This is a genomic window from Myroides sp. 1354 (assembly GCF_030324495.1).
In the GTDB taxonomy this organism is placed as follows: domain Bacteria; phylum Bacteroidota; class Bacteroidia; order Flavobacteriales; family Flavobacteriaceae; genus Flavobacterium.
The window spans coordinates 306851-537536 of record NZ_JACAGN010000001.1 but is presented as its reverse complement, the minus strand read 5'-3'; the positions used below and the strand labels follow the sequence as shown (position 1 = coordinate 537536).

215 protein-coding genes, 7 tRNA genes, 1 pseudogene and 1 riboswitch (2 of these 224 cut by a window edge) are annotated in these 230686 nt (G+C 36.9%); of the genes and pseudogenes, 115 read left to right on the top strand and 108 right to left on the bottom strand.

Translation table 11 applies throughout. From position 1 onward, the window contains the following. On the top strand, positions 1-1180 hold the 3' portion of the coding sequence (locus tag HX004_RS02400) for a hypothetical protein (protein ID WP_286440723.1). Its footprint begins 608 nt before the window's first position; 1180 of the gene's 1788 nt are visible here — the last part of the coding sequence; its start codon lies off the left edge, out of view; it ends in the stop codon at positions 1178-1180. Positions 1181-1372: 192 nt separating this feature from the next. Continuing rightward, positions 1373-2902 (top strand): sodium/proline symporter PutP, encoded by a 1530-nt coding sequence (gene putP / locus HX004_RS02395; RefSeq protein WP_286440722.1) that lies wholly within the window; start codon positions 1373-1375, stop codon positions 2900-2902. Between the two features lie 8 nt (positions 2903-2910). Here the strand turns inward: putP and HX004_RS02390 are convergent, their stop codons facing one another. From HX004_RS02390 to HX004_RS02370, 6 genes are all read right to left on the bottom strand, one after another. Next, a complete protein-coding gene (locus tag HX004_RS02390) occupies positions 2911-3297 on the bottom strand; it encodes a hypothetical protein (protein ID WP_286440721.1) in 387 nt (128 codons plus the stop codon). 108 nt (positions 3298-3405) lie between these two features. After that, entirely contained in the window at positions 3406-4716 is a 1311-nt protein-coding gene (locus HX004_RS02385) for a DEAD/DEAH box helicase (protein WP_286440720.1), read from the bottom strand. A 205-nt stretch (positions 4717-4921) separates the two neighbouring features. Further along, entirely contained in the window at positions 4922-5482 is a 561-nt protein-coding gene (locus HX004_RS02380) for a hypothetical protein (protein WP_286440719.1), read from the bottom strand. A 256-nt stretch (positions 5483-5738) separates the two neighbouring features. Continuing rightward, entirely contained in the window at positions 5739-6407 is a 669-nt protein-coding gene (locus HX004_RS02375; protein WP_286440718.1) for a DUF1493 family protein, read from the bottom strand. Next, positions 6397-6549: an STM2901 family protein gene (locus tag HX004_RS17750; protein ID WP_502888450.1), complete on the bottom strand. Its 153-nt coding sequence runs from the start codon at positions 6547-6549 to the stop codon at positions 6397-6399. The genes HX004_RS02375 and HX004_RS17750 overlap by 11 nt, the downstream gene beginning before the upstream one ends. 153 nt (positions 6550-6702) lie before the next feature. Then, a tRNA-Leu gene (locus HX004_RS02370) sits at positions 6703-6784 on the bottom strand. Between the two features lie 148 nt (positions 6785-6932). Between HX004_RS02370 and HX004_RS02365 the strand changes: the two genes are divergently transcribed. Beyond that, positions 6933-8321 (top strand): dipeptidase, encoded by a 1389-nt coding sequence (locus HX004_RS02365; protein WP_286440717.1) that lies wholly within the window; start codon positions 6933-6935, stop codon positions 8319-8321. A gap of 88 nt (positions 8322-8409) precedes the next feature. On the opposite strand, the gene HX004_RS02360 is transcribed toward HX004_RS02365, so the two are convergent. Then, positions 8410-9672, bottom strand: coding sequence for a glycosyltransferase (locus HX004_RS02360; RefSeq protein WP_286440716.1), 1263 nt, complete (start codon positions 9670-9672; stop codon positions 8410-8412). A gap of 90 nt (positions 9673-9762) precedes the next feature. Here HX004_RS02360 and HX004_RS02355 point away from each other — a divergent pair, with 90 nt between their 5' ends. Continuing rightward, entirely contained in the window at positions 9763-10344 is a 582-nt protein-coding gene (locus tag HX004_RS02355) for a MiaE family protein (protein WP_182648066.1), read from the top strand. 48 nt (positions 10345-10392) lie between these two features. Here the strand turns inward: HX004_RS02355 and HX004_RS02350 are convergent, their stop codons facing one another. Continuing rightward, positions 10393-10938, bottom strand: coding sequence for a hypothetical protein (locus HX004_RS02350; RefSeq protein ID WP_286440715.1), 546 nt, complete (start codon positions 10936-10938; stop codon positions 10393-10395). A 158-nt stretch (positions 10939-11096) separates the two neighbouring features. On the opposite strand from HX004_RS02350, the gene HX004_RS02345 reads away from it, so the two are divergent. From HX004_RS02345 to HX004_RS02335, 3 genes are all read left to right on the top strand, one after another. Then, positions 11097-11462, top strand: a complete 366-nt coding sequence (locus tag HX004_RS02345; RefSeq protein ID WP_286440714.1) for a BlaI/MecI/CopY family transcriptional regulator — start codon at positions 11097-11099, stop codon at positions 11460-11462. A 4-nt stretch (positions 11463-11466) separates the two neighbouring features. Then, on the top strand, positions 11467-12714 hold the full coding sequence (locus HX004_RS02340) for a M56 family metallopeptidase (RefSeq protein WP_286440713.1): 1248 nt from the start codon (positions 11467-11469) through the stop codon (positions 12712-12714). 92 nt (positions 12715-12806) lie between these two features. After that, complete coding sequence (locus tag HX004_RS02335; protein WP_286440712.1) at positions 12807-13241, top strand: energy transducer TonB; 435 nt, start codon at positions 12807-12809, stop codon at positions 13239-13241. Positions 13242-13248: 7 nt separating this feature from the next. On the opposite strand, the gene HX004_RS02330 is transcribed toward HX004_RS02335, so the two are convergent. Genes HX004_RS02330 through ruvC form a run of 5 tightly spaced genes read right to left on the bottom strand, consistent with a single transcriptional unit; the run spans position 13249 to position 16459 of the window. Next, positions 13249-13620, bottom strand: a complete 372-nt coding sequence (locus HX004_RS02330) for an MmcQ/YjbR family DNA-binding protein (RefSeq protein ID WP_286440711.1) — start codon at positions 13618-13620, stop codon at positions 13249-13251. 5 nt (positions 13621-13625) lie between these two features. Then, a complete protein-coding gene (locus HX004_RS02325; RefSeq protein WP_286440710.1) occupies positions 13626-13994 on the bottom strand; it encodes an MmcQ/YjbR family DNA-binding protein in 369 nt (122 codons plus the stop codon). A gap of 2 nt (positions 13995-13996) precedes the next feature. After that, complete coding sequence (locus HX004_RS02320; protein WP_286440709.1) at positions 13997-14767, bottom strand: cyclase family protein; 771 nt, start codon at positions 14765-14767, stop codon at positions 13997-13999. 4 nt (positions 14768-14771) lie between these two features. Further along, positions 14772-15905 carry a radical SAM family heme chaperone HemW gene (gene hemW, locus HX004_RS02315; protein ID WP_286440708.1) on the bottom strand — a complete coding sequence of 378 codons (1134 nt, stop codon included), beginning with the start codon at positions 15903-15905 and terminating at the stop codon, positions 14772-14774. Then, entirely contained in the window at positions 15905-16459 is a 555-nt protein-coding gene (gene ruvC, locus HX004_RS02310) for a crossover junction endodeoxyribonuclease RuvC (RefSeq protein WP_286440707.1), read from the bottom strand. Before ruvC ends, hemW begins: the two co-directional genes overlap by 1 nt. A 59-nt stretch (positions 16460-16518) precedes the next feature. On the opposite strand from ruvC, the gene HX004_RS02305 reads away from it, so the two are divergent. Further along, positions 16519-17457, top strand: coding sequence for a hypothetical protein (locus tag HX004_RS02305; protein ID WP_286440706.1), 939 nt, complete (start codon positions 16519-16521; stop codon positions 17455-17457). 59 nt (positions 17458-17516) lie between these two features. On the opposite strand, the gene HX004_RS02300 is transcribed toward HX004_RS02305, so the two are convergent. Then, positions 17517-17996: a hypothetical protein gene (locus HX004_RS02300; protein ID WP_286440705.1), complete on the bottom strand. Its 480-nt coding sequence runs from the start codon at positions 17994-17996 to the stop codon at positions 17517-17519. A 50-nt stretch (positions 17997-18046) separates the two neighbouring features. On the opposite strand from HX004_RS02300, the gene HX004_RS02295 reads away from it, so the two are divergent. Next, positions 18047-18565, top strand: coding sequence for a DUF456 domain-containing protein (locus HX004_RS02295; protein WP_286440704.1), 519 nt, complete (start codon positions 18047-18049; stop codon positions 18563-18565). Here HX004_RS02295 and HX004_RS02290 read toward each other — a convergent pair. The 9 genes from HX004_RS02290 to trxA all read right to left on the bottom strand — a co-directional run bounded on the left by HX004_RS02290 (position 18545) and on the right by trxA (position 26284). Next, positions 18545-19417, bottom strand: coding sequence for a DMT family transporter (locus HX004_RS02290; RefSeq protein WP_286440703.1), 873 nt, complete (start codon positions 19415-19417; stop codon positions 18545-18547). The two genes, HX004_RS02295 and HX004_RS02290, sit on opposite strands and share 21 nt — an antisense overlap. Before the next feature lie 138 nt (positions 19418-19555). Further along, positions 19556-20653: a DUF4465 domain-containing protein gene (locus HX004_RS02285; RefSeq protein WP_286440702.1), complete on the bottom strand. Its 1098-nt coding sequence runs from the start codon at positions 20651-20653 to the stop codon at positions 19556-19558. A 25-nt stretch (positions 20654-20678) separates the two neighbouring features. After that, positions 20679-21596, bottom strand: a complete 918-nt coding sequence (locus tag HX004_RS02280) for a PKD domain-containing protein (RefSeq protein ID WP_286440701.1) — start codon at positions 21594-21596, stop codon at positions 20679-20681. Positions 21597-21619: 23 nt separating this feature from the next. Beyond that, a complete protein-coding gene (locus HX004_RS02275) occupies positions 21620-22753 on the bottom strand; it encodes a DUF5074 domain-containing protein (protein WP_286440815.1) in 1134 nt (377 codons plus the stop codon). 4 nt (positions 22754-22757) lie between these two features. Then, positions 22758-24824 (bottom strand): TonB-dependent receptor, encoded by a 2067-nt coding sequence (locus HX004_RS02270; RefSeq protein ID WP_286440700.1) that lies wholly within the window; start codon positions 24822-24824, stop codon positions 22758-22760. A 100-nt stretch (positions 24825-24924) separates the two neighbouring features. Further along, positions 24925-25107, bottom strand: a riboswitch (cobalamin riboswitch). A 175-nt stretch (positions 25108-25282) separates the two neighbouring features. Continuing rightward, positions 25283-25359, bottom strand: a tRNA-Asp gene (locus HX004_RS02265). Positions 25360-25473: 114 nt separating this feature from the next. Continuing rightward, positions 25474-25547: transfer RNA gene (locus HX004_RS02260), tRNA-Asp, on the bottom strand. A gap of 164 nt (positions 25548-25711) precedes the next feature. After that, positions 25712-25861, bottom strand: a complete 150-nt coding sequence (locus tag HX004_RS02255) for a hypothetical protein (protein ID WP_286440699.1) — start codon at positions 25859-25861, stop codon at positions 25712-25714. A 105-nt stretch (positions 25862-25966) separates the two neighbouring features. After that, positions 25967-26284, bottom strand: a complete 318-nt coding sequence (gene trxA / locus HX004_RS02250; RefSeq protein WP_286440698.1) for a thioredoxin — start codon at positions 26282-26284, stop codon at positions 25967-25969. A gap of 194 nt (positions 26285-26478) precedes the next feature. On the opposite strand from trxA, the gene HX004_RS02245 reads away from it, so the two are divergent. After that, a complete protein-coding gene (locus tag HX004_RS02245) occupies positions 26479-26979 on the top strand; it encodes a MepB family protein (protein ID WP_286440697.1) in 501 nt (166 codons plus the stop codon). 65 nt (positions 26980-27044) lie between these two features. Here HX004_RS02245 and dnaE read toward each other — a convergent pair whose 3' ends face one another. Further along, a complete protein-coding gene (gene dnaE, locus HX004_RS02240) occupies positions 27045-31580 on the bottom strand; it encodes a DNA polymerase III subunit alpha (RefSeq protein WP_286440696.1) in 4536 nt (1511 codons plus the stop codon). Between the two features lie 117 nt (positions 31581-31697). Further along, positions 31698-32294 carry a DUF6252 domain-containing protein gene (locus tag HX004_RS02235; protein ID WP_286440695.1) on the bottom strand — a complete coding sequence of 199 codons (597 nt, stop codon included), beginning with the start codon at positions 32292-32294 and terminating at the stop codon, positions 31698-31700. A gap of 477 nt (positions 32295-32771) precedes the next feature. Between HX004_RS02235 and HX004_RS02230 the strand changes: the two genes are divergently transcribed. The 8 genes from HX004_RS02230 (at position 32772) to thrA (ending at position 41226) form a co-directional block, all read left to right on the top strand. After that, positions 32772-33293: a 30S ribosomal protein S16 gene (locus HX004_RS02230; RefSeq protein ID WP_286440694.1), complete on the top strand. Its 522-nt coding sequence runs from the start codon at positions 32772-32774 to the stop codon at positions 33291-33293. 12 nt (positions 33294-33305) lie between these two features. Further along, a complete protein-coding gene (gene rimM, locus HX004_RS02225; RefSeq protein WP_286440693.1) occupies positions 33306-33836 on the top strand; it encodes a ribosome maturation factor RimM in 531 nt (176 codons plus the stop codon). A 195-nt stretch (positions 33837-34031) separates the two neighbouring features. Beyond that, positions 34032-34727, top strand: coding sequence for a DUF1003 domain-containing protein (locus HX004_RS02220; RefSeq protein WP_286440692.1), 696 nt, complete (start codon positions 34032-34034; stop codon positions 34725-34727). A 165-nt stretch (positions 34728-34892) separates the two neighbouring features. Beyond that, entirely contained in the window at positions 34893-35423 is a 531-nt protein-coding gene (locus HX004_RS02215; RefSeq protein WP_286440691.1) for a P-loop NTPase family protein, read from the top strand. 93 nt (positions 35424-35516) lie between these two features. After that, positions 35517-36224: a tRNA1(Val) (adenine(37)-N6)-methyltransferase gene (locus tag HX004_RS02210; protein WP_286440690.1), complete on the top strand. Its 708-nt coding sequence runs from the start codon at positions 35517-35519 to the stop codon at positions 36222-36224. A 318-nt stretch (positions 36225-36542) separates the two neighbouring features. Then, the gene (locus HX004_RS02205; protein WP_286440689.1) at positions 36543-37820 is read left to right on the top strand and encodes an O-acetylhomoserine aminocarboxypropyltransferase/cysteine synthase family protein; all 1278 of its coding nucleotides are present in this window, start codon (positions 36543-36545) and stop codon (positions 37818-37820) included. A 28-nt stretch (positions 37821-37848) separates the two neighbouring features. Further along, complete coding sequence (locus tag HX004_RS02200; protein ID WP_286440688.1) at positions 37849-38811, top strand: alpha/beta fold hydrolase; 963 nt, start codon at positions 37849-37851, stop codon at positions 38809-38811. A 12-nt stretch (positions 38812-38823) separates the two neighbouring features. After that, positions 38824-41226, top strand: coding sequence for a bifunctional aspartate kinase/homoserine dehydrogenase I (gene thrA / locus HX004_RS02195; protein WP_286440687.1), 2403 nt, complete (start codon positions 38824-38826; stop codon positions 41224-41226). A 181-nt stretch (positions 41227-41407) separates the two neighbouring features. On the opposite strand, the gene HX004_RS02190 is transcribed toward thrA, so the two are convergent. Then, entirely contained in the window at positions 41408-42526 is a 1119-nt protein-coding gene (locus HX004_RS02190; RefSeq protein ID WP_286440686.1) for a TlpA family protein disulfide reductase, read from the bottom strand. Between the two features lie 240 nt (positions 42527-42766). On the opposite strand from HX004_RS02190, the gene HX004_RS02185 reads away from it, so the two are divergent. The 10 genes from HX004_RS02185 to HX004_RS02145 all read left to right on the top strand — a co-directional run bounded on the left by HX004_RS02185 (position 42767) and on the right by HX004_RS02145 (position 50281). Beyond that, positions 42767-43585, top strand: coding sequence for a DUF4349 domain-containing protein (locus tag HX004_RS02185; RefSeq protein ID WP_286440685.1), 819 nt, complete (start codon positions 42767-42769; stop codon positions 43583-43585). Positions 43586-43723: 138 nt separating this feature from the next. Next, positions 43724-43837, top strand: a complete 114-nt coding sequence (locus HX004_RS17745) for a hypothetical protein (protein WP_502888449.1) — start codon at positions 43724-43726, stop codon at positions 43835-43837. Positions 43838-43968: 131 nt separating this feature from the next. Then, positions 43969-45147, top strand: coding sequence for an acyl-CoA dehydrogenase family protein (locus HX004_RS02180; RefSeq protein ID WP_286440684.1), 1179 nt, complete (start codon positions 43969-43971; stop codon positions 45145-45147). 90 nt (positions 45148-45237) lie between these two features. Further along, positions 45238-46008, top strand: a complete 771-nt coding sequence (locus HX004_RS02175; protein WP_286440683.1) for a DUF3050 domain-containing protein — start codon at positions 45238-45240, stop codon at positions 46006-46008. 28 nt (positions 46009-46036) lie between these two features. Next, positions 46037-46756 carry a 3-ketoacyl-ACP reductase gene (locus tag HX004_RS02170; RefSeq protein WP_286440682.1) on the top strand — a complete coding sequence of 240 codons (720 nt, stop codon included), beginning with the start codon at positions 46037-46039 and terminating at the stop codon, positions 46754-46756. Positions 46757-46874: 118 nt separating this feature from the next. Continuing rightward, positions 46875-47579 (top strand): monofunctional biosynthetic peptidoglycan transglycosylase, encoded by a 705-nt coding sequence (mtgA, locus tag HX004_RS02165; RefSeq protein WP_286440681.1) that lies wholly within the window; start codon positions 46875-46877, stop codon positions 47577-47579. Between the two features lie 74 nt (positions 47580-47653). Continuing rightward, complete coding sequence (locus HX004_RS02160; protein ID WP_286440680.1) at positions 47654-48121, top strand: hypothetical protein; 468 nt, start codon at positions 47654-47656, stop codon at positions 48119-48121. 160 nt (positions 48122-48281) lie between these two features. Next, positions 48282-48755, top strand: coding sequence for a Dps family protein (locus HX004_RS02155; protein ID WP_286440679.1), 474 nt, complete (start codon positions 48282-48284; stop codon positions 48753-48755). Positions 48756-48846: 91 nt separating this feature from the next. Next, positions 48847-49452 carry a DUF1684 domain-containing protein gene (locus tag HX004_RS02150; protein ID WP_286440678.1) on the top strand — a complete coding sequence of 202 codons (606 nt, stop codon included), beginning with the start codon at positions 48847-48849 and terminating at the stop codon, positions 49450-49452. A 73-nt stretch (positions 49453-49525) separates the two neighbouring features. Further along, the gene (locus HX004_RS02145) at positions 49526-50281 is read left to right on the top strand and encodes an SDR family oxidoreductase (protein ID WP_286440677.1); all 756 of its coding nucleotides are present in this window, start codon (positions 49526-49528) and stop codon (positions 50279-50281) included. Between the two features lie 81 nt (positions 50282-50362). On the opposite strand, the gene HX004_RS02140 is transcribed toward HX004_RS02145, so the two are convergent. The 5 genes from HX004_RS02140 to HX004_RS02120 form a co-directional block, all read right to left on the bottom strand. Next, on the bottom strand, positions 50363-52483 hold the full coding sequence (locus HX004_RS02140) for a prolyl oligopeptidase family serine peptidase (RefSeq protein ID WP_286440676.1): 2121 nt from the start codon (positions 52481-52483) through the stop codon (positions 50363-50365). A 112-nt stretch (positions 52484-52595) separates the two neighbouring features. After that, positions 52596-53135 carry a DUF4625 domain-containing protein gene (locus tag HX004_RS02135; protein WP_286440675.1) on the bottom strand — a complete coding sequence of 180 codons (540 nt, stop codon included), beginning with the start codon at positions 53133-53135 and terminating at the stop codon, positions 52596-52598. Between the two features lie 54 nt (positions 53136-53189). Next, the gene (locus HX004_RS02130; RefSeq protein ID WP_286440674.1) at positions 53190-53513 is read right to left on the bottom strand and encodes a hypothetical protein; all 324 of its coding nucleotides are present in this window, start codon (positions 53511-53513) and stop codon (positions 53190-53192) included. Beyond that, positions 53513-55879 (bottom strand): TonB-dependent receptor, encoded by a 2367-nt coding sequence (locus HX004_RS02125; RefSeq protein WP_286440673.1) that lies wholly within the window; start codon positions 55877-55879, stop codon positions 53513-53515. The genes HX004_RS02130 and HX004_RS02125 overlap by 1 nt, the downstream gene beginning before the upstream one ends. Positions 55880-55944: 65 nt before the next feature. Continuing rightward, on the bottom strand, positions 55945-56301 hold the full coding sequence (locus HX004_RS02120) for a DUF2946 domain-containing protein (protein ID WP_286440672.1): 357 nt from the start codon (positions 56299-56301) through the stop codon (positions 55945-55947). Between the two features lie 541 nt (positions 56302-56842). Here HX004_RS02120 and HX004_RS02115 point away from each other — a divergent pair. The 5 genes from HX004_RS02115 to HX004_RS02095 all read left to right on the top strand — a co-directional run bounded on the left by HX004_RS02115 (position 56843) and on the right by HX004_RS02095 (position 62586). After that, the gene (locus tag HX004_RS02115; RefSeq protein WP_286440671.1) at positions 56843-58036 is read left to right on the top strand and encodes an aromatic amino acid transporter; all 1194 of its coding nucleotides are present in this window, start codon (positions 56843-56845) and stop codon (positions 58034-58036) included. A 34-nt stretch (positions 58037-58070) separates the two neighbouring features. Then, positions 58071-59219 (top strand): BamA/TamA family outer membrane protein, encoded by a 1149-nt coding sequence (locus tag HX004_RS02110; RefSeq protein WP_286440670.1) that lies wholly within the window; start codon positions 58071-58073, stop codon positions 59217-59219. Between the two features lie 10 nt (positions 59220-59229). Beyond that, the gene (locus tag HX004_RS02105) at positions 59230-60951 is read left to right on the top strand and encodes a phosphoethanolamine transferase family protein (protein WP_286440669.1); all 1722 of its coding nucleotides are present in this window, start codon (positions 59230-59232) and stop codon (positions 60949-60951) included. A gap of 3 nt (positions 60952-60954) precedes the next feature. Further along, positions 60955-61920 carry a PCMD domain-containing protein gene (locus HX004_RS02100; protein WP_286440668.1) on the top strand — a complete coding sequence of 322 codons (966 nt, stop codon included), beginning with the start codon at positions 60955-60957 and terminating at the stop codon, positions 61918-61920. A gap of 282 nt (positions 61921-62202) precedes the next feature. After that, the gene (locus HX004_RS02095; RefSeq protein WP_286440667.1) at positions 62203-62586 is read left to right on the top strand and encodes a DUF805 domain-containing protein; all 384 of its coding nucleotides are present in this window, start codon (positions 62203-62205) and stop codon (positions 62584-62586) included. 656 nt (positions 62587-63242) lie between these two features. Here the strand turns inward: HX004_RS02095 and HX004_RS02090 are convergent. Beyond that, a pseudogene (locus HX004_RS02090) lies at positions 63243-63338 on the bottom strand (NAD(P)/FAD-dependent oxidoreductase); the annotation flags it as partial. A gap of 700 nt (positions 63339-64038) precedes the next feature. Next, positions 64039-65046 carry an OmpA family protein gene (locus tag HX004_RS02080; protein ID WP_286440666.1) on the bottom strand — a complete coding sequence of 336 codons (1008 nt, stop codon included), beginning with the start codon at positions 65044-65046 and terminating at the stop codon, positions 64039-64041. A gap of 309 nt (positions 65047-65355) precedes the next feature. On the opposite strand from HX004_RS02080, the gene HX004_RS02075 reads away from it, so the two are divergent. Then, positions 65356-65925, top strand: coding sequence for a DUF3109 family protein (locus HX004_RS02075; RefSeq protein WP_286440665.1), 570 nt, complete (start codon positions 65356-65358; stop codon positions 65923-65925). Positions 65926-65927: 2 nt separating this feature from the next. Here the strand turns inward: HX004_RS02075 and HX004_RS02070 are convergent, their stop codons facing one another. Further along, positions 65928-66365: a retropepsin-like aspartic protease gene (locus HX004_RS02070; RefSeq protein WP_286440664.1), complete on the bottom strand. Its 438-nt coding sequence runs from the start codon at positions 66363-66365 to the stop codon at positions 65928-65930. 80 nt (positions 66366-66445) lie between these two features. On the opposite strand from HX004_RS02070, the gene HX004_RS02065 reads away from it, so the two are divergent. From HX004_RS02065 to HX004_RS02035, 7 genes are all read left to right on the top strand, one after another. Continuing rightward, positions 66446-67216 (top strand): TatD family hydrolase, encoded by a 771-nt coding sequence (locus HX004_RS02065; RefSeq protein WP_286440663.1) that lies wholly within the window; start codon positions 66446-66448, stop codon positions 67214-67216. Positions 67217-67269: 53 nt separating this feature from the next. Further along, entirely contained in the window at positions 67270-68406 is a 1137-nt protein-coding gene (locus HX004_RS02060; protein ID WP_286440662.1) for a 1-acyl-sn-glycerol-3-phosphate acyltransferase, read from the top strand. Next, positions 68396-69424, top strand: a complete 1029-nt coding sequence (locus HX004_RS02055) for an asparaginase (RefSeq protein ID WP_286440661.1) — start codon at positions 68396-68398, stop codon at positions 69422-69424. Before HX004_RS02060 ends, HX004_RS02055 begins: the two co-directional genes overlap by 11 nt. A 5-nt stretch (positions 69425-69429) precedes the next feature. After that, positions 69430-69514, top strand: a tRNA-Ser gene (locus HX004_RS02050). A 255-nt stretch (positions 69515-69769) separates the two neighbouring features. Further along, complete coding sequence (locus tag HX004_RS02045; RefSeq protein ID WP_286440660.1) at positions 69770-71023, top strand: hypothetical protein; 1254 nt, start codon at positions 69770-69772, stop codon at positions 71021-71023. Between the two features lie 22 nt (positions 71024-71045). Next, the gene (locus HX004_RS02040; protein WP_286440659.1) at positions 71046-71315 is read left to right on the top strand and encodes an Arm DNA-binding domain-containing protein; all 270 of its coding nucleotides are present in this window, start codon (positions 71046-71048) and stop codon (positions 71313-71315) included. Positions 71316-71436: 121 nt separating this feature from the next. Continuing rightward, a complete protein-coding gene (locus HX004_RS02035; RefSeq protein WP_286440658.1) occupies positions 71437-71979 on the top strand; it encodes a hypothetical protein in 543 nt (180 codons plus the stop codon). 281 nt (positions 71980-72260) lie between these two features. Here HX004_RS02035 and HX004_RS02030 read toward each other — a convergent pair whose 3' ends face one another. The 3 genes from HX004_RS02030 to HX004_RS02020 form a co-directional block, all read right to left on the bottom strand. Next, complete coding sequence (locus HX004_RS02030; protein ID WP_286440657.1) at positions 72261-72464, bottom strand: hypothetical protein; 204 nt, start codon at positions 72462-72464, stop codon at positions 72261-72263. 14 nt (positions 72465-72478) lie between these two features. Then, positions 72479-72943: a hypothetical protein gene (locus tag HX004_RS02025; RefSeq protein ID WP_286440656.1), complete on the bottom strand. Its 465-nt coding sequence runs from the start codon at positions 72941-72943 to the stop codon at positions 72479-72481. 169 nt (positions 72944-73112) lie between these two features. Next, positions 73113-73664, bottom strand: a complete 552-nt coding sequence (locus HX004_RS02020) for a GNAT family N-acetyltransferase (RefSeq protein ID WP_286440655.1) — start codon at positions 73662-73664, stop codon at positions 73113-73115. Positions 73665-73810: 146 nt separating this feature from the next. Between HX004_RS02020 and HX004_RS02015 the strand changes: the two genes are divergently transcribed. From HX004_RS02015 to HX004_RS01980, 8 genes are all read left to right on the top strand, one after another. Continuing rightward, positions 73811-74419, top strand: coding sequence for a hypothetical protein (locus HX004_RS02015; protein ID WP_286440654.1), 609 nt, complete (start codon positions 73811-73813; stop codon positions 74417-74419). Beyond that, entirely contained in the window at positions 74403-75077 is a 675-nt protein-coding gene (locus HX004_RS02010) for a DUF4919 domain-containing protein (RefSeq protein ID WP_286440653.1), read from the top strand. Before HX004_RS02015 ends, HX004_RS02010 begins: the two co-directional genes overlap by 17 nt. Before the next feature lie 52 nt (positions 75078-75129). After that, positions 75130-75690 (top strand): DUF4240 domain-containing protein, encoded by a 561-nt coding sequence (locus tag HX004_RS02005; protein WP_286440652.1) that lies wholly within the window; start codon positions 75130-75132, stop codon positions 75688-75690. A 48-nt stretch (positions 75691-75738) separates the two neighbouring features. Continuing rightward, complete coding sequence (locus HX004_RS02000) at positions 75739-76491, top strand: hypothetical protein (RefSeq protein ID WP_286440650.1); 753 nt, start codon at positions 75739-75741, stop codon at positions 76489-76491. Between the two features lie 30 nt (positions 76492-76521). Beyond that, complete coding sequence (locus HX004_RS01995; protein ID WP_286440649.1) at positions 76522-76821, top strand: SEL1-like repeat protein; 300 nt, start codon at positions 76522-76524, stop codon at positions 76819-76821. A gap of 12 nt (positions 76822-76833) precedes the next feature. Continuing rightward, the gene (locus HX004_RS01990) at positions 76834-77202 is read left to right on the top strand and encodes an SEL1-like repeat protein (RefSeq protein ID WP_286440648.1); all 369 of its coding nucleotides are present in this window, start codon (positions 76834-76836) and stop codon (positions 77200-77202) included. Then, positions 77199-77630: a DUF8192 domain-containing protein gene (locus HX004_RS01985; protein ID WP_286440647.1), complete on the top strand. Its 432-nt coding sequence runs from the start codon at positions 77199-77201 to the stop codon at positions 77628-77630. Before HX004_RS01990 ends, HX004_RS01985 begins: the two co-directional genes overlap by 4 nt. Positions 77631-77787: 157 nt before the next feature. Next, positions 77788-78279, top strand: a complete 492-nt coding sequence (locus HX004_RS01980; RefSeq protein ID WP_286440646.1) for a hypothetical protein — start codon at positions 77788-77790, stop codon at positions 78277-78279. Positions 78280-78287: 8 nt separating this feature from the next. On the opposite strand, the gene HX004_RS01975 is transcribed toward HX004_RS01980, so the two are convergent. Continuing rightward, complete coding sequence (locus HX004_RS01975; RefSeq protein WP_286440645.1) at positions 78288-78962, bottom strand: carboxylesterase family protein; 675 nt, start codon at positions 78960-78962, stop codon at positions 78288-78290. A gap of 405 nt (positions 78963-79367) precedes the next feature. On the opposite strand from HX004_RS01975, the gene HX004_RS01970 reads away from it, so the two are divergent. Further along, positions 79368-80237 (top strand): hypothetical protein, encoded by an 870-nt coding sequence (locus HX004_RS01970; RefSeq protein WP_286440644.1) that lies wholly within the window; start codon positions 79368-79370, stop codon positions 80235-80237. Positions 80238-80274: 37 nt separating this feature from the next. Here HX004_RS01970 and HX004_RS01965 read toward each other — a convergent pair whose 3' ends face one another. Both HX004_RS01965 and HX004_RS01960 read right to left on the bottom strand, forming a co-directional pair. Then, positions 80275-80775, bottom strand: a complete 501-nt coding sequence (locus tag HX004_RS01965) for a DNA-deoxyinosine glycosylase (RefSeq protein ID WP_286440643.1) — start codon at positions 80773-80775, stop codon at positions 80275-80277. A gap of 16 nt (positions 80776-80791) precedes the next feature. Continuing rightward, positions 80792-81601: a helix-turn-helix domain-containing protein gene (locus tag HX004_RS01960; protein WP_286440642.1), complete on the bottom strand. Its 810-nt coding sequence runs from the start codon at positions 81599-81601 to the stop codon at positions 80792-80794. A 109-nt stretch (positions 81602-81710) separates the two neighbouring features. On the opposite strand from HX004_RS01960, the gene HX004_RS01955 reads away from it, so the two are divergent. Beyond that, complete coding sequence (locus HX004_RS01955) at positions 81711-82622, top strand: GNAT family N-acetyltransferase (RefSeq protein ID WP_286440641.1); 912 nt, start codon at positions 81711-81713, stop codon at positions 82620-82622. A gap of 29 nt (positions 82623-82651) precedes the next feature. Here the strand turns inward: HX004_RS01955 and HX004_RS01950 are convergent, their stop codons facing one another. Both HX004_RS01950 and HX004_RS01945 read right to left on the bottom strand, forming a co-directional pair. Beyond that, positions 82652-83722: an SDR family oxidoreductase gene (locus HX004_RS01950; protein WP_286440640.1), complete on the bottom strand. Its 1071-nt coding sequence runs from the start codon at positions 83720-83722 to the stop codon at positions 82652-82654. Positions 83723-83814: 92 nt separating this feature from the next. Continuing rightward, positions 83815-84390 (bottom strand): Crp/Fnr family transcriptional regulator, encoded by a 576-nt coding sequence (locus HX004_RS01945; protein WP_286440639.1) that lies wholly within the window; start codon positions 84388-84390, stop codon positions 83815-83817. Positions 84391-84524: 134 nt separating this feature from the next. Between HX004_RS01945 and HX004_RS01940 the strand changes: the two genes are divergently transcribed. The 3 genes from HX004_RS01940 (at position 84525) to HX004_RS01930 (ending at position 87427) form a co-directional block, all read left to right on the top strand. After that, positions 84525-84995, top strand: a complete 471-nt coding sequence (locus HX004_RS01940) for an Lrp/AsnC family transcriptional regulator (protein ID WP_286440638.1) — start codon at positions 84525-84527, stop codon at positions 84993-84995. 192 nt (positions 84996-85187) lie between these two features. Next, entirely contained in the window at positions 85188-85943 is a 756-nt protein-coding gene (locus tag HX004_RS01935) for a PdaC/SigV domain-containing protein (RefSeq protein WP_286440637.1), read from the top strand. 26 nt (positions 85944-85969) lie between these two features. Next, positions 85970-87427, top strand: coding sequence for an oligosaccharide flippase family protein (locus HX004_RS01930; RefSeq protein ID WP_286440636.1), 1458 nt, complete (start codon positions 85970-85972; stop codon positions 87425-87427). A gap of 30 nt (positions 87428-87457) precedes the next feature. On the opposite strand, the gene HX004_RS01925 is transcribed toward HX004_RS01930, so the two are convergent. From HX004_RS01925 to HX004_RS01905, 5 genes are all read right to left on the bottom strand, one after another. Beyond that, complete coding sequence (locus tag HX004_RS01925; protein ID WP_286440635.1) at positions 87458-89173, bottom strand: DUF4139 domain-containing protein; 1716 nt, start codon at positions 89171-89173, stop codon at positions 87458-87460. Positions 89174-89192: 19 nt separating this feature from the next. Further along, a complete protein-coding gene (gene radA, locus HX004_RS01920) occupies positions 89193-90563 on the bottom strand; it encodes a DNA repair protein RadA (protein WP_286440634.1) in 1371 nt (456 codons plus the stop codon). An 89-nt stretch (positions 90564-90652) separates the two neighbouring features. Further along, positions 90653-91225 carry a hypothetical protein gene (locus HX004_RS01915; protein ID WP_286440633.1) on the bottom strand — a complete coding sequence of 191 codons (573 nt, stop codon included), beginning with the start codon at positions 91223-91225 and terminating at the stop codon, positions 90653-90655. Positions 91226-91236: 11 nt separating this feature from the next. After that, on the bottom strand, positions 91237-91953 hold the full coding sequence (locus HX004_RS01910; protein ID WP_286440632.1) for a LytR/AlgR family response regulator transcription factor: 717 nt from the start codon (positions 91951-91953) through the stop codon (positions 91237-91239). After that, positions 91950-92996 carry a sensor histidine kinase gene (locus HX004_RS01905; RefSeq protein ID WP_286440631.1) on the bottom strand — a complete coding sequence of 349 codons (1047 nt, stop codon included), beginning with the start codon at positions 92994-92996 and terminating at the stop codon, positions 91950-91952. Before HX004_RS01905 ends, HX004_RS01910 begins: the two co-directional genes overlap by 4 nt. A 173-nt stretch (positions 92997-93169) precedes the next feature. Here HX004_RS01905 and HX004_RS01900 point away from each other — a divergent pair, with 173 nt between their 5' ends. Next, positions 93170-95518, top strand: a complete 2349-nt coding sequence (locus HX004_RS01900) for a TonB-dependent receptor domain-containing protein (RefSeq protein WP_286440630.1) — start codon at positions 93170-93172, stop codon at positions 95516-95518. A gap of 1 nt (position 95519) precedes the next feature. On the opposite strand, the gene HX004_RS01895 is transcribed toward HX004_RS01900, so the two are convergent. The 3 genes from HX004_RS01895 to panC are packed head-to-tail and all read right to left on the bottom strand — an operon-like array spanning position 95520 to position 97705. Then, positions 95520-96485, bottom strand: a complete 966-nt coding sequence (locus tag HX004_RS01895) for a lysylphosphatidylglycerol synthase transmembrane domain-containing protein (RefSeq protein ID WP_286440629.1) — start codon at positions 96483-96485, stop codon at positions 95520-95522. 9 nt (positions 96486-96494) lie between these two features. Beyond that, the gene (gene panD, locus HX004_RS01890; protein ID WP_286440628.1) at positions 96495-96845 is read right to left on the bottom strand and encodes an aspartate 1-decarboxylase; all 351 of its coding nucleotides are present in this window, start codon (positions 96843-96845) and stop codon (positions 96495-96497) included. Positions 96846-96856: 11 nt separating this feature from the next. Beyond that, positions 96857-97705, bottom strand: a complete 849-nt coding sequence (gene panC, locus HX004_RS01885) for a pantoate--beta-alanine ligase (RefSeq protein WP_286440627.1) — start codon at positions 97703-97705, stop codon at positions 96857-96859. Positions 97706-97814: 109 nt separating this feature from the next. Here panC and HX004_RS01880 point away from each other — a divergent pair, with 109 nt between their 5' ends. The 5 genes from HX004_RS01880 (at position 97815) to HX004_RS01860 (ending at position 104124) form a co-directional block, all read left to right on the top strand. Then, complete coding sequence (locus tag HX004_RS01880; RefSeq protein WP_286440814.1) at positions 97815-98618, top strand: glycogen/starch synthase; 804 nt, start codon at positions 97815-97817, stop codon at positions 98616-98618. Between the two features lie 26 nt (positions 98619-98644). Beyond that, positions 98645-100303 (top strand): BamH family beta-barrel-assembly machinery protein, encoded by a 1659-nt coding sequence (bamH, locus tag HX004_RS01875; RefSeq protein ID WP_286440626.1) that lies wholly within the window; start codon positions 98645-98647, stop codon positions 100301-100303. A 6-nt stretch (positions 100304-100309) separates the two neighbouring features. Beyond that, entirely contained in the window at positions 100310-102154 is a 1845-nt protein-coding gene (gene glmS / locus HX004_RS01870) for a glutamine--fructose-6-phosphate transaminase (isomerizing) (protein ID WP_286440625.1), read from the top strand. Between the two features lie 153 nt (positions 102155-102307). Next, complete coding sequence (gene atpD / locus HX004_RS01865; protein ID WP_286440624.1) at positions 102308-103819, top strand: F0F1 ATP synthase subunit beta; 1512 nt, start codon at positions 102308-102310, stop codon at positions 103817-103819. 23 nt (positions 103820-103842) lie between these two features. Next, positions 103843-104124, top strand: coding sequence for a F0F1 ATP synthase subunit delta/epsilon (locus tag HX004_RS01860; RefSeq protein ID WP_286440623.1), 282 nt, complete (start codon positions 103843-103845; stop codon positions 104122-104124). Between the two features lie 72 nt (positions 104125-104196). Here the strand turns inward: HX004_RS01860 and HX004_RS01855 are convergent, their stop codons facing one another. The 6 genes from HX004_RS01855 to HX004_RS01830 all read right to left on the bottom strand — a co-directional run bounded on the left by HX004_RS01855 (position 104197) and on the right by HX004_RS01830 (position 109534). Then, positions 104197-105552: a hypothetical protein gene (locus HX004_RS01855; RefSeq protein ID WP_286440622.1), complete on the bottom strand. Its 1356-nt coding sequence runs from the start codon at positions 105550-105552 to the stop codon at positions 104197-104199. Positions 105553-105815: 263 nt separating this feature from the next. Beyond that, positions 105816-105889 (bottom strand) — tRNA-Asn (locus tag HX004_RS01850). Between the two features lie 49 nt (positions 105890-105938). After that, a tRNA-Asn gene (locus HX004_RS01845) sits at positions 105939-106012 on the bottom strand. Positions 106013-106094: 82 nt separating this feature from the next. Next, positions 106095-106745, bottom strand: a complete 651-nt coding sequence (locus tag HX004_RS01840; protein ID WP_286440621.1) for a trimeric intracellular cation channel family protein — start codon at positions 106743-106745, stop codon at positions 106095-106097. Between the two features lie 24 nt (positions 106746-106769). Further along, on the bottom strand, positions 106770-108062 hold the full coding sequence (locus tag HX004_RS01835; RefSeq protein WP_286440620.1) for an aldehyde dehydrogenase family protein: 1293 nt from the start codon (positions 108060-108062) through the stop codon (positions 106770-106772). 518 nt (positions 108063-108580) lie between these two features. Then, positions 108581-109534 carry an NAD-dependent epimerase/dehydratase family protein gene (locus HX004_RS01830; protein WP_286440619.1) on the bottom strand — a complete coding sequence of 318 codons (954 nt, stop codon included), beginning with the start codon at positions 109532-109534 and terminating at the stop codon, positions 108581-108583. Between the two features lie 196 nt (positions 109535-109730). Between HX004_RS01830 and HX004_RS01825 the strand changes: the two genes are divergently transcribed. Next, positions 109731-110333 carry a hypothetical protein gene (locus HX004_RS01825; protein WP_286440618.1) on the top strand — a complete coding sequence of 201 codons (603 nt, stop codon included), beginning with the start codon at positions 109731-109733 and terminating at the stop codon, positions 110331-110333. A gap of 3 nt (positions 110334-110336) precedes the next feature. Further along, a complete protein-coding gene (gene mfd, locus HX004_RS01820) occupies positions 110337-113693 on the top strand; it encodes a transcription-repair coupling factor (protein ID WP_286440617.1) in 3357 nt (1118 codons plus the stop codon). Positions 113694-113899: 206 nt separating this feature from the next. On the opposite strand, the gene HX004_RS01815 is transcribed toward mfd, so the two are convergent. The 3 genes from HX004_RS01815 to pafA all read right to left on the bottom strand — a co-directional run bounded on the left by HX004_RS01815 (position 113900) and on the right by pafA (position 119392). Beyond that, entirely contained in the window at positions 113900-114427 is a 528-nt protein-coding gene (locus HX004_RS01815; protein ID WP_286440616.1) for a hypothetical protein, read from the bottom strand. Between the two features lie 279 nt (positions 114428-114706). Then, positions 114707-117631, bottom strand: a complete 2925-nt coding sequence (locus tag HX004_RS01810; RefSeq protein ID WP_286440614.1) for a M16 family metallopeptidase — start codon at positions 117629-117631, stop codon at positions 114707-114709. Between the two features lie 114 nt (positions 117632-117745). Continuing rightward, a complete protein-coding gene (gene pafA, locus HX004_RS01805; protein WP_286440613.1) occupies positions 117746-119392 on the bottom strand; it encodes an alkaline phosphatase PafA in 1647 nt (548 codons plus the stop codon). A 302-nt stretch (positions 119393-119694) separates the two neighbouring features. On the opposite strand from pafA, the gene HX004_RS01800 reads away from it, so the two are divergent. Both HX004_RS01800 and HX004_RS01795 read left to right on the top strand, forming a co-directional pair. Continuing rightward, the gene (locus HX004_RS01800) at positions 119695-120255 is read left to right on the top strand and encodes a Crp/Fnr family transcriptional regulator (RefSeq protein WP_286440612.1); all 561 of its coding nucleotides are present in this window, start codon (positions 119695-119697) and stop codon (positions 120253-120255) included. Positions 120256-120326: 71 nt separating this feature from the next. Further along, entirely contained in the window at positions 120327-121013 is a 687-nt protein-coding gene (locus HX004_RS01795) for an HAD family hydrolase (protein WP_286440611.1), read from the top strand. A 154-nt stretch (positions 121014-121167) separates the two neighbouring features. Here HX004_RS01795 and HX004_RS01790 read toward each other — a convergent pair whose 3' ends face one another. The 9 genes from HX004_RS01790 to HX004_RS01750 form a co-directional block, all read right to left on the bottom strand. Beyond that, positions 121168-121869, bottom strand: coding sequence for an outer membrane beta-barrel protein (locus tag HX004_RS01790; protein WP_286440610.1), 702 nt, complete (start codon positions 121867-121869; stop codon positions 121168-121170). Between the two features lie 10 nt (positions 121870-121879). Next, positions 121880-123136 carry a TolC family protein gene (locus HX004_RS01785; protein ID WP_286440609.1) on the bottom strand — a complete coding sequence of 419 codons (1257 nt, stop codon included), beginning with the start codon at positions 123134-123136 and terminating at the stop codon, positions 121880-121882. A gap of 49 nt (positions 123137-123185) precedes the next feature. After that, entirely contained in the window at positions 123186-126299 is a 3114-nt protein-coding gene (locus tag HX004_RS01780) for an efflux RND transporter permease subunit (protein WP_286440608.1), read from the bottom strand. A 23-nt stretch (positions 126300-126322) separates the two neighbouring features. Further along, a complete protein-coding gene (locus HX004_RS01775; protein WP_286440607.1) occupies positions 126323-127438 on the bottom strand; it encodes an efflux RND transporter periplasmic adaptor subunit in 1116 nt (371 codons plus the stop codon). A 199-nt stretch (positions 127439-127637) separates the two neighbouring features. After that, on the bottom strand, positions 127638-129035 hold the full coding sequence (gene mgtE, locus HX004_RS01770; RefSeq protein ID WP_286440606.1) for a magnesium transporter: 1398 nt from the start codon (positions 129033-129035) through the stop codon (positions 127638-127640). 19 nt (positions 129036-129054) lie between these two features. Beyond that, positions 129055-129750: an MgtC/SapB family protein gene (locus HX004_RS01765; protein ID WP_286440605.1), complete on the bottom strand. Its 696-nt coding sequence runs from the start codon at positions 129748-129750 to the stop codon at positions 129055-129057. A gap of 228 nt (positions 129751-129978) precedes the next feature. Next, complete coding sequence (locus HX004_RS01760) at positions 129979-131337, bottom strand: sensor histidine kinase (RefSeq protein ID WP_286440604.1); 1359 nt, start codon at positions 131335-131337, stop codon at positions 129979-129981. Then, on the bottom strand, positions 131327-132028 hold the full coding sequence (locus HX004_RS01755) for a response regulator transcription factor (RefSeq protein WP_286440603.1): 702 nt from the start codon (positions 132026-132028) through the stop codon (positions 131327-131329). Before HX004_RS01755 ends, HX004_RS01760 begins: the two co-directional genes overlap by 11 nt. A gap of 96 nt (positions 132029-132124) precedes the next feature. Beyond that, a complete protein-coding gene (locus tag HX004_RS01750) occupies positions 132125-132448 on the bottom strand; it encodes a single-stranded DNA-binding protein (RefSeq protein ID WP_286440602.1) in 324 nt (107 codons plus the stop codon). A 134-nt stretch (positions 132449-132582) separates the two neighbouring features. Between HX004_RS01750 and HX004_RS01745 the strand changes: the two genes are divergently transcribed. From HX004_RS01745 to HX004_RS01735, 3 genes are all read left to right on the top strand, one after another. Continuing rightward, a complete protein-coding gene (locus HX004_RS01745; protein ID WP_286440601.1) occupies positions 132583-134109 on the top strand; it encodes a GNAT family N-acetyltransferase in 1527 nt (508 codons plus the stop codon). A gap of 157 nt (positions 134110-134266) precedes the next feature. Continuing rightward, a complete protein-coding gene (locus HX004_RS01740) occupies positions 134267-135142 on the top strand; it encodes a methylated-DNA--[protein]-cysteine S-methyltransferase (RefSeq protein ID WP_286440600.1) in 876 nt (291 codons plus the stop codon). After that, a complete protein-coding gene (locus HX004_RS01735; RefSeq protein WP_286440599.1) occupies positions 135129-135737 on the top strand; it encodes an alpha-ketoglutarate-dependent dioxygenase AlkB family protein in 609 nt (202 codons plus the stop codon). The genes HX004_RS01740 and HX004_RS01735 overlap by 14 nt, the downstream gene beginning before the upstream one ends. Before the next feature lie 109 nt (positions 135738-135846). Here the strand turns inward: HX004_RS01735 and HX004_RS01730 are convergent, their stop codons facing one another. After that, positions 135847-137265: an MBL fold metallo-hydrolase gene (locus HX004_RS01730; protein ID WP_286440598.1), complete on the bottom strand. Its 1419-nt coding sequence runs from the start codon at positions 137263-137265 to the stop codon at positions 135847-135849. A gap of 161 nt (positions 137266-137426) precedes the next feature. Between HX004_RS01730 and acnA the strand changes: the two genes are divergently transcribed. After that, a complete protein-coding gene (gene acnA / locus HX004_RS01725; protein WP_286440597.1) occupies positions 137427-140159 on the top strand; it encodes an aconitate hydratase AcnA in 2733 nt (910 codons plus the stop codon). A 36-nt stretch (positions 140160-140195) separates the two neighbouring features. On the opposite strand, the gene HX004_RS01720 is transcribed toward acnA, so the two are convergent. The 6 genes from HX004_RS01720 to HX004_RS01695 all read right to left on the bottom strand — a co-directional run bounded on the left by HX004_RS01720 (position 140196) and on the right by HX004_RS01695 (position 146347). Next, the gene (locus HX004_RS01720) at positions 140196-140855 is read right to left on the bottom strand and encodes a response regulator (RefSeq protein WP_286440596.1); all 660 of its coding nucleotides are present in this window, start codon (positions 140853-140855) and stop codon (positions 140196-140198) included. Between the two features lie 285 nt (positions 140856-141140). After that, positions 141141-142130, bottom strand: a complete 990-nt coding sequence (locus HX004_RS01715) for an aspartate-semialdehyde dehydrogenase (protein ID WP_286440595.1) — start codon at positions 142128-142130, stop codon at positions 141141-141143. Positions 142131-142165: 35 nt separating this feature from the next. Beyond that, positions 142166-143866 carry a single-stranded-DNA-specific exonuclease RecJ gene (gene recJ, locus HX004_RS01710; RefSeq protein ID WP_286440594.1) on the bottom strand — a complete coding sequence of 567 codons (1701 nt, stop codon included), beginning with the start codon at positions 143864-143866 and terminating at the stop codon, positions 142166-142168. Next, the gene (locus tag HX004_RS01705; RefSeq protein WP_286440593.1) at positions 143866-144291 is read right to left on the bottom strand and encodes an OsmC family protein; all 426 of its coding nucleotides are present in this window, start codon (positions 144289-144291) and stop codon (positions 143866-143868) included. The genes recJ and HX004_RS01705 overlap by 1 nt, the downstream gene beginning before the upstream one ends. A gap of 42 nt (positions 144292-144333) precedes the next feature. Continuing rightward, entirely contained in the window at positions 144334-145008 is a 675-nt protein-coding gene (rsmI, locus tag HX004_RS01700) for a 16S rRNA (cytidine(1402)-2'-O)-methyltransferase (RefSeq protein ID WP_286440591.1), read from the bottom strand. Positions 145009-145012: 4 nt separating this feature from the next. Continuing rightward, positions 145013-146347, bottom strand: a complete 1335-nt coding sequence (locus HX004_RS01695) for a DUF8457 domain-containing protein (protein ID WP_286440590.1) — start codon at positions 146345-146347, stop codon at positions 145013-145015. 100 nt (positions 146348-146447) lie between these two features. Between HX004_RS01695 and HX004_RS01690 the strand changes: the two genes are divergently transcribed. From HX004_RS01690 to HX004_RS01680, 3 genes are all read left to right on the top strand, one after another. Further along, positions 146448-147059 (top strand): thymidine kinase, encoded by a 612-nt coding sequence (locus HX004_RS01690; RefSeq protein WP_286440589.1) that lies wholly within the window; start codon positions 146448-146450, stop codon positions 147057-147059. A gap of 20 nt (positions 147060-147079) precedes the next feature. After that, positions 147080-148315 carry an MFS transporter gene (locus HX004_RS01685; protein ID WP_286440588.1) on the top strand — a complete coding sequence of 412 codons (1236 nt, stop codon included), beginning with the start codon at positions 147080-147082 and terminating at the stop codon, positions 148313-148315. A 203-nt stretch (positions 148316-148518) separates the two neighbouring features. Next, positions 148519-148592, top strand: a tRNA-Met gene (locus HX004_RS01680). A gap of 70 nt (positions 148593-148662) precedes the next feature. On the opposite strand, the gene HX004_RS01675 is transcribed toward HX004_RS01680, so the two are convergent. Together HX004_RS01675 and HX004_RS01670 are read right to left on the bottom strand one after the other, a co-directional pair. Beyond that, complete coding sequence (locus HX004_RS01675; RefSeq protein WP_286440587.1) at positions 148663-149631, bottom strand: tetratricopeptide repeat protein; 969 nt, start codon at positions 149629-149631, stop codon at positions 148663-148665. 23 nt (positions 149632-149654) lie between these two features. Beyond that, positions 149655-150152: a DUF6265 family protein gene (locus tag HX004_RS01670; RefSeq protein ID WP_286440586.1), complete on the bottom strand. Its 498-nt coding sequence runs from the start codon at positions 150150-150152 to the stop codon at positions 149655-149657. A 146-nt stretch (positions 150153-150298) separates the two neighbouring features. Between HX004_RS01670 and HX004_RS01665 the strand changes: the two genes are divergently transcribed. After that, entirely contained in the window at positions 150299-150658 is a 360-nt protein-coding gene (locus tag HX004_RS01665; protein ID WP_286440585.1) for a hypothetical protein, read from the top strand. 128 nt (positions 150659-150786) lie between these two features. Here the strand turns inward: HX004_RS01665 and HX004_RS01660 are convergent, their stop codons facing one another. The 6 genes from HX004_RS01660 to HX004_RS01635 form a co-directional block, all read right to left on the bottom strand. Next, positions 150787-152760 carry an OmpA family protein gene (locus HX004_RS01660; RefSeq protein ID WP_286440584.1) on the bottom strand — a complete coding sequence of 658 codons (1974 nt, stop codon included), beginning with the start codon at positions 152758-152760 and terminating at the stop codon, positions 150787-150789. 17 nt (positions 152761-152777) lie between these two features. Next, complete coding sequence (locus HX004_RS01655; RefSeq protein ID WP_286440583.1) at positions 152778-153710, bottom strand: PorP/SprF family type IX secretion system membrane protein; 933 nt, start codon at positions 153708-153710, stop codon at positions 152778-152780. An 8-nt stretch (positions 153711-153718) separates the two neighbouring features. Beyond that, on the bottom strand, positions 153719-154990 hold the full coding sequence (locus tag HX004_RS01650) for a T9SS type B sorting domain-containing protein (RefSeq protein WP_286440582.1): 1272 nt from the start codon (positions 154988-154990) through the stop codon (positions 153719-153721). A 6-nt stretch (positions 154991-154996) separates the two neighbouring features. Then, a complete protein-coding gene (locus HX004_RS01645) occupies positions 154997-155602 on the bottom strand; it encodes a phage tail-like protein (RefSeq protein ID WP_286440581.1) in 606 nt (201 codons plus the stop codon). 83 nt (positions 155603-155685) lie between these two features. Continuing rightward, positions 155686-158958 (bottom strand): phage tail-like protein, encoded by a 3273-nt coding sequence (locus HX004_RS01640; RefSeq protein ID WP_286440579.1) that lies wholly within the window; start codon positions 158956-158958, stop codon positions 155686-155688. A gap of 31 nt (positions 158959-158989) precedes the next feature. Continuing rightward, positions 158990-164722 (bottom strand): DUF11 domain-containing protein, encoded by a 5733-nt coding sequence (locus HX004_RS01635; protein ID WP_286440578.1) that lies wholly within the window; start codon positions 164720-164722, stop codon positions 158990-158992. Between the two features lie 1159 nt (positions 164723-165881). On the opposite strand from HX004_RS01635, the gene HX004_RS01630 reads away from it, so the two are divergent. The 4 genes from HX004_RS01630 (at position 165882) to HX004_RS01615 (ending at position 168806) form a co-directional block, all read left to right on the top strand. Next, positions 165882-166643, top strand: a complete 762-nt coding sequence (locus tag HX004_RS01630; protein ID WP_286440577.1) for an enoyl-CoA hydratase/isomerase family protein — start codon at positions 165882-165884, stop codon at positions 166641-166643. Positions 166644-166769: 126 nt separating this feature from the next. Continuing rightward, positions 166770-167495, top strand: coding sequence for a hypothetical protein (locus tag HX004_RS01625; protein WP_286440576.1), 726 nt, complete (start codon positions 166770-166772; stop codon positions 167493-167495). Positions 167496-167576: 81 nt separating this feature from the next. Then, positions 167577-168029, top strand: coding sequence for a 6-pyruvoyl trahydropterin synthase family protein (locus tag HX004_RS01620; RefSeq protein WP_286440575.1), 453 nt, complete (start codon positions 167577-167579; stop codon positions 168027-168029). Positions 168030-168035: 6 nt separating this feature from the next. After that, positions 168036-168806, top strand: coding sequence for a UDP-2,3-diacylglucosamine diphosphatase (locus tag HX004_RS01615; protein ID WP_286440574.1), 771 nt, complete (start codon positions 168036-168038; stop codon positions 168804-168806). Positions 168807-169052: 246 nt separating this feature from the next. On the opposite strand, the gene HX004_RS01610 is transcribed toward HX004_RS01615, so the two are convergent. Then, entirely contained in the window at positions 169053-170363 is a 1311-nt protein-coding gene (locus HX004_RS01610; RefSeq protein ID WP_286440573.1) for an HTTM domain-containing protein, read from the bottom strand. Then, the gene (locus HX004_RS01605) at positions 170332-171288 is read right to left on the bottom strand and encodes a bifunctional riboflavin kinase/FAD synthetase (protein WP_286440572.1); all 957 of its coding nucleotides are present in this window, start codon (positions 171286-171288) and stop codon (positions 170332-170334) included. The genes HX004_RS01610 and HX004_RS01605 overlap by 32 nt, the downstream gene beginning before the upstream one ends. Before the next feature lie 197 nt (positions 171289-171485). On the opposite strand from HX004_RS01605, the gene HX004_RS01600 reads away from it, so the two are divergent. Then, positions 171486-172244 carry an endonuclease/exonuclease/phosphatase family protein gene (locus tag HX004_RS01600; protein ID WP_502888453.1) on the top strand — a complete coding sequence of 253 codons (759 nt, stop codon included), beginning with the start codon at positions 171486-171488 and terminating at the stop codon, positions 172242-172244. Positions 172245-172309: 65 nt separating this feature from the next. On the opposite strand, the gene HX004_RS01595 is transcribed toward HX004_RS01600, so the two are convergent. The 4 genes from HX004_RS01595 to rimP form a co-directional block, all read right to left on the bottom strand. Continuing rightward, positions 172310-172981, bottom strand: a complete 672-nt coding sequence (locus tag HX004_RS01595; protein ID WP_286440813.1) for a zinc metallopeptidase — start codon at positions 172979-172981, stop codon at positions 172310-172312. A 132-nt stretch (positions 172982-173113) separates the two neighbouring features. Then, positions 173114-176107, bottom strand: a complete 2994-nt coding sequence (infB, locus tag HX004_RS01590; protein ID WP_286440570.1) for a translation initiation factor IF-2 — start codon at positions 176105-176107, stop codon at positions 173114-173116. A 51-nt stretch (positions 176108-176158) separates the two neighbouring features. After that, entirely contained in the window at positions 176159-177397 is a 1239-nt protein-coding gene (gene nusA / locus HX004_RS01585; RefSeq protein ID WP_286440569.1) for a transcription termination factor NusA, read from the bottom strand. Positions 177398-177408: 11 nt separating this feature from the next. Further along, positions 177409-177876 (bottom strand): ribosome assembly cofactor RimP, encoded by a 468-nt coding sequence (gene rimP, locus HX004_RS01580; RefSeq protein ID WP_286440568.1) that lies wholly within the window; start codon positions 177874-177876, stop codon positions 177409-177411. Positions 177877-178054: 178 nt separating this feature from the next. Here rimP and HX004_RS01575 point away from each other — a divergent pair, with 178 nt between their 5' ends. After that, positions 178055-178882, top strand: coding sequence for a universal stress protein (locus HX004_RS01575; RefSeq protein WP_286440567.1), 828 nt, complete (start codon positions 178055-178057; stop codon positions 178880-178882). Between the two features lie 137 nt (positions 178883-179019). Here the strand turns inward: HX004_RS01575 and HX004_RS01570 are convergent, their stop codons facing one another. From HX004_RS01570 to HX004_RS01555, 4 genes are all read right to left on the bottom strand, one after another. Next, positions 179020-179847 (bottom strand): mechanosensitive ion channel family protein, encoded by an 828-nt coding sequence (locus HX004_RS01570; RefSeq protein WP_286440566.1) that lies wholly within the window; start codon positions 179845-179847, stop codon positions 179020-179022. Then, on the bottom strand, positions 179828-180058 hold the full coding sequence (locus HX004_RS01565; RefSeq protein ID WP_286440565.1) for a hypothetical protein: 231 nt from the start codon (positions 180056-180058) through the stop codon (positions 179828-179830). Before HX004_RS01565 ends, HX004_RS01570 begins: the two co-directional genes overlap by 20 nt. Beyond that, positions 180058-180642, bottom strand: coding sequence for an RNA polymerase sigma factor (locus HX004_RS01560; RefSeq protein WP_286440564.1), 585 nt, complete (start codon positions 180640-180642; stop codon positions 180058-180060). Before HX004_RS01560 ends, HX004_RS01565 begins: the two co-directional genes overlap by 1 nt. A gap of 66 nt (positions 180643-180708) precedes the next feature. Continuing rightward, positions 180709-181302: a riboflavin synthase gene (locus tag HX004_RS01555; protein ID WP_286440563.1), complete on the bottom strand. Its 594-nt coding sequence runs from the start codon at positions 181300-181302 to the stop codon at positions 180709-180711. Between the two features lie 57 nt (positions 181303-181359). Here HX004_RS01555 and pdxA point away from each other — a divergent pair, with 57 nt between their 5' ends. The 22 genes from pdxA to HX004_RS01445 all read left to right on the top strand — a co-directional run bounded on the left by pdxA (position 181360) and on the right by HX004_RS01445 (position 200704). Then, entirely contained in the window at positions 181360-182430 is a 1071-nt protein-coding gene (pdxA, locus tag HX004_RS01550; RefSeq protein ID WP_286440562.1) for a 4-hydroxythreonine-4-phosphate dehydrogenase PdxA, read from the top strand. A 50-nt stretch (positions 182431-182480) separates the two neighbouring features. Beyond that, a complete protein-coding gene (locus HX004_RS01545) occupies positions 182481-183053 on the top strand; it encodes a YceD family protein (RefSeq protein WP_286440561.1) in 573 nt (190 codons plus the stop codon). A 9-nt stretch (positions 183054-183062) separates the two neighbouring features. Beyond that, the gene (rpmF, locus tag HX004_RS01540) at positions 183063-183260 is read left to right on the top strand and encodes a 50S ribosomal protein L32 (protein ID WP_002989043.1); all 198 of its coding nucleotides are present in this window, start codon (positions 183063-183065) and stop codon (positions 183258-183260) included. Between the two features lie 160 nt (positions 183261-183420). Next, complete coding sequence (locus HX004_RS01535; RefSeq protein WP_286440560.1) at positions 183421-184416, top strand: beta-ketoacyl-ACP synthase III; 996 nt, start codon at positions 183421-183423, stop codon at positions 184414-184416. 35 nt (positions 184417-184451) lie between these two features. Beyond that, positions 184452-184940, top strand: coding sequence for an acetyl-CoA carboxylase biotin carboxyl carrier protein (gene accB, locus HX004_RS01530; RefSeq protein ID WP_286440559.1), 489 nt, complete (start codon positions 184452-184454; stop codon positions 184938-184940). A 66-nt stretch (positions 184941-185006) separates the two neighbouring features. Further along, positions 185007-186359 (top strand): acetyl-CoA carboxylase biotin carboxylase subunit, encoded by a 1353-nt coding sequence (gene accC / locus HX004_RS01525; RefSeq protein WP_286440558.1) that lies wholly within the window; start codon positions 185007-185009, stop codon positions 186357-186359. A 200-nt stretch (positions 186360-186559) separates the two neighbouring features. Continuing rightward, a complete protein-coding gene (locus HX004_RS01520) occupies positions 186560-186760 on the top strand; it encodes a cold-shock protein (RefSeq protein WP_182625872.1) in 201 nt (66 codons plus the stop codon). A 208-nt stretch (positions 186761-186968) separates the two neighbouring features. Continuing rightward, positions 186969-187334 (top strand): NADH-quinone oxidoreductase subunit A, encoded by a 366-nt coding sequence (locus tag HX004_RS01515; RefSeq protein ID WP_158961832.1) that lies wholly within the window; start codon positions 186969-186971, stop codon positions 187332-187334. 12 nt (positions 187335-187346) lie between these two features. Continuing rightward, positions 187347-187901, top strand: coding sequence for an NADH-quinone oxidoreductase subunit B (locus HX004_RS01510; RefSeq protein WP_060875509.1), 555 nt, complete (start codon positions 187347-187349; stop codon positions 187899-187901). A gap of 2 nt (positions 187902-187903) precedes the next feature. Next, a complete protein-coding gene (locus tag HX004_RS01505; RefSeq protein ID WP_286440556.1) occupies positions 187904-188425 on the top strand; it encodes an NADH-quinone oxidoreductase subunit C in 522 nt (173 codons plus the stop codon). A 22-nt stretch (positions 188426-188447) separates the two neighbouring features. Continuing rightward, positions 188448-189683, top strand: coding sequence for an NADH-quinone oxidoreductase subunit D (locus HX004_RS01500; protein ID WP_286440554.1), 1236 nt, complete (start codon positions 188448-188450; stop codon positions 189681-189683). Positions 189684-189686: 3 nt separating this feature from the next. Beyond that, positions 189687-190217: an NADH-quinone oxidoreductase subunit NuoE family protein gene (locus HX004_RS01495; RefSeq protein ID WP_182649547.1), complete on the top strand. Its 531-nt coding sequence runs from the start codon at positions 189687-189689 to the stop codon at positions 190215-190217. 4 nt (positions 190218-190221) lie between these two features. Then, positions 190222-191580, top strand: coding sequence for an NADH-quinone oxidoreductase subunit NuoF (gene nuoF / locus HX004_RS01490; RefSeq protein ID WP_286440553.1), 1359 nt, complete (start codon positions 190222-190224; stop codon positions 191578-191580). Between the two features lie 34 nt (positions 191581-191614). Further along, complete coding sequence (locus HX004_RS01485; RefSeq protein ID WP_158961837.1) at positions 191615-192640, top strand: NADH-quinone oxidoreductase subunit G; 1026 nt, start codon at positions 191615-191617, stop codon at positions 192638-192640. Between the two features lie 11 nt (positions 192641-192651). Next, positions 192652-193683, top strand: a complete 1032-nt coding sequence (gene nuoH / locus HX004_RS01480) for an NADH-quinone oxidoreductase subunit NuoH (RefSeq protein WP_286440552.1) — start codon at positions 192652-192654, stop codon at positions 193681-193683. 6 nt (positions 193684-193689) lie between these two features. Continuing rightward, complete coding sequence (locus tag HX004_RS01475; protein ID WP_002989009.1) at positions 193690-194238, top strand: NuoI/complex I 23 kDa subunit family protein; 549 nt, start codon at positions 193690-193692, stop codon at positions 194236-194238. 2 nt (positions 194239-194240) lie between these two features. Then, positions 194241-194756 carry an NADH-quinone oxidoreductase subunit J family protein gene (locus HX004_RS01470; RefSeq protein WP_286440551.1) on the top strand — a complete coding sequence of 172 codons (516 nt, stop codon included), beginning with the start codon at positions 194241-194243 and terminating at the stop codon, positions 194754-194756. Between the two features lie 2 nt (positions 194757-194758). Then, entirely contained in the window at positions 194759-195079 is a 321-nt protein-coding gene (gene nuoK, locus HX004_RS01465; RefSeq protein WP_002989006.1) for an NADH-quinone oxidoreductase subunit NuoK, read from the top strand. Between the two features lie 6 nt (positions 195080-195085). Next, a complete protein-coding gene (nuoL, locus tag HX004_RS01460) occupies positions 195086-196972 on the top strand; it encodes an NADH-quinone oxidoreductase subunit L (protein ID WP_286440550.1) in 1887 nt (628 codons plus the stop codon). A gap of 9 nt (positions 196973-196981) precedes the next feature. Next, a complete protein-coding gene (locus HX004_RS01455; protein ID WP_286440549.1) occupies positions 196982-198415 on the top strand; it encodes a complex I subunit 4 family protein in 1434 nt (477 codons plus the stop codon). Between the two features lie 48 nt (positions 198416-198463). Further along, positions 198464-199843, top strand: coding sequence for an NADH-quinone oxidoreductase subunit N (locus tag HX004_RS01450; RefSeq protein WP_286440547.1), 1380 nt, complete (start codon positions 198464-198466; stop codon positions 199841-199843). A gap of 615 nt (positions 199844-200458) precedes the next feature. Continuing rightward, positions 200459-200704, top strand: a complete 246-nt coding sequence (locus tag HX004_RS01445; protein ID WP_286440546.1) for a hypothetical protein — start codon at positions 200459-200461, stop codon at positions 200702-200704. A 67-nt stretch (positions 200705-200771) separates the two neighbouring features. On the opposite strand, the gene HX004_RS01440 is transcribed toward HX004_RS01445, so the two are convergent. Then, positions 200772-201398, bottom strand: coding sequence for a hypothetical protein (locus HX004_RS01440; RefSeq protein WP_286440545.1), 627 nt, complete (start codon positions 201396-201398; stop codon positions 200772-200774). Positions 201399-201679: 281 nt separating this feature from the next. Between HX004_RS01440 and HX004_RS01435 the strand changes: the two genes are divergently transcribed. Beyond that, on the top strand, positions 201680-201925 hold the full coding sequence (locus HX004_RS01435) for a hypothetical protein (RefSeq protein ID WP_286440544.1): 246 nt from the start codon (positions 201680-201682) through the stop codon (positions 201923-201925). 90 nt (positions 201926-202015) lie between these two features. On the opposite strand, the gene HX004_RS01430 is transcribed toward HX004_RS01435, so the two are convergent. The 3 genes from HX004_RS01430 to HX004_RS01420 are packed head-to-tail and all read right to left on the bottom strand — an operon-like array spanning position 202016 to position 203224. Next, positions 202016-202549, bottom strand: coding sequence for a hypothetical protein (locus tag HX004_RS01430; protein ID WP_286440543.1), 534 nt, complete (start codon positions 202547-202549; stop codon positions 202016-202018). An 8-nt stretch (positions 202550-202557) separates the two neighbouring features. Then, entirely contained in the window at positions 202558-202920 is a 363-nt protein-coding gene (locus tag HX004_RS01425; RefSeq protein WP_286440542.1) for a DUF1493 family protein, read from the bottom strand. A 49-nt stretch (positions 202921-202969) separates the two neighbouring features. Continuing rightward, positions 202970-203224, bottom strand: a complete 255-nt coding sequence (locus HX004_RS01420; protein ID WP_286440541.1) for a hypothetical protein — start codon at positions 203222-203224, stop codon at positions 202970-202972. A gap of 448 nt (positions 203225-203672) precedes the next feature. On the opposite strand from HX004_RS01420, the gene HX004_RS01415 reads away from it, so the two are divergent. Beyond that, positions 203673-203918, top strand: a complete 246-nt coding sequence (locus tag HX004_RS01415; protein ID WP_286440540.1) for a hypothetical protein — start codon at positions 203673-203675, stop codon at positions 203916-203918. A 105-nt stretch (positions 203919-204023) separates the two neighbouring features. Here the strand turns inward: HX004_RS01415 and HX004_RS01410 are convergent, their stop codons facing one another. From HX004_RS01410 to HX004_RS01395, 4 genes are all read right to left on the bottom strand, one after another. Continuing rightward, complete coding sequence (locus tag HX004_RS01410) at positions 204024-204158, bottom strand: FeoB-associated Cys-rich membrane protein (protein ID WP_286440539.1); 135 nt, start codon at positions 204156-204158, stop codon at positions 204024-204026. A 6-nt stretch (positions 204159-204164) separates the two neighbouring features. Further along, positions 204165-206273, bottom strand: coding sequence for a ferrous iron transport protein B (gene feoB, locus HX004_RS01405; RefSeq protein ID WP_286440538.1), 2109 nt, complete (start codon positions 206271-206273; stop codon positions 204165-204167). Between the two features lie 18 nt (positions 206274-206291). Next, positions 206292-206531, bottom strand: coding sequence for a FeoA family protein (locus HX004_RS01400; protein ID WP_199268636.1), 240 nt, complete (start codon positions 206529-206531; stop codon positions 206292-206294). Between the two features lie 193 nt (positions 206532-206724). After that, complete coding sequence (locus tag HX004_RS01395) at positions 206725-207432, bottom strand: SCO family protein (RefSeq protein ID WP_286440537.1); 708 nt, start codon at positions 207430-207432, stop codon at positions 206725-206727. 239 nt (positions 207433-207671) lie between these two features. On the opposite strand from HX004_RS01395, the gene HX004_RS01390 reads away from it, so the two are divergent. Next, a complete protein-coding gene (locus HX004_RS01390; RefSeq protein ID WP_286440536.1) occupies positions 207672-209738 on the top strand; it encodes a M13 family metallopeptidase in 2067 nt (688 codons plus the stop codon). Positions 209739-210109: 371 nt separating this feature from the next. Here HX004_RS01390 and HX004_RS01385 read toward each other — a convergent pair whose 3' ends face one another. Together HX004_RS01385 and HX004_RS01380 are read right to left on the bottom strand one after the other, a co-directional pair. Beyond that, positions 210110-211681 (bottom strand): S41 family peptidase, encoded by a 1572-nt coding sequence (locus tag HX004_RS01385; protein ID WP_286440535.1) that lies wholly within the window; start codon positions 211679-211681, stop codon positions 210110-210112. A gap of 10 nt (positions 211682-211691) precedes the next feature. Then, the gene (locus HX004_RS01380; RefSeq protein ID WP_286440533.1) at positions 211692-212120 is read right to left on the bottom strand and encodes a deoxycytidylate deaminase; all 429 of its coding nucleotides are present in this window, start codon (positions 212118-212120) and stop codon (positions 211692-211694) included. A gap of 255 nt (positions 212121-212375) precedes the next feature. Here HX004_RS01380 and HX004_RS01375 point away from each other — a divergent pair, with 255 nt between their 5' ends. Then, positions 212376-212804 (top strand): TerB family tellurite resistance protein, encoded by a 429-nt coding sequence (locus HX004_RS01375; RefSeq protein WP_286440532.1) that lies wholly within the window; start codon positions 212376-212378, stop codon positions 212802-212804. Between the two features lie 51 nt (positions 212805-212855). Here HX004_RS01375 and fbp read toward each other — a convergent pair whose 3' ends face one another. Further along, entirely contained in the window at positions 212856-213866 is a 1011-nt protein-coding gene (fbp, locus tag HX004_RS01370) for a class 1 fructose-bisphosphatase (protein ID WP_286440531.1), read from the bottom strand. 94 nt (positions 213867-213960) lie between these two features. Between fbp and HX004_RS01365 the strand changes: the two genes are divergently transcribed. The 5 genes from HX004_RS01365 (at position 213961) to HX004_RS01345 (ending at position 220647) form a co-directional block, all read left to right on the top strand. Beyond that, the gene (locus HX004_RS01365; RefSeq protein ID WP_286440530.1) at positions 213961-214431 is read left to right on the top strand and encodes a GNAT family N-acetyltransferase; all 471 of its coding nucleotides are present in this window, start codon (positions 213961-213963) and stop codon (positions 214429-214431) included. Positions 214432-214437: 6 nt separating this feature from the next. Then, entirely contained in the window at positions 214438-215691 is a 1254-nt protein-coding gene (locus HX004_RS01360; protein WP_286440529.1) for an aspartate kinase, read from the top strand. 172 nt (positions 215692-215863) lie between these two features. Next, positions 215864-219226 carry a DUF8818 domain-containing protein gene (locus HX004_RS01355; protein WP_286440528.1) on the top strand — a complete coding sequence of 1121 codons (3363 nt, stop codon included), beginning with the start codon at positions 215864-215866 and terminating at the stop codon, positions 219224-219226. A 416-nt stretch (positions 219227-219642) separates the two neighbouring features. Then, positions 219643-220206, top strand: a complete 564-nt coding sequence (locus HX004_RS01350) for a 2'-5' RNA ligase family protein (protein ID WP_286440527.1) — start codon at positions 219643-219645, stop codon at positions 220204-220206. Positions 220207-220296: 90 nt separating this feature from the next. Further along, positions 220297-220647 carry a tRNA-binding protein gene (locus HX004_RS01345; RefSeq protein ID WP_286440526.1) on the top strand — a complete coding sequence of 117 codons (351 nt, stop codon included), beginning with the start codon at positions 220297-220299 and terminating at the stop codon, positions 220645-220647. 30 nt (positions 220648-220677) lie between these two features. Here the strand turns inward: HX004_RS01345 and HX004_RS01340 are convergent, their stop codons facing one another. After that, on the bottom strand, positions 220678-221784 hold the full coding sequence (locus HX004_RS01340; RefSeq protein WP_286440525.1) for a DUF2891 domain-containing protein: 1107 nt from the start codon (positions 221782-221784) through the stop codon (positions 220678-220680). Positions 221785-222085: 301 nt separating this feature from the next. On the opposite strand from HX004_RS01340, the gene HX004_RS01335 reads away from it, so the two are divergent. The 5 genes from HX004_RS01335 to metG all read left to right on the top strand — a co-directional run bounded on the left by HX004_RS01335 (position 222086) and on the right by metG (position 226043). After that, entirely contained in the window at positions 222086-222538 is a 453-nt protein-coding gene (locus tag HX004_RS01335) for a hypothetical protein (protein WP_286440524.1), read from the top strand. Further along, entirely contained in the window at positions 222504-223001 is a 498-nt protein-coding gene (locus HX004_RS01330) for a cytochrome d ubiquinol oxidase subunit II (RefSeq protein ID WP_286440523.1), read from the top strand. Before HX004_RS01335 ends, HX004_RS01330 begins: the two co-directional genes overlap by 35 nt. A gap of 21 nt (positions 223002-223022) precedes the next feature. Then, positions 223023-223271, top strand: a complete 249-nt coding sequence (locus HX004_RS01325) for a hypothetical protein (RefSeq protein WP_286440522.1) — start codon at positions 223023-223025, stop codon at positions 223269-223271. Positions 223272-223342: 71 nt separating this feature from the next. After that, positions 223343-223807 (top strand): hypothetical protein, encoded by a 465-nt coding sequence (locus tag HX004_RS01320; RefSeq protein ID WP_286440521.1) that lies wholly within the window; start codon positions 223343-223345, stop codon positions 223805-223807. 175 nt (positions 223808-223982) lie between these two features. Then, positions 223983-226043, top strand: coding sequence for a methionine--tRNA ligase (metG, locus tag HX004_RS01315; protein WP_286440520.1), 2061 nt, complete (start codon positions 223983-223985; stop codon positions 226041-226043). 50 nt (positions 226044-226093) lie between these two features. Here the strand turns inward: metG and HX004_RS01310 are convergent, their stop codons facing one another. Then, the gene (locus tag HX004_RS01310; RefSeq protein ID WP_286440519.1) at positions 226094-226549 is read right to left on the bottom strand and encodes an HAD family hydrolase; all 456 of its coding nucleotides are present in this window, start codon (positions 226547-226549) and stop codon (positions 226094-226096) included. A 32-nt stretch (positions 226550-226581) separates the two neighbouring features. Further along, entirely contained in the window at positions 226582-227016 is a 435-nt protein-coding gene (locus HX004_RS01305; protein ID WP_286440517.1) for a DUF8192 domain-containing protein, read from the bottom strand. Between the two features lie 139 nt (positions 227017-227155). On the opposite strand from HX004_RS01305, the gene HX004_RS01300 reads away from it, so the two are divergent. Continuing rightward, the gene (locus HX004_RS01300; RefSeq protein WP_286440516.1) at positions 227156-228547 is read left to right on the top strand and encodes a hypothetical protein; all 1392 of its coding nucleotides are present in this window, start codon (positions 227156-227158) and stop codon (positions 228545-228547) included. 99 nt (positions 228548-228646) lie between these two features. Here HX004_RS01300 and HX004_RS01295 read toward each other — a convergent pair whose 3' ends face one another. Then, on the bottom strand, positions 228647-230686 hold the end of the coding sequence (locus HX004_RS01295; RefSeq protein WP_286440515.1) for an FG-GAP-like repeat-containing protein. The gene runs 4242 nt beyond the window's last position; 2040 of the gene's 6282 nt are visible here — the last part of the coding sequence; its start codon lies off the right edge, out of view; its stop codon occupies positions 228647-228649.

The window sequence follows — 230686 nt, the reverse complement described above, 5'->3', positions numbered from 1 at the left end:
ATTTGACGCCTTTTATCCAGCACCAGATCAAGTATTACAGAAACGCATCATTCTAAAGGTAAGTGATTACCGTTCTGCTTTGATTCAGGGAAGTTTCCTAGCAAAGAAAGGACTTTGGGTTTCAGAATATCGCATTGAGTCGGGCTTAAACTGTGGAGGCCATGCCTTTGCTACAGATGGGTATTTATTAGGTGTTATCTTAGAAGAATTTAAAGCGAAACGCCAAGAGTTAATTCAAACCACACATGAGTTAATGTGCAAGGCTTTAGCACAGAAAGAGCGCTTTGTGCCAGAATCACCTTTAGACTTAAAAATCACGGCTCAAGGAGGAGTTGGAACAGCTGCTGAACATCAATTTTTACTCGATCATTACCAAGTGGATTCCGTGGGTTGGGGTTCTCCCTTTCTCCTTGTTCCTGAAGCTACTTCGGTGGATGCTGCCACGCGTCAACTCTTGGCCCATGCCAAAGAAGAAGATTTGTATTTGAGTCATATTTCTCCATTGGGTATTCCCTTCAACAACATCAAAGGAACAACCAATGAATTTCACAAAGCGCAACGCATTGCTAAAGACAAAGCAGGAAGCTCTTGTCCGCGCAAGTATTTAGCTTTAGACAAAACACATGATAAAGAGGGTATTTGCACGGCTTCCAGAAAATATCAAACCATAGAACTAGAAAACCTAAAGTCTCAAAAAGAAACTTTATCAGCGGCAGATTACCAGAAAAAATTCAATGCCATTACAGAAAAAGCTTGTTTGTGTATCGGTCTAGCCAATGCCTCATTTCTAGAAAATGACTTGCAAATCAAAGGAGAAGCGCAAGGCGTTGTCATTTGCCCTGGCCCTAATATTGCGTATTTCGACAAAGAAGTGTCATTAAAAAATATGATGCAACATATTTACGGGCGTGCAAACATCATGGATGATGCCAATCGCCCTCATTTCTTTTTGAAAGAATTGCGCATGTATATGGATCACTTTCAACAAGAAAAAAATCAATTACAAGGAGATGTCACGCCAGTAAAATTAAAAAAAATAGAAAAGACCAAAGAGAATCTCCTCGCAGGTATCGCTTACTATGAAAATTTATTCGCCCAGGATCACACGTATTTCACCGCGGATCGAGCTTCTATCTTATCAGAATTAAACAAAAACAAAATAGCGTTGTTACACGCATAGCCCCCCTAATTTATTTTTTTATTGTCATCAGGTTCTCTTTTGTTAGAGAACCTGATTTTTTTTCTACCTAGCTCCTAGTTGTCCTATTCTAGCTTATATTCTTATACTATTGAAATACAAACTTGTAATTACTTACTTATATCACACATTCACAAGGTATTAGATTTTTTTTTCTTAGTTTTAAAAATAAAAATGCAAATCAATCCTACCTTATTCACCTTTTCACTTTACTTGTTGCTTATTCTGGGCATCGGAATTATTGCTTATTTGAGAACGAAGAACTTCTCCGATTACATTCTTGGAGGCCGACGTTTAGGACCATTAGTCACGGCACTATCGGCGGGTGCTTCAGATATGTCTGGGTGGTTGTTAATGGGATTACCGGGTAGTATTTTCTATTTGGGTTTAGCGCAGAGTTGGATTGCGATTGGCTTATTGGTTGGTGCCTATTTAAATTGGCGTTTTGTTGCGGGCCGATTGCGTGTACATACTGAACTGTATCACAATGCCCTAACGCTTCCCGACTTCTTTCTACATCGCTTTGGCCCTACAGGGAAATGGGTCAAAACCATAGCTGCTCTTGCTATTTTAATCTTTTTCACCTTATACTGCGCATCGGGTATGGTTGCTGGTGCACAATTATTCACCGCTATCTTTGATTTGTCGTACCTACAAGCGCTATTATTTAGTGCCTTAGCCACCATCATCTATACCTTTATTGGCGGTTTCTTAGCTGTTAGTTGGAGTGATACCCTTCAAGCCTCTTTAATGTTATTTGCACTCCTCTTTACCCCTATTATGATTATCCTTTCCCTGGGAGGTTGGTCTGAAGTACAAGAACAAATGCAAACGGCTATGTATACCCATCAAATTGCCTATTCCAACCTCATCCACAAGGTGAGTTTCATCACGATTATCAGTGCAGCAGCCTGGGGACTGGGCTATTTTGGTCAACCACATATCTTAGCGCGATTTATGGCCGCAGACAGTGCTAAAACCATGCGCAATGCCCGTCGTATCGGCATGACTTGGATGTTGCTGTGTTTATGCGGTGCAGTCGCTATCGGTTATTTGGGGATTAGTTATTTTCAAGCACATCCTAACCTAGCAGCAGGTGTACAAAAAAATAGAGAGATGATTTTTATTGAATTGATTCACTATTTATTCAATCCCTGGGTAATTGGCGTTCTCCTATCCGCCATACTCGCTGCCGTAATGAGTACGTTAAGCGCACAACTATTAATGGCTTCGAGTACCTTAACCCAAGATTTCTATCATTCTTACCTCAGACGTTCTGCCCATCAGAAAGAATTGGTATGGATGAGTCGCTTAGCAGTTTTACTGATTTCTATTGTTGCCCTTGTCCTTGCCTTGGATGAAAACAACAGCATCTTAGGTCTCGTTTCTCGTGCTTGGGCAGGTTTTGGGGCTGCTTTTGGTCCCCTCATTCTCTTTACTTTATTTTGGAAGAAAACAACAGGAAAAGCTGCGTTAACAGGGATTCTAGTTGGCGGATTGACCGTGATATTTTGGCCCGTCTTTCAAGAACAGGTATTGCATGGCGTTATTTTTGGTTATCGCGAGCCGTTATATGAAATTATTCCTGGTTTTATTTTTAGTTCAATAAGCATTTGGTTATGTTCTCATTTTGGTCACCCAGTAACGCAAAACATACAAGTGACCTTTGATACGGCCAATGCTTTATATCACAAAGAGAAGTAAATCCACATTTATACTATAACAATCCCCTCAACGAATTCAATGACAGCAAGCCAAAGTAAAGCTGAACCAAATAGTATAGCTACTTGCATGAACCATTCTAACCAAGTGGATTCTTCTGCTTCTTTGATAGAAAAATAATTACTTAGTCTACAACTAAAGTAGATATGTCGTTTATATATTTTTAAAGCTATGACATCTGCAATTTTATACAACAATAGATAAAACAACAACAGTAGAGGAGTCAAAGCGCTGAGAATTTCTTTGTGTTCCCAACCAATTTTAATTTGAAAACACGCATAAATTACTCCAATAATAGACAGAATAAAGAGAGCATAAAAGACGTTCTGTTTTCTAAGATAGCTGTGAATTGGTGAGTAGATTAAACTACTCATCATTAGTATAAAAAACACACCGAAAAAAAGAGGTGAAAAATCAAAATAACTATTCATCTATGCTACACAACTTAGTATCTCTAACCTATTACCGTTTATCAAAGCGTAAATTTAATCTTTCGCTACAGCAATCTTCACTTTTTTATTCTTTAATCTAGTATCCTTCAATTTTTGCAATAGGGGTTTAATTTTAGCTGTTTGAACGGCAACAAAGGCTTGGGTATCTTTTACTTCAATCAATCCAATATCCTCCTTTTGAAGCCCACCTGTTTTAATCAAATAGCCAACAATATCGACCTTATTCACTTTGTCTTTTTTACCTGCACTGATGTAAATCGTTTGAAAATCGGTGCGGTTGTCAATCGCGTAATTACCCTTTAACTCTTCAATCGGCATGGCTGGATCGATAAAACTGTACTCTTCCTCATTGGTGACCATGACATAGGCTTTTCCAGAAGCTTTCATTCGTGCTGTACGTCCATTTCGATGGATAAAAGCATCTTCTTTTTCTGGAATTTGGTAGTGAATTACATGACCAATTTCGGGTATATCCAAGCCACGTGCAGCCAAATCCGTTGAGATCAGAATATGACAACTCCTATTTCTAAACTTCATTAGGGCGCGTTCGCGATCTTCTTGCAATAATCCACCGTGAAAAGCACCATTAGCTACGCCTTTGTTTGTCAACGTTTCACTGATACGCGCTACAGCATCTCGGTGATTACAGAAAATTAAAATCGTATCCTTTCCTATTTTTCCAATCAGTTGAATCACAGCTTCTAGTTTTTCTTCTGCAGGACAAACCACCTTGCTGAAAGTCAACTTGGGTTTAACTTCTGCTGTTTGCAAGAATTTGAGATTGGTGGGATTTTCAATTCCCGTAAACGCTGGGATTTTTTTCAACGCTGTCGCTGAAGTTAGCATTCGAAATTCAAGTCGATCAAACGAATTAATGATATAGTCCATATCCTCTTGGAACCCCATCTCCAAGGCCTTGTCAAATTCATCCACAACATAGCTGTGTACCGTTCCTGTATCAAACGAATTTTCTTCAATATGAAAAGCCACCCTTCCAGGTGTTCCCACTAATACGGCAGGCGGAGACGCTAGATTATTCAATTCAGTACGCGTGGAGTGTCCCCCATAACAAGCATTGATTTTAAAAGCCGTTCCCATCTTTTTAAACACGGTTTCAATCTGTAGCGCCAATTCACGTGTTGGCACAAGAATAACGGCTTGCACCCCTCTCACAGCAGGATTCAATCGCTGTACGATAGGCAACAAAAAAGCCAGTGTTTTACCTGATCCTGTAGGAGATAATAAAACAATATTATTTTTTGTTTGTGCGGTTTGAAGGGTTTGAAGTTGCATCTCATTTAAGGATGCAATTTCCATTTTTTTAAGGATAGCTGCTTGATTCATGGTGTAAAGGTAGGGGATTTTGGCTAATGGTTTTTTCGCATGCTTGTTTTTTGTGTTTTACCATGGCGAACCTAATTCCTATAACAAGCGGCAATCCTCCTTATCGAACCTAGCAAACAAGGCATAAATATACAAAGTACAGCTAAATATAAATACTTAAACGCATGGATGACACTCTCCATTTGGAAGATTGGATGTTAAGCTATCACTTGGATAAATACAATTCTTTCAGGAATACAACAACATCTGATTTAGTCCAGTTACTTTTTATAACAGAAAAATTGCGAACAACTCCATTCTTTTCTCCAAATAGAAAATAGTGTTTAATTCCCTCTTCTTTCAAATCAACTTGCCAAACAATATAATTATCACTACCATCTTCCTCTAATACAGCCACTTCCGCATTAAAGGCTTTTTTCATATAACTAGAGTCCCATTCATAAAAGGCTTTGGTAAAATCAAATCCCTTCAACGTTCCTTCTTTATTAAACTCATAGGAAGTACATGGCGCGAATGTAAGAGCAATAGTGACACTGTGATCACTATTGGCAAAAAACTGTTGTTTACTGCTTGCATTATAACTCGTTTGTTCCCATTGCCCCGGTATCTTAACGGTTCCTAAAGGCGATAGCGTGTAAGTTGTTACTTCTTCCTTTTGATCATATACACTCGATTTGATATAAGAAGCTCGATTCGAAGAACAACTTGTTACCACAAAGCAAAGAGAAAATAGCAGTACTACGTAGGTAAGGAAGACTTTTATCATAACAGATTTTATTTCGTATCACAAGGATAAGGAAAATTCTACCATTCAATCTATTTTTATTCATGCTCAAATGTAACCTATAGAAAAAAGGTTCCATATTAGATGAACGCCTTAAAATGAAAAAGCAGTAGAGCGATACTCTACTGCTTTTTTTTCAGTTATAAATCGTTATTCTGGATCAAACCATGTTATTTATTTAGCAAAAATTGTACTGGGTCCTAGTTATCTCATCGGTTTAAAAGTAAAAAACTCACCATTAGCTATCTTTCCACCAGGTCTGAAAATCATTAATTTCTTCAAAGGAGTAATCAAATCCCTCCGTTTTCAAAGTTCCGATTTTTGTAAAAACTTCATCTAGTCTTCTCTCATCGATTATCCGGTCTAGCGCATTTTTTATCGTTGCTTTTTCCATATTGGTAATAACGATTGTATCCACCATATCGAGATATCCGTCATAATCGTGTTTTGAAGCTAATGTCGTGACGTTTTTTACAGTCATTAATAAGCCAAAATATATTTCTCCCGTCTCTAAAACGATATTAATATCGCAATTATCGTCCTCCTTATTTATTAAACTAAAGGGACTGATGAAAATAATTTTATACTCCCTTTTTTTATTCCATTGTTTTTTATCCAATGATAGTATCAAATCTCTTACAAAAATTTCATCTTCTCTTTTTCTTTTAGCAAAGACACTTAAAATAGTATGTACAGAAAAACCTCTCTCCTCAGGAATAAAATTCTTGTAATTTGTTCCTTCATACTCTATTTTAAATTCTTTGAAGAACTTTACTAAAAACGCTAGGACATCATCCCCATCTAATCCTAAATCAGACAGTGAAGTATTAACTGTTAATTTACTTTTATCACAATTAAGTTCTTCACAGATATAATCTAACACTATACAATAATTTCTATTTTCCATTAATTATGTCATTATATGTTGTTTGTGTATTATAAAGTGTCATTCCTACATCATACGCAAGTATTCCCCAACCTATGGGACCCGCCAATCGACCCAAAAACCTACCAAAAACTTTCGTATATCTCCATGTGCCATTTCTCATATGTGTAGGTAATCTTTTAGGCATTTCCCATGGTAATGCTTCTGCACCCAAACTTTTTGCTTAGTCCCCAACTTTTGCATCTGATCTCAAAATTCTGAAGAAACAGCAAACGTCAGGGCATAAAAAAAGCCTCTTCTTTCGAAGAGGCTTTAGTGCGGGTGATAGGACTCGAACCTACACACCTTGCGGCACCAGATCCTAAGTCTGGCGTGTCTACCAATTTCACCACACCCGCAGGTGGCTTAGAACCGCTGTACACTTGTGTACCGTTGTTCTTTTAAGACGTTGCAAATATACAACCTGTTTTTTAATGCGCAAGAAAAAAATAATTTTTTTTTATTCTTATGTTTGTAAGGAATAATATAACTGTATCGATACATACTATGAAAGATTCAAAACAATTTGTTCAAGAAAACAAGCAACGTCTTCTGGATGAGCTAATTGAACTACTAAAAAAACCTTCTATCAGTGCAGATAGTGCGTACTCACAAGACGTAATAAACACGGCAGAAGCAGTAAAAGAAAATTTAATAAAAGCAGGTTGTGACAAGGTAGAATTGTGCGAAACTCCAGGATATCCTATCGTATATGGAGAAAAAATCATCGATCCTGCCCTTCCAACGGTATTGGTTTACGGTCATTATGACGTACAACCGGCAGATCCAATCGAACTTTGGACGTCTCCTCCGTTTGAACCTGTAATTAAAACAACACCCATTCACCCAGAAGGAGCGATCTTCGCTCGTGGAGCATGTGATGACAAAGGACAGATGTTCATGCACGTGAAAGCGGTTGAATATATGATTGCAACGAATACTTTACCCTGTAACGTGAAATTCATGATTGAAGGAGAAGAAGAAGTTGGATCTGTAAGTTTAGGTTGGTTTGTAAAAAGAAACCACGACAAATTGAAAAACGACGTCATTCTTATTTCTGATACAGGAATGATTTCCAACCAACAACCGTCCATCACAACAGGATTAAGAGGATTGAGCTATGTTGAAGTGGAAGTAACGGGACCAAACCGAGATTTACACTCTGGATTATACGGTGGAGCGGTTGCAAACCCAATCAACGTATTGACAAAAATGATTGCTTCTTTACACGATGAAAACAATCACATCACCATTCCGGGATTCTATGACAAAGTAGAGGAATTATCTCGTGCAGAACGCGATGAAATGGCTAAACGTCCCTTCTCTTTAGAGGATTACAAAAAAGCATTAGACATTGATGAAGTGTATGGAGAAGCTGGTTATACAACCAACGAACGCAACTCAATCCGTCCTACGTTAGATGTAAACGGAATTTGGGGTGGTTACACTGGAGAGGGTGCTAAAACGGTAATCGCAAGTAAAGCATTCGCTAAAATCTCAATGCGTTTAGTTCCCAACCAAGATTGGGAAGAAATTACAGAACTATTCAAAAAACACTTCGAGAGCATTGCTCCAGCGGGTGTAAAAGTGGAAGTAAAACCGCACCACGGAGGACAAGGGTATGTAACGCCTATCGACTCTATTGGATACCAAGCTGCAGCAAAAGCATATGAAGATACCTTTGGGGTAACACCGATTCCAGTTCGTTCAGGAGGAAGTATTCCAATTGTGGCTTTATTTGAAGAAGAATTAGGATCTAAATCAATCATGATGGGATTTGGATTGGATTCAGATGCCATCCACTCTCCAAATGAGCACTTTGGTGTTTTCAACTACTTAAAAGGAATTGAAACGATTCCATTGTTCTACAAATACTACATGGAATTAGTAAAATAATTTAGAACTCATCTTGACTCTTTTGATTGAAGTGAAAATCAGAGAAAGTCAAGAGGAGTTCTTATACAAAAAAGCGAGTCCCTTTGGGTTACTCGCTTTTTTTATATTTATTCTTTTCTTCAATCCACAGCCCCATGTACTTTGTGCTTTGAGCGGTGTGGTGCTTAAACACCTCAAGCAAAAAATGAGCCTTTCGATGGGCTTCTAGCTCTTGATCTAACTGCAACATTTTCGCTTTAAGAAGAACCGTATGCGCAGACTTACTGTACTTTTTTTGCACTAAGTCCATTCCCTTTTGTTGTTTTTCCAGCCATATTGTCTTCTCTTGATACAAGGCAACAGCCTTTTCAACAAATAACTCCACTTCATCGGCCTTGTACCCATTCCACTCCTCTTCGGTTGCCATAGCTTCCATTCCGATAGTGGTGGTTACATTGGGAGTTCCCACACGCATTCCATCGACAAACTTTCCTTTTATTCCCGCTCCAAAAGCAATGGGAGCCAACATCACTCTAGCCTTTCCAACAACAGCAAGCGCATCTTCTGCTCTACCGTGTATGAAGAACTTTTCTTTGGGATTATGCAATTGCAAAACCTTTGCTGAAGGATAAGCTCCGTAAATATGTAGATTCACCTGAGGCAGGGTCTTTCGCAATAGTGGCCATATTTCCGTCTTCAAACGCAAAACCGTTTGCCAATTGGGTTCGTGAATAAAATTGCCAATAAATACAAATCCTTCTCTGTCTTCGAAAGATAGCCAATGGGCTTGTTCTTCCGCTGTTATTTCCTCTTCTAAGAAAGGAAGAACGAATAAGAGTTCCTCCGCTATGCGGAAGCGTTGGGTCAAGAGATCAAATTCAGCTTGTGAAATAAGCAAAGTCAAATCACAACGCATCATACTCGCCAATTCTCTTTTTGTTCGATCGCTATACAGATAATCTTCGAGTACGCCTTCGCCTTTTTTTAAGTGTTCCTGACGAGCATAACGCAAAAAGTGGAGATCTTCGGTATCGAGTAGAGTACGCGCTTGAGGGCATTGAGTCGTTACTCGCCATCCAAACTGTTCCTCTATCATAAATCGGTCGTACATCACCCAATCGGGCTGTAAATCCGCTAATACTTGATCCATGCGCTCATCATTGAGGTACACCTCAATTTCATTCAATTGAAAAGCACTCAAATCATCGCTATAAGGTGATTTTTGTGCAGTAGACCCAAAGTAGAGGGTCATGTTCCACGATTGAAAAACCTCCAACAGCTGTAACATGCGCTTTCCTGCAGCAGAGGAACGCGATTCGGGCCATACTTGACCGATAATCAAGATCTTCTTTCCTTCTAATGAATTCTCCATTTGGCAAAAATACAGCTTCTTCCGTACTAAAGAACCTCAATTTTTAATCTCTATTATATTTAGTATTTTTGTGGCAAACGAAAAGGAATTATGTTAGGACTTAAACTTTTAACCGATCCAAGATGGGCTAATATTGCAGAATCCAATCTGGAAGAAATCTTGACTGATCACTGTTGGTGCGAACAAAAGGCAGCAACCAATGCCATTACTTTAATTACGTATAATTCAGAACACGAAGACTTAGTCACGGAGTTAACTGAAATTGCAATTGAAGAAATGCAACATTTCAAAATGGTACACGACATCATCAAAGAAAGAGGCTATACGCTAGGACGTGAACGCAAAGATGATTACGTCAACCAATTGGTAAAATTCTGTAAGAAAGACGGAAGCAGAAATGATGCGTTTATTGATCGTTTGCTCTTTGCGGCTATGATTGAAGCGAGAAGCTGTGAGCGTTTTCGCGTACTTTCTCAAAATATCAAAGACGAAGAATTAGCTAAATTTTACTATGACTTAATGGTTTCTGAAGCGAATCACTATACAACATTCTTAAAATTTGCTCGCAAATACACTGAACGTGTAGATGTAGATCAACGTTGGAAAGAATGGTTGGAATTTGAAGGAAACTTAATCCAGAGTTACGGAACAAAAGAACACATTCACGGATAAAAAAATTGCGAGTACAACTACTCGCATTTTTTATGACTGATCCTTTCGCTATAATTTTTTAATTTTCTGCAATAATTTACGCGCTTTACTCTGATAGGCCGGTGTTTTTTCAGGAAAGCGAACTTCAATCAATTCCCCAATTAACTTCGCCTGTTCGGGAAATTTAGGTGCTAAACGCATAAGGATATGCATTGCATTGGCTTCCGTTGCTACTTTGGTCTCTGAGGTCAACCAAACCAAACACTGGTCGAGAATCGCTTCTTCTAACTTAGCATCTAATAAAGAGGCTCTCTTTTCGACTAAAACAATCGTCATTTTACTCGTTAATCGCTTGACGCTTTCATCTCCAACTTGAGGCAATTGATCAATGAATAATGCGATATAAGAATCTAATAGAAACGGATTCGCTTGGAGTAAATCATCCAAAATAATACTGGCTAATACATTGACTTTAGCAACCGAATCAAACGTAAAATCAACCAAAATTGAAATCACTTCAACTTCATTTGGCAGTTGTTGTATGATTTTTTTTCGACTTGCTAAACTGGTATTCCCAGCAGTTAATAGCGCCTGAATCTCTTTATTCATCGACATAACAGAATAATAATAAACCTTTTACAACTGTAAATGTAAGCTGTTTTTTCAAAAAAAGAATAGCCATTGTATTGTTTTTCTGTTTTTTATTCTATATTTGTAGAACAACATCTACATAAATAGATTAAAATTACTCTATCATCCAAAAAAATAAATTCATGATTAAACTACCCCAAACAGAAGAGCAACTCATGGAGTATATCTGGGATTTACAAAAGGCATTTTCCAAAGATTTATTGGACAAATATCCAGAGCCTAAACCCGCTCAAACAACGTTAGCCACGTTGCTCAAGCGATTGACTGAAAAAGGGTTTATCACCTATGAGACCTTTGGAAATTCAAGAGCTTACACCCCCTTGATCCAAAAAGAGGATTATTTTGAAACGCACCTCAACCATTTGGTAGAGCAACATTTCAATAATTCTGCTTTTTCCTTTGCCTCTTTCTTCACGCAAAAAAGCAAGATGAGCAAGAAAGAATTAGAAGCTTTAAAAAAGATTGTCGAAGACCAACTCAAAGACTAAACTTATGCTGCTATACCTCATCCAAACCACACTCTTATTGCTTTTGACTATTGGGATTTACAAGTTGTTCTTGGAATCTACCAAAATTCATGTCTTCAAGCGATATTACCTTCTTTTTGCCTTAGCTTTTATTTTTCTATTGCCGTTAATCAAAATTTCTTCTACGAGTATATTAACTGCAACCAATATGAAACTACAAGAATTAAACGAAGTGATTATTTCTCCTCAAACACAGACTATTGAAGGGTCATCAAATACAGGGTCGCTGTCTAGTATATTGTGGAGTATTTACGGACTAGGGGTTCTCTTGATGAGTATCCGTTTTATTCGTTCACTACGTCATTTTAATCGCTTAACTCAACAAGGAACCGTAGTATATGACAAAGGACAACGATTTGTTTTACTCAATCAACTTGACAGTGCCTTTACATTTAGACAGACCATTTATTTACCCCTTCACCTTCCAATTGATTGGAACAATAAAATTCTCTTACACGAATACAATCACGTCAAACAGCGACATTCAATAGATATTTTATTGATTGAAGGATTGAAAATAGTCTTTTGGTTTCAACCGCTTTTGTATGCGTACCAACAACAAATTGCCTTAAATCACGAATTTTTGGCAGATGATACACTGAATACATCCAAGCAAGAAACCCAAGCGTATTTACAATTACTATTAACCCAAACCTACCAATACCAAGAACTTCCTTTGAGCAGTTCTTTCAATTTTAATTTAACCAAAAAACGTTTTACTATGCTTACAAGAACCAACAAACCGCTACAAAACACTTTTGCAGTTATAAGCACTTTAACCTTATTTGCCTTTATGGGAATTACGACTGTAGTTGCGCAAGACAAGCCCAAACACCAAAGTGAAACAGCTCCAAAATTAGGACAAACAGAAGACCCGAATGAAGTGCACATCGCCGTGACAGAACCCGCAGATTATCCTGGAGGAATGATGGCTTTTAATCAAGACTTTGTCTCTAATTTTGAAGCACCAAAGTTTGAAGGAGAGTCTCTTCGTGTCATTCTGCAATTTATTGTAGAAAAAGATGGAAGTCTAAATGAGATAAAAGTAGTGAAAGACCCTGGTTTCGGTGTAGGAGAAGCTGCACTAAATGCACTAGCTAAAACCAAAAAATGGATTCCAGCTAAAGACAATGGAAAATTAGTACGCAGCCAGTTTACTTTGCCGATTACTTTACAACTAGACCCCACAGAAAAAGAATCTGAAAAGTCCTAAAGAAGTTGTTAACATTTTTTTACAAAATTTAGAAGAAGAGCATCTAACTGCTCTTCTTTTTTATTACCTTTAGTCCACCTAAAAACTACAGATTGAAAATTCACCTTACTATTTTTTTGTTTCTCATAGCTTTAGGTAGTCTATCCGCTCAAAACTCAACTTCTACTTCACCAAAGGAAGAACAGTTAGTGGATGACGATGAGATTTATTTACTGGTTGATAAGGCTCCAGAATATCCGGGAGGATCATCTGCCTTCAGGAAGGATTTTGAGGCTCTATTCGAACCGCCTCGAATAGAGGCTTCCATACGCAAATTGGTGTTTGTGGTTCGATATGTTGTAGAGAAAGATGGGCAAGTTTCTACTATTGAAATCGTTAGAGATTATGGCTATGATATCGAACAAAGAGTTAAAACAACCTTTGAACAATTGAAAACATGGCAACCTGGATCAAACAAGGGCCACCCGGTACGTGTATTAATGACCTTACCTCTTACCGTTTTCCCAATTATAGAAGAATCTAACTAATTCCCTGCTAAATAGCGGTCTCGTCTAAACTATCTTTTACTTTCTTTGTCAAACTTGCATACACCAACGCATACGAATGATCAATCAATTCTTTGAGTAAGGACCATTGTACGCTTCCTTTTAATTGAACGCTATTCCAATGCTTTTTACTCATGTGATAACCCGGAGTAATCTCACTGTAATCCGCTCGCAATTCTTCTGCCTTTTCAGGATCACATTTTAAATTGACAAAGCAATTTCCCTGCTCCCATTTCGTCAAATTAAGCAAGAGATAAATCTTCCCTCCCACTTTAAACGTAAGTGTTTCTTCATCAAAAGGAAAATCTTCCGTTGTTCCTTTTTTGTTTAAACAATAATCGTAAATCACATGTACATCCATGGCTGTCAATTTTTATGATTCAAAAGTTGCAATTCTTTTGTAGTCAGTGTTTCAAAAACTAAATGATAAGAAAGGTCAATCCACTCCATCACTTGCTGTTGAGTAAAATTTCCCTTTAAATAAATTGTATTCCAATGTTGCTTATTCATGGTATAGCCATGGGTAATATCAACATATCGTTCTCGCAATTCAATAACAAGTTCCGGCGTGCATTTGACAATAATATTGTAATCTCCCTTTTCCCAAAAATGCAGTGCAATCATGGCAAATATTTTACCCCCTATCCTAAAGGTCAATAAATTTTCATCGAAGGGGAATCCACTAGTTGCATACGCCTTATTAGTGCAATATTCATAGAGTTCATCTAATTCCATATTTACTTTACCTTATACAGAATAGGTTTACTTGGTGAAGCATCGTTGACAAAAGAGGCAATCTGTATATTTAATAGGTAAAAATCATCCTTCACCTCTTTGGGCACGTAAATCATTTCGGTTATTGTCGCATCGAAACAAGCGTCATCGTTGACTTGATTTATATCTTTTACATTCCAAAAGGCCTTGTGTGCCAAGAGCTTACCTTCGTCTTTTTCTTTATCTACGCTCGGTAAGTCGATCAACAAATGTTTAATCCCTTGCTCGCGTAAAAAAGCAGCAGCTTCAGCGGCTAAATACGGCGGGTTTGTATGGGAGTATTTGCTGTGTTTCTTTATTGCTTCATTCGGTAAAGTACGAATGACAATAGCTGTTTGCTCTTTCGCTTGCCATAGTTGACTCACCTGCTCTAGGGTAATTACCGCATCACCATTATCTAACTTTTCAGGTTGAATCGTAACGACTTGTGCTAAAAACACAAAGGTCTTCAAGGTATCATTAATGCTGTAAAAGTCACGGGTAATATGCCCTAAACACTCCGTATGTGTACCGTGTCCATGCGGATTAAAGGCGATAGTATTGAAATTGGTAGAGGATTGTCCTTCACTTACCTTGCCTACCCAGTCGCCCATGCGTACAGGTTCAATAGACGGTTTATCTAAATACCATGCAATGGGATTTTCATCTGTATTGGTTAAGGGAATAGAGATATCAATCGGTTGTGAAAAATCAACAGTATAGTTTTGGTCAGAAATAGAGAAGGTTGCTTTCAATGTTTTAGTTCAAATCTAACCAAAATAAATCAGATGCAATACCATCACTTAAAAATTTTCCTTTATCTGTTATGGTCAACACCCCTTCCACTTCTTGCATCAATCCATCCGCAATAAAAGAAGCCGATTCTCGGACTAGATATTCGTGGAATGTCGAACCGAATTCACGTGCAATACGCGCCAAGTCAACTCCCCAAATCGTGCGCAATCCCGTCATTATATATTCATTATAACGATCCGAAAGTGAAAGTTTTTCGATTTCTGACGGTAATTCACCAGCTTCAATTGCTTTGATATACAAGGGGTTATTAGAAATATTCCAACTGCGATAGGTACCGTCAAAACTATGAGCTGAAGGTCCAATGCCCAAATACTTTTTACCCAACCAATAAGCCGAATTATTTTTGGAGTAATACCCTGGTTTAGCAAAATTGGACAGTTCGTAATGGATATACCCATTGGCTCTTAATTTTTCAATCAACAGCATAAAGTGAGCATGAGCCACTTCTTCTTTGGGACTGGGAATCACTCCTTTTTGAATGAGTTTATTCAATGCCGTGCGCTCTTCTACTGTCAAGGCGTAGCAAGAAATATGTGGAATACCCAAATCCAAAATGCGTTGAATATTTTCAAGCCAACGTTCATTAGAGAGGTTGGGAATGCCGTAAATTAAATCGATAGAGATATTGTCAAAATAACGCACAGCTTCTTGTAAGCACGTAATTGCCTCTTGTGCATTGTGCGCGCGATTCATCATTTTTAAATCTTCTTCACCAAAGGACTGAATGCCAATACTCAATCGATTGACCTTGGATTGAGCCAAACGATGAATGGTTGTCGTCGTTAAATCATCTGGATTTGCTTCTAGGGTGATTTCAGGTTGATCAACCACTGTAAAATTTTGATAAACGGTTTCAATCAACGCATTGATTTCTTCAACAGCTAAAATACTAGGTGTCCCTCCTCCAAAATAAATCGTCTCAATAATTTCTCCTTTCAACTCTGCTTTGCGCAAGAGTAATTCACCTTTAAGCGCAACTAACATTTCTTCTTTTTTCTTCAAAGAAGTAGAGAAGTGAAAATCACAATAGTGACACGCTTGCTTGCAAAAGGGAATGTGAATGTAAATACCTGCCATTATTTTTTTACTCGATCTTGATTTTGTTTGACAAAGGCATCCCATCCACTATATGATTTCCCGACTACCGTTTTTCCTGAATTAAAGAAATGACAAACAGCAGCCGCTAATCCATCAGTACTATCGAGATTTTTAGGTAATTCTTTCAATCCTAAAAGTTGTTGTAGCATTTTTGCTACTTGTTCTTTACTGGCATTTCCATTACCCGTAATAGCCATTTTTATCTTTTTAGGCTCGTATTCTGTAATGGGAATCCCACGCGAAAGGCCCGCCGCCATGGCTACTCCCTGTGCGCGTCCTAATTTCAACATCGATTGCACATTTTTCCCAAAGAAAGGGGCTTCAATGGCAATTTCATCGGGGCAATGCGTTTCAATTAATTCAATCGTGCGCTCAAAAATTCGACGCAGTTTCGTATAGTGATCGTCATACTTATTCAATTGCAATTCATTCAACTGAATAAATTCCATTTTCTTATTCACCACGCGTATGAGTCCAAAGCCCATAATCGTCGTACCTGGATCAATCCCTAATATGATTCTATCTATTGTCAAATTCTTAATTTTTGTTATTGCCTCACCTAGACACAAAAAAAAGGATTTACTTTGTGTTGATGAAAATTGTATCCAACAAAACTAAGCAATTCCTTGTACTTCTACTGAAGATAATTGTCGTAAGTAGTGCTTTTTATTATATCTATAACAAACTGTCTAGTGATCAAACGCTGGATACCGCACTCCTTCGAGAGATTGTGGTTGATCCACAACATACTTGGGCATTAGTAGCTTTGCTGTTTTTGACTTTTTCCAATCGATTTGTTGAGATCTTAAAATGGCAGAATTTATCTTCTCTCATTCAGCCTGTCAGTGTGGGTCAGGCGGCTAAACAAGTGCTCAGTGCTTTGACCTTAGGAATTTTCACTCCCAATGGGATTGGGGAATATGCAGGAAAAGCCTTGTATTTTCCTAAAAAGGACACTGGAAGGGTAATTTTCCTCAATATGGTGTGCAATGGTGTACAGGTGATTTATGCCATCATCTTTGGATTAATTGGCCTTACCATCCTCAATTATAGCCACCAATTTATTCCTCCCTATTATCTGTGGATTCTTTATGGTGTTGCTCTAGCAATCATTCTTATTGTCTTTTCTTTGCGTCATTTGAGTATCAAAGGATATTCATTCAATACTGTGATTCAGCTATTGAGAGAGATTCCAAAAAAAACTCATCGCAAAAATTTATTTTTGGCTCTATTGCGCTATGCTTCCTTTACCCACCAATATGTGATTCTCTATTATCTCTTTGGGGTTACAATTCCGTATTTTGAGTTATTGTGTGCGGTATCTGCTATCTATCTTTTGGCTTCTTCCTTACCTAATTTTCAATTTTTGGAATTTGCCGTAAAAGGAAGTATTGCTATGTTTATTTTTTCCGCTCTGGATGTCAATCAATGGATCGTTGCCTTAGTTGCAACTCTAATTTGGCTGTTGAATATTGTACTGCCTATTTCAATTGGCAGTTATTTTGTACTGACTTTTAAATTGAAGAAATAAATGAATTGCTGTCCTTTGGGATTTGATTTTTATATACAGGGCAGATTGCCATTTGTCCCCTACTGTTTGTGCAAGACAAGTGGTAATACAAACTGACTCGTTACGGGAACGCCTCTTTTGGTTGCTGGAGAGAGGTTATCAAACGTTTTACTTTTTACCATTAACAAGCTGTCTACACTTTTGAGTTGTTGTTTTACGCTGTCATTCAGTTGATAGAGCGACAAAGAAACTTGTGCATCTGCTTGAATAGTCACCAATACATTTAAAGTATCTAGGGTAGCAAATGTTCCACGTAGGGTATCCATACGCAGGTTTTCTTCTAAAGCAGCTGTGATATAATCAAAGAAGCACGCTTTTCGAGCTGTCTCATCAAAAATAGTATCGCAACTCGCAACACTGGGATAAGTATCTACTTTCGTCCAATCAATTTTGTTCAGTTCTTCCTCCAACAATTCTTGCTCATTGGGAAGCTGAGCGGACATCCACTGACAAGACGCAAATAGAATGGGGAAAAAGAAAATAATCCAACTCGACTTCATGAAACAATATTGTTGTACTTTAGTTAATCAAAAATACAAAAAAAATAGAGATGGACTATTTCTTATTAATTTTAAGCCTTTTACTACTAATTTTTGGTATAATTGGCAGTGTTCTTCCTGCCTTACCTGGGCTTCCCGTTAGTTGGTTGGGTATATTGTGTTTGTATTTTGTTGATGGAATTGAGATGAGTAGTCTAGCTCTTTGGGGGAGTCTCGGGGTAACAATTGTCGTATCCATTTTGGATTACGTCATTCCAGCTCAAGGAACCAAGCGTTTTGGAGGAAGCAAATACGGCGTTTGGGGAACCAATATCGGATTAATCATCGGTATTCTTGCTCCTATTCCTTTTGGCTTTGTTCTAGGGCCGTTCTTAGGTGCATTGATTGGCGAATTAATCTTTGATAGTCGAGATATCTCTCGTGCTTTAAAAGCGGCAATAGGTTCGTTTATTGGATTCCTTGCTTCTACCTTCTTAAAGATTATCTTTAGCCTTGCCTTTTTAATCTGGGGAATCGTACTAATAATTGGAAAATTCTCTTCGTTTTCGTTACCCTGGTCGTCCAATTAAGGGTTTATTGATAAAGGTAATTCCAATACCTAAGAGAATAATACATCCCCCAATAACCATTTGAATCGAAATAGCCTCGTCTAAGAAGTACCACGCCAATAGAGCGGCAAATAAGGCTTGACTCAACAAACTCAAAGAAACGCGAGTCGCTCTCATATTTTGGGTAGCATAGCTGATAAGCAACCAGGCCAACAGCTGACAAACGACACCTTGTACGACTAAGGTCATCCAACCTGCAGTAGAAAATCCCGTAAAATCAGATCCCATAATGAGATTGAGTATAGCGAGAAAAACAGTTGATACGGTAATACTATACGACATAAAGGGAACTACGCCTACTTCACTCAATACTCTTTTACTCAATAAGATATAAGTGGCATAAAGTAAACCCGATAGTATACTGAATAGAAAAGGAATATCAAAAGATAAATTGACAAATACTTCAATCCCCACTAAGGTAACCATGCCGATTAAGGCCAATACAGTTCCCATCCAAAAATTGAAGGAAGGTTTAATTTGCAAAAAGAAATAACTTCCTATTCCCACCCAAACAGGAGCTAAATTTCCTAATAAAGTTGCTTGCGTAGCTGTTGAACCTTGAATCGCAATATTCCAAACTCCAATGTCTAATCCAAAACACATGCCGCACAAAATCATCAACATCATGGTTTTGCGGTTGTATAATTTTATCTGCTTTGTAAATAAGGCATAGGGCACAATAAACAACGCGGCAATTGCCATGCGATAGAATGCGGATATCAGTCCTGGCACTAAGGCCATTTTTACTAAAACAGGAAAAATAGAAATACACAGAATTCCGATGAACAGAGCAATCCTAGGTTTATTTGCCATTTGATTTATAAGCTTTTTGATTTGCGCTGCAAAATACGTTAGTTTTTCTTGTCCAAGGTGCTTTTTTATTTTTTTGTATCACCAACTAAAACAAGAAACCCTATCGCAGGGATAGGGCTTCTGTATTGAATTGCTTTTTTATTCTGTTATTGGATTTACGGTTAATTGATCCATGGTAAAATACAAAGCTGTATTTGCATATCCTTGTGCATTTCTATCTGTTGTTTCAAGGAAAAACAACAAGTATTTCACTTCTCCTAAAGAAGACAAATCAACTGTATTCCAATCCTTGCTAACTGTGTGTTCTCCATTTCTGAAATCAACAAAATAGTGTGTTACAGGCGCTGAAGAGGTTAATTTCATATCTGCACCCACTCCATATACCTGAAGAGCAAAGTAATCACCTGTTTTGAATTTAGTAGCATAATCATCTCCTTCTGTAATTCCGTAATAAGACCATGGACTAATTGCCACAGCTGTACTTACGGCTTTATAGCGATTTGTATCATCTAAGGTCACTACAGCACTAAAATTCTCTACCTCAATTTCCACTCCTGGTTGTAAGACACTTGCATCAGGTTTATGATCTGCATATGCTACTAAGAACGGTTTTCCTACACCTTCTACACCTCCTTTAGCCATAGATCCCCATTGGTTGTTTACCCATCCTCCTTCTGCTTCTAGCTGGTTGCTGTTGTCCTTGCTATTAGAGACTGTAAATCCATACCACACCTTCCATTCTGTCATTGCGTTGTGATTGAAAGAGAAAATAGAAGTATTTAACGGCATATCTTCCGTAAAGGTGTTCTTCCAAATTCTTCCTCCTGCAGTTTCTATTCCCTCTGTTAAATCAAAATCAGTTAAATTTAATCTTACCTGGTCAAAATCATCCGATTTCCCAACTTGAATGGAATAAGTATATAGTTCTACCTTATTTCCACGCTCAATTTTCAATGATATCTTATGTTCTCCAGGTGTTTGAAAGGCGTGTTTTAAGACAGCTTCTTTCGAAATCACTGAATTCACTGTATGATCGAACCAAGTAAAAACAGCTCCTTGTGTTTCTACTTGTGGATCAATTACAAGCTCTTGGAAAGTAAGGGTCGTTAGCGTTCCCTTATCAATGGCTACATTGTATACTCCGCTATCGTCACTCGAGCAACTTGTAAAGGTTACTGTCGCTAAACTTAGCCCTAAGACAAATAAGGCACTTAAACGCAAAAAGCTTTTTTTCATAATTATAAAGTAAATGTTAGTATTCTTATTCTAAATGTAAATCAATAGCTCCCGCTACCTCTGTAGATGTTTCGCCTAACCAGCCTGCTTCTTGATTTAATCCGGTGTAAATTTTAATAAAATCAATACCTGGCAAATGCACTGGATTCCCAGCCTGATCAACTGCCCAATCAATATCAATGGTAGCCCCTTCTCTCGTATTGGGATAATTATCCGCATACCCCCAACCAAATGTCTTCAATTGCCAACTATTTTCTGTTTGCCCTACCTGAACAGCGTTGTTTGGTAACAGCGTTCCGCTAAAAGTAATAGAATCTGCTTTGATCCATTGGGGATAGTACTGTTGTTGATGAAACTGGTTTTTAATCTTCCATCCTTCATTGCCCTGATTGTCTTTCCAACGAATATAGTGTTTAACTTCTCCTGGAGTTTCTACTGCACTTTTCGTTGGCCTAAAGTAAGTGATCGCATAGTTTTTAACAACTGCAGGATTACTGTGCTCGCTCCCTGCTAATTCAAACCATTCCTCCTCATCAGGACGTCCATTTTTATTTCTATCATAGGCGACGAGAATAACTCCAGGTTCTGCATTATTGGTAAACGCATTACCCAAGATTCGAACATCTCGTTTACCTGGTCTATTTTCTATGGTATGATCGAAACCAAATACCACATAACCTCCAAATCCACCTAAGGTGATCACTTCATTGTTCATCAACGCTTTTTCTGCTTTTAACCGCATACTTTCTGGTGTATCTCCAGTTTCATATGGGGGTAATTCATTGACGAATTGTCCGAAGGCAGGAGCATACTCCAAAACTTTAGTCACTGTTTTTTTAACCGTTATAGTCTCCTTCTCTCCTGATTCACTATCACTAGAACAACTAATTCCACTGCATAAAGCAAGGCTGAATAGGGCAAATAGTATTAATCTTTTTGTCATTTTGATCGTTTTTTTTTTGATGGTTACAGGCGGATGAATGCCAGATGTGCAGGAATATTCCCTGTGGTTGTTTTCCATTTTAATCGTCCATCAGCTGAATAACAATAGAGGTATCCATTTCCGATATAATCCTGTGCATCTGTGATATAAATTTCTTTGGTTTCTGGATTGACCGCAATTCCATAAGGCATTACCAATTGCTTGGCTGTTCCATCTGTGATGATTGCAGGACGAATCACTTGCTTGGTTGCCGTATCTAAAATCCCAAAAGACACCGCATGGGTATTCGTGTTAGTCTGATAGGCATTGGCGTAATAATACAATTTATCGTCATCAAGTGTCATATTGGATACAGGAATATTCAACTTTTGTTTCACCTCATCCAAAGTGGTATCGATTACATATAGATTGGGGGGAATTTCTTTGTAATTTCCTCTAGAACTGACATAGATATCTCCTCGAGTATCGACTTGCATTCGATGTAGATTGGGTGCTACTTCTATTTTTTTTATTTCAGTAAAATGAGTTAAATCAACCACAGATACAGTTGTATCATAATGAGGTTCTCTATACCCCCCTGAATTGGCTACGTACAGTTTAGTTCCGCTAATCACCATTTCTTCGGGTTGATAACCAACATCTACACGACGGGTTACTTGTAAAGATATCGTATCAATTTCCGCTACAAAACCAATTTCTGCATTGGGTGTAATTTCTATCTTTCCAGAGAAGGAACTCACATAGGCTTTTCCATTGGCAAAAGCCAAATAACGACAATTCGGCAAGTGAATTTGCTTGATGTGTTTTCCTGTTGCTACATCAAAAACTTCAATAAAGTTAGAAGCATTGATAGTCGCATAGGCTTTTGTTCCATAAATTTTTAAATCATTACCTACATCTCCTAATTCACGAGGGAGGGTCGGATTGCGTTCTGAAAAGATATCACGAGTATACAGTCCTGTTTCATAATTAAACCAATCAATGGTTGCGCGATTCATTCCCATATTCCCTTCATTTAGGAGATAAAACCCCTGATAATCTTCCAGTTGTACAGGAATAGAAACGACAGAGCTATCAGAAACAAAAATCAGTTCATCCTTACGGCAACTACTCACCAACAAGCTAAGTAGGACGAGTAAATAAAAACACCTTCTCATCATCTTATAAATCCACACTTAAGGTTAAACGAAAATTTCTTCCTGGCATGGGAAAATTAGTAACTACTTCATAGTATTGATTCGCAAGGTTATTCGCCTCGGCTCTAATTCGCATCACTTTCTTCTGCCACTGTACTTGCTTTTGTATACTTAAATCATGAGTATACCAAGGTTGCAATTCATTGCGCACCGTATTGTTTTTATTGCCATTGTAACGTTTCCCTACATAGATAAAACTGTAGTTCAGTTGCCAATTTCGATAATCTATACCCCCAAGGATAGATCCCGAATGCCATGGCGTATAGGGAATCTGATCTCCATAATACGACGGTTTTCCCGATGGGGTTACACTCAAGTCTTGGGCTATGGTATATTCATAGGTCACCCCCAATTGAGCCCAAATTCCTTTTACGGGCTCCCAATTGGTTTTAATCTGACTTTCGATTCCGTACTGTTCTACTTTTCCTAAATTAGACATCATCCAACGCATCATACTCGAAGTTGGAGAAGCGATTATTTTATCTTTAATCTGCGCATAATAGGTTTCTAACGTAAAATCAATGTCTTTCAACCGTGCATTACTCATTTTATATTGATAAGTAAACCCTAAATTAAACTGTCGGCTGTATTCAGGTTTTAAGTAAGCCGTTCCCAATTGAGTATAATACAAATCGTTAAAAGTAGGTAATCGGTATACGTGTTTATAGAAGGCATGAAGGGTAAAATCACGCATATCCCAAGGGTTGTAACGCAAAAAAACAGAAGGTGTAAAAAAAGTTCGGTTGGGTGCTTGGTAATTGTACTTTACTTTTTCCTCCGTAAACGTCCCCAAGAGATTAGCTTGAACTTTCAACTTTCCTAAATCAAGGCTTGTGGACAAAACCGTATAAAACGTATAGCGTTCTGGAAAGGAAAATAAAGTTTCCTGCCCCAGTCGGGTTGCATTTAATTTATTGTATTGTAGATCGGTAGCCAAAGAGATTTGCCAAGAAGGGGTTATTGCAAATAAATGAGCCGCTGACACATACCATTCCTGCTGATGATAAGTATTGTCAAATTGAGGATTATACGTTACTTCATCCCCTTGAAAATCGACTGTTTTTCTTGATTTATAATGCAATTGATCATAGGCAAACTTTCCTTTAATCATCCATTGATACAAAGGAGAAACTTTGCGTTTCCATTCCCCTTGAATCACGACATTTTTATCGTCTTGTTTTTCGTTATTCTTTTCTGTGGCAATTGTAGTTTCACTTTTCTTAATGATGGCTTCTGGTAAACCACGATGGGATTGATAGAAATAGAGGTGAACCTGCCAAGAGTTTACTTGATCTTGCCCAAACCAACTATTTTCCAATCGAAAGGATTCAATTCCGCTATTCTTTCGATGCCCCAGCGTATCATAGGCTACTGTTCCATCGAGATTAAAGCGCTTTTGTCTGAACTTATAATGTCCATTGGAGTATAAATAAGAGGTGCTTATTGTTGTATTAATATGATCATTAACTTTGAGGGCTACGCGAGCAGCGGGATTGGTCCATTGAATATCCCCCATCTTATATTGAAAATTCGCTTGTATGCGTTGATTTTTAGTAAAATTTGGACGCTTGGTTTGCATGTATACAGTCGAAGCAGCGGCATATTCTTTCGCTGCCTGAAGTGGAGCGCTGCGTTGTCCGTTGTACAATTGAATCGCTTCTATATTATCTAAAGAGTACTTCCCTAAATCAACGATACCATTTTGGGCATTTCCCAACTGAATACCATTGTAAAAAACGCCCACTTGTTGTGTGCCCATATTGCGGACATCCACGGTTTTTATACCGCCCATCCCACCATAATCTTTGATTTTCACACCTGCAAAATAACGCAAAGCATCCGCCACAGTTGCACTGTTCAACCGATTTAACTGTTCTCCTTCAAGAGTTTTAGGTGGAATGAAATCTTTTGTTGTTTCTTTGACAACCAGAATTTCATTTAATGCAGTTAGGGTATCTTGGGTTTGTTGTGCATAACCAAGACTACTTCCGAAGAAAGATAAAACGAATAAAAGTAAATACTGTAACCGCATAAGTATAAATCATCTCGCCTACACAAACGCATGGTACAGTACCCACTGCAATACGAGTAGTGGATAATCTCTTGCGTTTACTGTTTTGGCATCGAAAACGTGAAACAAACCTAAAATGGCAGGTATTCTGACTTACTCTTAGCAAGGTCCTTCCCATTTTACACAGTGGACAACTAAGCTTGCTAAACCGATGAGCTTACAGCAGCGGGCCTGTTGGAGACTTACACTCCATTCCCTTTTGACATCCACTGTTTAAAGTGGAACCATTTTATGAAATGCAAAGATAGGGGAAAAAACAAAAAAGCTCTCCATGAATTTCAGGAAAGCTTTTCATTGGTCTAACTACTAAACCTAGTGCTTGCGCACTTAACAACACAACTAAATTTTACAATCTAATAATTCAGTGATTATTAGAGGGCAAAAAAAGCCTCCCACGAAATGAGAGGCTTCTTTTTTACTGGCGGTCTGGACGGGACTCGAACCCGCGACCCCATGCGTGACAGGCATGTATTCTAACCAACTGAACTACCAAACCAGTATTAACCATAAAATCATTACAGCGACAAAGATAGACTTTTTTTAAAAAATACAAAGAAAATTATTCTTTTCTTCGTCTTTTTCGCTGACTCAAAATTGCTCTTGAGTTTTGCGGTCTGGACGGGACTCGAACCCGCGACCCCATGCGTGACAGGCATGTATTCTAACCAACTGAACTACCAAACCTTGTCTTTATTGCTGTAATGCGGTGCAAATATACGACCATTTTCTACACTTCCAAATCCTACGAGAAAAAAAATTAAACTTTTTTTCATCAAAACCAGAAGCCGTCTGAGTTTCAGCATTATATACACCTAAAAAAAATCAACTTTTTTTTGGACTTTTTTGAATCATTGTGCTTTTGACGCTATAATTCCTTTTGTCTTTCTCTTCAAAACACCTTCTCCCTTCAATTTTTCATTCTTTTTCAAATATGATTCTCCAATTTTCCTGCTCTTTTTCTTCCTTACTCTTCTATTTTTAGCTTTTTTTATTGCCACTAAGCCTCTTTTTTTTAGCTCTCATTACAAAATACAGCAAAAAAAAACAGCAGTAAATTAAAATTCACTGCTGTTTTTTTATCTTTTTAATCGTATCTGTGCTTCTTATAAAGCTTCGTTGATTAAATCTTCGTATGTTTTTTTAGGAGCTACTCCTACTTGACGACCTACAACTTCTCCATTTTTGAATACTAATACTGTAGGGATGTTGCGAATTCCATATTTTGAAGCGAATTCTTGGTTGTTGTCTACGTCAACTTTTCCAACTACTGCTTTTCCTTCGAAATCTGTACTTAATTCAGATACAACTGGAGCTAACATTTTACATGGTCCACACCATACTGCCCAAAAATCTACTAAAACAGGTTTGTCTGATTTTAATACTACTTCTTCAAATGTAGCGTCTGTTATTTCTAATGCCATGGTAATACTTTTTTTACGTTATAAGACAAAACTACTAAAATTATTATACTTACCTCATCCTTTTTAATCAATTTTATCTATTTCGTAATATGCAAAGCTAATTCTAAAAAACACCCCATAGCATCCTTCCTTGTATTTTACATCACTACAACTAAATTATACCGATATTTATACCTATTCTTGCATTTGCATCTATGAAAAATCAATTAAAACAGATTACGGATTATTTTCTACAATACCTTGAATTAAACTTTACCTCCCTAACAAAGGATATGGAATGTGAAGAATATCTTGGTTACAATGGTCAACTGGCTGATTTTACTATTAAGTTTAGAAAAGCTAAGATAACACCCAAAAAAATCGGCCAATTTGTTACGGTATGGCAGAGAAATGCTGTCGGAATCACAGCACCTTATACCTCTACGGATCCCTTTGATTTTTATATTATAATGGCGAACGATCAAGATCAGATTGGTTTTTTTATTTTCCCTCGCTCTATTTTAGCAGCAAAAGGCATCCTAACAACTGCTGAAAAAGAAGGAAAACGGGGGTTTCGCGTTTATCCCGATTGGGACACCCCAACGAATACACAGGCAAGTAAAACCCAACAATGGCAAAGTCAGTACTTTATTGATTGTACTGATCTTACTCCCCAAGCTTTAAAAAAAGCGAGAAAAATAATGCAACCGTACTAAAACACAATAAAAAAGCCTTGGTTTTACAAGTAAACCAAGGCTTTTTCTATTTTCAGGCGCTTGTTCTAATTCAATTTAAACATCACCTGTTGACGTTCTAATTCTTCTAATAGATCTGCACTGATTGTAATTCGACTATTTCGACTAGACATTTCAATGCGATTGACGATTCTAAACTCCTCTCGTTTATCTTCTATTTCAAAAGAATCAATTTCTCCTTCTTCTATATCCTCAATCAAATCACCATCTTCATTCATAGTCATATTCATCCTAGGCGTTGGTTTATTTTCCTCTTCCAACTCCATTTTTTCCACTTCATAAATATCAAAGAAAACTTGTTTATCTCCTATATATTTATCTAAAGTCGTTTTGATATCATTGAGTTTACTTTCACTCAACTCTTTAATATTCATTTGCACAACCAATTGCTTGGCAAAAGCGGGAATTACCTCATGGAGTAATTTCATCTCCATAAATTGCAAACGCGGTTCTCCTCGTTCACCTGTATCCTTTCGAATCCAACCTTCATTGACTTGTACGCGCACAAAGACAAACGTATTAGTCAATAAGAAATGTCTAAATTTCAAGAAATCTTCGTTAAACAAACGGAATTCAAAAGATTCATCGTATCCCTCAATGGTAAAGGCAGCCCAATCTTTTCCTTTTGCAGAAGTTCTAAATTGCACATCACTGATCATTCCACCAAAGCTAACAATACGCCCTGTAAAATTTTCCAAACGCGCTAGTTCTTCCACGCGAACATTACAGAAACTCTTCAATTCAAAGCGGAAGTCATCCAATGGATGTCCTGAAATATAAATTCCCACCACTTCTTTTTCCTTTGCAAGTTTCTCCATGGTACTCCATTCTTCACAAGCCGGTAAAAGGGGCTCTGGAATTTGAACTTCACTACTGTCTCCGAACAGACTTACTTGAGCCGAATTTTCACTTTCCTGTGTTTTAGCACCATATTTAATCGCCTTTTCCAAGAAAGTATTGGGGTCTGTCGGATCTGTATAAAAGTATTGAGCGCGATGCGTATTCTCAAAACAATCAAATCCACCAGCCAAAGCTAAGTTTTCAAATGCTTTTTTATTCGCAGCTCTCAAGTCGATTTTCTTTGCCAAATCAAAGATCGAGCGATAACGTCCATTAGATCTATTATCGACAATGGTCTTCACAGCTCCTTGCCCTACACCTTTTACAGCTCCCATTCCAAATCGAATCGCATACTCGTCGTTTACGGTAAATTTGTAGAATGATTCATTTACATCAGGTCCTAATACATGTAATCCCATGCGTTTACACTCTTCCATAAAGAAAGTTACTTGCTTGATGTCATTCATATTATTCGAGAGTACAGCTGCCATATATTCCGCAGGATAATGCGCTTTTAAATAAGCTGTTTGATAAGCAATCCAAGCGTAGCAAGTGGAGTGTGACTTATTGAAGGCATAAGAAGCAAACGCTTCCCAGTCTTTCCAAATCTTTTCTAACACCACAGGATCATGTCCTTTTTTCGCCGCTTGCTCCACGAATTGAGGCTTCATTTTATCTAGTACATCTTTCTGTTTTTTACCCATAGCCTTACGCAAAACGTCGGCTTCACCTTTGGTAAAGTCAGCTAACTTTTGCGACAAAAGCATAACCTGCTCTTGGTAAACCGTAATACCATAGGTTTCCTTTAAATATTCCTCACAAGCATCCAAATCGTATACAATTGGTTCTTCCCCATTTTTACGACGGATAAAAGACGGAATATACTCTAAAGGTCCAGGACGATACAGGGCATTCATGGCAATTAAATCGGCAAATACCGTTGGTTTTAATTCGCGCATATACTTCTGCATCCCAGCAGATTCGTACTGGAACACACCAATGGTTTCACCACGTTGAAAGAGTTCGTATGTTTTTTCATCATCAATGGGAATCAAATCAGGATCAATTTCAATTCCCGTTCTATACTTAACTAATTTGATGGTATCTTTAATTAGGGTCAACGTTTTCAACCCCAAGAAGTCCATCTTTAACAGCCCTGCACTTTCAGCCACGGAGTTGTCAAATTGAGTGACGTATAAGTCCGAATCTTTAGCTACTGTTACGGGCACGAATTTGGTAATATCATCCGGTGTAATGATTACTCCACAGGCGTGAATACCTGTATTTCGCATAGATCCTTCTAGTATTTTTGCTTGTTGAATTGTCTCAGCAGCCAACGAATCTTCTTTCGCCAAAGCGATTAATTCCTTCACCTTGTCAAATTCTTCACTGCGCAATGCTCCTTTAATTGCATCTTCACTTTCAGATAAAAAGCGAGCTAAATTCCATTTGGAAGGCATCATACCAGGAATCAATTTAGCAATTCGATCCGCCTCAAACAAAGGTAAATCCAATACACGAGCCGTATCGCGAATTGCAGACTTCGTAGCCATTTTACCATAAGTAATAATTTGTGCTACTTGACTAGATCCGTATTTATCAATTACGTAATCCATTACCTTACTTCGTCCTTCATCATCAAAGTCAATATCAATATCGGGCATGGATACACGGTCAGGATTCAAGAAACGCTCAAAAAGCAAATCGTATTCAATGGGATCAAGATTGGTAATTCCCAAGCAATAAGCTACAGCAGAACCAGCTGCAGATCCACGACCTGGTCCAACAGAAACGCCCATTTGACGAGCAGCAGCAATGAAATCTTGTACAATTAAGAAGTATCCAGGGTACCCCGTACGTTCAATGGTTGCTAACTCAAAGTCCAAACGCTCGCGAATATCCTCTGTTACTTCAGGATAACGGCGTTTTGCTCCTTCATAGGTTAAGTATTTTAAATAGTTGTTCTCTCCTCTTTTTCCCGATCCATCCCCTTCTAAATCACGAGCATCTTGAAATTCTTCAGGAATATCGAATTTAGGAAGTAACACATCACGGTGTAAAACAAAAGGCTCAACTTTATCGACAATTTCTTGTATGTTGTAAATTGCTTCAGGAATATCCTCGAACAATTTTTTCATTTCTTCTTCTGACTTGAAGTAGTATTCTTGGTTGGGTAATCCATAGCGATACCCCCTACCTCTACCAATAGGAGTACTTTGTTTTTCTCCATCTTTCACACATAATAAAATATCGTGTGCATTGGCATCTTTTTTATCTAAATAGTAAGCGTTATTCGTCGCTACCATTTTGATGTTGTGTTTGCGCGCGAATTCAATTAACACCTGATTCACGCGATTTTCATCTTCCTGACCATGGCGCATGAGTTCCACATACAAATCATCGCCAAATTGCTCCTTCCACCAAACTAAAGCTTCTTCTGCTTGACGTTCTCCAACGTTTAAAATCTTACCTGGTATCTCTCCAAATAAGTTACCCGTGAGTACGATAACATCCTCTTTGTATTGCTCTACCACGCTTTTATCAATACGGGGCACATAATAGAAACCATCCGTATAGGCAATAGAAGCCATTTTAGCCAAATTATGGTATCCCTTTTTATTTTTAGCCAATAAGACGACCTGATACCCATTGTCTTTTTTGGTTCGATCCAGGTGATTCTCATTGATAAAAAACTCACATCCTACAATAGGAGTCAATAAAGGTAAGGCTGCTTCTCCGTTTTCTAAACGCGTTTTATTTTGAGCTTCAACCCCTTTGTTGTGATTATTCACTGCCATCACAAAGTGAAAGGCTCCCATCATATTCCCGTGATCCGTCATCGCAATCGCTGACAAATTCATTTCTCCTGCTTTTTTAACTAGATTGGGAATACCAATTGTTGACTGTAAAACAGAAAATTGCGTATGTACGTGTAAATGCGCGAATCGCGCATTTTGAAACTGTTGACGTTCCTCTGTAGAAATTGCTTCTGTTGCACTGCCTTGTAATTTTGCTAGACGAGCTCTGATCTCATCCGATGCTTTTTTAAGGTTGATGTGTTTTAATCCAACCGGTTGAAAAGGCTGTGGATTAAAATCGTTATAACGCTGAATATAGCTATCATCACAGTGTAATTCTTCCTTTGAAAACGTTCCGCGTTTAACTAATTCGAGGAAACAACGCGTAGTTGCCTCCACGTCTGCCGTAGCGTTATGTGCTTCTGCGAATGCCTCACCAAATAAATAGGTATGTAGTTCAGTTAAAGTAGGTAATTTATATCGTCCACCACGTCCACCCGGTAATTTTAGCATTTCTGCTGTTACCTCCGTACAAGTATCCAATACAGCCATAGAAGTCAATTGACTATCCACCCCCATACGATAGAATTCACATCCCATAATATTGACGTCAAATCCAATGTTTTGACCGACAATAAAACGAGCTTTGGAGAGTGCAATATTGAATTTGGCTAATGCTTCTTCTAAGTCAATCCCTTGCTCTTCTGCCAATTCAGTTGAAATTCCGTGAATGCGTTCTGCGTCATAAGGAATATTAAACCCTTTGGGTTTGATTAGGTAATCTTGATGTTCCACAAGTCGCCCCATATCGTCGTGTAACTGCCAAGCGATTTGTATACATCGCGGCCAATTATCCGTATCCGTTAAGGGAGCCGACCAACTCTTCGGAAGCCCAGTGGTTTCCGTATCAAAAATTAAATACATACTTGATTTATAGAATATTAACCCAAAAACAGGGAGATTTGTAACAATTTCAAAGGTACAAAAAAAGCTGCTTAGTTACTAAGCAGCTTCTTCCAATATAAATAATTTTACAAATCTCTATTCTCCTTTTCCTAGTGGAATTCTAAAGAACACCCCACCATCAAATGTTTTACGGTCTACATAGCGCTTGATGCGTTTGTTGTTGTCATCCATTTCGTCATCAGGTAAAATACTAGCATTCATATTGATTACAAATGTTCCTGAGATTGTTCCTGGCACTTGTTTATCCGCTGGATCTAAAATGATATACCCTGGACGGCTAACCGGTTGACCTGTAGTCATACTCAAAGCATCTGTTGCATACATGGATGATGTATTCTTATAATCGTCATATACAATATAATCCGCCTTGATATTATCTGTTGCATTAAACTCATATTTTGCACCAAATTCATAATCTGGCAAATATATTCTCAATGTAGTAGAATCTGTTTTAGCTTCGATGTTTAACGTTTTTTCATTTACCACGAATGCTTTAAACGTTTGTGGCTTGTATTCCATATAATGACTATAGGGATTACCATTTATTTTCGTTGAATCAGTAATTGCATCAGCAGTCATGGATGCATACATTCCTGGATCTGAAAATTTAACATCACTTTCACATGCCATGAAGCCCAAAACTAAAGCGAACATTCCTATTATCTTTCTCATATTATACTAATCTATTAGTGATATATATACATCGCAAAAATATATTTTTTATTGTTCAAAAAAAAATTTTTTTAATAAAACTTTAACTTTGAAAAAGAAGTTCTTTTTCTGTTTATTCAAAATTAAAAAACATTGCTCCTTGATGTGCTATTGAGAATTAATTTCTATTGAGAAAAATACAATTTAAATGCATTCAATCGAAAAAAACTGGATAATTATTTTTGTTTTTTTTACAAAAAAAGTCCTTTGCCTCAAATCAAGGGAGTATTGCATTCTCTTTGGAGGAAACCTTTCATACGTCTCTAACCAACTAGATTCGCGACTCGATCTTTTTTTATGGAGCAGTTATAACTCATTTGAAATCAGGCTGATTTGATTTCAAATTTTTCTATTTTATTCCTCGAACAAATTAAAAAAGTTAGTATCTTTGCGCAAATTTTTAACCGAGGTCGGGTACCTCAAACAAAACAAATTATTATGTCTGTAAAAATTAGATTACAAAGACACGGTAAAAAAGGAAAACCTTTTTACTGGGTAGTAGCTGCTGATTCACGCGCTAAAAGAGATGGTAAATACTTAGAGAAAATCGGTACTTACAATCCAAACACTAACCCTGCAACTGTTGAATTAAATGTAGATTCAGCTGTTAAATGGTTATTCAACGGTGCACAACCAACGGATACTGCTAGAACATTACTTTCTTACAAAGGAGCTTTATTGAAACACCACTTACAAGGTGGGGTAAACAAAGGAGCTTTAACTCAAGAGCAAGCTGATGCTAAATTCGCTGCTTGGTTAGAAGAGAAAGCAAACAAAATCAACGCTAAGAAAGATGGTTTAACCTCTTCTAAAGCGGCTGATAAAGCTCAAAAAATCGCTGCTGAAAAAGAAGCAAACGCTAAACGCGCTGCTGCTCAAGTAGCTAAAGTTGCTGCTGAATCTGCACCTGTAGAAACAGAAGAAGCGACAGAAGAAAACAACGAAGAAACTCAAGCGTAATTTCTAAGCGATATGCGTAAAAAAGATTGTTTCTATTTAGGCAAAGTCGCAAAAAAATTTAGCTTCAAGGGGGAACTTTTAGTCTATTTAGACACGGATGAACCTGAGTTATACGAAAATTTGGAATCAGTGTTCGTTGACTTTAACGGACAACTGGTTCCTTTTTTTATTGAAGACGCTTTTTTGCACAAAAATGATTTCTTACGAGTAAAATTTGAAGATTGCAATTCCGAAGAGGAAGCTGATCGTCTAATTGGCTCTGAATTGTATTTGCCTTTGAATTTATTACCTAAATTAGAAGGGAATAAGTTCTACTATCACGAAGTGGAAGGTTTTGAAGTCATTGACACAACACTAGGTTCTATCGGAACTTTAGTAAGAATCAATGATAGTAACTACCAAGTCCTATTCGAAATTGATCACAACGGAACTGAAATTTTAGTACCTATGATTGACCAATTCATCGAACAAGTGGATCGCGAAAACAAAAAATTAATTTTAAATGTACCTGCTGGCTTAGTAGATTTATATTTAGACAATTAATTGATCGTTGATAAAAAAAACGCCAAGAGAATTTGCTCTCTTGGCGTTTTTTTGTTGGTTGTTGGTTGTTGGTTGTTTGTTGTTTGTTGTTTGTTGTTTGTTGTTTGAGTTGATGAGTTGATGAGTTGATGAGTTGATGAGAAAAATCTACAGATCACTCATAACAAAATTTTCTCTACATTTAATATAAAAAACATGAAGATAAGTGCAATCAGTAAACTCACGATCAATCCAGGGGAAGAAATTAAAGCCAAAGAAATCCGAAAAGGGATTTTTGAACTGATCCAACAGGATTATCCTTCCTTTGCCAAAGAGGATTATATCACTTTAGGGGAACTCAACCGATACCGACGTTTGTACCTAACGGAATTAATGTTACAAGAAAAAGGAGAACTTGCCGCCTTAGACAAGGATGTGATGAATGCCATACAAAACAATGCCATTCTATCCGAAAATATTCAAGACGACATCGAAACCAAGCTAACGGTGGGACAAAAGATAGCGGATAAAGTTGCTGCTTTTGGAGGAAGTTGGACGTTTATTATCACATTCTTTACCTTTTTGATTATTTGGATGGCGATTAATATTTGGGTATTTACGGCAAAACCATTTGATCCCTATCCCTTTATTTTACTCAACCTTATTCTATCCTGTTTGGCTGCTATTCAAGCGCCTATCATTATGATGAGTCAAAACAGACAGGAACAAAAAGACAGACAACGAGGAGAACACGACTACAAAATCAACCTCAAAGCGGAATTGGAAATCAAGCTCCTCAGCGAAAAAATAGATCATTTATTGGTCCATCAAAATAAAAAACTACTCGAGATTCAAGAAGTACAAGTCGACTATTTAGAAGATTTAATGAAGGAAATTAAAAAGAATAAATAGACGGTGTATGGTGTATGGTGTTGGGTGTATGGTGTTGGGTGTATGGTGTTGGTTGTGAAGATTTTCGATTAAAGGACGTACAGCTCATAACAAACAACAAACAACAAACAACAAACAACAATCAACAAACAACAATCAACAAACAACAAACAACAATCAACAAAAATGATTCCACTAGAAACCTTAGGCAAACGCATCTGTATTATTGGCAATAGTGGTGCAGGAAAATCTCCCCTTGCACAGCATCTAGCACAACAGCTCGATTTGGCGATTTGTCATTTGGATCAAATAGCCCATATCCCAAACACGGCTTGGCAAATGAAAGATCGCGAACTTATTCGACTCGATCACCAAGCTTTTTTAACTCAACAGAAACAATGGGTTATTGAAGGAAATTACAGCTTTCTCATGCCGGAGCGTTTTGCTCAAGCCACTGCCATCATTTGGTTGGATTTTTCTCGTTGGAATTCTGCTTACCGCTATACAAAGCGCGCCCTGCAAAACAATCCCAATCGAGCTGGAAATCTAGAAGGAGCGACTCAACAATTTAGTTGGAAAATGATTCGTCATATTCTCTTTAAGTTTCCTAAAAGCAAAGAAAAGTACCAAAAACTGGTAGAAACCAGTGGTCTTCCCTATATTCGAATTACATCGTTTCATCAATTGAAGAAGATGTATAAGGAGTGGAACCTCTAATTTATTCCCTACTCCTAGAAGTCACTTTGATTCCTTTCCTCTTTCTAAACCGCATTTTTTGTACTTTTGACATTCGAAATTTTACTTATTCTTATGTTTCAATTCAAACAATTCACCATACAACAAGATCAATGTGCCATGAAAGTGGGAACCGATGGCGTGCTTTTAGGGGCTTGGACTCCCGTTGATCACAATCCCTATAAAATATTAGACATTGGCACAGGTACAGGGTTAATTGCCTTAATGCTCGCTCAACGCACCGATGCGGAACAAATTGACGGTGTTGAAATCGATGCCGATGCGCATGCACAGGCCATTGATAATTTTGAAAATAGTCCATGGGGCGATCGCTTATTCTGTTATCACGCAGGTTTAGAAGATTTTGCCAATGGCATGGATGAAGAATATGACCTAATTGTTTCCAACCCTCCTTTTTACAGTGAGGATTACTATACCCAAGACGAAAAAAGAGATCAAGCGCGCTTCCAAAATTCCCTTCCTTTTGAGTTGTTAATAGAAGCGGTAGAATACTTTTTATCCGAAAAAGGAGTGTTCAGCATCATTGTTCCTGCCAAAGAAGAAGAACGCATTATTTACCTTGCTGCAGAGTTTGACATCTATCCCCTGCAGGTTACACGGGTAAAAGGAACGCCTACTAGTGAGATTAAACGCAGTTTACTTGCCTTTTCAAGAGAACGCATAGAGAAAATTCCTCTAAATGAGCTGACAATTGAAGAAAAAAGACACTGTTACACCCCTGAATTCACCACCCTAGTACAGAATTTTTATCTAAAATTATAGTATTTGCAGTTTTTATAACTGCTATTAAAAATATTTTACAGACATTTGCTCTACAATCAAACTCAAAAAAGGAATCTAATAAAATAGACCTTTTTTAATGTTGATGCATCTAAAAAACAAAACCATGATTTTAAGAGTTAACACCATGATGATGCCCATGCAAATGAACACAATGATGTTCATCTCTCGCTATGGCCGAAAGTCAACCAGTTAACCTCTTTTTGTAATAGGATAAATTAGTTGGAGTCTCATCGGTCTATGCCGGTGGGGCTTTTTTTTATCTCTTTTTCAAAAATCTATAACCTAAATCTAAAAAACATGAGCAATTTTCAATTTTCAACTCAAGCATTACACGCTGGACATCAAGTCAACCAAACCGCAGGCTCTAGAGCGGTTCCCATTTATCAAACGTCATCCTATGTATTTGAAAATGCGGATCACGCCGCAGGTGCGTTCAATCTTAGTATACCAGCCTATATTTATACCCGACTAAACAACCCTACCAACGATATTTTAGAACAGCGTTTAGCTGCGCTGGAAGGAGGCATTGGCGCTGTGGTAACCGCTTCTGGCGCTTCTGCCATTAGTACAACCTTCTTAACCTTACTCAAAGCGGGTGATCATATTATTGCTTCCAATAGTTTGTATGGAGGTACCTATAATTTACTCAATGTTACTTTGCCGCGATTGGGCATTCATACCACCTTTGTAGATCCTAGTGATTTAGCTCATTTCGCTCAAAATATCCAACAAAATACCAAAGCTATTTTTGTGGAGAGCTTGGGAAATCCCAAATTGGATTTGATTGATTTAAAGGGCTTATCTCAACTTGCAAAAAAACACCAGATTCCTTTCATCGTAGATAATACGGTTCCTTCTCCTGCTCTACTTCGACCAATTGAACACGGTGCAGATATTGTCATTCACTCTTTAACCAAATACATTTCAGGAAATGGCACGGCATTAGGGGGCGCCATCATTGATGCGGGTACGTTCGACTGGAGCAGTGGAAAATTTCCTGAATTTACAGAACCTGCTGCAGGTTACCACGGCTTAATCTATCACGAAGCGCTGGGAAAAGCAGCTTTCATTGGCAAAATCCGCTTAGAAGGATTACGCGATTTAGGCGCCGCTTTGAGTCCGTTCAATGCTTTTCAAATTATTCAAGGATTAGAAACCTTAGCTATTCGCCTAAAGAAACACAGTGAAAATGCCTTAGAACTAGCGGAATGGTTAGAAAAACAAGAGGCTGTTGCTTGGGTCAATTACCCCGGATTGCCTTCGAGTCCTTACTACAAGCTAGCGCAAACGTATCTTCCTGATGGACAAAGTGGAGTCATCACCTTTGGTTTAAAAAAGGGATTTGAAGCAGCCAAGACAGTAGCCAATGAAACCCAGCTCTTTTCTTTAGTGGCTAATATTGGGGATACCAAATCACTCATCATTCACCCTGCATCGACCACCCATCAACAATTAACGGTAGACGAACAAAAAGCAACAGGAGTAACCCCTGATTTGGTTCGCCTTTCTGTTGGTATTGAAGCGATAGCCGATTTAAAACAAGACCTTGCACGCGTTTTCAAAACCCTGATTTAATTTATTCACTGGTATTACGATCTTCAAAATGAATCACTTGCACACCATCCAGATTACGGATTACCTTCTACCCGATCAGACCTATCAAACCTTGTATTTAAACTATGAGATTTTTGGTCAACCCTTACACCAAGCGCCTATTGTTTTAGTCAATCACGCCTTGACGGGAAATAGTACTGTTGCAGGAGAGCAAGGCTGGTGGAAAGAACTAATTGGATATGATCAAGTGATTGATTTGAATCGATATACAGTAATAGCGTTTAATATTCCAGGAAATGGATATGCGAACAAAGAAGAGCAATTGTTTTTAAATTATACGGCGTTGACAACGGCGAGTGTAGCGGATATCTTTTGGAAGGGCTTGAATTTTTTACAGGTTTCTCACCTATATGCCATCATCGGGGGAAGTTTGGGAGGGAGTATTGCTTGGGAAATGGCTTTGCAGCGTCCACAGACTATTCAGCACTTAATTCCCATTGCGACTAACCTCCAAGCTTCGGATTGGTTGATTGGACAAGTTGCCGTTCAGGAGGCCATACTCAATCACTCTATTCATCCATTGGAAGATGCACGCAAACACGCCATGCTCCTTTATCGAACTCCGGAGTCCATCAATCAAAAGTTTAGTCAAACGCATACCCGTGATAATACACATACCATTGAACATTGGCTGACCTATCACGGTCAGGCTCTAAAAAAACGCTTTCAGCTAGCGGCCTATCGACTGATGAATCACCTACTCAGAACAATTGGAGGGGAATTAACCGAAGAGTCGTTGAAGCAATTTGCCGCGAATACAACCGCGCAAATTACCGTAATCGCGGTGAATAGTGACTATATGTTTACCCAAAAAGAACAACGGCAAACCTATTGTAAATTATACGCCTATGGCGCAAATATCAACTACAAAGAAATACAATCCATACACGGTCATGATGCCTTCCTCATGGAATATGAACAATTACAAACCGCATTACGACCTATATTTTAAATCAAGACAACCATGAAAATTCTAAAGTTTGGAGGAAAATCACTAGCCTCAGGGCAAGCCTTTGATCAAGTGATTCAAATTATAAAAGACAAAATCGCGCAAGGTCCAATTGCCGTTGTAGTTTCGGCTATAGGTGATACCACAGATACCTTAGAATCGATTTTGGATGTAGCCAAGAATCAAGCGGACTACCTCACGCCATTTTTCGCCTTTCAAGCGAGAACCTATCACAGTGGGATTGATTTAGAAGAAGAGTTTACCCTATTACAAAAATTGTATGAAGGGGTTTCTTTGCTCGAAGATTACAGTTTAAAAATCAAAGATTTGGTCCTAGCACAAGGTGAACTCATTTCGAGCAAAGTATTGACGCATCACTTACTTCAGCAGGGGATTACAGCAGTTGCTGTTGACAGTCGTTTATTTTTTGTGACGGATGCCACATTTGGTCAAGCACAAATACAAGAAGATCTTTCAAAAGCTAAAACATCCATCTATTTTAAGGGAATCCACTCGCATACCCTTGCTGTAGTGACGGGTTTTATTGGATCAACAGAAAAGGGAGAAACAACAACTCTAGGCCGAAATGGCAGTAACTATTCTGCAGCCTTACTCGCCAATTTTCTACAAGCCACTGAATTGCAAAACTACACCCATGTCAATGGTATTTACACAGCCAATCCCGATTGGGTAAAGAATGCGCAGAAAATTGATGAACTTCACTTTGATGATGCCAATGAATTAGCAAATTTTGGTGCTTCCATTTTACATGCAAAGACGATTCTTCCTCTAATTGAAAACAATATTCCCCTTCGCATTTTAAATACATTAAACCCTGAAAACACAGGAACGCTAATTTCTGCAAATCCTACAGCAACAGGGATTAAATCCATTTCCCTTCAATCGGATATTGCATTAATCCAATTGGAAGGGCGCGGTTTATTGGGAATTGTCGGAATTGATGCCCGTATTTTTACGGCTCTAGCTCAAGCAGGGATTAGTGTGGGAATCATTGCGCAAGGTTCTTCAGAACGCGGCTTGGGATTCACTGTAGAACAAAAAAAAGCAGCACTCGCTGTAGAAGTCTTAAAACGAGAATTCCAAGTTGAGTTTCAAACCAAAGATGTCGACAACATCCAAATTTTGCCCGAAGTAGCGATTCTCTCTATTATTGGACAAGATCTGAGTACATTCGATCAACCCTATGCTGCTTTAGTAAAAAATAAAATCACTCCTATTTTATTTCACAGCACCATAACGGGTAAAAATGTGAGTTTGATTGTTCATCAAGAAGAGGCAAAAAAAGCGCTGAATGTTATTCACGGTCAAATTTTTGGAATCAGTAAAAAAATTAACCTCGCTATTTTTGGCCACGGACTCGTGGGAGGTACATTGATTGATCAGATTCTCACTTCCGCAACAGCAATTGCAGCTAAGAAAAATATAGTGCTTCACATTTTTGCCATTGGAAATTCAAAGAAGGTATGGTTAACGGAAACGGGAATCACGGCCAATTGGCGTCAAGAAATTGAACAACATGGAGTTTCTTATACTATAGAAGAGGTGATTGCCTTTGCAAAGGATCATCACTTAGAAAACCTCATCGCCCTAGATAACACGGCTTCTAAGTCATTTATTGAGCACTATATCCCTTTGATTCAAGGAGGTTTTGATTTGATTTCCTCCAACAAGATCGCCAATACAGTTTCTTATTCTTTTTATCAAGCATTGCGAAAAGCTTTAAAAGAAAACCACAAAGAATATTTATACGAAACCAATGTTGGGGCTGGATTACCCTTGATTGACACCATCAAACTCCTGCATTTATCTGGAGAGAATATTACGAAAATCAAAGGAATCTTTTCAGGTAGCTTGAGCTATATCTTTAATCAGTTTTCTGTACAAGACCAACCATTCAGTACTATCGTAGAACAAGCCATTGCCAAAGGATATACAGAACCTGATCCGAGAGATGATTTATCTGGTAAAGATGTGGGGCGCAAATTGCTCATCTTAGCTAGAGAATTAGATTTACAAAATGAATTAGAAGAAATTCAAATTGAGAACTTAGTTCCTGTAGATTTACAAGCCATTGAAACCGCAAATTTCCTCAAGCGTTTAGAAGAATTAAATCCTTATTTTGAACAAATTAAACGAGGATTACAACCCAATACCGTCTTGCGTTATGTTGGAGAATTATCTGGAGATTTACAACAAGACAAAGGTATTTTAGAGACCAAATTAGTGGCTGTTCCGCTACATTCTGCCTTAGGCCAATTGCAAGGATCAGATAGTTTATTTGAAATCTATACCGAAAGTTATGGCGAAAACCCCATCATCATTCAAGGAGCAGGCGCAGGTGCTTCGGTTACGGCCAGAGGGGTTTTTGGGGATATTTTGCGCCTAGCTGATAAATAAAAACGACTATTATTTACTCTTATTTTATAGTTTACCATGGGATGACGGTCGTTCATTCGTCTTTCTTGGTTGTTGTTTATTCTATGAACTCATCTTGCCTTTTTTGATTGAAGTGAAAATTAGGATGAGTTCTATATTTCAAATGAAAATGTCCTTCGATTTGAAGGACATTTTTAATTTATTATTGCATCCATTCTTTTAGTATATCACCAAAATCCTCCGTATATCCTTCTATAACATTCACAAAATTTCCCTCAGAATCAAATAAAACATAATGGGGGGTAGCATGTTGTTTATACTTCGCTATAGCAAGATCCAAACGTCCATTTTTATTCCAAAGCAAAACACCTTTATTCCCCTTTAATGCATAATACTTCTCCATCGTTTCAGGAAAATTATCAACATAGTATGTCACATAATCCATCTTTTCGCTTAGTTCTTCGGCTACTTTGGCTGTTTGAGGTGCTGCTCGCTGACAGTAACCACAATGCATTGTTGAAAAATCTAGCAATACATACTTTCCTTTAAAATAATCACTAAACTCTACGGTTTGTCCTTCTCTTGTCAACGCAGTAAAATTGTAATATTTATCTCCTATTTCCAGTGTTTTATATTCAATTAATGTTTGAAAAAACTGAACTTCTTTTGTATCCTTATACTGTGGCTCAACTAAATCTAACAACGTTTTCATTTGTTCTGTTGTATAACTTTCCGTAGTAAATGGCAGCATAAATCGACCATAAGCAGTATTGACATATTGTTTTAAGAATTCATAATCATTCTCTTCCACTTGCTTAAGAATTTTTTTCACCTTCCCTAAGGGTTCAATATCACTATAATAGACCAATGCAATACTGTCAGAAGAAATTCCCTTTTGCATAAGGTGTTGTACTTCCACTTGCAATTGCTCAATCTCATCATTGAATTTTTTATTAATCAGGTAATTTTGATAACGAACACCATCATATTGAGAACCTAATGCCTCAATATTATGAGGGAAATCAGCTATTGATCCCTCAATAGTAATTGATTCATTTCCTATAAAAAAACTCGTATAATAGGAATCTCCTCCTTGTTCTACATAAAGATAAATTGAGGCTGGTGCCTCTTCCAAATGCATTTCAACAGTAAATACTCCATCTTTTGCTTGAAACTCTATTTCCTCATTACCGTTAGATAGACTTAATCTAGCATCTTCAGTTAATCCTTGTAATTTTCCATGAAAACGCAATTTTTCTTGCGCTAAGGTTAACGTTGAAATACCAAAAGCTAAAAACAAGAGTAGTGTGTTTTTCATCATTTAGTTATATTAAAACTTGGTTAATCTGGCAATTTAACATATTTCAACTAACTATTAACTAAAGGGTAAACGTATTTCAGCTATTTTTTTATTTCCCTATCCCTTCTCTCCCTAAAACTAGTGATTTACTTCAAAATCCTACCTAACCTCCCCTGCCCTATCTTTCTTTTTTATACCTTTAATTTATCTAAGTTGGATACATGAATAGACCCAATCTCCTATAACTTAAATAAAAACGCTATGAAAAAAATATTATGCTACACCCTTATAGGAGTAATCTCCCTATTAACCTTAACTTCTTGTGATAAAAAATACGACAGTGTAGCTGCCGAAAGTGCGGACTACCTTAGCCTTTCAAATGCCAATTCATCTCCTGCTAAAAATCTAGAAGTAGAGCAAGCCGTTGAACGCAAAATCATCAAGGAAGGAACGATTCGCTTTGAAACTGCTAATGCTGCCGAAACGCGCAAGCAGATTACAGCAGCCTTAGCGACCTACAAAGGCTATGTTTCACAAGATCAAGCGGAGACTTATGCGAGTCAATCGACTTATACCCTTACAGTACGTGTACCTGCAGAAAATTTCGAAAAACTTTTGTCAGATATTACCACTGCCGCTAAAAAAGTGGAAAATCAAGACATTAAAGCATTGGATGTTACAGAAGAATTCATTGATGTAGAATCGCGCATCCACACCAAAAAAGAGTTGGAAAATCGCTACAAAGCCTTGTTGAGCAAAGCGAATAAAGTAGAAGAAATCTTAGCTATTGAAAAAGAAATCGAAGCACTTCGCTCCGATATTGAATCCTATGAAGGGCGATTAAACTACTTAAAAAGCAGCGTGGCTTATAGTACGCTTACTGTCGTATTTTATGAAAAACAAACGAGTACATCCACTTTCGGTTCTGAATTTACCACCGCCTTTGCAGAAGGATGGGACAACCTGGTTTCCTTCACCCTTGGACTGTTTTACATTTGGCCCTTTATCCTCATTATTTTGGGTGTATTGTTTGTCGTTAGAAGAAAACTCAAACGCAGAAAACTGCAAAAGAAGGAATAATTCTTCTTTGTAAAGATCAAGAATGAAACACTCATAATCAATACGATATAAAAAAATGAGCCGATTAACTTATCTAATCGGCTCATTTTTTACGTATATTTGAGCCAATTAAATTAATAATCGGCTCATGATCTACAATTGGCAACATCCAAAGCTACAGCTACTCGCGATTTACAAGACCTAGTAGAAAAAAAAATTCTTGTCTCAATAGGAGCAGGACGTTCCGTCCGTTATCAATTAAATGTACCTTAGATAAAAAAACAGCGTTACATCCCTTTACCTACTAAAAAAACGGCAATTTAGCTATACTTTCATCTGCAAAAATTGCACATATGTAAATATTACTTATTTTTGTTGTCACAACTGATAAACTTAAGAATATTATGAAACCAGATTTATTTCAGGCGCCAGATTACTATCTTTTAGATGATTTGCTTACAGAAGAGCACAAATTGATTCGCGATGCAGCGAGAGCATGGGTAAAAAAAGAAGTATCTCCAATTATTGAGGAATATGCTCAAAAAGCAGAATTCCCAAAACAAATCATCAAAGGTTTAGGTGAAATTGGAGGATTTGGTCCTTATATTCCAACAGAATACGGAGGAGCAGGATTAGACCAAATTTCATATGGTTTAATTATGCAAGAAATTGAAAGAGGTGATTCAGGTGTACGTTCAACATCATCTGTTCAATCTTCTTTAGTAATGTATCCGATTTGGAAATACGGTAACGAAGAACAACGCAATAAATACTTACCAAAATTAGCAACTGGAGAAATGATCGGTTGTTTTGGTTTAACTGAGCCTGATCATGGTTCAAACCCTGGGGGAATGATCACCAACTTCAAAGATATGGGCGATCACTACCTATTAAATGGAGCAAAAATGTGGATTTCGAATGCACCATTTGCTGACATTGCAGTAGTTTGGGCGAAAAACGAAGAAGGTAGAATTCACGGATTAATCGTGGAGAGAGGAATGGAAGGTTTCTCTACACCAGAAACGCACAACAAATGGTCATTAAGAGCTTCTGCAACTGGAGAGCTTATTTTTGACAATGTAAAAGTTCCTAAAGAAAATTTATTGCCTAACAAATCAGGATTAGGAGCACCTCTAGGATGTTTAGATTCTGCACGTTACGGAATTGCTTGGGGAGCGATTGGAGCTGCAATGGATTGTTATGATACCGCTTTGCGTTACTCGAAAGAGCGTATCCAATTTGACAAGCCAATTGGAGCAACTCAATTGCAACAAAAGAAATTAGCTGAGATGATTACAGAAATCACCAAAGCACAATTATTAACTTGGCGTTTGGGTGTTTTGAGAAACGAAGGAAGAGCGACTTCAGCTCAGATTTCTATGGCAAAACGCAACAACGTAAATATGGCATTAGAAATTGCACGTGATGCACGTCAAATGTTAGGAGGAATGGGTATCACAGGGGAGTATTCTATTATGCGCCACATGATGAACCTTGAATCAGTTGTAACCTATGAAGGAACACACGATATCCACTTGTTAATTACAGGTATGGATGTAACTGGATTCCCAGCGTTCAAGTAGTCTAGCTTATAACAAAATAGATAAACTTTATATAAAGAGCTTCTCCTTACCGAGAAGCTTTTTTATTTTTGTACAAATCTTTAAGTCATTATGAATATTCAAACCGTTAATCAACTGATTACCCCAGAACGTCAAGCGCTATTAGAGCATCCCTTATACTCAAAAATTACAACCGTTGCCCATTTGCAAAACTTCATGGAAGGTCATGTGTATGCCGTATGGGATTTTATGTCTTTACTAAAAGCACTGCAACAAAAACTAACTTGTACCACTACACCCTGGTTTGCTTCTCCCTATCCACAGACGCGTTACTTAATTAACGAAATCGTTTTGGCAGAAGAATCAGACCTTGCGATGGACGGACAGCGATTGAGTCATTTTGAAATGTATGTAGATGCCATGCAAGATGCCCAAGCGGATGTACAAACTATGGGTACCTTTTTACAATCGCTACAAGAAGGAAAAAGCATTAATCAAGCCATTGATTTGTTGAATGTAGATCGAGATATCAAAGATTTTCTCACCTTTACCTTTGACATCATTGCGCAAGGAAAACCACACGAAATTGCGGCGGCTTTTACTTTTGGTCGGGAAGATTTGATTCCAGCCATGTTCACTGAAATTCTAAAAGGGTTCCAACTTAACTTTCCCGAAACAGACTTATCCAAATTAATTTATTACTTTGAGCGTCACATTGAATTAGATGGGGATGAGCATGGCCCTATGGCGATGCAAATGATTGCGGAATTATGTGGTTCGGATGAACAAAAATGGCAAGACGTTATTCGCGTATCCAAAGAAGCCTTAGTAAAACGCTATGGGTTATGGAATGCGATTGAACGCACCATTGAAGCAAATTAATTAATTTTATATATAAAAACACAACGCTATGAATTCATTAGAAGGAAAAAATGCCATTATCACAGGAGGAGGAAGAGGTTTAGGGAAAGCTACGGCTATTGCTTTTGCTAAAGAAGGAATTAACGTGGCCATTACCGGTCGAAACGAAGAGCGCTTAAAACAAACGGTTGCTGAATTAACGTCTTTAGGTGTAAAGGCAACGTATGCCGTATTTGATGTAGTAGACAAATCAGCAGTAAAAACGGAAATCGCAAAAGTCATTGATTTCTTAGGAGGAATAGATATTCTTGTAAACAATGCGGGAATTTCTGAATTTGGAAAATTTGTGGATATGCCCGCAGATCGTTGGGAAGAAATTTTACTAACGAATGTCATGGGGGTTTACAATGTAACGCGTGAAGTATTGCCTCATTTAATTGCTAAAAATGAAGGGGATATTTTCAATGTAGCTTCTACAGCAGGATTAAATGGAAATCCTACGACTTCGGCTTATTCAGCGTCGAAATTTGCCGTTATCGGACTATCTGAATCCCTAATGAAAGAAGTGCGCAAAAACAATATCCGCGTGTGTACCTTAACACCGAGTACCATTGCCTCAGATATGTCAATTGAATTAGGCTTAACCGATGGCAATCCAGATCACATCTTACAACCCGAAGATTTTGCGGAATTGCTTGTAGCCACTTTAAAATTACCGAGACGAGCGATGTTAAAAACCGCTTCTTTATGGACGACAAATCCCGTATAATACAACAAATCAAGCTACCTCAAATGGGTAGCTTTTTTTTTGTATTTTTTTGCTTCCTGTGAATTAGATTTCACAATATGTTAGTACATTTGCATCAGTTTTTATACGTTATAAATCTATGGTTCGCAAACTTTTACGCTTTATCCTAAAGCTTGTGTTGTGGTTCTTTGCTTTAAGCATCTTTTCAGTTATCTTTTTTCGTTTTGTTCCCATACCTTATACCCCATTGATGTTTATACGGTTGTACGATCAAAAGAAAGAAGACAAGCCTTTTACACTAAAACACGATTGGGTTTCTTTGGACAAAATCAGTCCTAATTTACAAAAAGCAGTTATTGTCAGTGAGGATGGGCACTTTTTAAGTCACAATGGTTTTGATTTCAAAGCAATTGAGAAGGCGATGAAGAATAATGAAAAGGGGAAACGCATCAAAGGAGGAAGTACCATTTCGCAGCAAACGGCGAAAAACGTATTCTTATGGCCAGGGCGAAGTTATATTCGCAAAGGATTTGAGGCTTATTTCACAGCTTTAATCGAGTTATTTTGGTCGAAGGAACGTATTTTAGAGGTGTACCTCAACAGCATCGAAATGGGTGATGGGATTTATGGTGCAGAGGCTGCTGCTCAGCATTGGTACAAAAAAAGTGCAGCTAAACTTACCGTAAGTGAAGCCGCAGGATTGGCAGTAATCTTACCTAGTCCGAGACGATATAATCCAGTCAAATCAGGACCTTATGTGAGCAAGAGAAAACAAACCATTTCTCGCTACATCAATGGCTATGGTCCGTTGGATTTGAGTAAAAAGAAAAAAAATAAAAAATAGTATACTTTTAGTTAAAAATTTTAATTTAACCTAGATTTTTCCTAACTTGTAGTCAAACTTAAAATATTTTTGTTATGAAAAAACTCGTATTATCATTAGCTATTGGAGGTTTACTTTTTGCTACATCTTGTAAGGACAACAAGTCAGAAGCTGTAGAAACAGACACTACACCTGCAACAGAATTAACAGCTGCAAAATCAGAAGCAGAGGTTAAATTTGAAGAAGCCAAACAAGCTTTAGAAGCGGCAGTAAAAAGTGGAGATAAAGCCGCTGAAGAAGCTGCAAGAAAAACACTAGACGAAGCTCAAAAAGCATGGGAAGCTACTAAAAACAAAACAGAAGAAGTAGTAAACAAAGTGGGTGATAAAGCTGAAGAATTAAAAAATGACGCTGCAAAATCATTAGACCAAGCCAAAGACAAAGTCAACGAAATGAAAGATGAAGCGAAAGAAAAAGCGGATAAAGCCAAAGACAATGTAAACGAAGCAGCAAAAGAAGCTCAAAAAGGGTTAGAGAATGCTGCCGATAAGTTGAAAAAATAATCACATAAAGGATCTGGAAACAGATCCTTTTTTTATTTCTAAAAAGAAGAAATCCAAACTCTTTATCTAAAAAAGTAATTTTTATCTTTTATTTATCAGTCTAAATAGGGATTAATCCCTACTTTTTTTGTAATTTGTAAGCAACTAAAAATCAAATACTATGAAAACAAACATTGGTTTAAAAGACGAGGTAAGACAACAAATCACAGATAAACTTGCCAAACTATTAGCAGATGAATTTGTGCTTTATACCAAAACAAGAAATGCACATTACAACGTTGAAGGTATTGACTTTCATTCCATGCACTTATTTTTTCAATCACAATATGAAGCTATTATCGAAGATGTGGATGCCATTGCGGAAAGAATCCGTCATTTAGGACATTACGCCCCTAGTAGCTTAAAAGAATATCTGGCTTTGACACAATTGTCTGAATCGAGAGATAACCAAGGAAACGACAGTGCATCATGGATTAAAGACTTGTGCAAAGATCACGAAGCGATTATCCTATACTTAAGAGAAAACATCGATGTAATTGACGATATGCACGATCAAGGTACAGCCGATTTCTTGACTGGATTATTAGAGAAACACGAAGAAGCAGCTTGGATGCTACGCGCCCATATCAAGTAATCGCTTGGTTCGTATAGATTATAAAGGTTTGTCTTTAAAAGGCAAACCTTTTTTGTTATTTTTACGGCCAACCCAGAACAATACAAAAACAATGAAACGATTGATTATGCTTGGTGCTGCCATCCTATTGCAGTATGCTTGTACGTCCTCTCCCCAAACAGAGACGGAAAAAGCACTTCTATTTCAAAAAAGCTTAAATAAAGAATTCGCCAATAAAGAGACCTCTCCCTTAGTACCTGATGCCTTAAAAAAATTTGTCAGTCTTGATTTCTTTCCTGTAAATGAACGCTTCATTGTAGAAGCCCAATTCACACGAACACCAGGTGAAGTACCATTCGAGATGCCAACTACTACCGAGCGCAAGCCTATTTATGTGAAGTACGGAGAAGCAACGTTTACCTTCAATGGTAAACCGCAGAAATTAGACTTATTTCAAGATGTAAACCTGCGCAATCAAAAAGAATATGAAAAACATTTATTTCTTCCTTTTACTGATTTAACTTCAGGAGTTACTACCTATGGTGGCGGTCGATATATTGATTTAGAAATCCCAGAAGGGGAAACCATTATATTAAATTTCAATTTAGCTTATAACCCTTACTGTGTGTACAATCCTAAATTTTCTTGCCCTATTCCTCCACCACAAAATGATATTGATGCGGAGATTAATGCAGGTATTAAAGATTATAAATACTAAAACAAAAATAGCAAGAAACGGATTGTAGCGCTTGTATCCTCCTCCTACTTTTGGTCTTTTAAAAGATAGAAAGATGAAATTAAAAGGAAAGATTGCCCTTGTTACGGGTGGTACAAGTGGTATAGGCAAAGCAACAGCTCAATTATTTAGTAATGAAGGAGCTCAAGTTATCCTCACAGGTCGAACGAAAGAAACAGTAGAGCGCACAGTCGCTGAAATCGGAAACAACGCCCTTGGAATTGTTTCTGATGCAGGATCTATGGCAGATTTACTCCAATTACAGCATTTGATTAGTCAACAGGTATCTCATTTAGATCTTGTATTCGTTAATGCAGGATTTGGAAAATATGCCCCTTTGGAACACATTGATGAAGCGCATTACAATGAGATGTTTGATGTGTTAGTAAAAGGGACTTTATTCACCGTACAACAGGTACTCCCTCTTGTACGCCCGAATGGTTCTATAGTATTAAACACGTCTATTGTCACTGAAATTGGCATGGCTCATTCTAGTGTTTACTCTGCTGCAAAAGCAGCAGTACAATCCTTTACGAAGACCTTTGCTGCAGAGCTCATCAGTAAAAACATCCGAGTAAATGCCGTTTCACCTGGTCCAATAGAAACCAACTACTTTGACCGTTCGAATCTATCCGAAGAGCAAGTGAAACAGTTTACCACTTCCTTTGCTCCTCAGGTTCCGATTAAGCGCTTTGGACAACCCCAAGAGGTTGCTCAGGCTGTTCTTTTCCTCGCTTCGGATGATTCTTCCTTTATTGTAGGAACGGAAATCAGTGTAGATGGTGGTTTTCCGAAAATAAAAGCAAATTAATTGCATCAACACAAGATAACATTACAACATAAAAAAAGGCTATCTCCTGCAAGAGATAGCCTTTTTACTTATCTAATATGTTTATTTCAACTTCTTAACTCCCATACTGTACAGCGTGAACGCTTGTAAATCAACATGCTCTTGAATTTGTTGAGCGATTGATTTCCCTGCTCCATGTCCAGCATTTGTTTCAATGCGGATTAACATCGGGTTTTTACCGTTGTTTTTCGCTTGTAATTCTGCTGCAAACTTAAAGCTGTGTGCAGGTACAACGCGATCATCGTGATCTCCTGTTGTCACCATCGTTGCAGGATAAGCTTCTGCTTTTACGTTGTGTAATGGAGAATATCCTTTTAAGTATTCAAACATTTCTTTGCTATCCTCAGCAGTTCCGTAGTCATACGCCCATCCAGCTCCTGCTGTAAACGTATGGTAACGCAACATATCTAACACCCCTACTGCAGGTAATGCTACCTTCATTAAGTCAGGTCGTTGTGTCATCGTAGCTCCAACTAATAAACCTCCGTTTGATCCTCCTTTAATTGCTAAGAAGTCAGATGAAGTATATTTATTGTCAATCAAATATTGAGCTGCAGCAATGAAATCATCAAATACATTTTGCTTTTGCATTTTTGTTCCTGCTACGTGCCAAGCTTTTCCATATTCACCACCCCCTCTTAAGTTCGGTACGGCATATACTCCACCATTTTCTAACCAAATGGCATTAGCAATGCTGAAAGAAGGCGTCAAGCTAACATTGAACCCTCCATACGCATATAACATGGTTGGATTTTTACCATTTAATTCAATACCTTTTTTATACGTAATAATCATCGGTACTTTTGTTCCATCTTTAGACGTGTAGAACACTTGTTTTGATTCGTATTGAGCAGTATCGAATTTCACTTTCGGTTGTTCATATACTTTTGAAGCTCCATCTTTTACATCTAAAGCATAGATTGTTCCTGGTGTGATGTAGTTTGTAAATGAATAATACAATGTTGTATCTTCATTTTTACCGCCAAATCCACTTGCTGTTCCAATACCTGGTAATTCAATCGTTCTAATTTCTTTACCAGCGTAATCGTATTGTTTCACCATTGAAACTGCATCTTTTAAATAGCTAGCAAAAATATACCCTCCTCCTTTTGTTGGAGACAATACATTTTCTGTTTCTTTAATGAAATCAGCCCAATTGGCTTGTTGTGGTTTTGTTGCATCTACAGTCACAACGCGTGAATTAGGTGCTTTGAAATCCGTTACGATATACAATTTACCCTCTTTGCTATCTAACACACCATTGCTACTGTCAAAATTGTTTACCATTGTTACGATTGGACTATTTGCTTTCGTCAAATCCTTGATATACAATTCATTTCCATACGTTGAGTTAGCAGCAGTAATCACTAAATATTGATTATCTCCTGTTACATATCCCCCCACATATCTTCTCTTTTGGTCTTTACCAAAGATTAGAGCATCGTCTTTTTGAGCCGTTCCTAACTTATGGTAGTACAATTTGTGTTGATCTGTTTTTGCAGATAATTCACTTCCTTGCGGTTTATCATAGCTTGAATAGTAGAATCCTTCATTTTTAAACCAAGAAACTCCACTAAACTTAACATCTACTAACGTATCGCCAATAACTTCTTTTGTTTCTGTATCAATAACGATTACTTTTCTCCAGTCGCTTCCTCCTTCAGAAATAGCGTAAGCAGCTTTGCTTCCGTCTTCTGAGAAATCAATGCTTCCTAGAGAAGTTGTTCCATCAGTAGAGAATTTATTTGGATCTAAGAATACTTCTTCTTTTCCAGCCTCATCTTTACGATATAAGATAGATTGATTTTGTAATCCATCATTTTTGAAAAAATACGTGTATTTTCCTTCTTTAAATGGAGCGCCAATTTTCTCGTAATTCCATGCTTCTTCCATTTGTTTTTTCAATTGATCTCTAAATGGAATTTGAGCTAAGTAACCTGAAGTTACTTCATTCTGTGCTTTTACCCAAGCTGCAGTTTCTTCGGAACGGTCATCTTCTAACCAACGGTATGGGTCAGCTACTTCAACCTCGAAGTAGGTGTCAACTACATCTCCTTTTTTCGTTTCAGGATATTGAATATCCGCCACCTGTTCCTTTGCTCCTTCATTTTTACATGAAATAATCAAAGTTGCTACAAGAAGTGTCATAAACGATTTTCTCATAATAAATAATTCTGTTTTAAAATTTCTGTGAAAGTAAATATATTAATAATAAATGCAAAAGCAAGGCATTACACCTTGCTTTCTACAAATATAAACCAATTAAGGCAGCTACTTAATGTGCGTGATCGTGATCGTCGTGATCATGGTCGTGGTCATGGTCGTGGTCGTGGTCTCCACCATCTCCTTCTCCACTCGGTACGATTTCAATATTTCGGAATACCATCGTTTGATTTCCTGCTTTATCTAACACCTTAACAGCAAAGTGATACTTCCCTGGGGTTGCATCTGCTGCAATGACAATCTCATGGTGGTGAATCTGATCATTTTTCACCCCTCCCAAATCCCATGTATTATTATAGGCAAACGGTTTGGTTTCTACTACAGCCTTGATTGCATGGGTATGATTATCACCCGAATGACCATGTCCATCAAAATTATTGTGGATGTCTACGTTATAAGATCCCAAGCCTTCATTATCCGAAACAAGCATATCAAAATGAATATCCTTACCCGCTTCTAATTTAGATCCTTCTTTTGGAGCTACTAAATCAACGACTGGTTTTTGTGTATCTGTGTTATCATCACTTGAACATGAAGTGAATGCAAATAAGCTTGCGATTGAAACTACGGCTAAATATTGTATTTTTTTCATTGTTTAAAATTTAAAATGTTATTGTTGTATGTGTTGTGTTGTTCTTACAATGCTTTACACTATAGGAGGTCCTCGATTAAAATAAAAGAGCGTTACTCCTTGTTCAACAATTTTACACGCTGTTAAAACTGTATTGTTATATACAACTAGGGGGACAATTTCAATACAAAAGTCAGGTACTTCAATGGCAGGATGAATCTTGAAGAGGTATTGATCACAGTAGTGTACTTTCCCTCCATCAACCCATTCTAATTCGCGATTTCGCCTTCCAAATTCATGTTCAATGATAACATAGTGTAGTAAATTACTAATTAGTGGAATAAAAAACACAACCACTACAGCGATGTACTTACTAACACTGCTGTTAGTTTGCTTCATTAAAACGGTATTTGAATCATTAATTGAATAGATCGACCTAATTCTGGTATCCCTAGTGGTCGATAAAAGCTCATGTGATTCAATATTTTTGCATCAAAAATATTGGTTGCAGTCAGACTTGCTTTAGCCGCTACTTTTCCCAACTGAACCGTTGAGGAAAGTCCAAACCCATAGCTTTGTGAACTCGGTGTAATTTCTTCTCCTTGAGCGATTCGCTTTTGTTCAGCATACCATTTTCCATTGACAAAGACCTCAGGTTGTTTAAATACCGTCCAATCGTTCAATGTATAACTCAATTGCCCAAAGAAATTAGCAGGTGTTGAAAAAGGCAAAGGATAATTTCCTTTTTTCCCATTATCCAGTTGTTTGTTGTAAATAAACTCAAACACTCCCTCTACGGTCAATCGATCCCAAAGGCGTTGCTCTGCTTTCCACTCAAATCCAGTAATTAAGGCTTTGGATTGCGTATACTCATAGATTTGCCCACTATCGGGAAGAATGGAAAATGTTCCTGTAGGTTTTAAAAAGATATAATTTGTAAAATAATACGCGTATGGACTTAGTGTTGTGCTAAAGGTAGCTGTTTCATAGGTTGCTCTAAAATCAAGGGCAATTCCCTTTTCTGGATCTAAATCTGGATTTCCCTTTTCATGGCGAAATGCTCCGTGGTGCACCCCATTAGATGCCAACTCAATGGCCGTAGGGAAACGAAAATTCGTACCTATTGTTGCAGCGATATTCACGCGTTCTGACCAATCAAATTTAGCGCCAATCATCGCGTTAAAACTACTAAAATCGCGATCTTGTTTCACACTGCGTTGTGCGTAGTTTGTTGCCGTTTGGATCGATTGCCCCTTGCCGATTAAATAATCATAGAGGATTTCATCGTAAAAAGGCTTAACGTGAATACTCGCGTAATCTGCACGTACTCCAGCCTCCCAAGTCAGGCGCTCATTGACAAAATACTCGTACATTCCAAAAGCACCTACCCCAATTTTATTGAACTTCGGCAATAAAAAACCATACCCTCCAATGGTATTATTCTGGTAATTCTGTTGAATTCCAACCGTTAATTTGTGTTCATTGCTGAATATGTGCTCATATTTTACAGCAGCATCAAAGGTATTCAATACGAATTCCAATTCTAAATTCGGATTATTTACGGGTGGTGTTTGATTGGAAAAATGGGAATGAAATAGGCTATTTTCTTGTCTTTTATTGTTTTGAAAGGCTAATAAAACGCTCAATTTTTGATTGGCATTTAACTCCCATGTTGCAGTATTGGTCACTTTGAAGTGATTCACGGATTGATTAGGCAATTCTACATTTCTGTGATTGCCATCATCTTGCACAGCTGCAATATTTGGAATTCCGTGAGCCCCTGGAAAGAAGCCACTTTTATCGTATACATTACTGATACTCAGAATATTTTTAAACTTAGTATCCACATAACCGATCTGCCCATAAAGCGCTAAATTATTTCCAGCTGTATTTTTCATACGACCTCCTTCAATGGGAATAATCGTATTGAGGTAATCAATTTGCTTAATTGGCACGCGATAATCGGCATAATCTTGCCCTGTCACTTTTAATTTATAAAAGAAACGCTCTCCTCTTTGTTTGATTTGAACCGAGGCACCTATCGCATCATTGACAGACTTGCCATAGACAATGGCTTTTCCGTCAAACGAATGTACTTGGGGTACTTTTTCATTGTTGATTTTAATTACGCCTCCAATGGCATCACTTCCATATTCGATAGCGCCAACTCCTTTGATGACTTCTACTTCTTCTGTACTAAAAGCGTCAATTTCCAAACCGTGATCGGCTCCCCATTGCTGTCCTTCTTGTTTCGCTCCGTTTTCAGCTACAGCCACACGATTAAACCCTAAACCACGTATCACGGGTTTAGAAGCTCCGGCACCAATATCCATGGCGTTGACACCCGCTACTGATTCTAGTGTTTTAGCTAAGGATCCAGCGAATTGTTCTACCAATTGTTCATGGGATACTTTATCTACGTGCTGTACGCTGTGCTTCGCTTGACTAGAAACCACAACCTGATCCAACAGGGTGGAATTATCCTTCAGATGTAGATCTAACTCTTGATCAGCTTGTAGATTTACGGTTTGAGTAAGCGTTTCATATCCGAGGTAAGAAACTATCAGTTGATAGGTTCCTTTTTCAAGGGGTTTGGCTTGAAATCTTCCTTTCACATCTGTCATAAAAGCTTGATTTCCAACCGTAATTGTTGCGCCAATTAAGGCTTCTCCATGATAGTCTGATACGCGTCCTTTTAGGGTAAACTCTTGAGCAAGCATACCGATAGAACACAACAGAACCATCCATGTACATAGACTTTTCATTGTATCTATATGTTTAATTAATAAAAAAGCAGTCAGACAAGATATTGTCTAACAAAATCTAATAATTAAACCAATACTGGAGGGGCGCGAAGGGAATAGTAAACGTGAGATAAGGGCGTAAATAACAACGTCACCTCATCTTGTACTTCTTGAATTGTTTGATAAGTAAGCGTTTGCCATGCAATTTGAACAGGCTCTAATCCTGAAGTAGGAATGATATCACAAGCAAAACAGTGATCCATGTGACTGTGATCTTCGGTAAGCTGAATACCTCCTAAATCACTTCGTTCTTCTGTATAATGTGCATGGGTGTGATGCTCTTGTTCATAAGCAACTGCAGTAGAAATATGTTGATAGCTATGTACCAATTGGAATACTGTGGTAAACAAAAAAGCTACCACTAACAATATTCTCGCTATCATTTTTTTTCTACTCATCGAGGACAAATATAATACAGAATATTTAGTTAGCCCTTTTTTTATGTTTTTTTTATTGAGGTCGATAGTAAATCTCCTCTTACTTTCCAAGTGTGTTGGCGTATTTGAACCAAGTAATTCACAGATTGGGTTTCTTTCTGCTTCTTTCATTAAATCTAATGCTTTCCCATTTTATACCTCAACTCAACGAACAATTTGATAAGGATTAGCTGAATTTGAGTTAACACTAAAAAAACAGGGACACCAAGAGAAGTCTCAACAATTTTACCAAAAAAACACCTTTTAGCATTCAAAAGGAATATACTATTCTGTTTGAAAGAGAAAAAATCGTAAATTATTCTCAAAATAAATGAGATATCACCAAGCACAATAGAAAAAACGCTTTTTCAAAAAGAAAGCATTTCAGTTAATCAAACATCTTATTTTTAACAATTAATACTTTTTTATACAACAAAATTATCTTAACATTAAAATAATAAGCCCAAAAGCTTTTTTATCTTTGTGTTTCGTCTAAATTTTAAACGCAATGAACAGTAAATTACTTGGTAGTATCTTAATTATCGCAGGCTCTTGTATTGGAGGAGGAATGCTTGCTATGCCCATAACCTCAGCAGGTGTCGGGTTTTGGGGAACCACTTTATTGCTGTTTATTATTTGGTTCGCCATGTGCTATACTGCTTTACTTATGGTTCGAATTTACGATTACAACGAACCAACGGATGGTTTCAATACCTTAACCAAAAAATATGCTGGTCCTTTCATCAATAAGCTCGCAGGATTTAGTCTGATGTTTTTGATTTATGGACTTACGGCTGCTTATATGTCTGGAGGGGGGACAATTCTCAAAACAAATATCGATTTATTGTTTGACACGCATTTTGATACACGCATCGCCATCTTGTTATTTTCACTTCTATTTGGGGGGATTGTCGTCATTGGGACTCAATGGGTGGATTGGTTAACGCGAGGCTTATTTATTGCCAAGCTCATTTTCTTGGTTTTACTCGTCGTCTTGTTGTTTCCTTTTATTCATCATGCAAATCTATTACATGCCCCTCTATCCATTGGGCTTACGGTAACTGCTATTCCTGCAATTTTTACTTCCTTTGGATTTCACGGTAGTATTCCCAGCATCGTCAATTACCTTGGAGGCAACAAAAAACAGCTGAATCTCGCTTTTATTTTAGGCAGTTTACTTCCCCTCATCATCTATCTCATTTGGCAAATTGTCGTATTGGGAAGTATTGATCAAACGCGATTCATGCAAATTTTAAATGAAAATTCTGAACTAAGAGGATTGATATTGAGCATCCGTGAAATGACACATTCCGCAAATATCGAAACTTTGTTTAGCTTATTCGCTGCTACGGCCTTGGGGACTTCCTTTTTAGGGGTTAGCATTGGTCTCTTTGATTACTACAAAGATGTACTGAAGCCTAAAACAAAGGGAATCATAACAACAAGTATGGCTGGATTATTGACTTTTATTCCACCTCTATTGTTCGCATTATTTTATCCAGAGGGATTCATTCTTGCTCTAGGTTATGCTGCCATTGCCGGAGTAATCTTAGCTTTGTTCATTCCGCAGTACTTGTATCTAAAAGCAATGAACTACCACCAACAAAAAATAAGTCTGTCACAATTAATCTTGATTACCTTAATTTTTATTCTAGCGGCAATCATTATTTATGCGCAGATTAAAATTGCCTTGGCACACTAACAAAACAAAACAATAAAACACGTTAACATCAATCATGAGAAATATAAACACCTTCGTTTTCTTATTGATTTTATTTAGTTGTTTGGGCACTAATGCACAGACGGAACTTGATAAAGCAAAAGATACGCTCGAAAAGAAGAAGTTTTTTGAGCGGATTGTTCACTATTTTGAAGAAGCGAAAAAAGATAAATCTCAAAGTAAATTTGACATTTCTTTTATTGGAGGTCCCAGTTATTCTGTAGACACAAAATTAGGTTTAGGACTTGTTGCTTCGGGTTTGTACCGTCTTGATCAAGAAAACTTGGAGCTTTCTCCTTCTAACGTTTCAATTTATTCCAATATTACCACCAGTGGTTTCTTTTCCATTGGCATTGAAAATAGCACTATTTTCCCTGAAGATAAATTCCGCATCAATTCGGATATGTCCTTTACCTATATGCCGAGTAAATACTATGGTATTGGTTATGACGCAGGAGCTTCTGGTGAGTATTCCAAATACAATGAATATCGTCTATCCCTTAAAGCAGACTTTTTAGCGGAAGTAATCAACAATGGATATGTAGGGTTTACATTTGCGGCACAGAATGTCAAGGGAAGTGATTTTGAAAAGATGGAATTTGAACCTCAAGAGAATCTAACCACAACTCTTGTTGGAGGTGGTTTTATCTTCTCTTATGACACCCGTGATTTTATTCCCAACCCAAGCAAAGGTATTTTTCTACAATACCAACAAACCTTTTATTCAAGAACCTTAGGTAGTAATATTCACTTCAGTCGCATTGAGACAACTGCGCGGTATTTTCAACAACTAGCGCCGAAGACCATTTTAGCCTTTGACGCCAATGGAATCTTCAACAATGGCGATATTCCATGGAATATGATGGCTCAATTAGGTGGTCCTAGACAAATGCGCGGATACCTTTCTGGGCAATACCGCGATAGAAAAGAACTAAACACTCAAGTTGAACTACGTCAAAAAGTTTACAATCGTCATGGATTAGTCGTTTGGGGTGGAGTTGGTACGATTTTCGATAGGTTCAAAGACGTTTCCTGGAAAGAAGCCTTACCAACCTATGGAATAGGCTATCGTTGGGAATTTAAAAACCGAGTGAATATCCGTTTTGACTACGGAATCGCCAAAGGACAAAGTGGCTTCTACTTTAATATAAACGAAGCGTTCTAAGACAATGTTTATGCGTGAAAAAATACAAAGAAAAAGTCTATGGGGTAGACTCAGTACAAATGCAGTGGCACTCTTCTATATTTACCTAGCAGTAAATATGGTGCCCTCTGTTTATTTTGCTTTATTCCAACCGCTCAATCTGTTGGGAAGAGCAACAGTATTCTTATTTCCGTTGAGTTTATATGTTCTTGTATTTTCGCTATTTAAAAATATAGGGCGTACGCAAATCCTGTTATTTCCCGTCTTGTTTATTCACGCCTTTCAAATTGTATTGTTCTATTTGTTTGGAGAGGATGTGATTGCTGTTGATATGTACCTAAATGTTGCAACGACTAATACTTCTGAAATCACAGAACTACTCGGGAGTTTACTCCCTTCAATTGCCTTTGTATGTTTGTTGTACATTCCCACTATTATCTGGGCCATCCTACAGTGGAAGAGAAAAATATACTTACCTAAATTTTTTCGTCATAAGGCATTCAACACTGGTTTAGCACTCTTGATTGGATCCTTACTCCTATCTTTAGGAGCCAAAAACAACAACCGAAACGACTTTGCTTTTACGGTAGATGTATACCCTATTAATGCGTATTACAATTTAAATTTTGCAATAAACAAATGGAAAAAGGTACAAGCTTACCCCGAAACCTCCAAAGATTTCACCTTTCAAAGTACCTTAACTCAAAAAGACGATCAAAGAGAGCTATTCGTCTTGATTGTAGGAGAAACGAGTCGAGCACATAATTGGCAAGTTTACGGATATGACCGTCCGACCAATCCTCTTTTATCTCAACAGCGCAACGTTGTTTTTTATCGCGATGCCTTAACGCAATCCAACACAACACACAAAAGTGTTTCGATGATTCTATCCGATGTTAACGCATCCAATTACGAGGAAATTTATCAAAGAAAGGGAATTGCGCAAGCATTTAAAGAAGCTGGATTCACGACAATTTGTTTGTCCAACCAATCTGAAAACAACTCCTTTATCGAGTACTTTACCAAAGAAGCGGATATTTATCAAACAATTCGCACGACAGATCCCAAAACGCGTTTAACTGTGAATCGACCCGACGAAGATTTAATTCCGATTATGACAAATCTGATTGAAAAAACGAAGGGCAATCTTTTTATTGTGTTACATAGCTATGGCTCTCACTTTAATTACAAAGAGCGATATCCTCTCGCCTATCAGCAGTTCACCCCAGATAATTTAACGGCGGTAAGTCGCTCCCAAAAAGAACAATTGGTCAATACCTACGACAATAGCATTTTGTATACCGATCACTTTTTGGCGTCAACCTTACAAGCCTTACAGCAGATAAAAACACCTACCATGGTCTTATACACCTCAGACCATGGAGAAGATTTGTTCGATGATGATCGCGCTTTGTTTTTGCATTCCTCTCCAACTCCTTCGTACTATCAATTGCACATTCCCTTTTTTATGTGGTTTTCCGATTCGTTTATCGAAGAACATCCACATCAATATGAATTGGCACAGCAACGTCAAGCTGCTCCTATTAGTACCCATGTTATTTTTCATACCTTATTGGATGCGGCGGCAATAGAAACACCTTATTTAAAACGAGCGTTTTCTCTTGTAAATCCCCAGTTCAAAGCTACTCCACGGCTGTATTTGAATGACCATGACTTGGCAGTTCCTTACCAGCAGATGAATTTAAAAGAAGAAGACTTTGAACAAATTAAAAAACTGAATTTAAAAAAATAAAATATGAAGACTTATTTGCGAATGATCCCTATGATGGCTGTCCTTTTGTTATCCACGAGTCTTTGGGCACAAAAGGAGCGTTTTGAATTACTTCCTTTTGGCAACATGAACCAATGGCAAGTGCGAGAGATTAAGGAATCTCTTTTGATTGGGGGAAATATGCGTTACCTCTATTCGATTAACGACACCAAAGATACGTTGAAAGACAATACGCCTTATAAAAACACGCGTTCTCCTTGGGCTACCTCCTCTGTATTGGCTGTTGTTAGTGGAATCACCAAGGGCAGCGTGACGGTTTTTCCAGAAAAAAGAGGAAGTGGTTATGCAGCACGTCTTGAAACCAAGATTGAACGTGTCAAGGTATTAGGAGTGCTCAATATCAATGTTTTGGCTAGTGGTACTATTTTCTTGGGTGAAATGATAGAACCTATTACTGACACCAAAAACCCACAGAGTAAACTCGTAACGGGAATCCCCTTTACCCAAAAACCGAAAGCCTTGCAATTTGATTATAAGGTAACGACTGGGGGTACGTCTAGTCGAGTAAACGGTATGGGAAAAGGAACGGTTTTGAACCAAAAAGACAAGGCTGAGATTCGCATTTTATTGCAAAATAGATGGGAAGACAAAGACGGAAAAGTACATGCAAAACGCGTGGGAACGGCTTGGCTTAACTTATCTTCTACAGAAAAAGAATGGAAAAACAATTTCCAACTAAAAATCAACTATGGAGATATCCGCAATCAAGCAATATACCAAAAGGAAATGGCCCTACGTACGGGTGAATTCACGGATTACACGCGAAACAGCAAAGGAAAAATGACTCCCATAATCGAAGAAGGTTGGGGCAATGCTAGCGACCCTGTTACCCATCTGATTGTACAATTCTCTTCTAGTAATGGCGGTGCCTATATCGGTAACGAAAATAGCCGTTTGTGGATTGACAATGTAGGTTTGGTGTATGAATAAAATGGAGAGAAGAGAGAAGTGAATTTTCTAACTAAAGAATGTATGCTCTTTTAATCGAAAACAACTTTTTGTGTTTTTGCTTTTTTGTGATGTGGTGGATGCATTAACTGTCTACTTCTTTTCATTCAAGAGCAGTTTTACTTATCAGAGCATTTCAACGGTTTACTATTCACCATTCACCGTAAAACTATCTCCCCATTTATAGTGAACTTTCCGTTCTTTTTAGGATGATTTGAAGAAAGAATTTTACATTCGTTCTCTGAAAACATAAAAAAAAGAAAAATGGAACTGAATTTTACTACTTTAAAAGACAACTTTATCAATATTTTAAAAAATCACTATACTGATTTCAACGGAAGAGTAAGACGTAAAGAATACTGGACATTTACCTTAGTGAGTATAATTATCTCCATTGTTTTAGGTATTGTAGATTCCATACTTAATACAATGGGAATTGGGTTTACAGGCTATATTTACAGCTTAGCCGTTTTATTACCTTCCTTAGGGCTTTTAGCGCGTCGTTTACATGACACTGGAAAAAGTGGTTGGTGGATGCTGTTATTATTAACTGGAATCGGTGCTTTAGTTCTGCTTTATTTCGCTTGTATTGAAGGCACAGCAGGATCAAATGAATATGGTGCAGACCCTAAAGCGGGTGAAAGATAGTTCGCCGTTTTATAGGCCTTCTACTTTATAATTGAATTTTTATCGTAATGCAAAAAGGGCAAGAAGCATTTTGGATGCTTCTTGCCCTTTTTTTGTAAGCCGATAACCTTTTAGATTTGCTTTTTTGCCAGTTGTATTTTCGTTAGATTACCGATTAAAGGAAATATAGCCTTAAATCAGAAAATTTCATCCGATAACTGATAACTGATAACCTTTTAGATTTGCTTTTTTGCCAGTTGTTTTTTCGCTAGATTATCGATTAAAGAAAATATAGCCTTAAATCAGAAAATTTCATCCGATAACTGATAACCTTTTAGATTTGCTTTTTTGCCAGTTGTATTTTCGCTAGATTACCGATTAAAGGAAATATAGCCTTAAATCAGAAAATTTTATCCGATAACTGATAACTGATAACCTTTTAGATTTGCTTTTTTGCCAGTTGTTTTTTTGCTAGATTATCGATTAAAGAAAATATAGCCTTAAATCAGAAAATTTCATCCGATAACTGATAACTGATAACTGATAACTGATAACTGATAACTGATAATTGATAACAAAAAAAGACATCGCAAAGGATGTCTTTTAGGTACTAAAATGATCTAATATTATTATTTTCTAATACTGTCATGGCTATGTGTTTCAACACCATCATTCCATTATATAAGGATATCGGTTGCAACAGCAGCACCACTAACAGCTGCAATAGCAAGTTGACTGCGGTGTCCCGCTAATGTACCTGCTACATAAATCCCTTAGGCGACAAGGCGATCTATATTTTTTCCTTCCATGAAGGTTTCTTAGCTGCGCTACCCAAAACTTGTGTACAAGAAACGCCTGAAACGCCTCCTTCAATAATTAAAACAACATAAATCAATCTATGTGACTTATTTTGTTTTCTCGTCAATCAACTTTGAAGTTCTGTAAATCAACAGAATACAAACTGCGCATAATAATGCTACAATACCAATTATAGCAATCAAACTGTCCCCTTGAAATAAGTTATTAAAATCAAGCATTGTGATATTTAATACGATTAAGGCAACAACAAATGCAATAATAATGTAACTGAATATTTTCATTATTTCTAAAAAGATTTTAATTCTATCGTCCGAAAGTACAAAATAAAAATCACCTAGACAGCTCTTTAACATTCCTACTATATAATTTAACAACGCAATAGCCCCCATGTTTACCTTGTTCTAGAGATCCTAAAGCGCACAAAAAGAGCAGTTTTCACTTTCTACCCCTCAGTTTTGAGAACTTTTAACTCCTTTCCTTCTCCCTCCTTGAATAGTCCTATTTTCAAAGCTACTGTTCTCCTACTCCTTTCTTTAGTTCCTCTTATACTGTATATTACCTAAAATTAACGCCCTTCAAAAAGAACTTTTTAACATAAACGAGAATCCTATTAGCGTCAGTCACAAAAAAAGCTCCTTTGCAGGAGCCTTTAGTCTATTTATTCGTTTTTCTCAGTTCTACTCTTCTGTTTTTGGCTTTATTTTCTTCAGAATCATTTGCTACTAAAGGGCGTTCAGCACCAAATCCTTGGGCAGTCAAACGATGCGCGTCAATTTTTTGTTCAATTAAAGCAGTACGTACTGCTTGAGCGCGAGCCTCAGAAAGTTTTTTGTTGTGTGTGGCATCTCCAACATTATCTGTATGTCCTTCAATGGCTATCGTCAATTGGGTATCTTTCTGCAAAGCCACTGTAATTTCTTTTACCACTTCTTCTCCTTCGGCAGTGATTGTCGATTGATCGTGATTGAAGTTGATGTACAAAATTGACTTCCCTGTTTCAACTAAAGATTTCGCAATTTCATCCGCTGTAATTTTGGTCATCGTTTGTTCAAAAGCCTTTGTCTGAAGTACATTCAGCTTCGCTCCTGCGTTGTTAGCCGCATACTGAATGTAAATATCCCCTTGTTCTTTATGGCGAATAACATAAAACGAAATTGGTTCTCCTGCATATCCCATATCCCCTTCATCTCCTTTATGTGGATCTAACTTATTGTATCGATCGTATTCTTCTTGGGTAATACTTCCATTAAAAATTTGAACCGCCCCAATGGCTTTCAAATAATCCTCCATACTGCGTCTAAAGAAACGCTCTGAAAATTGTTCTCCACTTACTGCCGTAAGATTGGCCTTATACAATTTCCCTTCAACTTCCGTCATCACCCCATTAACAGGAAAAAGACAAACGTCAAAATCCCTCAATAAAGGTTTATTTAGTTCTTTAATCCCTTTTGGCAAAGCTAAATAAGGGAAATCTCCAATATCAGCAGTTGTATACGGAATCTTTGACAAATCAAGAGCGACCACTTCCGTTGGTGTTGTGGTAGTTTCAGTAGCGGTTGTCTCTTCTTGTTGTTCTATCCCTGTTGCATCTCCTTCTTTTGGTGTCTGCTTACACGCAATCAACGTCAATCCCGCGGCAAACAATAAAGCTATTTTTTTCATTTGTTTCTAGTCTTTGGTTTATACGTTAAAAGTCGATTTAAATTTTGAAACACGCAATATTTTCCCTTTTAAGAAATCATTTTTTTTTCATGTTTCCCCAAGTACCCCTACATAAACAAAAAGCAAAATCTTCTTGAATCCCCTTTCCCCTTTGGGTTCTATTCTTATTAAGCAGGGAAAATCGATTGAACTATGCTCTATAAATCAAGTAGTTAATTTAGTATCATTATAAAATAGACGTTCAGCAACTGGAAAGCGATCATATCCATGAAAGATTTGTAATTTTGTAGCCTCAAAAAATAAACAAAGATGTTTCAAATCGGTCAAGCCTTAGTATCAGAAGATATATTAGAAAAAGAATTTGTGTGCAACCTAACGGCTTGTAAAGGTCAGTGTTGCATTGATGGAGATGCTGGAGCCCCAGTAGAGAAGGAAGAAACGGCTATTTTAGATGAAATTTACGAAACAGTAAAACCCTATTTACGTCCAGAAGGCATTGCGGCTATTGAGCAACAGGGAACGTATATCATTGGAGAAGATGGCGAATACGAAACGCCTTTAATTCACGGAGGAGAATGTGCCTATGTTATTTACGACAAGGGCATGGCCTTGTGTGGAATTGAAAAAGCCTATTTAGAAGAGAAAATTGATTGGAAAAAACCCATTTCTTGTCACTTATATCCCATTCGAATCAAAGAATATTCTTCTTTTTCCGCAGTAAACTATCACAAATGGCATATTTGCAGTGATGCTTGTGCCTTAGGAAAAGAGTTAGAAGTTCCGGTATATAAATTTTTAAAAGATCCTTTGACGCGTAAATACGGTTCTGAATGGTATGAAGAATTGGAATTAGTTGCCAAAGAATACTATAAAAAATAAACTTATTTCACATATAGGGTCTGTTGTCCGTAGTCGAGAATTGCTTGACCTAATGCAAAGACATCAGACCCTATAATTCCGTGTACATTTTTGGTTTTGTATTCTGTGAGTGCAGTATTCACGTGACTCAAATCCAACAAAACGAAATTGAAGTCTTCTTTTTTCCAACGTCCCATTTGAATATGGTTGTGGTAACTTACTTGAGTAAGCATCCCATTAGCCCCAGCTCCAGAAGCCCTTGTTTCTGAATCCGAAGGAGTTAAATTAAAATGGCCGATACTTTGAAAGTCAATACAGCTGTTTGAAGCCCCTGTATCTAAGATAAAATCTCCCCATACACCATTTACTTTTACACGTACAAAAAGGTGGTTTGTTCGCGCTATTTTAAAGCGAATTTGTTTATAGCGTTCTTTTTTTAACCAATCTTTATAGTTTTCCATCAATTAAGTTTAGTTTTAATACTTTTTATAAGGTACTTTTGTAGTTTGAAAGATACTACTTTGTAGAATATTACCAAAGCATGATTTTTACCGATACTCATACACATCTCTATTCAGATGCATTTGCGGAAGATCGCAAAGAAACAATAAATCGCGCAATAACAAATGGAGTTACGCGTTTTTTTATACCTGCTATCGATTCAAGCTACGCGCAGGCGATGTTTGATTTGGAAGCGGCGTTTCCCAATTGCATTTTTTTGATGATGGGTTTACATCCTACAGATGTTAAGCCTGAAACGTATAAACAAGAATTGGCCTTTGTTGAACAAGAGTTAGCCCGTCGGAAATACTATGCCGTTGGGGAAATTGGGGTGGATTTATATTGGGATAAAACCACATTATCCATCCAGCAAGAAGCTTTTCAGCAGCAAATTCAACTGGCTAAGAAATATCAATTGCCCATCAACATTCACTGTAGAGATGCTTTTGATGAAGTTTTTGAAGTCTTGGAATTAGAAAAAGGCAAAGAGCTTCGCGGTATTTTTCACTGCTTCACAGGAACAGAAGAACAAGCACACCAAGCGATGCGTTACAATCTCAAATTGGGAATTGGCGGTGTAGCAACCTTCAAGAACGGAAAAATTGATCAGTTTTTACATAAAATACCGTTAGAGCATATCGTATTAGAAACTGATTCTCCGTATCTTGCACCAGTGCCTTTTCGAGGCAAAAGAAACGAGAGTGCTTATATTTTAAATATTGCTGAAAGGCTAGCTGAAATATACGAAGTTCCGTTAGAAACAATTGCAAACCAAACAACTGCGAATTCAAAAGCAATATTTGGTATATAATTGTAAAACATAGAAACATAACATTTAAGTTTACATAAATATTAAAAACACTAATGTCTAAGTTTGATTCAATACGCCATTATCACGATCACGAAGTAAACGAGGTTTTACAAAAAATCTCTAAACATCCTATGATCAAAGCGTTAATGGGATTTACTTTTCCAAATAAAACCGAACAGCAATGGATGGAAGATTTGAGTAAAGTGACTTCCATTCAGCAATTTCAAGAAGATTTTGCTTACTACTCTATTCTTAGAATTCTAGAAAAAAGTTCCAATGGACTTTCTACTTCTGGATTTGAGAAATTGGAAAAAGATACGGCTTATTTATATATATCTAATCACCGTGACATTATCATGGATACATCTTTATTGAATGTAACTTTAAAGGATCACGGCTTGACCATGACGGCTTCTGCTATTGGGGACAACTTAGTACAGAAATCGTTTTTACTGGCTTTAGCTAAAGTAAACCGCAACTTCTTAGTGCGTAGAAAACTAACTCCAAGAGAGCTTTTAGAAAGTTCTCGTTTGATGTCAGAATACATTCACCAACTCATTGTGGAAGAAAATCGTTCCGTATGGATTGCCCAGCGTGAAGGTCGTACAAAAGATGGCAATGATTCTACTCATACCGGTGTTTTAAAAATGATTGGTATGGACGCAGGAGAGGAAAATTTGATGGATTACTTCAAACATTTAAAAATTGTTCCTGTTTCTATTTCATACGAATACGATCCTACTGATGCTTTAAAAATGCCACAGCTCTTAGCGATTGCTAATAATGAGACGTACATTAAAGAGAAAAATGAGGATTTCGTCAATTTATACAGTGGTATTATTGGTCAAAAGAAAGGGATTCACATTCACGTTGGGGATGTGATTGACACGGAATTAGATCAGATTAAAGCCATTGCAGATAAACCGAATAAACAATTACAAGCCTTAGCTCAGGTGATTGATCACTCGATTATTACGAATTATCACCTCTGGCCAACGAATTATATTGCTTATGACATTCTAAACAACACGGATAAATTCTCCGATCGCTATAGCGAAAAGGAAAAACAGTTGTTTGAACGTCGTTTAGAACTACGCGTCAACAAACAAGAGCAAAAAGTGGTGGACAACTTCTTAGCGATGTATGCAAATCCTGTAGTGAATAAATTAAAGTTACAAGATGAACAATAAGCCTTCTATTTTACTAATCTATACGGGTGGAACAATCGGTATGGTTAAAGACTTTAAAACGGGTGCTTTGCGCGCGTTTAACTTTAATCAATTGGTGGAGCGCATTCCCGAATTGCATTTGTTGGATTGTGCGATAGAAACTTATTCCTTTGATGTGCCGATTGATTCGTCGGATATGCAACCGGATTTATGGGTTCAGATGGCGAGTATCGTAGAAGACAATTACGATCGCTTTGATGGATTTGTCATTTTACACGGATCGGATACCATGTCGTATTCTGCATCAGCTTTGAGTTTTATGTTAGAGAATGTGCACAAGCCAGTCATCTTGACGGGATCTCAACTGCCAATCGGCGATTTGCGCACGGATGCAAAGGAAAATCTAATTACAGCCATTCAAATTGCGGCATTACAAGAGGATAACACGCCCGTAATCCAAGAAGTTTGCTTGTATTTTGAATATAAATTATACCGCGGTAACCGCACTTCTAAAGTCAGTGCGGAACTATTTAATGCCTTTACCTCTCCCAATGTTCCACATTTGGCAGAATCGGGAGTGAATTTGCGCATCAACCATTCGTTATTGTTACAAAAACCATTATCTTTGCCGCTGACCGTTCACAAAAAGATGTCGCGCAATGTGATGATTTTGCGTTTGTTTCCGGGGATTCAACAACAGGTTTTGGAAGCTATTTTAGCCATTCCAAATTTAGAGGGAATCATCTTAGAGACTTACGGTGCGGGAAATGCTCCAACAGAGCCTTGGTTCTTAGAGACGTTGCGTTGTGCAACTCAAAAAGGACTGAAGATTGTCAATGTGACGCAGTGTTCGAGTGGAAGTGTGATGATGGGGAAATACGAAACGAGTACTGAATTAAAAGAGATTGGCGTTATTTCGGGTAAAGATATTACGACAGAAGCAGCGATTACCAAGTTGATGTTTTTATTAGCTCAACCCCATGTTCAAGATTTTAAATTAGCTTTTGAGACGCCAATTTGCGGCGAGATGGAAGTTTAATATAGAGAGAGGTGGCCGAGTGGTCGAAGGCGCACGCCTGGAAAGTGTGTATACGGCAACGTATCGAGGGTTCGAATCCCTTCCTCTCTGCAAGGAAAACCACCAACGGATGTTGGTGGTTTTTTTATTTGTATAAGCCTCTTATAATCAATACTTAGTATATTTTACCCTTACTTTCTACTATTTGTAGGGATATGTAGTTTTATTGTTTGGAGGTTGCAAGATAGGTTGCATGTTTTTTTCTGAGGTTGCATACTAATTTTTACTTATTTTAGCATTATACAGTTTTTTTAAAAAAATAATTTCAACAAAACATAAAAATAGTATTAACAATAAAGTGAAAAAATGGATAAATTTCAAACAAAGGACGTATTTGGCATTCAAAGAGATATCCCCTTAAACTACATTGAAAGAGAAGCAGATAAAATATTTATTGATTCCTTAGATCGAGGACATCACATTGTCATTTTTGGAAGTTCTAAACAAGGAAAAACTTGTTTGAGAAAAAAGAATCTCAATGATAAAGATTATATCACTGTTCATTGTGATAATAAAATGGATTTATACAATCTTAATATAAATATATTAAAACAAGCTGGATTCACTGTCCAAATCTCAGAAACAAAAACTATAAGTGGTAAAGCAAAAATCAGAGTTGGTTTTGGTTGGAATCTCTTTGGCAAAGCTGATTTTGATAGTGAACTTGAAGGTGAAAAAGGAAATGAAAAGGAATATAAACCATTAGAGCTAGATCCAGAAGATATTAATGACATTATCAAGGCTTTAAATAGTCTAGATTTCAACAAATACATAGTTATAGAAGATTTTCATTATTTGAAAGATGAGACTCAAGTAGATTTTGCTATAGAATTAAAGGCTTTTCATGAAAATTCAAAATTCACATTCATAATAGTTGGGGTGTGGCTTGAAGAAAATAGATTAATTGCATTGAATGGAGACTTATCAGGTAGAGTAAAATCCGTAAATGCAGACGAATGGACAGATCAAAACTTATTAGATTTAATTGCTACTGGAGAAGAATTATTAAACATTACTATTCCTGAAAACGAAAAAATAAAGTTAATAGAAAAAAGCTTAAATAACGTATACATTGTACAAGAAGTTTGTTATGAAATAAGTATAGAAAATGGTATAAAAGAACAATCTGACCAAACAGTTCTTATCAATTGTACTAATCTTGAGAATATTATTTCTAAAGTAATATCACAGCATTCTGGTCGATACAACAATTTGCTAACAAATATTTCTGAAGGTTTTCAATCAACAGAACTTGAAATGCATAAATGGATAATGTACGCAATACTTAAATCAGATATTGAAAAATTAGAAATCGGTCTCAAAAGAAATGAAATAAATATTCTACTACAAGCAGAGCATCCTAAAAAGCAAGATTTAAATCCTGGAAATTTAACTCAAGCCTTGAAATCTATAGCATCATTACAAGTTAAAAAAAACACAATCCCAATTATTATTGACTATGATAGTAGTAATTTAAAATTAAATATTGTAGACAAGGGCTTCTTAATTTGGTTATCTGATCAAGATAAGGATGAATTAATTACAGAAATTGGTCTATAAATATTTTTAAAAAAAACAAACTATGGAAATACATAAATTAAATTTGTTGTTTATTATTTCTAGGAGTAGTTTAAATAAACAAGGCTTAGCTCCTATTACCTGTAGGCTAACCTATAAAGAACAAAGAAAGCAATTTGCTACAGGACTATTCATAAAACCTATACACCGGCAAAACTCTAAACAAAGAGCCCATCCTCCCAATGAGGAAAACAATTTTATCCATACGCAAGTAAGCCTGATACAGATAGCTTTGCTTACTTTTTACAGTAGTAAAATTCAAAATAAAATTTAATTGTTAAATATCTAAAAAAAGAATAATAACGCTATACTTCCTGTTTTCATCATAGTAAATAATTTAAAATAAGTTAATTTTGCATAATATTAAAACATACTTTACAAACAAAATTCTTATTATGAAAAAGCTAGTTTTCTTTTCCTTTTTACTTACCTCTATTTTCCTTCAAAGTTGTAGCGTGATGAAGGTATCGGACAAAAAAGCAAATGGTTATTTTACAGCCACAAAATCCGCTAAAATACTGACTGAACTTCCCTTTGAATTAGATGACAATAAACAGTTATTAGTTGTGCAGAATGAACCTTTTATGAAAGGTATGGCTGAGAAGATAGGTTATTTTGATCAAGTAATAACTTTTGACGAACTAGAGAAAGAAATCATCAAAGCCAATATGCAGGATGAAGTTGGTTCCTTAATTGGAAAAATAGGCATCAATACAGCCTATAGAAAATACAAGAAATTCCTTTTCCTAAAAATTGAACGTGAAGATAAAAACAGAATCCAGTTAAAGTTAATTAATCCTGAAACTTTTGAGGAGATCTTTATTGCCGACACAAAATTTGATTTAGTTTGGGCAGGAGTAAATGACAATAACACCTTTAATCCTTTGTTTAATGCTTTGATTCAATATATCAAATCTAATTCAAACACTTTCCATTAACAGCTCCTTGCTTTAGGCATCCACATAAAATTAAAATAGAGCTCCAAGTATAAAACACTAAAAACTATCCAAAATGGGTAGTTTTTAGTGTTTTATATCTTGTTGCAAACAAAAGGGCTATTCTAGTGAAAAGCGAAGCGGAGGTAATCCCTTTTAAAGATAAACCTCGTAGAAAACTCTGCTTTTCTAAGAGACGTTACAAATAAAAAAACAAGCTCGAATGCAATGAGAGCGTGGTTTTTCTTGTGAAAAAGCCCCTTAATGCAAGCCTGATTAAAACATTATTTTAGCAGTATCGGTGCGTTATTCGTTTCATTGGCATCTAAATCGATTTTAAGACTATCAAACTGTTTCAATACATGCTCTTGATTTAAAGGAACTGATAAATAAAAAATAGAATCTCTTTGCTCTACCGTGTTATAGTGCTTAATCGTAGTCTGACACGAACAGATTACTACGATAGAAAATAGTAAAAAAAACTTCATGATATCCTATATTTTCAACTAAATGCAAGTATACCGTCAAAACAAAAATTCATCAAAACTTGTGTAGCCTTACTTGCTGCAGTAAAACTCCCATCACTTCCATATGTACCATAGATACCACAAGTTCTATCTCCTTTTGTGTAGAAGTAATAACCATCTCTATCTCCACTCCTAGTTGTTATCACGAGGGCAGAATAATAAAAATCACTTGTATTCGAAATCACAGCATACTTTTGAACAACACCATAACCTATATCGCCTGTATCATTATTATACATAATCACCACTTCGAAAAGGTTAGACTCAATAACGAACGGATGCAAGGATTTTATTTTAACATCACGCATCACATCCTTCTTAAATTGTAAATTATAATCTATTACAATCTGTTGATTACTTGATGGTACATTTTTTCCTTTCTCACTTGCATAGGAAAAAAGAAAACCCATCCCCAATAAAATTAAAACTAACTTTCTCATGACTTAAAGAATTAGAATTACTATATCCATTCAGCCACAAAAAACAATCCAAAATGTAAAAAAATTTACATCTTTTATGCAATGACACATCTCTCTTTCTATATTGAAACTGATTACCTAAATAAAGAGCATCTTTTATTTTTTGATGCGTTTGATTAAAATGATTGATTTATTCAGCCAAAATCGAATAAATCGCGGTATCCACGAACTTCCCCCCGTGAAACTCACTTTCTTTAAAATACGCTTCTCTTTCAAAACCGCATTTTTCCAACACGCGTTGTGAGCCTATATTGTCAGGGTAAATCACGGCTTCAATGGAGTGAAATCCCAAAGTAGAAAATCCAAAATCAAGCAAAGCTTTCAAAGCTTCTGGTGCATACCCTTTTCCGTAAAATTCTGGCAAAAGCATATAACCCGTTTCCGTGCGATAATGTTGTAGTTTCATGCGGTAAAATCCGATGGTTCCGATCATTTGTCCCGTTTCTTTTAGGGTAATCGACCAATTGATACACTCTTTATTATCCATGCGTTCTTGAAGGGATAGAATGTAATCTTCCGCCTCACTTACTTCCGTTGCCAAAGGAACTGGAATATACTTCATCACCTCAGCACTAGCACGCATGGCAAATACTTCAGTTGCATCAGTCAACACGGTTTGTCTCAGGAACAAACGTTGCGTTTCCAATTGAGGAAATTCAGGTAAGTGTATTTCTAACATCATGATAAACTCTTGTATAACGCTTAAAAGTAAGGAAAAACTCTGGTTCTCATATAAAAATGAATACTGCAAATTTTTATTTCACCCTCCTTCAATACCAAAATCCTTATCTTTAGCCTATTAAAATTGCTATTTATCCTTTCAAAATTATGATACTACAACTTCATAAAAAAATAGTCCTTTGGGCCTATCTTCTTTTCTTTTCTATGTTTTTAGTGAGCTGTTCAAAATCATACGAAATTGAAAATCAATATGTAACCGCAACAGTACCCTATGCCTATCAGGACCTGACCGATTTTGTTCAGAACGACGTTCTATACTTGGATTCCTATAAACTCAATGGATTAGAGAGTATCTTTGCCATTGACAATATCCAAGACTTACTCATCCAACCCAACAGTCAAACTATTTTAGAAGACACACCGGTTGAAGTGTTAGCCCGTCGATTGCGCAGCATTGAAAGAGAATCACATGAACCCGATTTTCCTTGGAAGAACTTCAAAATTTTAGAGGAACCCAAAGCCACTACATTTAAAGGGCGTCCCGCAGCAGAGGCAACTTTTGACGTGGTTGAATATGTCAATCGCATTGACGATACCATTTCAAAGCGAGTAAAACGCCTGGTTATTTTTGTAGATGATGATTTGTGGAATATTGTATTGGCTCCTTCCGAATCGAAATATTATAAGGATGAAATGGAAATTTTTGAAACGATATTAGAAAGTCTTGAAATAAAAAAATATGATTCAAAAAATTAGTACCCTCTGTTTATTATTTTTATCTGTTATTAGCTTTGGTCAGATTACGGAATTTAAAGCTCCTTCTTATCCAACCATTGAAAAGAAGATTCAGGATCCCTCTTCTGAGTATTACTATCCTCAGCTGATGCAACAATTCAAAACTGGAACAACTCCCCTTACTGCAGAACAATATGAGTATCTGTATTATGGGTATGTATTTCAAACTGCTTATGATCCGCAGTGGATTTTTTCGAAAGAGCAAGAACTTCAAGCCTATTATCAAAAAGATCCAGATACGGAAGATATACCTCGTCTTAAAATCTTACTCCAAGAAGTATTAGATGAATTTCCCTTTGAATTTACAGCCATGATGTTTCTTTCCTATGTTTATCACCTCGATGGAGAAGAAGAACAATCGGCATTACTTTCCAAACACTTTGAGGGATTTGCTGTAGCCATTAGTAGATCCGGTAACGGACTGACTTGTGAAACAGCTATGCATGTCATTTCAGCATCTCACGAACATCATATGCTCCAATTATTCGATTTAGAAACAACGGGACAGACTTTTGATGGCACTTGCGATTTCTTACAATTCGACCCTGAATATTATACTATTCCAGGACTCTATTTCAATGTTAGTACATTGCATAAAAAAGGCTTAGATTTACAATAATTCAACCAAGGCAGGGGCTATTTACCGATTACCTCTAAAAAAAGAAATAACGATGAATAAATTAGAAAAAACAGCCGAACTACTAGATGAAACCTTATTTTGGAATCTTGTAGAAGCTTCCTTACAACATTCAACCGATCAAGATGCACAAGAAGCTTATCTCATTCAAGCCTTAGAACAATTAACGCCTAAGGAAATGATTGGCTTTCGCTTGCGCACGGATCAATTGCTTTATGATACGTACAACAGTACCATGTGGTGTGCGGGTTATTTAATGAATGGCGGTTGCTCAGATGATGGATTTGAATATTTTAGAAATTGGGTAATTTCGAAGGGCAAAGACGTGTATTACCAAACAAAAGAAAACCCAGATAGCTTAATTCATTTAAAAGATCAAGCGGAAGATGAGCTTTTTGACTTTGAAAGTTTTTGGTATGTCGCTTTAGAAGCCTTTGAAAACAAAACAGGTGAAGAGCTCTACGATTATATAGACGAAGATCAAGTGGAATTCAATGAGGGAAATTATCCTTCTTTTGAATTTGATTGGAGTGATGAACAACCCGAAAGCATGCAGAAACTATGTCCTCAACTATTTGAGCATTTTTGGAATTAATTTTCACGATATAAACACTTTAAACATCTAACATACAACACACAAACTATGAAATATTTCCTTTTAGGAGGCTCTTTTTTACTTCTTATGCTATTAACTAGTTGTAGCTTTTGGTCTAATTCTTCTACCTATACAGAAACAACTAAAACTTTTGTTGAAGCATTAAAACAAGATGATTTTGATACTTGCATCTCCAAGATGCAAATCGAAAACAACCAAGGGGAACGCTTAAATACTGATACATTACGTTTACAATTCAAACATTTCAAAGGTTTACTTCAGGAGCATTTTGGAACAGACCCTTATGAATATTCTCTCGTTAAATGGCAAAAGACACTCTCAACGAATCCGGAGGAAAGTACACCTCCCAATACAACAAGAGCCTTTGTTGAATTCAACAATGGAAGTGATCTTGGGGTATTTCAACTACTATTTGACGATTCTTCGAAGAAGATTATTGATATTCGCACCCTTGATGTCAAAGTAAGTAAACCTGATTTACTTTTATTTTGGTTAACTGCTCTTATTCCTTTAGCCGTTTTACTATTTAATATCTACGTTATACGAGAAATTAAGCGCAGTAACTTACAGAAAAAATGGTTAAAATACCTCGCTGTTATTCTTTTGAATGTCCCTTCTTTTACCTATGCTGCTGTTGGAGGAGTAACCTTCCAATTACTACATTTCCAGTTTCTATTGGGGGTTGGTTTTAGTGGTAATGGGATAATAGAATCTGCTTGGACTGTTGGTATTCCACTGGGTGGATTATATTGGATTTGGCAGTTGAAGATGTGGAAATAATTAAATGTTCCGTTTCTAAATTTTAAAATAATGCAAAAACAATTTAGCTCTTTAGCAGAGTGGCAGAAAATACTTGATCAAGCTGAAACTGCAACACGTGACCTACTTTATGAAATTGCAAGTCACCTTGATCACGGCTATGTAATCAATGAAGAAGAACGCATTGAAGTGGATCAACACAAAGCCTTTCATTTCTATCAAAAAGCGGCACAAAAAGGCGATATTGATGCTACAATTCGATTAGCTGATTTCTATAGCGAAGGTTTATACTGTAAAAAAGATATAGCCTTAGCCCTTAACCTATATCAAATAGGCATTGATAATAATTGAGGATATGCCGCATTGAATAAGGCTTTAATTTATCGCGATCTTGAAGATTATACCAAAGCTTTTTCCCTTTATCAAATAGCCCAAACCATAGATAAAGCACCTTCTATCGAAGTTGCCTATTGCCATTATTATGGACTAGGCACATCAATCAACAAAGAAAAAGCCTTTATTATTTTTGAAACGATTGTGAACAACGATTCTGAAAACAATAACACAGGCTATGAAATTGACGATGCCAATTATTATTTAGGTCTCTATTATTTAGAAGGCGTATACATAGAAAAATCAATCGAAAAAGCGAGATTTTACTTTGAAAAAGCAAATCGCAATCAAGACCATCGACCTGCTAACGAACTATTATTATTAATACGAAAAACATGAAACGACAAATCTCCTTCCTATTCTTCTTTATTTCGATTAGCTTGTTTAGTCAAGAAATAAGCCAATTAGGTTTGACAGATGATCCTGTTTTGACGCTAGAAGAAGCCCAATATTTCATACAACACATGAGCGAAGAACAACGACAAGGTATAGATCTAACGAACAAAAAAGTTCTTTTTGTTACGGGTTCTTCTGGAGGAAGATTGATTAGCAAATCGACCTATTTTAAGAACATTGCACTGAACAATGAAACAGATGATAGTCTAAGAGGCAGCTGGATTTTTGAACTAACGGAAAAGGAGAAAATCAATTCTGGCGGTTATGACATTTTTATTACGCATTGGTGCAAAACGATATTAAATAACAATAGAAAAAAACATATAAAAACGGCGGCAAAAACGGAACAAATGTCTCTTTTAGATAAGTAAGCACCACCTAGATTACAATTAAAACTTTGGGGATTAACTGTAGTCACCATTTCCTATACCATAAAACGAAAAGAATAAATTGCTCCTATTTTAGTACCAAAATCTAGTATATTAGTTTCAAAAATATATACAGTAATTTTCATAACTCTTCTATTCCATGCGTGATGTGCTCTTCTACGATCAAACCCGATATCCTAAAATAGCACGACTAGCTATCGCTATACCTTTAATCCTTATTCTTATACTTTGTTATACTTATGCTCAGGAAACAATCTTCATATCTCTACTGGGATTTGTATTTATTATCTTAATCGTAAGTGCCTATTATATGTATAAATCTGGTTTAGTAATTCAACTTTCAGAAGAAGGTGTATCCTATACATTATACTCTTTTTCGAAAAAATCCAACCATATACCCTTATCCGATATCCAACAAATCGCACTCACAGCTTTAGATTACACCTCTAAATTTGGAGGATGGGGATATCGAAAAAATAAAAATGGAGAGGCCTTTATATTTAATGATGGACTTTTTTTACACGTACAAACAGCTCATCAAGTATATTATTTCTCCATCTCTGATGCCCAAAAAAAGGCGTGTCGAAATCTACTTGAACAATACTCGCTACCCTATACAAAAAAAGAATAACATCGATGTTATTCTTTTTTTGTATGTTGAAACAGCCAATTATATAAATCAATATGGCGGTATAAATCTTCTACACTTCCGTGATTTCCCCCTTTGACCACCTGTAGCTCAATGGGTGCCTTCGGTTTACAATTTTGAATAGCCGTCATAATCTTCTTAGATTCTTTGAGTGGTACAATAAAATCTTTATCTCCGTGGATTAACTTAATTGGAAGACTCGTCAGATTACACGCATCTTGGGCTTCTCCTCCTCCGCAAATGGCAATTGCAGCGGCAAGGCGATTGGCATATTTACTGGCGTACTTCATCGTTCCATAGCCCCCTAAACTCATTCCAGTGACATAAATGCGACTCTCATCAATGGCATAGTGTTCAATCATATACTGAACGACCTCATCTACTTTATCGGGATTCCACGGTCCTGAAGGCAATTGAGGAGCAACCAAATAAGCAGGGAGTTTCAATCCCTTTTCAATTCCTCTTAAAGGACCATAACGCTTAACACGCTCAATATTAGTCCCCGATAAACTTCGGCCGTGTAAAAAGATAACCAAGGGATTTTTCTCTTGTACTACACTGGGTTCATTGACCCAAAACGGATAGGTCGTTTGATCCAAAATAGCCTGTGGTTGTGCTGATAACGTAAAGGAAATCAACCCCATAAGTAAAACAAATAAACGCATAGAATTTTTATCTAAATATAGTTGTATTCAAACATAAAATACAGAAAAAACAACAATTATTGTATTTTCTATTTGAACTCATCTTGACTTTTTTGATTGAAGTGAAAATTAGTTATTTTGAGACTGATCAAAGGCATTTTTTAATTGCATAGCAGGGCTACGGAATGAAAAAATGGCAAAAAGCAGGCTCAAAAGAACAATTTTTTAACCAATTAGAGAAAGTCAAGATGAGTTCTTTATGTACATGAACAAAATAATAGATCAATATGCAAGGGTATTAGGATAATCAGCACAACATTCAAGAAAACCGCCATCAATATTATGTTAATAATTACATAAACAATTTAACACAATAGAAATATATTCTATTTTTAAACATCAACCAAAAATATACTTCAATAATAAATGAAAAAATTACTTAAGACCTCATTCATCGCAAGCCTTAGTTTATTTCTATTCAATTGTAGTTCGGATGATAGCACAGCTATTATAGAAGGACCATGCCCTGGACCAGAGCCTATTGAGACGGAAAAAACATACTATCTCAGTGCCATCGAACAAAATTATTATGATGAGGATGAAGAATCCAATGAAAAATATCTACTTCATGTCAATTATAAGTTAGACTATGATGCTGATTTTAAATTAAATAAAATTTTATATACTGATACGGGTTATACTAACAATGAAATAGTTAGAGAGCAATCCTTAGAAATGCATCATACGTTAGATGAAAACGGAAAATTACAATCGTTTACTCTTAAAAATGGCGCTACTATAATAGAAGAATATACGTATACTTATGCCACTAATTTATTACAATCAGCCAATTACAATTTAGTAGCACAAGGAGGTGCTTTTACATCGAAATTTAGCTACAATCAAAAGAAACAAATGATTTCCAATACCGCATCAGCAGCTAATTTACTCATTGACTATTCATACAATACAAACAATCAAATCAATCAATTCAAAGCTAACGGTCAGGTAATTAAATTAACCTATGACGATAAAATATCGCCTTTTTACAATCTTCCTTTTGACTTGACTAGTTTGATAATTAATTTCAACTACATATTTCCTTATACTTATACATTTCCTAATAATATAACTTCTTTTACTACTGGAAACGAAGTGGCGGATGTTGATTTTACCTATAATGAAGTCAATTTACCTACAAAAGCAATCTATTACGATGGAAAGAGAGAAGATAATATAGTCGCCTTTGACGTCACTTATACTTACACGGTCAAAGAAACAGCAGTGCAACCATAAGATACTCCAAGAACCGATTAGTCTACTAATCGGTTTTTTATTGCTCACACCAAGCCTTTAAATCGCTCCAAGCTTTTAATTTTTCTTCAAAAGACATCCGTGCATTGGCACCACTGGGAGAAGGTAAAGTAATGGTTTGCAACCCGTTTATTTTACCAATATACTTTTTAAAGTATTGTTCTGCCTTTTGGCTAGAAAATATCAGCGTGTGAATGCTCGGATAGTCTCGAATCAACTGCTGAATATCATTGGGGGATTCTCCTTGGATAGCGGAATCTAAACTTCCCTCCCGTTCACAGGACTGTAAAACATCCCAAAGCGCTAAATGATTGGATTGAATCAAGGCTATTTTATCTTCATAATTAGCAGATAACGGCTGTTCAAAAACAGCAAAGAGAAGCTTCCAAAATACATTTTGCTTATTGCCGTAATATTCTTGTTGTGCTATCGATTTGACACTGGGCATTGTACCCAAAATTAGAACTTTAGGTTTTGCACTAAGTAAAGGCTTAAAAGATTGTATACGCGTATTCTTCATTCGTGATGCTCTTCTATTACAGGTGAATTTGACGATAGTGCTTGGGGGTTTCTCCCACATACGTCTTAAAGTAACGACAAAACGTAGTGGAATCGGCAAAATGCAACTGCTCGGCTATTTGATAAATAGGGTAATCCGTAGCCGTTAAATAAGTTTTCGCCTTGATGATAACCAATTCCGTAATCACTTTTGATATGGATTTTCCTGTCCGCTGACGAATTAAGGTTGTCAAGTATTTAGGGCTTAATTTCAGTTGATCCGCGTAGAAGTTAACTGATTTCTCCACGAGATAATATTGGTGAAGTAAATTGTAAAACTGAAATACAATGATATCCTTACGCGAACTTGGTTGCATGGCTTGTTCTTCTTGTTGATAGACTCGATTGATATGCGCAATGAAAGAATACAGTAAATAACGCTTAGCATCGGCTTGAAAAATAGAGTTTATCGACTCTTGTTGTCGAAAAAGTCCAATATAATGTTCAAAAAGAGCTTGGTCTTCGAGTTCTAAAACGACCAACGGTTGTTCCACCAAAACATTTAAAAAATTGTAATTGGTTGGCAGAATCATCTCGTCAATGGTGCGAAAACTAAACACCAGGTGTACACACTGAAAATCATCACTTGATTGTTGACTCGACACCAAACTTTGAGGCAGCAACGTCAACAACGTTCCCGGAGAAACAAAATAGTTCGTTGCATTAATCGCCACATTTGTTGTTCCTGAAAAACAATAGGATAAAACAATTTGTCCTTCTTGTTGAACAGCAGCGGAATTCCGCAAATAAAAAAGTTCATTAGAAGCTAGTACTTGAATATGTTTCACTTTTTATTCTTCTTTTCATACAAATATAACCTTTTGCATATAATATGAATCGAATCATCGATACTTATTTCAACTGAAAACAAGTACTTTGTACATTATAATTGTATTTATGCAGATCAAACAAATTAATATAAACGACAAAACATACACTTTGCACATTGCTTATCAAGCAAATGAAACATTGAGAAAATCCTTTAACGCTATGACGTTTGATTTTTGGGAATTCACTTTTGAACCCTACTATCTATCAGGCTATTGGGATGACAGTTGTCTTATTTTTTCTTTATTTGAAGAGGAGACTATTGTTGCCCATACCACCTTGAGCTTATTCCATACGCATACTCCTGAAAAACAGCTTTTCCTTGGTCAGCTGGGCACGGTTATGACTGCTCCTACACATACTAAACAAGGGCTTTCACGTTTTTTAATGGAGTATATCTTTGACGCTTATCGCGATCAATTGGATGGATACTTTTTATTTGCCAATGAAACGGTTTTGGATTTTTATCCCAAGTTTGGATTTGTTGCAGTACCAGAATTTCAAGCGTCAAAGAAGTTTCAGAAACAACCGAGTGCGCATGAAATCCGACGATTAAATCTCACTAACGATTCCGATTTACAGTTATTTCAACACTACCTCAAACACGGACAAACAGCTTGTCGTTTTGATACTCGAAGCTATGGTTTAGCTCATTTTTACTGTTATGCCAATGCAGACTTTGGTTTTGCTGATTCGATTTACGTCATTCCCGAATTGGAAACCTTGCTCCTTGCACAACAAGAAGAGGACAATTTATTAATTTACCAGGTCTATTACCTCAACGAGAATCAAGTGGATAAAGCCTTCAACGCATTAGCCACTGAAAGTACAACTCAAATCACATTAGGTTATACGCCAACAACGGGGGATTATGTATTTCATCCGTATCGAGAAGAGGATTTAACGCTTTTCGTCACATCCTCCCTCCTTCCTTATTTCACAGCACAACAAACGATGATTCCATTGTTATCACATACTTAAAAAGGAGAGCTGTAGCTCTCCTTTTATCTTTATGGAATAATTTGTTCCGCTCTTAACTTCTGAAATAAATCAAAAAACGAATCAAGTGTTGTTTGATAGGCTGAAAAGCCTAATTTCCTACTTTTTGACATATCGGTCACAACTTCAAGCGGTCGACCTAAATCTAAATCTGTATGCCAAGGGGAGGCTACTTTAGCTAATGTCGTTACTTTGAGTTTCTGGGTTTGTGCCAATTCCTCCCAAATTTGCTCTTTTCCCTCTAACTGCTGTTCTAGCGGACGAATGCTTCCATGAAATCCTTCTGCTTCTACCCCAAACCAAGACGCTAATTCAAACCACAGTTGATTCCATCGAAAAACATCTCCATTGACCACATTGAATGCTTGATTAGCAGCTAGTTCTTCCTGTGCGGCCCACACCAACTGCTTGGCCAACATCTTGGCATCCGTAACATCGGATATTCCCTTCCATTGTGCTTCCGAACCGGGCCAAATCATGGGCTTTCCTTCCGCCTTACACAAACTTGCATAGACAGCCAATGTAGTTCCTATGTTCATTAGGTTGGTTCCTTTTGCACTTCCAACAATTGTATGCGGTCGGTGAATACTCCAAGTAAAGCCATCTCTAGCTGCTGCTGCATACACCTCATCTTCTTGTGCATAATAAAAATTGGGAAGATTCAAACGTGGATGTTCTTCTTTCACTGGAGTTATCGGTAGTGTTCCACTTTTTGCATAAGCGTCAAAGGGACCCAAATAATGTTTCAATCCAGTAACTAAAGCTACGTGTTTGACACTTTTTTTGGGCGATAAAAGGGTTAATACATCGCGCACAAAACCGCGGTTCAACTCAATATTCTCCTCTTCTGAAGTTCCGCGCATCCAAGAAGTAAAAAATACATGGGTCGGTGTCAAATCTGCTAATGCCAATTGCAATTGAGAAAAATCGGAAAGATTTGCTTTTATTGGAATTATCCCTGCTATCCCAACATGAGGATTGCGCGATAATCCATACGTCTCCCATCCTTGATTCACTAATTCCTCAGCCAAATTGCTTCCCGCAATTCCACTGACGCCAATTATTAAGGCTTTGTTTTTCATCTGTTCAGTATTTATAAGAACAAAGTTAACCTGACCTTCTTTGTTATCCTTTGACCTAAAATAAGAACGAACCTTGATCTAAATCAAGGAGATTATTTTTTTTTATGCTTAATGCGACTGAATGTCTCAGGAGTTAATCCCAAAAAAGAAGCAAGTAAGCTTTGAGGAATTCGCTTTACCAATTCAGGATAGGTTTCCATTAAATGCAGGTATTTTTCCTCTGCAGAATACGTTTGTGCATAAACCAGTCGTTGATCTTTGGTTGCCAAACTCTTCTCATATACCAGGCGAAAATAGCGTTCCATTACGGGAACTTCATCTAACATTTGGTCATAATTAACACGAGATAAAAGCAAAAGTTCACAATCCTCTATCGCTTCAATGGCTAAGGTAGCAGGTGTTTGAAACAAAAAGCTCTGAAAATCGGCAATCCACCATCCTTCCCAACCAAAGAGGTTGATGTTTTCATTGCCCCTTTCATCCAAACTATACGATTTTAAAAGTCCTTGACTAATAAAGGTAAAATCCTTACATACCTCTTCTTCTTGCAATAAAAACTGGCGTTTTCGCAACTTTTTAAAACGGAAAAAGGACGCTATCTGTTCTCTTTCTGTTGACGTTAACTGAACTTTTTGTTCAATGTGTTTAAATAAGTTTTCGTAATGCATGATACACACAAAGATACAAATCCTTTAGGCGAAATGTGATCTTTTTCGACCTTCCTTTATAAATCCTCTCACACTTTTTACTAATCTTATCTCTTTTCTCCTACCTTTGTATAACACACGTAAAACAAAATAACATGCATAACTTAGACGACATAGATTTAAAGCTACTCAACTTATTATCAGAAAATTCCAATGTTACAACCAAGGAACTAGCTCAACAGGTTAATCTATCATCGACTCCAGTTTTTGAACGTGTAAAGCGATTGGAACAAGAAGGATTTATCAAAAAATACATCGCATTAATTGATGCAGAAAAACTCAATCGCGGTTTTGTTGTTTTCTGTAATGTCAAGCTCAAACAACATGAGCGTGTAATTAACAATAAGTTTATTGAAGATATACTCAATATTGAGGAAGTCGTGGAATGTTATAATATTTCAGGTGAATATGATTTTTTATTGAAAGTCTACGCCAATGATATGCGCCATTATCAAGACTTTGTTTTCAATAAATTGGCTATGGTAGACAGTATTGGAAGTACCCATAGTTCTTTTGTGATGCGCGAAATTAAAAATGACCACAACATCAAAATTAGTTTACTTTAACTCGGTAGAAAAATGAATCCGATTTTCCTAAACTGCCTACTTATTGTTGATGGAGAACGCGGAAAATTTTTAAATAAATGAACATGCCTTGTCCTTTGTTCAAGTATGAATGTTGAAATAAAAAATAGGCTTTTTACAAATTCGCTTAACTTTCAGCACATTAATTCTTAGTTTTGTAAGAAAAGAAAGTCTATGAAAAAAGTTATCTATTTATCGTTATTACTCGCTTTTATGGCAAGCTGTAATACCAAGGACAAATCTTCAGAGGCCTTGCAATTTGAGCAAAAAGAATTTGTTCAATCTTCAGACAACTGCCTTGAAGAAGAATGTACAACTATTAAACTGAGTCTTCCCGTAATGACCAATGAAGATCATGACGTTGCAGCAAAGATAAACCAACATCTTGTATCAGAAATCGATAATATCGTTGCGGTCGATGATGTAACGGCTAGGAGCACATCATTAGAAGAGCTTAGCAAAAATTATATTGCCAATTACAAGGCTTTTGTCGCTAAATATCCAGATGAAACCCTTCCGTGGAAGGCAGAAGTAGAGGGAGATATTACCTTTTACAATGCGGATTTGCTTTCTATAGCCCTTGAATACTATACTTTTGCGGGTGGAGCATACGGATTCAAAAGTGAAGTCGCTCTCAATTTCAATCCTAAAACAGGTGACTTGTACAAAGTAGAGGATTTAATTAGCAATTGGGAAGAATTGCAAAAACTCATGGCTTTGCAATTAAAAGATAAGATGGACATTTGGACGGAAAACAATCAGTTGAAATATCCAGAAAGCATTTTCTTTTATGAAGATAGTGTAGGATTTATTTACAATGCGGTGGATGACGACGCACATTACAACGGCCCAACTAAAATTGATTTTCCAAAAGAACGCGTTCTTCCTTTTTTAAAGATAGATTTAACCCCTGCAACAGCAGAAAAATAAAGCATTGACCCTTAACGCTCGACACTGTGAGTATTTATAAGAAAATTTTTCAACAAACAGCCATCTATGGTTTAGCTGCTGTTTTTCCTAAAGTAATTGGTTTCTTTTTAGTTCCGTTTCACACGGATTTGATGAAAAATGACGCTTACGGAGAGTATAGCGTGATCTTTTCCATTATGATGTTGCTGAATGTCATTTTATCTTTCGGAATGGAAACTGCTTTCTTTCGATTTTATAATGCTCGCGACAACAAGCACGAAGTCATCAACAACAGCATGTTGTTTTTAACTGGAACAACCCTTGTATTTGGTGTTCTTGGTTTTGCTTTTGTTGATTTTTGGTCTAATCTGCTTCACATTCCAACTAACATCCTCTACTATGTATTGTGGATTTTAATTTTGGATGCTTTGGTCATTGTGCCTTTTGCGAAACTAAGAGCCGATCAACGCCCGATGTATTACAGTGCAATCCGTATTGGCAATGTTTGTATCTATTCCGTGTTGAATGTATTCTTTTTATATTTCTTACCCTTATTAGCAACGAATAACCCTACTTCTACTTTTGCCTCGATCTACGTAGAAAACTTTCAAGTAGAATATATTTTCATTGCTAATTTAGTAGCTAGTGCAGCGACCTTTTTGGTTTTTACCAAAAACTATCTCCAGCTAAATTTCAAGTTCAACAAAGAACTATTACAACAGATGTTGCGTTACAGTTTTCCAGTGATGGTGGCGGGATTAGCCTTTGCCATTAACGAAAGCTTTGACAAGATTTTACTCCAGCGCTTATTGCCTGCAGACATTGCTTCTGCTGAAGTTGGGAAATATGCGGCTTGTTATAAACTAGGTCTTTTTATGGTCTTGTTTAGACAAGCGTATACCTTGGGGATTGAACCCTTTTTCTTTAATTACGCCAAAAACGACGATGCCCCAACCAAATATGCCACCGTAACCAAATACTTCATCTTAATGGGAAGTTTGATTATGTTGGGGGTAGTGGTATTTGCTGACATTCTAAAAGTTTTATTCATCCGAAATGAAAGTTATTGGGATGCGATGATTGTGGTGCCGCTTATCATTTTAGCGAATTTATGCATGGGGATTTACACTAATCTATCTGTTTGGTATAAACTACGCGACAAAACGAGTATGGGTGCTTATATCTCTATTTTTGGAGCGGTATTAACCCTAATTTTCAACTATGCGTTAATTCCTATTTGGGGATACATGGGATCCGCAATAGCAACACTACTCGCTTATGCTTCGATGATGTTGGTATCTTACGTATTAGGGCAAAAATACTATCCTATTCCGTATGACAAAAAAGCCATTGGTATATACTTAGGATTATCTATTCTCTTGTCCTATATCTATTTTTATCACTTCAGAGAAAACTATCTTGTTGGTTTTGCGGCGCTTCTCCTATTTGGAATCGTTGTTTACAGTCAAGAAAAAAACACATTCAAACGAATGCTTAGAAAATAAAAAAAGCCACGCAATGCGTGGCTTTTTCTATTAATAAGCGTCTTCTATCTTTTTATCTTTATCGTATCGCAAAGTATAAGTCAGACGAAGTTTTTTAACCTCATTTGGTTTCAAATCAATCAACCAAGTTACAAGACCTCGCTCTTTATTCACGGCTCCATTAGATACCTCATTTAATTCTATTTCGAGCGTATCTTCAATACTCAAAGGAAATTGATCCTCAACTTGTAGCGCTATAGCATCATTCTTACCGTTTTTAACCGTAATCTCAAAAGAAAAAGTTTGTTCTTTCTTCGAAGATGTGGTCTTAGCTCCAGCTTTATCAGATACTTGTACACGATCAACCGTTATACCAGGATCCTTACCAATACTTAATCGTAGCTTTTCTTCCGTATTCTCTGTAGATAAATACGTCTGTCCGACATTCATCCCATCGTAAATCACATTGGCTTGTCCAGGCAATAAATTGTGCTTCGTATAATCCGAAATTTCGGTAACTAAATAGGCATTATAATCGAGCTTCGGAGCCGTAAAATATTTATAATCTCCTTGTAAAGCAAAGGTATTCAAATCTACACTGTGACGTTTGCCATTACTTAAAATTGAATAAGGAATCGAAATATCAAAAGTCACGTTTAGTTGACTCTGTGTAATACTTGTATATTCTGCTAGGGTCTGTCTATCTTCATAAGAAACCTCTCTTACATCGTTTACATACATTGGATTTACTGTTACACCTGATGCTCTTCCCTCTACCATTCTACTAACGTCAGGCACCCCATCTACGCGTAAATCTTTTTCCGATATTCTACTAACAGCTCCTGCAGATTTGCGGTTAGATACTGATTGATATCCTGTATTAATCACGATTTCTGGTTCTGGTTCTTTATACTGTACAAACCAAGGTGACCATTTTCTCAATTGATTCGATTGATTGATTTTTCCAGAAGTTAAACTCAACTTAACATTGCGCCAATCAATCCCAGAGGTCTGAACCACTTGGGCTTTATACATCATTTTAATTGGGCTTCCTACTTTATCAATACGCAAGTCATATGCAGGTGTCCATTGTGCTTTATTGGTCAAATAATTTACTTTAAAAGGAATGCTCCCCTCTTTAGCACTCATCACTTGTACAATCAATTTTCCTTGACTTATACGTTCTGAACGATCTCCTCCTACCGTCAATTTTGATTTTAAATCATTCCATTTTGCTTCAATAATAGCTTTTTCTTTTTTCTTTAAGTAGATGCCATTTTGTAATTCTTGACGCTTCTTTCCATAGTATGCAATCCATTTTTCCTTTTCTTTAAAATCATTCTGGGTGGACTGATAGGAACTATTATTATCCATATAGCTAATGGTATTCGAATCCGCATTAATCGAATTGGTAATTTTTTCCAACTGAAATTCTACCGCAGCAATACTATCACGCAAGGGTTTCATCAAAGGTGAGTTGTTCACATTGTCATATTCTTCAATATACGCATTAGAAAACTGCACCGACATCACGGTTACTTCATTGATTGAACCTACTTTAATCGTATTCTCCATCAACTGATCCGAAACATTGGTAATTACCACTTCAGATAATCCTTTAGGTAATGCAATGGTTGCATTTTGAGTTAATTCTGCCCCATCGTAATATACGCGAGCACTTTCTAAATTCGCTTTGGTATAAACGGGTTTTTGCGCCCATACGCCGACAGCACTCAAGGCCATCATTACTACTATTGCTTTTTTCATGCTACTTTTTTTTCAATTTTTATCCAAAGAGATGTTCGACAACATCCTCTATCTTCGTTACTAAAATAACCTTTATTCCCGTTCCTGTGTAGGAAATTTTGTTGTATTTGGATACGAGAATCTCAGAAAAGCCTAATTTCTCCGCTTCTTGAATGCGTTGATCCACGCGATTAATGGGTCTAATTTCCCCTGAAAGGCCTACTTCACCAGCAAAAGTCACCCCTTTTTGAATGGAGATATCTTGATCGGAAGATAAAATTGCCGCTACAACTCCTAAGTCAATGGCAGGATCATCCACGGTAATTCCTCCCGTAATATTTAAAAAGACGTCTTTCTGCCCTAAACGGAATCCTGCTCTTTTCTCTAATACCGCCAAAAGCATATTCAAGCGCTTCAAATTATATCCTGTTGCACTGCGTTGAGGGGTTCCATAGACTGCAGTGCTCACCAGCGATTGCACTTCCACCATCAGCGGACGCATTCCCTCTAAAGTTGCAGCAATAGCGGTTCCTGATAATTCTTCATCTTTATGAGAAATCAATATTTCTGATGGATTAGAAACTTCGCGCAAGCCACTACCTTGCATTTCGTAAATGCCCAATTCTGCGGTAGATCCGAAGCGGTTTTTATTCGCGCGTAAAATACGGTATACGTGATTGCGATCGCCTTCAAATTGTAAAACCGTATCCACCATATGCTCCAACATTTTCGGGCCAGCTATGCTTCCATCCTTAGTGATGTGCCCGATAATTAATACAGGTGTTCCCGTTTCTTTGGCAAATTTCGTCAACTCTGCCGTACATTCTTTAATCTGTGAAACAGTACCAGCGGATGATTCGATATAGTCGGTATGGAGGGTTTGAATAGAGTCAATAATCAATACATCAGGCTGAATTTCTTCAATCTGACGAAAAATATTTTGGGTATTAGTTTCCGTTAGGATATAACAATTTTCATTGTTGGGATTGATGCGCTCTGCACGCATTTTGATTTGCTTCTGACTTTCCTCTCCAGAAACATATAACACTTTAAAGGGCAATCGCAAAGAAATTTGTAGTAATAGCGTACTTTTTCCAATACCAGGTTCACCTCCAAGAAGCACCATGGATCCAGGGACTAATCCTCCCCCTAGCACGCGGTTCAACTCTCCATCCAACGTATTCATTCGGATTTCTTCCGCACTGTCGATTTCTCTTACTTTCAATGGCTTCGCCACGCGTTTAGTTGTTGATGCATTTGCACTAACTGCTTTCCACGCGGTTTTTTCCTCTTTCTGAATCACTTCTTCTACCAAGGTATTCCACTCCTTACACGTCGGACATTGCCCCATCCATTTTGGAGTTTGTGATCCACAACTTTGACAGAAAAAAGCCGTTTTTACTTTTGCCATGCTTGCCTATACTTTTAGTTCTAAACTTCAAATTTACAACTAAAAGCTTAGATATAGACGTCCTGTTTTTAGGTATATACTTGTTTTAGTTAAACTGATAAGTCTAGGATACACTGCTCTCTAATGGACCATATTTCCTTAAGGCTATAAGGAATTTCTGGAGTTTCCACTAACCAATTCTCAATAAACAATTGGTGTTTACCAACTTTAACTTCTGCTATTTCATCAGGTTGAATTTCACACTCCTCCAATAAATCATCTTGAAAATCAGCTGCTGATGAATTTACCCTCGTAAAATCTAAGCGTTCCCCCTTATAACCTAAATACATATGAGCTTCAGGAATATAAGACAAATTATATTGCGTTAATGTTGAAGCAATTAAAGGAGTATTTAGGCTATTCATTTTAAATATTCCCATAATTAATTGAAGTCCGTCAAAATTTTGTTCAATAGCCAACTGTTTGAGCACAGCATGCTTCGTACTACAAGTGCCTTTACCATCATCAAATAAAGAAAGCAAGTCTTCTTTATTTGCATTTCTACCATAAGGAAGATGCTGAATAAAAGCTGCTGCTTCAAAAAATGTAAAAATAGCTCTTGCTAAAAACGCTTGTGAAATAGCACCTTGAGGTTGTATTTCAAAATCAATAACTTCTTTCATATTCTTTATACTTACTGATGATTTTTAATCCAACCTTGAAATTGTTCCACATAGGTTTTTCCAACAGGAATAATGTGCTCACCAATAAATAATCGATTGCGTTCTATGGTGTCAATTTGATCCAAGCGAACCGCATAGGATTTATGCACCCGCATAAAATCCGCAGTTGGCAATTTCTTCTCCAGTTCAGCAAAGGTGTCGAGGATAATAAGGCGTTCGTTCTTTAAATGCAAACACAGATAATCTTTTAATCCTTCGATAAACTGCAATTCTTTCAAGAATATCTTAATCAACTTCCCATCTGTTTTGACAAATAAAAAGTCTGATTCTCCGCTTTCTTTTTGATTCAAAATCACTGGAGGTTGAGATTGGAAATGTGCATTTGCTTTTTGAACACTCTTGTAAAAACGATCAAAGGATATGGGTTTTAACAAATAATCTACTACTTGGTATTCATACCCCTTAATCGCATATTCACTATAAGCAGAAGTAATAATATACTTGGTTCGATCTCCTAGAATATCCATGATTTGTAAACCTGTCAGCTGGGGCATTTGAATATCGATAAACAGCAAATCAATCGATTCTACGGTCAAGATTTGCAGTGCCTCGATAGCAGAAGTTGAGGCTCCCACCAATTCCAATTGGGGAATATTCTTGGTGTATTCCGTCAAAAGGGAGATAGCCAGAGGTTCATCATCTAAAATAAAACAGCGGATGGGATTCATAATTCAATCGTTAGTTTACAAAAATACGTAGATTCTGTTTGTTCAATAACAATCTGATGGCGGTTGGGAAAATACAAAGCCAAACGCTTCTGTATATTCTCAACTCCAATTCCTTTTTGTTGATCTTTTTGATACGTATTTACGGCATTAGTCGATTCAAAGATCAACGTAGTTCCTCGTTGCACAATAGAAAGTACATAAGGTTGATTCACATCCGTTACTTTACCGTGTTTAAAGGCATTTTCAACAAAAGGCAACAACAATAGTGGTGGAATCTGCGTCAAAGGTTGTTCTACATCCTTGTTGAAAACGATGTATTTACTTCCTTGAATGCGCATACACTCCAACTCAATATAGCTTTCAATATAGGCAATTTCGGCTGATAAGTCCACGGTTTGTTCTTGGCTATCATAGGTAACATAACGCATCAGTTGACTCAACTTCTCAATAGCCGGTAGGGCTAAATCCGATTTTTGATAGACTAAATAATAGATGTTATTCATCGTATTAAAAATGAAATGCGGGTTGACTTGCGACTTTAAAAAGTTAATTTCCGCTTCTGTCTTTAAGGCGACAGCCTCTGTTTTTTCTTTTTGTGATTGGACAAATTGAACAATAAACCAAATGGTAATCGAGGGAATTATACTCAGACTAGCAAAATACAAATTGTCAAAAATATAGAAAGACAAAGGCAGCAAAGGATTGTAATTCGTAAATCCATATAATTCATTTAGCAAGTACTCCTCTACAAAATAGCGCAGCCCAATAAAAACAGCAAAAATCAAAAGGACTCCAAAGAGAATTCGACCGAATCTTTTTGATCCAATAAACTTGGGGATGATGTAAAAGTAATTGAGGTAAAACACAACGATACTTAACCCCGAAAACACAAAGGTATAAAATCGAAACACCTTCTTTTCTGCTGCTTCTCCCCAAAACGTCAATTCATATTGCAAATTGTCGTAATTAAAATACATCGAACTGCGGATAATGAAGACCACCCAAAAAAGGAGATGAATAATTATAACTTGCTTCTTTGTCATGATAATAGAATAAATCTCCCCTAAAGGTAGGGGTAAAAGCGATAGCTCAAATTAAAATTCGACCAACGCATTAAAAACATCGACCAACAGTTGGTCGGAAAAACAAAGCCGTTGGTCTAAAATAAAAATAGAACCGCTAGTTCTTCACCATCTTTGTTTCAAACAAAACCAACATGAAATACACCCTATTATTTTTCTTTTTTTCGCTCTTTGCTTCAGCTCAAACCGCGCAATTAACAGGAGCAATTTACGAAGGAGATCAACCGACTGAATTTGCAGAACTACGCTTCGTTCAAACGACAACCCATCAGGATTACACTGCTTATACGCAAGATCAAGGTATGTTTACCCTAAAACTTCCCTTGGGTCATTATCATTTATCTGTTTATCAATTCAACCAAGAAGTATATCAAACAACGTTAGATGTACAACAAGACACACCGTTGGGCAAAATTTTAATTCCCTCAAGTCAACTATTAGATGAAGTTCAAATTGTTGCGGAGCAAAAAGTCATTGAACGCAAAATAGACCGTCTTGTTTTTAACCTTGACCGAACAGTAGTCGGTACAGGTGGAACCGTTTTGGAAGCACTGAAAGCCACACCTAGTGTTCGCGTTTCTCCATCCGGTATTCAAATAGTAGGTAAAAGTCAAGTATTAGTACTTATCGATGATCGTCCCACCTATTTATCTGGAGATGAGTTGATGCGTTACTTAGAAAGTATGAGCAGCTCAGATGTTAAAAGCATTGAAGTGATCACAACTCCCCCTGCTAAATACGAAGCAGAAGGAAATAGTGGGATTTTAAATATTGTGACGAAAAAGAATACTCCAGACGCTTGGAATGCTGTTGTAGGAACTACCTATCAGCGAAGTAAACGCAATACCATGCGCTATAATGGAGGATGGAATTGGAATCAAAACGGATGGAACTTTAAAGCTAATGCTAATTTTGGCGATGCTCGTTTTTCGCGTCAATGGAAAAACGACTTACACTATGCAGATGAAGTTTGGAAAAGTCGCAGTACAACCGAAGGAAGAAATGACTATTACAACCTCAATGCTGCTCTATCCTATCAACTAACCAACAATTGGGAGATGGGCATCAAACTTGCAAAGAACAACTACAATTTTAGAGGACCAACAGCAGGCAAAACGACTCGTTTTGTAGACAAGCAATTGCATTCATTCATCACAGAAGATTCTCGAGAACAATCAAAATCAGACCGCCTCATTCTATCGTATTTCAATGAAATCAAATGGGATACTTTAGGTAAAAAATTGAGTTTAGATCTGGACTATATCAACAGCGATCAGCCGAATTTTCGCGATTTTACTTCTGCAACCTTAAATTCACAAGGATTGCCACTAGCGGACCATTTCCTTCAAGGAGGGAATGACAATCAAAACGACATTGAGAATTATGTAGGTAAACTTGATTTTGAGCTTCCTTTCAAAGGGATTAACCTCAATATGGGAGCAAAAATATCCGCTTCTCATACGAAAAACCAGCTATCCATCTACAATCATTTTACACAAGAAACTCAACAAAATCAATTTGATTACAAAGAAAATAATCAAGCTTTTTATCTCTCTGCCAACAAAACCTGGATGGAGCGATTAACCGCTCAAGTCGGGTTGAGATTAGAAGCAACTCAAACGAGGGGCTATGCTTCTGCTTTGGATCAAACCAACCGAAATAAAGAAGTAAAACTCTTTCCAACCGTATATATCAACTATGTAGCGAATGAAGTACACAGTATTGGGTTCAACTATTCCACGCGCATCAATCGACCTAATTTTGAAAGCTTAAATCCTACACGATCCACCTACAATGAGTACAGTTATCACGAAGGAAATCCCTTTTTAAAACCTGCGTATACCACCAATTTTGAATTGATTTATACCTACAAGAAGTTAGAGTCGAAAATCTTTTACAGCCATTTGAAAGATGGTATTTCTCAAGTTTCTCAAATTGATGCAGAAACGAAGCATTACAACTATATTTGGATGAATTATATCACCATGGATATGATAGGGATAACAGAGAGCTTATATACTAAATTAACTCCTTGGTGGACGAGTTCAAATGAATTTACCTTGACTTATTCTTCTGCCACTCCCGTTTTAGCCAATGAAACTCGTGTTAAAGGGGTCGCTGCTTATTTCTCAACGGCAAATGACTTTACCTTAAACGGTCTTCAGACCTTATTCTTGGGCGTGAATTACGAACACAGTTTCCCTGGTGTATCTGAAAATTTTCACGCTAAAACCTATGCTGATTTAAGCTTGGCATTAAAATATCTTTTAGCCAACAAAAAAGTAGAATTATCCGTACAGGCGAGTAATGTATTAAACAGCACTTATTCGACGTACAAAAAGACAACAGATGCCAAACAGGAATTCAATAACAATTGGGACAATCGCGCCCTTCGTTTTTCGGTGAGTTATAAATTTGGAAACAGCAGTTTAAAGACAAAACAGCGTGCTAGTGCGAATCAAGAAGAGCTCAATCGCATGTAAATTACCTTCTTCTCGTATGATAGATAGGCAATAAAAAGAAAGACAAGGCACCTAAAACAACGACAATAGCCGTTTGTGTGGTCCAGAGAATCCAGCCAAAGGCGGTTCCTGCAACAGTGGAAATATGGTATAACACCAACAATTCAGCTAGTAGTAGAGGAAAAGCTCCAAAACCGCCATTGGTAAAGGATACCGCAAAACTTCCTGCTACAAAGGCCGACATAATCATGGGAAAAGTCAATCCACTTGTTTCTGCTAAAGCTAATGTCCCGAAGTAAAATGTAGCAATATAGCCCAACCAGATAATCAAAGTAAAAAACAAAAACTCCAACTTTGTTGGCATTTTAACAATGCTATTCACCCCTTCTACCAATCCCTTGAGTTTGCGTTTCACAAAGGCGATGGGTTTCCAACTAACATAGACGAATACCAAAATTACAGCAACAAAACTTACAAGAGCCAAAAGGCCAAACCAAGCCAGTTGTTCCACAGGAACGTATTGCAATAAAAAATCTTTGAGTACATCATATTGCAAGACCAAAGCAGTAAAAACGCAAAGTAATAGACAAATCAAATCAACAACGCGTTCCGAAACAATACTTCCAAAACTCTTATCGAAGGGAATTTGCTGATATTTTTGCAACACTAAAGCACGAGAGACTTCACCAGATCGCGGTACCGTAAGATTCATGAGATAACCGATGTTAATTGCCATGAAATTCGTTGCCGTAGAAGCGGGATAGCCCATATAGTTTAAGGCGTATTTCCAACGATATGCACGCGCCCAAAGGCTGATAACAGAGAAGACGGAAGCGATGATGATATAGCTGTAATCAGCTCCTTTAAAATGCATCACCATCTCTTCCATCTGCTCTTGTGTGAACTGAGCGAAAGCGTAATAAACTAAAAAAACTCCCAACGCAAGTGGGAGTAGGATTGATATTAATTTATTAACGGTTTTCTTCAATATGCTGAACTAGGTTAAGCTATTGTTTTCTTCATTCGGAAAAACAATAGAAGGTCTAAATGATTTAGCTTCCTCAAAATCCATTATTCCATACGAAATAATAATAACGATATCCCCTTTGTGCACTTTGCGTGCAGCTGGACCATTTAAGGTAATTTCCCCACTATTACGAGGACCTGGAATCGCATATGTTTCAAAGCGTTCTCCATTGTTAATATTTACAATAGAAACTTTTTCACCTTCAATCATATTGGCTGCTTCCAATAGCGCTTCGTCTATGGTGATACTTCCAATATAATGCAAATCGGCACCTGTTACGGTTACACGATGAATTTTTGATTTTACTACTTCAACTTGCATGTCGCGATAGTTTAGTTAAAAGATAAATTGTCAATTAATCGAACCCCTTCAATATGCGCCACAAGAAAACCTCTGTATTTGTGTCCCGCTTGTTTAGCTGTAGCCACCTTTAGCGTTTCCTCGTCGGCAATTGTAAAGTATTCGAGGTCAAAGGTAGAATTATTTTTAAATTGAGACTCAACAAATTGATTAACTTTTTCAATCGATTCCGTTTTAAACAATTCCTGTGCTTGTTTCAACACTTGATACAAGAAGGTTGACTGTTGCAAGCCTTGGCTTGAAATTCGCTCATTTCTCGAGCTCATTGCTAATCCATCAGCTGCTCTAAAAATCGGAACCCCGACAATTGTAACGGCTAAATGTTCTTTTTCGACCAATTTTCGAATAATTTGAAGTTGTTGAAAATCCTTTTCTCCAAAATAGGCTTTAGTGGGTTGAACCAATTCAAAAAGCTTTTTGACAATTGTTCCTACACCATCAAAATGTCCTGGACGTTGCGCCCCCTCCATTTCGAATTCCAGTCCGTCGTAATCGAACTGTTTAGCGACCGTTTCTCCGGCGTAAATTTCGTCTACAGAAGGTGAAAAAACGACAATTTGATCTGATAATGAGCGGATAATATCCAAATCTCGCTCTAGTGTACGAGGATATTTAGCCAAATCTTCTGCATTATTGAACTGCGTAGGATTGACAAAAATACTCACGACCGTACAGCCATTTTCTTGTAGGGATTGCTCCATTAAAGAAAGGTGTCCACGGTGTATAGCCCCCATTGTAGGCACTAAACCAATGGATTGGTTGTCCTTGTGAAAAGTCTCTAAATAAGCTTGTAATTCGACTTTTGTATGAAAAAGAAACATCTGCTTCGCGTTTTAAATAATGGCAAAATTAGTTAATTCGAGAAATAACTCCATAAAATTTCGTAAATTTGCACAGTTTTATTTATTTCAACAGAAACTATTTTTGAAGATGAAAGATAAGAGGATATTGTACGTATCATCTGAAGTGGTACCTTATTTAGCAGAAAATGAAGTTTCATTAATGTCTTATGATGCGCCTAAAATGATTAATGAACAGGGAGGGCAGATAAGAATTTTTATGCCGAAATACGGTAGCATCAATGAAAGAAGACATCAATTACATGAAGTAATCCGCCTATCGGGGATGAACTTGGTCGTGAATGATATGGATATGCCTTTGATTATCAAAGTGGCTTCTATCCCCAAAGAGCGTATTCAAGTATACTTCATTGATAATGATGAATACTTTAAAAGAAAATCAACATTTTCAGATGAAGATGGCGTTCTTTACCCAGACAATGACGAAAGAGCTATTTTCTTTACCAAAGGGGTAATTGAAACCATTAAGAAATTAAATTGGGTTCCAGATATTATTCACGTACAAGGTTGGATGGCCTCGCTATTGCCAACTTATTTGAAAAATTACTATAAGGATGAAGCTATTTTTGCAGACACAAAAATAGTTACATCTATCTTTGACGAAGGCTTTGAAGGTACTTTAAGTACATCTATGCATACAAAAGTTGCTTTTGACAACTTACCAAAAGAGGATGTTGCTGATTTTGAAAAAGCAACCTATCAAAATATAATGGTTAATGCAGTTAAGAATTCTGACGGAGTGATTCTAGCATCTGAGAACATCCCATCAGATTTAACAAAATATATAGAATCTTCTAATAAACCTTTCTTACCTTACGCTACTAAAGAAGCATTTGCAGAGGCTTATACTACTTTTTATAACCAATTTTTATAATACTAACGCATATATCGAATTAGTAGATGAATTATAAAAACATCGTAAAGACATTCGTAATCCTAGCAGCTATGGCTAGCTTACAATCATGTGACAAAGATTTCAGTGAAGTTGGAGGAGATATCATTGGAGATAACAATTTAAATATTGACACCTATCAAGTTCAAAACATAACTGCTTATACGCAACCTTATGGAGCATTAAGCACTAAAAATTTACCTAATGTCCCTTTTGGATCCATTGACAATGGTGAATTTGGCAGAACCAACAGCAGTTTTGTAACTCAGGTACTGTCTGCATCGACTTCTTTTGATTTAATGAAAAGCAATGCTGTCATTGACTCTGTTTATGTTTATATTCCCTACTATTCTCAATATGACAAAGTAGAAGATGAAGTTACCTATTACAAATTACAAAACGTAACAGGAGACGGAAGTTTTAAGCTAGAGGTGTATGAAAATGGGTATTATCTCAACAATGTGAACCCTGGAACAGGAAAAGACATCTCGTATTTTTCGGATTCAGCCGCACAATTTGAGCAATACAAAAAAGAGACTCTTCTCAATGACTCAAATGATATTAAGCAAAATAGCGACTTCTCTTTTACAAAGAAGAATATCATTATTTACAAAAGAGATGACAAAGGGAATATTATTTACGACGAAAAAACAAATAAACCTACTGAACAAGAAAGACTAGCTCCTGGAGTATGGTTAGACTTAAACAAGGACTATTTCAAAAAATTCGTTACAAACAAAGATTTATTTAAAGATCAATCTCAATTCAAAAACTTCTTCCGAGGTTTATATTTCAAAGCCACAGGAAATGGTTCAACAGGTACGTTGGGCTTATTGAATATTGCGCAAGGTAAAATGGTGATTAAGTACCACCAAGAGATTGAAGAAACCAATAGTGAAGGTGAAAAAATAAAGAAAACACAACGCGTAAGTCTTACACTACCCTTTACAAAAGATGCAATAGCTGACAGCGGAAGTTCTTTTGACTCCCACATCAATGTGAGTTTAACTACAACCGAAGGCAATTCACGCAATCAACAAGGAGACAAAGTAAATGGCGACCCTTTGTTATACATTAAAGGAAGCGAAGGAAACGTCGCTGTAATTGACTTATTTAGTGCAAATAACTTTGAAGAGCTACAAGCACTAAAAGACAAAGAATACTTGATTAACGATGCAATTCTTACGGTTCATGTAGATCAAACTAGCATGAACAAAAATCAAATTCCACAGCGTTTGTATCTATATAATTACGACAATGGAACTCCTGTATCAGACTTCTTAAACGACAACTCTGCTAATGCTGATTATACGAAATTAGTATATGGCGGAATTCACCAAGAAGCCAATGAAGAAAATAACATCAAAGGAAACTTCTACAAATTTAGAATCACGGAATATATTCGTGCTTTACTAAGAAACAAAGAACTTAAAAGTCCGAAATTGGCTATTGCAGCAACTTTTAACTACAATGATGTTCTATTAAACACCGTAACAAAAGGAATAAACAGCAAACTAAAAACAGAAATACCAAACACACCTGAAAACGTAACTTACGTGCCGACTTTATCGGCAATGTACCCAATGGGTACTGTAGTTTACGGAACGAATACTAGCTCAGACAAAAAAATGACACTGCAAATATTTTATACTAAAACTAAAAACTAATTATTTATGTGTGGAATCGTTGGATACATAGGTCATAGAGATGCATATCCGGTAATCATCAAAGGATTAACTAGACTAGAATATCGTGGATATGATAGTGCTGGGTTAGCGGTTTTTGATGGAGAAACGATTAATCTTTGCAAAACAAAAGGGAAAGTTGCTGATTTAGAAGAGAAAGCTACTGATGCAATAAAAAAAGGAACAATAGGGATTGGACATACACGTTGGGCTACACATGGTGTACCAAATGATGTTAACTCACATCCTCATTTTTCAAATTCAGGTGAATTAGTCATTATCCACAATGGAATCATTGAAAATTACGATTCATTAAAACAAGAGTTAATTAAACGCGGGTATACTTTTCAATCAGAGACAGATACGGAAGTATTAATTAACTTGATCGAAGACGTTCAAAAAACACAAAAGGTAAAATTAGGAAAAGCCGTTCAAATTGCCCTTAACCAAGTAGTTGGAGCTTATGCGATTGCCGTTATGGACATCAAAAAACCCAATGAAATAGTAGCTGCACGTTTAGGTAGTCCTTTAGCAATCGGAATTGGTGAAAATGAGTATTTTATTACCTCTGATGCTTCCCCTTTTATAGAATACACCAATAATGCCATTTATTTAGAAGATGAAGAAATGGCAATTATTCGCTTACACAAGCCTTTAAATATCCGAAAAATCAAAGACGATTCTTTGGTTAATCACTATGCTCAAGAATTACAATTAAACTTAGAGCAAATTGAGAAAAATGGATACGATCACTTTATGTTGAAAGAGATTTACGAACAACCAGACGTAATACGCGATACATTTAGAGGGCGCTTACTTGCAGATCAAGGCTTGGTTAAAATGGCAGGTATTGAAGACAACCTTGATAAATTCCTCAACGCGAAACGCATTGTTATCGTTGCTTGTGGAACATCTTGGCATGCTGCTTTAGTAGCAGAATACATTATTGAGGAATTTGCAAGAATTCCAGTTGAAGTAGAATACGCTTCTGAGTTTAGATACAGAAACCCAATCATCAACAATGATGACGTGATTATTGCTATTTCACAATCTGGAGAAACAGCAGACACTTTAGCAGCAATTAAATTAGCTAAAACAAAAGGTGCTTTTGTATTTGGTGTTTGTAACGTAGTAGGATCTTCTATTTCTAGAGAAACACATGCTGGCGCTTACACCCATGCAGGTCCTGAAATCGGAGTTGCTTCTACAAAAGCTTTTACCACGCAAATTACAGTACTTACATTAATTGCCCTGCGTTTGGCTAAATCCAAAGGTTCTTTATCTAATTCAGAGTATTTAAAATACTTACACGAATTGGAATTAATCCCAGAACGCGTAAAAGAAGCCTTAGTGCAAAACGAAGAAGTATTAAAGATTGCAGAAGTATACAAAGACGCTACAAACTGTTTATACTTAGGACGAGGATACAACTATCCCGTTGCTTTAGAAGGTGCTTTAAAACTAAAAGAAATATCGTACATCCACGCGGAAGGTTATCCAGCTGCGGAGATGAAACACGGTCCGATTGCATTAATCGACGAACACATGCCTGTTATTGTCATTGCACCCGATCAAATGCACTACGACAAAGTAGTAAGTAACATCCAAGAGATCAAAGCGCGAAGCGGAAAAATCATTGCTGTTGTTACAAAAGGAGACAAACAAGTAAGAGAATTAGCGGATCACGTGATTGAAGTGCCTGGCATTTCTGAGGCGTTAACTCCAATTTTAACTACAATTCCCTTGCAATTATTGTCTTATCACATAGCAGTTTTAAGAGATTGCAACGTAGACCAACCTCGTAATTTAGCGAAGTCGGTAACGGTTGAATAACAATAAAATGCGAACCCATTTCGGGCTCGCATTTTTTTATATATAAATAAATTTTTAATCATTTTCATATTAAGAGAAAAAAACTATCTTTGCACTCTGAAAAAGTAGTTTTTTTCACTAAACGTAAATAGCTGTTAAATAAATACATAAGCAATGTCTAAAGTTACAGGAAAAGTTGCGCAAGTTATCGGACCAGTAGTTGACGTAGTCTTCAACACTGAGAACGCCGAACTTCCAAAAATTTATGATTCATTAGAAATCACTAAACCAGATGGTTCTAAATTAGTACTTGAAGTACAATCACACATTGGAGAAGATACAGTTCGTACAATTTCAATGGACTCAACAGACGGATTAAGTAGAGGTTACGCTGTAGCGGCTACAGGATCTCCTATCCAAGTTCCAATCGGAAAAGAGGTATTTGGTAGATTGTTTAATGTTGTTGGAGACGCTATTGATGGTCTTGGAAACTTACCAAAAGAAGGAGCAAGCGGATTGCCAATCCACAGACCTGCACCAAAATTCGAAGACTTATCTACATCTACAGAAGTATTATTCACTGGAATTAAAGTAATCGACTTAATTGAGCCTTATGCAAAAGGAGGTAAAATTGGATTATTCGGTGGTGCTGGAGTAGGTAAAACAGTATTAATTCAAGAGTTAATTAACAATATCGCAAAAGGTCACGGTGGTCTTTCTGTATTCGCAGGAGTTGGAGAGCGTACACGTGAAGGAAATGACTTATTGCGCGAGATGTTAGAGTCAGGTATTATCAAATACGGAGATGACTTTATGCACTCTATGGAAAATGGAGGTTGGGACTTATCAAAAGTTGACAGAAGCGGAATGTTAGATTCAAAAGCTACATTCGTATTCGGACAGATGAATGAGCCACCAGGAGCACGTGCACGTGTTGCTTTATCAGGATTAACAATTGCTGAGTTCTTCCGTGACGGTGCTGGAGACGACCAAGGAAAAGACGTACTTTTCTTCGTTGACAACATCTTCCGTTTTACACAAGCTGGATCTGAGGTATCTGCCTTATTAGGACGTATGCCATCAGCAGTAGGATACCAACCGACATTAGCAACAGAAATGGGTGCGATGCAAGAGCGTATTACTTCAACTACAAAAGGATCAATTACTTCAGTACAGGCGGTTTACGTTCCTGCGGATGACTTAACTGACCCGGCGCCAGCTACAACTTTCGCCCACTTAGATGCTACTACAGTATTGTCTCGTAAAATTGCTGAGTTAGGTATTTACCCTGCAGTAGACCCATTAGATTCTACTTCTCGTATCTTAACACCAGAAATTTTAGGTAAAGAACACTATGCTTGTGCACAACGCGTAAAAGAAATCTTACAGAAATACAAAGAATTGCAAGATATTATCGCAATCTTAGGTATGGAAGAGTTATCTGAAGAAGATAAATTAGCCGTACACAGAGCACGTCGTGTTCAACGTTTCTTATCTCAACCTTTCCACGTTGCTGAGCAATTTACAGGTATCCCAGGAGTTCTTGTAGATATTAAAGATACAATCAAAGGTTTCAATATGATTATTGATGGTGAATTAGACCATTTACCAGAAGCAGCTTTCAACTTAAAAGGTTCAATCGAAGAAGCGATTGCAGCTGGAGAGAAAATGCTTGCTGAAGTTTAATAATCACTTAAAACAGAACTATTATGAGATTAGAAATTGTATCACCTGAAGCTACCTTATTTGCTGGAGAAGTTACTTCTGTATCGGTTCCAGGTATTAATGGTGAGTTTCAAATGTTAAACAATCACGCGGCTATTGTTTCTTTATTGACAAAAGGTAATGTGAAGTTTACAGGAAGTAACATTTCTATTAAAGAGCCATTTAATTCAAAGTTCGTTAAAGTTAGCAACGATACTTACCACCTACCTATCAATATGGGGACCGTTGAATTAAGTGATAACAAGATTATTATCTTAGCTAATTAATTAGCTAACAACCGATAAAAAAAGCCCGATTCCTTCGAATCGGGCTTTTTATTTTACTGTAATTATACTAAATTATCTTCTATTGATTTGACTTACTCTTACGATTGGATTTCCTTGTCTCCCTTGAGCAGAGACAGCACTTCCACGAGCGCCACTTTGATCAATATAAGCTGTATTTCCATCGAAATTTAATACAAAAGGCTTACCTCCTAAACTGGGTACAATCGCAAAATAGTCCCCTTCAAAAATCTCACCACTCATTCTAGCGTTAAACACAAATGTTATACCTTGAGTTGCTTGATCAAGCAACGTGTTATTTCTCATAACTCTCACTTGTTTAGGTATAGTATTTCCTACACCAGGTCTTTGATAAGAAAAATCTCCCGTACTAGGATTCACCAACGTAGCCGGTGTATGAAAAACCACTCGCGCAGTCACTCCATCAGCCTCGCGTGCTTCCAAATGCCAAACCGCCACATACTGATTCTCTACACTTTCTATTCCCAAGAAAAACAAAGTACTATTCGTTACATTATAGGTCGATTCTTTATACAAAAAGCTATTTTCTACACCTAACGCTCGTTTTCTAATCTTCACGGTTACATTGTTACTCTCACCTCCTTCTAGATTCGCTTTTAAGACGTAAGTTCCTTCCGTTCCTATATTCATTTGAAAACTTCCATCAACAGAAGTAACTGTTGTAGCAACCCCATCTTTGTACAAAACAGCATCAGAAACAGCTTCTCCATCCACATCCTTAACATTCAATTTGAAATTTTCATTTACATACAACTCCTCAGCATTAGATTCTAAAGTTAATACCAATTTTTTAACTGATTTTGCCTTTACATTAACCGTTATTTCAGCACTTGCATTATACCCCTCTTTTTTTGCTTTAATCTTATAGGTTCCAACCGCAGTTGGCGTCCATGCATAGCCAATAACAGTGCCATCAGACAAAGAAATCTCAGCGTTTTCTACTAAACCACCTTCTTCGTCTTTCACTTCAAAACGGATTTCCTCCTCGACTTCTATGTCAGTAAACCCACCTATTACGGCAATAGTTAATGTTTCTTTTTCTATCACTACATCGTCTTCTACCACTTTAATCACAACAACATTACTATCTAAAAATCCATTCTTCTTGGCCACAACATTAAATGTTCCTGCTTTCTCAAAAACATAAGGATTTCCAATTTCCTTTCCATCCATGTAAAAAGCCACACCTGAAACCTCTACCTTTTTCTCACCTTCATTGGTCGTCACAGTAAACATCACACTTGTTCCTTCAGGAATTCCTTTACCATCCGCATTTGAAACAAGCGACAATGCTTTTTCTTCCTCCTCTTTTTTATCATCACTGCTACTACATGCGACATTCATCGTCACTAGCGTAGTCAGAAACAAGAATAGTAATAATTTTTTCATAAATATTTGTTTAAATTTTGTTATAAATTTATTCAACTAAATTAACAACTATTTCGAAATCACAAAATAATTTCAAATAAAAGTTTAATAAACAAATAATTATTGCTAAACCGCTTCGCTAAAATCAAATAAAAACAATCAAAAACGAATGAATCGAAAGGACAATAGTCCCAAAATTTGTGCTTAGAGTATATATTGGAAGATAGAGGGGAAATTATTGACAATAAAAAAAGCCTTACAAGAAATCTTGTAAGGCTTTTTTGCTCCCCCTCTTGGGCTCGAACCAAGGACCCTCTGATTAACAGTCAGATGCTCTAACCAACTGAGCTAAGGAGGAAGGTATTTTATACCTACCTAAAGGTTACACGTTTAAAGCTTTAGCTTTGCTCCCCCTCTTGGGCTCGAACCAAGGACCCTCTGATTAACAGTCAGATGCTCTAACCAACTGAGCTAAGGAGGAAGGTGTGTTACCTTTATTGCGATGCAAATATAGTGTGTTTTCTGCTTTTTGCAAATATTTTCTGCAAAAAAACTTACTTTTTTCAGCTCTCTCCCTTAAGTGTAGGCAATCCTAACCGATAACGAGTTGCTATCAAACGAATTACAAAAACGGAAGCGGCGGTAGAAATTTGGACAATAACAGCATCTAATCCGATTGCTTGGAGCATATAATAAATAAACACCCCAAAAATACAAGCCAGGGCATACCATTCTTGTCTAAAAATCGCCGGAATTTCATTGATTAAGATATCGCGTATCATACCACCAACAACTCCTGTAATCGTTGCCATGATAACTACCACCCAAAACGGATACCCCAAGGCTAGGGTCTTCTCCGCCCCAACCACAACAAATAACCCCAATCCAATACTGTCAAACCACAGAAACGTATTGTTTAAGCGAATCAGTTTCTGAGGAAAAATAATCACTAACATCAAGGCAACAATCGTACACCATACATACACACTGGTCAACATCCAAAACGGAGTCACGCCAAGCAGTAAATCGCGCAACGTTCCACCCCCCGTAGCTGTAACAAATCCCACGACAAATGCCCCAAACCAATCTACGCTTTTAGCCGATGCCAAGCGAATACCTGAAATTGCAAACGCAATCGTTCCAAAGAACTCAATAACATCGACAAATTTAATTGTCAACCAAAACTTTACAAAGGTGTCCATCAACTCATTCATAGACTCAACCGTATTTCACGCTATTTATTTAATTACTACCGTCTTCTTATTAACAAAGGCAAGCAAACCTTCTTCAGACATTTCCCTGCCAATTCCAGAAAATTTATTTCCTCCAAAAGGCACACGAGGATCAGAAATAACCATTTCATTTATAAAGACAGCTCCATCCTCAAAGAGATGCACGCATTTTTTTAATTCTTCAATATTCTTGCCGAAAATAGACACTCCTAGACCAAAGTGAGAATCATTACTCAAGGCAATGGCTTCTTCTAGGGTATTAAAACCAACCACAACGGCTAGAGGTCCGAAGGTTTCTTGTGTAAATACAGGCATTTGATCTGTTACATCCGTCACTACAGTGGGTTCAAACCAATTCTTATCGCGTTTTCCACCACAAACAACCCGAGCACCCAACGCTACAGAGTCATTTAAAAGGGTTTCTAGCTCAATTGCGAGATCTTCTCTTGCCATGAGACCAATTCCCGTAGAAAGATTCATTACGTCTCCTTGTTTCAGCTTTTGCGCTTCCTCCGCTAAACGCGTTGTAAATTCCTCACGCAAAGATTCATGTACCAAAAAACGCTTAGCCGCAATACAACTCTGTCCTGTATTTTGAAAACGAGCATTCACCGCAAGTGGTATAATCTCTTCCATATCGACTTCTTCTGTTACGATAAACGCATTGCTCCCACCTAGTTCTAACACTACGGGTTTGATCAAACTTCCTGCCTTCTGAGCTACTGCGCTTCCTGCTGGTTCACTTCCCGTCAAGGAGACTCCTTTCACTGCAGCATGTTCAATTACCTCTTCGACTTCTTTACCAGGTAGGGTTAAATTAAAATAGACTTGCTCAAAACCTTCTACTAAAAAGCAAGATTCTAATGCTTTGGCCGAAAAAGGAACATTACTCGCGTGTTTCAATACAACTGTATTACCTGCTAATAAAGTGGGAATGGCAAAGCGAAACACTTGCCAAAAAGGGTAATTCCACGGCATCACTCCTAAGATAACTCCCATCGGATCATGCACAATATAGGTTTCTGACCAACGGGTTTGGATGTGACGTCCTTGTAAAATCGCTTGTCCCTCTTCGATATAATAATCAACCAAGGTGGCACATTTTTCAACTTCCGCTATCGCTTGACTCAAAGGTTTGAACATATCCTGAGTAATCACAGCTCCATAACGCTCTTTGTTGAGCAACAATTTTTCTTTTACTTTTTTGAGGTATACAATGCGATCCTCAACGGCTACTTTGCTCCATCTTTCATAAGCACTTTGTGCCTGTTCTATTTTATTTTCTACTTCTTTTTTCATAGTAATACAACTTTTATCTTCTAAATTTACAACATCATCTACACTAATCTCAATTATCACATAAAAAAAGACAAGATTCTTTTTTATCCCCCCTTATTCTCTTGTTCTTAGAAAAAAAATCTAGATTTAGCTTTGTATTAGAAAAGTCATCCATTCAATATAACGTTTATCTTTGTGGAATCAAATAATACGATTATGAATAAAAATGTAAAATTACTGACCCTTGGGCTCCTCCTTTTTGCTTTAAGTTTGATTCTAAGAGCCACCCAAATTATTAGCTATACAATCAGTACAATCGTCATTTTACTTGGATTTGCCTTTATAGTTGTTTCCTTATATCATTTGGTCTTTACAAAATTGCGCAAGAAATAGGTTGATTGTCGTTTGTTACATGGTGATAGTCGGTGGTTAAATCAGGTTATTGGAAAAAACCAAACACAAAAAAACAGCAATAAGCTTCTGCTTATCACTGTTTCTTTATTTATACCTAAACTACTTTTCAACAAGTAGTTCACTTGTTATTTCTTTAAAACCTTGCTTAAGTTTTCAAGCATCACTGTTGTCATAGCGCTAAGATCGTATTTGTGTTTCCAGTTCCAATCTTGTTGTGCACTACTGTCGTCAATACTTGCCGGCCAGCTGTCTGCAATCGCTTGGCGGAAATCGGGTTCATATGCAATCGTAAAATCAGGGATGTGTTTTGTAATTTCTGCTGCAATTTCCTCTGGAGTAAACGAAATTCCACCTAAATTATAAGACGAGCGAATTTTAATTGATTCTTTCGGGGCTTGCATAATTCCAACCGTTGCATCCAAAGCATCGTCCATATACATCATCGGCAATCCCGTTTTTTCAGATAGGAAGCAATTATAGTGTTTATCCTCAATTGCCTTATAGAAAATATCAACGGCATAATCCGTTGTTCCACCTCCTGGAGGCGTTGTCCAAGAAATTAAACCTGGATAACGGATACTGCGTACATCTACCCCATATTTATTGAAGTAATATTCGCACCAACGCTCCCCTGTTTGTTTCGAAATTCCGTAAACTGTACTGGGTTCCATCACAGTATATTGAGGTGTATTCTCTCTTGGTGTTGTAGGACCAAATACCGCAATTGAAGAGGGCCAAAATATCTTTTTAATTTTTCCTTCTTTCGCTAAGTTTAACACGTGAAATAAAGAGTTCATATTTAATTCCCAAGCAAAAGCTGGGTTTTTCTCTGCTGTAGCGGAAAGCAAGGCAGCCATTAAGTACACTTCTTCTACTTGATGCTTCTCAATCACCTGAGCTACGGCATCAAACTCCATCGCATTGACGATTTCAAAAGGTCCTGAGCTCATCAAAGCCTCATTTCCTTCTCGAATATCTGAAGCGATAACATTCTCATTTCCATAGATACCACGCAACTTTAACGTAAGTTCAGAGCCAATTTGTCCACAAGCTCCAATAATTAATATTTTGGTTCCCATTTAATTTGTATTTAGTTGCACAAATATAGCCGTTGCTAGACAATAAATCAATGCAAAAAAGGACAATTCTATCAAAGAACAAATAAATTATTGGGATGTTCTCCCTCCAATCAATTGAAATTCGCTATGGTTTATCGCAAAGCAAGTCAAATAAATTCAATAACATTCGTAAATTTGAGGTTTGAAATTCAAGGATATGAAAAACATTTGGACGATTATACTGTTGGTACTTAGTTTGAACCTTACTTCTTGCAAGAAAGAAGTCGATCAAAGTGCACTAGAACAAACCAAACTACAACAGTACAACGATAGTGTATTTACACATTTAATGAAAGAATGGAAATTCAAGATTCCAAAAGCCTCCAAAGAGTTGACTCCCATTCTCGAAGAATGGAAAGCATGGACAACGCTAACCAATGAGTTAAAACTACGTCCTGTTTCTACGATTGGAGCCTTCCAAAAAAAGGCAGTTACCCTCAGTGAGCTTGCGGAAAATCTCCCTTATCAGGGATATCCAACAGCCTTAGATACGCCAGATATTAAAATTAGATATTCAACCCTATTAAATGCCATCCAAAATTTGGATATGTACATCAATTTAAACCCGGTTAATATAGAAAAAGTAGATGAGTGGCTGGATAATATTCAGCTCAGCTTAGATGATATTGTGCGTATGATGGACGAAAATCTAGTTCGTCAAAACTATGTAAAAGAAGAAGGAGAAGATGTGATGTTGCAAGAGATGGAAGAATTTAGAAATGATATGCGAAGAGCAAATCCCGAAGAAGAATTACAATAACCTATGGAAGTAAAGCAATATTTTAATGAGGCTGTACAGACCCAACAACTGGCACACGATTTATTAAATAATCGACAACCTCTTCTTTTCAAAGGACTTATTGGATCGGCTCTCTCTTTTCAATTAGAAAGCTTGTTCCGTCAAACAGAACTTCCTTTTCTCTTAATTTTTAACGACAAGGAAGAGGCGGCGTATTACCTCAATGATTTAGAACACTTTATCAACAAACAAGACGTACTCTTCTATCCTGGATCCTATCGTCGTCCGTATCAAATTGAAGAGACAGACAATGCAAACGTCCTGTTGCGTGCCGAAGTATTGAACCGCATTAGTTCCCGAAAAAAACCAGCGATTATTGTTTCATATGCTGAAGCTATCTTCGAAAAAGTAGTAACCAAAAAGGTGTTAGAAAAGAATACCTTAAAAGTGCACGTAGGTGATCAATTGTCTATTGATTTCGTCAATGAAACACTGTTTGAATACAATTTTAAACGCGTAGATTTTGTTGCTGAACCTGGCGAATTTTCTGTACGTGGTGGAATTATTGACGTGTTTTCATTTTCCAATGACAACCCGTATCGCATCGAATTTTTTGGGGATGAAATTGACAGTATTCGAACCTTTGATGTAGAAACGCAGTTATCTGTTGACAAGCAAAAGAAAATCACGATTATTCCCAATGTGGAAAATAAATTTACGGCGGAAACAAGGGAAAGTTTCTTGGAATATATTCCAGAAAAAACCGTTGTTTTTGCTCAAAATACGGCTTTTATTATCGATCAGTTGAATCATAATTTTGAAAAAGCCCTCACCATTTTTGAAAAATTAAACAAGGAGCTTAAATATTCAAATCCCAACGAGATGTTTCTCAATGGAGATGTATTCTTACGTCAAGTAGAATTATTCAACTACCTTGAACTTACCGATAGCAAACACATTACACCTCAAAAACAGTATGTGTTTCACACAAAACCACAGCCGTCCTTCAACAAACAATTTGATTTATTGGTACGCAATCTGAACGATAATTCCGATAATGGGTATACCAATTATTTATTTTGTGCGAATGAGAATCAAGCGCGTCGATTCAAAGATATTTTTGACGCCATGCGGGATGAAAATCAGAAGCAAGTGGTTCAACAATACAAAACCATTGTTACCCCGATTTATCAAGGTTTTATTGATGAAGAGAAGCAAATTGCCTGTTATACCGATCATCAAATTTTTGAGCGATACCATAAGTTTACCCTCAAAAATGGGTATACGAAGAAACAAACCATTACACTAAAAGAAATCAATTCGCTCACTGTTGGGGATTATGTGACGCATATTGACCACGGAATTGGAAAATTTGGTGGTTTACAAAAAATACAAGTAGAAGGTAAAACGCAAGAAGCAATTAAGCTCGTTTATGCAGACAATGATATTGTCTATGTGAGTATCCACTCTTTACACAAAATTGCCAAATACAATGGCAAAGATGGCGCGGTTCCTAAAATTCACAAACTAGGATCTTCTGCTTGGAAAAATTTAAAAACGAAAACAAAAGCGCGTGTTAAGCATATTGCGTTCAACCTGATTCAACTCTATGCCAAAAGACGAACGCAAAAGGGATTTGCTTGTGCTCCAGATAGTTATTTACAACATGAACTCGAGAGTTCATTTATATACGAAGACACACCCGACCAGTTAAAAGCAACCCAAGAGGTAAAAGCCGATATGGAACTCGATCGTCCAATGGATCGTTTAGTCTGTGGAGATGTAGGATTCGGAAAGACGGAAGTTGCTATTCGCGCGGCTTTCAAAATGGTAGACAACGGTAAACAGGTTGCTATTCTAGTACCGACCACCATCTTAGCTTTTCAACATTTTAAAACCTTCTCAGAGCGTTTAAAAGATATGCCTGTTCGCGTGAGTTACATCAACCGCTTTAGAACAGCCAAACAAAAAAGCGATATTTTACGCGATTTGGAGGCAGGAAAAATAGACATCCTTATTGGAACCCACCAATTAGTGAACAAAAATGTAGTTTTTAAAGATTTAGGTTTACTTATCATTGATGAGGAACAAAAATTTGGTGTAGCTGTCAAAGACAAGTTGAAAACGATTTCTGAAAATGTAGATACACTCACCTTAACAGCAACGCCAATTCCGAGAACACTTCAATTCTCTTTGATGGCAGCACGAGATTTATCCGTAATTACCACTCCACCACCGAATCGATACCCGATTGAAACCAATGTAGTAGGATTCAATGAAGAAATTATACGCGATGCGGTTGCTTATGAATTGGAACGCGGTGGACAAGTGTATTTCATCAACAATCGCATTGAGAATATACGCGAAGTTGCGGGTATGATTCAGCGCTTGGTTCCCGATGCAAAAGTGGGTGTTGGTCACGGACAAATGGATGGAAAAAAACTCGAGGAGTTGATGCTTGCCTTTATGGATGGAGAATTTGATGTTTTAGTAGCAACTACCATTATCGAAAGTGGTTTAGATGTTCCCAATGCCAATACGATTTTAATCAACAACGCCAACAACTTTGGTTTATCAGATTTACATCAGATGCGCGGTCGCGTTGGACGTAGTAATAAAAAAGCATTTTGTTATTTCATTTGTCCTCCTTATTCTGTGATGACCGAAGAAGCGCGCAAACGCATCCAAGCCTTAGAGCAATTTAGTGACTTAGGTAGTGGATTTAACATTGCGATGAAAGACTTAGAAATTCGCGGTGCTGGTGATATTTTAGGGGGTGAACAAAGTGGTTTCATCAATGAAATTGGATTTGAAACCTACCAGAAAATCATGCAAGAGGCCATCGAAGAATTAAAAGAAAATGAATTTAAGGATCTTTATTTAGAGGAGAAAAAAGAAGAAAATAAAGTATTTGTCCGCGATTGTCAAATTGATACGGATTTTGAAATCCTATTCCCTGACGAGTATGTCAACAATATTTCAGAACGTTTAAACTTGTACAATGAATTGAGTACAATTACGACGGAATCAGTATTAAAAGAATATGAACAGCGCTTAATTGACCGTTTTGGACCGCTTCCAAGACAGGCCATTGCCCTTTTAGACAGCTTGCGCATCAAATGGCATGCTAGTAACCTGGGTATTGAGAAAGTGATTCTAAAGCAAGGAAAAATGATTTGCTACTTTATAGGTGATCAGAAGTCAGGTTTTTATACCTCTCCAAAATTCAGACAAGTCTTAACTTTTATTCAACAAAGTTCACACTTGTGTAAGATGCGAGAAAAAGAAACGAAAAACGGATTGCGTTTGATGTTGTCTTTTGAACAAGTCAAATCAATTAAAAAAGCCTTGGAATATTTGGCTGGAATAGATAAAATGTAGAATGGAAAGAGGAGAGAGGAGAGAGGAAAGGAGTTAATTTTCTTGTTTACAAAAAAGAACACTATACAAAAAACTGTATAAGTATAAAATTCTGCTTGGGTTAAAACTGAGCAGAATTTTTTTATCTTTTATTTCTATAGTTATGGAAACAAAAGACCTCTATCTCCTTTCCTCTTTCTTCTCTCTAGTACAAACACACCTATCCCTTATTTTTTACTTAGAATAGCGTATTTAAGCGTCACTCCACAAGTAAAGATAAATTCTCCTCGTTGTACATCAAAATCTTGCATATATCCACCACCTGCGTGTATATTAAATAGCAATCGTTTGGTGACACGTTCTTCATGTCCTACATGCAATTCTGTTAGTAATATCTTATTAAAACTTTCATCCGTTACTTTTCCAAAAGAATATTTGGCTTGTGTACCGAGATAAAATTTTCGTTCTTCTTCGTTGACAAAGTGCCATTTTAAATTGGCTTTTGCGAAAGGAATAAAACCATACTCTAAAAGATATCCACTTTTCTCTTCTAACTGATACCCAGGACCCAATCCTAAGAATGCCTCTACATGAGTATCATAGGTTAGTCTGTATTTATATGAAGCTTCTATTCCCTGTCCACCAAGATTGACATAAACCGTATGGTTCTCTTGCGAAAACGAAGGAGAAATAACAATGAAAAAGAAAAATGCGATGAATAGATTTCGCAATATCAATGAAGAATAATTTATCATAAATTAAAAAAATTGCAGCGAAAATAGTGTAAAAATAGGAAAGAAGTGAGGAGGAGAGAGGAAAGAAGTGAATTTTCCTTTTTAGAAAAAATAATCTTTTAATAATTTCCTCTTTATCTCACTGAGCTAGTATTTATTTCGAAACTTCTTTCTTCACTCCAATATCAAACACAAAGGGCTTGCAAATGCAAGCCCTTTGTGTTTGATATCTTCACTGCTCTCCTCTTTCCCCTCTCCTCTTTCCAATAAAAAAGCCAACTAAAAAGTTGGCTTTTTTTATTAATATCCGAATAAATCTTCTAAAGTTAACTCTTTGATGGTACCGAATTTTTTAACGGCTTCCCAATCTAAGTTTTCTTTCTTACCTAAAAGACCTACGTTAAACGTTTTTCCTTTTACATGTTGATTAAAGAAATTTACTAAATCAGTCATTTGCATGTCTTGCGTTTGCTTGTAAATATCTTTGTTGATGTCATAATTGATTCCTCTTTCTTGTAAGCTCAACCAGTAATAGAAAATTTGCGCTTTTGTATAACGTTGGGTTGCGATGTTTTTCAAAGCTGAATTTTTCGCATTTTCAAACTGATTTTGTGCTTGAGGCATATCATTCATTAAGTCCATCATCGCATCAACAGCTTGTGGTAATTTGTTTGCCTGTGTACCTACATACGCCATTACGTAGTTGTACTTGTCTAATTTTCCAGCATTCGCATAGTAAGCATAAGCAGAATACGCTAATGATTTGGATTCTCTAATCTCTTGGAAAACAACAGAAGCCATTCCACCACCAAAATAGCTATTGAATACACTTGAAGTTGCCAATAGATCTTTGTTGAATTGAGATTCTCTACCGCGGTATGAAATTTCTGCTTGTACCATGTCATAAGGTGCGAAATAAACCGTACCGTCTGTCATTGGTTCTGCATATACTTTCTTCACTGGTGTTACTTTTCCTTTCCCTAAGTTGTGATTCGCTACAATTGCTTTTTTCACTGTTGCCAAATCATTTCCGTAATAGAATACTTCTTGGTTATAGTCAAAGAATTTGTGTAATAAACCTACTAATTCTGTTGGTTTGATTGCTTTTAAATCTCCTTCACTCAAGATATCTTTGAATCTGCTCAATTGATTTCCTGAAACAATATAGCTATTCAACGCACGTTGGATACCACCTTTACTAGATTTTGCATCAAAACGAGATTTCAAGATCTGGTCTACCAAATTATCGTACGACTCTTGATCAGCTTTTGCATCTGTTACTAAATGCTCTAATAATTTAATTCCCGCTGGGATATTTTCTTTTAATCCTGAGATTGTGATATACGATTTATCCGTACCCGTATTCAGGGAATAATCTACTCCTAATTTATAGAATTCCTTGCGGATATCTGCAGGTGAGTATGTATTGGTTCCGATATAATCTAAATACTCTAAAGCTAAGCTTAGTTTTTTATCGTGATCCGATCCTACTGGTGTGATATACGTAACCGTTGCTAAATCATTTGTTACATTGTCAATGCTATATAACGTTGTTTTGATTTTGCCAATTTTTTCTCTTTTCAACGCCTTATTGAAATCAACAAATTCAGGTTGAATATCTTTAACCGCCACTTGATTCAACGCTTTATAAAACTCCGATTCACTATCTCTATTTAAATCAATAGGTGTAATTCCAGGGTTTTCAACGCGAACTAAATCTTTGTTTTCTCCTTGACGTTTGTATACAATAGCATAGTTGTCTTTGTAGTTTTCGTTAGCGAAACGCATAATATCTGCTTTGGTAATTTTCTCCATGCGATCGATTTCACTCACTGCTTCTTCCCAACTTCTACCTTGAATAAACGCTTGATACATCTCAGAAGCCATTGCGTCGTTATCTTCTAGCGCTTTCATTGAATTCTTTCTCAATTCATTGATTACTGCTTGTAACAACCACTCGTCAAATTCTCCTTTTTTGATTTTTTCGATTTGCTCTAACATGATGTCTCTCACCTCTTCTAAGGTTTGTCCTTCATTTGGCATCCCTGTTAATTGGTGAACCGAATAATCTTTCATGATCATCGGTGAACTACCTGCGTACAATGCTTTTTGTTTCTGGTTGATATCTAAGTCAATCAAACCTGCTTGACCATTGCTCAACAACATGTCAATCATCGTTACATACAAAGCATCTTGTGTTTTTGCTCCACCTAAACGGAAGCCCATCTCTACGCGTTCTGCCTGTGGGCTAAATACTTCCGCTGACTTAATACCTTGGATTGGTTGTTCTACCGCTACATATTCTTTGGGTTGAACTCCTTTTTTCATGGTACCAAAATACTTGTTTACCATTTGAATCGTCTCGTCAAATTGGATATCTCCAACTAAAACAACTGCAATATTATTCGGTACATAGTATTGATCGAAGTAGTTGTGAATCGCTACCATTGATGGATTCTTCAAGTGTTCTGAAGTACCAATTGTCGTTTGTGTTCCATAGTGTGTTGTAGGAAACAACAACGCCATCATTTTTTCATGTGATGCCCAGAAATCGTTATCCTGACCGCGGTTAAACTCCTCGTATACTGCTTCTAATTCTGTGTGGAATAAACGCAATACTAGCTGAGAAAAACGCTCTTGTTCAATGATTAAGAATTTTTCTAATTCATTAGAAGGAATTACGTTTTTATATACCGTCTCATCAAACCAGGTATGTGCATTCGTTCCCGTTGCACCAATAGAAGCTACTGATTTATCATACTCATTAGCCACTGCATATTGAGAGGCTTCCTTAGAGATTTCGTCAATCTTTTTATAGATTGCTTTTTTCTTTTCTGGATTCGTCTCATTTTTATGTTGTTCATACAAGTCAGAGATTTTCTTAATCAACGCTTGTTCCACTTCCCAGTTTACTGTTCCCAATTTAGAAGTTCCCTTGAACAACATATGTTCTAAGTAATGTGCTAAACCGGTATTGTCTTCTGGGTCATTATTAGAACCTGTACGCACAGGAATATACGTTTGAATTCTCGGTTCATCGTGATTTTGTGCTAAATAAACCTTTAATCCGTTATTCAACGTATAAATTCTAGCTTTTGCAGGGTCATTTTCTACATATTCATATGTAAATCCGTTGGCGTCTGTTTTTGTAAGTGTTTTATATTGAGCATGCAATACACTGCTCATTGAAAATATAAAACCAAACAATAAATATCTTTTTTTCATAAATAGTTATTTGTAGGTTCAAAGCTAAACATAATTCTCATTTTGTCCCACAAAAATTACATTAGCTAAAAAAAGAAAACGTCTCTAGTTATTAACTAAAGACGTTTTCTTTTTTTATTCCTCGATTGCTTCTCGAATTGGCGTTCCAATATTTCCATTCGGGAACTCAATTTTCAAGATTTGTGCAATTGTCGGTGCGATATCTGTCATATGCGTTTGACGAGTCGTTTTTCCTGGTTTTACTCCCCATCCCAAGAATACAGCAGGAATATGAGCATCATACGAATTCCAACTTCCATGTGTCGTTCCTTTTCCATCTTTCGATCCACTAAACCACTGTGGCTCCAAAATAATTTGAATCGATCCACTGCGTTTGTAGTTGTATCCATTAATGATGCGTTCTCTTAGTATTTGGGGTACTGATGATTCTGCCGCTTCATTCATGTCCACGACAAAAGCCACTCCATCCACTTTCTTCAACCATTTGATTGCTGCTGCAATTACCTCCTCTTCCTCTACATCATTTTTTTCAATCACCTCATAATTCAAATGTACTTGGTAATTAGCTAAGCTTTTGATTAAATCTGCCACACCAAATTTGCTGGCCAATTGCTCATTTAATTCTTTGCGAATAACCTTTGTATCAAAGTAACCTGAATTTCCTTTTTGATCGGCGAAAAATTTAGGATTATGAGCTGCACCGTGATCCGCACTTAAAAATAACGTATAATTTCCTTTCCCAACTGTTTGATCTAAATAGGTCAAGAAATCAGCAATGTCACGATCTAAACGCAAATACGTATCTTCTATTTCGATAGAATTAATCGCAAATTGATGTCCGATATAATCTGTTGATGATAAACTTACGGCTAAGAAATCTGTTACATTCAAAGGATTATTTCCTAATTGTTCACTTTCAATGGCGCGTTTGGCAAAATCCAATGTCAACGTATTCCCTTGAGGTGTACTCTTAATTAATTCGTATCCATTTTCTTTCTTTAGCTTCACTAAATCACGTGGAAAGATTGGTTTCTTTTCTCCCTTAAACGTTTCTTCATATGCATTATCATCTGTCGTACTTAATTTATACGTATCAATGGGATATAATGTGTTCCAACCTTGTTTATAATAAGCATCTACAAGTTTCTCTTTATTGAATCCCTTTACCCATTTCGGTAAATCCGTCATATAATAAGTACTGCTAATCCAATCTCCTGTTTTTCCATCTAACCAATAAGCAGCATTGGCAAAATGTCCTGCAGGAAGAATACCTCCTCTATCTTTAATCGCAATTCCAATAACTTTCGATTGGAAATTTGTTGCCAATTTCAATTGATCGGTAATCGTAGAAACCAATAAGTTCTTTGGGGATTGTTGTCCTACTTTTCCTTCACCACCAACGGCTTGCACACTATCATCTTGCGTACAATACATATTTTGTCCTGTTGCTTGGATAATAAAGTCATTTCCCGCAATACCGTGTATAGCTGGCACACTACCAGTATAAATCGTACTATGTCCAATAGCGGTATACGTTGGCACATAATCAATTAAAGTATTTTCACTAGAGAATCCTTCGTTTAATAAACGTTTAAATCCATGATCACTATATCGGTCATAATAACGATATAAATAATCCCAGCGCATTTGATCAACTACAAGACCCACCACTAATTTTGGTTTTTCTAATTTTTCACTTGCTAGAACCGCAAATGAAAACAAGCAGCACATGGCTGTAATTACCGTTGACTTAATATTCATTTTTTCTTTATTTGGGTGTTAATTAAGTATTTAATAAGGTTTAACAAAGCTATTAAAGACATTCTACATAGAAAACATCTCCCATCATAAAGTTTGTTAGCATATTCAACTACCTAAAAATTTCATTTTGACAAATAAAGGCTATTTGCCCTAATTTCATATTATCTCAGTATTAAATATCAATAATAAGCCCGATAAATTAAAAATTTTATTCTTTACCCTCTTTATCATTCCGTTCTTGCCTTTCTTTGAGAATTCCTATCTTTGTAACTTCTAAACCCATCAATTTCATTCCTTTTATCATGGATATTGAACAAATTCTATCAGCTATTTATCCTCTACCAGAGCCCTCATTGACTGCTCTAAAGAGTTTATGCAGTGAATTACACCTGCCCAAAGGACAAATTTTACTTGAAGCCGATCGCATTGAGCACAATATTTACTTCATCAAGCAAGGGGTAGTTCGCGCCTTTTCATCTCATGAAGAGGGAGAAATTACTTTTTGGTTTGGGGAGGAAGGCAGTACAATTTTATCCATGAACAACTATGTAGAAAGTAGAAAAAGTTATGAAAGCATTGAACTTCTCGTTGATTGTGAACTCTATCAAGTCAATTTTCATGAACTCAGTGCCTATTATCTCACGGATATTCACATTGCTAACTTTGGACGAAAATTGGCTGAAAAAGAATTAATGCGCGTAGAGAAACGCATTATCTCTCGAGATTTGCTCTCTGCCACAGAACGTTATAAAGATTTAATCACGAACTATCCTACGATTATTCAACGTGTTCCCTTAAAACACATTGCCTCCTATTTAGGGATTACTCAAGTGAGCTTGAGTCGCATTCGCAAGGATGTTTAGCTAAAATTAGCCTAATCTTGGTTCTTGAGCTTAAATCTTTACTTACCTTTAGGCTCCTATAACAACACAACATGAATAAAATTAAAGTTGTCGCATTTGATGCTGACGATACACTTTGGATTAATGAACCTTTCTTCAGAGAAGCAGAACAACAATTCTGCATTTTGATGGAAGACTATCTTACCCACCAAAGCATTTCTCAGATTCTCTTTAAAACACAAGTAGATAATTTACCTCTCTATGGTTACGGAATCAAAGGGTTTACCCTTTCCATGATTGAATCTGCAGAAATTATTTCAAAAGGTACTTTAAATCCGAGAATTATTGATAAGATTGTCAAAATAGGAAAAGAATTATTGACAAAGCCCGTTGAATTGATAGACGATGTAGAAGTTATTCTCCAAGAATTACAAGCAAAATATCGCTTAGTTGTTGCAACGAAAGGAGATTTAAAAGATCAGCATCGCAAATTACACAAATCGGGATTAGGTCCTTACTTTCACCATATTGAAGTGATGACGGATAAGGAGAAAATCGATTACGAGAAATTACTCAAGCGCTTGGATGTACAGCCGGAGGAATTTATTATGATTGGCAATTCACTGCGCTCAGATGTATTACCCGTTTTGGAATTAGGAGGTTATGCAGTGCATGTACCTTTTCACACCACATGGCTACATGAGCACATTGATCATGCCGTTGTACATGATAACTTCAAATCAATCAAGAAATTGTCGGAGATTAAGGGGATTTTGTGAGGTGGTGAGATGGTGAGGTGTTTGTCGTGGGTTGTTTTGTTCCAAGAGACACTATTTCTCACAACACACAACATACGACACACAACACACAACACACAAAAAAAAGGAAACCTTTCGGTTTCCTTTTTCTCTTTCATAAGCAATTTATTCTCCCCTAAAAACGGTATCCTACATAAACACCAAAATTCTGATTGTAGATTTTCAGGTCATTGGCTCCTTGATTTTCTTCTACCCCAAACGTGTTAGAATTATCAAAAATGGAGGCAAATCCTCGAGTATATTGTGCGCCTAGGATTAAACCAAATTTAAATTGGTATTCAATTCCTGCCGTGATTCCGTAATCCATCTTTTGCAAATATTTGCTATCTTCTTGATCGTCTTCAGTAGAACCAAAAATTCCGTGATCTTTATAGGTTTTTCCATCTTCATCTACAGATGTAATCGAAGAGTATAACAACATATTGATATAAGGCCCTGCGTAAATTTGCAACCCTCCTACTTTAAAGGTTGGACTGATTGGATTCAGACGCAAACTGTGCATTTCTAACGTCGCATTAAACGTATGATCGTCTAATTCTCGTTTGAAATCTGCTCCATAATTTTGATAGTACAATTCGTGTTTTAATCCAAAATAACTTCCTATACTGTTATCTACACTGACTCCTGCAAAAAAGTTATTGCGTTTATCTACTTTGCCATCCAACGCCAAATCACGTACATCATCTCCTTTTAAGGTGGATTGCAACCAACCTGCTTTTACACTAAACGAAGTTCTTCCTTTTAGATCTTCATTGAAGTCCTGCGCTTTCATTGAAAACCCAGTTAATACTAATAAACTGAATATAATGTGTTTCATCCTGTCCTTCTTAAAAATCAATATCCCAAATTCCAACTGCTTTTTCTAGCTCTACTAACGATTCTGCATAACCAAACAAGGTCTCTGCATAGGCTTGTTGGGTTTCGTTATAGGTGCGCTGTGCATCTAACACTTCTAATAAACTACTTGCCCCTCGTTGATAGCTGTATTTAATTCCTTCAAATACTTGCTTTGCTTCGTCCAACATTCCATTTTCAAAACGTTGAATTTGCTTCTGTTTCGTCAAGTAATTTCGATAGGCTTGTGTAATTTCCTTTTCGAGTTCTAACTCTATCCTATCATATTCCAACTCCGCCTGGCGCTCTTCATATAAGGCTGTTTTTAATCCAGCATCGCGTCGATTTGAGAATTTCAAAGGGACTGAAATCCCCGCTTTTACAACTGTATTTCCCGGTGTTGGTGCAACAGCATTTTTAACAAAAGAATTGTTTTCCACGCCGAGATTTAATCCCAAATCGATCACGCGTTCAGCTCTTGCCAATGCCACTTGACGCCCTGCAACCACTTTGTTTTGTTGAGCCACCAAATAATCGGCTCGATTGTTCTGTGCGGTTACAATTAAATCTTCCAACGCAAACAAGCGAACGAACTGACTAAAATCTCCAACGGGAAGATAAACAGAGTCTACTCTTTGAGCACTAATAATATTGCGAATTTCCATTAAGCTATTTTCCCAAGTATCATCGGCATCTTGCAAATCATTCAACATGGATTTTGCTTCGAGTTTACTCTGAATAGCATCTACTTTGCTAATTTGCCCCAAAGAATAGCGAATACTATCCGATTGAGCCACCTGTAACATGGATGTATAAGAATCTTTTTGAATATCATATAACATCTTGTTTTGCATAGCTTCCAAGAAAGCTACTGTAGATTCTGCACGAAGCGTATGGAAAAACTCTTGCAATTCTAATTCAGCCAACACTTTTTGATCATGGGCTAAATTTTTTCTTGCTTTTCGTTTTCCTCCTAATTCCAAATCCCAAGACAATTCAGCCTCAAATCCATACCCCATTTGCATGCGTTTTTGCTGATTATCTGCCCAACCAAAACTCAATTCTGGATCTGGAAATGCCTTAGCTGCTTGTACTTCTGCTTCTGCTATATTGATATTGTATTTTTCTGCGGCATAGCTCAAGTTGTTTGCTATCATTTTAGATAGAAACTCCTTATAGGTAAGGTCGCTTTTTGTTGTGGATTGCTCTGTATGCCCATTTTGAGCATACATTGCACCTCCACAAAACATAGCGAGAGCACTTATACTTATATATTTTTTAAACCTATTCATCTCAATGCTAATTTTCTTCTGTTTCTTCTACTTTCACAAAATCACTGTCTTTTCCCCATTTGCGTTCTACTAGATAATACAAAGCAGGTAATACGAAAAGGGTTAAAATTGTAGCAAATAACAATCCATAGACAATTACAGTTGCTAATGGACGTTGAACGTCTGAACCGATTCCCGTTGCCATCGATGCTGGGAATAATCCCAAGATCGCTACAGTTGCTGTCATCAATACGGGTCTAAAACGCTGTTCTGCACCTAATAATACAGCCTCTAATAAAGCATAGCCTTTTTTGCGTAAATCATTGATGTGAGAAATCATAATCACCCCATTCTGAATCGCAACACCAAACAAGGCGATAAATCCAACTGCAGAAGATACGTTTAACGACATGCCTCTTACATTAAGTGCTAGCATTCCTCCAAATAATGCCAAGGGAACAACGACCATTAACAAACCTGCTTGTCTGAATTGACCAAATGCTCCATACAATAAAACAAACATCAAACACAACGTAAGTGGAACAATAATCGCCAAACGGTTATACGCACGGTGTTGGTTTTCAAATTGTCCTCCCCACTCAATGTGAAACTTATTGTGATCATAAGTAATATTTTCTTCAATCTTTTGTTGAGCTTCTTTTAATAGAGAACCTAAATCTCGATTACGCACGTTTAATTTGACTGTTAAATGACGTCTATTCATCTCACGTGTAATTGTACTTTCTCCTGTACTGGTTTTCACATCTGCCACTTGTGAAAGTGGAATTTTAGCACCTGTACTTGAAGTCAACATCAGGTTGGCAATTTTCTCCGGTGTATTTCTACTTTCTTCTGTATAACGAGCACTGATATCATACACTTTATTGCCAATAAAAATTTGAGAAATTGCCTTTCCTCCAATCGCTACTTCAATTAATTCAGCTACATCAGCTACATTCAATCCATATTGCGCAATCTTATCACGATTCGCGTGAATCTGTAATTGTGGTAGCGGTGGTTCTTGATCAATTGCCAAGTCTACTGCCCCATCTACTGTTTTTAATGTACCTAAAACTTCATTGGCAATACGTCTAGTTTCATGAAAATCTTCTCCATATACTTTCACTACCAATTCACTGTGCGCTCCAGAAATTTTATCCATTACCCCATCAATCATCGGCTGAGCAAATCCAACCGTAAATCCAGGTAAAGATTCATATTCCGCAGCTAATTCTTCAATTAGATCATTTTTTGTTTTTCCTCTTGGCCATTCTTTATAGGGTTTAATACCGATCGAACATTCAAAGTGAGAAGGTGTAAATGGATCCGTCCCATCGTCATTTCTTCCTGCTTGCACCATCACATAAGTCACCTCATCATATTTCATCGTTCGCGCACGCAACGTATCGCTCATTTCCTTCGATTTCTCAAGCGAAATCCCCGGAGGTAAAGTCACCTGTAACCAAATAGACCCTTCATCCAATGGAGGTAAAAAGTCTTTCCCCACTTTTACCGTCAATCCAATGGTAATAGCCAAAACAATAACAATAGGCAAGAAAACTTGTTTGGGCTTTTTCATTATCTTCTCGATTCGATTATGATACAATCCTGTTAGTTTCTCTAACCATTTATTGTGGTATATTTTTCTCGGTTTTTTATACACCGCATAAGCCAATCCTGGAATCAAAAACAAGGCAACTAATAAAGCTCCTAACAAGGCAAATCCAACGGTAAAAGCCATCGGTGTAAACAATTTCTTTTCTACACGTTCAAAAGCAAAAAGAGGTAAATAAGCCGTGATAATAATAATCGTAGCAAAGAATACAGGTTTTGCCACTTCTTTGGTACGTTGAGCAATGGATTTTTCCTTTAGTTCTTCCTTCGGATTATCCTCTCGCTTCTTGAGGATGGATTCCATCATTACAATAGCTCCGTCAACTATAATACCAAAGTCAATCGCCCCTAAGGATAATAAATTAGCAGGAATATCGGTAAAATGCATTAAGATAAATGCAAATAACAAGGATACAGGAATCGTAATGGCTACTAATAAAGCCCCTCTCCAACTTCCTAAGAAAACGATCAATACGATGATAACTAAACTAATACCTTCTATCAGTGTTGTTGATACAGTATGTAAGGTCGTATCTACTAAATCCGTACGATCTAAGAACGTATGAATCTTAACGCCCTCAGGCAATAATTCATTATTTAATTCATCTACATATTGGTGGATTTTCTCTAATACTACAGATGGATTTTCTCCTTTTAAGAGCAAGACAATTCCTTCTATACTGTCGGAGTAATTTCGGTCTTTATCAGAATAGCCCAAAACTCCTTTTCGCTCGACATTTCCGTATTTTAAACGCCCTAAGTCTTTCAAGAAGATTGGAATTCCATTATCTGCTTTTACGACAATCTTTCCTAGATCTTCTAAATCTTTGACTAATCCAATACCGCGAACAACATATCCTAAATCCCCACGGGTTAATACACTTCCACCAGAATTCACGTTGTTTTCTTCAATGGTTTCTGTTACATCACTTAGGGATAAATCGTATTGTTCTAATTTATGAGGGTCTAATTCAATTTGAAATTGCGTAGTAACTCCCCCAAAATTCGTTACTTCTGCTACACCTGAAACCTGATTTAATTTCGGGATGATTACAAAGTTTTGAATATCGGTTAACTCGCGTAAACTGTAACCATCACCTTCAATGATATAGCGATATACTTCTCCAATAGGAGAGGTTAACGGGTCTAATTCAGGCACTGCTTCATAAGGTAGCTCTACTGCATTTAGACGTTCTTGAATACGCTGACGAGCGAAGTAATCATCGACCCCATCTTCAAAAACAAGGGTAATCATTGACAGTCCGAATGTACTATTACTGCGCATCACATGCATACCTGGCATACCGTTTAAAGCACGCTCAATCGGAATAGTAATTTGCAATTCAATTTCCTCTGCTGCTAAACCTGGTACTTGTGTAACTACCTGCGAGGTTGTATCGGCAATATCGGGATAAGCTTCAATAGAAAGTTGTTTCCATGAATAGTAACCGAAGATGCACAGTAAGCCAAACAAAGCAGCAACAAGCCATCTTTTGTGTATAGCTGTGTCTATTATTGATTTTTTCATTTTTTTGCTGTTTTATTGGATTACTACAGTTGAGGTAAATAAATCCCTCCTTCACTTACTACTTTATCTCCTTTTGCTAAGCCAGATAAAATAACGGTCTGATTGCCTGATACCCCACCAATCGTCACATTCTTGCGGATATATTCATTAGGAGCTACTTCAATAAAGACAAATGAATCGTCTTCGCCTTGTAATACAGCGCGTGAAGGCACTAAGATTACTTTTTCAGGCTGATCGATGAATCTTACATTCACATACATTCCTGGTTTTAAAATGCGTTTGTTGTTATCCACTTCAATTAAAACATCAATGCTTCTCGTCTCTTCATCGACAATTTCATTGACATGATAAATCGTTCCCATGAGTGGTTCTCCAGGATAAGCCGCCAATTCAATTTGTACTTTATTTAATTTAGTTAAGTGTTGAATGTCTTTTTCTTTCACTTTCCCTACAATCCAAATTTTGTTCAACGAAGCAATTTTCACTACTGGATCTGCATCATCGTTAATGTATTGTCCTAAAACGATATTGTTTTCCAATACTTCTCCATCAATAGGTGATCGCACAATCAAAGGCTGTCCTAAAACAAGGGACGTAGGTTGAACATTGTAAATCTTTATGGCTGCTGTTGCGTTGTCAAAAGATGCTTTTGCAATAGAATTTTCTGTTTCTGCTTCTTCATATTCTTGGCGAACTCCAACTCCATTCGCTAACAAATCAGCTTGTCGTTTCAAATTCAAAGACGCTTGTTTATATTCTTGTTTGGAATCGAAATAGTCCTTTTGTGCTTCGAAATAATCAGGAGAAGAAACCTCAAACAAAGGTTGATTCACTCCGACTTTCTGACCTAATTTGACAAATGATTTGACAATTCTTCCAGAGAAAGGTGAAGCAATCTCCGCATAATGGTTGGGTATCGCTTTTACTAAACCCGCAGTGACTAAATCAAAGGTAAAATCTTCTTCTGCTACTTCTGTGACTTTAATTCTTCCTTTGAGGTTTGAGTTTTCCGTTAAAGAAATGACTTGATTATTCACTTGATATTGTGCGACATCACTGGTTTGTTCCTTTTTATCAGAGCAAAAACTCAATAAGATACTCAAGCCTAACACCCCTGCTATTTGTACTTTTTTTGCCATTATGATTGTTTTTAATTTTTACTTTATAATATTCTCTTAATTTACGAAATTTTATACTATATTTTTTATTATAAATATAAAACATTACGTTTATTTAACAATAAAAATAATTATCCACTACCCATAGGGAGTTAAATCACATCGAAAACGCCATTTTTTCATTCTTTTTATTTTAGTAAGGTGTATCTATCAGCTGGAATTAGGTCAGATTAAAGATGTATGCCGCTAGCCCAAAATAGAGTAACAATCCGATAATATTGACAATTGTTCGAATTGCAGGACTAGCTACTACCGCAGGATCAGCGCCCATTTTCTTAACTAACAGTGGTAAAGCCGCTCCAATTACGGTAGACAAAGTAACTTGTAAAAACAAAGCCATGGCAATCACAGCACCAATAGTCCATAAAGTAAACGCCTCTGGAGATTCGGTTTCCCAACTTAGCCATACGACCTTAGCAAAGGCAAGCAACCCCAAGCACAAGGCCAACATCAAGGCTATTCTTGCTTCTTTCCACAACACTTTCATCCATGATTTTACAGTAATTTGTCCCAGTGCCATCGCCCGTACTACAACAGTTGCAGATTGACTTCCTGCATTTCCTCCTGCATCGGCTACCATGGGCATATACAGTGCTAAGATGACCATTTGAGCTAAGGCTCCTTCGAAATTGTGAATAATTAATCCCGAAATCAATCCCACAATTGCTAAAGTCACCAACCAAAATACTCGTTTTTTAAAGTGGTCAAAAATAGACGTTTGCTCATAATCTGCATCTTCACTACTTCCCATCACGCCCATGAACTTTTGCATATCTTCCGTATGTTCTGCTTGGATAATATCCAAGGCATCATCATGTGTCACAATACCAACCAGTTGTTTTTTAGGATTGAGAATCGGCAAAGCGACCAATTCGTATTTATCTATTTTGGCTGCTACTTTTTCATTTTCTTCATCTACATAGCCAAAAACAAAATCCCGATGTAGTTCTTCTTCTACCAACTGATGAGGTTCAGCAATAATTAAATCTTTTAAGGTAATAAATCCCAATAAGGTTTGATCTTCATTCACCACATAGACATAATAGATCGTCTTTTTAGACGGTGCATCTTGTCTTACTTTGTAAATAGCTTCAAAGCAAGTCATGTCTTTCGATACGGTTGCAAAATCAGTACTCATAATTCCCCCTGCAGTATCTTCAGGATACGAACTCAAAGCCAATACGTTTTCACGCACTTGTTTGGTCAAAAAGGGAAGTAAATCAATTTGTTCTTGTTGCGTTAAGATTTGAAATAAATCCGCGCGATCTTCTGAAGGCATCTGTTCAAATAATCGAGCGAATCGCTTCATACTCAACTGCTGAAAAACGGATAATTGTTTCACTAAGGGAAAAGCGGCAAAAATCTCTGCTTGGTGTTCCAATGGAAATTCGCGTAAAATGACAAATAAGTCTTTTGTGTCCATCAAAGACAATGCTTCACTCACATCGATAATCGGCATTTTCTTTAATACAGGAAGCATTTTGATCATCTGATCTAGCCCTTGAAAATCTGTTGCAATTTTGCGTAAGCTGCTGTGTTCATACTTCATTGTTCTCATGACTTTCCGTTTTTAAAGATTAATAGGTCGTTAACTCCCATGAAACTTCAGATACACCAAATTCTAAAGATACTTTTTGCGTAATCTGTTCTAAGATATCGTCTTTGCGTCCGATGCAGTACACCTCAAATTTGAGATAGGAAAAAGCAGGGTTTCCATTATCCGAACTTTTAAGTGAACGCATTTGCAATTCTTTCTGTGCTTTGAGGTGCTTGAGCACCATTACGCGAATATCATTTTCCACTTGCTCTTTGCATCCCACAATGATTTCATAATGTACCTCCGAAGAGTCGCTTTCTGTTTCGAATGACATTTTATTCATTAGATTTCCAATAGGACGCAACAATAAATGAGCTCCAACAATTAGAATTGTCATGGCAATTGCCTCTTGCCATAGTCCTACTCCACACATGGAGCCAACGGAAGCTGAGCACCAAATCGTTGCTGCTGTATTCAAACCGCGGATGCTGAATCCATCCTTCATAATTACACCGGCTCCTAGAAAACCAATTCCACTTACAACATAAGAAGCCACACGCCCAACAGCAGTTCCTCCAATTTGATACGACATTAATACAAATCCCGCTGCTCCAATACAAACCAAGGTATTGGTTCTCAATCCTGCACTTTTTTGTCTTACTTGACGCTCAGCACCAATCAACGCTCCTAATATAAAAGCAAGTAATAATCTTAAAATAAATACTGTAATTGCCATAACTTCATTTTTTTGCTCCTACTTCATGCATACAAACTCCGTTATAAACAAGCAGCAGGACAGTTAACATTCTTTTGTACGAAAGGATTCTGTGTCCATCATTTATTTTTTTTGATGGGACAAAAGTAGAAGTTATGAGGCTTGAGGGCTATTAGAAAGCCTTTAGAAAAAAATTAGAATTCTATTAGAAAAGAAAAAGCGCCTACTCTATAGTACGCGCTTTGCTATTTAAAGTTGAATCGTAAACGTGGTTCCTTCTCCTACTTGAGATTCCACGTTCAACTTCCCTCTGTGTAGGTTGATAATCTTGTTGGTTAATGGAAGACCAATGCCATTACCTTCTTTGTAATTTTGATTTTTACCTCGATAAAAAGGTACAAAAATAAACTCCAAATCTTCAGGTGCAATTCCAATTCCCTTATCAATGACTTGGATAATCAAGTGATAATCTTCATACATCACTTGAATTGTACAAGCCTTCTGTTCCGAAAACTTACAGGCATTTTCTAGCAAATTAACCAAAGCTACTTCTAAAAGATAAGGGTTGGCATTAACAGTCATCATCTCTTCACTAGTTATTGACTCATCAATAACAAAATTAAATTTATAAGAAGCATCCATCTTTTGCAATTTCTGACAAGCGTCTAAAATTACCTCATCCACGCGAATGGACTTGAATACAATTTCCGTTGGGTCATAACTAGCTTTTGCGAAATCCAACAAGCTATTGGACAAACGCACGATCTTCTGTGAATCGCTTAATGCGTTTTGAATCGTTTGAATATAGTACCCTTGATTTTGCTCCTTACTCAGCGCTAATTCAAGTTCTGCAATAATAGCGGCCAAAGGCGTTCTCAATTCATGAGAAATATTAGAAACAAATTGTTTTTGAGAATCAAAAGAATTTTCTAAGCGATTCAACATTTCGTTAAAAGTATTAGCCAAAGCGCCTAATTCATCTTTATTTTTTTCTGTACTAATACGCAAATCTAGATTCATTGCCGTAATTTGATTGACCTCATCATTCATTTTCTTAATGGGTAACAACACCTTATCGGCAAAAAACAATCCGACAAAATAAATGACCAAAAGCGAAATAACTACGAGTACGACAATCGTAACAAATAGGTTTTGCAATTTGGTATATCCATATTCATCATAAGCTGTGGCTGTAACAATATACTCTTGATTGTTAAAAGAATACCTCATCCCAATAACTTGCCAATCCTCTTGTGTATAGTGTAGGCTTCCCTTTTCAATGATACTTCCTATCATTTCTTTGGTCTCTTTCACTCGATCAATTTCCTCTGCATCGTGATACAACAAGTGAAAATCATAATCGTAAACGGCTACCTCCACTTCGTTGATAATTTCGCTATTGTTGAGGTAAATCTTGTGTAAGGTTGTCGGTTTTACTTGAGCTTCTAAAAAGAGTTTAGCCTTTGTGATGGCTTCTTTTTCTAGTTCTTCATAAAATTCAACTTCTCTGCTCTTGGAGGAAGACCAATAAATTACACTGGCGAACACCAATAATATAGAGGCCACCAATAAGGTAAACAACAGGGTAAGTCGCGTTTTAATTCTCATGGCTTTTCAGGATAAATCCCATACCCGATTTGGTATGAATTAATTTATTATTGACATCAAGTTCAATCTTCTTTCTCAGATAATTGATATAGACATCAATAAAATTCGTTCCCGTATCAAAATGCGTATCCCATACTTTTTCAGAAATTTCTGCTCGTGACAACACGCGTTCGGGATTTTCCATCATATACTGCATCAAGTTAAATTCTTTAGGAGTCAAGTGAATTTCTTGACCTGCGCGTTTGAATTTTTTCTGATGAAGGTCAATTTCTAGATCGGCGTATTTTAAAATGGGATTACTTGTTTCTGTAGCATTTTCAAATCGCTTCAATAGTGCGCGAATGCGTACATAAAGTTCTCTTAATTCAAAAGGTTTAACTAAATAATCATCGGCTCCAGCGTCAAATCCCTCCACTTTATCATCCGTTGTCCCCAAGGCGGTCAACATAATAATGGGGGTATTAGGCAAGGTTTGTTTGAGTTCTTTACACAAATCGATACCATTAATTTTAGGAAGGATGACATCGGTAATAATCAACTGATACTTTTTTTGTAAGGCGAGCTTCTTTCCCATATAGCCATCATAAGCAACATCTACAGTAAAATTCTGATCTTGCAAACTGCGTTGAAGTAGTTCTGCAACGCGAGTATCATCTTCTATTACTAATATTTGAGTCAAAAGATTATCCATTTTAATTAATCTTGAGCAAGATAAGTCTTTTTGTAAAAAAAGAGATTATTTATGCGATAAACAACCTCTTTTTCTTTTTAATCCTTTCTTCATCAACTAGAATAGCAGTTCTGAAACCACTATTTCCGTGATGTATCTCTTGTTGCTCTCTTTGTCTTCATACGAGCGATTTACAAGTTTTCCTTCAATAGCAACCTCTTTGCCTTTTAACACATATTTCTCGGCAATATCTGCTAATTTACCCCAGGCAACTACATTGTGCCATTGTACATTTTCAATTTTTTCTCCTTTGTCATTGTAGTAAAACTCATTAACTGCAATGGAAAAAGTAGCTCGTTTTTTGTCCGATCCAAAGACAATAATCTCTGCATTCTGTCCGGCTCGTCCAATCAATTGAACACGGTTTCGTAGTGAACTCATAGTATGTGCTTTTTAATAAATTATCTATTAGTTTTTTTAGCAAAAAACACACCAAACACGACGGGTTATCCCCATTTACCTTTTAAAATATTTACTTATTACAAGTATTATTTGTAATTTGCAATAAAAAATTCATGGATACTACAATTAACAAGATTGAACTTCGCAATCTCCAACTCGATGACTACTTGGAGCTTAAAAATTCAATGCTTGAATCCTATACGGGTATGGAAGACCCCTATTGGAACAAAAGTGAAATAGAGAACCTACTGAGTATTTTCCCCGAAGGACAGTTGGTCGTTTTGGTGGATGATATTGTTGTAGGATCCGCGCTTTCTATTATCATTGATGAGAAGAAAGCCATGTCAACCCATAATTACGATCAGATTACGGGTCATTCTTCCTTTAGCACACACAATCCCAAAGGGAATGTTCTATACGGAATAGACGTTTTCATACACCCAAAATACAGAGGTTTACGCTTAGGTCGTCGTCTATATGATGCACGTAAGGAACTATGTGAACAACTGAACTTGAAATCCATTGTATTTGCGGGGAGAATTCCTAAATACGCTAAATATGCTCATGAACTGACTCCAAAGCAATACTTAGAGAAAGTGAGGGCCAAAGAAATTAACGACCCTGTGATGTCCTTCCAAATGTCGAATGATTTCCACATGGTTCGCTTGATGCGCAATTATTTGGATGGAGATAAAGAATCAAAAGATTACGCTGTATTATTGGAGTGGAACAACATCTATTACGAAAAAGATGTACAGCTCATCAACACCAAAAAGAGTGTGGTTCGCTTGGGACTCATCCAATGGCAAATGCGTCCATTTAATGACTTAGAAGAATTTTTTGACCAAGCAGAGTTTTTCATCAATGCGGTTTCTGATTATGAAAGTGACTTTGCCATGTTTCCCGAGTTGTTTACAGCTCCTTTAATGGCGGCGTACAACCACTTGTCAGAGGCGGATTCAATTCGAGAATTGGCCCGTTATACAACACCTATTCGCAAGCGATTCCAAGAGTTTGCTATTTCATATAACATCAATATTATATCCGGTAGTATGCCCTATATGATAGATGGTACCTTATACAATGTTGGTTTCCTTTGCAAACGAGACGGTACCTATGAAATGTATTCGAAGATTCACATTACCCCGAATGAGGTTCACTATTGGGGAATGCAAGGAGGTTCTGCTATCCAAACCTTTGATACGGATTGTGGAAAAATTGGAATTATCGTTTGTTATGATGTAGAATTCCCAGAGCTTCCGCGCTTACTTGCAGAAGAAGGAATGGAAATTCTCTTTGTTCCTTTCCTTACCGATACTCAGAATGGATATACCCGCGTTCGCAATTGTGCTGCCGCTCGTGCCATTGAAAATGAGTGCTATGTAGCGATTGCTGGCTGTGTGGGTAACTTACCAAAAGTAAATAACATGGATATTCAGTTTGCCCAAGCGGCTGTATTTACTCCTTCAGATTTTGCTTTTCCAACCAATGGAGTCAAAGCTGAAGCAACACCCAATACGGAAATGACCTTAATCGTTGACGTCAACCTTGATCTATTAAAAGAATTACACGAACACGGAAGTGTGCGCATTATGAAAGATAGACGTTTAGATTTATACAATCTACAGAAAAAGAACTAACTTCATTTTTATATCGATAAAAGCCTGGGTCTGACTCAGGCTTTTTTACGTTGTAATTTGCGTCAAAAATTAGCATATTTCGGATTTTATACCTGATGAAATAGGTTGATATTTGTTAACTGTTAATACAGCTGTATAAAATCTAACTCATGACTTTATGGAAGAATCAGTAAACTATACCCGTATAGCGGAAGCGATTGAGTATATTCAGACCCACTTTAAGCGACAACCTCGTTTAGAGGAAGTAGCAAATGCCTTGCATTTAAGTCCAGCACATTTTCAACGTTTATTTACAGAATGGGCAGGTACAAGTCCGAAGAAATTCTTGCAATTTACAAGTTTGGAATATGCAAAATGGCTTTTAAAAGAACAACAAGCCACCTTGTTTGACACAACCTATGAAACGGGTTTATCTAGCACCAGTCGATTGCATGATTTGTTTATTACCTTAGAGGGAATGACTCCTGCAGAATATCAAAATGGAGGACAACAACTCCATATCAATTACAGTTTTGCTTCCAGCTTTTTTGGTCCATTATTGATTGCTTCCACAGCGAAAGGCATTTGCCATCTTGTATTCATTACAGATGAAGATATAGCCCTACAACAACTCCAATCCAAATTTCCTCAAGCAACCTTTCAAGCGCAAACAGATCCATTGCAAATGCAGGCTTTGCAAATTTTTCAAAGCAGACAACCCGATTTGAGTCAGATTAAATTGCATTTAAAGGGAACAGAATTTCAACTTAAAGTTTGGCAGAGCCTATTGGCGATTCCCATGGGAGAATTAACTACCTATGGAGCAATTGCTCAAGCAATAGACAATCCCAAAGCATCAAGGGCAGTAGGGACAGCCATTGGAAGTAACCCCATTGCCTTTTTAATCCCTTGTCATCGCGTGATTCAATCTTCTGGGGTCTTTGGTAATTATATGTGGGGAGCTACGCGTAAAACGGCGATTATTGGATGGGAAGGTGCTCGAATATATGGTGCAAGTGAAACCGATAAACAAGATACCAATGGATTTATTTAACTCTTCCCCCGAGTTGCTACGCAACTACCTACCCTATCAGGGAACGGTTCATTTCCATGGTTATGTATTAACATCAGAGGAAGCGGCCTTTTACTTCGACCATCTACTACACCATATTGCATGGAAAAATGACGAGGCGATCATCTTTGGCAAAAAGGTAATTACCAAACGTAAAGTGGCTTGGTATGGCTCACAACCCTTTCAATATACGTATTCCAAAGTAACCAAATTGGCCCTACCCTGGACACCAGAGTTATTGGAGTTAAAAAAATGCATTGAAAAGGCAACGGGAGAAACCTACAATTCTTGTTTGCTCAATCTTTATCACGACGGCAGTGAAGGAATGGCTTGGCACAGTGATGGCGAAAAAGATTTAAAGAAAAATGGAGCAATTGCCTCTTTGAGTTTAGGAGCCACACGCAAATTTTTATTTAAACACAAAGATACGGGTGAGAAAGTAACATTTACCTTAGAAAGCGGTCAGCTTTTGGTTATGAAAGACGAAACTCAAACCTTTTGGTTCCATCGTTTACCTCCAACCAAAGTAGTTCAGCATCCTAGAATAAACTTGACGTTTCGCACCATAGAAGAATAAAAAAAACAGCTCCCAAACACAGAGAGCTGTCTTAAACTAAAAACATAATAACTATCCTAGTATCTGTATGGATAAAATACTAGCATGTATAAACAACTGAATTATTACCTTATAATAAAGATGTAGGGCAAACAAAGGCTGTTTTATCTAAGGCAGTTATGGGCGCAATGGCTTGAAAGCCCCCGACAACATCCACTACTTTCAGAAATCCTTGTGCACGTAGCATAGAGGCAGCAATCATACTGCGATATCCCCCTGCACAATATACAACCTGTGTTTTTTCTTTATCAAGCGTATCTATTTTTTCTTCTAAGGTATTCAATGATATGAATACCGAATCCACTAAATGCTCTGCTTTGTATTCGTTTTCTTTTCTCACATCTAAGAGTACGGGATTCTCACTTTTAACGTAGCTATCCAATTGATGTGCTTCCAAGCGTGGAATGGTATACAACGGTCTATTTGCTGATGTCCACGTCTCTATTCCTCCTTCCAAGAATCCCACGGTATGATCATATCCCACACGAGACAAGCGAATCATGCTTTCTTCTTCTTTTCCTGGTTCTGTAATTAATACAAGTGGTTGTTGAATATCCTTAATCAACTCGCCTACCCATACCGCAAAAGGTCCATTCAACCCAATATTGATGCTTTTGGGAATATAGCCTTCAGCGAACGCTTGAGGCGCGCGCGTATCGAGTAGAAAAACCTCTCCAGTAGCAAGCATTTCATCAAACATAGCTAAGGTCAATGGCTTATAGGCGCGATCCAATACGTCATCTAATTGTTCATACCCACCAATATTCAGCAAAACATTTTTCGGAAAATATTGAGGAGGTGTTGCTAACCCTGTTAATAACTCTTCCACAAATTCATCTTCCGACATATCAGCACGGAGTGCATAATTGGTTTTTTTCTGATTGCCCAACGTATCTGTTGTTTCCTTACTCATATTTTTACCACAAGCACTTCCTGCTCCGTGATTTGGATATACAATCAAATGATCGGGCAAGGGCATAATTTTATGACGCAAAGACTGATATAAATGTCGGGCTAATTTTTCTTGTGTTAGTTCGGATTTGACTAATTGCACCAAATCAGGTCGTCCTACATCGCCGATAAATAACGTATCGCCTGTAATAATTGCGTGAGGCTCTCCTTCCTCATCAAAAATTAGGTAGGTACTACTTTCCATCGTATGCCCTGGAGTGTGTAACACTTGTATTTTTACTCCACCTACGTGGAAGATTTGATTGTCTGTTGCAATAATTGCTTCGTAATTAGGAGATGCTGTAGGACCAAATACGATTTTAGCGCCCGTTTTCTGCATCAAATCCAAATGTCCACTAACAAAGTCAGCGTGAAAATGCGTTTCAAAAACATACGTTATGGAGGCATTGTCTTGTATGGCTCGATCGATATAGGGTTGTACATCGCGTAGCGGGTCAAAAATAGCTGCTTCTCCTTGGCTAGAGAGATAGTAAGCAGCATGTGCTATACATCCTGTATAAATTTGTTCGATTTTCATGATTTGTGATTTAATAAAGTAAAAGTAATTCATCCTCAAGGGTTTAAAAATGACAATTATCATGAATCTTTCATTCATTTTAGATTTATTTTAAGATTAACTTGTCTTTTTCCACACTTAGAATCCATTAATTTTTTGTAAATTGGGAAAAACTAACAATTATGAGAAATTACAAAATAGCCTCGCTTAAAAAGCTACAAGAGGAGGGCAAAGACATCCATCGTTTGCCTTTTTCAATTCGTATTCTATTGGAGAACGTGTTGCGAAATCACGACGGATTTGCTATTACAGATGAGCACATCGATACGTTAGTCAATTGGCAACCTCAACCTACAGACAAAGACATTCCTTTTAAACCAGCACGTGTATTGATGCAGGATTTCACAGGGGTTCCTGGTGTTGTAGATTTAGCCTCTTTGCGTGCAGAATATGTGCGTCAAGGAAAGAATGGAGAAAAAATCACTCCTGCTATTCCCGTTGATTTGGTGATTGACCACTCGGTGCAAGTGGATTATTTTGGAACCGATTACGCTTATAAAGAAAATGTAACCAAAGAGTATGAACGCAACGCAGAGCGTTATGAATTACTCAAATGGGCCCAACAAGAATTAAAAGGGTTTACCGTTGTTCCTCCTGGAATGGGTATCTGTCATCAAGTAAACTTAGAATATCTCGCAAAAGGAGTCATTAACAGGGATGGATGGTTATTCCCAGACACTTTAGTCGGCACGGATTCTCATACGCCAATGGTCAATGGAATTGGTGTCATTGCTTGGGGTGTTGGAGGAATTGAAGCTGAAGCCGCCATGTTAGGTCAGCCGATTTACTTTACCTGTCCTGAAGTTGTTGGACTCAAATTGACTGGAAAAATACCAGAAGGAGCTACAGCTACGGATATGGTATTATCCATTACAAAAATCCTGCGTAAACAAGGGGTTGTAGGTAAATTTGTTGAGGTTTTTGGCGATGGATTAGACCATTTATCCGTTACAGATCGCGCGACGATTTCCAATATGTCACCTGAATTCGGTTGTACGGTTACCTACTTCCCAATCGACAATCAAACGTTGCACTATATGCGTCAAACCAATCGCGAGGAAGATCACGTTCAATTGGTTGAAGAATATTGCAAAGAGAATCTTTTATGGCGTACAGGTAAAGAAAACATCACCTATTCTGCTGTGGTAGAATTGGATTTAAATACTTTAGAACCTACCGTTTCAGGACCAAAACGCCCACAAGATAAAATCTTAGTTAGAGATTTAGATAAAACCTTTTCTTCTTTATTAGAAGAAGAATACAACCGCGCCTATGTAGCAGTAAAAGACAGACGTGAATCGGCTTGGTTATCAGAAGGGGGTTCTGGAACAGAGTTTGTCTATAAACAAGCCGAATCTCATACGAGTCAACCGACTGAAGTAGTCAAAGAAAATATGCGCGCCGTTCGCATCAAACAAAAAAACAAAGAATATGTATTGAGTGACGGTAGCATTGTACTTGCTGCCATTACCAGTTGTACCAATACCTCCAATCCCGAAGTTATGATTGGAGCTGGACTTGTTGCAAGAAAAGCGATTCAACGTGGATTGCGCACAAAATCATGGGTTAAAACGAGTTTAGCGCCAGGTTCTAAGGTAGTGACTCATTACTTAGACCGTTCAGGACTATCGGAAGATTTAGAAGCTCTGCGTTTTCACACTGTCGGTTATGGTTGTACTTCTTGTATAGGAAACAGTGGGCCTTTACCTGCTCCTATCGCTGAAGCCGTTACACAAGGTGATTTAGTCGTTGCTTCTGTATTATCGGGAAATAGAAACTTCGAGGCTAGGGTTCATCCTCAAGTAAAGATGAACTTCTTAATGTCTCCAATGCTTGTTGTGGCATATGCATTAGTAGGACGTGTTGACATTAACTTAATGACGGATCCTTTGGATTATGATCCCAATGGAGAACCTGTGTATTTAAGAGATATTTGGCCTACCCATGAAGAGATTAGAGCCGTGATCAACGACTCTTTAAAAAGAGAAGATTTTAAAGAAGTTTACGATCAGATTTTTGAAGGAGAAGAAAACTGGAAAAACCTTCAAGTACCAACTGGGGCAAGTTTCCAATGGAATCCAGCCTCAACCTATATTCGCCATGCACCTTTCTTTGAACATCTTCCAAAAGAACCTAAACCCTTAGCGGATATTAATGCCGCCAGAGTTTTACTTTATTTGGGTGATTCTGTAACGACAGATCATATTTCGCCTGCAGGTTCTTTCAATGAAGAATCAGCAGCAGGGAAATACCTATTATCCCAAGGTGTTAAACCGGAAGACTTTAACTCATACGGGTCTAGACGTGGAAATCACGAAGTGATGATGAGAGGAACTTTTGCCAATGTGCGTATTAAAAATAAAGTAGCACAACGTGAAGGAGGATATAGTACGTACTTCCCTACGAATGAATCATTGACGGTCTATGACACAGCAATGAAGTACAAAGAAACGGATACACCGCTTATTGTATTAGCCGGAAAAGAATACGGAAGTGGTTCTTCTCGAGATTGGGCAGCTAAAGGTGCTTACTTATTAGGTATTAAAGCTGTTATCGCAGAAAGCTTTGAACGTATCCACCGCAGTAACTTAATCGGAATGGGGATTGCTCCATTGCAATTCTTACCCAACCAATCGGCGGAAAGTTTAGGATTAACAGGAAGAGAAACCTATACGATCACAGGATTAGCCGAAAATCTAACTCCTCATAAAGTAGTAGAAGTACTAGCAACCAATGAATCTAATCAAACGATTAAATTCCAAGCGCTTGCGCGATTCGACTCACTTATTGAAATCGAATACTATAAAAATGACGGAATTCTTCAATATGTATTGAGAGAGTTCTTGAAACAATAAGCAAAAAGAGGCTGTTCTTATTGAACAGCCTCTTTTTTATACAAATCCTAATTTAATTGCTTCTTGCACAAGAGTGGCCGAATCAGGTACACCAAACGAAGCTTTCATTTTGGCAATGCGCTTTTTAATCGTTGGTGCTGACAGAGGCACATAATGTTCCAAATCAATCAATTTATGTCCTTTGGCTAGTAACAATAATATAGCGCGATTGTAATCGTCATACATCACTTCTTTGCAAATCATAGCTTCTAGACATTTTTTGACCAATGGACTTTGGTAGTTTTCTCCAGAGAAAATCACGCGAACCAAATCAATTAAAACTTGAGGAGTGATTTCATTTTTCCCAATGATACTCGTTGGTCGAATATTCTTTACGATATCGTAAATGGTTAAGACTTCTGTATGTCCCGTGATAGTAATTGTTTTACAAGTAGGCATTTCTTTTTTGATGTAGCGAACAATATCGCCTCCATCCTCCCATGTAGATTCATCACCTTTAGGTAAAGAAAAATCAACTAAGGCGAGATCAAAAGGGGCTTTGTCAACGATGGCTTGATCTATTTTCTGTTTTGCCTCTGTACAGTCAAATGCTTTCTCCAAAACAAAAGTTTGTACAAATTCACTATCGCTCATCAAAGCCATGCGATATCCCTCTAAAATTAAAGGATGATCATCTACTAACAAAATTTTCTTCATACAACAAACTTTACTATCTTAAAATTACGTTTCCTTCAACCAGCTATACGCTCTACTTCTTTCCTCAAAAAATTAGACGTTAAATAGCCAGAGTAACTAGGTTTCAAATTTCCTTCTTGTAGTTGCTAATGTAGTAAAAAACGGCACTCCTTTACCATTCAGAGGTTGTATTTGGTCATTTTTATCCCAAAAGTATCATGATGAACAAGAGGTTATTTAACTCCAAAGCACAAAAAAGCCAATTAGCGAGCTAATTGGCTTACAACTGAAGTTGCTTTATTTCTTTTATACTAATCCGTTTGCTACTAAATACTCTGCTATTTGGATGGTATTTGTTGCAGCTCCTTTTCTCAGATTATCCGACACAATCCACATATTAAGTGTATTTGGCTGCGTTTCATCGCGACGAATACGCCCAACAAAAACCTCATCTTTTCCTTGTGCATATAAAGGCATTGGATAAGTATTTGTATCTGTATTATCCTGAACGACAATTCCTGGTGTTTCGTGTAAAATACGACGTACATCTTCAATAGCGAAATCCTGTTCAAAAGCTATATTTACCGCTTCACTGTGCCCGCCAACAACGGGAATACGCACAGCTGTTGCCGTTACTAAAACAGTGTCATCTTCTAAGATTTTTTTAGTCTCATTGACTAATTTCATCTCTTCTTTGGTGTAACCATTGTTTTCAAAAACATCACAATGTGGTAATGCATTGCGGTGAATTGGATAAGGATAAGCCATTTCTCCCGTTTCTCCCGCATATTCATTTTCCAATTGTTTTACTGCTTTTACCCCTGTCCCTGTAATGGACTGATACGTAGAAACGACTACGCGTTTTACGTTGTATTTTTTATTTAATGGAGCCAAGGCCATCACCAACTGAATGGTGGAACAATTCGGATTTGCAATAATTTTATCCTCTTTTGTCAAGCTAGATGCGTTGATTTCAGGTACCACTAATTTTTTTGTTGGGTCCATTCTCCAAGCGGATGAATTGTCAATAACCGTTGTACCCACAGCTGCAAATTTTGGGGCCCATTCCAATGAAATAGATCCTCCTGCAGAGAACAATGCAATTTCCGGTTTCATCTTTACAGCTTCGGCCATTGATTGTACTACAAATTTCTTTCCTTTGAACTCTATCTCACTTCCTACTGACTTCTCTGAAGCCACAGGTATCAATTCTGTTACTGGAAAATTGCGTTCTGCTAACACTTTTAGCATAATCTCTCCTACCATTCCGGTAGCGCCTACTACTGCTACTTTCATTTTAAATAATAAAATTATCGTTACTATATTTTGTTTTACACTAATTGCATATCCTTAATTTGCAATTGATTGCTTATCTCTCCTTTCCATTCATTTTCTTCAATCGAATAAACTAAATCGAAAAAAGCACGGTTTTGAATATCGTCTAAATACTTTCCAAAGGAGAAGCCTATAGCACTAAACCCTTTATCTAGATGTCCGCGTTGTCTGACATACATTTTCAAGTGTTCTTGATTGGCTCCTAATCCTCTTGCATAGCCCGTATCATAGACATTTTTCGTTAAGAACACAGGGCTCATATTATCGGGTCCAAAAGGTTCAAACTGCTTTAAAACTCGACAGAACTTGGGCGTTATGGCATCAAAGTTCAATAGGGCGTCAATTTCTACTTCGGGTATTAAATCGCGTTCTTGAATTGTATTGGATACGACCTCTTCAAATTTCGCTTTAAAGTTGAGGTAATTTTCTTTTCTACACGTCATTCCTGCGGCATACATATGTCCGCCAAATTGAATCAACTCATCCGAACAAGCTTCTAAAGCAGCATATAAGTCGAAATTCTTAACCGAACGAGCAGAAGCCGCTAATACGTCTCCACTTGCGGTAAACACAACTGTTGGGCGGTAATACGTTTCGATTAAACGAGACGCGACAATACCGATAACACCCTTGTGCCAAGATTGATGATAAACAACCGTTGCTTTGTTGTTAATCTCTCGGTTTTCTACGATTTGGTCCTTGGCCTCTTCTGTTATATTTTGATCTAATACTTTTCTTTCTTCATTAAAAGCAATAATCATTTGAGCCGTTTCTTCCGCTTCTTTCATAGAGAAACGCGTCAATAAATCAACTGCATAATTGCCGTGTTGTATTCTTCCTGCTGCATTAATTTTTGGAGCAACTTTAAATACAATATCGCTGACGGTATAGCTACTTTGTTTATACACATTCAGCAATGCTTTTATTCCTGGTCTTGGATTGCTATTTAAAACTTCCAAACCAAAATAAGCTAAAATTCTATTTTCACCCGTTATCGGTACAATATCTGCGCCAATAGCCGTAACAACCAAATCAAGGTAAGGCATTAAATCCTCAATCGTCTGATTGCGATTTGCAGCTAAGGCTTGTACTAACTTAAATCCCACACCACATCCACAGAGTTCATCATAAGGATAGTTACAATCCTTGCGTTTAGGATCTAATACTGCTACTGCATCTGGAATTTGATCCCCTGGTAAATGATGATCGCCAATCACAAAATCCACGCCTTTTTTCTTGGCGTATTCTACATGATCTATGGATTTAATTCCACAATCCAGTGCGATTATTAATTTGATATCATTGTCTGCTGCATAATCGATTCCCTGATAAGAGACTCCATAACCTTCTTTATAACGATCTGGAATATATCGATCTACCTGTGGATAATACGATTGAAGGTAGGAATATACCAGAGCGACTGCCGTGGTTCCATCTACATCATAATCGCCAAAAACTAGAATATTTTCTTTTTTTTCAATGGCCTCTTCTATTCTTCTGACCGCCTTATCCATATCTTTCATCAAATACGGATCATGCAGTTCATCTAAAGAAGGGCGAAAAAAACTCTTGGCTTGTTCATAGGTTGTAATCCCACGATCAACGAGCAGTTGAGCTAAAATGGGATCAATTCCTAGAACCTGAACGAGATGATTAACACTTTTTTTATCTTTTACTTCTTTTAAAGTCCACCGCATTATTGTTGTTTATGGTAATGAATATTCGTTTCAACCTTCGCAAACTGCGTAAACATATGCATTACACCACAATATTTTTCTACAGATAAGTCCACCGCTTTCTTTAATTTAGCTTCATCTAGGTTATTTCCATAAAAGTGATAATCTACAATCACGGTATGGTAAACCGCTGGATCCTCCTCTGTTAATAATCCTTCTGTTTCGATTTTAAAATCGGCAACATCTAATCTCATTTTTTTGATTAAAGAAGCAACGTCCAATCCTGAGCATCCTGCCAAGGCAGATAACATCAATGCTTTGGGTCTAAACCCTTTATTATCTCCTCCATTTTCTGGTCCGGCATCAATGCGCATGGTTTCTCCACTTGGATTCGTTGATTCAAATTGCATATTCTCTAACCAAGTAGTTGTAACTTTATGTGACATATCCTTTATCTTTTATCCAAAATGTATTACTAATTCACGGTCTTATTGTTTTTTACCAGCAACAATAACTACAATTTCTCCTTTAGGAGGTTTTTCTTCGAAGTGTTTTAATACTTCTACCACCGTTCCTCTCACTGTTTCTTCGTGTAATTTCGACAACTCTCGAGAAACTGAAATGATGCGATCTTCGCCAAAATAGGTTTGAAATTCCCCTATGGTCTTGATCAATTTATGCGGTGAAACATAGATAATCATGGTTCTCGCTTCTTCTGCTAATTGTAGATATCGCGTTTGTCGTCCTTTTTTATCGGGTAAAAAACCCTCAAATACGAACTTATCATTCGGCAATCCACTGTTGACCAAAGCAGGTACAAAAGCGGTTGCTCCAGGTAAACACTCTACTTCAATTTGATTTTCGATACAGGCTCTTGTCAATAAAAATCCTGGATCAGATATGGCAGGTGTTCCTGCATCTGAAATCAACGCAAAGGTTTCTCCTGTTTGCATGCGCTTCACTAAACCTTCTACTGTTTTGTGTTCATTGTGCATGTGGTGACTCATCATCGGTGTATTCACCTCAAAATGCTTTAACAGTTTCCCACTGTTTCTCGTATCTTCTGCTAAAATATAATCCACCTCTTTCAATACCTTAATGGCACGGAAAGTCATATCTTCTAAGTTGCCAATCGGTGTTGGTACAACGTATAATTTTCCCATAATCTTATTCGAAACGCTTTTCAATTAACGCCATAAAGCGCTCAGCATATTCTTCTTTTCCTTCCCAATTATTGTATTCTGGCTTAACCAAGTGCTCTACAAAGCTTCTCGCTTCATCGTAAGTACTTACTGTATTCAACTGAGATAAAACGCGGTTGAAATCTTCTGAACTATTGGCAAACAAATGTTTTTCAAATGCAATGCGATCATTTAATCCCACCATAATCGTACCGCGATAGATATCATTAATTGTTTTCTTTACAATTCGAGGCTCTCTTACTGATACTTGATCCAAATTGAACAACATATTTTGCTGATTTTCATTTTTTTCTTCTTTGTCCTCCTCCTTTTCTTCTTCTTGAGTTGCTTGCTCTTCTTTTTGTTGAGCAAAAAAACTTGCTGTCGATTGGTTTTCTTCTTCTGATTCTTTTTGTTCCACTACTCGTTCAAACATACTATCATCTACGAGAATCGTATCTTCCTTTGACAAATCTTCTACTCGTATAAACTCAATCTCTCCAAAATCAAATCCCTCAAACGGATTGACCTCTCTTTGATCTCCAGTTAATGAGGCTACTTCCTCCTCTTCTATCTTTTCCTCCTGCATTTCGGCAGCTACTTCACCAGTTGCTTCGGCTTCTATTGTTTCAGCAACAACTTGATCTGCCAACTCCTCTTCTTCTAAGGTTTCAGTCCTATCTTCTTCCGTCCATTCTTCCTCTTCCTCTTCTAACTCTTCCTCTTCTAACTCTTCCTCTTCTAACTCTTCCTCTTCTAACTCTTCCTCTTCTAACTCTTCCTCCTTTTGCTCATCCACTTCTTCTTCTTCTACCTCTTCCACTTCTTCTTCTTCTACAAGGGCAATTAACTCTTCCTCCTCTTCTTGTTCGAATTCAATTGCTGTTTCCTCTTCTTCTGTTTCTTTTTCTGACTCGGTTACGCTTTCTTCATGCCTCATCTCTTCTGTTTCCTCTTCAACCAAAGCAGTTGAATCAAAATCAATAACCGTTTCTTTTTCTGCTTCTACGACAATTGGATAATCATCACCGACTAAATCAACGGGGATTTGAGAGCGTGTATCTTCTTCTGGAACAGGAACAAATACCGTTTCGGGTTCAACTGTTTCTGCTTGAGCTACAGCGCTTAATTTTGTTACTAACTGATCTTCAGTTATGTCGTTTACAAGTCCTAATGCTAGGTTATCTTGATAAAATTTTAAAATTTGAAGCTTCTCATACAGTTCTTTGGCTTCAACATATAACTTATCCACATCCGTATCCTTCATCTGTAACACGCGATGAACGATGCTCAACAACTCTCCCTCTAAGACTTTCTTCATAACTTTTAATTTCATTAGTAAATTATACAAGCTTTTTTTGATAAATTTGTCCTTCACAAAGTAACAAAAAAACTACTGGTTTCGACCTGAAAATTACAAAATGTTTCTAGAAATTCCTGTTAATCATAAAGAACAGTTTGGTTGGATCGAAGTAATCTGTGGATCAATGTTTTCTGGAAAAACAGAAGAACTGATTCGCCGATTAAAGAGAGCCCAATTTGCCAAGCAAAAAGTTGAGATTTTTAAACCTGCGGTAGATACGCGATATCACGATGAATATGTCGTATCTCATGATTCGAATGAGATTCGTTCGACCCCTGTACCCACGGCAGATAGCATTCGACTTTTAGCTAGCGGTTGTGATGTAGTCGGCATTGATGAGGCGCAATTTTTTGACGCGGAGATTGTCAATGTTTGCAATGAATTAGCCAATTCGGGCATTCGCGTTATTGTTGCAGGTTTAGATATGGATTTTAAAGGAAATCCTTTTGGACCAATGCCTGCCTTAATGGCCACTGCTGAATATGTAACCAAAGTACACGCTGTTTGTACACGCACTGGTAATTTAGCTCACTATAGTTATAGAAAGGCAGCGAGTGAGGATATTGTGATGCTTGGTGAAACAGAAGAATATGAACCTTTAAGTAGAGCTGCGTACTACAACGCCATGCGCGAAGCAGAAAAGCTCAAAAAAGAAAAACCCAAACCCTGATTATATAGATTAAACACTTTATGAAAAAAATATACCAAATTTATCTGGACTCTTATCGAGGTTTATCCTCAGCTTCTTGGATGCTAGCCATCGTAATGTTAATCAATAGAGCCGGATCGATGGTATTTCCTTTCTTAGGTGTTTATATGAGCAAGGAACTCCACTTTGAGGATGAACAAACGGGATATGTATTAGCCTGTTATGGAATTGGATCGATGATTGGTTCTACCATAGGGGGTTGGATTACGGATAAAATCGGAAATTACAAATTACAGTATTTAAGTTTACTGGGAAGTATTCCCATGTTTATTTTATTGCCTCATTTCACTTCCGTCATTAGTTTAGCTATTATGATTCTCGTTCAAAGTACAATTAGCGAGATGTTTCGTCCTGCAAACTCCGTTGCGATTACCAAATATGCTAAACCTGAAAATATTACACGTGCGTTTTCTCTAAACCGCATGGCGGTTAACTTAGGTTTCTCTATTGGTCCGGCTATGGGTGGAATGCTAGCGGCTATTTCTTATGCTTTATTATTCTACATCAATGCAGGGGCGGCTTTCTTTGCGGCAATTGTATTTATTTACTTTTTTAAAGGACGAAAAGAAAATCCAAAACCAACAACATCAGTAGAGGAAGACGCGGATATTACTGTGGGTACCTCTGGCACAAAACGCCAATCGCCTTATAAAGATGGTTTATTCTTGTTTTACAGCTTTTTCTGTACGTTGTATTCCATCGCTTTTTTACAGCTTTTCAGCACTTTACCTATTTTCTATGAGAAAGTAGGTGGATTAAATGAATTGGAAATTGGAATTGTCTTAGGCTATAGTGGACTGTTGATTTTCTTAACGGAGATGTTATTGGTCCACATGGCAGAACGTCATCTCACTACACAAAAAACCATTTTTTACGGTGCTTTGGTTGCTCCTTTTGCCTTTTTAATTTTCCTTTTGGATTACAGCATTGTATCCATTTTCTTATCGATTACCCTGTTAAGTGTATCGGAAATGTTGATCTTTCCTTATACCTCAACAGTAACTGCTATGCGTGCTGACGATAGCAGCAAGGGCTCGTATATGGGAGTAAACGGATTGACCTTTGCTGTAGGATTTATTATTTCTCCCATTTTGGGTACAAAACTCGTTTCTTACTTTGGTTATGATGTATTGTGGATTGTTATGGGATCTATCTTTTTGGTTTCTGCTTTTGGACTAAATTATACGGTTGGCAAAATGGTTCAGCCTAAACCTTAAGTAAAGGAGTTACTTTTCTTCCTTTTCAATAACAAAAGTAAAATCTTCTTAGTTATTGATTACAAATAGGATAGCAAAAAGGGGATAAAAAATAAATGTTAAAATTTAAAACTCTAGACAAAATCGAGCTTTTACGCCTTGCATTGTTTATATTTTGTTCTATATTTGCACTCGCATTAACAAAATAATGCAGTCCAATATATGGCGAGGTAGCTCAGTTGGTTAGAGCGCAGGATTCATAACCCTGAGGTCACGGGTTCAACTCCCGTCTTCGCTACAAGGTAAAAAGACTTAATCGAAAGATTAGGTCTTTTTTATTTACAGTGGTGTTCCTATTTTTTATCCTCCTATCTCTTTACGGATCCTTTATCCCCATTCAACAATTTATAAAACAAAGATTTAGAATACATCTGATTGATTTCTTGTGCTCTCCTTTCCTCTTGATCGGTAGAAAGAGCTAATGATTGTAACACAATATCTATACCTAAAAATGTAATATATTCTACTTCGTACTCGTAATTCTTCTCTTTTATTTTTTTGATTTGAACATTCTCAAAACTTTTTTTGTAATAGTCGCTCAATACCTCAATCTCATACCTCGATTTTAGTATATCAAAAACAAAATGAACAACTTCTGAATTATCAGCAAATCCATTCTCAAGGAGATTTGGAAGTAATACTTCAATGGCTTTATCGGGTTGATTTAACCCTATATAACATTTAGCATATAATAGGCTAATGTATATATCATCTTCTGCATAGGCATTACCACAAAAATGTTGGTAAGGGAATTCTTTTGTTAATTCTAAGTAAGTCAACGCTTTTTGAAACGCATTATCTTTCAACGCAAGAACCACTAATTCTTTAACTGCCCTATTCTTGTAATTACCATAAGAGACATTCTTGACTCCTTTCTTTCTTTTTCCTTTATCGTTTGGATTGGTTGCTATAATGCGTTGAAAGGTTTCTTTTGCCTTGTCATATTCTTGTAAAGTCAATTGGGCGTAACCTACATTGTATAAAGCTTCGATTGCCAAAGATGAATTAGGATATTCCTCCAACAGTGTATCATACAAATCAATAGCCTTTACTAACATTTTTTTTCTTACCTCAACTGCAAGTTCCTTCGTAGACTCCATAACGCTATCAGAATATAGATAATAATCCAACACGAGTTCATCTTCTACAAAACTTTGAAACAAAACTGCTTGCTGAAATAAAACATCATCTTGATCTATTTTTTTCTTTTGTCCAAATAAAGAACACCCAAACAAAAGCCATAAAGACAAACTAAAAACCACCTCTTTCTTCCTCATGCAATTTCTTTTAATTTTCTCCTCTACTCTTTCACAAATTCAAAATCAATGGCCATTTCTTTATTGGAAACTATAGCTTTGAGGGTGTCACTTTCTATTTTGTACGCGATATGCGTTGGAAAATCATGACTTTCATTTACACAAACAAAAGAGTTCTCTTTTAATTCTGTCATTTTAAATTCAACTGTATCAGCATCCTCTGATGTTTTTACAACCAAGTTCCAATGCCCATCGGTTTGAACCAATCGCATGTATTCTTTACTCAACGTATCCCCTTGAGCAAGTGTATACCCAATTCCATCGTATTGAGAAGGACTTGTTTTATTCCAAGACTCAAAAGTTAATCTCCCTTCTTTGTCATTGGTTCTTTTCCAATTGCCCAACAACCAATCTAAGTTTGCGGTTTGCTCTACTGTTGTTTGAGCTTGTGAGGCATTAACCTCTTGTTGCGCTTGTTTTTTACTGTCCTTACACGAAATCATTGCAAACATCGTTAGGAAAAATAAGATGTATTTTTTCATTGGTTTGATTTTATTTTTTTGATGATAAGTTAAAGATAATCAATTCTCTGAAGTCATGAAAAACCATCCTATTTTTATTTTTCCTTCCTAAACTTTATTTAAAAAGACAAGTGAATTGACCAAAACTAAATATATTTGTTTGCTACATGATGAAGTACAATCGACATATTGCCCAATTTTTGTGTCTCTTGTTTGTGTTGTTAGGTGCGGAAAAAATTAATTTTTTCACCCCACAAGACTGCGAGGACAAGCTCACATTTTGTCCGATTGCCAATATGTATGTATATCAATTAGGAACTGCTTCATCCGACGATGCTACAAAGGCACCTAAAAGCAAAAACTGCAAAGCAACCAACATCAGCTGTGAAACGTTTTTTATCGCACAGGAATTGGAACGTCCTTCAACAAAGGAGCGGTCTTTTTTTGCTGACAAGCAGTATTTTTACCAACCCGTCATCCATTCGAATCCATATATAACAATAGTAGATCCTCCTCCTAATGTTTAATTATACCATATACGAAGCGCTCCTTATAGGAGCGCTTCGTTTTTTTATTCTTTATTAAGCACAAAGGGCCGCTCTTATTGAACGGCCCTTTATGGGAATTAAATAATGTGTTTATCGTAGTACTTCGTTTACATTTTTACAATAATAAACTCACTTCTTCTGTTTTCTTGATGTTGTTCTTGTGAACACGGAACACCATTCTTACATGCATTGATTAATTGGCTTTCACCATAACCTCTTCCTGTTAAACGACCTGGATCGATTCCTTGCTCAATCATCCATTGTATTGTTGATTTGGCTCTACGGTCTGATAACTTCATATTATAAGCGTCATTTCCACGGCTATCTGTATGTGAACGAACATCTATCTTGATAGTTGGATACATCTTCAATACCTCAACTACTTTTGCCAATTCAGCGGCTGCATCAGGGCGGATGTTTGCTTTATCAAAATCAAAATAAATAGGTTGTAATTTCAATTTCTTAAATAAATCATCGTCGGCTGTAATGGTTTCTTGAATTGGTTCCAATCCGATTTCTACTTGTTCCACTGCGTTTAACTCATAGCCCATCGTTTGAGCGATTTCTCTCGTTTGGAATCCAAGGGCTTCTGCTTTTAGACGGTACTTTTTACCACAATCTAAGTCGGTCAATCTGAACTTTCCTTGATCATCTGCGTGAATACTATCTAAGATGGTATACGTTGCATCGTATAAGGTAATTTTAGCACCTACCAAAGATTCTCTTGTAGAAGCATTGAATACCCAACCATCAATACTTTGTTTACAGCTAATCTCTTTCTTCTCTTGTACAAAGTAAATATCATCTCCTCCTGTTCCTCCTGTTCGATTGGAACTGACAAAACCTTTTTTAGTTTTGGGATCGAAATAGTATCCAAAGTCATCTGCAGGGCTATTCATCGGTTCTCCAATATTGGTCACCGTACCAAAAGAGCCATCTACATTTATTTTTGCCATGAAGATATCCAATCCCCCTAATCCTGGTCTGCCATCTGTTGAAAAGTACAGCATAAAATCACTGGAAATAAACGGAAACGTTTCGCGCCCTTCTGTATTGATTTGCTTGCCTACATTCTCTACTTTTCCAAAGCTTCCATCCTCTTGTATGGCTACGCGGAATAAATCACTTTGTCCGATTGACCCACTGCGATCTGAAACAAAATACATCCATTTATCATCTGGTGTTAACGCAGGGTGTGCGTTATTCGCTTTGGGATCATTAATTGATAATGCAACTGGTTTGCTCCAAGTTCCATCTTCTTGTAAAGTCGATTGAAACAATTGCAATAAGGCATTTTTAAATCGATTCTGTTGAATTTCATCTTTTGTAGCCGTGGCATTTTGGGTAAAATACATTGTTTTTCCGTCTTTGGTAAATACCGCCGTTGACTGATTGATGTCTTTTCCATCTCCATTAAAAAACAAATGTGGTTCTTCAAATGTTCCGTCATTTTTTATTTTAGAAGCATATAAACTAGTATAAGCCTCATTGGTCCATTTGTGCACCTTATTTCCCGACACTTCCTTGGATGCTCTCGCAGAAGTATAAATCAATTGATCTCTAAAAATAGCCGCGCCATAGTCTGAATACTCACTGTTTAATTCCAAAGCTTCTACCTCGTAGCGATTGGAACGCTTCTCAATATCCGATCGATAATTATTTTTGTTTGCCTCAAATAATTGAGCGCGAGAATCACTTTGTTCTAAAGCGGTAAACTTAGACATATAAGCGTCTGCTTCGTCATACTGTTGGGTCGCACGCAGTGTTTGTGCATAGCGATAATAGTATTCTGATTCGACAGATTCCTGATGCTCATTGGCGAATTGAAACAGTTCTTGATACCACTTATTCGCTTCTGTTAGCTTTCCATTAAAATAGTAAGCATCTCCTAGTTTTTGCAGCGTATTTACGCTTTTAAAACCCTTTTCAACTGCTTTTTCATAAATTTCAATGGCATTGATATACTCGTACTTCTCAAATTTTTGATCTGCTTTATTTTCTCGCCTTTCTTGTGCCCATCCTATTGATGTTGTCAACGCGATTGAAGATAAAACTAGTAATTTAACTAATCTCTTTTGCATAATTTATCATCTTTAGGTTAGAAGAAACGCGGAGATGTTTTTCTCGTGTATCGATTAAAAATATCAGCACGTAAGAAAAACTCATGTGATCCTTTGTTGTAATGTCTTAACTTGGATGTATCCGCATCATAAGAATACCCTACGAATAAACTTTCATTGATTTGGAATCCAACCAATCCACTAACAGCAGCATCCCAACGATAGGCAACACCAGCAGTTAGTTTCTCAAAGAACAAGAAATTCGCTGTTAAGTCAAGCTGTACAGGAGCTCCTTGTACGGCCTTCATTAAGAAAGCTGGTTTAAATTTCACATCGCGATTGATATCAAATACATACCCTCCCATAAAATACAACTGCATGCGTTGTTTCATTGTTGTTACTTCGTTGTCGTCATAACGGTGTGTTTCTAAAAAGCTAGGCACGGACAGTCCTAAATAGGATCGATCTGAATAAAGGTATACCCCTGCACCAATATTAGGTGTAAACTTATTGGAGATATTCTCTTGGATATTGATATCCGACGGATCAAAAGGATGTCCTTTTGCGTAATCGACATTCAAGATATCCGCAGAAGCTTTCAATCCAAAGGCCAATTGATAGTGGTAGTTTAGTTTTATTTTATAAGAGAAATCAATGGCGATGTTGTTTTCATCCATGATTCCGATTTTCTCATTGACAAAAGAGAATCCCAATCCTACATTGGAATCGCTGATTGGAGTTGTCACAGCGAAACTTGCAGTTTTAGGAGCTCCATCTAATCCTACCCATTGTGTTCTATAGTTTCCAAATACACTTAATACTTCTCTTGTTCCTGCATAAGCAGGGTTATAGACTTGCGTATTATACATATATTGTGCAAACTGTGGTTCTTGTTGTGCAAAACCATGTTGAGCAGCACTTATCAATACTAAGGCTGTTCCAACTTTTTTGAGTTTGTTTAAAAAATTCATCCTTACTATTAATTCGTTTCTAAATGTAAATACCCTGCTTTCTTAATCGTACTGGATACGCCGTCTTTCACTACTTCATAAACAAGCACGTAATAATAGGTTCCCGAAGGCAGCTTTTCGCTTCCGTTTAAAGTCATTTTTCCTTTCGAATGACCATCAAACACATTTCCATTTGAATCGTAATTTTTCGTTTCAAAAACTTTAGCTCCCCATCTGTTGTAGATTTGAACGCTATTGTTTGGAAATTTTTGAATGTTATCAATAAAGAAATAATCATTTACCCCATCTCCATCAGCAGTAACAATATTGTAGATTACAACATCTCCTTCTAATAACCAATCGGTTTTTACTGTGGCTAATGTGAAGTACCCCACCCCTTTTACGGTTGTTGGTGTAGTAATTCGATTGGAGCTCATATCAACAATTCCTCCTTCATCCACCCATATTTTCTTGTCTTCGTCCCAACGGACAATATGCAAATCCTTTTCTGGGTTTTCTAGAACAAGGGGAGAAGTGGTACGATTGTCCCAGCTCAATTCAAGGATGATGTTCTTTTCATCTTTGGTCGCTTTCTCGCTTTTACTCGCTTTATCTACATACCAATATTCGTCTGTATTCAACGTTTTAATTACACCGGATATATTTGACTTATCAGCAAAAAAGGCATTGTCTTTATATTTATACATTCCTGCATAAACAGTTTCCTTTTCTGGTGCCGTAATATGAGCAGGGCGATAATACCCTTGATTTCCTATGGGAAAAGTAAAAGCATCATTCCCTACCTTATCAACCGTTCCATCCACATGACTTTGATCGGTAGAATTGGTCGCCTTAGCACCTTTTAAAAAGGAAAAAGCACCATTTTTTTCTTCAAAAGTTACAATTCCATCTAAAAAATCAACCTCTCCTTTAGCCGAAATTCCATTGTTGAGATAAAATGCACTTTCAACTGTTGAATTATTAAATTCAAGGTTATTGAAACGAATCCATTCACTTCCACCAATGGTCTGTTGTTTATTTGCAGTAAAAATGGTTTTACCTGAATTTTTCAGCTTTCCTTCCTCTCTAAAGTCAAATATTCCGTCATTGGTCAAATTTTGGTAAACATACAACGTCCCGTTGTTGAATACCATGGCATCTTTCTTGTTTTCCATGGAGAATAACGTTGCCATCTCTGTATTGGGCATAATGTACAAACCTCCATAATTAACGGTTTGTCCAAACGCTAAACCTCCTGTCAAAGCCAAAGTGCCAAGCAAGATTTTGTGGTTTATCCTCATCTTCCCCTATTCTTTAACAACGAATACAATATTCATCACAGAGTATGGACTACCTGCACCAATAACTTTATAAGTCATTTTACCGTCTGCTGCAATTACAATATCCGAAAATACGGTATTGTCATAATCGGTTACATAATAATATAAATCTGTCGCCTCAGGAAAATGTGGAATAACAGCAGGCGCACCTAAACTACTTGCCGTATTACCTGTTAGGGTGAATTGATTCACGTATTCTTGGTACAAATCTTTATTCTTATCTCCAGGAACAGAAGTATCAAAAACAATAGAAGGCATATAGAAAAATTTCACTGCTTTATTATCTGAAGTCACCATTTGTTGCCATTTCGTTCCGTCATTATAGTAAAACCCCGGCACAACGTCATTTTGTCTTTTTGTATTGTAAACCGTCATCCCTGCAACATGTGCATTCAGCGGTGCAGCATCCGTTGTTTCCACCAACTCTAATCTCGGCAACAACAATCCTTTATCTGATGCTTCAACCTCAAGCATTGCGTTAGCGTTAATTGATGGTGTACCACCTACTTTAGTTTGAGCAAATGCAACGGTGCTCAATACTGAAAATACGAATCCTAAATATATCTTTTTCATCTTATTGTTTTGTTTAAGTTTAAAATGATGGGGTTTATTTACGACAATAAAATCCCCATCATTTTGCTATTGATTAATTTAAATTAGGGTTGAACCGCTTCATTTGAAGTATATTCAACTACGACTTCATAACTACCTACTGGTAACATCGTATATTGGTTCCCCACACCAATATTAAATTTAATTTCTGTTCCACCTACAACGACAACATCTGTAGTATTAGACGTAACTACCTGTCCTGCTGTATTAAGAAGTTTGATTGCTAATACTTGTCTGATTTGTTTATCACCAACTAAGTTTAGTGCCACAGGAGTTGCAACTGCAGAATACAATGAAATCGTTGTTGCACCTTTACCTAAATACACTTTATATCCGTTATAAACATTTCCTGTAAATACAGTATCTCCTTCGTTCGTGATATGATCACCTAAAGTCTGCTTCACAATATCTTTGTACTTGTTAATCAAGTTGACTAAGAAAGAAGCAGGCAATTCAATTTCTTTGTTCTCTTTTGTACCATTTGTATGAGTAATCACTTGATAGAATACAGATGGTGTATCGATATCATTATCGTGATCTCCAAAATACACGTTACCTCCTTGGTTTAGTACATTCGTGATTGCATTCTTAATCTCTTCATTGTTGTTGATTGAGTTTAAGATATCTTCCGTCATATTGATGTAATCTTTTTGATCTCCCTCCGCATTATACTCATAAAAGATTTCACCTTTTTTCACATTGCCTGCTACTGGTGCTGTACGCACGTCTCCAAAAGCAGGTAATGTACCATCCGCTAGAACCTCAGTACGTTTAATTTGCGTTTTCGTTTCTGCTCCAGCAACTAAATCTCTTAGGTTAATCGTTTCATATGAGTTGGTTGCTTCGTCCCAATATTGGAATACCCAAATCTTTTGACCCGCATTTGCTGGATCGTCAATTTGTGTATAAATCACATTGCCATTAGAGAATTGAGAAATGTACTGTAAATACGCTTCAACTGTTGTAAACGTTTTATCTCCCTCAGTCGTTGTGATGGTGATATTCGTTGGTGATTCTAAGATCTCTTGGATATTGTTGATTACACCACCTACTACATCTACGTGAATCGCACCCGCTGGAACGCTTGTCCAATTTGCTGGATTTGTCTCTCCTCCTGCTTTGATATACGCTTCAGATAAATAGTATTGTTTGTTGTTGTAGCTAACAATCGTTGTATTCGTTTCAGCAGCTTCTACTAAACCTTGGATGTCAATGGTTTTATACGTATTGGTTGCTTCGTCCCAATATTGGAATACCCAAATCTTCTGACCTGCATTCGCTGGATCGTCAATTTCTCTATAAATTACATTGCCATTAGAGAATTGCGTAACATATTGTAAATATTCTTCTACTGTTGTAAACGTTTTATCCCCTTCTACTGTAGTAATGGTGATATTCGTTGGCGATTCTAAGATCTCTTGGATATTGTTGATTACACCACCTACTACATCTACGTGAATCGCACCCGCTGGAACGCTTGTCCAATTTGCTGGATTTGTCTCTCCTCCTGCTTTGATATACGCTTCAGATAAGTAGTATTGTTTGTTGTTGTAGCTAACAATCGTTGTATTGGTTTCAGCAGCCTCTACTAAACCTTGGATGTCAATGGTTTTGTACGTATTGGTTGCTTCATCCCAATATTGGAATACCCAAATCTTCTGACCTGCATTCGCTGGATCGTCAATTTCTCTATAGATTACGTTGCCATTTGAATACTGTGAAATGTACTGTAAGTACGCTTCAACCGTTGTAAACGTTTTATCTCCCTCAGCCGTTGTGATGGTGATATTCGTTGGTGATTCTAAGATCTCTTGGATATTGTTGATTACACCACCTACTACATCTACGTGAATCGCACCCGCTGGAACGCTTGTCCAATTTGCTGGATTTGTCTCTCCTCCTGCTTTGATATACGCTTCAGATAAGTAGTATTGTTTGTTGTTGTAGCTAACAATCGTTGTATTGGTTTCAGCAGCCTCTACTAAACCTTGGATGTCAATGGTTTTGTACGTATTGGTTGCTTCATCCCAATATTGGAATACCCAAATCTTCTGACCTGCATTCGCTGGATCGTCAATTTCTCTATAAATTACATTGCCATTAGAGAATTGCGTAACATATTGTAAATATTCTTCTACTGTTGTAAACGTTTTATCCCCTTCTACTGTAGTAATGGTGATATTCGTTGGCGATTCTAAGATCTCTTGGATATTGTTGATTACACCACCTACTACATCTACGTGAATCGCACCCGCTGGAACGCTTGTCCAATTTGCTGGATTTGTCTCTCCTCCTGCTTTGATATACGCTTCAGATAAATAGTATTGTTTGTTGTTGTAGCTAACAATCGTTGTATTCGTTTCAGCAGCTTCTACTAAACCTTGGATGTCAATGGTTTTATACGTATTGGTTGCTTCGTCCCAATATTGGAATACCCAAATCTTCTGACCTGCATTCGCTGGATCGTCAATTTCTCTATAAATTACATTGCCATTAGAGAATTGCGTAACATATTGTAAATATTCTTCTACTGTTGTAAACGTTTTATCCCCTTCTACTGTAGTAATGGTGATATTCGTTGGCGATTCTAAGATCTCCTGAATATTATTTACCACAATATCCTTCACTTTAATTGGCATTGCTCCAGGTGCATTATTTGGGATATTTGCAATTGTATTTGCTGAATCCGCTGCTAACCAGTCAATAATCGTTTGCTCTGAAAAGTAAATCATTCCAATTACTTTACCCTCTGCATTCAATACCTCTTTCATGAATGTTTTCGTTTCAAAACCATTCACCAAATCCTCAAAATTGATTTGTTGCGTTGTGTACGTTTGCGTTGTGGCATCGTAAGTTACTGTATAAAAATTTCCGTTTTTATACACTACCGTTGTATGCGTTTCTGGTGTTGTCGCATCATTTGATGGATTTGAAGGCAAGATGTAGTTGATTACCGCTTGTATATTCTTCACATCTGCTTCAAGATTGGTAATATTATCACCTAAATTTTCAATGACTTGATCTAACTCTGCTTTTCCAATGATTCTATTCCATTTGGAATCTACCCAATAGTAGAATCCTGTTGGAATAGTAGCATTGCTAATATTATATACTAACAAACTCTCTGTTTGTACGCCTTCGATAGGATTAAATACATCTATTGCTTTTAAAGCAACGCGAGGAATTAAAATACCTTTATCTGTAGCTGTAACATCTAATTGTGTTGATGTAATAGGGGTTGGAGTTCCTATACCAACCTGAGCATTTGCAAAATACGATGCTCCTAATACTGCCGCTAATAGTGTGATTTTTTTCATAGTATTATATTTATTAATTCTCTAGTATATCTTATTTAATTTTTTGTGTAACGTTCAAGTTTGATTTGACTGAACAGTTTTTCAATATTATACGGATAGGTAATCTTCTACCTATAACACAGCCATTTCTATACGTTTGTACATAAACAACACTGTATTTTGGACCAAAACCAGCACCTTCTGGCAATTCATCCTGATATTCCGGTAAATGATAAGGTAATTTGAAGTTATTTAACCCTTCTGTTGGTACAGGTGTGCCACCTGTTTCTTCGGTATAAACTTCATATGTAGAACAATTATCCTCCGCATTAATCGTCAGAATACCTCCTTGACATACATCTAAATATTCCTCTTCAATATCAATTCCAACGTCAATACGCGGAGCCACTGTTACTTCAAATATTTTAGTAAAGTTTCCAAGTACTCCTACAACGCTTCCATAAGAAATTTTAACGCGGTCGAAAGGTTGATCGATTTCTTTGATAATCATTTTGTATTTATTGCTGTATCCCAATCCAAGTAGTTTTAGATCTAGAATTTGAACACCATCTGTTCCATCAATTTCTTCTCCTACTTTTTGGTCTCCTAAATAACGTTGGATTGTATATCCTTTAATTAATTCCAAACTCAAAATAGGATTTCCAGGAACCTCAGTTATAATATGCAATTTATCTCCAGGCATGACTTGTTGTTTGAAGACTACGGTTAAACTCGCTGCATTCAATACAGCAACTCCTCTCGCTATTGTAGCATAGGTATTCAGATTTCCGTCCACTGCATTCCATGGATTAGAAACAGACGCTGTTGCACTTGCTACTCCTAAACCTAAATCTTGTACTCCGTGTAATACATCTAATACTGCTGGATGTACATTATCTGAAACAGGTTCACAATATGCTGGTGAAAATGCACTAACATTTTTCGTATAGTATACGTGATATACTTTAGCCAATTGAGCAACACTCAATAAAGATCCTTGAGAAATACGAACCCCTTTATACTGCTTAGGCCCATTTTTATCCGAAGGAACGAAAGTAAATTCAACCACATTATCCGCTGCCAATAAATCTAATAAACCACCTTGAACGGACTTTAACGTTCCAATGGTATTGCCATCAGCATCTAATCCTACAACTGAAATACCCCCAGCTAACATCAATCCACTGTATTGTTTTCCTAGCTTAATCGTTACAGGAGTACCTGCAGCAACTTCTTCTTCGAAGTAAACGTTTTGCCATACGGTACCAATACCTAAAAGTCCAATACCCGTTGTTAACGTAGAATAGGTTGTTGGATCGCCATCGATGGTATTATCTGTACCACTAACACCTCCTGTAATGATTGACCCCCAGCTTGATGAACCTGTTGCATACACTCTTTCTATCGTTGGTGGACATAAGCTATCATCATAAACGGTAATCATTACATTTTCATAGGATTCGCATCCATTAGCCGAAGTTGCCACTACAGTTAAGGTATAAACCCCAGGTGTCGTAAATTCTATTGATGTACCAGCAAATTCTACAGCATTATGATTATACCATTTTATAGTTCCATTTCCTCCCACAACAGTAGCTGTTGGCAAGGTTACCGTTACTGCATTTTGATCTCTTGGAATGGTTACATTAATACGTTGACTCGATGAAAATTCAATAACTGGTGCAGGACTTTGAGTCACGACAAAAGGATCTGATTCAACTGAAACTTCAGCTCCTTTAGTATAAATAACCGTATAACTACCTGGATAATTAGTTGTTAGTGTTTTTTCCTTTCCGTAATTTGGATTCGTCGACCCGGCCATTGTCGCATCAATCGCCTCTCCATCAACATACCATTGGTATGCATCTGCCTCAGCAGGACCTTTATTCGAATCTAAAGTAAACTCTGTATCTGGACATACCGCATTCGCTTGATCTGAAGTGATAATCGCCTTAGGTAATGCCGTACTGTGCACTACTCCGATGATCGTTCCAGGGTTCTTTGTTAAATCTGGTGTTATCGGATTGGTATTATCCACTGGTGGGTAAGAAGGATATGAAATAATGCTTCCCGCTTCTTTGGTAAAAGCGGTATTCTTGATTTGCAATATTCCCTCTAATGTAGGATTCACATCCACGGTGAAAACAAATCTTTGCTCATTCCCTGGTGTCATCGTACCGGAGAAATCGTAGAGTACCGATTGACCATCCTCAGACAATCTTCCTTGCAACACAGAATAGAAGGAAGTACCAATAGGTAATCTATCTGAAACTGTAAAGTTATTAATCGTCGTTGCACCAACATTTTTCACGTGAATCGTATATTCGATTTTCTCACCTCCTGATACAGTATTAGTAGAAGCAGAACCATTTACTTTGTATGATTTCCACGATACTAAGTTTTGATTCGATCCAAATGGGCTACAAAGTCTTTCAACTTTATAAATTTCAAGAGCTGAAAGCACGCCAACATTAGCCAAACTTTTTAATCCAATGCTAATGCGATCATATTGACCATTGGGTTTAAATGGAATATCAACTAGAGATGCCGAACTTAATAAACCTGCAATCTCAGTTCCTTCTATTAGACCATTATTCCAATCCAATTGATCTACAAACGTATCTCCTTTGTAGGCTTTAATTTCTAATTTTTCCAACAAAGGAACAGTAATAGCGCCTGTACCCGTTTTCAATCGGATATTGGCAACATCATCCACTTCGGAAAGCGAGTTAAAGTAAAACCATTGTTTTACACTTCCTCCAACATTAATAGTTCCCAAACTCATTTGTGAACCATGTGTAGAATTATCATCAATCGCTCGTTCTGGATAAGTCACTCCTCCATTGCTTAAATCCGTTACATCCAAACTAATTCCCTCATATTCGTAAGAAGTCACAAAAGGAGCAACACAAGCTTCTGTTGAAGTTTCATAACACATGCCATATACATTCATTGTATTCGGCGCAGCGGTTGCCCCAATAATTGATTTAGAAACATCAGTAATGCGTACGGATTTATACGCTTGTGTTGGTGTAATAGCTAAATAAGTACGTCCTAATTTATCCATTACGACTCTTATTTTTCCATCACTATAAGAAGAAGTTAAGGCTTGACTTCCTTTCTCTAGAATCGGATTCCCGCTGGCGTCTTTTACTGTCACTTTAAAATAGTGATTCCCCAATAAAAGACCATCTAACAATCCTGTAACCAAATTCCCTAAACTTCCTCCTACTAATTGTTTCAGCAAAGATCCTTCAAAATCAATGCGAACATAAGAAGTCGTATGAGCAGGTACTGTAGCGGTGTATCCCAATTCAACAAAACCTTCCTCCTCACCTATTCCCAATAAAATACCTGATCCTGATTGCAAGGTTGCATAAGAATCGAAGTTATCATCAAATAGGTTATTGAGATCATTGGCATTACTTGCGCTCAATAATTGAGTTGCACAAACTGGTGCAGTAAAAGGAGAAACCGTACTTGTTTCAGGACAAGTTGCTCCGACGCGTTTCACGTCATATAAACGAATGGTTGGTGTTGCTAAATTTACCCCTACAACGGATTGCACTTGAACTTCAACGCGGTCAAACGGCAAAGTTGTTGCATATGTAAAAGTTTGAATCCCTCCTGATTTGAATAAATTCAACAAATTGAGGTTGTTAATCAGCCCTTGTTGAAGGGTGAAGGATTCTCTTTGTGTATTACCTAAAAAGGTTACTATTTTATATCCACCTAATAATTCTAAAGATAATAAACTCGGCGAATTTGCTTGTAAACGCACTTTTAGTTGATCTCCAGATTGAGAAGGTTTATTGAAATAAATCAATTGACGTACCGTTGCTCCTACAGCTAGTAATCCATTGTTAATTTCAGCGTATTCAGAGGAGTTACCACTAATCGCATAATACGGATTTTTCACTCCTGCTTGGCTAAAATTAGTTATACTAGCCGATATACCTGTCTGGGTAAAAGAAGTAAATTGCGGGGCAAAACACGGATCTGTTCCGATTTCACGACACATATTATACACCTTCAAGGTACGAATAGCATCGGCAGCAAGAACACCACTTATGCTATTGGTAATCTTAATACTTTTATAAGGTTGATCTGGAGTAACGGCAAGATAATATCGACCGATTTTATCTTGTACGATTGTCATTTTTCCATCTGTAGTGCGGAAACCTACATTACTATTGCCCTTTAAGATTGGTGTCGAGCTTGTATTATTATATACCTCTACATCAAAATGGTGACTTCCTAATAACAATCCTGCTGCGTCTTCAAGTAACGTACCTAGAGTACCTCCCACAAGTTTACTTATCACCTCCTCTTCCATATCAATGCGGATATAGGAAGTTGTATTGGCTGAAACTTCTTGTGGATAAGCCAAGTGGATCATCCCTGAAGTTGCTTCTCCAACTATAATTTGGCTTGCTTTCGCATATAAAGTAGCATAGGTTTCATTGTTGTTATCTACGGCATCCGTTGCAAAATCAACATTGCTAAATTCTTTTAAAGTAGTTGCACAACTAGCCGTTTCAAATGGCACTTGTGTAGGTGTTGGAACCGTAAAATTTGGATTGATACAAACGGTATTGTCATAGCGTTGTACATCATAAATATCTAATCCTCCAGTTGCTAATCCAACATTTACCCCCGTGTTCAAACGAATCTCTACTTTATCAAAAGCTTTACCAGGCGCAAAAGTCAAGTTTGCAACGGGATTATTCTGCAATAATTGTAGAATATTTATTCCATTTAACAAACCTCCTCTTAATCCTCGAACATAAACCACTTTATTTCCTTCATAGGCTCTAATTTCTAGACCAGATAGAAGAGACAAATCTAAAATTCCAGAGCCCCTTCCCAATTTAATATTGAAAGTTGCATTTTCTTTTGATTTATTTGTGAAATAAAAATATTGAGAGACATAACTCCCTACATTTACATTTAGGATATTGCCCGCCTTCAAAACAGAAGAAGAATTTTCGTCTGTATCAATGGATTTACCGTATTGACCTGTACCGACTGTATCAAACAAACCGCCAAGTAAATTCACATTTAATCCTACTGCTTCAACACCTGTAACTAGAGGTCTCCCACAAGAAGCATCTCCAGTGTAATAAAAAGCTTCATACACTTTCATCTCTAATCCAGCACCTAATTGAATACCCAAAGCAGGAGTTGCACTTCTTAAACGAATCGTAATTGAATTATACGATTCTATCGAAGATACAGCTACATACATTCCTCCATCTTTACTCTCTACAAGATTGACTTTTACGTTGTTAGAATCAATTTTATTCCCATTTAAAGAGGCTTCAACAATAATCATATTGCTTTCAAAAAGTCCAGTCAGACCACCTACTAAACCAATCAAATTAACTTGTAATCCAGTATTAATAGGTTTATCTATCTTTACGAAAGATGTTGTATTTGCAGTAAGATTAGTTGGAAACTTCATGTTTATCCATGATTCCCCAGTAGATCCAATTCCTACAAGTGTTGCACTTTTGGACGTTAGTTTGGAATATGTATTCGAATTTCCATCAACTACAGCCGGTCCATTCTCTACACTAGCAATAGTGCTTGTCGTCTTATCCCTATACTCTAAAGTACCTATTATAAACTGCCCAGCTTCTCGAAGACCGTTAGTTTGTTCAGTTGCCGAAACCTTCGTTTGTCCATATCCTTGGACCAATGGTACTAGAAGTACCAGAAAAATTAACACCCTCGTCCAGAGGGAGAAAGTAATTTTCTCTTCCATGTGTTGTCTATTAAACATATTATTATCTGATTTTAATGTGTAAGGTGTATATGTATAGCACAACAACAATATGCATGATACGCATATGTGTCATAAATAGAAGATCTACTAAAAAAATATAAAGGATGGGTTCCAATACAACGGTGTATTGGAACAAGAAAATATACGGAAATGCTACACTGTACGTGTACAGCGTAAGCATTCCATTTGCTACAAATACATTTAAATTCACTTAGCCCAAGTCAACTTAAATCTATCCTTTTTTTATTTGTTTTTTTTTCGATCGATCCTGCGTAGTTTTCAAGCATCCCACTTAAAATATCTACAGAAATACAATTTCTTTTCTTCTTATAGCTCTTTTTCTTTTTTCTGCTTTTTTTTCTGGATTTTCACTTTTTTCACTCAGCCCAAGCAAATTATTAGAAAACCACTGAAATGTTCTTTATTCTTATAAATACTTATTTTTTTTACTCCTTTCTTTAGCTTTTCCTCTATTTTAGAAGTAAAAGGTATAAATATATCTTCATGATTTTATGCGTTATTGTATAAAATCAACACAAAAATAAATAATTATATGCAAATAATAAACTATTTATAGAATATTATTCACAATACATCAACTTAAAAAAATAACATATTCTCATCTAATTCTGGAAATAAAAATGAGATTACCTCTAAATAAAGTTAATATTGAAATAAAAAAATGGATAAAAAGTTAATTAACAACCATTAAATGATTTTACGTTAATTATTTTAAGGAGAGTCAAAAAATCGCACTTTTTGAAGTAGTGCTAAAAAGACATTACCAAGAATAGAATACGTCTTTTTTCCCTGTTTACAGACATAAATTACAGGAATAAAATGGCGCGCAATATAGTGTATTTTTAACTTTTAAAAAACTCCCTCAGCACTTATTTATACAAGCAATTGACTTTTTTTTAAAAAGCAGACATCTAACCAAAAAAACACAGATTTTATCCCCATTTATGCAAAAAAGTTTTGCCGTTCTTTTTTCCTAAAAATCAAATGTTAAATAAGTTAAATTTAATCTTAAATTGCAAGTTCTCATTATGTGAATTTTTTCTTAATCGGTTCTCTGTTTTTTCTGCTTATTCAAACCCAACAAACATTTTACTGCTTTCTCAAGATTTCATACATTTGACAAAAGACTATTCGTATGGAACCAAATGCCTATATAAAAACAGCAATAACAAATCAAATTGCAACAATTACCTTTTATAGTGCTGCCAGTAATTCTTTTCCAAGTTCTTTGTTGGAAGAATTAACTACAGCCATTACCCAATTAAACACAAAACCAGAGGTAACAACAATAATTTTACAAAGTGAAGGAACAGGTGCTTTTTGTGCCGGAGCTTCTTTTGATGAATTACTGGCCGTTCAAGACAAAGCCACAGGAAAAAAATTCTTCTCGGGTTTTGCCAATGTAATCAATGCCATGCGCAAAAGTTCGAAAATCTTCATCGGACGTATTCACGGAAAAACTGTAGGTGGAGGTGTTGGATTAGCGGCTTCTTGTGATTACTGCTTTGCTACTGAAAAAGCAGCAATCAAATTATCGGAATTAGCTATTGGAATTGGCCCATTTGTCATAGAACCAGCCGTATCACGAAAAATAGGAAAAACTGCATTTACTTCCATGTCCTTAGCTGCGCATGAATGGAAAACAGCATCATGGGCACAGCAACACGGATTATACGATGAAGTATATGAGTCTGTCGAGCGATTGGACTTAGAACTAAACACCTTTGCCAAACGAGTAAGTACCTACAATCCAGAAGCGTTGATAGAAATGAAGCAAATCTTTTGGGAAGGAACGTCAAATTGGGATGAATTATTAACAGACCGAGCTGAAATCTCAGGACGTTTAGTTCTTTCAGACTTTACTATTCAAGCCTTGAATGCTTTTAAAAATAAATAATTACACCGGTAAAATAAACACGATTTCTCTTGAAATCGTGTTTTTCTTTTAGCTATCTTTAAAAGAAAAATGCAAGTGAAACGATTCCTGTCCATCTGTCGCATCTACCTCTTTCTAATATTTTGTATGCTTCTCGCACAACCACTCTCTGCACAAGATGAAGCTAGCCCTTTTAAACATGTAAGTGTTGCTACGGGAATCACAACCTTAGGTTTCAATCTGGAAGTTGCCACCCCCTTATCTGCTCATTTTTTCATCAAAGGAGGGTTTAATACGTATAGTTACAGCACCCTAACACATCGCTTCAATTTAGATGATCCCTATGGTGCTTTACAAAAAGCCTTCGGACAACATGTCGCCTATGAGATGAAAGCTAAGATGAACAATGTACACGGAAGTCTCGTCTTGGACTATTACCCTTTTAAAGGGGGAATTCTCTATATTAGTGGAGGATTTTATTTCGGAAAAACAAAGCTCACCTCCAATGGAATAATTGTCAATCGCGACGGAACTCCTGCACAACTTCAACCGCCATATGATTGGCCAGAACTTGAGTTTAATGGTCAAAAGATAGACATTACCAACGGTCGTTTGGATGCGACATTAACCCTGGGCAATACCCTTAAACCCTATATCGGTTTAGGTCTAGGTCGAGCAATACCCAAGAGGCGTTTCGGACTCAAATTTGAACTCGGTCTATTATACGCCGGGGAATATTCACTGAAGCAAAACGACGTTGAAGTTAGCAATACCCTAAACAGAGCCAACAACTTTGAAGAAGTAGATACCTATATCAATTGGTTCAAATATTACCCAATGGTTAAGTTCCAACTTCAGTATCGCTTATTCTAAAAACCGCGTACAAACCAAAACCGCGTTAAAGAAGGGACAAGTCTACTAGATTTTTTACTACCTTTGTCAAAATTTTTGGTTATGTCTAAAATTAGAATTACAAAACAATTTACGTTCGAAACAGGTCATGCATTATATGGATATGACGGTAAGTGTCGCAATGTACACGGACACAGCTATAAACTAGCTGTTACAGTAATTGGTACACCCATTACCGATTCATCACATGTAAAATTTGGGATGGTAATTGATTTCAGTGATCTAAAAAAAATAGTAAAAGAAGAGATTGTAGATCTTTTTGATCACGCTACTGTCTTTAATAAAAATACACCCCACGTTGAATTAGCACAAGAATTGAAAGACCGTGGACATCACGTGATTTTAGTGGACTATCAACCGACGAGTGAAAATATGGTGATTGATTTTGCAACTAAAATCAAAAGTCGTTTACCTGAAAACCTTGCTTTGTATTCACTGCGCTTACAAGAGACTGATTCGTCTTATGCAGAATGGTACCAATCTGATAATCTATAGACCCTAGTGAATTTTACAATTGATACAACAAAAGGAGTGTACTTTGCTTCTGATCAACATTTTGGAGCGCCAACACGCGAAAAAAGTTTACCACGAGAGCAGCTTTTTTTAGCATGGCTAAACGAGAAAGAAGAAGACATGGGAGCTTTATTCATCTTAGGAGATCTTTTCGACTTCTGGTTTGAATACAAAACTGTTGTGCCCAAAGGTTTTGTTCGCATACTCGGAAAACTGGCTCAACTGAAAGACAAAGGAATACCCATTTTCTTTTTTGTTGGCAATCACGATTTATGGATGAATGACTACTTTCAAACGGAATTAGGCATCCCTGTTTTTCATAAACCACAAGTGTTCACCATCAATGGAAAGCAATTTTTCATTGGCCATGGCGATGGTTTAGGCCCTGGAGATTTAGGTTATAAACGCATGAAAAAAGTATTTACCAACAAATTTTCCAAGTGGTTATTCAATTGGCTACACCCTGATATTGGCATGCGTTTAGGACAGTACCTATCGGTAAAAAACAAATTAATCTCCGGAGACGAAGATGTGCGTTTTCTAGGAGAGGAAAACGAATGGTTAGTCCTCTACGCCAAGCGAAAATTAGAACAACAACATTATGACTATTTTGTTTTTGGACATCGTCATCTACCCATGGTGATTGATTTAAATCAGCAGTCAAAATACATCAATCTCGGAGATTGGATCAATTATTTTACTTATGGTCATTTTGATGGGGAATTCCATCTAGAAAAATATAAAAAGCCTCAATCTTGAGGCTTTTTTTATCGGATTATCGGTTATGGGTTATCAGTTATGGGTTATCGGGTAATTTCCTGATTTAAGGGTACATATATTCTTTAATCGATAATCTGGCGAAAAAGCAACTTGCGAAAAAACGAAAAAGCAAATCTAAAGGTTATCAGTTATACGGGCGTTGTCGGTTATAATTGGCAAATTACCATTTGCCACTACAGGCTTTCACTCCTCTTTCCTCTCTCCTCTTTCCTCTCTCCTCTCTCCTTAAAAAGGTTTATCCAAAATCCAAGGGCTATGTGAAAAGTAATTCCACGGAACACTAGCTAAATCGACTTTCTCATCAATATAGCGACTGTATTCACGTCCATTGATAGATACCCAACTATCCGCGTATACTGCCACATCCATACCTTTAGTAGCATATTCTTTCTTGATATATTGAGCCATTTGCCAAATCATATCTGACACATTCAGTCTAGCCTCTTGTTTATCACTTAAAACACCTTCTGTATTATAGAAGCTGCGTTGTCCCGTCTTTTTATCTTCAACGATAAACGTAGTATATCCTCCTCTAGAACGCAGCATCATGCGCCAGCTTAAACGATGAGCTTCATCTGTCCACAAGATATCACCTTCAACAAGATGTTGTCTTAAAGGCAAAGCAAATTGCAAAAACATAAATACAGTTAAGAATCCCAAAACAGGTTTACTCAATTGAGGAGTTGCAAAATTTTCCTTTCGTTCAACCGCAGGTTTCTTCTTCAAGAAAACGCGTCGAATCTGATCAGAAGGATAAAAGAAGATTGCGAATGTCAAAGCAAAATACGGGAAGATTCCGATGTGCAACGTTGCGGAATTGAAAAGGTGAAAAACAAAAGAAGCGATTAACGCTAAAGTTCGCGTGCGTTTCCACAACAGCGCAGGAACAATCAATCCATCGAATATAATCCCTAAATAAGCAATGATGAGATAAAACTCTTTTTGTGTAAAAAGCGTTTTAAAAAAATCCGGAATATTGGCAGATTGATACATGAGTTCCGTAAATGTTCCATCCAACCAATCTGGATAAAATTTAGCAATCGTTCCATAAAAATACAAGACGCTCACTTGAAAGATAAAAATCCAATTAAAATAAAGGGGCATGGATAATTCTTCTTTGACGCGATTGGCTTTTACATCTAAAGATTTATAAGAAGCTGCAGGTAAAAAACACATATAAACACAAATAATCATCAAGAGATAATAGTGGTTGTTATACGATGTTTTTTGCAAAAAATAAGCACCTGCCCAAAGTAGTGTCAACAAAGGCATCGACCATTTATAGCGATAACCCAACATCACCGCCAAAGAAACCAATCCCATTACAAAGAAATACACATACATCTGTGGCCCGACAAGAACTTGCAAAAAGTCCATATAAATATGGGAAAAAGTAAACTTTACGTCTACGAGATTTAATCTTACCCATCCTGTGGCAATAGCGCCAAAGGACTCACAGGCGAATAAAAATCCGAAAAATATTCGAAATATAATTAAAGGTGCATTATCTACGGGTTGCAGGGCTTTTTTCCACATGGCGATTAAAATAAGCTCTCGTCGCTTGTTCGTCCATCTTTAATTGATCCACAAGCTCCTCAAGCGAGTTAAATTTTAGTTCATCTCTAATGCGATCCAAGATACGAACTTTTAACGTTTTATTATATAAATCACCGGACCAATCTAGAAAATTTACTTCTATTGTATGGGGATGATTAACAAATGTCGGATTCACCCCAATACTCATCATTCCTTTAACTAGCACCCCCTCTATTTCAGATTCTACGACGTAAATTCCATTTTGGGGTATCATTTTATAAGATTCCGAAATTTCAAAATTTGCTGTTGGAAAACCCAACGTACGCCCCAATTTTTTACCGTGAATTACTTGTCCTGAAAAGTGATAATCATGCCCTAAAAATTCATTCGCTAAGGCTATATTTCCAGCCTCCAAAGCGGTTCTAATTTTAGTAGAACTAATGGACACATGGTCAATTTCTTGTGCGGATATTTCTTCTACTTCAAATCCATAAAATGCACCAAAACGCTTCAAGTCGTGAATATCAGCCGTTCTGTTTTTTCCAAAACGGTGATCATAACCAATGATAATTTTGGAAATATTAAAGGTCTCAACTAAGACTTGCTTGACAAATTCTTCCGCGGTTAGATTGGCAAAATCCAAATCGAACTTTTGCACAACAAGGTTATCCAATCCTAAATTAGCCAATAATTCTTGTTTCTCTTCCAGTGTATTTAGCAAACGGATTCCGTGATCTTGCTTCAATACCATACGAGGATGTGGAAAGAAGGTCAACACCAAACTCTCAGCATCTAACTCTTTGGCAGCATCCACTAACTTTTTTATAATCATCTGATGTCCAATATGAACACCATCAAAAGTTCCTAGGGTTGCAACAACTTTTTTATCTGTCTTAAATTCGCCAATGGAAGAAAATATTTTCACGATGATAACTTTAGTCTTTTAAGGGGATTTTACTTAGTTTTGCCCCGTTTTCTAAATAAAAAATTCAAGCAGTAAAAATACTTCATTTTTTACAAATCACATGAATTATTAAACAATAATACGCCTAATCTAAAGTAATTAACATGCCTCGCTTATTTAAAACCACCTTGGTTTTCCTTTTGTGGATAACACCTCTTATGCTCTTTTCTCAAGTAAAAATCATGACTTGGAATTTAAAAAATGTAGGAAGTAGTAAATCAGAGGAAAACATCAGTTATATTGCCAAAATTATAAAGCAAGCTGACGTAGTTGCCATTCAGGAGGTAGTCACAAACCCAAGTGGTGCGCAAACAATTTTAGCTCTGCATGAAGAACTCAACCGAAAAAGTGGAAGTAAATGGGAATACGCTCTCAGCGATCCAACCCTTAGTTCCCCCTATCGTTCGGAGCGTTATGCATACTTATGGAAATCAAAGCATTTAAAACTGAAAACAAAGGCCTTTTTAGAGCCAACGTATCAAGAAGAAATTGAACGAGAGCCTTATATGGCCACTTTTCAATACAAAGACTTTCAATTCACCTTGGTTAGTTTACATGCTTTACCCAAGAAACATCAACCGGAAAAAGAAATCAAATATTTGAAATTCTTTCCTACACAGTATGAAAATAAAAACCTTATTTTTCTCGGAGATTTCAATACACCTGAATCAAATTCAGTTTTCAATCCCTTGAAAAAACAAGGCTATACGCCCGCTTTTACCAATCAAAAAACCTCATTGCGACAAAAGTGTATCAATGGAGATTGCTTGGCTAGTGAATATGACAATGTATTCTTACAACAAACGTTATTTAAAGTCAAATCAGCGAAAGCTATTTTGTTCTTTGAAGATTTTGAGTCCATCAAAGAAGCAAATAAGATATCCGATCACATTCCTCTACTCATCGAGATAGAATAAAAAAAGGATTTCAGCAATTGAAATCCTTTTCTAAACAATTAAAATATAATAAAAACATCTATTACTTATCGTCTGTTCATGTAAATCATGACATAGTATAGCAAAGTACCCAAAGAGGAAAGTGCGGCTACCACATAGGTTCTTGCCGCCCATTTTAAGGCATCTTTAGATCCTACTAATTCTTGTGGCGTCACAATATTCTTTGCTTCCAACCATTTTAATGCTCGATTACTCGCATCGTATTCAACGGGTAGTGTTACAAAAGAAAAGATGGTAGTCAACGCGAAAAGCACAATTCCCAATAACAATAACTGTGGAAATGTTTTCAACATCAACACCCCTCCAATTAAAACAAATGGCATAAAACGAGAGGAGATTTCCAATACAGGAACCATTTTTGAACGCATGGTCAACCAAGAATACGCTTGTGCATGTTGTACAGCGTGTCCAACCTCATGGGCAGCTACTGCTGCTGCTGCTGCATTACGCTGATTATACACGGCTTCACTTAAGTTTACCGTTTTATCTACTGGATTATAATGATCCGTTAATCTACCTGGTGTTGAAATCACGCGTACATCGCGGATACCGTGGTCAAAAAGCATCTTCTGTGCAATTTCAGCACCACTCATCCCATTTTGTAAATGAACCTCTGAATACTTCTTAAATTTTACTTGCAAACGATTACCCACATACCAACTGGCACCCATCATGGCAATCATAAAAATCCATATCATCATAGATATAACAATTAATGTTCACAAAAGATATAGCAAATGACGCGCCAAATCAAAAACACCGTCATTTTGTCATAAAAAAAGGGAGAAATTGAATAATTTCTCCCTTTTTGTCTGATAAATAACTTTTTATTACTTCAGTTTTTTCTTTACTTCTACTTCTTGGAATGCCTCAATTGTATCGTATTCTTTGATATCGTTGTAGTTCTTGATTTGGATACCACAATCATACCCTTTCGATACTTCTTTGACGTCATCTTTGAAACGTTTAAGCGCAGTAAGTTCACCTGTATAGATAACAACCCCCTCGCGGATTAAGCGGATTCTAGAATTACGGAAGATTTTTCCATCAATAACCATACATCCTGCAATCGTACCCACTTTTGAAATTTTGAATAACTCTCTAATTTCAGCTGTACCCGTAACTTCCTCTTTCAACTCTGGAGATAACATACCTTCCATTGCATCTTTCAAGTCGTCAATTGCGTCATAGATAATTGAGTAGTTTCTGATATCGATTTCCTCTTTATCTGCTAGTACTTTGGCAGAAGCCATCGGACGTACGTTGAATCCGATAATAATTGCATCTGATGCAGAAGCTAACAATACGTCAGATTCTGTGATTGCACCCACTCCTTTGTGGATGATATTGATTTGAATTTCTTCTGTTGATAATTTCGAGAATGAATCCGAAAGTGCTTCAACAGATCCATCCACGTCTCCTTTTAAGATGATGTTCAATTCCTTGAAATCTCCTAAAGCGATACGACGTCCAATCTCTGCAAGTGTAATATGTCTTTGTGCACGAACCGATTGCTCACGTAACAATTGCGTACGTTTAGCAGCGATTTGTTTTGCTTCTTTTTCTTCTTCAAATACGTTGAATTTATCTCCAGCTCCAGGTGCACCATCTAATCCCAATACAGAAATTGGTCTTGAAGGTCCTGCCTCTTTTACTGAATTTCCACGCTCATCGTGCATTGCACGCACTTTACCATGGTTACATCCTGCTAAGAGGTAATCCCCTACTTTCAACGTACCTGCTTGTACTAATACTGTTGATACATATCCACGTCCTTTATCTAAGTATGCCTCAACCACAGTACCCGATGCTGCTTTGTCAGGGTTTGCTTTTAACTCTAACATTTCTGCCTCGAGTAAAACTTTCTCTAACAATTCTTTCATTCCGATACCTTGTTTGGCAGAAATATCTTGTGATTGGTAAGTACCTCCCCATTCTTCAACCAATAAATTCATCGAAGCTAATTTCTCTTTAATCTTCTCTGGGTTCGCCGTTGGCTTATCCACTTTATTGATTGCAAAAATAATAGGTACACCTGCAGCTTGTGCGTGACTGATTGCCTCTTTTGTCTGTGGCATGATGTCATCATCCGCTGCAATTACGATAATTACGATATCCGTTACCTGAGCTCCACGTGCACGCATCGCTGTAAACGCCTCGTGACCTGGTGTATCTAAGAAGGTAATTTGCTGACCATTCTCTAAGGTTACTCCATATGCTCCGATGTGTTGTGTAATCCCTCCAGACTCTCCTGCAATTACGTTGGCTTTACGCACGTAATCCAATAAAGAGGTCTTACCGTGATCCACGTGTCCCATTACAGTCACGATTGGTGCACGAGGTTTTAAATCTTCTGGTCTATCTGGTGCTTCTTCAATTGCTTCTTCTAAGTCAGCAGTTGTAAAGTCAACTTCATAGCCAAATTCATCCGCAACAATAGTCAATGTCTCCGCATCTAAACGTTGGTTCATGGTAACCATGATTCCCAATGACATACACGTTCCGATTACTTTTGTAATTGGCACATCCATCATAGTAGCAATTTCACCAACTGTAACAAATTCCGTTACTTTCAGAACTTTGTTTCCAGCTTCTAAAGCTCTTTGTTCCTCATCTGATTTCTTACGGTGAACATCGCGTTTATCTCTACGATATTTCGCAGCCTTAGATTTATTTCCTTTTCCTTGTAAACGCTCAAGCGTTTCTTTGATTTGGTTTTTAACTTCTTCGTCTGTTGGCTCTGCTTTTACAACAGGAGCATTTCTGCGATTGTTGTTGTTCTTATTGAACTTGCCATTGTTACCACCTGGTTTATTCGCGTTATTTCCTCCTGGACGGTTATTGTTGTTCCCTCCTGGTCTGTTCGCGTTTCCACCTGGTTTATTAGCAGTTCCACCTGCGTTATTTTGGTTAGCACCAGCGCCTTCCGCATTGGCAGGTTTTGCAATACGTTTTCTTTTATTTCGCCCAGCTGCATTGCCTTTTTTGTCGTCTTTCTTCTCTTCCTTCTTCTTTTTAGGCTTGTCAAACTGTGACAAATCGATCGTTTGCCCTGTAAAAGTAGTCCCTGAAAGTTTTTGATAATTCGTTTTGATAATTTCATCACCTAACTTCGCATCAACTTTATCGTCTTCAACTACTTTAGTTTCTTCGTTTGCTATTTTAGCAGACTCCTTATGTTGCTTTTCTTCCACAGGTTTGTCTTTTACTTTTGATTCTTTATTCGCTACTTTCTTCGCTTCAACTTTTTTTGTCGTATTTTTTGCTGAATCAGTTTTTGAATCGACATCAACCTTAGCAACAGGAGTAGCTTCCACTTTCTCCTCTACTTTTTCTTGTGCAACGCTTTCTTTCGCAACTGGTTCTTCACTCTTTACAGGCTCAGCTTTCTTTTCTTCTTTCTCAACCACTTTTTCAGATACAGCTGAAGAAGATTCTAAAGTTTTTTTAGGTTCTAGATCAATTTGACCCACAGTTTTAATAGCAACTTGCTCCTCTGCTTTGGCTCTAATGATCTCTTGTTCTTTCTTGATACGAGCTTGTTCTTCTTGTTTTCTCTTTTCTTCTAATTCGCGTTCACGCTCAACTTTAAGCGCTTCCTTTTCTTTTCTCTTCTCTTCACTCACTTCAATAGAAGCTTCCTTTTTCCCTCTATCAGCAGAAAACTGTTTGTTCAGAACGTTAAATTCTTCTTGGGAAATCTTTGCATTTGGTGTTGCATCGATTTCATACCCTTTGCCTTTCAAAAAGTCCACGGCTCTATCTAGAGAAATATTTAATTCCCTTAAAACTTTATTTATTCTTATTGCTCTTTCTTCAGACATATTATCTTTTTAGTGTATTATTTGTGTTGTGTTGTTAATAGAAGTGTTGGATTAATCCTCAAACTCCTCCTTCAGAATACGAAGAACCTCTTGAATCGTTTCTTCTTCTAAATCTGTGCGTTTGATTAATTCCTCAACACTTAAATTCAACACGCTTTTTGCTGTATCTAATCCAATCTTAGCAAACTCTTCAATTACCCACATGTCGATTTCATCGCTGAATTCTCTTAATTCAACATCGTCATCTTCTGGGTTTAATTCGCGCATCACATCGATATCAAATCCAGTTAACATCCCTGCTAACTTGATGTTTTGCCCTCCTTTACCAATTGCTCTAGAAACTTCTTCCGTATCTAAATATACGTTCGCTTTTTTGGTTTCTTCATCAAATACAACCTTATTTACTTTTGCAGGTGCTAATGCACGTTTAATAAACAAGTCTGTATTGGTTGTATAATGAATAACGTCTATGTTTTCGTTTCCAAGTTCTCTAACGATTCCGTGGATACGTGACCCTTTCATTCCAACACAAGCTCCTACAGGATCAATTCGATCATCTGATCCTTCAACTGCAATCTTTGCTTTTTCACCTGGAATTCGAACTACCTTCTTCACGTAGATTTTATCTTCGCCAATTTCAGGAATTTCTTGTTCTAACAAACGCTCTAGGAATCGGTTCGATGTTCTAGACATGATAATTTGAGGTTTTGCTCCTTTCAATTCAACAGCCTCAATAATTCCTTTTACTGTATCTCCTTTTCTGAAAAAGTCAGAAGGAATTTGTTTTTCTTTTGGCAAAACAATCTCATTTCCTTCATCATCCATCAAAATTACAACTTTTGGACGAATATGATGTACTTCTGCTGCGTAAATCTCTCCGATTACCTCTTTAAATTGCTTATATAGCGTAGCATTGTCATGCTCCGTAACTTTTGAATTCAAATATTGACGTAAAGCTAATACTGCTCTTCTTCCAATATCTTCTAACTTCACTTCTTCCGAAACTTCTTCTCCTACTTCAAAATCCGATTCAATCTTTCTAGCTTCACTTAATGAAATCTCATATTTATCATCCTCAACCTCACCATCGTTTACAACGATTCTACTTCTAAAAACCTGGAAATCTCCTTTATCAGGGTTAATAATGATATCGAAGTTATCGTCATCACCATATTTCTTTTTCAATGCATTTCTGAATACATCTTCTAAGATGGCCATTAACGTAACTCTATCAATGTATTTTAACTCTTGAAATTCTGAGAACGATTCTACTAAACCACTATTCTCCATCTGATATTTTTTTAAAATGAAATTATTATACTAGCTTCTTTTATATTTTCGAATGGTATAACAGCTTCTTTTTCAACTGTAACCTTTCCTTTTCCAACAGCTTTTGCTTCACGCGCTTTCCACTGTAATACGATCGATGCTTCTCCGACTTCCGCTATTGTCGCCTCGTACTTCTCTTGGCTCAAAGTGACTAACTTCACTTTTCTTCCAATATTCTTCTTATACTGACGCAACAATTTCAACGGTGATGTCGCACCCGCAGAGGCAACTTCTAGAGCAAAATCGTGTTCTTCTCTATCTAAATTGTGCTCTATGGCTCTACTTACATCAATACAGTCTTGCAAATTTACCCCGTTATCTCCATCTAAGGTCACCATGATCTTATTGTCTGGAGAAATTGTCATTTCAATCAAAAACAACTCTTGCTTCTCAGCTAAAGCTGCATCCAACAACTCTTGTACTTTGTTTTTAAATGTCATATGCTATAAAAAGAGGGGACATTATGTCCCCTCATTATTTAACTTCTTTAATAAATAACGGTGCAAATATACTATTTTTTTTGTACTAATAAAAACTTTTGTGTATTGATAATTATATGCTTAAATTTAGAACACTGAAAAAACATGTTAAACACTTAATCCACTTTTACACTTAATTATGAAAAAAATATTAATACCAACCGATTTTTCACAACAGGCACATAGCGCAATCAAAGCAGGTGTAAATTTTGCAAAAAAACACAATGCAGAAATCATCTTATTACACATTCTTGACTTACCTCAAGAAACAAGTGATGGCATTAGCAAGGGAACACCGGCTCCTGAAGTAATGTTCTTCAAAAATGCTGCTGAACAAAAATTACAGCAAATCGCTTTAGATTCTTTATTTGATGGATTAACAGTTTCAACTAGTTTAATCTTAGACCGCACTTCGCAAGGTGTGACTAAATCTGCGATTCACAACGAAGTGGACCTAATTGTAATGGGGTCTCACGGAGCAAGTGGAATGAAGGAATATTTCGTAGGATCAAATACCCAAAAAGTGGTACGCACATCACCTGTTCCTGTTTTTGTAGTAAAAGGCGATTTTGAAGATAGCTGCATCAAAGACATTGTCTTCGCTTCGGATTTCACGAGTGAAATGAAAGATTCTTTCAAAAGCACCTTAGCGCTAAACAAAATAATTGGCGCTGATTTACATCTATTAATGGTCAATACACCTAATAGCTTTAAACCAACACATGTTGCTGAAGAAACACTAGAAACTTTCTTGGAAGACATCACAGATAAAGAATTCGATCTAAGCATTTACAATGACATCAACGTAGAAAAAGGGATTTTAAATTACTGTCAAAAAATAGACGCCGATTTAATTGCAATTGCCACACATGGACGTACCGGTTTAGCACATTTCTTTAACGGAAGTATTAGTGAAGATTTAGTTAACCACTCTCCTATCTCGGTCTTGACATTTAAAATTGACTAATTTTTGATTGGAAAGAAGAAAGAAGAGAGAAGAAAAGAAATTCTTATTAAAAGATTATTTTTTAAAAAAAGAAAAAATCACCCTTTTCCCCTCTCTTCTCACTTCTATCTAAAAAAAAAAATGCCCAAAGGCATTTTTTATTTTAATATTTCAATATGACTTTCCGAAACAGTTTTAATTGGAATGTAGTTCTTTTTTCCCTCCACCAACAAACACAAGTAAATATTATCAATGGATATTACATACCCTTTCAACCCATCAATTGAGATATACTGACCAATTTCCAAATTCTTTCTTGCATAAAACGAATACAACAACTTCGTCACTACATCTTTTGCCCCTAATCCCAGAGACAAAGCAACAGTCAATAGAATTGCACCAATAATAATGGAGATATTACTCGTAATAATAGAGGTATCGATTCCCATTTGATTCAATGTTGTAATCACAACAAAAATCAAAATCAAATAGAACAGAATATTTCCAATCATGCGCGCTCCAACAAAATCAACAGCTTTCAGCACTTCAACGATTACTTTCTTAATCCACGAAGCAAAGTAAAGTCCACCAATAAAAATCAATAGCGCCACGAATAACTTAGGCACAAACATCATCAGATTACCTATTTCACGTGAAACAATTTCCAATCCAAAGAGCTCTGCACCAATGAGCACCATAAGGAACACAAGGAACACCTTGACAAAAAAGAGCAAAACAGCATCTACTTTTACTCTAATTTTAACTTTACTCAAAAATTCATTATCGTCCAATCCTTCCTGAATTTTATCTAAGCGAATGAGCTTAAACATCTTTTTAAGGATATAGGAAAAAAGCTTCAGCATGAGCCAACAAAGCAGCACATAGCCCGCGATGAGCAGAAAACCAAAAACACCTTTAATTAGCGAATTCATCACATCGTTAATCATCTCACTTGGATATTCAAAACTATATAACTTCTCCATCATGATCTTCTTTTTTAATTCTTTCTATTATTTTCTTTTCTTTCTCTTTATCAACGTCTCCTATAAATGACTCTACAACTTTAGGTACTTGTACCGTATAGAGTTCAGACACATCTAAGGAAAGTTTAATAAAATTCAAATTGTCAATCACCCGATCTTTCAGATAGTCCGGCAATTTCTCGTCTTGCAGTATTTTCTTAAAAGGATTCTCCATTATGACAACGAATTATATAATTCTACAATTTTCTTTTTAGCCCTGTGTAATCGCATTTTTACTGCACTTTCTCCTAATTCAAGTAATAGTGCTATTTCTTTTATTGATTTATCATCCTGATACTTCATCAATAAAACGATTTTATCTTCTGGGTCAATTAAGCTTAGCGCCTCTTGAAGTTTTTCAACTGTTAGTGAAAAAATCTCTTCATCTGTCACTTCCTCGTCCACAGTAGAAACATACAATGCCTCTTCCTGCAATTCCACATTATCTCTATGCCGTTTTAAAATAGACTTCGAATAATTAACGCAATGATTATACGTAAACGAATAAAGCCAAGTTGAAAATTTTGATTCTCCTCGAAATGACTTTAAATTAAGGTATAATTTCACGAAAACATCTTGCGTCAAATCTTCTGCAGCATCGCGGGATTCGGCGAATCCCAAACATTTCTGATACACTTTCTGACCATACCGATCATAAAGTATACCGAACAAACTTGTATTTCCATTGTGAATGATGAATTGTACTAATTCCTCATCTGACATCGAAACAAAGTTTTGACTTTGCACATCCATTTTCATATTACTGTTTTACAATTCAAATGTAATAGTTCAGAACAAATACATCGAATTTTTAACATAAAGTTCTTAATTACTCCTAATCTGCAGTAATTTCTCCACATACTTCCCAATGACGTCAAACTCTAAATTAACCGCTTGCCCAACCTCATAATACTTGAAAAGAGTATGTTCTTTAGTATAGGGAATAATAGCAACACTGAAGCTATTGACCCCTGAATCAACCACCGTTAAACTCGTCCCATCAATCGTTATTGATCCTTTAGGGATTGTCGTGTGTTTTACTTTTGAATCATATTCAAAACCATAATATGTACTTCCCTCTGCATCTACAATAGACACGCATTGCCCAACCGCATCTACATGCCCTTGTACAATATGTCCGTCCAAACGTGCATTGACTAACATTCCTCGTTCTAAATTAATCTCTTGTCCGATTTTCCACTGCCCCAAAGTAGTAACATCAATGGTTTCTTTAATTGCCGTTACAGTAAAGGTTTCGTTTTCAATCGCCACCACTGTCAAACATATTCCATTGTGCAAAACACTCTGATCAATCTTCAACTCATTCACGAATGAACACGACACAGTTAGGTGTATATTTTCTTTTTCTCGTGCAATATTTTTAACAATTGCAATTTCTTCAACAATTCCTGTAAACATTACTCCATTTATTTTATTAAATTTGTTTTCAAAATTACTAATAATTTATACGAAACTATGAGCCATAAAGAAGAAAATGTTAGGGTAGGTATATCAATAGGCGATTTAAACGGTATTGGACCCGAAATTATCCTTAAATGTTTCGAAGACAACAGAATGCTCGAGCTTTGTACGCCCGTTATATTCGGTAGTTCAAAGCCCTTATCTTATATCAAAAAGAACATCAATAGCAATGTGAATTTCCAAGGCATTGATAGTTTGGATCAAATCATCACAGGAAAACTCAACGTGTTAAACTTGTGGAAAGAGAACATTAATATCAACTATGGTGAAAACGATCCTATCATAGGAAGTTATGCCATTAAATCATTTGTAGCTGCGACAGAAGCACTAAAAAACAATGAAATTGATATTTTAGTAACCGCTCCGATCAATAAATACAATACACAATCGGAAGAATTTCAACACCCTGGACACACCAATTACCTCAATGAACAACTAGAGGGAAATGCCTTGATGCTTTTGGTTAGCGACGATTTAAAAGTGGGATTATTAACAGACCACCTTCCCTTAAAAGACGTTGCACAAGCCATAACACCCCAACGCATTGAAGAAAAAGTTAAGACGATTCGCGAAGCATTAATGAATGATTTCAATATCTTCAATCCGCGTATTGCCATTTTAGGTTTAAATCCACATGCAGGAGACGAAGGCGTTATTGGAACAGAAGAGCAAGAAATCATCAAACCAACGATAACAAAACTAGCAGAAGAAGGTATACTCGTATCCGGTCCATTTCCAGCTGATGGCTTTTTTGGATCACAACTTTACAACAGCTTTGACGCCGTCATTGCGTGTTATCACGATCAGGGCTTAGCTCCATTCAAAGCATTATCCTTCAGTAAAGGTGTCAACTACACCGCGGGTCTAAATAAAATTAGAACTTCACCTGATCACGGAACAGCTTATGATATAGCAGGTAAAAACTTAGCTGACCCCACTTCTTTTCGCGAGGCCTTGTACTTAGCTCTTGATATTTTTAGAAACAGAAACAGAAACATTGAAGCCAAGAGCAACCCACTAATACCTCAAGAAAAAGAAAATAGCACAAAAAAATTTGATAATTAGCTTGTAATAATAATAATTTTTTATCTTTGCACGCTCAAATCATGTATTTGATGAATACCGAAAAAACATATTCGATATCCTTCATAGGATTGAAAAATGGAGAACATACTTTTGAATATCAGATAGATAGTGATTTTTTTAAAAATTACAATTATGACGATTTCAACAGTATACAAGCAAATATTAGCGTTCTTTTAAATAAAAAAGCTACCCATTTAGAGGTAAACTTTAAGGCAAAAGGAGTTGTCAATGTTCCTTGTGACGTTACAAATGAAGATTTTGATCTTCCTATTGAGAATGAATTCAACCTCATTGTCAAATTTGGAGAAGAATTTAACGATGATCACGATGAAATATTAGTCATTCCAATGAATGAATACGAGATAAATTTATCTCAGTATATATACGAATTAATTGTATTGTCCATTCCTGTCAAACGAGTAAGCCCTGAAGCAGCAGAAAACGAAGATTTCGATGAAGAAGACTTCGATTTTTTATTTGAGGACGAAGAAGAAGACAATGAAATGGAAGATTCGCAAGAAGACGATACGGAAAGCGATTCAGACAACGAAGATATAGACCCCAGATGGGAGAAATTAAAAAAACTATTAACGGATAAATAATATAGTAAAATGGCACATCCTAAGAGAAAGACCTCGAAAACAAGAAGAGATAAAAGAAGAACGCACTACAAAGCTGTAGCTCCAACTATCGCTACTTGTCCTGTTACTGGTGAAGCTCACTTATTCCACAGAGCTTACTGGCACGAAGGAAAACTTTACTACAGAGGACAAGTTGTAATAGACAAAACAACAGCAGTAGAAGCATAAGCTTTTCAAAACACAATAAACTCTCACAATGTGTGAGAGTTTTTTTTTGCCGAAATTTACTGAGAGAGCGAGTTTTAAGACTTAAAAAGGCTCTAGTTCGTTTTTTTTTCGTAATTTTCGCTTCTTTTTGGAATGTTTTTATAAAGTAAAGCAACACCATATGACAAAAATACATGCAGCCATTACTGCTGTTGGTTGTTATTTGCCTGAGACAAAGTTAACCAACGCGGATTTAGAAAAAATGGTTGAAACTAACGACGAGTGGATAACCTCTCGAACAGGAATTAAAGAACGTCGCATTCTTAAAGAACCTGGACAAGGCGCTTCGTATATGGCTATTAAAGCTGCGGAGAACTTAATACAAAAATCAGGAGTAGATCCAAAAGAGATAGACTTAGTTCTATTATCAACTGCTACCCCAGATATGCCTGTAGCCATCACAGGAGTTTATGTAGCCTCTCAAATTGGCGCTACCAATGCTTTTGCTTTTGACTTACAAGCCGCTTGTTCGAGCTTCTTATATGGAATGTCTGTTGCTTCTGCTTATATCGAATCTGGTAAGTACAAAAAAGTACTGCTAATCGGAGCAGATAAAATGTCTTCTATTATTGACTACACCGATCGTGCAACCTGCATCATTTTTGGAGATGCTGCTGGAGCCGTTTTATTTGAACCCAATACAGATGGTTACGGCGTTATAGATGAATATCTACGAAGCGACGGAATCGGAAGAGAATACTTAAAAATTGACGCTGGTGGGTCTATTCTACCTGCAAGCGCCGAAACAGTTGCCAACAGACAACACTATGTTTTCCAAGATGGAAAAACTGTTTTCAAATATGCCGTATCTAACATGGCTGATGTGAGTGAAAAAATCATGCAACGCAACAATTTAACACATACAGATGTAAATTGGTTGGCTGCACATCAAGCAAACAAACGCATTATCGATGCTACTGCTCACCGCATGGGAGTAGATGATTCTAAAGTTCTAATGAACATCGAGCGATACGGAAATACAACCTCTGCTACTTTACCCTTATTATTATGCGATTACGAAAGCCAATTGAAGAAAGGTGATAATATTATCTTTGCTACCTTTGGTGGAGGATTCACGTGGGGATCTATATATTTAAAGTGGGCTTACAATAGTTAATTAATTTAGGAAAAACAACTAACCAATACAGTAGTATGGACATTAAAGAAATTCAAAACCTAATCAAATTCGTAGCGAAATCAGGAGCTACAGAAGTAAAATTAGAAATGGATGATTTTAAAATCACCATCAAAACGACAGAAACAGGAAGCACTGAAACAACGTATATCCAACAAGTTCCAGTAGCACAATCAATGCCACAAGCGCCAGTAGCACAATCTGCTGCAGCACCTGTTGCAACGGAAGCTCCAGCGGCGGCGGCTCCTGCAGGAGACGATGCAAAATACATCACTGTAAAATCTCCAATCATCGGAACATTCTACAGAAAACCAGCACCAGACAAAGCTCCTTTCGCAGAAGTAGGAACAGTAATCAAACCTGGAGATGTAGTTTGTGTTATTGAGGCAATGAAGTTATTCAACGAAATTGAATCTGAAGTATCAGGTAAAATCGTAAAAATCTTAGTTGACGATTCGTCACCTGTTGAGTTTGATCAACCTTTATTCTTAGTTGACCCATCTTAAGAAATTAAACAACCCTTCTTTGCTTGCGAAGAAGAAAAGTACAATTAGAATTTAAAATTTCAGAAGATGTTTAAAAAAATATTAGTAGCTAATAGAGGTGAAATTGCTTTACGCATCATTAGAACGTGTAAAGAAATGGGAATTAAAACTGTAGCGGTATATTCCACTGCAGATGCAGACAGTCTTCACGTACGCTTCGCTGACGAGGCTGTGTGTATTGGACCTGCTCCCTCAAACCTATCGTATTTAAAAATTTCCAACATTATCGCTGCAGCTGAAATCACAAATGCGGATGCGATTCACCCTGGATATGGTTTCTTAGCTGAAAATGCGAAGTTTTCTAAAATCTGTCAGGAGCACGGTGTTAAATTTATCGGTGCTTCTCCTGAGATGATTGAAAAAATGGGAGACAAAGCGACAGCGAAAGAAACAATGAAGTTAGCTGGAGTACCAACAGTTCCAGGTTCTGATGGGTTATTAGAGTCATTAGAACACGCCAAAAAAACAGCCAAAGAAATTGGTTACCCTGTCATGATGAAAGCAACTGCTGGAGGTGGTGGTAAAGGGATGCGTGAAATCTTCAAAGAAGAAGAAATCGAAAGAGCTTGGGAAAGTGCACGTCAAGAGGCAGCTGCTGCTTTTGGAAACGACGGTATGTACATGGAGAAACTAATTGTTGATCCACGTCACATCGAAATCCAAGTAGTAGGAGATTCTTATGGAAAAGCATGTCACTTATCTGAAAGAGACTGTTCCATCCAAAGACGTCACCAAAAACTTACGGAAGAAACACCTTCTCCATTCATGACTGATGAATTGAGAGACAGAATGGGATTAGCGGCTGTAAAAGCAGCTGAATTCATCAAATACGAAGGAGCGGGAACGATTGAGTTCTTAGTGGACAAAGATCGCAACTTCTACTTCATGGAAATGAATACGCGTATCCAAGTAGAACACCCAATCACAGAACAAGTAATTGATTACGATTTAATTCGCGAACAAATCTTAGTGGCTGCTGGTGTGCCAATCTCGGGTAAAAACTATACCCCTAAATTACACTCTATCGAGTGTCGTATCAACGCTGAAGATCCATTCAACGACTTCAGACCTTCTCCAGGAAGAATTACTACGTTGCATGCGCCAGGAGGACATGGAGTTCGTTTAGATACTCACGTGTATTCTGGATACTCTATTCCGCCAAACTACGATTCAATGATTGCCAAGTTGATCACAACTGCTCAAACAAGAGAAGAAGCAATCAACAAAATGAAACGTGCGTTAGATGAGTTTGTAATCGAAGGTATCAAAACAACGATTCCTTTCCACAGACAATTGATGGATGATCCAAACTACAGAGCAGGTAATTATACCACTGCTTTCATGGAATCATTCCACATGAAACCATTAGAAGAAGAATAATTGAATCATATCAAATAAAGGGAACTGTTCAGTTCCCTTTATTTTTTTTGCCAAAATTCATCCTTTTATAACATCGAAAAGCCGATGAATCATCAAAAAAAAGCAAAGCACAATAATTTTTTGTAAAAAATTTAAATTCAACCCCATTAGACACTAAAAAAACTATATATTTGGTGTTCTAATATTTTTATTTTTTTAAAATGCACACAGGCGTAATTAAATTCTTCAACGAAGACAAAGGATTTGGTTTCATTACTAATGAAGCTACTAAACAAGACATCTTTGTTCACATCACTGGTTTAAAAACAAAGAATGTAGAACAAGGTAACCGCGTTTCTTACGAAGAGGAACAAGGAAAAAAAGGGCTTATTGCCACTAATGTACAAGTGATAGAAGATTAAGAAAATATATATAATTTTCCGTTACAGTAAAGCTATCTAACTCGCGTTAGGTAGCTTTTTTTTATTCTATCAACCACTATTTATAATTAATCTAAATACATATTGAGGTTTATTAAAGAATTAGGACAAGACCAAGAGTTCCAAAGCTTTGTAAAGCCAATCTAGGGCTCTATATTTGTATGTTGTATCTAATATAAAACTTGTACTTATGCAATCAAGTCAACTCGATTTTATACCAATTTTAATGCAAATCGCACTAGCTGCGGGATTTGTATCCATGACAATATGGGTTTCAGGGAAACTAGGACCTAGAAAAAAATCAAAAATCAAAGACAGTACTTGGGAATGTGGAATCGAATCGCTAGGAAACGCGCGTATTCCTTTTAACGTAAAGTATTTCTTAGTTGCGATTCTCTTTGTTTTATTTGATGTAGAAGTAGTATTCCTTTATCCTTGGGCGATGAACTTTCAAGAATTGGGATGGGACGGATTAGCTAAAATGGGAATTTTCTTATTCTTGTTATTAGTAGGACTATTATATGAATTTAAAAAGAAGGGTCTCGAATGGGATTAAAATACTAGGAAGATGAGCGATAAAAAATATAAAACAGTAGAGGCTCCTGAAGGTTATGTGGGAGAAGGCTTTTTTGCTACAAAATTGAGTGAAGTTGTTGGTTTGGCTCGTTCAAACTCGATGTGGCCCTTGCCTTTCGCAACGTCTTGTTGTGGAATTGAGTTTATGGCTACCATGGCAGCAACGTATGATATTGCGCGTTTTGGATCAGAGCGTATGAGTTTCTCTCCAAGACAAGCAGACATGTTGATGGTGATGGGTACAATTTCGAAGAAAATGGCTCCGATTTTACGCCAAGTATACGAACAAATGGCTGAACCTAAATGGGTAATCGCTGTGGGTGCTTGTGCTTCTTCTGGAGGTATTTTTGATACTTATTCAGTATTACAAGGAATTGACAAAGTAATTCCAGTAGACGTTTACGTTCCTGGATGTCCTCCAAGACCCGAGCAGATTCTGGATGGCGTGATGAGATTGCATGAGATCGTTAAAGCAGAATCAGTTTATAGACGTGGTACAAAAGAATATGACGAATTATTAAAATCGTATAATATAGAAAGTAAATAGTTATGGCATTAGATAATCAAACCATTCAAACGGCTTTAATCGACCAATTTGGTTTGTCGGTTAAAGAATTTCACGAACAACACCAAATGCTTGTTTTTGAAGTTGCACCTGATGCACTTCACGTAGTTGTTCAGTTTTTGAAAGAAAATGACCAAATGAATTTCAACTTTCTAACGGATGTTTGTGGGGTACACTACCCTGATTCTGAAGAAGACCGCCAATTTGCAGTAGTATACCATATGCACAATTGGATGGACAACGTGAGAATCCGCTTCAAAGCGTATTTAAACGGTAAAAATCCAGTAGTTGATTCTGTTGTTGACTTATTTAAATCAGCCAACTGGCAGGAAAGAGAAACCTACGATTTCTACGGAATTAAATTCAAAAATCATCCTCAATTGAAACGTATTTTAAACATGGATGAAATGGAATCTTTCCCGCTGCGCAAAGAATTTCCAATGGAAGATGAAGGAAGAACAGATAAAGACGATCGATTCTTTGGTAGAACGATTCACAATTGTTAATAACTGATTAAGAGTCAAGAGTATGTCAGATTTATTATTACCACCGGAACAACGATACGCCAAGCTGATCGAGGAAAAGTTTAACGAAGATGGTACCGAGTTACAAATCTTAAACTTAGGTCCTACGCACCCAGCGACGCATGGTATCTTTCAAAATATTATCTTATTAGATGGTGAAAAGGTTTTAGATGGAGAAGGAACTGTGGGATACATCCACCGCGCCTTTGAAAAGATTGCCGAAAACCGTCCTTTCTACCAAATCAACGTATTAACGGATCGCTTGAACTATTGTTCTTCTCCTATTAACAATACGGCTTGGTGGATGACTGTAGAAAAAGCTTTGGGTATTGAAATTCCTAAACGCGTACAATATATGCGCGTGATTATCATGGAATTAGCTCGTATTGCAGACCACATTATTTGTAGTTCTGTTATGGGGGTGGATACAGGAGCTTTAACAGGATTCTTATACGTATTTCAATACAGAGAAAAAATATACGAAATCTACGAAGAAATCTCAGGTGCGCGTTTAACGACAAACATGGGGCGTATTGGTGGTTTCGAAAGAGAATGGAGTCCAGCAGTATTCCAAAAAATTGAAGAGTTTTTAGCTGAATTCCCTGCTATCTGGAGCGAATTTGAAGGTTTATTGACAAGAAATAGAATTTTCATGGATCGTACCGTAGGTGTAGGTGGAATTTCTGCTGAAGAGGCGATTAACTTCGGATTTACAGGTCCAAACTTACGCGCGGCTGGTGTAGACTACGACGTTCGTGTTGCTACGCCTTATTGTTCGTATGAAGATTTCGATTTCGAAATTCCTGTGGGAACAGCTGGTGATTGTTACGACCGTTTCTGCGTGCGCAATGCAGAAGTTTGGGAAAGTATGAAAATCATTCGTCAAGCATTAGATAAAATGCCAGAAGGCCCTTACCACGCAGATGTACCTGAATACTATCTTCCTCCAAAAGAAGATGTATACACGAATATGGAAGCTTTAATTTATCACTTCAAAATTGTAATGGGTGAAGTTCCTGTTCCTGTAACTGAATTATACCACTGTGTAGAAGGTGGTAATGGTGAGCTAGGATTTTACTTGATTACAGATGGAAGTAGAACTCCTTATAGATTGCACTTCAGAAGACCTTGTTTTATCATTTACCAAGCGTACAATGACATCGTAAAAGGAGGTATGTTATCAGATGCGATTATTACCTTATCAAGTTTAAACATCATTGCAGGAGAATTAGACGCTTAAATCATGGAAACGAAGAAATACAAACAAAATATAAATATCACGCCTGAGCTTCAACAACGCATTGACGAATTGTTGAGCCACTACCCTGCTGATAAGAAAAAATCAGCACTTTTACCTGTTTTACACGCCGCACAAGATGCACACGACAACTGGTTAAGCGTAGAATTAATGGATAAAGTGGCGGAGATATTAGGCATTACATCTATCGAAGTATACGAGGTAGTAACATTTTACACGATGTACAACCAAAAACCAATGGGTACGTATATGTTCGAATTCTGTTTAACTTCATGCTGTGGCATCCGTGGAGCAGACGATATGATGGAATATGCTTGTGAAAAATTAGGTATTAAACCAGGAGAAACAACACCTGATGGGTTATTTTCAGTGGTAGGTGTTCAGTGTTTAGGCGCTTGTGGATATGCACCCATGATGCAGTTGGGCGACTTCTACAAAGAGCATTTAACACGCGAAAAAATCGACCAAATCATTGAGGATTGTAAAGCAGGAAAAGTAATTCTTCACGACAAATAGTAATATGGCGACAAAAATATTATTAGACAAAATCAATATCCCTGGGATAAAATCATATGAGGTATACCGTGAAAATGGCGGTTATGCATCAGTGGAAAAGGCATTGAAAACAATGGCTCCAGATGATATTACAGAACAGGTAAAAGCATCAGGACTACGAGGTCGTGGAGGTGCAGGTTTCCCTGTGGGTTTAAAATGGAGTTTCATCGACAAAAAATCGGGCAAACCAAGACATTTAGTATGTAATGCCGATGAGTCTGAACCAGGAACATTCAAAGATAGATACTTAATGGAATACATCCCTCACTTATTGATTGAGGGAATGATTACGGCTAGTTATGCTTTAGGTGCAAACTTGTCGTATATCTACATCCGTGGAGAATATATGTGGGTATTCAAAACCCTAGAAAGAGCCATCAAAGAAGCGTATGCTGCGGGATGGTTAGGAAAGAATATCTTAGGAACGGATTACTCGTTAGATTTACACGTGCACTGTGGTGCGGGAGCATATATCTGTGGTGAGGAAACAGCATTGATTGAATCTTTAGAAGGAAAAAGAGGAAACCCTCGTATCAAACCACCTTTCCCAGCGGTAAGTGGTTTATGGGGAAATCCAACCGTAGTAAACAACGTCGAATCGATTGCTAATATTCCGTGGATTGTAAATAATTCAGGAGATGAATATGCTAAAATCGGTTTAGGTCGCTCAACTGGAACCAAGTTAATATCAGCTTCTGGACATATTAGAAAACCAGGCGTTTACGAAATCGAATTGGGAATTACCGTAGAGGAATTTATCAATTCTGATGAATACTGTGGTGGTATGATGGACGACAGACCCATCAAGGCTTTAATTCCTGGAGGATCATCTGTGCCAATCTTACCTGCACATTTAATTTACAAAACAGCCAATGGTGAAGATCGTTTAATGACTTACGAATCGTTATCTGACGGAGGTTTTGAAACAGGATCGATGTTGGGTTCTGGAGGTTTCATCGTATACAACGATACCGCTTGTATCGTAAGAAACACGTGGAACTTCGCTCGTTTCTATGCACATGAAAGCTGTGGACAATGTTCACCTTGTCGAGAAGGAACGGGATGGATGGAGAAAGTATTACACCGCATTGAAACTGGACATGGAACTATGGATGATATTGATTTGTTGTGGAACATTCAAAGCAATATTGAAGGTAATACAATTTGTCCTTTAGGAGATGCCGCTGCTTGGCCAGTTGCCGCTGCTATTAGACATTTTAGAGACGAGTTTGAATATCACGTTTTATTCCCTGAGAAAGTAAAAGACAGAAATCACTATGTCAACGAACCTTTTTCGAGCGTAAAACACCTGATTAATAAATAATTCACGCTAATTTTTTAGCTAAAAAGCACAATTTATGAAAGTTACTATAGACGGACATGAAATAGAAGTAGAACCAGGAACATCCATTCTACAAGCAGCAAGAATGATTGGTGGGGAATCTGTTCCTCCAGCGATGTGCTATTACTCAAAACTAGAGGGAACAGGAGGAAAATGTAGAGCTTGTTTAGTAGAAGTTTCTAAAGGAAGCGAAGCAGATCCACGTCCGATGCCTAAATTAATGGCTTCTTGTAAAACAGGAGTTATGGATGGTATGGAAGTAAAAAGCATCTCTTCACCACGAGTTTTAGAAGCGAGAAAATCAGTAACGGAATTTCTTCTTATTAATCACCCTTTAGATTGTCCTGTTTGCGATCAAGCTGGGGAATGTGATTTGCAAAACTTAGCCTTCCAACACGGAAAAGAACAAAAGAGATACCAGGAAGAAAAGAGAACCTTCGAGCCTGAAAATATAGGAGATAATATTCAATTACACATGAATCGTTGTATTCTGTGCTACCGTTGTGTAAAAACAGCTGAGCAATTAACAGACGAGCGCGTACATGGAGTATGTGGTCGTGGGGAACACGCTCAAATCTCAACTTATATTTCTGCGGCAATTGAGAATGAATTCTCTGGAAACATGATTGACGTATGTCCAGTAGGAGCATTAACCGATAAAACCTTCCGTTTTAAATCGCGTGTTTGGTTCAATAAGCCTTATAATGCACACCGCAACTGTCCGACTTGTTCTGGTAAAACGACCGTATGGATGTTTGGAGACGAAATTCAACGTGTAACGGCTCGCAAAGACGAATTCCACGAAGTAGAAGAATTCATTTGTAACTCTTGTCGCTTTGACCACAAAGAAACAAGTGATTGGGTGATTGAAGGGCCGCGTAAATTCGAGAAATTCTCTGTAATCAACCAAAACAACTACACGAAAAAATTAGATCATGTAGTGATAAAAACAGAAAAACACATTTTAGAAGGACGCGAGCAAGATCACAAAAAGATCAGTATGAAAGCGATTCCTTTTACAAACGATGAATCTAAAGAATAAAACGGTAGAACATGGATAAAGCTATTATTATAGATAAAGCAATTATTATTGTAGTTGTATTCGCAATTACAATGCTTATGGCGATGTATGCTACGTTAGCAGAACGAAAAATTGCGGCGTGGATACAAGATCGTTTAGGTCCAAACCGTGCAGGTAAAGGAGGTATGCTTCAGCCTTTAGCCGATGGTTTAAAACTATTCGCTAAAGAAGAGTATGAACCCACAACACCTAACCGATTCTTATTCAAATTTGGTCCTTTCTTAGCGATGACCTTAGCACTTATGACAAGTGCAGTATTGCCTTGGGGAGATAAATTTGTGTTGTTTGGAAGAGAAATTATCTTACAAGCTGCAGATATTAACGTGGGGTTATTGTATATCCTAGCGGTATTATCTGTTGGGGTTTATGGAATTATGATTGGAGCTTGGGCTTCGAATAACAAATACTCTTTAATGAGTGGTATTCGCGCTGCTTCACAAATGATTTCTTACGAAATTGCAATGGGTCTTTCCCTTATCTCTTTGTTGTTGTTAACACAAAGTATGAGCATGAGAGAAATCGCTTTGCAACAAAGTGGAATGAACTGGAATGTATTTTATCAACCCATCGGGTTTTTAATTTTCTTGATTTGTTCTTTCGCTGAAACCAATAGAGCACCTTTCGACTTAGCAGAATGTGAGCAAGAGTTAATTGGTGGATTCCACACCGAATATTCTTCGATGAAAATGGGATTCTATTTGTTCGCTGAATACTCGAACTTATTTATTTCTTCAGCGATTATTTCGGTTTTATACTTTGGAGCGTTCAACTATCCAGGTATGGCTTGGGCTGTTGAAAATTGGGGAGTAAATATTGCTAACGTATTGGGTATTTTCGCCCTATTCATCAAAATCTTTTTCTTCATCTTTGTTTATATGTGGGTACGTTGGACCTTACCGCGTTTCCGTTATGACCAATTGATGAACTTAGGATGGAAAACCTTAATCCCATTGGCATTATTGAACTTAATCGTTACAGCAGTTGTAATCTTACTATTAAACTAATTAAACATGTCATCAACTAATACATATTCTTTATCAGGAAGAAAAAAGATGGTTTCGAACAAGAAACTAACTTGGAGTGAGCGCATCTATTTAGTTGCGATTTTCAAAGGAATGATGGTTACCTTAAAACACATGTTTAAGAAAAAGGTGACAATTTCTTATCCGGAGCAAACTCGTCCATTTAGCCCTGTTTACCGCGGTAGACATACCTTAATGCGCGACGACGAAGGAAGAGAGCGCTGTACCGCTTGTGGTTTATGTGCTTTATCTTGTCCTGCAGAGGCGATCACCATGAAAGCGGCTGAACGCAAACCAGAAGAGAAACATTTATACCGCGAGGAAAAGTATGCTGAAATCTACGAAATCAATATGCTGCGTTGTATCTTCTGTGGTTTATGTGAGGAATCTTGCCCTAAACAAGCAATTTACCTAACTAAATCAGGAGAAATTACCAAAGCAGACATCACTCGTGAAAACTTTATCTACGGAAAAGATAAATTGGTTATGCCTTTAGAGGCAGCTATTGCTAATACGAACAAACAGAATCAAGCGTAATTATGATAGAAATTTTATTTTACATCCTTTCGACCATTACACTCGGAAGTGCAGCGTTAACGTTGTTGAGTAAAAACCCTATTCACAGCGCTTTGTGGTTGGTTGTCAGTTTCTTCTCAATAGCAGGTCATTATATCCTATTAAACTCCCAGTTTTTAGGAATGATCCACATTATGGTTTACTCTGGAGCAATTATGATTTTAATGTTATTTACTATCATGTTAATGAACTTAAATATCAGCCACGAAGTATCCAAACCTTTAGTGTCTAAAGTGGTAGCAACCATTGCCTTCTGTTTAGTAGGGCTATTGTTGTTATCGATCACTTTAAGAGGAAATCAAGCGTATGAACTACAATATGCTAACCACGGACAAGACTTCCAGTCAGTTCACGTGTTAGGAAAAGTATTATTGAATGAATACGTTGTTCCATTTGAAATGGTTGCAGTATTATTATTACTAGCGATGATTGGAGCCGTATTGATTTCTAAAAAAGATAAATCTGAAAAAGCAGTATAAGTATGGAAAATGTAATTGAAATCATCGGTATTGATAAATACATCTACTTATCAATTTTATTATTCTGCATCGGAGTATTTGGAATATTATATAGACGAAACGCAATTGTCATGTTTATGTGTATTGAGATTATGTTGAACTCAGCGAATATGTTATTAGTCGCTTTTTCAACCTATCACCAAGATGCACAAGGACAAGTTTTTGTTTTCTTTACCATGGCCGTTGCCGCAGCAGAAGTTGCTGTTGGATTAGCGATTCTAGTATCGATCTACAGAAATATCGGCGCAATTGATATTGATAAATTAAAGAACTTAAAAGGATAATTCCTTATGGATACAAACGTAATTTTACTTTTATTATTAGTCCCATTACTTGGGTCTTTGGTCAATGTTTTCTTCGGAAAAAAATTAGGTAATGGTTCAGGAATTATTGCAACGGTAGCCGTTTTAATTTCTTTTATCATCTCATTACTTGCTTTTATTCAAGTAAACAATTCCAAACAACCAATTGAAATTGAACTATTCGAATGGATGGCTTTAGCTAACTTCAACGTTACTTTTGGCTTTTTACTCGATCAACTTTCACTCTTGTGGTTGTTATTCGTAACAGGTATCGGAACGCTGATTCACTGGTACTCGACGAACTATATGAAAAATGACGAAAACTACGCTAAGTTTTTCGCTTATTTGAATCTATTCATCTTCTTTATGATTGTATTAGTTACAGGAAGTAACTTGTTAATTACTTTCATCGGATGGGAAGGTGTAGGATTGTGTTCGTATTTATTAATCGGATTTTGGCATAAAAACCAGTCGTATAACGACGCCGCTAAAAAAGCTTTCATCATGAACCGAATTGGGGATTTAGGCTTTTTAGTTGGGGTATTTATCTTGGCTTTCTTATTCCAATCACTCGATTATATGACGATTAAAGAAGCATTGATGAATGGTACAAACCACCAAATCAACATGTGGATCGGATGGGCAGCCTTAGCTTTATTCATTGGAGCTGTAGGAAAAAGTGCACAGATTCCATTGTATACGTGGTTACCTGATGCGATGGCAGGACCAACACCTGTTTCTGCGTTAATTCACGCAGCGACCATGGTAACTGCAGGTATCTTCTTAATCACAAGATTAAACTTTGTTTTTGACTTAGCTCCACATATCCAAAACATCATTGCCATTGTTGGTGCATGTACATCATTATTTGCTGCAACAATTGGATTGGTGCAAACGGATATCAAAAAAGTATTGGCCTATTCAACCGTATCTCAATTGGGATTAATGTTTATGGCTGTAGGTTTCGGTGCTTATGAAATCGCTGTTTTCCACGTAGTAACACACGCTTTCTTCAAAGCTTGTTTATTCTTAGGATCAGGATCAGTAATCCACGCCATGGGTGGAGAACAAGACATGCGTAATATGGGTGGTTTAAAGAAATTTATGCCTGCTACTTATGCAACTTTCCTTTTAGCTACTATCGCTATTTCAGGGTTCCCTCCTTTCTCAGGATTCTTTTCAAAAGACGAAATCTTATTAACAGCTTTCAGTCACAATCCAGTATTATACGTAATCGGATCTATCGCGTCTATCCTAACGGCTTTCTATATGTTTAGATTGTTGTACTTGACGTTCTTCAAGAATTTCAGAGGAACACAAGAACAAAAGAATCACGTACACGAAAGTCCAGCAGCTATCACTGTACCTTTGTGGATCTTGGGTATTTTATCTGTTGTAGGTGGAGTTATTAGCTTGCCTGGAAATAGCTGGTTAAATAGCTACTTAGAACCAATCATCGTCAACAGTGCAAATGCACATCCACACGTTTTAGGAACAACAGAATACATCTTAATGGCGGTTGCTGTTATTGGAGCGTGTATTGGTTTATTTATTGCGTATAGCAAATACATTAAAAAAGGAGAACTTCCTCCTGCAGATGAACAAATGACAGGATTCCACAAGGTTTTATACAACAAATACTACATTGACGAAATTTATACGAAAGTGATTGTAAAACCAATCTATACCCTTTCTGTATTCTTTAGAGATGTTGTAGAAGTAATCTTGTCTGAAACCATTTATGGATTAGGAAAAATAGCAGATGGATTATCCTTACAAGGGAAAAAAGCGCAAAACGGAAATATCGGCTTGTACTTATTTGCCTTTGTATTCGGAATCTGTTTGATGTTGTATTATTTATTCATTGCAAGATAATTTAGAGAGATGAACGTAACTATATTATTATTAACGTTATTAGTTGGAGCATTTGCTACGTTTTTAGCAAATAAAACACTTGCCCCTAAAATTGCTTTGCTATTCGGGTTAGTCGCATTTGTAGAAACAATTGCCATCATTTGCCAACACAATTCAGGAGTAAATGCCGGTTTTACCACGCAATGGATCATGAATCCCAACATTCACATTGCCTTAAAAGCGGATGGATTAGCTTTAGCCCTTGTTTTATTAACAACGATGCTAACACCCCTAATCATTTTGTCCTCTTTTGGAAATCACATTGAAAAATCAAATCTATTCTACGGTCTAGTAATGTTCATGGCATTTGCTATGACAGGAACATTCTTAGCTGCAGACGGTTTCTTATACTATATTTTCTGGGAATTATCCTTAATTCCAATCTACTTCATTGCTTTACTATGGGGGAATGATACCTTCGAAGCACGTAAAAAAGCGATTTTCAAATTCTTTATTTACACCTTCGCAGGATCTTTATTCATGTTGGTTGGGTTTATTTACCTCTACCAAAAAGCAGGTAGCTTCTTATTAGCAGATTTATACAACGTAAGCTTAACAAGTCAAGAGCAATACTGGATTTTCCTTGCGTTCTTCTTAGCTTATGCAATCAAAATTCCTATTTTCCCTTTCCATACGTGGCAGGCATCAACCTATGAAAAAGCACCAACAGTTGGAACCATGCTTTTATCTGGGATTATGTTGAAAATGGGATTGTACTCTATCATCCGTTGGCAATTGCCAATCACTTCATCAGCGGCAAAAGACTTAATGCCTACGATTTTAGTGTTGTGTATCATCGGAGTAGTATACGGATCAATTGTTGCGTTAAAACAAGTGAACATCAAGCGTTTCTTCGCTTATTCATCTTTAGCACACGTTGGTTTAATTGCTGCTGGAGCTTATACGTTAACTTTAGATGGTTTATTAGGAGCCGTATATCAAATGTTAGCTCACGGTTTTGTCATTGTAGGTTTATTCTACGTAGCTGAAATTATGTACAATCGATTCGAAACAAGAACAATCAGTGAAATGGGAGGAATTCGCCAACAAGCACCTCAATTCGCTTCGCTATTCATGATCTTGCTATTTGCTTCAATTGGATTACCTGGAACATTCAGTTTCATCGGTGAATTCAGCTTGCTATTCGGTCTATCGCAAATCAATATCTGGTACGCGATCATCGGAGGAACAAGTATTATTTTCGGTGCCTTCTATATGTTGCGCATGTTCCAAAGATCAATGTTAGGTGAAACGAATGCCAAAGTATTTACAGACGTAACCTTAAACGAAAAAATTGTATTAGGTGTATTAGTCATCACGGTTATTTTCCTTGGTGTTTACCCTAAACCAATTACCGATTTAATTACGCCAAGTTTGGTTGAAATCGTATCCTATATTAAATAACAATTGAGATTCAGCTTATTCTGAAACCATCATTCCAAAATATAAAAGATGAATACATTAATAGCAGTTGGAGTATTAGCGGTTATCGTTCTACTAGCAGAGATCATTAATTTGAGAAAATTAATCATCCCGCTAACGATTGTAGGACTACTGGGAATTCTGGGTTACACGCTTTGCAATATTGACGTAGTGGAAGCTCATTACAACAATATGATCGTGACTACTAAATTTTCTAGTGCCTTTTCTTCTTTATTTATTGCATTGACAATCTTGTTAGTTGCCTTGAGTAAAGATTTTTATCAAACGCAATTTTCTAAAATATCAGACTATATTTCCTTGAAATTATTCTTACTTATGGGGGCTATCTCCATGGTAAGCTTCGGAAATATGGCGATGTTTTTCGTGGGATTAGAAATCCTTTCTATTACCCTATACATTCTTTGTGGATCTGATCGTACGAATATTAAGAGTAACGAATCAGCCATGAAATATTTCTTGCTGGGATCTTTCGCTTCTGGTGTAGTTCTTTTCGGAATTGCCTTAGTATACGGAGCAACAGGATCTTTTGACTTGGCTCAAATTGCCAAGTTAACAACAACAAATGCAATGCCGATTTGGTATGCCTTGGGTGTAACCATGGTAATCATCGGTATGTTGTTCAAAATCGCAGCTGTACCTTTCCACTTCTGGGCACCAGATGTATACCAAGGAGCGCCAAACTTAACAACGGCTATGATGAGTACGTTGGTAAAAGTAACGGCAGTAGCTACGTTGTATAAAGTATCGATTAACTTATTACACCAAATGCCTTCACACTATACAACCGCTATCGTTGTGATTGCAATCTTAACCATGACGGTTGGTAATATCATGGCGTTGCGCCAAGATAATATGAAGCGTCTATTGGCTTATTCGGGTATTTCACATGCTGGTTTTATGATGATGGCGTTAACTGCTTTAGGTAGTGCAACTCCAAACTTATTCTACTACGCAACTTCGTATGCCTTTGCTGGTATTGCTGCTTTTACCGTATTAACGATTGTAACCAAAGGAAAAGATAACGAACACCTAGATAACTTCAAAGGATTAGGCAAATCTAACCCCCTTTTAGCCGTTATCTTATCCGTTGCCTTATTGTCTATGGGAGGTATTCCAATCTTCGCTGGTTTCTTCGGAAAATTCTTCTTATTCACAGAAGCAGTGAAAAACGGATTCATCACTTTAGTGATATTCGGGGTAATCAACTCTTTCATCAGTATTTACTACTACTTAAAAATCATCATCTTGATGTTTGCTAAGCAAGAGGAAGAAACACAAACACCAGCTATTCAAGTGCCAATGGCCTATACAATTGTCGGTTTAATCGCTGTTGCTGCCGTTGTAGTATTCGGTTTATGTCCTTCACTTGTTTTAGGACTCTTCAACTAAGAACAAATAAATAACAATTCAATAAATTACGAAAGACCAAGTATTCTTCTGAATGCTTGGTTTTTTTTTTTTTGGTTATTAGTTAGCGAAATTTGTGCTTTGTGAGGTTTGCTCTTTGTGAGGTTTGCTCTTTGTGAGGTTTGCTCTTTGTGAAGTTTGTGCTTTGTGAAGTTTGTGCTTTGTGAGGTTTGCTCTTTGTGAGGTTTGCTCTTTGTGAAGTTTGCTCTTTGTGCGGTTTATCTCACCTACTTTATATTTATTTTGGTGTTCGATGAATCTTCACTACGTTTCGATTTTCGCTACGCTACGATTTGCCCTTTGTGATGAACATCCCTCATCAACTCCCCCCCTCACCCTCTCACCCTCTCAACTTCATAAACAATTCAAACAACAATCAAAAATCTCATTCAAAAAACAAATAAAACACAGATTTTCAACCACTTATATTCATTCTTATAATAAAAATATGTTATTTTAGTGCCTCTAACATTAACTTTTTAACTTACTATTTTCATGTTATTCGTTGGTACACTTGTGATATTTAATACAATCACCCGTCCATTTAAGTACAATAACCAAACGATTAGAGAACATGAAGGACTTAATTCACATATTATGAGTACAAAACCCCTACACCGCATTCTTTCGGAAAATGATTTACACAATCTATCCCTATTACAACAATTATATAACCACAATCCAAATTTTGCTTCTTATGCCAAAAGCATTACCGCTCTTTTTTACTATTATATGCACCATTGCACACAACAAAATGACGATTTTTCACTCAATACCGATGACGTACATGGTGTGCTTGAATTGGTCAATACTCTTCAAAACTTAAAACAACCTACAAACTAAAATTTTTCATGATTCATTGCCTTACAACGTAAAAAGCAGCAATAAACCCAAGTCTATTGCTGCTTTTTTATTTTTTTGAAATATATTTAATCACATTCGATTGTATGACCCCTTTGTACGGAACATAATTGTTCTTCTGAAGCATGTCTATAGTATTATAATCAACATTAGAATTTATCCAACCTTCATCCATAACGTAAGACATACTAAACAAATAACTATCTTTCTTAGCCGTGTCAACAACATATTCTTTTGAATCCGAATACTTGGAATTTCCCCCTTTTTTTAAAACAAAAAGATAAGAGAAAAACATACTTCTTCCTTTTTCCAATAAGATAAGTGAATTAGGTGAATCTATTTTAGACATTGCATTTAATACTTCATCATCACAACTAGATCTATTCGTTATAACAACTGTATATCTTTCACCAATCGTCTCTTCTTGAAAATGTTCACCCATCCTTCTTCCTTTAAAAAAAGCATGATAGGATAAGAAGTTCTTTTCTTGATTCTCAACAATTGTATCTAATGCAAGCCAAATATTTTGATTTGAATGGTTCACTAATTTCACTTGTAATAGCGTGCTATCGCGAACCTCCATTTGTTGAATTTCAAAATACACATCAGCCTTTTTACTCTGGGCCATCCCGAGTGCAAAAACAAATAAAAAAAATAGGGTTAGAATCTTCTGCATCAATTTCTATTTAATGTCTAAACTACACCTATTACTTAAAAAAAAGAAATTAAACCTTAAAATCTCGTTCAAAATTCAAATAACCCGCTAAAAAACAACAACTTACACACTCATAAATAGGCTAAAAAAGTTACCTTTAGTATTCCTAAAGCAATAACATTAAACTTCTAAAATATTTCTCCGTAGGGCAAGGTGGCACATTTGGAAACGACTGCAATGCTGTTATTGGCATAGGACACCTAAACCTTACGGTTTTTACACCATTCTTAAACAATAACAGTATGAGCACAAAACCTCAACCCTGCATGCTATCCAAAAACGATAGCCACAACTTAGCGCTATTGCAAGAGCTGTATGACGTCAACCCTAATTTTGCCTCTTATGCGCAAAGTATCAATGCCCTCTTTTACTACTACGTTCAACATTGTACAGAAAACGCGGATGAATTCTTTCTGAACTCCTCAGAAGTACATCAGGTATTAGAAATTGTTCATACGCTACAAAAGCTAAAGAAACCTAAAAACTAATTTTCCCCATGGCACATTACCTTACAACGTAAAAAGCAGCAATAAACCCAAGTCTATTGCTGCTTTTTTATCATCTTTCATTTGAGAATCTCAACGTTCTGTTTTCATTTGCTCCCAATACTTCATGGTTGATTCATAACACTCAAGGCTTCTCAACGTATTGTGTCGCTGTTTTTCTCGAAACAAGGTTCGCAATGAATCAATATATTGGTCTAAGTCTTTGCTTTCATAAAAATCAAAAGCTCGCCTAAACGTCATATGTGCTTTTAAATTTTTATCGTCCAAAGGCATATAGGGTCCATATTCCTTCTTTAACCATTTATCTCTTATCCGGTTGTAGTTTTCATCTATATACGAAGGATGATCCTCAGAATAAAAATCAACCATTAAACAGACATCATAAATCAATTCCATACTTGATATATCTAATAAGGAATCATACGGAATCTTAAACTGTTCTTTCTCTTTCTTTAATGCTCTTTCGTATAAATCCATAAAAGCATATTGCCGATGGATTGCCAACAAACCTTCTATTTTTTGATTAATGAGCTCTTGTTCTCTTTTTACAGTTGTTGAACAACTGATGAGAAACAGGCATCCGAAAATAAAAATTACTTTTTTCATATCAAACATCAGTTACAAACGGGTTCAAACCATTTTTTCTTTTCTGCAACAGCGATTAAGTGATTTACTGTTAATGGTTTTAATACCACATCATCATAAGGCAGTCTTTTGTAAATCAATTTATAAATACTCCACATTCCTATAAAGTCATACCAACGATAATCAATAAACAAAAAATACTCGTCAATAACAAAACTACTTAAATCTACACCGAATTTTTCTGCATATTCTTCCATAATCCATATAGCATCCTCACTTACTATTGAAAACAATTTTGGATCAGCTATATTAGAATTCAAGTCTTTGAACTTTTTCCCTATATAATCATAAAGAAAATCGCATACTTCCTTTGTTAGATCATCTCTCATCATTTATCACTATAATAAAAATATCCGTTACCATCAAAGCCATACTACAGACCTACTTTACATTAATGATTTTATCAACTATAGCAAGTAATTCTCTTTTATGGATTTCATTGTTAGGTTCATAACCCACTTCCAATTTATTCACTAAAATGTTTTCCAGATAACTTATCAGATTTTCTTTATTATCTATATTTTTAATTATTCCAGGAATATAGGTCTGATACTCATCTTCTGCAATCTGATGATCCCCAATCGCTAATGGATCCCACTCTGATAAAATTTGATTAATTGCACTTTGTTTTTTCATAAAACACTTTTTTGAAGGTTATCAAAGTTCGTCTATCGATTGCTTCATATCCTTTTCTACCAAACTCTCTTTTCAAAGCTACAAGTATAAAATCAGCTAAGCAACAAATACAATATTGTTTATCAGAAGTATAGACTCTAAAAATCAGCAAACCATACTACACTTAATTTCACAAGTCATTGAACAACTTAAAACTAAAAGATTAACAAAACAAATCCAAACCTAAAATCTCGTTCAAAAATCAAATAACAAACTAAAAAACAACAAGTTACAAACCAATAAATAGGCTAAAAAAGTTACCTTTAGTATTCCTAAATATTAACTCTATGACATTTGAACAAGATTCTACCCATGTGGTAGGGTGACGGAATTGGAAACAACCGTAACGCTGTTAATAGCGTAGGACACCTACTCCATATGGGTTTTAATATTCCTATTTATTAACAGTATGAGCACAAAACCTCAACCCTGCATGCTATCCAAAAACGATAGCCACAACTTAGCACTACTGCAAGAGTTGTATGACCTCAACCCCAATTTTGCCTCTTATGCACAAAGCATCAACGCACTCTTTTACTACTACGTTCAACATTGTACAGAACATGCAGATGAATTCTTTTTGGATTCCTCCGAAGTACATCAGGTATTAGAAATTGTCCATACGCTACAAAAACTAAAGAAACCTAAAAACTAATTTTCCCCATGGCACATTACCTTACAACGTAAAAAGCAGCAATAAACCCAAGTCTATTGCTGCTTTTTTATTTTTTTATGAGGCTAACCTCAAGCTATATATTCCCTACGAACATCCACAGTTTCCGCTCCCACAAGAGCCACCTCCTTTTTTGTTGTTCTTTTTACCCAAGCTCTTTTTGATAAAGTAACCAATGGCAAAAAGTAACAAGGCGTAAACGATAATTTCTTGATAATCCATAGCGCTTTACTTTAAGAGTTGATAGGCTATTAACGCTGCCACATAAGCAAAAACCGTCATAAATACCAATTGGTAAATGGTCCATTTCCACGATTTTGTTTCTCTTCGTACAATCGCTACTGTAGCGGTACACTGCATGGCGAAAGCATAGAAGAACATCAGAGAGACTCCACTAGCTAAGGTAAATACCTTTTCTCCCGTATCGGGCCAAACCTCAGCGGCCATTTTTTGTTTGATACGTCCATCTTCGTCATTTTCATCTCCTGATCCTACATTGTAAATCGTTCCCAGAACCCCCACAAAAATCTCACGTCCTACAAAAGAAGACAATACGGCGATTCCCACTTTCCAATCATAACCCAACGGCTTGATTACAGGTTCAATGGATTTACCTAATATTCCGATATACGAATTTTCTAAGCGGTAACTTGCTACATATTCACTCATCTCTTCTTCAGATACCTCTTGTCCTTGGTGAATTTGTGCCATGTGCTCTTCTGCATTTTCAAACTTATCTCCAGGACCATGTGCCCCTAAAAACCAAATGATAATCGATAAGACGAAGATGATCTTTCCGGCTCCTACAACGAAAGCTTTGGTCTTTTCGTACATATTCGCCACAACATTTTTGATAATTGGCGTGCGGTAATTTGGCATTTCAATTACAAAATACGATTTGCGTTCGCTCTTGATGTATTTACTCAAGGCCCAAGACGACACTAAAGCCGCTAAGAATCCGATGAAGTAAAACAACGTCAAGGTCAATCCTTGCAAGCTTAAGAAACCAAATAAACGCGTTTCTGGAATAACTAAGGCAATGATAATAATATACACTGGAATACGAGCAGAACAAGTCGTAAACGGCGTAACTAAGATCGTAATCAATCGCTCTTTGGGATTCTCAATATTACGTGCAGACATAATCGCTGGAATTGCACACGCATTACCTGAGATTAAGGGCACTACTGATTTTCCACTCAATCCAAAGGGACGCATTAATTTGTCCATCAGGAAAACCACGCGACTCATATAACCTGTTTCTTCCAATATGGAAATAAACATAAATAGAATGGCAATCTGCGGAATAAACGGCATCACCCCTCCAATACCGGGTACAATACCATCGGCAATCAAATCCGTCAGTTTACCTGGTTCCATTACTTCGTGTACCCAAGATCCCAAATTAGAGAATTGCTCATCAATCCAATCCATTGGGATACTCGACCATTCGAAAATCGCTTGGAACACCAACATCATGATTCCGAAGAAAATCAAATATCCATACACTTTATGTGTTAAGATACGATCTACTTTGGTGCGGAATCCAGTTGCTTTAGAGGTATCTCTCGTATACGTTTCTTTCAGTGTATCATTGATAAACTGATAGCGCTTGATGGTTTTTTTATGTTGTAATTTTTTAATCTCGCTGTCAGACAGATGAATCCCTTTGGCTTCAATGTCTTTCTTTCCAATATTGCCAATGCTAATATCTTGCGAATAAATCATCCACAACTTAAAAACAGAAAGATTAGAAAACGTCAAGGCTAATTTTCCAAAGAACTCCGGATCCACATCCGTTGCATTTAAACAAGGTTCAATGGAGTAATTTTTATAATCTACTACCGCTTGTTTTAATTCTTGAATGCCCAATTTTTTCTTGGCACTCATCAAAACAATCTTGGTATTTAGTTTCTTTTCTAAGGCAGCGACTTGAATGCTAATTCCTTTTTCATCCAGATGATCCGCCATATTAATAGCTAAAACCGTCGGGAAGCCCAATTCTTTTACTTGGGTGAACAGCAATAAATTTCGCTTTAAGTTTTCGATTTCGGCTACAACAACAGCCACATCTGGATAGTCTTCATTGGTAGAATCAAACAACAAATCCAAAACAATGCGTTCATCTTCTGAACTGGCATTGATACTATAAGTACCAGGTAAATCGATGATTGTAGCGGTTACCTCATCATTTAACTTTGTTGTACCTGATTTTTTATCTACGGTAATACCAGGATAGTTACCGATTTTGTGATTTAAACCCGTTAAGGCATTGAAAACAGAGGTTTTACCTACGTTAGGATTACCTATTAGGGCAACTTTAATATCTTTTTTCATCAATTGGTTCTGCTAATCTTACTTCAAATGGCCTTCTAGGCTCACTACAATTTCTCTTGCCAATTCCTTGCGAATCGATAGATGTGTATCATTGATACAGAAATAAATAGGATCTCCTAATGGAGCTACTTCCAACAGCTCAACAGCATTGCCTGGTAAACATCCCATTTCTAATAATTTTAAAGGAACTTTATGCATGTCAAAATCAGCAATCACGCCCTTTTCATTTCTTTTCAATAAGTCTAATGTTGTATTCACCTTATTTAGATTTAATTCACATTGCAAAAGTAAGGAATAAAAAAAGAATTCGAACACTATTTTGGGATTAATTAGTCCAAATACTACTAAATCAACACCTTGGATTTACTTATTTTTCAAGGCTTTTTGGGCAGACAACAAAAAAGCCAGGCAAAAAATCGACCTGGCTTTTTTTATAAATATCGTTTACTTTTTACTTGGATTTTTTCTCGTGTTCGTACAACCATTGGATGTCTTCCCACAACTCTTCCATATTTTTATTTTCTGGATCCTTCGTATTCAAATTCGTACCGTCATAAAACCCTCGAATTCTTCCTTCGCTATCCACCAAAATAAAGTTTTCTGTGTGTACCATATCGTACATTTCGTCTGGTGATCCTGTCTTTACTGCTAAATAAGAATTCCTTGCCATAAAGTAGATATCGCGTTTATCTCCCGTTACTAAATTCCAAACCGCGTCATCTACTCCTCTTTTTAAGGCATATTCCTTTAAAACAGGTACACTATCTATATCAGGCGTTACCGTATGTGACAACAATTTCACTCCAGGTACAGCTTTAATCTTTTCTTGCAACCACTCCATATTATCTCCCATAATCGGGCAAATCGTAGGACAGGTAGTAAAGAAGAAATCCGCTACATATATATGTCCTTCATAATCTTTGTTGGTAATGGTATCTCCATTTTGATTGATGAATGTAAAAGGTGCAATGCGGTGTTTTTGTTTATTTGCCTCGTGTTGAATTAAACTATCCACCATTTCGGGGTTCACCATGGAAGGAGTATACACGGGCAGACTCTTTCTGTATTTCAATGCATTGTAAAACAAAACGAGAATTCCACAACTCATCAAAAAGAAAAATAGAAAGAAATATCTATAGCGTTTAAAAAATTGAAACATGATTTTGGAGTTTCCTACAAACTTACAAATTCCAACCTATAAATACGTTAAAGGGAGCTTAAAACCATCACATTCAAAATGCAACTATTCCTTCACTCATTATTTATTAAAAGCAGTAAATCAAGAGAAAAAAGAAGATTTATTCCCAAAAATTCAATTTATAGACTCAAATAGAAATTACTCGAAAGATATTTTCTATTTTTGTTTAAACTAGAATTAAAGTAAAAACTGAAATAAAAATGAAAAAAAGAGTATTATTAACCTCTGGTCTAGCTCTAGCTTCATTAGTTGCCTGTAAAGATGGCAAAAAAACTGAAGAAGTTGCTGATCAAGAAAATCACGGAATTAACTTAGAGTACATGGACCTAAGTGTAAATCCTGGTGATGACTTTTTCCGTTTTGTAAACGGTACGTGGTATGATAACACAGAAATTCCGAACGACAGAACGCGTTGGGGAAGTTTTGATGAGTTGAGACAAAACACAGATAAAGACGCTTTAGCTATTTTAAAAGAAGCTGCTGAGGCTCATAATCTAGATGCTAAGTCGGATCAAGCGAAAGCGGTTGCTTTGTTTGAATCATACTTAGACAATGCTACGCGTAACAGTGTAGGTGTGACTCCATTAAAACCATACTTGGATCAAATCAACGCGATTCAAAATCCAGCTGACGTTACTAAATTGATTAACGATTTAGCAGATGAAGGTGGTTTAGGTTTTTACTCTTCGTATGTATATGCGGACATGAAAAACTCAAATGAAAATACCATTTATTTGGGAACTGGTTCTTTGGGATTACCTGATCGCGATTACTATGTATTGCAAGATGCAGACATGAAAGAAAAACGCGAGCAATACGTAGCACACGTAGCACGTATGTTAGAGATGGCTGGTGAATCAAAAGAAGAAGCAACAGCAGATTCAAAACGCGTATTGGCTATCGAAACAAAAATGGCTGAACCTCGTTTAACAAGAGTAGAGCGTCGTGATAGCCGTTTAACTTACAACCCAATGACGATTGCTGAGTTACAAAAAATTGCTCCAGTAGTAGATTGGAATGCATATTTTGCTGCTACAGGATTGAAAAACATCGACAAAGTTGTTGTGGATCAACCAAAATACATGAAAGCATTAAACGACATTTTATCCGCTAAAAACATCGGTGATGTAAAAGCCTATTTAAAATGGACGTTAGTAAACGGTTATGCTAGTACTTTATCTACAGAGATGGAAACAGCAAACTGGGAGTTCTATTCTAAAACATTAGAAGGAGCGAAAGAACAAAGACCAGCTGAAGAAAGAGCACTTGCTGTAGTAAACAATACTATTGGAGAAGCTTTAGGTCAATTATACGTGGCGAAAAAATTCCCTGCTGAAGCAAAAGCAAAAGCACAAGCGATGATCAAAAACGTATTAACAGCATTCGGTGAGCGCATCAAAAACTTACCTTGGATGGCGGAAGAAACTAAAAAAGGAGCTTTAGAAAAATTAGCGACTACTACCGTTAAAATTGGTTACCCTGACAAATGGGAAGATTATTCTAAAATGGATATCAAATCTCCTGCAAATAAAGGAAACTACTTCGAAAACATGAGAAATGCTTCGAAATGGGAAGTAGCGAAAAACAGAGAGGACTACGGTAAACCAGTAGATAAATCTCGTTGGGGAATGTCTCCGCAAACAGTAAATGCGTATTTCAATCCATTATACAACGAAATCGTATTCCCTGCGGCTATCTTACAACCTCCATTCTACGATTATAAAGCAGATGAGGCGATCAACTACGGAGGTATCGGTGCGGTTATCGGACACGAAATTTCTCATAGTTTTGACGATTCTGGAGCTCGTTATGACAAAAATGGTAACTTAAACAACTGGTGGACAGATGCTGACTTAGAGCGTTTCACTACTTTAGGTGATAAATTAGCGTCTCAATACAGTGCTTTAGAGCCACTTCCAGGTGTTTTTGTAGATGGTAAATTTACATTAGGTGAAAACATTGGAGATTTAGGTGGTGTTAACGCGGCTTACGACGGATTGAAAATCTACTTAAAAGAGAACGGTGATCCAGGATTAATCGACGGATATACACCAGAACAGCGTTTCTTTATCTCTTGGGGTACAATCTGGAGAACAAAAGCACGTGATGAGGCTGTTAAGAATCAAGTAAAAACAGATCCACACGCACCAGGTTATTATAGAGCCTTTGTTCCTTTGCAAAATGTTGATGCTTTCTACGAAGCATTTGATATTAAAGAAACAAATAAGCTTTACATCAAACCAGAAGATCGAGTGAAAATTTGGTAATATAAAAAAGGGGAATTTCGAAAAGAAATTCCCCTTTTTTTTGGAGAGAAGTGAAGGGAAAAGGGAAAGGAGGGGAATTTCTCAGATTAAAGATTAGTATCATTAAAAAGTATTTCACCTTTCTGTCTGTATGTTGACGAGAAAAGCGAAACGATTTTTACACTACCGTATAATTGGAGCGCGAAATGCGACCTCTCCTACGTCGAGGTGACATACTAAGTGGAATATTGTGTGGTAATACTATGCAGAGATACAATACCATGCAATAAACGAAAATGGGATACAAATGATACACTCACTTCTATCCCATTTATTTCAAAGGTTTATATTCGTTCTAGTACTCGATAAATCTCTTTCCTCTTTCCTCTTTCTCATCCCTCAACCACTCTCAAAACCATCGGATCTGTTCTCAACAACCATTGATAATAATCCTTTTGATCTTTCAGTTGATTCAAGTATTCTGCAATAAGAAAATGCAGGACTAGTTCTTTGTGGCGATCCAGCTTAAAGAACAATTTATTGTTCTCTAAATGACGTTTAAAAGAACTGTATTCACTTTTATCCGCTTGCAGGAATGCGATGAGTTCTTCAGTTGTCATACCTTGGTACTTCTGACGTGCTTTATCAATCTCTTGGAAGACATAATAACTCACCATTCCCGACTTCATCATCATCACGATGGCTTCTTCTCCGTGTTTTCTTGCAATAGGTACGAATACATCTGGTACAATTCCGCCACCACCATAAACGATACGACCTTTTAAGGTTTTAAACTGTAAACTATCTGCTACTTTTATACTATCTGCAGCATACAGTTCCCCATGTTCATAACGCGAACGGAAATCGTTGTTATAATCTTCTATTCCGTTTTTATAATTCTTCTGAATTGAACGTCCAGAGGGCGTATAATAGCGAGCTGTAGTCAAGCGGATGGCGGAGCCATCACCCAACATTAACTCGCGTTGCACCAATCCCTTTCCAAAAGTGCGTCTTCCAACGATTGTTCCTCTGTCGTTATCTTGAATGGCTCCCGCTATAATCTCACTCGCCGAGGCGCTATTTTCATTCACTAGCACATAGAGTGGTTTGGTTGTAAACAACTGGGTACTCTTTGCTTTGGTTACTTTTTCTTGTCCTCCACGATTAATCGTTTTGACTATCGTTTGATCGGTCTGCAATAAATCATTCAAAATTTTGCTCGATTGATCCATATATCCTCCACTATTATCGCGTAAATCAATAATAAGTCCCTGGATGCCCTCTTCAATTAATTGGAGTAAACCCGCTTGAAACTCTTCGTATGTAGTTCCAGAAAATCGATTGATTTTGATATAGCCATATTGATTGTCCAATTTTATCGCGATATCCACGCTTTTCAATGGAATAGGCTCGCGTTTGACTACGATATTTTTTCGCTGATTGGTTGTTTTACGATACACCTCAAGCGTAACGGTAGTTCCCACATCTCCTCTCAATATCGAAGATATCGTATCCGAAGATATTTCCTTGCCGTATAAGACCTGTTGATTGGCTTTGAGAATGCGATCACCTGCCAAAATACCTGCTTGAACAGAAGGCCCTCCTTCTAATGGTTTAATTACTGCCAACGAGTCTTGATATAAATAATACTGCACTCCAATACCGACAAAACTTCCTTGCATCGATTCTGTTACTTCCTTCATCAATTCTTTGCCAATGTAAACCGAATGAGGGTCTAATTGTTCCAAGATGGTAGAAACCGTGCGATCTACAATAGAATCAGTATCTACTTGATCAACATATTCCTGCTCAATAAAATCGAGTAGACGATTGAGTTTTAATTTGTTGTGATTGGTGAAAAAATTACCTTGAGAACGCTGAGAAGCAGACACTAAAAAGCCCCCTAACAAAACGCCAAGGGAAATAGAAATTGCAACGATAAAAGGCCAAAAAAACTTTTTCATAGCAACTACATTAATCGAGATCTTCAATGTGCACCACCTCTACTCCGGCTTTGTCGAGGAATTCAATTCCCGCCATATCTTTATATCCTTCTACGTACACCACGCGCTTAATTCCCGCTTGATGGATTAATTTACTACAATCGCGACAAGGAGACATGGTAATATACAAGGTTGCATCTTGACAACTTTGGGTTGAACTAGCTACTTTGAGAATAGCATTTGCTTCTGCGTGTAAAACATACCAATGGGTTTGCTCGTGTTCATCCTCACAGCAGTTATCAAACCCTGTTGGAGTTCCGTTATATCCATCGGATATAATCATTCGGTCTTTGACAATGATAGCGCCGACTTTTTTTCGCTTACAGTACGATAACTGCCCCCATTCACGCGCAATACGCAAATACGCCTTATCGTACTTAGTTACTTTAGGATTTGACATAAACCTCTATTTTATAACTCTTAATATACGACAAAAATACACATAAGTTTCACTTGACTCTCTATACTCTTTTGAAATAATGTGATAATCCTACTCGAATTCCTTTTTCTATACAAATCAAACCTATTTAATCACTTTATTTGACTGTTTTATACTCCTATTTTTTTTATGCAATACACGCATTATTTTAAAGATTTTTTGTACATTACTTCTAATTAACACCTTAAACCAATTAACAACAAAAAAGAACTCAATATGGCTTATTTAGATTTATATGACAGTGGCTTTAAAGAGCGAAACAAGGGGCATTTTGCTTCTATTGTTCGCGTTGCCTTAGCGGATGGAGATATCAGTGAAGAAGAGCTTAAATTCTTGAATGAATTAGCGGACAAGTTGGATATCTCAACAGAGGATTATGACAAAATCATGGCCAATCCAGAAAAATACCCTGTTAACCCTCCCTATTTAGAAATTAACAGAATTGAACGTTTATATGATTTGGCTCGCATGGTGTATGTTAATCATATTCTAGGTCCTAGACAAAAAGATATCTTGCGCAAATTTACTGCTGCACTAGGATTTACAGGTGATATCGACCTGATTGTGAACAAGTCTTTATCGCTCTTAGTACTAGAAGTTGATATCGATACTTTTATTGAAGAAATTCAAAAATTAAAGCATTAAAAAAAGGGGTTTTACACAGTAAAACCCCTTTTTGTTATTTTCAATATCTTTTTATTGGTGCAAAGCCATAAATTCCTCTACTTTTTCTACCATGTTTTTACTTCCACAGAAGAATGGAACACGTTGATGTAACTCCGTAGGTTCGATTTCCATAATTCGCATATAACCATCCGACGCTTTCCCTCCTGCTTGTTCCATGATGAAAGCAATAGGATTACATTCATACAACAATCTCAATTTTCCTTTCGGCGCTTTGGTGCTTGTTGGATAAATATAAATTCCTCCTTTTAAAATATTACGGTGAATATCCGAAACTAAGCTTCCGATATAACGAGCAGAATATGGACGATCTCCTTGCTCTTCTTGGCAGTATTTCAAATAATCTTTTACTCCTTGTGGAAATTGAATATAGTTACCTTCGTTAACAGAATAAATACTTCCGTCTTCTTTAATCTTCATATTCGGATGAGACAAATAGAACGTCCCAATCGCTGGATTTAATGTGAATCCATTTACGCCTGCTCCTGTTGTATAAACCAACATCGTTGACGATCCGTACACAATATAACCTGCTGCGACTTGGTTTTCTCCTTTTTGTAAGAAATCTTCTAACTGAACGGGTGTTCCCTCAGGTGTCACACGACGGTAGATAGAGAAGATGGTTCCCACTGAAACGTTCACATCAATATTTGATGATCCATCTAATGGATCAATTAAAACCACATATTTGCTATCGTTATCTCCTTTTTTACCGTGAATGGTAATAAAATCATCTTCCTCTTCCGAAGCAATTCCACATACAATTTCGCGATTAACTAAGGTATTAATGAAAATTTCATTCGCGTAAACATCTAGTTTTTGTTGTTGCTCTCCTTGCACGTTCTCCGTACCAAAAGCTCCTACAATATCAACTAATCCTGCTTGGTTTACTTGGTGGCTAACTACCTTTGCAGCAAGTCGTAAAGAGTTAATTAAACGAGAAAGCTCTCCCGATGAGAATTTAAAATCCTCTTGTTTATCAATAATAAACTCCCCTAGTGTTTGGTGTCTTTTTGTTGTCATGGAAAAATGATTCTTTAGTTGTGTATTTTGCTGTGCAAATATCGTTAATTTTGTCATTCAAACGAAGTTATTAACCATAAATCCAACAAAAGACATGAATGTTAGAACAGCTACTCCAGCTGATATGCCAGCTGTACTACAATTAATTCAAGAATTAGCTACCTTTGAAAAGGAACCCGATGCGGTTGTCCTAACGTCAGAGGATTTAATTCGAGATGGTTTTGGAGACCGTCCTCTTTTTCGCGTATTAATTGCAGAGCATCAAGATGAAATCATTGGTATGGCTCTATTTTACTATCGCTATTCTACTTGGAAGGGAAAGACCATACATTTAGAAGACCTCATCGTCACAGAACAAGCGAGGGGGACAGGAGCGGGAATGGCTTTATATAAAAAGGTAATTCAAATAGCCAAAGACGAACAAGTAAGACGCGTAGAATGGGTTGTTTTAAATTGGAATCAACCGGCTATTGACTTTTATCAAAAGTCCGGCGCTCATGTTTTGGAAGATTGGTATACGGTACAAATGGATGAACAAGGTATTCAAGCCTTTATCAATAATTAGGGAGAGATGAAAATATATAAATTTGGTGGTGCTTCGGTAAAAGATGCCGACAACGTAAAGAATGTAGGACGTGTTTTGCGCACCGTAGGCTATTCTGATAGTTTGCTGATTGCCTCTGCGATGGGCAAGACAACTAATGCCCTTGAAGTAGTGGTTCACAATTATTTTCAGAATCGATTTGACTTGGCTGAATCTGTACAAGTAGTCAAAGACTATCACCTAGCCATCTTACGCGATTTATTCACCGATGCAACGCATCCTGTTTATCAAGCTGTGAGTGCATTATTTGAATCTCTAACGTCATTTTTACTCAACAATAAATCGCCCAACTACAATTTTGTTTACGACCAAATTGTCAGTTATGGTGAACTGTTATCTACTACCATCTTACACCATTACCTTCAGTTGGAAGGAATAGAAAATACGTGGATTGACGCGCGAAATTTAATTAAAACCGATACCACCTATCGCGATGCAAATGTGCAATGGGATATCACAGAAGAAGCCATTGTACAAGCAATAGATAAAAAAGAACTGTATATCACCCAAGGGTTTATAGGTTCCGACTATAACGGTTTTTCTACAACTTTAGGAAGAGAGGGATCTGATTATTCGGCGGCCATTTTCGCTTATGCCCTAAATGCTGAAAGTGTAACCATTTGGAAGGATGTACCAGGGGTGCTTAATGCTGATCCTCGCTATTTTGAGGATACGACACTATTGGAACAAATCTCTTATCAAGAAGCAATCGAATTGGCGTTTTATGGAGCTTCCGTTATTCATCCAAAGACATTACAACCCTTACGTCAAAAGGAAATTCCTTTGTATGTGAAGTCTTTTGTGAATCCAACCTTAGCAGGAACTTCTGTTTCTAGAGGTGCTGATTTAAAACCCGCAATCCCTTGTTTCATCGTCAAGAAAAATCAGTTGTTGATTTCTCTTTCGTCTAAGGATTTCTCTTTCATAATGGAACAAAATATCAGTGATATCTTCCAATTGTTTTGCGAATACAACATCAAAGTCAACGTTATTCAAAACTCAGCCATCAGTTTTTCGGTTTGTGTAGAAGATAAATTCAATCACTTTGAAGAATTGCGTCAAAAACTAAACAATCAATACCGCGTGAGCTATAATGAAAATGTGTCGCTCTACACCATTCGTCATTTTGACGAAACCTCAGCAAATCGCGTTTTACAAGATAAAACCTTGTTGTTGAAACAAGTCAACAGAGAAACCATGCAAATGGTAACCAAAGAATAAACAAATAGCTTCAAGTGATTGAAGCTATTTTTGTTTACAACATCCCCCCTCTTCTCTCCTTTTCCTCTGATGTTAAATATTATGATAAATACACTACTTTTGACGAAATGGAGTTTATACTTAAATGAATCTACAGCGGTTTTTATTTCTTTTCCTTTTTTGGTGTTCTTGTGTGCATGCACAAGAAGGGAATGCGCTGTACAAACAACAGCTTTGGGAAGAAGCACAAACCACATTTCAACTTCCTTCCACTCCATTGAACAACAGTTATTTTGAGATTCGAGATGCACAGCAAGTCGTAGTTCCATCATCAGTTTATCGCGTTGATTTTGAAACCAATACCATTACATTACAGCAAACAACTTTTGCCTTTCCGTTAACTCTTTACTATTTAGAGCTTCCTTCTTTTCTAACGACTCCGATTAGTTATTATGATACCTCGCGTATTGTTCCTAATGAAGCAGGCAGTTTTACCTATCAACACCAAGCAAACAATCGACCTGTTTTTGTGCCGTTTGAAGGGTTGAATACTATGGGAAGTTTATCGAGAGGATTGACTATGGGAACCAATCAAAGTGCGGTTACCTCCTCTAATTTAGATTTGCAAATCACGGGAAACTTATCTGATCGAGTTAAGATTCGCGCATCCATTCAAGATAATAATTTACCCTTACAATATGGCGGTTATTCACAGAAAATCAATGAATTTGATCAAATTTTTATTGAGTTATTTTCTGATGATTGGTCAATTCGCGCTGGAGATATCTACTTAGAAAATCGAGAGAGACGCTTTTTGAACTTCAACAAAAAAGTTCAAGGGCTATCTACGCGTTTCACTTTTGGAGAAGAAGACAACCAAACTACAGTAGAAGCTGCGGCAGCACTAGCCCGAGGTCAATATACACGCAGTACATTCAACGGTCAAGAAGGCAATCAAGGACCTTATAAATTAAAAGGAAGCAATGGAGAACTGTATATCCTGATTGTTTCTGGCTCTGAAAAAGTATACGTCAATGGTTTATTGCTCAAACGAGGAGAAGAAAATGATTATGTCATCGACTACAATTCGGGTGAATTGCGTTTTACCACGCGTTATCCCATCACATCGGATATGCGAATTGCCGTGGAGTATCAATATACCGATCGCAATTATACGCGTTTTGTGGGTTATGGCAACATCCAACACCAAGCCAAGACGTGGCAATTGGGATTGAGTGTATTTACAGAAACAGATTTAAAAAATCAAAACCTCCAACAAAACCTCACAGAAGAGCAAATTGAAATCCTAAAACAGGCAGGGAATGATCCTTCCCGTATGATAGCTCCTTCTGCTTATCGAGATACCTATTCCGAAAACAAGGTATTATATACCCGAGAACAAACTCCTGAGGGGCAATTTTATTTTGTCTTTTCCACTGACCCTGAAGCAGAACTCTATCACGTTACCTTCACTGCTGTAGGAAATAACCAAGGGGATTACGTCTTAAAGAGTACGCAATCTATTGGGCGTATTTATGAATATCGCACACCAATAAACGGTATTCCTCAGGGGAATTATTCACCTGTAGTGAAACTCATTGCTCCCATACAGAATACTATTGCCACAGTAAATGCTGCTTATCATCCTTCAGAACAAACGGAGATTGATGTAGAACTAGCCTTTAGTAATCACGATGCTAATCTCTTCTCTTCTCTGGATCAAGAAGAAAACAAAGGTTGGGCAACTGCGCTAAAAGGGAAACAACGCCTATGGACACACAACCAAGCCCAATTAAATGCAATTACAGATATTCAGTTCATCCACAAAAATTTCCATGCCTTAGAGAATCTATTCTCTATTGAATTTGATCGCGATTGGAATTTACAATTGGCAGAAGGCAATCAAAGTTTGGTTAAGGGAGGATTGGAGTTTCTCATTCCGGGCAAAGCATCGGCTACATATTTATTCGAACAGCTCAATTTTGGAACGGATTACAAAGGAAATCGACAAAATTTAGCCGGAAAATGGCAAGCAGCCCCTTGGTTGATCCAAACGCAAAACAGCCTGATGCAAGCCGATGGATTAATGACTAAAACAACCTTCATCCAAAGTCACTCTCAAGCCAAATACTATTGGAGCACTAATTATGTAGGAACAAAGCTCAATTTTGAACAAAACAAAGAAACCAATCAAGAAACGCAAATATTAAACCCTTTGAGTCATCGTTATTCTTCCCTTGATTTATTTGTGGGAAGAGGAGATTCTCTAGGACAAAACATCGAATTAGGATATCAGTTCCGACTCAATGACAGTTTACAAAACAATCAACTACAGCGTTTTTCAAAAGCCCATACCTTTTACCTCAAATCTCAATTAATTAAATCGGAGACAAGGGATTTGAATATCTATGCAAACTATCGTTCTGTCCGTCATGAAGATTCGAATAAACCTACTGAAAACACAATTAACAGTGTATTGACTTATCGCGATCAGTTTTTCAAGGGCTTTATGCAAGCGCATACCCTATATGAAATCAGTGCAGGAACGATTGCTCAACAGGAATTCACCTACCTAGAGGTGGAGCCTGGCCGTGGACAATATATGTGGATTGATTACAACAACAATGGCATTCAGGAATTGGAAGAATTTGAACTCGCACCTTATCCCGATTTAGGAAAATACGTGCGTTTATACTTGCCCAGTCAGGTATTTCTACCAACGAATCAAAACAAATTGACCCAGACTTTAACCTTAAATCCAGCGGCAATCTGGCAAAATGAAACAGGATTCAAGCGAGTATTAGCCTTTTTCTATAATCAAACTTCATATAGCATTGACCGCAAAGATTTGAAAAAAGGCAATCAAATCAAACTGCATCCTTTTACCTCAGATGAAGAACAAATGGTCGGTTTACTAGAAAATTTCAGCAATTATTTGTATTACAATCGCGGAAAGAAACGCCATAGCGTCACCTATATGTATACGCAATCGAAGAGTAAAAACTTACTGTCTTTTGGTTCGACAGAAAACACGATTAACACACATCAATTGGGGTATAACCACCTCATTCGAAAAACCTGGTTAATAGATCTTTTGGGTAAAACCACCCAACAAGAAACCAAGTCACCTTCTTATGCGAGTAAGAATTATGAACTCCAGATTCAAGGTTTTGAGACAAAAATTTCCTATTTATTTTCCTCTCAAGCCCAAGTGGATCTCTTCTACAATTTTCAAGAAAAGAAAAACCAAACTGCTGATTTTGAAACCTTAGCACAGCATCGCCTTGGCGTATCATTTGCCGTCAATCAACTAAAATTATTCACGATGAATGGGGAATTCTCCTTTTTTCAAAATACCTTTACGGGAAATGCCTTTTCACCGATTGGTTATCAAATGTTAGAAGGGCTACAACCTGGAAAAAATATGACCTGGCGCTTGATGTTTCAGAAAAATCTAACGAATTACTTGGATTTGAGTTTGAACTATCAAGGCAGAAGCAATGAATCAACCGCAACCATTCACACGGGAAGCGTGCAATTGAGAGCGTTTTTTTAAGTGAGGGGGTGAGATGAGAGGGTGTGGTTTGCTTTTTCGTTTTTTCGCAAGTTGTTTTTTCGCCAGATTATCGATTAAAGAGTATATGTATTCTTAAATTTGCTTTTTTGCAAGTTGTTTTTTTGCAAGATTATCGATTAAAAAATATATGCATCCTTAAATCAAGAAATTACCCGATAACTGATAACCTTTAGATTTGCTTTTTCGCTTTTTTGCAAGTTGCTTTTTTGCAAGATTATCGATTAAAAAATATATGTATCCTTAAATCAAAAAATCACCCGATAACTGATAACCTTTAGATTTGCTTTTTTGCAAGTTGCTTTTTTGCAAGATTATCGATTAAAAAATATATGTACCCTTAAATCAGAAAATTACCCGATAACCCATAACCCATAACCCATAACCGATAACCAATTATGTATAGCGATAAATACTCCCTTTGTTTTCAGCCAGATGCTCCCCTGATTGAGCAAGTCAAAGTGATGAAGCTACAATTGGGAGAAGTCATCGGTTGGTATAACAGTAAAAATTCCCTAGCACATTTAACGATTGCTCAATTTCAAGCGAGTGAAAAGGATATTGAGCGCATGCATCAACAGATACAGCGTTGTTGTTCAGGCTTTATTCCTGTTGAGACGCATTTATCTTCTTTCGGTACTTACCCCAATGGCACTTTTTTCTTGGAAGTGGATTCCATTGCCAAACCCCAGTTAAAAGCCTATGCGCAAAAATTATTTCAGACCTTACAACTAAAGAATGCCTATAAATGCACCGATCCTCATTTGTCCATTGGACGCAAACTAGATGAAATTAAAATACAACAAGCGCATGCTTTATTTGAGCAACCCCACCTTTCCTTTTGTTGTGATTTAATTGTGCTTCGTCGACTCAATATGGAACGCAGACAATTTGATATTATCAGTTACTATCCCTTTCTATCCCAGCCTATAGAGGAAGAAATACAGCTTAGTTTATTCTAAAGGACTATCCTTTATCTTTTTCTTTTTGCCAAATGGCAAGTTCTCTTTTTTATTTTTTCCTTATTTTTGAGTTTACACAAAACTTAAATTATGGAAAACAGCAACAATAATACGCTAACGTGGGATGATTTTATGAAAGTAGAAATGCGCGTTGGTACGATTATTCAAGCCGAAGAATTCAAAGAAGTTCGCAATCCTGCTTATAAATTAGTCGTTGATTTTGGGGAAGAAATTGGTTTGAGAAAAACATCTGCTCAAATTACAAAATTGTATACACCCGAAGAATTAATCGGCAAACAAGTGATTGCGGTGGTCAACTTCCCTCCGAAGCAAATTGCCAATATCATGAGTGAATGTTTGGTTATGGGGGCTGTAGAAGGAAAAGAAGTTACCCTAATGAGTTTAGACAAACCAGTGAAAAACGGATTGAGAATAGGATAAAAAAAAGGTTTCGCATGCGAAACCTTTTTTTTATTGATGTAGTAAAGCATATAGGGCAAATGTTCCCAACCAATGGCTTCCCATATAATCATCATTCGTAATATTGCCAAAGGAAGATTCAAAATGATGTTTCCCTATCGCTTTAAGATGTGTTAATTCTGGTAATTTCTTCGCTAAATCACTCAAACAAGCCGCTCGACTGAAATTCAATCCATCGAGATGAACCAGATGTCCATCCGTGCGATCAGAGACCTTTCCTACTTCCAATTGAAAATCCGTTTGGAATATGTCAGGTAAAAAAGCCGTTAACCAGATTTTAAATGCCGTTTGATCTAGAATTTTGCTCATTAATCGAGCTTCTTCCAAACAAGGCGATAAGAAATCGTGTCCACTTGGTTCAAAAGCTAAATTACAATTGACATCTTTTGCATAGAGGCGATTAGCGGTTTCGACAATTATTTTTTCAAAGGCCGTTTTCTTCATTAAACGTGCATATTCCAACGATAAAGACAAGCCATAAGCAGTATTGTCATGTGTTCCTGTTCGAATCGGATAATTCAACTTCGGCAGATAAGTTTCATAGCGTTCTATCAATATGTTCGCTAAAGGTTCTAAAAGTGCAGCCCAACGTTGAGCATCTTTATCTTCCCATGTTGCCAATGCACCGTGTAATTGAAATAACCAAGCCCATCCATACGTGCGCTCAAATGTTTTATTGTTAGAATCATTAAAAAAGGCTACTTCCACTTGTACATTTTCCGCCGTAATCAACGCATTCAATCGTTGGCGAATCTGATGGGTTTCATTGAGTTCAGGAAAGCGTTTCATCAATTCAATAATCGACCAATATCCATGTACAACTGAATGCCAATCAAAGCAACCATAAAAAATGGGACGCAATTGTTGAGGTGTTTTTAAATCGGCATCCGATCCCAACACTTGTCCTAATTTATTTGGATATTCTTGTTCAATACAATGCAAAGGCAAGGCGATAATCTTCTCCGCTTCCTTGATCGTCAAGGACAAAGGTGTAACCTCCTCTACCTGAGTCACGCTTTGCCCCTCTCCTTTTTTCTCCTTGGGTGTACATCCCAATAACAATAATCCGGTTAAGGCAACTAGGCTAATTTTTCTCATGAATTTACTTTTATGCCCTAATGTAGGAATTATTTAAAAATAAAGACTTTAAAAAATTGAATTTCCCAATCCTATAGCGTTGGACTTACACTATTAACAAACTGATATTCTATTTCTTACAAAAAACAAATGGGAATAAAATTAATACATGGTAGCCTCTTACTTTTTTGTACATTTGAAATAAAAAATGCAAAAATTCATCGTATCATTTGTAGGCTTATTTTTAGTGGCTCTCACCCTAAGTTCTTGTGATAATAAATCGCTAAATTCCTCTAAAGCCCTTAGTGCAATCGAATCGTACATGGAAACGCAACCCATATACGAGAGCACAACCTTCACGGTTGGAGAAACAAAATTGAGAAAGAAAAAAGACGCAGAACTCATTGAGCGCTATCAACAACTAGCAGATGAGGGATATTTAAATCTCGCTGATTTCACAGCAAAAAAACGCTTTCTATCTAAAGACAGTATCTGGCAAGGGACTATTAAGCTAACAGAGAAATCTCACCCTTATGTATTAGAACAAAAAGGCAATAAAATAAGAATTAAAACCATTGAATACTTGGTAGACAAAGATAATGGCTTTCAATTGGATGCTAAAGGCAAAAAGTCAGCCACGGCAACAGTCATGTTAAAGAAAAATCCAACGCCTTTTCATTTTTTAAAAGAGGATAAATCCCCTCATACGGAATTTATTACTAAAAAGTTTAAAATGAAATATGCCGAAGAAACAGGTTGGAGAATTACAAATTAAAAACATGGGGAAAACTATTTTCATTTTAGTCTTAATACAAGGTCTCATGGCCGTATTAATGGCGTTTATGATTTCCAAAATGTCTTTTATGGGACGTATGGGAATTACGTTTTTATACCGAGAATACCTCGTTTTAAAATCCCCTTGGAAAACAGCTGCCCTTATTTTTGTAGTTCAGCTTTTTCTCATTGTGATTTTGGCCTTTTTCAAGTATTTCACACCCGCTAAGATTGCCAATGCTATGGCTATTTTTACTATTCTTGTTGGACTTGGAGCAGCTTATTTCACCTACTTGGATTTTACAACCACCTCACACAAATATATGAAGAGCAATTTTCATATTGGAGTTTATCTTTTTTGGGTTTCTTGGATATTTTCAGCAATTTTCTTTCTATTTTTAAAGAAAAAGAAAGTGGCTTTGACTAATTTAGAACCCACAATAACGAATTCAGTGACAGAATAACTTTTAAATTCAAAAAATCCCATGAAATCACTCCCTATACTTCTCTTGTTGGTCTTCGGTTTCAGTTTAACCAATTGCACCGATAAGAGCAAAGACAATCCGGAACCACAGCGCATCAAATTAGAGCAACCTACTTCAAAAACAGAGGGGCAACCCGTTCAAATTCCCATGCATGGAACCAAAGAGAACAGTTCTTCAGGGATAACCTCTTTCAAGTTAAAAGAGGAAATGAAAGAGGCTGCAACGGAAAAAAACAGCATTCAAGAATAAGGTTTAACATCCTACTATTTTTTAGTTGATAAAAAAATGTTAAGTTTACTTAACAAACCAATAGGCTAATCATGAAAAACTATTTATTTGCGTTATCAACGCTATTACTTTTGGGCTTAACTGCTTGTAAAGATACTGGAAAAGAGCCATCGAACGTAACGATTGATGGAGCTACAACAGAACAAGCTGCTGCGCCAGTTGACGGACAAGCAACACCTGTTCAGAGTACACCAACAAACGAAAACACTGCTGTGGCAGGTAATATCAACCCTGCACATGGACAACCAGGACACCGTTGTGATATTCCTGTAGGAGCACCATTAGACACACCTCCAGGGGGTGGTAATGCAATGCAAGTAACTCCACAACCTGCAGCTGCTAATCAAGGACAACCATTCTTAGTTAATGATGACGCTAAAAACCGCATCATGCAAGAACAAGGACAACCTGCAACAGCAAATAGTGGTAAAATCAACCCACCACACGGGCAACCAGGACACCGTTGTGATATTCAAGTAGGACAACCTCTACCATAACGTAGTTATTTTATTATTTAATATCCGTATAAAAAGGCGAAATCGAATTGATTTCGCCTTTTTTATGACCTAATTTGTTCTAAAAGAGGGCAAAAACACAGTAAAATAATCCATTCAACTTCCAGCAATATTGCTTATTTTTGCATTCTTATTAATTTCATATAGAATATAGTTTATGATACAAGATCCGAAGAGATATACGCTAACTGCGGCATTGCCTTATACCAATGGGCCAATCCATATTGGACACCTAGCAGGTGTTTATGTTCCAGCTGATATTTATGCTCGATTCTTGCGAATGCAAGGCAAAGATGTTGCCTTCATCTGTGGAAGCGACGAACACGGGGTGGCTATTTCTATGAAAGCGAAAAAAGAAGGTATTACCCCTCAACAGGTAATCGATAAATACAATGGCATTATCAAACAATCTTTTGAAGATTTTGGTATTTCTTTTGACAATTATTCTCGTACTTCTTCCTCTATTCACCATCAAACAGCTTCTGAATTTTTCAAGAAATTGTATAATGAAGGGAAATTTATTGAAGAAGTAACGGAGCAATTATACGATGAGCAAGCCCAACAATTCTTGGCGGACCGTTTTGTAACGGGAACCTGTCCGAAATGTGCGAATGAAGAAGCCTATGGAGACCAATGTGAAAAATGTGGTACCTCTTTAAATGCAACGGACTTAATCAATCCTAAATCAACCCTCACAGGAAGCAAGCCGATTTTAAAATCAACGAAACACTGGTTTTTACCCCTCGATCAATACGACGGATTTTTGCGTGAATGGATTCTAGAAGGGCACAAAAACGATTGGAAACCCAACGTATATGGACAAGTAAAATCATGGTTAGATGACGGTTTAAAACCACGTGCGGTAACGCGTGATTTGGATTGGGGTATTCCTGTTCCAGTGGAAGGAGCAGACGGAAAAGTATTATATGTGTGGTTTGATGCACCTATTGGCTATATTTCCTCTACGAAAGAATGGGCACAACGCGTAGGGAAAGACTGGGAACCTTATTGGAAATCAGACGACACAAAATTGGTTCACTTCATCGGAAAAGACAATATTGTGTTCCACTGTGTGATTTTCCCTGCTATGTTAAAAGCAGAAGGAAGTTATATCCTACCTGATAATGTACCTGCTAATGAGTTCTTGAACTTAGAAGGAAACAAATTATCTACGTCTAAAAACTGGGCAGTTTGGTTGCACGAGTACTTGGAGGATTTTCCAGGAAAACAAGATGTATTGCGTTATGCCTTAACAGCAAATGCACCAGAAACAAAAGACAATGACTTTACATGGAAGGATTTCCAAGCGAGAAATAACAACGAATTAGTGGCTATTTTTGGAAACTTCATCAACCGTGTTGTCGTTTTAACGAATAAATATTACAACGGAGTAATTCCGCAACCCCATGCATTTTCTGATGTAGATATTGCTACGTTACAAGAATTAAGAGCGTATCCAGCAGTAATTGAGAGTTCAATCGATCGTTACCGCTTCAGAGAAGCTTTAGGTGAAGTGATGAATGTAGCGCGTTTAGGAAATAAATACTTAGCAGATGAGGAGCCTTGGAAGCTAATTAAAGAAGATGCGGATCGCGTACAAACACAAATGTATGTGGCTTTGCAAATTGCTGCAGCCTTAAGTACATTAGCAGAGCCTTTCTTGCCGTTTACAGCGACAAAATTAAAAGCAATCTTGCGCTTAGAAACGCCAATCGCTTGGTCTGCTGTTGAAGTAGATCAACCGTTAATCAAAGCAGGACACCAAATTGGCGAGGCTGAGTTATTATTTGCTAAGATTGAAGATGAAGAGATTCAAAAACAATTGGATCGCTTAGAAGCGTCTAAACAAGCAAATAAAGCAGCGAATGCAGTAGTTGAACCTCAAAAAGAAACCGCTACTTATGACGATTTCGCTAAATTGGATTTACGTGTAGGAACGATTATCGAAGCGGAAAAAATGCCAAAAGCAAACAAGCTTTTAGTGTTAAAAGTAGATACGGGATTAGATGTAAGAACGATTGTATCGGGAATTGCAGAACACTTCAAACCTGAAGAAATCATTGGACAACGCGTAACGGTTCTAGCTAACTTAGCACCAAGAGCGCTACGCGGAGTAGAAAGTCAAGGGATGATCTTAATGACAGAAGACGCCAACGGTAAATTGGTTTTCGTCAACCCAGATGAAGAGGGTGTAAAAAACGGAGCAACGATTAATTAATCGAATCGCTATAGAAACAAAAGGGTGTCCAGTGGACACCCTTTTGTTGTTTATTCTTGTTCTATTCTTTGTATTTCTTGTTTGATATAATACGCCCAATCTTCCTGCTTTGGGTCAACAATAACAGTCTTAAAATTATACTTTTCGCCCTCTATTCCCACACCTTTGGAATCATCAATATGTACATCAAAATCAAAACCTCTAGGGTATTTTGAAGCATAAACCTTAAGTGCCTTTAATCGAACGCTATTCTCTTTTTGATTGACAATGCGGTTGACCTGTATTCCATAACAACGCAACGTCCATCGAATGCGACGCTGTGTTCGATAGGAGGTAGTATAGATGTGAATTTCATGTCCTTGTCGTTGCAAATCCTGAATCAAAGTTCTCGTTCCTTTGCGAATAGGTTCAAAACCAAACAATTTTGCCACCCAATTTCTTTTCTCGGTTTCAAACTCTTTTCCATTGGGAATTAACGTACTATCTAAATCGAAGCTGATATTCATTTACAGTTAGTTTATTCCAACAAAATTATTTTTTACGAGGATTTTAAAATTGAAATAATCTTTTTGGGCTTAAGCATTCGTTTAGACCAAAAAACAATGGCTCCATCATAGCCTCCTGTTTGTTCATTTTGATTTTCATCAAATACATACAGCCTACATGAAACGGAGCGATTGAGTTCAAAATACCTAGATCTCACATCTTGAAAAAAACGAGCTTTATCTGTTTTTGACACTGAACAAATAAATGCTATTTTTTTACCTTTCAAATCCAAAGACTGTCCTTCTTGCTTAAAATAATCCGCTAAGAAAAGACCTTCCTCTTCGCTTAAAATAGGCAAACCATCTTGTCCCAAAGTATCCAATTTTTCACACCAATGTTCGGGTATATCTTTCCAATCTACACGGAATTGCTGAGCAAGACAGCTATAACCAACCAATGCAAAAAATAAAATTAAATAATTTTTCATCTAACACTATATTAAAATGATAACTCAAATATAAAAAGAAATACCAAACAATAGCAGTATTTCTAGGCGGTAAACCCTTGCTCTTCCTCCCAATTATACCTAGATAAAACCTATATTTGCGTAAAATTGAATTCATCTTATGAAATTTATTTCAACCCTATTCCTACTTTGTTTTGTAGGTGCTATACAAGCTCAAGTGAAAGAGGTAAAAATACCAACGAATTTGGATAATATTACCCAAGCCTATCACTATAACACCAAACAAAAGAATTTCTTTTTCTTGAAATCTTATAAGAAACTACAAGGGGTTCAAATGTCAGATAGCCTGACGGTAAAACAATCCTTGTTTACACTTATCCCCGATTACCCTAATAGCACCATTGTAGCCTTTACAGTGGCTGAAGAGAATAAAGCCACGATGTACATCGTGACAGACAAAAACATTCAATCAAAAACTTTTGATTTTGAACAAAAGACAACAACAACAGCCACTCCTTTTACCTGGGATCCGAAAGAAGAGGATTCATTTTTACATTTTTCGCATGGGGACAAGTTTTATGCGCTTCATTCTAGAATCAGAAATAGTCAAATCCGTTTCTTGCAATTGGATGCAGACTTAAAAACACAAAAAGATACCATGATAAACTTTACAGGGCATAATTTTTATTTAGGTCCTCACAGTCAGGTATCTCTTAATCACGCTTTACAAGATTCAGTGCCGATGACCTATATAGAAATGAATCAACCCACGGATTTACTAAAAGCGGCAGCACAAAGAAAGTACTATATTCACAAGGATGTTCTTTATATCACCTTGGATACATCAAACCAAAGTACAGAAGTTTTGAGCATTGACTTAACGACACAAGAATCTACCTACGCTAGTTATCCACAACCCTTTAACAAACCACATTTAAACCATCCTGGTTCTAATTCTATGCTTTTCAGTAATAGGCTTGTACAAGCCTATTTTGACAAACAATTCATCACAATTGTACTGCGAGATCAACAGGGGGAACCGATAAAAACGTACCAAATGACAAAGGATCATGCTGATTTTATAACAGGTGAAATGGTAGCGATTAGCAATGTCAGAGGTTTATATAAAGACAAGTATGCTCCAATAGAGAAACGAAGTGATTTTTTACTCCGAGCTAAAAATGCAAGTTTATATGGAGTCATTGCCTATCCTATTGGAGACCATATTGTTCTAAAATTTGGATCGGGAAATCGAACAAAACCATTCGCTCGTAACTTTTTCTTTGATGCTTTTATCAATGGATCCAGAACAAATATGTTTAACCCCTATTTTAAATCAGTTGTTTCCCTTGCATCTACAGCCTTAGATCAGCAATTAAATCCTGATTTTTCTTTTACAATACCCACCGAAGATAAACTGAGAACATTAAGAACAAAACGAGGATTTCGAATAACGAGTAACAAGTATAAGCTTGTACTGAAAATTAACGATCAACACTACTACGGTAAACAAGAATCGAGAAGCAAAACATTTGATTTAGTACCGTTTTAAACTAAAACCCCGCTTGCATGAAATTGATGCAAGCGGGGTTTTGTTTTAAATGTGGTTGATATAAACATCTATTTAAAATAGATGATTTTATTTATACAACTATTCTAATGGATAAGCATTGTGTCTATCTGTTTCTAAATGAAAATTTTTCTCTTTCCAATCTAAATTATAATATTTTTTAAGATATTTTGCTGCAAAATTATTAGCGCGTATTTCTGTCCAAGTTTCTCTATCTCCTTTCATACTTGGAATCCCAATACTAACTAAATAGGACAACCCATGTTTACTACTATCAAAAGTATGTCCATATTCGTGCAGTAACAATGGGTTCGTTAGGATATACTCATTAAATGGCCCTTGTACTTTATCAGTTATATTAACACTAATAAAATTTCCTAATGAAATTCCCCAATTTTTATTTGCATACTCTTTAATTGCAAATGTAGCACCTCCAAAATATTCCACGCGATCAACCTCATAATTCATATTTTTAAGTTGTAAATATGCATGTCCTGCTGTCGTCTGAGGTAATTCAAACGTAAAACGACTAATCCCTTGCCATGTTTGCTTAAAAAAACTTCGATTGCTATCGAGATAATAACTCCCTTCTCCAATTCGTATCGCATTTTTAAAACTGCTCCAATCTCCTGTTCCTAATCCAGTAAAAGCTCCAACAATAACTCCTACTCCTGCGAAACCTCCTTCCATCATCATTACATTGGGGCCTGCTATTGTTCCAGCAATATATCCCGATCCAAAAGCTTTTACTCCATCCCATAAATTCTTAATTTCACCATTTTTTGACTGTCTTATCAGATTTCTCAACCCAAATACTAATCCAAAAATCTCGCCACTTTCATCTACATAGGTTAACGGATTATTCAGTACATACCCATAACGATTAAAGTTTTGTGTATTTGAAAGGTCTTGAATAAAGTTGTCTGGTGCTAAGAAACGTCTTAGCATAGGGTCATACAAACGTCCATTCATCTGTATTAAAGCCACCTTTTCTAAGTGTTCATGTCCAGTATAACCTCTATCCATAAACGTTAATTGACTTAAATCATTATTTTGTCCATCTTTAACAAAAACTAAATTACCCCAAGCATCGAAATGTCTTTTTTCTACAATCGTTCCTACATTATTTGTAATTGCCAAGATACTACCCAAATAATCACGGTGTAAATAGTAGTATTCAGGTGTATTTTCTCCCTTCGCTATGACCGTAGCTGAATAAGCATCCCCATCTAAGTAAAAAACAAAATCCACCTTATTTGTTGTCTTATTGTAATTCACTTCAATATTCCCATCAGTTGAGTAATAACGTTTGAGAGAACTTTGTTCTTTACTGGTTGCTAAATTGCCATAATGCATCACACTACGCTTATTATCTGGATTATAATCAAAATAAATATTTTCTTTCTCTGATTCTTTAATCCAAACCGGTTTCTTAAATGCATTATACGCGATTTGCTGTTCTGGGCGCAATTGATAATGCGGTTGTGCAATTGTATTTAGCTCTATCGACTCCAATTGATAAGATGTCTCACTTGGATAGCCGTAAGTTCCAATATTATTGCTTTCAATACGTCCCTTACCATCATACTCTTGCGTTTCTTGTACCCCTACTTTATTGGTAAATGAAGTTAATCGATCTAAATTATCATAGGTAAAAATTTCTCCTCGATTAAATAACCCATTCGTTCTACTTAATAGATTACTAGTCGCCGCATTAAATTGATTTGCCAATGTAAACAGTTCTGCTGTTCCTTTCTTTACTTTATTGGTTTGTAAATACCCATACGAATCATAAACATTTGTTACTTCTAACCCATTCCCTAAGTTTGATTTAGTCAATTGTCCATACGCATTAACTTGCACTTTGGAGGTTAATACCTGATTGGTCAAAGCGTCAACAGTCTGCCAATGATAGCCATTTTTGTACTGGTGTTTAATCTTTTTCTCAACAGTTTTACCATGTGTTTGTACACCAAAAGTTTCTTCTAATGCCCTTCCAAAGTCATCAAAAGCTACTGCTTTAGAAAATCGAGCAAGGGGAGTAATTTCTGTTGTCTTAATCAGACGATGATAAGTATCATACTCATAATTGTACGTATAGTTTGTTCCACTTACATCAGC

Coding starts and splice junctions, on each gene's coding strand:
- HX004_RS02010 (WP_286440653.1), top strand. CDS start 74,403: ATGATTCAAAAAATTAGTACCCTCTGTTTATTATTTTTATCTGTTATT.
- HX004_RS01360 (WP_286440529.1), top strand. CDS start 214,438: ATGAAAATATATAAATTTGGTGGTGCTTCGGTAAAAGATGCCGACAAC.
- HX004_RS02330 (WP_286440711.1), bottom strand. CDS start 13,620: ATGGATGTACATGTGATTTACGATTATTGTTTAAACAAAAAAGGAACA.
- HX004_RS01475 (WP_002989009.1), top strand. CDS start 193,690: ATGTCATCAACTAATACATATTCTTTATCAGGAAGAAAAAAGATGGTT.
- HX004_RS02075 (WP_286440665.1), top strand. CDS start 65,356: ATGTTTCAAATCGGTCAAGCCTTAGTATCAGAAGATATATTAGAAAAA.
- HX004_RS01350 (WP_286440527.1), top strand. CDS start 219,643: ATGTATAGCGATAAATACTCCCTTTGTTTTCAGCCAGATGCTCCCCTG.
- HX004_RS01515 (WP_158961832.1), top strand. CDS start 186,969: ATGCAATCAAGTCAACTCGATTTTATACCAATTTTAATGCAAATCGCA.
- HX004_RS01600 (WP_502888453.1), top strand. CDS start 171,486: ATGCTCTTTTCTCAAGTAAAAATCATGACTTGGAATTTAAAAAATGTA.
- HX004_RS02020 (WP_286440655.1), bottom strand. CDS start 73,664: ATGATGTTAGAAATACACTTACCTGAATTTCCTCAATTGGAAACGCAA.
- HX004_RS01665 (WP_286440585.1), top strand. CDS start 150,299: ATGATGAAGTACAATCGACATATTGCCCAATTTTTGTGTCTCTTGTTT.
- HX004_RS01815 (WP_286440616.1), bottom strand. CDS start 114,427: ATGATAAATTATTCTTCATTGATATTGCGAAATCTATTCATCGCATTT.
- HX004_RS02040 (WP_286440659.1), top strand. CDS start 71,046: ATGGAAATACATAAATTAAATTTGTTGTTTATTATTTCTAGGAGTAGT.
- HX004_RS01310 (WP_286440519.1), bottom strand. CDS start 226,549: ATGAATATCAGCTTCGATTTAGATAGTACGTTAATTCCCAATGGAAAA.
- HX004_RS02350 (WP_286440715.1), bottom strand. CDS start 10,938: ATGTCGATGAATAAAGAGATTCAGGCGCTATTAACTGCTGGGAATACC.
- HX004_RS02005 (WP_286440652.1), top strand. CDS start 75,130: ATGAATAAATTAGAAAAAACAGCCGAACTACTAGATGAAACCTTATTT.
- HX004_RS01575 (WP_286440567.1), top strand. CDS start 178,055: ATGAAAAAAATATTAATACCAACCGATTTTTCACAACAGGCACATAGC.
- mgtE (WP_286440606.1), bottom strand. CDS start 129,035: ATGAGAACAATGAAGTATGAACACAGCAGCTTACGCAAAATTGCAACA.
- HX004_RS02365 (WP_286440717.1), top strand. CDS start 6,933: ATGAAAGATTCAAAACAATTTGTTCAAGAAAACAAGCAACGTCTTCTG.
- HX004_RS01825 (WP_286440618.1), top strand. CDS start 109,731: ATGAAAAACATTTGGACGATTATACTGTTGGTACTTAGTTTGAACCTT.
- HX004_RS01345 (WP_286440526.1), top strand. CDS start 220,297: ATGGAAAACAGCAACAATAATACGCTAACGTGGGATGATTTTATGAAA.
- metG (WP_286440520.1), top strand. CDS start 223,983: ATGATACAAGATCCGAAGAGATATACGCTAACTGCGGCATTGCCTTAT.
- HX004_RS01980 (WP_286440646.1), top strand. CDS start 77,788: ATGCGTGATGTGCTCTTCTACGATCAAACCCGATATCCTAAAATAGCA.
- HX004_RS01445 (WP_286440546.1), top strand. CDS start 200,459: ATGAGTACAAAACCCCTACACCGCATTCTTTCGGAAAATGATTTACAC.
- HX004_RS01740 (WP_286440600.1), top strand. CDS start 134,267: ATGGAAGAATCAGTAAACTATACCCGTATAGCGGAAGCGATTGAGTAT.
- HX004_RS01970 (WP_286440644.1), top strand. CDS start 79,368: ATGAAAAAATTACTTAAGACCTCATTCATCGCAAGCCTTAGTTTATTT.
- HX004_RS02200 (WP_286440688.1), top strand. CDS start 37,849: ATGAATCACTTGCACACCATCCAGATTACGGATTACCTTCTACCCGAT.
- HX004_RS02105 (WP_286440669.1), top strand. CDS start 59,230: ATGCGTGAAAAAATACAAAGAAAAAGTCTATGGGGTAGACTCAGTACA.
- HX004_RS01745 (WP_286440601.1), top strand. CDS start 132,583: ATGGATACTACAATTAACAAGATTGAACTTCGCAATCTCCAACTCGAT.
- dnaE (WP_286440696.1), bottom strand. CDS start 31,580: ATGTATTTAATTTTTGATACGGAAACCACTGGGCTTCCGAAGAGTTGG.
- HX004_RS01565 (WP_286440565.1), bottom strand. CDS start 180,058: ATGGAGAATCCTTTTAAGAAAATACTGCAAGACGAGAAATTGCCGGAC.
- HX004_RS01595 (WP_286440813.1), bottom strand. CDS start 172,981: ATGATATGGATTTTTATGATTGCCATGATGGGTGCCAGTTGGTATGTG.
- pafA (WP_286440613.1), bottom strand. CDS start 119,392: ATGAATATTAAGTCAACGGTAATTACAGCCATGTGCTGCTTGTTTTCA.
- HX004_RS01390 (WP_286440536.1), top strand. CDS start 207,672: ATGAAAAAAAGAGTATTATTAACCTCTGGTCTAGCTCTAGCTTCATTA.
- HX004_RS01720 (WP_286440596.1), bottom strand. CDS start 140,855: ATGAAGAAAATTTTGTTAGTAGATGATCATCCTTTAATTTTAGAGGGA.
- HX004_RS02210 (WP_286440690.1), top strand. CDS start 35,517: ATGTTTCAATTCAAACAATTCACCATACAACAAGATCAATGTGCCATG.
- HX004_RS02170 (WP_286440682.1), top strand. CDS start 46,037: ATGAATTCATTAGAAGGAAAAAATGCCATTATCACAGGAGGAGGAAGA.
- HX004_RS02135 (WP_286440675.1), bottom strand. CDS start 53,135: ATGAAAAAAATACAATATTTAGCCGTAGTTTCAATCGCAAGCTTATTT.
- accB (WP_286440559.1), top strand. CDS start 184,452: ATGGACATTAAAGAAATTCAAAACCTAATCAAATTCGTAGCGAAATCA.
- HX004_RS01555 (WP_286440563.1), bottom strand. CDS start 181,302: ATGTTTACAGGAATTGTTGAAGAAATTGCAATTGTTAAAAATATTGCA.
- HX004_RS01830 (WP_286440619.1), bottom strand. CDS start 109,534: ATGGGAACCAAAATATTAATTATTGGAGCTTGTGGACAAATTGGCTCT.
- HX004_RS01715 (WP_286440595.1), bottom strand. CDS start 142,130: ATGAAAGTAGCAGTAGTAGGCGCTACCGGAATGGTAGGAGAGATTATG.
- HX004_RS01535 (WP_286440560.1), top strand. CDS start 183,421: ATGACAAAAATACATGCAGCCATTACTGCTGTTGGTTGTTATTTGCCT.
- acnA (WP_286440597.1), top strand. CDS start 137,427: ATGAGAAATTACAAAATAGCCTCGCTTAAAAAGCTACAAGAGGAGGGC.
- HX004_RS02280 (WP_286440701.1), bottom strand. CDS start 21,596: ATGACAAAAAGATTAATACTATTTGCCCTATTCAGCCTTGCTTTATGC.
- rpmF (WP_002989043.1), top strand. CDS start 183,063: ATGGCACATCCTAAGAGAAAGACCTCGAAAACAAGAAGAGATAAAAGA.
- rsmI (WP_286440591.1), bottom strand. CDS start 145,008: ATGGGAAAATTATACGTTGTACCAACACCGATTGGCAACTTAGAAGAT.
- HX004_RS02215 (WP_286440691.1), top strand. CDS start 34,893: ATGATTCCACTAGAAACCTTAGGCAAACGCATCTGTATTATTGGCAAT.
- HX004_RS02340 (WP_286440713.1), top strand. CDS start 11,467: ATGCTGCTATACCTCATCCAAACCACACTCTTATTGCTTTTGACTATT.
- HX004_RS01435 (WP_286440544.1), top strand. CDS start 201,680: ATGAGCACAAAACCTCAACCCTGCATGCTATCCAAAAACGATAGCCAC.
- HX004_RS02080 (WP_286440666.1), bottom strand. CDS start 65,046: ATGAAAAAAATAGCTTTATTGTTTGCCGCGGGATTGACGTTGATTGCG.
- HX004_RS02160 (WP_286440680.1), top strand. CDS start 47,654: ATGAAAAAACTCGTATTATCATTAGCTATTGGAGGTTTACTTTTTGCT.
- HX004_RS01640 (WP_286440579.1), bottom strand. CDS start 158,958: ATGAAAAAAATCACACTATTAGCGGCAGTATTAGGAGCATCGTATTTT.
- HX004_RS01860 (WP_286440623.1), top strand. CDS start 103,843: ATGAGATTAGAAATTGTATCACCTGAAGCTACCTTATTTGCTGGAGAA.
- HX004_RS02205 (WP_286440689.1), top strand. CDS start 36,543: ATGAGCAATTTTCAATTTTCAACTCAAGCATTACACGCTGGACATCAA.
- accC (WP_286440558.1), top strand. CDS start 185,007: ATGTTTAAAAAAATATTAGTAGCTAATAGAGGTGAAATTGCTTTACGC.
- panD (WP_286440628.1), bottom strand. CDS start 96,845: ATGCAAGTTGAAGTAGTAAAATCAAAAATTCATCGTGTAACCGTAACA.
- feoB (WP_286440538.1), bottom strand. CDS start 206,273: ATGAAAAAAGATATTAAAGTTGCCCTAATAGGTAATCCTAACGTAGGT.
- infB (WP_286440570.1), bottom strand. CDS start 176,107: ATGTCTGAAGAAAGAGCAATAAGAATAAATAAAGTTTTAAGGGAATTA.
- HX004_RS02375 (WP_286440718.1), bottom strand. CDS start 6,407: ATGGAAAATAGAAATTATTGTATAGTGTTAGATTATATCTGTGAAGAA.
- HX004_RS01795 (WP_286440611.1), top strand. CDS start 120,327: ATGAATAAAATTAAAGTTGTCGCATTTGATGCTGACGATACACTTTGG.
- HX004_RS01300 (WP_286440516.1), top strand. CDS start 227,156: ATGAAATTTATTTCAACCCTATTCCTACTTTGTTTTGTAGGTGCTATA.
- HX004_RS02380 (WP_286440719.1), bottom strand. CDS start 5,482: ATGATAAAAGTCTTCCTTACCTACGTAGTACTGCTATTTTCTCTTTGC.
- HX004_RS01880 (WP_286440814.1), top strand. CDS start 97,815: ATGAAAGATAAGAGGATATTGTACGTATCATCTGAAGTGGTACCTTAT.
- nuoF (WP_286440553.1), top strand. CDS start 190,222: ATGGCGACAAAAATATTATTAGACAAAATCAATATCCCTGGGATAAAA.
- HX004_RS02180 (WP_286440684.1), top strand. CDS start 43,969: ATGAAACCAGATTTATTTCAGGCGCCAGATTACTATCTTTTAGATGAT.
- HX004_RS01305 (WP_286440517.1), bottom strand. CDS start 227,016: ATGAAAAATTATTTAATTTTATTTTTTGCATTGGTTGGTTATAGCTGT.
- HX004_RS01965 (WP_286440643.1), bottom strand. CDS start 80,775: ATGAAGAATACGCGTATACAATCTTTTAAGCCTTTACTTAGTGCAAAA.
- mtgA (WP_286440681.1), top strand. CDS start 46,875: ATGGTTCGCAAACTTTTACGCTTTATCCTAAAGCTTGTGTTGTGGTTC.
- mfd (WP_286440617.1), top strand. CDS start 110,337: ATGGAAGTAAAGCAATATTTTAATGAGGCTGTACAGACCCAACAACTG.
- HX004_RS01660 (WP_286440584.1), bottom strand. CDS start 152,760: ATGCAAAAGAGATTAGTTAAATTACTAGTTTTATCTTCAATCGCGTTG.
- HX004_RS01520 (WP_182625872.1), top strand. CDS start 186,560: ATGCACACAGGCGTAATTAAATTCTTCAACGAAGACAAAGGATTTGGT.
- HX004_RS01560 (WP_286440564.1), bottom strand. CDS start 180,642: ATGAAAATGGATGTGCAAAGTCAAAACTTTGTTTCGATGTCAGATGAG.
- HX004_RS01485 (WP_158961837.1), top strand. CDS start 191,615: ATGAAAGTTACTATAGACGGACATGAAATAGAAGTAGAACCAGGAACA.
- HX004_RS02070 (WP_286440664.1), bottom strand. CDS start 66,365: ATGGAAAACTATAAAGATTGGTTAAAAAAAGAACGCTATAAACAAATT.
- HX004_RS01545 (WP_286440561.1), top strand. CDS start 182,481: ATGAATACCGAAAAAACATATTCGATATCCTTCATAGGATTGAAAAAT.
- bamH (WP_286440626.1), top strand. CDS start 98,645: ATGAATTATAAAAACATCGTAAAGACATTCGTAATCCTAGCAGCTATG.
- HX004_RS01630 (WP_286440577.1), top strand. CDS start 165,882: ATGGAACCAAATGCCTATATAAAAACAGCAATAACAAATCAAATTGCA.
- HX004_RS02000 (WP_286440650.1), top strand. CDS start 75,739: ATGAAATATTTCCTTTTAGGAGGCTCTTTTTTACTTCTTATGCTATTA.
- recJ (WP_286440594.1), bottom strand. CDS start 143,866: ATGCGGTGGACTTTAAAAGAAGTAAAAGATAAAAAAAGTGTTAATCAT.
- HX004_RS02275 (WP_286440815.1), bottom strand. CDS start 22,753: ATGAGAAGGTGTTTTTATTTACTCGTCCTACTTAGCTTGTTGGTGAGT.
- HX004_RS01420 (WP_286440541.1), bottom strand. CDS start 203,224: ATGAAAAAACAAAGTGCAATTAATCAAATTTTATCAGAGTGGGATCCA.
- HX004_RS01510 (WP_060875509.1), top strand. CDS start 187,347: ATGAGCGATAAAAAATATAAAACAGTAGAGGCTCCTGAAGGTTATGTG.
- HX004_RS02100 (WP_286440668.1), top strand. CDS start 60,955: ATGAAGACTTATTTGCGAATGATCCCTATGATGGCTGTCCTTTTGTTA.
- HX004_RS01775 (WP_286440607.1), bottom strand. CDS start 127,438: ATGGCAAAAAAAGTACAAATAGCAGGGGTGTTAGGCTTGAGTATCTTA.
- panC (WP_286440627.1), bottom strand. CDS start 97,705: ATGTTTCTTTTTCATACAAAAGTCGAATTACAAGCTTATTTAGAGACT.
- HX004_RS01635 (WP_286440578.1), bottom strand. CDS start 164,722: ATGTTTAATAGACAACACATGGAAGAGAAAATTACTTTCTCCCTCTGG.
- HX004_RS01835 (WP_286440620.1), bottom strand. CDS start 108,062: ATGAAAAAAGAAGTAGAAAATAAAATAGAACAGGCACAAAGTGCTTAT.
- putP (WP_286440722.1), top strand. CDS start 1,373: ATGCAAATCAATCCTACCTTATTCACCTTTTCACTTTACTTGTTGCTT.
- rimM (WP_286440693.1), top strand. CDS start 33,306: ATGCGTAAAAAAGATTGTTTCTATTTAGGCAAAGTCGCAAAAAAATTT.
- HX004_RS02035 (WP_286440658.1), top strand. CDS start 71,437: ATGAAAAAGCTAGTTTTCTTTTCCTTTTTACTTACCTCTATTTTCCTT.
- HX004_RS02155 (WP_286440679.1), top strand. CDS start 48,282: ATGAAAACAAACATTGGTTTAAAAGACGAGGTAAGACAACAAATCACA.
- HX004_RS01320 (WP_286440521.1), top strand. CDS start 223,343: ATGAAAAACTATTTATTTGCGTTATCAACGCTATTACTTTTGGGCTTA.
- HX004_RS02295 (WP_286440704.1), top strand. CDS start 18,047: ATGGACTATTTCTTATTAATTTTAAGCCTTTTACTACTAATTTTTGGT.
- HX004_RS01425 (WP_286440542.1), bottom strand. CDS start 202,920: ATGATGAGAGATGATCTAACAAAGGAAGTATGCGATTTTCTTTATGAT.
- HX004_RS01410 (WP_286440539.1), bottom strand. CDS start 204,158: ATGGATTATCAAGAAATTATCGTTTACGCCTTGTTACTTTTTGCCATT.
- HX004_RS02150 (WP_286440678.1), top strand. CDS start 48,847: ATGAAACGATTGATTATGCTTGGTGCTGCCATCCTATTGCAGTATGCT.
- HX004_RS02305 (WP_286440706.1), top strand. CDS start 16,519: ATGAAAATTGTATCCAACAAAACTAAGCAATTCCTTGTACTTCTACTG.
- HX004_RS01415 (WP_286440540.1), top strand. CDS start 203,673: ATGAGCACAAAACCTCAACCCTGCATGCTATCCAAAAACGATAGCCAC.
- HX004_RS01995 (WP_286440649.1), top strand. CDS start 76,522: ATGCAAAAACAATTTAGCTCTTTAGCAGAGTGGCAGAAAATACTTGAT.
- trxA (WP_286440698.1), bottom strand. CDS start 26,284: ATGGCATTAGAAATAACAGACGCTACATTTGAAGAAGTAGTATTAAAA.
- rimP (WP_286440568.1), bottom strand. CDS start 177,876: ATGACATTTAAAAACAAAGTACAAGAGTTGTTGGATGCAGCTTTAGCT.
- HX004_RS02185 (WP_286440685.1), top strand. CDS start 42,767: ATGAAAAAAATATTATGCTACACCCTTATAGGAGTAATCTCCCTATTA.
- HX004_RS01705 (WP_286440593.1), bottom strand. CDS start 144,291: ATGTCACATAAAGTTACAACTACTTGGTTAGAGAATATGCAATTTGAA.
- pdxA (WP_286440562.1), top strand. CDS start 181,360: ATGAGCCATAAAGAAGAAAATGTTAGGGTAGGTATATCAATAGGCGAT.
- HX004_RS01470 (WP_286440551.1), top strand. CDS start 194,241: ATGATAGAAATTTTATTTTACATCCTTTCGACCATTACACTCGGAAGT.
- HX004_RS02055 (WP_286440661.1), top strand. CDS start 68,396: ATGAACAATAAGCCTTCTATTTTACTAATCTATACGGGTGGAACAATC.
- HX004_RS02220 (WP_286440692.1), top strand. CDS start 34,032: ATGAAGATAAGTGCAATCAGTAAACTCACGATCAATCCAGGGGAAGAA.
- HX004_RS01645 (WP_286440581.1), bottom strand. CDS start 155,602: ATGAAAAAGATATATTTAGGATTCGTATTTTCAGTATTGAGCACCGTT.
- HX004_RS02030 (WP_286440657.1), bottom strand. CDS start 72,464: ATGAAGTTTTTTTTACTATTTTCTATCGTAGTAATCTGTTCGTGTCAG.
- HX004_RS02140 (WP_286440676.1), bottom strand. CDS start 52,483: ATGAGAAAATCGTTTATGACACTTCTTGTAGCAACTTTGATTATTTCA.
- HX004_RS01695 (WP_286440590.1), bottom strand. CDS start 146,347: ATGAAGAAAGTCTTAGAGGGAGAGTTGTTGAGCATCGTTCATCGCGTG.
- HX004_RS01855 (WP_286440622.1), bottom strand. CDS start 105,552: ATGAAAAAATTATTACTATTCTTGTTTCTGACTACGCTAGTGACGATG.
- HX004_RS01955 (WP_286440641.1), top strand. CDS start 81,711: ATGCAGATCAAACAAATTAATATAAACGACAAAACATACACTTTGCAC.
- HX004_RS02270 (WP_286440700.1), bottom strand. CDS start 24,824: ATGCGGTTACAGTATTTACTTTTATTCGTTTTATCTTTCTTCGGAAGT.
- HX004_RS01945 (WP_286440639.1), bottom strand. CDS start 84,390: ATGCATTACGAAAACTTATTTAAACACATTGAACAAAAAGTTCAGTTA.
- HX004_RS01330 (WP_286440523.1), top strand. CDS start 222,504: ATGCCGAAGAAACAGGTTGGAGAATTACAAATTAAAAACATGGGGAAA.
- HX004_RS01430 (WP_286440543.1), bottom strand. CDS start 202,549: ATGAAAAAAGTAATTTTTATTTTCGGATGCCTGTTTCTCATCAGTTGT.
- HX004_RS01335 (WP_286440524.1), top strand. CDS start 222,086: ATGGAAACGCAACCCATATACGAGAGCACAACCTTCACGGTTGGAGAA.
- HX004_RS02390 (WP_286440721.1), bottom strand. CDS start 3,297: ATGATGAGTAGTTTAATCTACTCACCAATTCACAGCTATCTTAGAAAA.
- HX004_RS02285 (WP_286440702.1), bottom strand. CDS start 20,653: ATGAAAAAAAGCTTTTTGCGTTTAAGTGCCTTATTTGTCTTAGGGCTA.
- HX004_RS01910 (WP_286440632.1), bottom strand. CDS start 91,953: ATGAATCCCATCCGCTGTTTTATTTTAGATGATGAACCTCTGGCTATC.
- HX004_RS01395 (WP_286440537.1), bottom strand. CDS start 207,432: ATGTTTCAATTTTTTAAACGCTATAGATATTTCTTTCTATTTTTCTTT.
- nusA (WP_286440569.1), bottom strand. CDS start 177,397: ATGGAGAATAGTGGTTTAGTAGAATCGTTCTCAGAATTTCAAGAGTTA.
- HX004_RS01670 (WP_286440586.1), bottom strand. CDS start 150,152: ATGAAAAAATACATCTTATTTTTCCTAACGATGTTTGCAATGATTTCG.
- HX004_RS02385 (WP_286440720.1), bottom strand. CDS start 4,716: ATGAATCAAGCAGCTATCCTTAAAAAAATGGAAATTGCATCCTTAAAT.
- HX004_RS01450 (WP_286440547.1), top strand. CDS start 198,464: ATGAATACATTAATAGCAGTTGGAGTATTAGCGGTTATCGTTCTACTA.
- HX004_RS02025 (WP_286440656.1), bottom strand. CDS start 72,943: ATGAGAAAGTTAGTTTTAATTTTATTGGGGATGGGTTTTCTTTTTTCC.
- HX004_RS01975 (WP_286440645.1), bottom strand. CDS start 78,962: ATGCGTTTATTTGTTTTACTTATGGGGTTGATTTCCTTTACGTTATCA.
- HX004_RS01750 (WP_286440602.1), bottom strand. CDS start 132,448: ATGAGTTCACTACGAAACCGTGTTCAATTGATTGGACGAGCCGGACAG.
- HX004_RS01440 (WP_286440545.1), bottom strand. CDS start 201,398: ATGCAGAAGATTCTAACCCTATTTTTTTTATTTGTTTTTGCACTCGGG.
- HX004_RS02115 (WP_286440671.1), top strand. CDS start 56,843: ATGAACAGTAAATTACTTGGTAGTATCTTAATTATCGCAGGCTCTTGT.
- HX004_RS01325 (WP_286440522.1), top strand. CDS start 223,023: ATGAAATCACTCCCTATACTTCTCTTGTTGGTCTTCGGTTTCAGTTTA.
- HX004_RS02015 (WP_286440654.1), top strand. CDS start 73,811: ATGATACTACAACTTCATAAAAAAATAGTCCTTTGGGCCTATCTTCTT.
- HX004_RS01610 (WP_286440573.1), bottom strand. CDS start 170,363: ATGTGGAAAAAAGCCCTGCAACCCGTAGATAATGCACCTTTAATTATA.
- HX004_RS01365 (WP_286440530.1), top strand. CDS start 213,961: ATGAATGTTAGAACAGCTACTCCAGCTGATATGCCAGCTGTACTACAA.
- HX004_RS01790 (WP_286440610.1), bottom strand. CDS start 121,869: ATGAAACACATTATATTCAGTTTATTAGTATTAACTGGGTTTTCAATG.
- HX004_RS01735 (WP_286440599.1), top strand. CDS start 135,129: ATGGATTTATTTAACTCTTCCCCCGAGTTGCTACGCAACTACCTACCC.
- thrA (WP_286440687.1), top strand. CDS start 38,824: ATGAAAATTCTAAAGTTTGGAGGAAAATCACTAGCCTCAGGGCAAGCC.
- HX004_RS01455 (WP_286440549.1), top strand. CDS start 196,982: ATGAACGTAACTATATTATTATTAACGTTATTAGTTGGAGCATTTGCT.
- HX004_RS02345 (WP_286440714.1), top strand. CDS start 11,097: ATGATTAAACTACCCCAAACAGAAGAGCAACTCATGGAGTATATCTGG.
- glmS (WP_286440625.1), top strand. CDS start 100,310: ATGTGTGGAATCGTTGGATACATAGGTCATAGAGATGCATATCCGGTA.
- nuoK (WP_002989006.1), top strand. CDS start 194,759: ATGGAAAATGTAATTGAAATCATCGGTATTGATAAATACATCTACTTA.
- hemW (WP_286440708.1), bottom strand. CDS start 15,905: ATGGCAGGTATTTACATTCACATTCCCTTTTGCAAGCAAGCGTGTCAC.
- HX004_RS02130 (WP_286440674.1), bottom strand. CDS start 53,513: ATGAAGCAAACTAACAGCAGTGTTAGTAAGTACATCGCTGTAGTGGTT.
- HX004_RS02060 (WP_286440662.1), top strand. CDS start 67,270: ATGTCTAAGTTTGATTCAATACGCCATTATCACGATCACGAAGTAAAC.
- HX004_RS01730 (WP_286440598.1), bottom strand. CDS start 137,265: ATGAAAATCGAACAAATTTATACAGGATGTATAGCACATGCTGCTTAC.
- HX004_RS01655 (WP_286440583.1), bottom strand. CDS start 153,710: ATGAATTTTTTAAACAAACTCAAAAAAGTTGGAACAGCCTTAGTATTG.
- HX004_RS01780 (WP_286440608.1), bottom strand. CDS start 126,299: ATGAAAAAATCAATAATAGACACAGCTATACACAAAAGATGGCTTGTT.
- HX004_RS01840 (WP_286440621.1), bottom strand. CDS start 106,745: ATGAATGAGTTGATGGACACCTTTGTAAAGTTTTGGTTGACAATTAAA.
- HX004_RS01765 (WP_286440605.1), bottom strand. CDS start 129,750: ATGGCAATTACAGTATTTATTTTAAGATTATTACTTGCTTTTATATTA.
- HX004_RS02300 (WP_286440705.1), bottom strand. CDS start 17,996: ATGAAGTCGAGTTGGATTATTTTCTTTTTCCCCATTCTATTTGCGTCT.
- HX004_RS01950 (WP_286440640.1), bottom strand. CDS start 83,722: ATGAAAAACAAAGCCTTAATAATTGGCGTCAGTGGAATTGCGGGAAGC.
- HX004_RS01900 (WP_286440630.1), top strand. CDS start 93,170: ATGAAATACACCCTATTATTTTTCTTTTTTTCGCTCTTTGCTTCAGCT.
- HX004_RS01810 (WP_286440614.1), bottom strand. CDS start 117,631: ATGAAAAAAAGATATTTATTGTTTGGTTTTATATTTTCAATGAGCAGT.
- HX004_RS01940 (WP_286440638.1), top strand. CDS start 84,525: ATGCATAACTTAGACGACATAGATTTAAAGCTACTCAACTTATTATCA.
- HX004_RS02360 (WP_286440716.1), bottom strand. CDS start 9,672: ATGGAGAATTCATTAGAAGGAAAGAAGATCTTGATTATCGGTCAAGTA.
- HX004_RS02230 (WP_286440694.1), top strand. CDS start 32,772: ATGTCTGTAAAAATTAGATTACAAAGACACGGTAAAAAAGGAAAACCT.
- HX004_RS02190 (WP_286440686.1), bottom strand. CDS start 42,526: ATGATGAAAAACACACTACTCTTGTTTTTAGCTTTTGGTATTTCAACG.
- HX004_RS01375 (WP_286440532.1), top strand. CDS start 212,376: ATGGCTTATTTAGATTTATATGACAGTGGCTTTAAAGAGCGAAACAAG.
- HX004_RS01340 (WP_286440525.1), bottom strand. CDS start 221,784: ATGAGAAAAATTAGCCTAGTTGCCTTAACCGGATTATTGTTATTGGGA.
- HX004_RS01785 (WP_286440609.1), bottom strand. CDS start 123,136: ATGTTTTGTGGAGGTGCAATGTATGCTCAAAATGGGCATACAGAGCAA.
- HX004_RS02290 (WP_286440703.1), bottom strand. CDS start 19,417: ATGGCAAATAAACCTAGGATTGCTCTGTTCATCGGAATTCTGTGTATT.
- HX004_RS01570 (WP_286440566.1), bottom strand. CDS start 179,847: ATGATGGAGAAGTTATATAGTTTTGAATATCCAAGTGAGATGATTAAC.
- HX004_RS01800 (WP_286440612.1), top strand. CDS start 119,695: ATGGATATTGAACAAATTCTATCAGCTATTTATCCTCTACCAGAGCCC.
- HX004_RS02355 (WP_182648066.1), top strand. CDS start 9,763: ATGTTAGGACTTAAACTTTTAACCGATCCAAGATGGGCTAATATTGCA.
- HX004_RS02245 (WP_286440697.1), top strand. CDS start 26,479: ATGAAAAATCAATTAAAACAGATTACGGATTATTTTCTACAATACCTT.
- HX004_RS01925 (WP_286440635.1), bottom strand. CDS start 89,173: ATGAAAAAAGCAATAGTAGTAATGATGGCCTTGAGTGCTGTCGGCGTA.
- HX004_RS02120 (WP_286440672.1), bottom strand. CDS start 56,301: ATGATAGCGAGAATATTGTTAGTGGTAGCTTTTTTGTTTACCACAGTA.
- HX004_RS02110 (WP_286440670.1), top strand. CDS start 58,071: ATGAGAAATATAAACACCTTCGTTTTCTTATTGATTTTATTTAGTTGT.
- HX004_RS01755 (WP_286440603.1), bottom strand. CDS start 132,028: ATGGATAATCTTTTGACTCAAATATTAGTAATAGAAGATGATACTCGC.
- HX004_RS02325 (WP_286440710.1), bottom strand. CDS start 13,994: ATGGAATTAGATGAACTCTATGAATATTGCACTAATAAGGCGTATGCA.
- HX004_RS02045 (WP_286440660.1), top strand. CDS start 69,770: ATGGATAAATTTCAAACAAAGGACGTATTTGGCATTCAAAGAGATATC.
- HX004_RS01690 (WP_286440589.1), top strand. CDS start 146,448: ATGTTTCTAGAAATTCCTGTTAATCATAAAGAACAGTTTGGTTGGATC.
- HX004_RS17750 (WP_502888450.1), bottom strand. CDS start 6,549: ATGAGAAATGGCACATGGAGATATACGAAAGTTTTTGGTAGGTTTTTG.
- HX004_RS02095 (WP_286440667.1), top strand. CDS start 62,203: ATGGAACTGAATTTTACTACTTTAAAAGACAACTTTATCAATATTTTA.
- nuoH (WP_286440552.1), top strand. CDS start 192,652: ATGGATAAAGCTATTATTATAGATAAAGCAATTATTATTGTAGTTGTA.
- HX004_RS01915 (WP_286440633.1), bottom strand. CDS start 91,225: ATGAAAGAAGTTATTGATTTTGAAATACAACCTCAAGGTGCTATTTCA.
- HX004_RS02235 (WP_286440695.1), bottom strand. CDS start 32,294: ATGAGAAAGATAATAGGAATGTTCGCTTTAGTTTTGGGCTTCATGGCA.
- HX004_RS01650 (WP_286440582.1), bottom strand. CDS start 154,990: ATGAGGATAAACCACAAAATCTTGCTTGGCACTTTGGCTTTGACAGGA.
- radA (WP_286440634.1), bottom strand. CDS start 90,563: ATGGCAAAAGTAAAAACGGCTTTTTTCTGTCAAAGTTGTGGATCACAA.
- HX004_RS01495 (WP_182649547.1), top strand. CDS start 189,687: ATGGAAACGAAGAAATACAAACAAAATATAAATATCACGCCTGAGCTT.
- HX004_RS01685 (WP_286440588.1), top strand. CDS start 147,080: ATGAAAAAAATATACCAAATTTATCTGGACTCTTATCGAGGTTTATCC.
- HX004_RS01385 (WP_286440535.1), bottom strand. CDS start 211,681: ATGAAAAAGTTTTTTTGGCCTTTTATCGTTGCAATTTCTATTTCCCTT.
- HX004_RS02175 (WP_286440683.1), top strand. CDS start 45,238: ATGAATATTCAAACCGTTAATCAACTGATTACCCCAGAACGTCAAGCG.
- HX004_RS01985 (WP_286440647.1), top strand. CDS start 77,199: ATGAAACGACAAATCTCCTTCCTATTCTTCTTTATTTCGATTAGCTTG.
- HX004_RS02065 (WP_286440663.1), top strand. CDS start 66,446: ATGATTTTTACCGATACTCATACACATCTCTATTCAGATGCATTTGCG.
- nuoL (WP_286440550.1), top strand. CDS start 195,086: ATGGATACAAACGTAATTTTACTTTTATTATTAGTCCCATTACTTGGG.
- fbp (WP_286440531.1), bottom strand. CDS start 213,866: ATGACAACAAAAAGACACCAAACACTAGGGGAGTTTATTATTGATAAA.
- HX004_RS02125 (WP_286440673.1), bottom strand. CDS start 55,879: ATGAAAAGTCTATGTACATGGATGGTTCTGTTGTGTTCTATCGGTATG.
- HX004_RS01675 (WP_286440587.1), bottom strand. CDS start 149,631: ATGAGGAAGAAAGAGGTGGTTTTTAGTTTGTCTTTATGGCTTTTGTTT.
- HX004_RS01935 (WP_286440637.1), top strand. CDS start 85,188: ATGAAAAAAGTTATCTATTTATCGTTATTACTCGCTTTTATGGCAAGC.
- HX004_RS02145 (WP_286440677.1), top strand. CDS start 49,526: ATGAAATTAAAAGGAAAGATTGCCCTTGTTACGGGTGGTACAAGTGGT.
- HX004_RS01625 (WP_286440576.1), top strand. CDS start 166,770: ATGCTTCTCGCACAACCACTCTCTGCACAAGATGAAGCTAGCCCTTTT.
- atpD (WP_286440624.1), top strand. CDS start 102,308: ATGTCTAAAGTTACAGGAAAAGTTGCGCAAGTTATCGGACCAGTAGTT.
- HX004_RS01380 (WP_286440533.1), bottom strand. CDS start 212,120: ATGTCAAATCCTAAAGTAACTAAGTACGATAAGGCGTATTTGCGTATT.
- HX004_RS01905 (WP_286440631.1), bottom strand. CDS start 92,996: ATGACAAAGAAGCAAGTTATAATTATTCATCTCCTTTTTTGGGTGGTC.
- HX004_RS01505 (WP_286440556.1), top strand. CDS start 187,904: ATGGCATTAGATAATCAAACCATTCAAACGGCTTTAATCGACCAATTT.
- HX004_RS01760 (WP_286440604.1), bottom strand. CDS start 131,337: ATGAGAATTAAAACGCGACTTACCCTGTTGTTTACCTTATTGGTGGCC.
- HX004_RS01500 (WP_286440554.1), top strand. CDS start 188,448: ATGTCAGATTTATTATTACCACCGGAACAACGATACGCCAAGCTGATC.
- HX004_RS01620 (WP_286440575.1), top strand. CDS start 167,577: ATGTCTAAAATTAGAATTACAAAACAATTTACGTTCGAAACAGGTCAT.